Below are 226,329 nucleotides of genomic sequence, written 5' to 3' on the forward strand. Positions count from 1 at the left end.
GGATGAGGCGCTCGAAGCGGATGACAGCTTCCGTCCGGACTCAGTATCGTTCAATTCAGGTGACAACACTTCACTGACCATATTTGCTGAATATCAGGGCGATGGCAGTGAGAATCGTGTCGATGACTTCAAGCTCGCGTTTGAAGGCGCCCCAGCGTCCGACACTGTTGTTCTGTTCGACAGCTTCCGCCTGGTTTCCCACCAGGGTGCTGCCGAGTAATGGATGATCGCGCCGGCCGCAAGGCCGGTGCGAATATCCACGGGGCCATATCGCCGGATCATAAAAAAGTGCCACGCAATAAAAATACATAACGTGGCACCACTATCAGGAGCCAGATATGAACCTTTGGAAAAGCGGACAACTGGATATTCTCTGGTTATGGGGAGGGATGTTGTTGACTTCCTACGCCTGGGACTGCTTCCAGTAATGTTCAACGTAAAAAGCCGGCGATTGCCGGCTTTTTACGTGTCGGTTGTGGCAATTGCAGTGAAGTCAGGACTCACCGAGTCGATGCTTATGGCTTTCCATTAGCGACATGCTCGCCTGCATGGCTCGCTCGGGATCTTCCGCCATAATCGCTTCGTATATCTGCCGGTGCTCATCGATACAGACGCCGCCCTCTTTGGAAGAAAAGCGGATAAACCACTGCAACATAGCCGCCATGACATTGCCAAACGGTGTGTAAAAACTGTTCCCGGTAGCGAGAAAAATAATGCGATGGAACTGGGTGTCGACTTCTGTCCACTGTTGCTGATCGAAGTTTTTGGCGATAGCAGCCATTTGCTCAAACGCCTCAGTCAAGCCGGCGCGTTGCTCCGGTGTGGCCCTGGTGGCAGCCAGTGCGGTGGCCTGGGGTTCGATGGCACGGCGCAATTCGAGGAACTGCCGGTAGACACTTTCAGTAGTTTCTACTCCGGCCATCCACTCCAGCAGTTGCGCGTCGAGGAAGTTCCACTGGGTTTCACTGCATACCCGGGTGCCTACCTTGGGCCTGGATTCCAGCATGCCCTTGGACTGGAGCAGCTTGATCGCTTCCCGCAGCACCGTCCGGCTCACCCCAAACTGGGCGCAGAGGTAGACCTCACCGGGAATGATGCCGCCCTGGGGGAGTTCTCCGGAAAGGATCTTTTGGGCGATTTCCCGGGCAATCTGGATGTTCAGATTGCGGCTGGTTTCGGTAATCACCTGGAATTGCGCTGTCATCGCCGTCTCGTGACTGATCGGTATTTGACCGCAAATTGTATAGAGGTTTGGGCGGGAAGTGAATTTGTTACGGCATTGGGTCTAATGGGTGGCAGGGAAAACGTGGCCAGCCTGGGATTTTGAGAGAAAGAAGAATAGGTACAGATGCAATGAAAATTATCTTATTGACGATGGGACTGTTGTTTTTTGGGTTGCTTCCAGCCAGCGTGGCCTGGTCGAAAAGTGGTAACGATCTACCGGATGTCCGCGCTTACGGAGCCTTGCCAACGATCAGTATGGTGGCGCTGTCTCCCAGTGGTGAGCGAATCGCCTACCGAATGCATCAGGATGGCAAGCACTTTGCCGTGGTGTACTCCCTGGCGGAAAACCGCCATATCGCCTCTATGGATCTCGCGGAAATCACACCGAAAAAAATGTACTTCGTCGGCGAAGATGAGCTGGTTCTTGTGGGCTCGGTGGTGCGCTGGTTGATGGGCTACAAAGGTAAGCACGAGTGGAGTACGGCCTATGCTTTTAATGTGAAGCGGCAGGAGGTGCGACCGCTGCTTACACCGGGTGATGGAGTCTATAAATCTCAAAGCGATTTGGGGACGATTGTCGGTATGTCATCCGACAAAAAATATCTGTATATGCCTGCCCTGGTTCCCGACAGCGTTAATGACCTGTCACCGCGGCATTCACTGATGGCGGTTGAAGTGGACTCTCCGGACCGGCCAAAAGTGCATTTCAAAGGGCGCAATTCCTCGGTGGATTTTATCCTGAATAAACAGGGAGAAGTGATTGCCCACGTACTGTTCGATGACCATCGCAATCTGTACCGAATTCTTGCCCGTCAGGAGGAGGACTGGAAGGAAATTTTTCGCGACGAAACTTCCATTCCACGCATTGCCGTCGTTGGTACCACACCGGATATGACATCTCTGGTTATCAAGGCGGTAAACAGTGGAAGCCGGCGTATTGATCTCTACACACTGAATCTTTCAGGGGGAGAGCTGGTGCAAGCGGAAATAGGTCGTGGAGATGCGGATATCGAACAAATATATATGGGACTGGATCGTGTGGTGCTGGGGGTCCGATACTCAGGCTTCAGCCCGTCGTACAAGTTTTTTGATGAGACACTGGATCAGCGTCTGAGCGCGATTCTCACATCATTTCCCGAACATTCCGTTTGGCTGGCTGACTGGAGTCAGGACCTGCAGGATCTGGTTGTGTACGTTGAGGGATCACAGATTTCTGGTAGTTACTACAAATTTACCGCGGGTGAGCCGCCTCAGCATGTGGCGGATACACGCCCGCACTTTGGCCCCGAGACGATCAATCCCATTGGCAAAATAAATCTGAAAGCGCGGGATGGGTTGATCATTCCAACGTTGCTGACGATCCCAGGTGATCGGGTGCAATCCATGAAGAACCTGCCCGCGGTCATGTTGCCGCACGGTGGTCCGGAAGCGTATGACAGTCTTGGGTTTGACTGGATGGCTCAGGCCTTGGCCAGTCGAGGTTATCTGGTTATCCAGCCGCAGTTTCGCGGCTCTGCCGGGTTCGGTGTGGATCACCGTAATGCCGGGCATGGGGAGTGGGGCAAGAAGATGCAGGACGACCTGACGGATAGCCTTGCTGCACTGGTGGAGCGCGGCATGGTTGATCCGGATCGCGTTTGTATCGCGGGGGCCAGTTATGGCGGTTACGCAGCACTGGCCGGTGGTGCATTGACCCCAGATTTATACCGTTGCGTGGTCTCCATCAATGGTGTCACAGATCTCGAAGAAATGATGCGGGATGAAGAGCGAGAGTATGGTAGTGACCACTGGGTGGTGGCCTATTGGGCGGATATTATGAGTGCGGGAGATACCGGCAAAGATCGTTTGCGGGAAGTTTCTCCAGCCTACCATGCCGATTCTTTTCAGGCGCCGGTACTCTTGATTCACGGCGAGGACGACATGATAGTGCCGTTCGAGCAGTCCAGGCTTATGTATAAGAAACTCAGGCGGGCAAAAAAGACGGTACAGTTGGTCGAACTGGAAGGGGAAACCCACAACCTGGTGAAAAGTAAAACACGGCAGAAAACCGTCGAAGCGTTGGTGGGGTTTGTGGATAAACATCTGCAGCCGGTCAATGCAAAAGCGGTGGTGATGTAAATGGAAAGTGCGCAGGGCACGAAAGCGATTTTCGTGCCCTGCCATTCGATGGTGCAACTGTCCATCGGACTGTGGAATATACGGAAGGAACCCCTGATTCAGCGTACTTCTATCCGGTCGCCCACACAGATGGTCGCGGCTTTCTGCTCCGCCGCCGCCGGCGCCAGGTTCATGCCAAAGTAAATCTGCCCATCTTCCCAGCGTCGGTAACTGGCCAATGTTTTCAGCGGCTCTTTTTGCGCGCGCCCGGTGAAAGGATGCAGGCCGGGAATAGCACAACGGGCGCAGGGGTGGGTGCAGTCGAAGGTCAGCGGGCCGTCGTGAGTATGGATGGTCAGGGTTTTCCAGTTGTCTTCGGCAAAGGGTTCGCAGCCGCTGATCACCAGGTTGGGGCGAAAGCGCAGCATGGACACTGGTTCTACCAGGCGGCTGTTGAGGTCATCGAGAGAGGCCTGACTAATCACCAGAAGTGGCGCCGCATCCGCAAAGCCTACCTGGCGGTCTTCGCGTGGCACCTCCAAAGGCCGGCTGAATTCTTCGCCCATGGCCACGAGGCGCACCGGAGTTTGCAGTTGTTCGCTCAGCCATTGGGCCGGTTCATCACCGGCATCGCGGGCGGTCACGTCGTCGCTCCATACACGTACGGTTCTGCGCTCGGCATCCGCCGTCGGTTGAATGACCTCGAAGCGTTCGCCATCGGCATTTTCCAGCCGTAGTCCCTGTGCCGTCACTGTTGCCTTGAGCTGTGCCATGGCACGGGTGCGGCGCTGGGTGACGAATTGATTGTCCGAATCCACCAGCATCCAGCGACGGTCGTTCACCGCACCGAAGGCGTCCAGAGGCAGGGATTTGGACTTGTGTCCCTGCAGGGATTTGACCGGGAAATGATAGAGCGCAGAAATTTCCACTTCGGGTACCTGAATTCGAACTGGGAGTAGTAAGGCTACAGGTAAGGGTATAGACAAGTGGCGCGACAAAAAAGCCCCGCAAGGAATACTTGCGGGGCTTGTAACTGATCAGGCTCTGGCCGTTCGCCGTGGATCTTACAGGTGTCTGCGTTTAAAAATTCTTGTTCCAACCGAGGCTCAATGTGCGACCGCGACCGGCAAAATAGGTGCTGTCGTTCACATAGGTAAGGGTCTGAGAGTAATAAGTGATGTACGACTCGTTCAGCAGGTTTTCCACACCCAGGGTGAAGGTGCCCAGTTCGGGATTGGTGTAGGTGGCCACGGCGTCGAGCAGGCGATAGCCATCGAAGTTGTGTTGCGGCAGGCCACCGTCAAAATCCCGGTCCAGCAGTACCGAGTACTGCAGCCGTCCCTGAACTTCTTCTGCCAGGGGCCCAGCCACGTACAGGTTTACCCGGTCCGGAGCGATATTGCGGCCGTCCAGGTCTTTGTCCAGGCGGCCGTCATTATCGCTGTCGAATCGGCCTTCCAGCTGGCTGTAGGCAATACCGGAGCGCACGCCGGATTCAGACTGGTAGCTGACGCTCAGTTCCAGGCCGTTGATTTCGGTTTTCTGGCGAGTGATTTCGCCCACACCATTGACTACCAGTATGCGCGAGCCGAAATCGGAGTTGGACCAGAAGTAGCTGCCGGCAACTTCGAGGCCGCCGTTCTGATAATTCGCACCGAGTTCGGTGTTGTCGGCGATCACCGGCTGCAGGTCCACCAGGTCCGCTACGGTCTGGTCCGGGGTGTTTACGCCGCGCAGGATCAGGCCGGCGTCCGGCATGGTGAAGCCTTCGGCGAAGGAGGCGAAGAGGGTGAGGTTATCGGTCACGTCGAATACCGCACCGGCGTTGCCGAGCACTTCGCTAAAGTCCGGAGAATCTCCGTCCACAAAGGTGTTGTTGGCACCGGCCACGGTGGTGAAGCTGGGGACTTTCAGGGTGACGTTTTCAACGCGGCCACCGGCGGACAGGCGCAGGCGGTCGTCGATCAGGCGCTGTTCCAGCTGCACGAAGGGCGCCCAACCCTGATACACCATATTCGGAACCCACAGGCGGTGGGTCTGGGCCAGTTCCTGGTAGGTGTTATCGCGCAGGTAGTCGAGGCCGGTCACCAGTTGCAGGCCGTCAACCAAGGTGTTGTCGCGGATAAAAGTCAGCTTGGCACCGGCCTTTTCCGAGGCCAGAGCAGACTGGTCAAACAGGGTGCCCGCGGGGGCAATGTCCGGATCCTGGAATGCAGGAAAGGTACCGCCGCCGTAGAGTGCGTAAAAATCGTAATAGAAGGTCTGCGCGCTCAGCTCACCGCCCAGCAGATCGCTGTGGGTGTAGCTGAAGGTGAGGTTGAGCGCCTCGTTTTCTGTGGGATCGCCATCGCCACGGCCTTTTTCGGAGGTGGCAGGGATGCCCAGGGCCATGTCACCGGGGACCACGCGGTAGTCGCCATCGCCGGCCAGGTTGAAATAGTTGGCGGAGACTTCCAGGCGCTGCGCGGCGTCCAGGTCGTAGCCGAATTTGCTGAACAGGTTCCAGCTCTGGCTATCCATAAAGTCGCCCTGGATCGGGTCTACTGCGATGGGATCGCCGTCGGCGTCGTAGTAAATATCCTGCGCGTCGTAGGCGATGCCGGTGACGAAATCACTCTGCTCGAATTTCTTACCCACCAGGCCGGAGATCTTGTAGTGGTTGTCGCCATCCAGCAGGGCGTCGGTGGTCATGGTGGTATTGACCCGGCGCAGCCAGTCGCCGGAGTCCGGCGCGTCCACGGTGACGTAATTGATTACACCGCCGGTGGCACCCACGCCCTGAATGGCATTGGCCCCGTAAATCACTTCCACGCGCTCGATAAAGTCCGGGTCGATGGTAAAGCCGCTGCGCTCGCCGTTGCGCAGGGGGGTGGACTGCGGCACGCCGTCGGCCATATACAGCGGGGTACGCCCCCGCAGGGTAACGCCGTTGCTGGTTATCTTTTGGTGGGCGGGGGTGAGGCTCGGCACGGTAAAGCTGAGGCTGTCCAGCAGGCTGCTGCTCATGGCCAGTTGCTCGTCCAGCGCGGCGCGGTCCAGCACCTTGACGGTATTCGGAATGGCGCTGATCGGCTTGTTGCTGCGGCTCGCGGTGACGGTGACCGTTTCGATGGATTCGTCTGCGTGGACCGCAGCGGACGCGCACAGGCTGCAGATCACTGCGGCCAAGGTGTTTTTTTGGATGGAAGTCATTCCCTGCCCCTGATTGAGATGGTGTCGGTGTTCCCGGGTGCTGGGGCATGTGGATTCATCAGCCGAGTCGGCCGCTGCCCCTGAGGGTGCGAATGATATAGATTATCAATCGCTCGCTCAATGTGGCGAAGGGGAAAGTGTGTGGGGAAAGTGTGCGGGGAAAATTGGGGGGACAGGCGAAGTGGGGAAAATAAGGCGGCACCCGGGTTCGAGAGTGCCGCGACAAATTATTTCAATACGGGTTACCACTTCTTGTGGAAACCGATACGCGCTTCAAACCCGTCGAACTCGCTGGAGTCGATATCGCGGGTGTAATCAATAATGCCGAACAGGCTGGTGGTGCCGCTGAAGTCTGCGGTGAGGCCAACGCCCGTTTCCAGTACTGCCTGACCGCGGTCCACCAGAATGGACGTGGTGTTGAATAGCACGGCGTCGGAGCCGTGATCCTCGTACCAGATATTTGCCTTGAAGTAGGGGCGCCAGCGGCGGTTGCCGCGCACAATATCCGCAACAATGCGTCCGCCTATTCGCGCGGTGAGCGCATCGACATCGTCAAAGTGGATGTCTGAAAATGCATCGAGGGTATTCCGGGTGCGCTGGTGCAGCCACACCAATTGCGCCTGGGGTTCGAGGGTCCATACCCCGTCGAGGGGAATCGGCACGCCCGCTTCCATGGACCCGAGCCACTGGTCGCCATCAATATCCGCGCGGATCCCTCGGTGTGAACGGCTATCGCCATCAAAGTTTGCATACATCAGCACACCATCGAAGTAAGCGCCACCCGCCCAGTGGTGGGTCCAGTAACCGCCCAGGTTGTACTGATCCAGTTCTACCTTGCCGGTATTCAGGTTCTCCTCGGCCAGGGCAAAGCCACTGACATCCCCGCTGGCGCCACTGACGCCAAACATAATGCCGAAAATATCCCGTTGCCCGTCTATTGGTCCGCGGCCATACAGCGGCGCACCCAGTTGTACGCCCCACAGGTCGCCGTCAAATTCCGGCCGCACCGAGCCGCCTTGGGATTGTTGCAGGTGATTGCCAAAGGCGCGCATCCACAGGCCGCCGAGACCGTCGTTGCGCTTGGACCAGGCCTGCTCACCCTCGCGCTCGTGGAAGGTGCCAAGACTTTCGAGGCCCAGTGCGCGGCTTACCGAAGGCAGGGTCACGTGCACCGAGACTTCCGGCCGGTAGATGGGGATGGGGTCGGTAAGGATCTCGGGACCACCGGAGCTGCTGGATGATGAGCTGCCACCGGAGCTGGAGCTACTGCCTGAACTTGAACTGCTGCCTGAGCTCGAGCCGCTACCTGAACTGGAACCGCTACTCGAGCCGGATGAGCTTCCCGAAGAGCTGGAACCGCTACTGCTGCCTGAAGAACTACCGGAAGAGCTACCGGAAGAACTGCCAGAGCTCGAGCTGCTGGAGCCGCTAGAACTTGAGGAGCTGGAGGATCCAGAGGAGCTGCTCGATGAACTGCCACTGCCAGAACTTGAGCTGCTGGAGCCCCCAGAGCTTGAAGAACTTGAAGAGCTGGAACTAGACGAGCTGGAACTCGATGAACTCGAGGATGAGCCGCCGCTAGAACTGGAGCTTGAAGAGCTACCGCTGGAAGAGCTGCTACTGCTACCAGAGCCACTGGAGCTGGAACTGCTCGATGCGCTGCCCCCCGAACTACTGGAAGAGCTACTTGAAGAGCTACTGGAGGAACTGCTCGTAGAGCCGCCGGATGAGCCGCTCGAAGAGCTGCTTGAAGAACCACTGGACGAGCTACTCGACGAACTGCTGGAACTCGATGAACTACTGGAACTCGATGAATTGCTACCACCAGAACTGGAAGAGCTACTGGAGCTACTGGTCTGTATCGGGTCGATATTTTTTGTATGCGAGCGCAGATACCAATTGTTTTCGGTACCGGCAGACACACCGCCGCGGAACAGGAAGTACTCATAGGGGCCGGCCGCGACAATACCGCCGAGGGTAAAAGCGCTGCTGCTACTGGTGCCGTTGCGCACCTCATTGACGAGAATGCCATCCCCGCGGGTCATCGCGCCCTGGCCGAAGGTGTTGTTAATAAACAGGGTGGTAGAGCCGGTCTCATTGCCGTCGACAATCATCCGGTCCGATGGCGAGCCGTCACTGCCCAGTACGGTATCCAGGTACATACGCCCGTTCACACCCGCATAGTTGCCGGTCACGAGTAACTGGCCGCTGGCATTGTCGTTGCCAACCATATCGATACTGCCGGCATTGGTCAGGGTGACGCCGTTACCGGAAACCGCCGGAGCAATACGGCGCTGGCCATTGTTGGCCAGCAGGGTGGCATCGCGGTCGATCAACAGGGTTCCGGTACCGGTATTGCTGTCGCCAAGTATCAGGTCGCCGTTCATGGTCAGCTGAGAACTGCCGAGCAGACGAATCTGTTCCCACTGGGTCAGGCGGTTGGGCCTATCGCCGGTGGAGGATTCCCAGTCGAGACGGTCGGAACCCTGACCGCCATTGATCGGATAGCCACCCAGGTTGCTGTCGTCCAGCCCAATCAGGCGAGCGAAGTCATCGCCCTCCTGCATATTCACATTGCGGACCTCCCCGCCGCTCCAGGAGAGTTCGTCGTTGCCCGCACCAGCCATGTAGGTCGGCAGTTCGCCGTCGAGAATGACCGCGCGATCGTCTCCGGCACCCTGTTGCACGCTATTGACGAATCCGCCTTCCATCAAAAAGGTATCGGTGCCCGCACCTTGGTCAAGCTGGGTATTGATTCGGCCACCGGCACGGTTGATGACTGTATCCGCGCCGGCATCCAGGGAAAAAGGTGAGCCTTGAATAGTGCCGTAGTTATCCACCCGCGTATCCGCACTGCCAACGACTTCAACGCCGCTGTTAATGGTGCCACCACTTTGATTGAGGATACTCAGGCTGCCGCCGCTGTTCACGCGGACTCCCTGATTGACGGTGCCGTCATTGGTAAACGTCACCATGCCGTTGTTCAGCAGATTCAGAGAGCTCAATATGCCCTGGTTGTCGATGGTCAGGGAGTCGATCATCTGTGCCTGTAGTGGCCCGTTAAAGCTCGTGCCCGCGAGGATGTCGATAGTGAGGTCGCTGAGTCCGCTGACAGAAAACCCGTTGCTGGTTCCGCTACAGGTGACAGTATCTCCAGAATTAGGCGGGGCAGGTTGGCAATCGGCACGAGTGTCTAGGGGAATGAAAGTGCTGCTTAAAAGCAGGGTAACGGATAAGACGGTACTTGCCCGTGCGCAGGCGCGGTCGCTTTTTGATTTGAATGCCATTGCTTGAACTTTTATTTCGATACGCAAGAGATAACCGGCCGGATTTTTCCGGGGGTGCCGGTTCTACTGTGGCTGGCTCGGCACCCGCTTCCGGTCATTTGGATGGAACCAGTTTAGGTCGATACCGAAGTTTGGCCTGGGAATGGAAGGCGCTGTGGTAATATTCCGTGTCATAAATACATCAAAAAATGATCGGGGCGCAGTGCGATGAAGATCGCCAGTTGGATATGGGGATTGCTGTGGATCGCTCTGGCGACAGCGGTGGCAAGGGCCGAGGTTTCGATGCCCCCAATGCAGCCATTGGTCGTCAGTGAAGGCGTGGCGCTGCAGACATTGACGCCGCATTTACGCCTGCTCGAGGACACGCAAGGAGCGCTGACGTTTGATGCTATCCGTGTGACCGATAGCCTGAACCCGTTGCAGCCGGTCCCCGCCGACCAGACAAATTTCGGTTTCAGCCGCGCCGCCTACTGGGTAGCGTTTTCTCTTCATAACCCGTCAAGTGACCGTTTGCGGCTGATTGTCCGCCAGGACTACCCGTTGATCGACCGGCTGGATTTCTGGCAACCGAATGTCGAGGGCGGCTGGACGCATACTGCCACCGGCGATCGTCGCCCCTTCCATTCTCGCCCACTCAATCTGCGGGACTTTGTGTTCCCTATATCCCTGCCCGCCAACAGCACGCAAACCTTTTATCTGCGCTATCAGACTGCAGGTTCGATGAATATTGGCCTGAGCGTCAGCAGTGAAACGGCGTTTCTGCCACAACTGGGTAAAGAGCAGATTCTGCTGGGGATCTATTACGGTGGGTTTCTGGTACTGGTGATTTACAACCTGTTTCTGTTCCTGGCGGTGCGGGATCGGGCCTACGCCTATTACATGGGCTATGCGATCAGCTACGGCCTGTATTTTGGCGTACACAACGGGCTGTCATTTCAGTATCTGTGGCCGGGTAACCCGTGGCTTGCCAATCAGAGCCTGGTGATACTGCTCGGCCTGACGCTGATCTTCGGTATCCAGTTTGTGCGCACCGTCTGTTGCGGCCCGCAACTGGCACCGCGCACTGACCGGGTAGCGCGCTTTCTGTTGTACCTGCTGCTTCCCCTGACGGCCATTGCGCCGTTTGTCAGTTACGGCCCAATGATCCTGAGCCTGGCCACCCTGACCCTGCTGCTGTCGATACTGTTTATGGTCATGGGGGCGATCAGCCTGTTGCGCGGCTCGGTGCCCGCGCGCTATTTCCTGGTGGGTTGGACGGCGCTACTGGTGAGCGTGGTGATCTATATGCTGAAGACCTTCGGCCTGGTTCCCCACAATAGTTTTACCCACAATGCCTTCCAGGTGGGCGCGTTGGTGGAAATGGTGCTGCTCTCTCTGGCGCTGGGCGCCCGGGTTGGCGAATTGCAGCGGCAGGGATATACGGATCAATTGACCGGGCTGTTCAATCGTCGCTACTTCGATGAACAGTTTCCGAGGGAGTTCGCACTGGCCGCTCGCAACGGCACGCCGCTCGCCCTGTTGATCCTCGACCTGGATCATTTCAAGGCGATCAACGATCGCCTGGGGCACGCGCGGGGGGATGCCGCCCTGTGTGCCGTGGGGCAATTGATTCGCAAGCAGGTGCGCAAACCGGTGCTGGCTTGCCGTTATGGCGGGGAGGAGTTTGCCATTTTGTTGCCGCGGGCAAACCGGATACAGGCCGCATCGGTGGCCGAGCGATTGGTCAAGGTGGTGGCGGAGATGGAACTGGAGGATATGTCGCTCACTGTGAGTATCGGCATTGCCGCCTGTGAGCAAGGGAATGTGGCTTCGTCCCTGCGGTTGTTCGAAGCGGCGGATGCGGCGCTGTACCGGGCAAAACAGGCGGGGCGCAACCGGTACGAAGTCGCACTTGTTTCCAATCCGGCGGTCGGCCCTGAAACTCCTGCACTGGCGGCCGCCATACCTCGGTAAATTTCAGCGAGATTGTTCAGCCCAGCAGCAGGCTATTTTCAATTGGAATAAATTCGCTGGCGGCATTGATCAAGGTGTTCGCGGTCAATGCCGCAACACCGTACACCTCAACCTTTTTACTGCGGCCCTCTCGCAGTTTCTGCACCAGTAAATCAAAATCCCCATCGCCGGAGACCAGAATCACCACATCGGCACTCGCACTTTCTTCCAGTGCATCGATGGTGATGCCCACATCCCAGTCCCCCTTGGCGGAGCCGTCGGCGCGCTGGATAAACGGTTTCAGTTTTACCTCGAAACCGATGGCCCTGAGAATATTCTGAAATTCCCGCTGTTTCTGGTCACCGCGGTCAACTGCATAGGCAATCGCGGTGGTGACCTGCCGGCCTTCTGTGGCTTTGCGCCAGAAGGTATTGTAATCAAAGTTGCGATTGAAAATTTTTCGCGCGGTGTAATACACGTTCTGTACATCCACAAAGATGGCGACTTTTTGTGTTTGTGGCGCTGGGGACAAGGGCGCGTTGGGCATTGGCGCGGTGGACATAAACAGGAGCCTGGGGCGATTCGCCAAGGAAAGTGGGATTGAAGGCGCACTATAGCACTCCGGTGAACACTCGATTGGTACTGCCTATCAGTCTGATATTTCCACGCTATTAGTGTCGGTTTTTAGATTGTGGTTCTCAATAAGGTCGATAATAACGTCTAATTTCAAGGTGATTGCGTGCCCCTATAGGATTCTCTCGTCTGATTGATGAGACTATAAGGAACGCAACCCAATGCTCAAGAAATCCCTCTCTCTCGCCGTGGCACTGGCAACCGCCATTTCTGCCAGCGCTCACGCTGAGTCCTCCAAACCCATGTCCAACCAGGACTGGTGGCCGAACATGGTCGACCTGCAACCTCTGCGTATGAACGCGGAAAAGTCCAACCCAATGGGCGAAGACTTTGACTACGCAAAAGCTTTTGAAAGCCTCGATCTGGACGCAGTCAAAAAAGATATCGAACAGGTCCTCACCACCTCGCAGGACTGGTGGCCCGCAGATTACGGCCACTACGGTCCCTTCTTTATCCGCATGGCCTGGCACAGTGCCGGTACCTATCGTGTGTACGATGGTCGCGGCGGTGCCGGCGGTGGTCAGCAGCGTTTCGAGCCCCTGAACAGCTGGCCGGACAACGTCAGTCTGGACAAGGCTCGCCGCCTGCTGTGGCCAATCAAACAGAAATACGGCAACAAAATTTCCTGGGCAGACCTGATGGTGCTGGCTGGCAACGTGTCCCTGGAATCCATGGGCTTCGAGACCTTCGGTTACGCCGGTGGCCGCGAAGACGACTGGGAAGCGGACGTGGTCTACTGGGGCTCCGAGCGCGAATGGCTGGGCCAGGACAAACGCTACGACGGCGAAAAACTCGAGAAACCGCTGGCGGCCTCTCACATGGGCCTGATCTACGTGAATCCGGAAGGCCCCGGTGGCAAGCCCGATCCCAAAGCCGCCGCGGACCGTATTCGCCAGACCTTCAGTCGCATGGCCATGAACACCGAAGAAACCGTCGCCCTGATCGCCGGTGGCCACACCTTCGGTAAGGCCCACGGCGCTCACAAGGCCTCCGACTGTGTGGGTGAAGCACCCTCCGGCGCGGCGCTGGAAGCGCAGGGTTTTGGCTGGAAAAACAAATGCGGCAAAGGCCACTCCGAAGACACAGTCACCAGTGGTCTCGAAGGTGCCTGGTCGGCAAACCCCATTGCCTGGTCCACGCAGTTTCTGGATAACCTGTTTGGCTTCGAGTGGGTGAAAACCAAGAGCCCCGGTGGCCATATCCAGTGGGAGCCGGAAAATGCCGAACAGGCGAGGTTTGTGCCGGATGCGCACATCGAAGGCAAGCGCCACGCGCCAATGATGTTTACCACCGACCTGTCGTTGAAAGAAGATCCGGAAATGCGCGAAATTTCCGAGCGTTTCCACAAGAACCCGGACGAATTCCAGAAAGCCTTCGCCAAGGCCTGGTTCAAACTGACCCACCGCGATCTGGGCCCGCGCGCCCGCTACCTGGGTGATGAAGTACCGGCAGAAGTGCTGATCTGGCAGGATCCAATCCCACAAGTGGATTACAAGCTGATCGATGACGCCGACATCAAAGTGCTGAAAAGCAAAGTGCTGGACAGCGGCCTGAGCACCCAGGAACTGGTGCGCACCGCCTGGGCTTCTGCTTCAACCTACCGTGCCACCGATATGCGCGGTGGTGCCAACGGTGCCCGAGTTCGCCTGGCGCCGCAAAAAGACTGGGTGGTGAATGACCCGCAGGAACTGGAGAAGGTGCTGGACCGACTGGCGAACATCCAGAAGGACTTCAACAGCAAGGCCAAAGGTGGCAAGCAGGTTTCCATGGCAGACCTGATTGTGCTCGGCGGTGCGGCGGCCATCGAGCAGGCCGCAGGTGAAGCGGGTTATGACATCAGCGTACCGTTCAAGCCGGGCCGCAACGATGCCGCCCAGGCGCAGACCGACGTGCAGTCCTTCAGCTTTATGGAGCGCAAGGCGGATGGCTTCCGCAACTATTATCACAGCGAAGCGCATCTGGCGCCGGTGGATGCACTGATTGATAGCGCCAACCTGCTGGATCTGAGCGTACCGGAAATGACCGTACTGGTGGGCGGGCTACGTACCATCGGCGCCAACCACGACGACGTGAAGCACGGTGTATTGACCGACAAACCCGGTGCACTGAGCAACGACTTCTTCGTCAACCTGTTGTCCATGGAGACCGCCTGGAACAAATCCGCGAAACAGCCGGGTATTTATGAAGGGCGTGACCGAAGCAGCGGAAAATTGAAGTGGACCGCCACCCCGGTGGATCTGATTTTTGGTTCCAATTCCGAGCTACGCGCGCTGTCCGAGCTGTACGCGACCCAAGACAACGACGAGAAGTTCGTCAATGACTTCGTCAGTGCCTGGACCAAGGTGATGACCGCAGATCGCTTCGACCTGAAGTAGTCCAGTCTTCACAGGATGGACTGGCTGTATTTTCATGCGGCCAAATAAAAATGGGCAGCCTTTGGCTGCCCATTTTTTTCCTTCTGGTACGGCTACATGGACTACGCCGGCTCCGTGCCCAAGCCCAGATTTTTCTGCAGGGCGGTGATCAGGTGCGGAAGAGCAATGGGTTTGGTCAGGTAGTCGTTCATACCGGCGTTGAGCGCAGCGCTTCGTTGTTCACTGAATGCCGCTGCCGATAGACCAATGATCGGGGTTTTGCGGATTTCCGGCATCTGGCGGATTTCCTCTGTCGCTTCCAGGCCGCTCAGGCCGGGCATCTGGATATCCATAAAAATCAGGTCCGGGCGTATATCCATAGCCAGCGCAATCCCCTCGCGACCGTTGGCCACAAAGGTGGCGTTTACGCCCAGGTCGTCGCAAAACGCCTGCATCAGCGTCTGGTTAAGGGCGTTGTCTTCAAAAATCAGTACTCTGAATCCCCGCAGGTTCTCCACTGATGCCTCATCGGTTTCGGGCAGAGGCTCTATCGGCAGCCCCTGGCGCAAGGGCAGTACTACCCGAAAGCGGGTCCCCACATTGGGCTCGCTTTCCAGGTGGATTTCGCCATTGAGCAGTTCCACCAGCCGGCGGGTAATCGGAAGCCCCAGGCCGGTTCCCCGCGCTTGTCCGTCAGCGGATTTATCCACTTGTTCAAACGGCTCAAAAATAACTGCCTGCTGCTCCGTGGAAATACCGATACCGCTGTCGCTGATCTCGATGGCAATCTGCTCTGCGTTTTGTTCGTCCTGCTGATAGTGCAGCTGGATATCAATCGCGCTGTTGGCAGGGGAAAACTTGATGGCATTGCCGATCAGGTTGATCAGGATCTGAGAGAGTTTGCCGCGGTCACTGCGAATGACATCAGGCAAGCGCGCATCGATGTTGCGCTGTAGGCGGAGGCTTTTCTGACTGGCCTGTGACTCACAGGAAACAAGAATGCAATTGATCAGGCTGCGCAGCTGGAAATCTTCCTCTACTGCTTCGATTTTTCCAGACTCGATACGGGAGATGTCCAGCACATCGTTGACCAGTTCCGCGAGCCCCTGGCCACTCATGGCAATTTTTTCCAGAAAGTCACGATATTCCTGTGGTAAGCCGTTCGCTTTACTGCGGTTCAGCAGCACCTGGCTAAAGCCCACGATCCCGTTGAGGGGTGTGCGGATTTCATGGCTCATATTGGTGAGAAATTCGGTTTTGGAGCGGCTGTAAAACTCCGCCTTTTCCTTGGCCGCCACCAGTTCGCGCTCCAGTGTTTTGCGATCGGTGATGTCAAGAATCACACCGATCAAACCGCCGAGCCGGCCATCCTTCAGTTCATACGCTGCCTTGTTGAAAATAACATCGTGCAGGCTTCCATCGGCGTAAACCACCTGGGATTCGTAAACCTGATGGCCGCGCTGCTGCATCAGTTCAATATCTTTCTCGTGGTATATCCTGGCCTGCGGCCCTGGTGAAATACCGTAGACCGAGTGGCCGACAATGTCTTCCCGGCGCTTGCCTAGAAATGCCTCGAATGCCCGGTTGCAACCGGTGTAAACGCCCTTGGCATTTTTGTAAAAAATGGGCGCGGGGATGGCGTCCACAAGGATCTGGAGAAACTGCAGCTGGTCTGACAGTGCCAATTCCGTTGCCTCTCGCTCCAGTAACTCCCGTTGATACCTGTCATTCAGCTGCTGTTGGTGGTTGACCGTGTCGGACAGACGACCAGTAAGTTTCTGTTGTCGACGGAACATTCGGTAGCCGACAAAGCCGAGAAGTAGGGCGAGAAGAGATAACCGTGCCAGGGAGCGTGTGAGGGCGGGGGTGTTTGAGAGGGGTTGGGACATGAGTACCCATTCCAGGGCCCCCATGAGCGCCAGTACCAGTAAGCCGCCGGGAATGAAGTGGCGAAGCCAGGGAGACCGTACTTCTGTTGGGGTGTACATGACGATGTCTATATTGGCAGCGAGTACTTATTACCCTACTTAAAATGCGGAAACTCGGCAATATGATGATGTTGCCACGTGTCCACAAGACGGGCAGTGTCGTGGTTCTGCCAGGGATCGCATGGTATTAATGGCCACTGCTGACGGGCGCGGTGTTCACACATCGTCAATGCGGGCGCTTTCGCGCACCACCTGTCAATCACCACGCATCGTGCAACCCGAATGAAGGATACCCTTTTGAATACCACTTCCCCTGAGAATAAAGCAAAGGTTGTACTGGAGAATGCCGCGGGTGTACAGGTGGAGGTCAGTGCGTTGGGGGCGGGGCTGACGCGGGTGCGAGCGCCCGATCGCCATGGTGTGGTGGAGGATATCGCCCTGGGGTACAGGGACGTGAGCTTGTGGCAAACCAACCCGCTCTACCTGGGGGTGACGGTCGGCAGGGTGGCCAATCGGATTGGCGGCAGCAAATTTTCGCTGAGTGGAAAATCCTACAGCCTGATCGCAAACGAGGGGGCCAATCAGCTGCACGGTGGTCCAAAGGGTATCTCGACCCAGCACTGGACATTGGAAGACGGGGGGAATGCCAAGACATTGGCGTTCCGATACAACAGTCCTGCGGGCGAAAACGGCTACCCGGGGAATGTCGAAATTTCGGTCTCTTATCAGCTCACGGACGACAATCGACTGATTTGTGAATACCGCGCAAAAAGTGACTGCGAGACACCAATCAGTCTCGCCAACCATGGGTACTGGAATCTGGCGGGTGCTGGTGACGTATTGCAGCACGAGCTGGAAATTTACGCCGATAACACCGTGGAACTGGATGCACAGCAGATACCAACGGGCCGGATAAATCCGGTATCTGGAACAGCGATGGACTTCCGTGTGGCGAAGAAAGTCGGGCGGGATATTGACGCGGTGGCCGGTGGGTTCGATCACTACTGGGTAGTCGATGGGAGTGACACAGGAATATTAAAGCCCGTTGCGTGGTTGTATGACCCGTCCAGTGGGCGCAGCATGGAGGTCTCTTCAACGGCGCCCGGTGTGCAGTTTTACAGTGGCAACTTTCTGGATGGCAGCTGCGAGAATGTCGATGGGTCGCCAATGTCACGTCACAGCGGGCTGTGCCTGGAAACACACGGTTTCCCGGATGCGGTGAACCGCCCGGAATTTCCGTCGGTGATGATCGGGCCGGACATGCCCTACCAGCAGACGATGATTTTGAAGTTTGGCGCGGGCTAGGTTTCAGTTTTAACAAGATACAAAAAAGCCCGCAATCGCGGGCTTTTTTGTTTTATCAGAAGGCCAATCAGGTCTTGATCTTCTTGTACTGCATCCGGTGCGGGGTGGCGTTCTCACCGTTGCGCGCCACAAAGTCCTCGTGGTACTCGGTGTAGTTGCCCTCAAAAAATACCACGTTGCTGTCGCCTTCGTAGGCGAGGATGTGGGTTGCTACACGGTCCAGGAACCAGCGGTCGTGCGAGATCACCATGGCGCAACCGGGGAAGCTCAGCAGGGCCTCTTCCAGGGCGCGCAGGGTTTCGATATCGAGGTCGTTGGACGGTTCGTCCAGCAGCAGTACGTTGGCGCCCTGTTTCAGGGTGTAGGCCAGGTGCAGGCGGCCGCGCTCACCACCGGAGAGTTCGCCCACGCGTTTCTGCTGGTCGCTGCCCTTGAAGTTGAAGCGACCGATATAGTTGCGCGAGCCCACTTCGTAGTTGTTGATCTTGAGCATATCGTGTCCGTCGGACACGGCTTCCCATACGGTCTTGTTGTCGTCGAGATTTTCGCGGCTCTGGTCGACGCTGGCGATCTGTACGGTTTCCCCGATGTTGATCTCACCGGAGTCCGGTTGTTCGGTGCCGTTGATCATGCGGAACAGGGTGGACTTACCCGCGCCGTTGCCGCCGACGATACCGACGATGGCGCCCTTGGGTACGCGGAACGAAAGGTTGTCGATGAGTACGCGGTCGCCGAAGGCTTTGCTCACATTGTTCAGTTCAATCACATTGTCACCCAAGCGTTCGCCCGGCGGAATGTAGATTTCGTTGGTCTCGTTGCGGGCCTGGAATTCCTGGGACTGCATTTCTTCCAGGCGGGACAGGCGGGCCTTGCTTTTAGACTGGCGGCCTTTGGGGTTCTGGCGGGCCCACTCCAGCTCTTTCTGCATGGCTTTGGCGCGTGCCTGCTCACCTTTCTGTTCCTGCTCCAGGCGCTTCTCTTTCTGTTCCAGCCAGGTGGTGTAGTTGCCTTCCCAGGGAATGCCGTGGCCGCGGTCCAGTTCCAGAATCCAGCCGGCCACGTTGTCGAGGAAGTAGCGATCGTGGGTAATGGCCACCACGGTGCCGTCGAAGTCGTGCAGGAAGCGTTCGAGCCAGAAGACGGATTCGGCATCCAAGTGGTTGGTGGGCTCGTCCAGCAGCAGCATGTCAGGGCGGGACAGCAGCAGGCGGCACAGGGCCACACGGCGCTTCTCACCACCGGACAGATTGTTCACGTCCGCATCCCAGGGCGGCAGGCGCAGGGCGTCGGCCGCTACCTCTAAACGGTGCTCCAGGTTGTGGGCGTCCCAGGCATGGATGACGTCTTCGAACTGCTGCTGCTTTTTGGCCAGGGCATCGAAGTCGGCGTCGGGTTCGGCGTAGTCGGCGTAAACTTGTTCGAGGCCGGCGAGGGCATCAATGGCTTCGCGCATGCCGTCTTCAACGTTGCCGCGCACGGTTTTGGACGGATCCAGTTGTGGCTCCTGGGGCAGGTAGCCCACATTGATACCGGGCATGGCGCGGGCTTCGCCGTTATAGTCCTGATCGACTCCGGCCATGATGCGCAGCAGGGTGGACTTACCGGCACCATTCAGGCCGAGCACGCCAATTTTGGCGCCAGGGAAGAAGGACAGGGAAATATCTTTCAGGATCTCACGCTTGGGCGGAACAACCTTGCCCACGCGGTTCATTGTGTATACGTATTCAGCCATTAGAGCATCATTCCAGTCGGTCAGAATTTGCGCGCAAGTTAGCAGTTTGGTGGGAAAGTTCAACCTGCTGTGTTGTGTTGTTTTTTTGCTCGCCGCGAGGGAAGCGCCAGGTAATGCCAGTGCAAGCCCATCTATGTTTAACTTTGCCCAAACCAGACAAGCGGGAACCAGTATGACCCAGGAATCACCTCTCATCGTCGAGCGTCAGGGCCCTATCGGCAAATTGACGCTCAATCTGCCCAAAGCCCACAACGCCCTCAACCTCGAGATGATTGACTTGATGGCCGCCCAGTTGGACGCGTGGGAAGCCGATGACAGCGTCGCCTGTGTCTGGGTTGAAGGCGCCGGTGACAAGGCCCTGTGTGCGGGAGGCGACGTGGTAGCGCTGCACAAAGCCTCCGGCAGTTACGATGCGCCGGGCGCCGGTCAGTTTGTGGAAGACTTTTTTACCCGGGAGTACCGCCTCGACTACCGTATCCACACCTTTCCTAAACCGATTGTGGTGTGGGGTAACGGCATTGTCATGGGCGGCGGTATCGGCATCATGAGCGGTGCCAGCCATCGCATCGTTACCGAGACCACGCGCATGGCCATGCCGGAAATCACCATCGGGTTGTTCCCGGATGTGGGTGGCAGCTGGTTTCTGAATCGTATGCCCGGGCGCACCGGATTGTTTCTCGGTCTTAGCGGCGCGCAGTTTAATGGTGCCGACGCGCTGTACTGCGGTATGGCGGATCGCCTGCTGGCCAGTGAACGGAAGCAGGCGCTGATCGACAAACTGGCAGAGCAGCCATTTGGTCCAGTTCGTCAACAGAATCACGCGCTGGTCAGCCGTGCCGTGCAGTCACTGGAAATGGAAGCGGCAGAGTACCCCGCGCCCAATCTGCGCGAGCACTATGACGCGATTCAGAAACTTACCGACGCGCCAACTCTGCCGGAAGTCTATCGGGATATCGTCGATTACGCCGGCGACGATCCGTGGCTGCAGCGATCCGCGAAAACCCTGAAGGCCGGTTGCCCGCTCACCGCGTGGATCGTGTGGGAGCAACTGCGTCGCAGCAAACACATGTCGCTCGCGCAGGTACTGCAGATGGAGCTGGCGCTGGCGCTGAATATGTGTAGCAATGGGCAGGTCAAAGAAGGGGTACGTGCGTTGTTGATTGATAAAGACCGCTCCCCACAGTGGCAGCCTGCGCGTCTGGACGATGTGACGAGGGAGCAGGTGGAAGCGTGTTTTGCGGAGCCCTGGGACGGAGAGAATCCACTGGCAGACCTCTGCTGAATTGGTGGATACACGCTCAGACAGGCCGGACAAACAAGCCAGAAAAATAATAAATACATGGAGTTAAACAAATGAATCAAACTAAAAATATTGCCTTTATTGGCCTCGGCAACATGGGCGGCCCCATGGCCGCAAACCTGGTCAAGCAAGGCTTTACCGTCACCGCGTTTGATCTTTCCGTGCCCATGCTGGAAAACGCCGTCGCCGCCGGTTGCCAGAAGGCCGATAGCGCCCACGCCGCCATCGAAGGCGCAGATGTGGTGGTTTCCATGTTGCCCAGTGGCGAAGCGGTGCGCGCACTTTATCTGGGTGTGCACGGCCTGTTGCAGGCGATGGATTCGAAAACCCTGTTGATCGACTGTTCGACGATTGCCGCCAACGATGCTCGCCAGGTTATCGCCGCCGCCAGTGAGCGCGGAATCGACGCGCTGGATGCGCCAGTCTCCGGTGGCACGGCCGCCGCAGCCGCAGGAACACTCTCGTTCATGTGTGGCGGTGAGCAGAATGCCATCGCGCGGGCGCGGCCGGTACTGGAGGCCATGGGCGCAAATGTGTTTCACGCAGGTCCCGCGGGCAGCGGGCAGGTGGCGAAAATCTGCAACAATATGTTGCTCGCCATTCATATGATCGGCACCGCCGAGGCCCTGCAACTGGGGGTGGATAACGGCATGGATCCCGCTGTGCTGTCGGAAATCATTGGGGCCAGCTCTGGCGGTAACTGGTCGCTTGAAAGGTACAATCCCTATCCGGGGGTGATGGAAAATGTACCCGCCTCCCGGGAGTACCAGGGCGGTTTTTCCGTGGCACTGATGCTGAAAGACCTGGGTCTTGCCATGGACACTGCCGCCGGCAGCGCCTCTTCTACCCCCCTCGGTGCACTGGCGAAGAACCTCTACCAGCTCCACGGCGGCGACCCGATCAACAGCGCACTGGATTTTTCGTCCATTCAAAATTTGTTCCGCCGCCCGGTAGGTGACTGATCCGCGGTCAATTGCGCCGCACTTGATCCAGATCAAGTGCGGCCGCTGCCGGTTTACGTAGCCTCCCCCTCCTTGTGACAGGAGGCTTGCCAGATGGACACCGCAGAATCTCTCTCCCTGGCGCTATTACAGCGCTACGCCGGACCTTGCCCACGCTATACCTCCTACCCCACCGCAGACCGCTTCGCCCCTCTCGATGGCGCGGCGTCGGGCCCGGCCCCCTGGGGCGCGCTGCAGAGTGTGAAAACCCTGTCGCTATATGTGCACATCCCGTTCTGTAAATCCCTCTGCTACTTCTGTGCCTGCAACAAGGTCATTACAAAAAAGTACGATTCTGCCGCGAATTACCTGGAGACCCTGTTGCGGGAAGCCCAGTGGTATAGGGACCGGGTGGCCAGAGCGCCGGTGATCCAGCTGCACCTGGGCGGTGGTACGCCGACCTTTTTGAATGACAGGGATCTCACAACGTTGATCCACGGCCTGGGGGAAATCTTTGATCTGCGCGCTGGGGATGCCGTGGAATACAGCGTGGAGGCGGATCCGCGCACTCTCGAACCCGGCACCCTGGAAACCCTGCGCAGCCTCGGTTTCAACCGCCTGAGCCTCGGGGTGCAGGATTTCAATCCGCAGGTACAGCAGGCGATCAACCGTATCTGTACGCCAGCACAGGTGGCGGCGCTTACCCGCGGGGCGCGTGCGCAAGGTTTTGGTTCCATCTCTTATGACCTGATTTACGGCCTTCCCGGGCAGAGTGTGGCGAGCCTGGAGCGCACGGTGGATATCGTGCTGGAGCAGGCTCCAGACCGCATAGCGCTGTATCACTACGCCCATTTGCCGGAGCGCTTCAAAGCCCAGCGCCTGATCGATTCCGATTTGATGCCGGCGCCGCAAGAAAAAATCGCGATGCAACTGGCGGCGACGCAACGGCTGACCGACGCGGGCTACCAGTTCCTGGGAATGGATCACTTCGCACGCCCTGAAGACAGCCTCGCTCGCGCCGCGAGAGAGGGGCGCCTGGCACGTAACTTCCAGGGTTATACCTTGATGCCGGCAGATGCCCTGGTCGGGCTTGGCGCTTCGGCCATCAGTTACAGCCGGGATGGTTACTGGCAGAATCAGCACAGCATCAAGGAATACAGTTACGGGGTGGCGGAGCGGGGGCAGGCGATTACCCGGGGTTGGCAACTGGACGACGAGGATCGACTGCGCCAGTGGTTGATCATGGAACTGATGTGTCAGCTGCGGGTGGACAAGCAAGAGGCGGCGCGGCGCGCAGGGCAGCCGTTTGAAGCGGCTTTTGCCGAAGCGCTGGTGCGGCTGGCGCCGATGGAGAGGGATGGCCTGGTGCGGATGGACTCCTGTGACCTTGTCGTCACTGAGCGTGGCCGCTGGTTCCTGCGCAATATCGCCGCGGCATTCGATCGCCACCTGAACCCGTCGCAACGCGGTGCCCGCTATTCCCGGGTGCTGTAGTGCACCGCCAAAATTGCGGGTGAGAACCCCCAGTGCGGGCACAAGTGTCGCCAGCAGCCGGCGAAGATACAATGGAATAATATCCGCCCTGCAGAACTGCGCGGCGGTCACGCAAAAATTGCGCAGCTGGGAGTGGACTCGGTTTGGGTGTGAAGAAAATGAGCGCGGCGGTCAGCTGCGCGAATTGCTCGGTCAGGGCGCTGTGCCTGCCTGCGGGCCTGTCGAAAAGCGATATCGATCGCCTGGAGCAGGTCGCGCACAAGAAAACTCTGGTACAGGCGGGAAGTACGTTGTTTCGGGCCGGGGATACCTTTACCAGCCTCTACGCGATCCGTTCGGGCAGTTTCAAATCGGTGGTCATCGCGGCCGACGGCGATGCGCAGGTGACCCACTTTGCCCTGCCGGGCGAGCTGCTGGGACTGGATGCGTACAGCAATCAGTTCCACCCCAGTTACGCGGAGGCTCTGGAAGACAGCAGTGTGTGCGAATTGCCCTTTTCACAGCTGGAAACTCTGGCCCAACAGGTGCCGGGGCTACAGAAGCAGATATTCAATCTGTTTTCTGACGAGTTGCGGCAGGAGAAAGAGATGGTGATGCTGCTGGGCAAGCGCTCCGCAGAGGCGCGCATGGCCGCGCTACTGGTGAACATCTCCGAGCGCTACGCGCGCCGCGGTTACTCCGCGACCGCCTTTAATCTCACCATGCCGCGCACGGATATTGCCAACTACCTGGGGCTCACCGCGGAGACGGTAAGCCGGTTGATATCGCGCTTCCAGAAGCAGGGTGTGATGAAAGTGAATGGTCGCGCTGTCACCCTGCTGGATAAGCCCGGCCTTGCGGCACTGGCGGGCGTCAGTTGTGATGTCTTGCAGGTAGCGAACCGGTAGCAAATAGAGAGCGAAGAGCCAGCGCAGAAATACATCCTGCGCTGGGTCGGATCAGGCAGCGTTGCTGTTCTTTTCTTTGTGCCCATCCTTCAGGTGTAGTGCCACCTGTTTTTCCATACCTTCCAGAGCGTAGGCCTGGCCAAATCCTTTCACGTAGCGGCCAGCACTGGGCTTCAGTTCGAACAGGTGGAAATCTTCCAGGTCTTTCAGGTGGTCCATTACCGGACCGAACTTTTCCCGCAATTGCTCGATGCGCTCCTGCCACAGCGGCAGCGCGCGGCCGATTACGCCGGCTTGCACATTGAAGGTTACGCGCAGACGGGCGAAGGCCTGTTTGGTGTCCGCCTCGTCCGCATTGAAAATCACGGAGGCTTTGCTGTTCGCTTTCAGGTTGGCGCAGTGCTCGGAAAGGTCGCTGATAAACAGGTAAAAGTTGCCATCTGCGGCCAGGAAGGGTGCGGTGCTGGCGTGGGGCTGGCCGTCTTCGGCCAGGCTGGCCAGGTTCAGCAGTTTACGGGTGGCGATAAAATCGCGTACCTCGGCAACCAGGTCGGCGCCGTCATTGGTTTTCGGGGTTTGATGCTGGTTTTGTTCGGTCATGTCCTTGTCTCCCTCAGGAATGTGCAGCGCCGGCGCCTGCCAGTTGCTGCTTTAATTGTTTGAACCGCGCGACCTGTTCCGGGATCAGTTTGCGTTCTGCATCCCGGCCCAGAAATACTTTGAATACGCAGTTGCCGCTGGGGGCGAGAAAGACCATGGAGTGGCTTTCGGCACCGCGGTGGGGTTTGCTGACGAAGGCGATTTCTACGAGCCCTTCGACCAGCAAGTGGCCGTGGAAGGGATTTTTGTGGTGCATGAAGTTGTAGTAACCGTGGGCAATGCTGCCTTTGGGAAACTCGCCTTTAAATTCAAACACGGAGCCTTCGTTCTGGACGATGGCGGTCACTTTGCCCCAGCTGGGCAGTTCTTCGATCAGTTGCCATACGGCGTCGCTTCCGGCGAGTGAGGCCATGTCGCCCGGCAGGTTGGCAATAATCTCGCGCACACTGGTGTCGAGCTGTTTCGCCATCTGTTCCAGGGTGAAACCTGATTCACTGGCAAGTAGTTCCTGTACTTTCTCTTTCATCTTTTCTTGCATTAGCAATACCAAACGTTCTCTGTATCAATCCACCACTACAAAATTAGCCGAGTCAGTGTTGGCCATTGCGAAAACGATTGCCGCTAGGTTGTTTGCGCAATGGCCACCACTGGCTCGGCGGGCTACGGAGCTAGAAAGACCGGCTCGGTGGACCGCGCTCTCCAAAGGTCTTAGCTCCGCGAGTCGCGGCCTCCGGGGTACTTACCTGTCAAACAACCTAGCGGCAATCGTTTGCCAAGTAAGTACCCCGGAGGCCGCTCGTTTGTAGTGGGTTTCGATTCTGGTTTGTGATCAGAAACGGTAGCTGGCAGACAGTTTAATGTTGCGGCCCGGCATATACAGTTCCTGGAAGGCGACCCGGTATTCTTCGTCGGTCAGGTTATCCAGGGCCAGGCCCAGCTTGATACCGTTCAGGCTGCCAGCGGCTGGCTCCCAGGTCATGTAGGCGTCGGCCAGGGTGTAGCTGGTGTAGTCGCGGGTTTCTTCTACCGGCAGCTGATCCTGGGCGGAGACTACGGAGGTGCGCAGGCCCGCTTTGAGGTCACGTTGCAGGAAGTAGTGGCCGAGATCCAGTACGAACTTGTCCGCGGGGATGCTGGTCAGGTAGCTGTCGTCGGTCAGGTCACGGCCTTCGGTCTGGCCGTAGCTGGTGCCGATTTCGAGATCGTTGATCCGGTAGTTGGCGCTCAGTTCAAAGCCTTTCAGTTCCGCCTCGTCCACGTTCAGGTAGGTGGTGTTCATGGGGAAGCCGAACATTGGGTGCGGGTTGGTGACTACCTGCTCGATAAAGTTATCCACTTTATTGCGGAATATAGCCGCGCTGGCGGTGAGCTGGTCGCTGCTATTGGCGAGGCCGCTGAAGGCAAAGTCCGCGCGCAGCTCGGTGTTTTGTGCTTCTTCTGCTTCCAGGTCCGGGTTGGGAATGAAGGTGTTGCAGAAGGGGCCGAAGTAGCAGAAGTGGGTGCCTTCGGTGTACATCTCTTCCACGCCTGGTGCGCGGAAGGCTTTGGCGTAGCTGGCGCTGAGATTCAGCCATTCGGTGGCTTTGACGGCGGCGGCGATGGAGGGGGAGACGGCGGTGTCTTCGCGGGTGGATTCGCTCAGCTGCTGGCTTTCGGCTTCGAAGCGGTCGTAGCGTACCCCCGGGGTCACGGTGAATACATCGCCGAAGGTGAACGCGGCCTGGGTGTAAATGCCCAGCACGTCGGTGTCGGCGTTCAGGTTTTGCGGGCGGTTGTCGCCGTCGCGCACGGTGGTGACGTCGTCCTGATACCAGTCGAGACCGTAGACCCACTGGGCACTGAGGCCTTCTGTTGCATTGGTTAGGGCGAGGCCGGTGGTGGTGACTTCGGTGTTGTCGTTCTGACCGGCCTCACCCTGGGTGGGGCGGAATTCTTCGAACTGTGTGTCGTTGCGGTAAAGGGTGACTTTTGTTGTGTGGCTGGCGGCGCCGTCGGTGTGCGCGCTTTTTCCTGCCTGGATCAGATAGCCGGCGGTGACATTCTGATCGGTGATGTCGCGCTCAACCAGCGGTGAGCTGGTGCCCACATTGGCATTCGGGTTGGACGGAACGGCTTCTTCGCGATTGTTGTGGCGGAAGGACAGGTCGATGCGCTGGTTGTCGCTGATTTTGAAACCGCCGCGGGCGAGCAGGGCGGTATTTTCGCTGGCGCTGTTTTCCAGTTCCTCGCCACCACCGATTTCCACGTTGTCGTGCTCGGAGAAGGAGCCGTTCACCAGGTAATCGAAATCGCCGGCCAGGCCGTAGATGGCGGCGGTGGTTTCGGTGGAGTCACCGTTGCTGCCCAGTTCCTGTTTCAGGTAGCCGCCGAGGTTGTTGTTGAGCGTATTGCCGCTTTTCAGCAGGTCCGCAGCGCTCTTGGTGGACATGGCCACCACGCCGCCGATGGCGCCGGAGCCCCACAGACTGGAGGCGGGGCCTTTTTTTACTTCCACCTGTTTCAGCAGTTCCGGGTCCAGCTGGTAGGTGCCGCGGTGGCCGGAGTTGAAGTTCTGGCGGGCGCCGTCGATGGTTTGCAGTACACGCACGCCCTGGAGGCCGCGAATATTTGGAGCCTGGTTGGAGTAGCGGGGGCCGCCGGTGACTTCGATATTGGGTTCGTATTTCAGTGCCTGGGCGATGGACTCCGGCTGTTGCTCTTCCAGCTGTACGCGCTCGACCACGGCGATGCTTGCGTCTTTTTCCTTGGCGGCCGGGTTGCGGTCTGCGGCGACGATTACTTCACCGAACTGGATCACTGGCTGGTCGCCAGTCTCGGTTTCGGTCGCCTGTGCCATGGCGCTGTTTGCACACAGCGCCAGTACCGCAGCGGCGAGAGGATGAAGTTTCAGAGTCTTGAACTGGCCCATAACGGTGCCCCCTTTTCGTGTTCCCAAGATAGGTTCCCAATTGAATGTCCGTATTGCCGACCGTTATTTCGAGGCCGGTCGGTACGGTTGCGCCGAATCATAGGTCCAGTAAATCATATTGTAAATGCAAACTATTATCGTTTGATATTAAATCTGCAAGTTGCTAGTCTTCCCTGCGTTGGATGTTCGGCTGGGACATCCGTATCAGCATCGGCCAGGTAGCAGGAGCTAGAAAACGGCGTGGAGACGAACAGTGAGGTATCACCGTGAAATGGCGCATGGCCACAATGGTGTTCCTGTCCTTTGCGCTGCACGGATGGTTGCTCTGGGCAGCGCCGGTACGGGAAGTACAGGCGCCCTCGGGTGTGGTGGCGCTGAAACTGGGGCAGGTGAAGCTCGCCTCCGCGACGCTGTCTGAGAAGGAAGTGGCGCCGCCGGAGAGGATCGCCGAGCAGCCACTTTCGGAAACGCCAGAGCCGTCGAAGCCGGTGGAAAAGGTGCTGCCCAAGCCGCTTCAGAAGCAGCCACCTAACAGAATGGTTGAAAAGAAGCCGATTGAAAAAAAGCCGGTAGAAAATAAACCAGAAACGGAAAAGCCAGAGGTGGCTGTACCGCCCAAGCCCTCGCCGGTTGACGAGGCTGTTGCCGATTCTGAGCTAAGCCAGGTATCCAGCGCGCCAGCGCCGACAAAACAGCAGAGTGTCAGTGAAGAATCCGTATTGGTGGAGCGCCCGGCCTTCGCCAGCCCACCCGGCGCACCGGCCTACCCGGAACTGGCGCGGCAGCGCCGCCAGCAGGGCACTGTGGTAGTCGAGGTGCAGCTGGATCGCACCGGTGCGCAAGTGGTTCGCCGCCTGTTGCAGTCTTCCGGGGTCGACAGCCTGGATGAAGCGGCCTTGAAGGCGGTGGCGGGGTGGCAGTTTCTGCCCTACCGGGAAAACGGTCAGGCGCGATTGTCCCGAGTGCGATTGCCCATTCAATTTTCTCTGTAAGTTTTGTTGGCCAAAGTCGTAATAAAAAACGAGAGCGCTATGTTCGAACATCAATCCTGGTCTGAATTTTTCGCCCAGCTCGGCCCAATGGGCTGGCCGCTGTTGGTGGTGTCGGCGGTTGCGCTGGCGCTACTGGGTGAGCGTCTCTGGTTTCTGCTGACCACCGCCCACCGCGGTATCAGCGGTTCTTTCAAACGCCTGCAGTGCACCGCCGAAGCGGAACTGGATCAACTGGGCAAAACCTGCGAGCAGGAGCGCGCCCTGGCCAGCCGCGCCACCGCACTGTTGCTGCAGCATCGCAAGGTAGACAAGCCTCAGCGGGAAGAAATCGCCGCGGTATGGCTGCAGGATCAGCGTCGCCAGTTGCACAGCGGTCTGCGCCTGTTGATGGTGGTCGGCATCATCAGCCCGCTGATGGGTTTGCTGGGCACGGTGCTCGGCCTGATCGGTATGTTTGCCGGCCTGTCCGGCAGCAACGAACCGGTGACCCCGGCGCTGCTGGCGGATGGATTGGGTATGGCGCTCAGCACCACCGCCGCGGGCCTGATCGTCGCACTGCCGGCCATTGCCGGCGCGCACCTGTTGGCGATCTGGAGTGATCGGGTGGTGGCGGATCTGGAGCACCTGTTCAATCGCGGCAACCTGTGGCTGGAGGGGCTGGACCCTTGCTGCAAAACCCCGGATGCGTGTGTGCGCGAGCCGGTCAATATTGCGGTGCCGGCGCAGTGATCAATATCAATCCCCCCAATCAGCGGGAGTTTTCCCTCGCCAATCTGGCGCCGGACCTGACCCCGCTGCTGGATATCATCTTTATCGTTCTGGTGTTCCTGCTGTTGACCGCAAATATGCGGTTGGCGTCGCTGCCCATGGACCTTCCCGCCAGCGAACATGCGGCGGCGACTATGCCGTCCGACCCCATGACCATTTCTCTGTCCAACCACGGGCCGGACCTGTGGGGGATCGATGATCGTGGCTACGCTAGTCAGGGGGAATTTGAACAGGCGTTGATGGCCTCGCTGGTGGCGAACCCGGAGCGCCCGGTCGCTCTGGCGTCGGATCGCAATGTGCCGGTACAGCGCATGCTGGATCTGTTTGCCCTGTTGCAGAAGCAGGGGGTGGAAGTGGCGGAAATTGCACTGCAACCGCACGCCGCCGCACCCTGACCGATTGAAAGCCCTGCGTGGGGGTTTTTGGTTTTTATCGACTGGACTCGAACTATGACCTTTTCAATGCCTCGTCCTTTGAATTGCCCTCTGATTTTCCTTCTGGCGCGCGCATGCCACACCTTTCTTTCGGCCGCTGCACTGCTGCTGGCCAGTAGTGTTGCCGCCGCGGCACCGGAGCGGGTGATCAGCACCGGCCATTCCATTACCGAACTGGTGCTGGCGCTGGGCGCCGGCGATAGCCTGATCGCGGTGGACTCCTCCACGCGCCTGCCGGCGGATTTCAAAAAAGTGCCGGTGGTGGGTTATTACCGTCAGTTGCCGGTGGAGGGCATGCTGGCGCAGCGACCGCAGTTACTGATTGGCGGCGAGCATATGGGCCCGGCGAATACCCTGACTCTGCTTCAAAATGCCGGGGTAAAAATTGTGAAGCTGCCGGAAGCAGAGAACGGCGAGCAGTTGATCGCCAATATTGATCGCCTTTCCAGAGTGCTGGAAAAACCCGCTGCTGAATTGACAAAAAGTGTCGTGCAGCAGTTGCGTGCATTGAAACGTGCCCGCAGCTCACTGTCTGAGGCACCGCGCATTTTATTTGTGCGCGCCCAGGAAGGCCGCGGTCTAAAGGCCGCCGGCACCGGCACCAGCCCGGACAGTCTGATTCGCATGGCGGGCGGTGTGAACGCGGTGGAATTTTCCGGCTACAAACAACTGTCGGATGAGGCGCTGATTGAACTGCGCCCGGACTGGATTCTGTTTTCTAGTGACCAGGATGCGCAGCTGAAAGGCGGCGCGGCACTGTTGGAGTGGCAGCCGCTGTTGAAGCTGACACCGGCAGGAAAAAAGAAAGCCTTTTTCTCCGTGGACGGTTTTGCGCTGCTCGGCGGCATGGGATTGGCCAGCCTGAATGAAGCGAAAAAGCTAAACGAAAAATTTTCAAGAAACTAAATATTCTTTAGTAGACGCAGCATTCCGGGCGAAGGCGTCGATGCCGGGTGCAAACTTGTGAGACCTTCAAAAACAGGATGTTTTTGCAGAGCCCCCAGGGATGGGTTCATGGCGTGTCTCACAAGTTTGCACCCGGTAGCGGTGCCGCCACAAAAGTACCCGAAGCGGCACCCCGATAGTCAAATGAAATTGAGGTACCCCTCCCTTGGAATTTCGCCTGAGTGACAAAAGCCTGCTGCCAGCGCTGATTGCGCTGTTGCTGTTGGGGAGCTGTATTTCCCTTGCGGTGGGCGCCATGACCATCGGTTGGCGGGACGTACTCGCCGGCTTGCTACAGTGGAGCTGGCCCGGGATTCTGGATCAGGATGTGCCGGAGCAGTACGCACTGGTGCTCGGTGAAATTCGTTTGCCGCGCCTGCTGCTTGGTTTGATTGTCGGCGGCACCCTCGGCGTTTGTGGTGCAGTGATGCAGGGCATGTTCCGCAATCCATTGGCCGAGCCAGGGATTATCGGCATTTCTTCCGGCGCCGCCGTCGGTGCCGGCATCGTGCTGGTGTTTGGCGGTGTTCTGAGTGTTTGGCTGGGCACTCTTTACGAGAAATTACAGTGGTTACTGTTGCCCACCTTTGCCAGCTTTGGTGCCATCTTTGCCACCTGGCTGGTGTATATCCTCGGTGACCGCGGCCGCTCGGTGGTAATGATGTTGCTCGCCGGTATCGCAATCTCCGCACTGGCCGGCGCCGCCCTCGGCATGTTCGCCTATGTGGCGACCGATACCGCACTGCGGGATATGACCATGTGGCAACTGGGTTCCCTGTCCGGGGCTACCTGGACCACGGTGCTGGTATCCGGAATTATTTTTGCCATCAGCGCCGGGCTGCTGTGGGCACGCGCCAGCGATCTCAACGCGCTGTTGCTGGGTGAATCGGAAGCCCGCCACCTGGGGGTGGATGTGGTTGGCCTCAAGCGGCAGATTATCGTGCTGAATGGCATCGCCGTGGGTGCGGCGGTATCCGTATCGGGAATTATCGGCTTTGTCGGTTTGGTGGTGCCGCATATCGTGCGCCTGCTGCGGGGGCCGGATCACCGCTATCTGATTCCCTACAGCGCACTGCTCGGCGGCCTGTTGCTGACCGTGGCAGACACCATTGCGCGCAGTGTTTTTGCCCCGGCGGAAATGCCGGTGGGGATTATTACCGCACTGCTGGGTGCACCTTTCTTCCTGTTTCTGCTGTGGCAACAGCGCCAGCAGATTTTCTAAGGGGAGGGTGCCCATATGTTGCTGGAAATTTCCGACCTCTCAATTCAGTACCCCCGCGCGGCTTCGCCGCTGCTGGAGCACATCTCCCTGGGCTTTGCCTGCGGCGAGGTAACCGCGCTGCTCGGCCCCAATGGCTGCGGCAAAACCTCGCTGCTGCGTGCCATCAGCGGTGAGCTGGATTATTCCGGCCGCATTCATCTGTTCGGTCGCCCGCAGGCGGACTGGTATCGCAGCCAACAGGATCACCGCGCCCTCGCGCGCCGCTACGGTCTGCTGGCCCAGCACTCCAATCTGAATTTTGCCTTTACCAGTCGCGAAGTAGTGCAGCTCGGCCTCGGCCCGGGCAGCTTGTCGCGGGCGGAGCAGGGCGAGCGGGTTGAACACTTTATGCAGCGCGCGGATGTATGGCACCTGCGCGACCGGCTGTTCCCCAGTCTGTCCGGCGGTGAAAAGCAGCGGGTGCAGCTGGCGCGAGTCCTGTCCCAGCTCAGCCTCGCCGACCCCGGGGATAAAAAAATCCTGCTGCTGGACGAACCCACTTCCGCCCTCGACCTCAAGCACCAGCATGAGGTGCTGGCGCTGGCCTGCGAAGTCGCCGGCGACAACACCGCCGTGGTCGCGGTCCTGCACGATCTCAATCTCGCCGCCCGCTACGCCGATCGCATGGTCATGCTGGCCGATGGCCGGGTTCAGGCCGACGGCACCCCCGCCGAACTGCTGCAGCCGGACCTGGTGGAGCGGGTCTATGGCTACCGCGGGCAACTGGTGGATATGGCGGGCTACAGTGCCCTGTTGTGATTCCTGCCAGCGGCACTATTCGTTGATTTCTGCGTCAACTGGTACGCCCGCAGCGGACGAATCTCCCGGTGGCGCCAACTTGAACAGAGTGGGGCGCTGAATTGAATTTGTTTCATGTGCACCCTTTGCGCCGACGCCACTCCCTTGGTGTACAATGCGCCGCTTTCTGGGGCGGGCCGGTCACATTTGGGTCGGGATTTGCCCTTGTCGAGATTATGCTTGCGCGATTCGCGCCTTATCATCCGAGGGAATACCATGTTTGATAAATCCGTCACCCTAGCTTCCTACGATCCCGATGTGTGGTCCGCCATTCAGGACGAAGATCGCCGCCAGGAAGAGCACATCGAGCTGATTGCCTCGGAAAACTACACCAGCCCGCAGGTGATGGAAGCCCAGGGCACCAGCCTCACCAACAAGTATGCCGAAGGCTACCCGGGCAAGCGCTACTACGGTGGCTGTGAGTACGTCGACAAGGTTGAAGCCCTGGCCATCGAGCGCGCTAAAGAACTGTTTGGCGCCGATTACGCCAACGTCCAGCCGCACTCCGGCTCCCAGGCCAACGCCGCGGTTTACCAGGCGCTGTGCGCCCCCGGCGACACCGTGCTCGGCATGAGCCTGGCCCACGGCGGCCACCTGACCCACGGTGCCAAGGTTAACTTCTCCGGCAAAATGTACAACGCGGTGCAGTACGGCCTGAACGCCGACACCGGTGAAGTGGACTACGAAGAAGTCGAGCGCCTCGCCCTGGAGCACAAGCCGAAAATGATCGTGGCCGGCTTCTCCGCCTACAGTCGCATCATGGACTGGGCCAAGTTCCGCACCATCGCCGACAAGGTCGGTGCTTACCTGATGGTCGACATGGCACACGTGGCCGGTCTGGTTGCCGCGGGCGAATATCCGTCTCCGGTCCCCCACGCCGACGTGGTCACCTCCACCACCCACAAAACCCTGCGCGGTCCTCGCGGCGGCATCATCATTGCCAAGGCTAATGAAGAGATCGAGAAGAAACTGAACAGCGCGGTATTCCCGGGCGGCCAGGGCGGCCCGCTGATGCACGTGATCGCAGCAAAAGCGGTTTCCTTCAAGGAAGCCATGAGCCCCGAGTACAAGGCCTACCAGAAGAAAGTGGTAGAGAACGCCCGCGCCATGGCCGAGACCTTCCTCGACCGCGGTATCAACATCGTGTCCGGCGGTACCGACGACCACCTGATGCTGGTGGACCTGATCGGCAAGGAGTACACCGGTAAGGATGCGGACGCGGCCCTGGGCAACGCCAACATCACCGTGAACAAGAATGCCGTCCCCAACGATCCGCGCTCCCCGTTCATCACCAGTGGCCTGCGCGTGGGCACCCCGGCCATCACCACCCGCGGCTTCGGTGTGGCGGAAACCAAGCAGCTCACCAACTGGATCTGCGACGTGCTGGACGCACTGGAGAAAGGCAATGCCGATGCGACCATCGCCGAAGTGAAAGCGAAAGTGTTGGAAATTTGCGCGAAGTTCCCGGTTTACAAGGGCTGAGCGGCACCGCAAAGCCAGTAGTACATGAAAAGCGGCTCTTCGGAGCCGCTTTTTTTATGTCTGTCTCCCACCCAGGGGGCTCTTCTGCATTCCTGCCGTAGCTCCCTTTCCTTACTCTGTTTTCCCTGTGCCTGGTTAGTCTCTAGTCCAAGATTCTCCGCGCCCCTCAAAAATTGAATTTTTATTCGATTTTTGGGTGATCTTATGTAGAATTACGCGCGTATATAGCAAATGTGAATAACCCGGTTTTCCTTTATTCCTGCGGCGCCTCGATTGGGGCGCCCATGCCGGTAAGACGCCATTAGGGGTCGGAAGGGGTTAACCGTGGACGAATAAGAATACAAACCCACGGCCCTGTGATTTTTGGGTCGGATATTTTTCCTGGCTGTAGGAGAACACCATGCGAAGCCGTAAATCCCAATCACCGCTTGCCAGCCTGATGCGCCGCCTGGGCGCCGCGCAGGAGCTGTCTGAAAAGGCCGGTATCTCAGCTGACGAGAGTCTCGATATCATCAATGAAGGCACTCGTCACACGGGCGCCAATGCTTCGGAAGAAGGGCGCCGTCAGTTCCTCAAGCAGTTGGGACTGGGGGCCGCGGCACTGGGTACCGCCGGCGCAACCAGCACTATTTCTGCCCCTGCGCAGGCGGCTCCCGGTAGCTCAAACCCCGGGCGTGTTGCGGTTATTGGTGGCGGTGTTGCGGGTGTGCGCTGTGCCCACCGGCTACAGCAGTACGGCATTGCTAGTAAAGTGTTTGAAGGTAATACCCGCCTGGGCGGCCGCGTAAACACCAATCGCAGCATCTTTGGTCGCCCGGTCGAGCGCGGTGGCGAATTGATTTCCACTGAGCACACCTATACGCGCAACCTGGCCAACAACCTTGGTCTGGATGTCGAGGATGTGAATGGCAACGCGGTGCCCGGCGGCAATGAGGTCTACTACGTCAATGGCCAGCACTACACCGAGCACCAGCTAAACGAAGAGTGGCGCGATGTTTACCGGATCTTCAAGCGCGCGCAGAAGGATGCGCCCTGGGTGCCCACCTATGAGAGCCACAATGCCATGCATCGCGAGCTGGATCATATCGATGTGAACAGCTGGCTGGATGCCGTGGGTATTGGTGCAAATTCAAATATGGGCCAGGTCTTCCAGGCGGATATCGTTGCGGAATACGGCATCCAGCCGGAAGAGACCACGGCACTGAATCTGATTTACCTGCTGGCATGGAACCCCATTAATACGGCCTTGCCACTGGCGGGAACCGATGAGCGTTTCCGCATCGCCGGTGGTAACGATCAGCTGGTGACGCGTATGGTCGAAGAGTTGCCGGAAGGCACCATCGAGACCGCGCGTAAATTGGTGGCCATTCAGGGCGACCTCAACGGCCCTTACAATCTGGTATTTGATGACGGCCACGAATACAGCTGTGATCGCCTGGTACTGGCAATGCCGTTCTCCACCCTGCGCGACGTGGATATCGATTCCCGCATCTACACCGGGTTCCGCCCGCAGAAGCGCATGGCCATTGAGCGTATGGCGTTCGGTTCCAACGGCAAGCTGGCAATGCACTGTGCTGCCCGCCCGTGGACGCAACCGCAGATGATCAACGGGGAAATGTTCACCCCAAATGGTGTGACCTACGTGGGCCGCCCGGAACTGTTCGACACCTGGGACTCCACTTCAGTGACCGACGGCAGCGACGGGATTCTGGTGAACTTCTTCGGCGGTGACTACGGCAAGCAGATCGGTGGTGATCAGCCGTTCGCTGCGCCAACCAGTGCCGATCTGAATCACTTCTTCGGCATTGTCGATAACATCTTCCCCGGTACCAGCAATGCGTTTACCGGAACTGCGATGCAGTCCAAGTGGGCGGCCAATCCCTGGTCCAAAGGCTCTTACTCCACCCAGACGTTTGGCGACTACACCGAGTGGTGGGGTGCGGCTGGTTTGCAAGAGGGGAATATCCACTTCTGTGGCGAGCACACCGCACTGGAGGCGTTTGGCTACATCGACGGCGCCATCAGTACTGCCGAGCGGGCGGCGAAGGAAATCCATCAAGCCTGATGGCAGCATGCACCCGGCGCCACTTCGGTGGCGCCGGGTGAATAAATTGCGAACGGAAACAGCAGGTTGAGAGTCGCTCATGCGCGCAACATCCAAATTTTTCATCATTCTGCTCGCAGTGGTCGGGCTGAACCTCAATGTGCAGGCCAAAGAGTTGCATTTCGCCAACTGGTCTGAGTCCATTGCCGAAGACACGATTGCCGACTTCGAAGCCGCCACTGGGATCAAGGTACATTACTTCGAATTCGACGATATCGAAGAGCTGGAAGAGGTGTGGTTGAAGGAGGGGCGCCGCTTCGATGTGATCGTGCCCGGTTCCGACAATATCCCCAAATACATTGCTGCCGGCCAATTGCAAAAACTCGATCGCAACCGTATCGACAACTGGTCCCAGAACGACCCGGAGTTTATGCGGCGTCTCGCCCTGTTTGACCCGGGCAATGAATACGCCTTTCCCTACCTGTGGGGCACTGTGGGTATTGGCTACAACGTACAGGCGGTGGAAAAGGCCTTTGGTGGCTACTTGCCCGAAGACAGTTGGGACCTGCTGTTCGACCCGGAAAACCTGGGCAAATTGCATCACTGCAACGCGACACTAATGCGCTCGCCGGAGGAGATCTTCGACGTGGCGCTCAAGTATCTGGACAAAGACCCCAACTCCATGAGTACTGCTCACCAGTACATGGTGGCAAACCTGCTTTCCAAAGTGCGTCTGCACCTTACCGATTTCGACTCCGGTGAATACGTCGAGGATCTGGCGAGTGGTAAACGCTGCATTGCTCATGCCTGGAGTGGCGATGTACTGGTTGCCCAACAAATGGCGAAAGAAGCCGGCAAGAACTTTGATATTCGCTATGTGATGCCAAAAGAGGGTTTTCCCCTGTGGATCGACGTTGTCTCTGTTCCCACTAATGCCCAGAATGTCGACGCCGCCTATCAGTTCCTCAATTACCTGATGCAGCCCAGTGTCATCGCCAATATCAGCAACGAAACCCAGTATGCCAATACCAACCTGGCCGCGCAGAAGCTGGTCGATCCGGAGCTGCTCAGCAATCCGGCGGTATACCCGGGGCCGCAGGAACTGGCGCGCACCTGGATTCCCGCGGCCACCAAGCCCCGGGTGCTCTCCCTGCGCCATAAGCTCTGGCAGCGGATTATCGAGCGGGAAGACATGTAATCTCCTGGCATTCATGCCGGCACCCTGAAAATGCTAGAATCGCCGACACAGCAGACGGGTACCTTTCCATGAACAAAAGACAGATAGAGCAGATTCTGAATCGGGCTGATGAGCGCTGCCGGGCCAAAGGCACGCGCTTTACCGAGAAACGGCAGAGCATCCTGCGTGCACTGCTGAAGTCCCCGGTGCCTCTGTCGGCTTACGAGATTGCCGATGCCTATCGCGATACGACCGGTGAGACCATTCAGGCCATGTCGGTATATCGGATGCTGGATTTTCTGGCGGAAAACAGCCTGGTGCACAAGCTGGCCTCGGCCAACAAGTTTGTAGCCTGCGCCCATATTGCCTGCCATCACGAGCACGAGACGCCGCAATTCCTGATCTGTGAGCGCTGCGGGGCGGTGAAAGAGGTGGGTATCAAGGGCAATGTAATCAAGGCGTTGCAGCAAGGGGCCGCGAATGCCGGCTGGCAGATGCTGAGTCCGGCGCTGGAATTGCCCTGTCTGTGTGATCGCTGCGCCGCATAATAAACGGCGCTTGCTATTAAGTGTTTTTCTTAAAAAATGGCTCCTTTTTAGAGGCCGTTTTTGGTGGGGAAATCTAACTGACCCGATCAGTGGTAACTTGTTAAATAGGCTTCAAGTCTTAAGTCGCACTACTGCTTGGTAAAAACAAATCGATCCGCATTCCACTCCCAGGTCGAAGAAGAATTGCCTGCACCGCGAATTCGAAGGGTTTGTTGTCCGGCTTGTAACGGTATTGCGGTAGAGGAGCGCAGTTCTACGAACGAATCCCAGCCTCCATTGTTACGTACGGTCTGGTGGATGTATGGATGGTTGTTTACCAGCACCTCAATTGCACCGCCAGATTGGGTGGTGCCGGTCCAGGCAGAGAGCAAATAGTTGCCCGTTTCTGGCACATTTACAACATAGTCCGCCCAGTCTCCCCGTTGATTAAAGTTGATCGCACTAATACCTGCCGGTGTGATGTAACGATTGAAGCCGGCATAGGGGCCACCGGTAGCCTGGAAGTCTTCCGCTTCAACGGTGAAGATGACGGGGGTGCTGCTGGTGCTGGGGGAGAAGCGAATCCAGTTTAAATTAAAGTTGCCACCCATCGCGTCTAGACGCAGTACTTGGTTTGTGCCGCCGTTGATATCAATGTTTTTGACCTGGACGGTTTGCCACTGTTGCCAGCCGCCGGTACCTGTTAGCGGAATACTAACGATTTGACTATTCGCCAGCTGAATCTGAACGCTTTTGTTGCCGGTAGTGCCAATTGCGGCATAGCGCAAATCGATATCATACCGCCCGGCGGTCACAGATGAGATGGTGTATTCCAGCCATTCCCCATCTTCTATCCAGCCGACGTTGTAGGCGTTGGTGCCGTCTCCACTGGATTGAATATCGACATTATCTTCGGTGCGATATTCGTTTCCGGCGTTGCCAGTAGCCGTGTCAAAGTAAGCGATATTTTCGCCGCCGGTATCGAAGTCTTCCACCTGGATGGTCCCGGGAACAAACAGTGTGGTAAAAGCATTTTGTGCATCGCCTGGAAAAGCGGGCGGTGTTGGTTCCGCACCTACATAGCGGTAATAAGCAACGTCATCTAGAGTTTCGGATTTCGGGTTGCGCTTGTAAGCGTTGTCGCTGGTCTGCCAGACATAGTTGTTGTAGAAAGTAACTGAATCGCGGTCGATCACGCGATTGGGGTGAAACGAAAAGCCCTGCTTCCAATTCGAGGGGGAGTCTACGTAGAAGATATGGTTGTTCTTCCAGGTATTGCGTGCAGTAGCAGGCTGGCCATTGCTTTCGCTGCCGTTTTCCTGAAAACCACCGTCTGCACCGTTAACGTGGATGCCGACGTTGCCGTCGATCATGTTGTCGGTGGAAGCAATTTCGGTCCACACCATCCAGCGACTGCCCGAATCAATCAGGAGGTTGCGCAATGTTTCCGAGTTTTTGGTATATGCATCGATATCAATGCCGTCGACATCCGCGTCATAGATGAAATTGTTGATAATCTGTATGCCATTCGAAGCTTTTACGTGAATGGCGCGCCGGGCCGAGTTGTAGATAAAGTTTCCTTTCGCCGTACTGCTTCCATACACATTGTTTAAAAACAGCACGTTGCGGCAGGTGTCGGTATTGAGACCCTCTACCTGCAGGTCGCGGGCGTAGCGCACATACACTGCGGAAAGCCTGTCGTTCCCGAGTATTTTTCCGCGCTTGGTGCCGAAGATTTTCACATTGGGTTTGGCGAGATTATTGGTTCCGCGCACTTCAAAAATGCCATTGATCACGTCGGATACGGAATACTCATCCGGCGCGGTTCCCGGAATCTCGGAGCCAGTATATCTGACGGTGCCATCGACCCAGATTGTGGTGTTGGCTCCAACCTGAATCAGAGAATCTTTCGAGGGGATATCAATAGTTCCCCGGAAAACAAAGGTTCCGCCATTACCGGCGATTGCTGCGCGATGCTGCTCTAGGTTTGCGCTGGTGACGATGGTTCCTGCACCCGAGTAAGTATCGGGACGTGCGTTTGCCAGATAGTTGAGGGTCTCCGTAACGGCCTCAAGTTGTGCAATGTTGTACGCGTATTCGCCGGTGGTTAATTGGGAGTTTCGTACATCGGCTGGGAGCTGAGCTTGGGTCGCAAGACTTCTGACAGTATTGATGCTGCCGGAGCCACCGGGTGCATCGCGCAGCTTTACTTGCCCGCCATTATTGGCGGTGGTAAGGCTATAGCTGGAATTGTCCACATTGGATTGGGCGGTACCAATCAGGGGTGCAAAAAGGATAAGGGTGGCCATACGTCGCGCGCTGGATATGAAGTTTGTGGGGATAGGCATACTGTCCTCGTTTATTTTTATGACACTGTTTCGCAAGGGATTGGATTGGCCGACCGAGCAGCAATATATGCATTGTTAACAATTTGCACCAAGTGAATATGCTCAGGGTGAGCAGTGAGTCATGTTTTGAGTGATCATATTGGCGGGATATTTTCCGTGTGGTGTTTCGGGGCGCCAAAGGAGAGCGGTGAACACCCGTCCACCGTTCCGGGGGCGATTTTGGGGTGCCCGAGGCCTTTGCTACGGTGATAGGCCCCTGTGTGATAAACTGCCGCCCACTTTTTCGAGGGCCCTCTCCCCATGCACTGTCCCTTCTGCAGCGCAGATGAAACCAAAGTCGTAGACTCCCGCCTGGTGGCCGATGGCGATCAGGTACGGCGCCGTCGCGAGTGCCTGCAGTGCCACGAGCGCTTCACCACCTTCGAAACCGCCGAACTGCTGCTGCCGCGGGTGGTGAAGCAGAACGGCCAGCGCGAACCCTTCAACGAAGACAAGCTGCGCGCCGGTATCCAGCGCGCGGTGGAGAAGCGCCCGGTGAGCACCGAGCGGGTGGAGGCTGCTGTGGCCCAGATCAAGCACGCCCTCCAGGCCACCGGTGAGCGCGAGCTGCCCGCCATGCATATTGGCGAGCTGGTAATGGAGCAGCTGCGCGAGCTCGACCAGGTGGCCTTCGTGCGCTTCGCCTCCGTTTACCGCCGCTTCGAAGACGTCAGCGACTTCAGCGACGAGATCGAACGCCTGAATACGCCCAAGGGGAGCAAGCAGGGAGAGGAAAACTGATGGCCTTTACCCCGCGAGAACTGATGGTCCGTGCCATCCAGCTGGCCGAGCGCGGCGTTTACACCACTATGCCCAACCCGCGGGTGGGCTGCGTGATTGCCGATAGCGAGGGCAAGATTGTCGGCGAGGGCTGGCACAAGCGCGCCGGCGAGGGCCACGCCGAAGTGGAAGCCTTGAAAGACGCCGGTGCTCTTGATGGTGGAAAAGGCGCCGCCGGCAATATTGCCTACGTCACCCTGGAACCCTGCAGTCACAGTGGCAAGACAGGCCCCTGTGCCGATGCCCTGATCGCCGCCGGCGTGGCCAAAGTGGTGTTTGGTATGGAAGATCCCAATCCCAGTGTGAGCGGGAATGGGTTACAGAAACTGCGCGATGCGGGCATTGAAGTGGAAGGCCCGTTGCTGGAAGAATCCTGCCGGGCGCTGAATCCCGGGTTCATCAAGCGTATGACCCTCGGCCTGCCTCTGGTGCGCACCAAGTCCGCCATGAGTATCGACGGCCGCACCGCCATGGCCAGTGGCGAGTCCAAATGGGTCACCGGCCCCGCCGCCCGCGCCGATGTGCAGAACCTGCGCGCGCGCAGCTGCGCCATCGTCACCGGCGTGGATACTGTGCGCGATGACAACCCGAACATGAACGTGCGCCCGGAAGAGATGGCGCTGCCCGAGGCGGACGCGGCTGCCGCGGCGGCAAAGCAGCCACTGCGGGTGATCGTCGACAGCACACTGCGCACTCCGGCCAAGGCCTTTATTTTGCAGGGTGACGCCCCCACATTGGTGGTCACCACAGACGCCGCAGACAGCGAGCGCCGCGTGCGCCTGGAAAAGGCTGGCGCCGAGGTGCTGGTACTGCCTGCGGACAAAGCTGGCCGCGTACACCTGGGCGAATTGCTGAAAGAGCTTGCCCGTCGCGAGTGCAACGAGGTGCTGATCGAGAGTGGTGCGACCCTCTCCGGCGCCTTCATGTACCAGGGCCATGTGGACGAAATCATCGTCTATATGGCGCCCAAGATTCTTGGCTCCAGCGCAAGGCCGTTGTTCGAGCTGCCGATTGAGCGCATGGGATCCATGCTGCCCATCACCATTACCGATATGCGCGCAGTCGGCCACGACTGGCGCATTACAGCCACTACTGACATTGAGCGTTAATGTTTACCGGAATTGTTGAAGCCGTAGGGGAAATCACCGCGCTGCAACCGAAGGGCGGCGACCTGCGCCTGCGGGTGAAAACCGGCAAGCTGGACCTGTCCGACGTCAAGCTCGGCGACAGCATCGCCACTAATGGCGTCTGCCTCACCGTGGTGGACCTGCCAGGCGATGGCTACTGGGCCGACGTCTCCGCCGAGACTCTTGCCGTAGCCACCCTGAAAGACTGGAAGCTGGGCGCAAAGGTGAACCTGGAAAAGGCTCTCACGCCACAGACCCGCCTCGGCGGTCATATGGTCAGCGGCCATGTGGACGGTATCGGTGAAGTGGTGTGGCGCAAACAGACCGCCCGCGCCGAGCAGTTTCGCCTGCGCGCACCCAATGAGCTGGCCAAATACATCGCCCACAAGGGCTCCATCACCGTCGACGGCACCAGCCTGACGGTGAACGCTGTCGATGGCGCCGAATTCGAGCTTACCATCGTGCCCCACACCATCGCGGAAACCGTGATCGGTGGCTATCAGGCGGGCACCAGGGTGAACCTGGAAGTGGACCTGATAGCGCGTTACCTGGAGCGGCTACTCTTGGGAGATGCCGCCGCCGAGCCCAAAAGTGAAGGGCTGACGATGGAATTTTTGGCGCAGCACGGATTTTACAAGGCCTGAATCCGAGTACAGAGGGAAGGGACGCGGGTAACTTTTGTGGCGGCACTGCCATCGGGTGACCATTCGCAGGACACGCCGTGAACCCATCCCTGGGGGCTCTTCGAAAAAGTCCCTTTTTTCGAAGGTCCTGCAAATGGTCACCCGATGTCAGCGCCTTCGCATCAAGACAAGTGGCCACGAATTGATTTTGAAAGGTGAGAGCGTTGACCTCATCGAGCAAACTAGAGGTTTTATGGAACTCAATAGCGTTGAAGAACTGATCGACGATATCCGTCAGGGCAAAATGGTTATCCTGATGGATGACGAAGATCGCGAGAACGAAGGCGACCTCGTCATCGCCGCCGAGCAGGTGCGTCCGGAAGACGTCAACTTCATGGCCACCCACGCCCGCGGTCTGATCTGCCTGACGTTGACCGGCGACCGCTGCGAGCAGCTTGACCTGCCGCTCATGTCCCGCGACAACGGCGCCCAGTTCAGCACCAACTTCACCGTCTCCATCGAAGCCGCCGAAGGTGTCACCACCGGCATCTCCGCCGCCGACCGCGCGCGCACGATTCGCGCCGCCGTCGCCCGCAATGCCAAGCCGTCCGACATCGTGCAACCCGGCCACATCTTCCCGATCAAGGCGCAACCGGGTGGTGTACTGAGCCGCGCCGGCCACACCGAAGCCGGTTGTGACCTCGCGCGCCTCGCCGGTTTTGAGCCCGCCGCTGCCATCGTCGAAATCATGAACGAAGACGGCACTATGGCCCGCCGCCCGGACCTGGAAAAATTCGCCCAGCAGCACAACCTCAAGATCGGCACCATCGCCGACCTGATCAACTACCGCGCGCTGAACGAAAAAACCGTCGAGTGCGTCAACCAGCGCAATGTGCAGACCGAATTCGGTGAATTCAAACTGCGCACCTACCTCGACAAAGCCCGCCGCGAACGCCATTTCGCGTTCAGCCTCGGCGACTTCCAACCGGAAGAACCCACCCTCGTGCGCGTGCACGTCGCCAGCACCCTGCGCGACGTATTCTCACTGCGCCGCGGCGACGAGAAATACGAGCCCTGGACCTTCCGCAACGCGCTGAAAAAAGTCGCGGAAGAGGGCAGTGGCGTGGTGGTTGTGATCTGCCACAACGAAACCACCGACGAAATCGAAGAAAGCATCGACTGGCTCATCAGCGGCAAGCAACAGCGCCCGAGCCAGGATCTGGTGTACAAACAGGTGGGCACCGGCTCACAGATTTTGCGCGATCTGAAGGTGCGCAAAATGCGTTTGATGAGTGCGCCGTTTAGATTCAGCGCCATTTCCGGGTTTGATCTGGAAGTGGAAGAGTACCTGAACGCGGAAGAAATCTAAGACAAATTGCATTGGTGATTAATACCACCAATGTACAACTTGAAGGTGGAGTGCCGGGTATCAGTTTTCAGGAGCGTCGCAAACAGGATGTTTGCGCCGCAGCGCCCAGGGATGGGTTCACCGCGGTCCTGAAAACTGATACCCGGTGCTCCACCGCCACTGCACCAGGACCCGAAGCATTAAAAGGGACCCGCAGGGAACTACCAGAAAACGGAAAAAACCATGAGCAATATCAAAGTCATCGAAGGGGATTTCGTAGGCAGCACCGGTAAATACGCGCTGCTGGTTAGCCGTTGGAACAGCTTCGTTGTAGAAAGCCTCAAAGACGGCGCACTGGACACCCTGCGTCGCAAAGGCATCAAAGAAGAAGACATCACCATCTACTACGCACCGGGCGCCTTCGAATTCCCGCTCGCCGCGCAGAAAATTGCCGAAACCAAAAAGTTCGACGCCGTGATTGCACTGGGCGCCGTTATCCGCGGCGGCACTCCGCATTTTGAATACGTCGCCGGCGAATGCACCAAAGGTCTCGCCCAGGTCTCCATGAACACCGGCATTCCTGTGACCTTCGGCGTTCTCACCGTAGACTCCATCGAACAGGCCATCGAGCGCTCCGGCACCAAAGCCGGCAACAAAGGCTGCGAAGCAGCCGAAACCGCCCTCGAAATGGTCTCCCTGATCGGCAAGATTTGAACCGGATAAAATTGAAATGAGTGTAACCGCATCCACCCGCCGCAAGGCCCGCCACTTTGCCATGCAGGCGCTGTACCAGTGGCAGATGACCGGCGCCAACCTGGGCACCATCGAAGCCGAGTTTCATGCCGACAACGACATGAGCAAAACCGACGTCGCCTACTTTCGCGAACTGCTCCACGGCGTAGCGAAAAACCTCGACGACATCGAAGGCGCCTACAGCCAGTACCTTGACCGCGGCGTAGAAGAACTGGATCCGGTATCCCGCTCCCTGTTGCGCATGTCCACTTACGAAATGAAAAACCGCGTCGACGTCCCGTACAAAGTCGTCATCAACGAAGCCGTCGCCCTGGCCAAAAAATTCGGCCCTACCGATGCCTTCAAATTTATCAACGGCATCCTCGACAAAGTTGCAGCCGCCGAGCGCAGTGTCGAAGTAAAAGCCGATAAAGGCTAACGCGCCCATGCCCGGTCCCGGTGAATTTGAACTGATTCGGGAGTATTTTAGCGCTCGCTTTCAGGCCAGTACCGGGGCCAGCGGCGACCAGGGCGTGGTCCTCGGCATCGGCGACGACTGCGCCTTGTTGACCCCTCCCGCCGGTAAAATACTCGCTACCAGTGTCGATACCCTGGTGGCGGGTGTGCATTTTCCGGCAGACGCTAGACCAGACTTTATTGCCAGCCGAGCACTGCGGGTCAACCTCTCTGACCTCGCCGCCATGAACGCCGAGCCGCTGTGGTTCACGCTCGCACTCACCTTGCGGCAAAGTGACCCGGAATGGCTGGAGCCCTTTGCCCGCGGCCTGGCGGAAACCGCAAAGCAGTACGGTATCACCCTGGTGGGGGGCGATACCACCAAAGGCCCGCTTTCCATTACCATTCAGGTCACCGGTGCCTGTGAAAAACCACTGCGTCGGGATGGCGCCCGTGCTGGTGATACCATTTTTGTTTCCAATCAGCTCGGTGCGTCTGCGGCGGGATTGCCGCTGATATTGAGAGAGAGGGATGGAAGCATAAAGCAGAAAGAGCAGGCCTATCTCGCTTACCATTTTCCCCAGCCGCAATTTGCCGTGGCTCGCGCCATCGGCCCTTATGCCAGTTCTGCGCTGGATATTTCCGACGGCCTGCTGGGTGATCTCGGGCATATCTGTGCGGCGAGCAAGCTTGGGGCGGAATTGAATCTGAACGATTTGCCGGTTGCAGAGCTTGCGTATTCCATGAATGCCGACACCGCCCTGGAAACAGCCCTGACAGGTGGCGACGACTACCAGCTGTGTTTTACCGTACCGGAAAAGCATCTCGATATCGTACAGAATTTGCAGTTGCCCATTACCGCCATCGGCACCATGCACCGGGAGCCGGGCATACAGTGCACATTGAACGGTAAATCCTGGCAGCCTCGCAGCACCAGTTACCGGCATTTCTGAGGCAGGAAAAGAATAATCATGACAACCACAAAAGCGCCTCTCCCTACACCCACCTGGTCGGAACTGTTTCGCAGCCCGGTGTTGTTCCTCGCCTTTGGCTTTGGCTCCGGCCTCGCGAAAAAAGCGCCGGGCACCTTTGGCACTGTTGCGGCTATTCCCCTGTGGTATGGCCTTCAGTTCCTGTCGCCATTCGCCTATATGAGCGTGATCGTGGTGACCTTTATTCTGGGTTGTTACCTGTGCGGCGCCGCGTCGAAAAAGCTCGGTGTACACGATCACGGTGGCATCGTGTGGGACGAATTTGTCGGTTACTGGCTCACCATGTTTATGGCCCCGGCGGGATGGCTTTGGGCGCTATACGGTTTCGTACTGTTCCGGATTTTTGATATCGCCAAGCCTCAGCCCATCGGTTGGGCCGACCGCAAGGTGCACGGTGGCCTGGGAATCATGCTCGACGATATACTGGCTGGTATCTATGCCGCGCTGGTATTGCAGGGCACGGCCTATCTGATCCACTCACTGTGAGGCGGGATGCCCATGATACTGCGCTTGTTTTTACCTTTTTTATTGCTGCTGGCATTGCCGGTGAGCGCACAGGATGTGCGCCTGCAAGCTATTTTTGGCACCAGCGCTATGTTCGAGATCAACGGCAAACAGCGGCTGCTGAAATCCGGTAAAACCTCCCCGGAGGGGGTGAAACTGGTTTCCGTGGCCAGCGGCTATGCGCTGGTGGATATCGACGGGCGGGAGCAGAAACTGACCCTGGCGGCGCCGGTGGCGGCTAATTATGAAGCAGCGGAAAAGGCGGAGGTTCGCCTGAATCCGGACAGCCGCGGCCACTACAGCACAACCGCCTGGATCAACGGCCGTCGGGTCAATGTGATGGTGGATACGGGCGCGACCAGTATTGCGTTCAACTATCCCACGGCAAAAAGCCTGGGGCTGGACCTGTCCCGCGCACGCCCGATGACCGTGTCTACCGCGAGCGGTGTCGAGCGGGCGTATAAGTTACAGCTGGCCAGCGTCACTATCGGCGGTATCACCGTGCACAATGTGGATGCGACGGTGTTGGGCAGTGATTTCCCGCAGGTAACCCTGCTGGGTAACAGTTTTTTGAGCCGCGTGGATATGCAGCAACAGGGTGGCCTGTTATTGCTCCGCGCGCGCAATTAATGACGCACATTGATGGAATACGAGGTATCAGTTTGACCATTCGTTATGTGGAATCCTCCAAGCTGCCCACGTCCTGGGGCATGTTTGAGATGCACGGTTTCGAGGAAGTGGAAACCGGCAAGGAGCACGTGGTTCTGAGCATGGGCGACCTGGATACGGATGCGCCGGTGCTGGCCCGTATTCACTCGGAGTGCCTGACCGGCGATGCGCTGTTTTCCCTGCGTTGCGACTGTGGTGCACAGCTGCAGTATGCCTTGCACCGGATTGCCACCGAGGGCCGCGGCGCGGTCTTCTATCTGCGCCAGGAAGGCCGCGGTATCGGTCTGCTGAACAAGATTCGCGCGTACCATCTGCAGGATGCCGGGGCAGATACGGTGGAGGCCAATGAGCAGCTGGGTTTTGGCGCGGATATGCGCGATTACTCGATTCTGAAGCCGATGATCGATCACCTGGGTATCCAGTCGATCCGTCTGATGACCAACAACCCGCGCAAGGTGAAGGCGCTGCAGGATCTGGGCGTGGAAGTGACCGAGCGTCTGCCGCACCAGTCGGGTCGCAATCCGCACAATACGAATTACCTGTCGACCAAGAAGGGCAAGCTGGGGCACCTGTTCGACGATGAAAAAGGTGACTGAGAGCGGTTTTCACCGTCATCAAACCTTCACAAATCCTTCACGTGAAGGAAACGGGAAAACGCCAATCTATACGTGAGCAAGATGTTGATCACGCAAAACGCTCAGGAAGAGCAAATGAGTCACTCAGGGAGTGCGGGGTCAGGAAGTACGTCTATACTCAAAGTTATCGGATCGTTGATGGTCGAGAAAGGTGATGTACCGTCAGCGCGAAGATATAAAGGCCGGCTTTATGCCGGCTTTTGTTTTTGTGGCTGTTACCTTTCCACGGCAAGCAGGCGCTCCGACCAGCGGCCTCCTCACGAACCGGTACGGTGGCGTCACTGGCCGGATGCTTTCAGTTCTGAGTACTCGGGTTCTTTTCGAGTAGAGTTGTCTGGCCTATTGTCCTGGCTGGAAAATATTGCTAGATTGCGCGAAATTCCACCAGCGGAGGATTGTTGATGAGTGTATCCAACCCCCGCCGGGCCAGCCGCGACTAAAAGGTCGCATACAGCCCGGCAAGTTCCTTTTGTCGGGTTTCCCCTTAAATGGAAACCCCTTCAAACTGCGCCCAGACTTAAGTTCTGAGGCTTGGATGATTTGCGCCTGCGTGTCATGAAATCGCGTGTGCAGGCGCTGTTGAGGGTTAGAACCTTGAGTAAATCCCTGATTTCACGCCGCCCGGCTTTCCGGCGCGGTGCTTCTGTTGGTGCTGGTGCGGAAAATACTCGTCCCGCCAGTGTATCGCCCTTGCAGGCACTGGGCTGGAAGCCGTTTTTTCAGCAACAGTTGAGCCTGGAGGACCTGAGCGAATACCAGCCAGTAAAAGTCATGGCGGTGCACCGCAGCCAGATCGAGGTGGTCGGTGAGACCGGCGACGAGGCGGTCCAGGTGCACGGGCCGCTGTTTGAGGATTTGGCGGAGCGGCCTACGGTGGGCGACTGGTTGCTGCTGGATCGCGAGACGCGCAGGCCAGTGCGCCGACTGGATCGCAGCAGTCTGTTCAAGCGCATGGCCCCGGGGGCCAAGCAGGCGCAGTTGATTGCGGCGAATGTGGATAACGTGCTGATCGTTTCCTCCTGTAACCACGACTTCAATCTGTCCCGGGTTGAGCGGTATCTGGCACTGGTGAAAGAGGCCGGTTGTCGCGCCTGTCTGGTGCTGACCAAGGCAGATCTGGATCAGGATCACGACCGGTACCGCGAGGCTCTGAAAGGCCACAGCGATCTGCCGGTGGTGCTGGTGAATGCGCTGGATACGGAGAGTGTCGCGCCTCTGCGAGAATACTGCCGCAGCGGAGAAACCCTGGCACTGCTGGGTTCCTCCGGGGTGGGCAAGTCGACGTTGCTGAACAGCCTTGCGGGTATCGAACTGGCGGCGACCGGTGGTATCCGCGAAGACGACAGCAAGGGCCGGCACACCACGCGGCATCGGGCGTTCTACGCGATTCCCGATGGCGGCCTGCTGCTGGACAGCCCGGGGATGCGCGAGCTGGGCCTGGCGGATGTGAGCGAGGGCCTGGCGGCGACGTTTGCAGACATCAGTGCATTGGCGGACAGCTGTCGCTTTGCAGATTGCGCCCACGAGCTGGAACCCGGCTGTGCGGTGCAGGCGGCGATCGAATCCGGGGTCATGGATGAGCGCCGCCTGCGCAACTGGCGCAAGCTGGAGCGGGAGGTGGCGCGCAACAGTAAAACCCTGGCGCAAGCCCGCGCGGACGACCGCGCCCTGGGGCAATTCTACCGTTCGGTGCAGAGCCAGTCGCGGGTCCACAAAAACCGTCGGGACTGAGCACCTGCCGTTTAAAAACCCGATAACCGGATACTTCCACAGTGTCTGGTTATCGGGTTTTTTTATGCCAGTTTTGATAGTCTGCGGTGCACTATTTCGACCGCCGGCGAACCCCAATGACCCCCGACCCCAGCCTCTCCCGCATCCTGATTGCGGAAGACGACCCAGCACTGAACCAGCAGATCGCCGCCATCATGGGTGATGCCGGTTACCAGACGTTTAGCTGTTTTGACGGCGAGTCCGTTTTGCAGGAAGCCGCCAGGCAGCCCTACCAATTGATTCTGCTGGACCTGATGCTGCCGGAGCTCGACGGCCTTTCGGTATTGCGACTGTTGCGCAAAGCCAGTCAGGTTCCGGTCATCATCGTCACCGCCAAGGGAGCGGAAGAGGAGCGGATTGCCGGCCTGCGCCACGGGGCAGACGATTACATCACCAAGCCGTTTAATCCGAAGGAGCTGTTGCTGCGGATCGAGGCACTGCTGCGCCGCAGCCTGCCGGTCGCCCCACTGCAGCGCGACACTCTGGAGTTTGAACAGCTGAAATTGCAATTGTCGGACCTGAAGGCGAGTGTCGGCGCCGAGGACCTGGAGCTGACGGCCATCCAGTTCAACCTGTTGTGGGAGCTGGCGGCCAATCGCGGCGAGGTGTTGAGCAAAGCCTACCTCTCTCAGCATGTATTGAATCGCCCTCTGGGCGCTTATGACCGCAGCCTGGATATGCACCTGAGCCGGGTGCGTCGCAAGCTTTCGAAGGCCGGCTGGCGCGGTGAGCGGCTGCAGACGGTGCGGGGCAAAGGATACTGTCTGAAATGAATCGCCGGTTGCTGTGGAAACTGATCCTGCTGGTGACCGCCGGCATCGTCGCGATGTTCTATCTCATCAACTACGTCACCGGGCGTGCGGAAGAAGAGATGAGCATGCTCAGCCAGGCGCACCGGGACGAGCTGCGTGATTGGGGGAGGCAGGCTGAAGCCCTGTATTTTTCCGCTGACACAGGCGCGCTGGAGCAGTGGCTCAGCGAGCTGCAAGAGCGCGAAGATACGCTGGCGGAAGTGGTGGGTTATCGCATCCGGCACCTGGCCGGCAGCCGCGGCCTGGAAGAGCGCTACAGTGGCAATAAACTGGGGCGGGATGTGGAGTGGAAAATCCACCTGTATTTTGAAAACAACCCGGTAATGGAAATCCCGTTCGAAAAATCCGACACCAGCTTCCTGGTCCTGTTGCCCGATCGCATGCGCCCCGGCAGCTACTGGCAGACCACCTATCTGCTGTTACAGATTTTCCTGCCCGCGCTGATCCTGGCCATACTATCGGTCCTGTTATACCGCCATATCATGCGGCCACTGTGGAGTCTGGAGCGGGCCACCCGGGAGTTCAGTCGCGGGGACTTCTCCGTGCGGGTGCGCCCACAACTGGGGGCGCGCAAGGATGAGTTCGCCGAACTCGCCAACACCTTCGATCAGATGGCCGCGCGTATCGGCGAGCAGCTGCTCAACCAGCGACAGCTGATTGCCGACTTTTCCCACGAGCTCAGAACGCCACTGACCCGGCTGGAAATCGCAATCGGCCATATCCGCCAACAGTACCCAGCGGACGAGAATGTGGAGCGCATCCAGCGGGAGGCCCGGCACTTCCGCAAACTGACCGAAGACACCCTGACACTGGCGTGGCTCGATAACGAGCAGCCCCAATTGCAGCAGGAAACACTGGATCTGGTGGACTTGATCGATGTGATTGTGGACGACGCCCGTTTCGAATTTCCCGACCGGCGCATACACACCGAGCTCCCTGATTCCGCCGAAATCACCAATTCCAGCCACCAGGCCGTGGGGCAGGCGCTGGAGAATATCCTGCGCAATGCATTGCGCTACACCCCGGTGGGGGAGATGGTGGAGGTAGCGCTGGCGACATCGAGTGGTAAGTCCGGCGCCGCGGAATTTCAGATCGCGGTCAAAGATCGCGGCCCCGGTGTGCCCGAGGTCATGCTGGAAACCATTTTCCGTCCCTTCTTTCAGGCGGACCCCTCGCGCAGTACCGAGTCCGCTGGTGTTGGTCTCGGTCTGGCCCTGGCTCGCCGGCAATTGAGCGCCGTCGGTGGACATGTGTTTGCGGAAAACCGGGAGGGCGGGGGCCTGTGCATGATCATCACGTTACCGGTGTCCTGACCGTTTTTTGGTCAGTTTCCGGGTCTGGTACGCCCGCGCAATGTAACAAATGCAACAGCGCTGTACTTTCAAAGGGCTAATAGGAATAATTCGCGTTTACGATTAATGACCAACTGCGAATCCACCTGGAAGGAAAGCCCAATGTCCAACAAGTCCCTGCTCAACCACTGTGCGCTGCTGCCCCTGCTCGCCACCGGCGCGCTCACTGTAGCCCCGGCATTCGCCGAGGAAAACGCCGATCGGGAAACTCTTGAGACGGTTGTTGTGGTAGGCGTGGCCACCGATACCGAAATCACTCCAGAACAGCTTGAGCAGCAGCAGGCCAACGACCTGAGCGATATCTTCCGTCATATCCCATCCGTATCTGTGGGTGGTTCCATTGGTATTGCCCAGAAAGTCTATATCCGCGGCATGGAAGATACCCTGCTGAACGTCACTGTGGACGGGGCCCCGCAGACCGGCACCCTGTTTCACCATATCGGCCGCGTTTCCATCGAGCCGGAATTGTTGGACAGAGTTGAAGTACAGTCCGGTGCCGGTGAGGCCACCAGCGGCCCCGGCGCCATCGGCGGTGCCATCCGCTTCAAGACCAAAGATGCCAGCGACCTGCTTGCCGACGGCGAACAGCTGGGCGCGCGGGTCAAGGGTGCCTACTTCAGCAACGACGGCAAAAAAGGCAGTGCCTCGGTATACGGCAAGCTCAGCGAGAACTGGGGCCTGATTGGCTCGTTTGTGCAGGTCGAGCGCGAGAACATGCAGGATGGCGATGGCAACGAAATCCTGGGCACCTCTGCGGACCAGAACCTGGCATTTTTCAAAGTGAGTGGCGACATTGCGGACAATCAGAAGCTGACCGTCAGCTACGAGCAGCGGGAAGAATCTGGCGAACTGGGTCGCAGACCAAACTGGTTCGTACTGGAAGGTGACACGCTTTATCCGATGGATGCCGAGCGCGAAACTCTGGTCGCCAACTACAGCGCCAGCCTGAGCAGTGCCGTGAACCTGGAAATTACCGCCTACGATACAAACTCCGACATGGTGCAGGATGGCCCCTGGGGACTGTACGGCGGTAATACCGCGTCGATTGGTTTTGATATCCGCAACACCAGCAGCTTCGGCCAGCATACCTTGACCTATGGTATTGAACGGCGGAATCAGAAGGTGGTTGCTGGTGGTCGTGAGGCTGATTCCACATCAAGCATTTCGGAAAGCGGACGGGTGCAGGGCGCCTACATTCAGGATCACTGGCAGGTGACCGAGCCGCTGATGCTCAGCTTTGGGGTGCGGTACGACTCCTACGAACTGACCCAGAACAATTTTGACGGCGAGTTCAGTAGTGACGACATCAGCCCGAATGTCGGTTTGTCCTATGCTCTGAACGAGAGCTGGACGCTTTCTGGGGGCCATGCCAAGGCCGTGCGTGGCAAGGAAATCGGTGACTCCTTTACCCTGGAAAGTGCTCATATCGACCCGGCCCTGAAGGCAGAGTCTGTCGACAATAATGAGCTGGCGCTGGAATATGCTGGCGAAGCCCTGGCGCTGAAGGCTGCGGTTTACCAGAGCACCATCGACGATGTGATTTACGACGAAGACCTGTTTGAGAATATCGGCAAACTGGAATCCGATGGTTTCGAACTGAGCGCCGCATACTCCTACGATAGCTGGTACCTGTCAGCTGCATACAGCCACAACGACTCCACCCTGAATGGCAACGATATCGAGGGCTATGAGCACAACGGGCTGGGCAATACCCGCGGTGATACCCTGACACTCGCGGTAGACTACGCACTTACTGATCGCCTCGACTTGGGCTGGAACCTGACTCATGTTCAGGGAATCGACGTTGAAGTATTGCATCGCTCGGTTGAATTGGGCTGGATTGATAGCGTGCAGACGATCAACAAGTCCGGTTATCAGCTGCACGACATCTACTTGCGTTGGCAGCCACTGCAGGACGATAGCCTGGCGGTTAACTTTGCCGTGCAGAACCTTTTTGACGAGCACTACCGCGATCACTCCAGCGTAGGGGATTACTCCGATATTCCCGGTTGGGGCATTGTTTCCGGTGTTTATGAAGCGGGTCGCGACGTCCGCCTGTCTGTAGATTATCGTTTCTGATTTATCAGAATGCGGGGTAAAAAAGGCGCGGTGTGAAAGCACTGCGCCTTTTTGTTTGTTGTTGGCGTACTAAAAACTAAAAAGATTATGAAATCCAGAACCCGTTTATTGTGGATAAAACTCCATACCTATTTTTCCTGCTTCTTCCTGCCGCTTGCTGTGATGTACCTTTCTACCGGTATGTTGCACATGATGGATATCGATGGTGGCGTGCGCAGTGAGAGTCAGTTCGAAGTGAGCCTGCCGAGCGGTATTCCCGAGGCCGAGGAAGATGTGCGGACAGTCATATTGCCGCTGATGCAGGAAAAAGGGCAGGATATGAAGTTGCCCGCGGACTACTACTACGAACCGAAAGAAAACTATATCGGTTGGTATGGCTACAAAGGGCAGGTGTACTTTGAGCCGCTTGAAGATCCGGACAGGGCGATACTGCATGTCAAAAAACACGATCTCTGGCACCAGTTTCTGTTGATCCACAAAGGGCACGCGGGGCCGGTCTTCTGGGTGTTGGGTATTATGTTCGGTCTCAGCCTGTTGTTCAGCCTCGTCAGCGGTCTGGTGATTGCGATTGCGGTTCCCATGTTCCGCAAAACCTCCATTGTATTTACGCTGTTGGGTACTGCCACCCTCGCTATTGGCATAGCGTTGAGTGTATAGAGTTCTCATTTTTTGATTTTGGCGCAAACAACTTAAATAATACTGCGCCAAAATCACCTGATCTATCAGGCCAATTTGTACTGGCGGGCGTGTAAAAAGTACGGCTCGTTTCAGGCAGTACTTTTCTTTCTATATCCACCCGGAATTATTTTCAAAAAATTTCTCTTTTGTTTTCATCGGCCTACAGGCATTGGTTGACCAATAAGTCATTATTTGGCGCAATTTTGAATATCTCTGTTGATTTAAGTTTCTCTATTCTGTAGCCGTGAACATCGCCATCGTTCCGTAAAAATATTTCTTATATTTTTCATTGCGTTATATTTTTTGGTTAACCAATTACGGTATTTTTTCTGAATTTTATTTTCTCCAGCGGGAGATAAATTTCAGAAAATTGACAGTTTCCTCAGGCAGCCATTAGCCTTTCCCGCGCTTCGCAATTTCGTTTTTTACGCATACCTCCTGCTGACTTGGCGGGAGATATGTATGTGATCGACGGGGTGCGGGGTTTAATAGCGAGTAGAAGTTCCGTAATAAAAATCAATAATCAGGTCTCTATGCGATGAGAAAAATCATACGAAGTAATTTGAGTCGAACGCTGACGTATACAGCGCTCTCCCTGGCCGTCGGTATTTCTTCAGCCAGCGCCGCTACCATTGAAAACGCTGGTTTTGAATCTGGCTGGTCCGGCTGGGACGATGCCGATCCCTCCGCCATATCCGGTATTGCCCGTAGCGGTAGCCAGAGCGCGAAAATTACCGGTTCCGGTGGTGCCTTTTCCCAGGAAGTGGCCGTGGATCCTAATACGGATTACACCCTGAGCGCCTGGTTGCAAGGTGCCGGCGGTATTGAAGTCACCGTGGGTTCCGATACCTACAGCGATGCCGGTAATTATTCCGATTGGGGCGAGTTGGGCGTGGCCTTCAATTCCGGCAGCCACAGCAGCGTTACCGTCTCGGGTACCTATAACGGCGACGAAGGCCGCTTTGACGATTTTTCCATCGCGGACGGTGCGGGCTCCGGCTCCAGTTCCGGGGGGAGTTCCAGTTCGAGTTCCAGTTCCAGCTCCGGATCGGGCTCCAGTTCCGGCTCTGGTGGTGGTTCGGAGTTCTGTGATATTCAATCCTCCAGCGCCAGCTCCGATGACGGCAATGGCCCGGCCAATGCCCACGACGGCAATCTCGGCTCGCGCTGGTCGGCCAACGGTTCCGGCCAGTACATCACGTTTGATCTGGGCAGCAGCTGCATGGTGAGTGCGCTGAATATTGCCTGGTACAAAGGCGACAGCCGCATGGCCTCGTTTGAGGTTTATGTGGGTGACAATGAAAACAGCCTGACGTACGTGTACGGTGGCAACAGCGCCGGCGATACACTGCAACTGGAGCCGCACAACTTCGATGACTTCTCCGGCCGTTACGTGCGGGTGGTTGGGCTCGGCAATACCGCGAACAGCTGGAACAGCATGACCGAGATTGAGGTTGTGCGCGGTGAGGGAGGCCCGGGCACGCCCACTGCGGATATCCAGGTGCCAGGCAATGTCACCGTCGGAATTCCGTTTACCCTGGATGGTAGCGGTTCTAACAACTCCAATGGTGGGTCGCTGAATTACAGTTGGGATTTCGGCGACGGTATTACCTCCATGGAAGAGAGCCCGGTCCACACCTACAACAACACGGGTGTGTATGCGGTCAGTCTGCAGGTAACCAATGCCGGTGGTATTGCCGATACCGCCAGCGCGGAAGTCACGGTCAGTGAATTACCTTCCGAGTATCCGGTCGCTACCATCAGTGGTTCCACCACTACGCGCGTGAACACCAGCCTGAACCTGAGCGGTTCGTCGTCTTACGATCCGGATGGCGGCGACATTACTGCTTACGCCTGGGACTTTGGCGATGGCAGCAGCGGAAGCAGTGCCAATGTCTCTCACACTTACAGTGAGCAGGGTAGCTATACCGTCACACTCACGGTCACCGATGATGAAGGTTTTGAATCTTCCTCTACGGAAACCATCACCGTGGATAACGCTGTCGTGGAAGACCTGTGGCCACTGGTCAACAACAGCTTTGAGCTGAGCTCGTCCACCGGCGGTTGGGTAGAAGAAGATCCGTCCAATGTGGTTTCCACCAACGGTACGTCCAACCCTGTACCGCCAGAGGGCGGGCGTCTGCTGGTGATCAAGGGTGATGGCGGGCGTATGAAACAGGCCATCTACAAGCCCGTTGCCGGCAACCGCTATCAAGTCACCGCCTGGGTCTACAACCACGGCACCATAGGTATTCAGGACCTGGGGTCCGACAATGTTTATGAGGTCAGTACCAACCACGGAGAGGGCTGGCAGCAGATCACCGTGGAGTACGTATCCACCGGTTCCCCGGCACTGGCTTACGCCAGGTATGGCAACGGCAGTGGCGATGCACTGTTTGATCTGTTTGAAGCGGAAAACGTCACCACCCAGGCGGATCTCGATGCAACGCCACCGGCGCCGATCATGCGCTACGCGTCACAGGTGATCGACCTGTCCTGGTGGAAGCTGACTCTGCCGATCAACGGTGCCGAGGAGCACTACACGCCGGACCTGTACACCTTCTCCAGCGACGAGTGGTTCAAGCTGATCTACGACGACGCCGAGCAGGAATACGCGGTGCAGTTCCGGGCCAATCACCACGGGGATTCCACCAGCGGTTCCAGCAACCCGCGCAGTGAACTGCGGGAAATGATGCAGAACTACCACTTCCAGAACTCGAAGAGCGCTGCTGCCTGGTCGAATACCGATGGCAAGAAGCACACCATGTGGATCAAGCAAAAGGTCACCAACCTGACCCATGTGAAGCCACACGTTGTGGTGGGGCAGATTCACGATTCCGGGGATGATGTGGTGGTTTTCCGTATGGAAGGTCACAACGGAACCTGTCCTCCGGGCACCGATGACGACTGGGATAACTGCGGTACCGTCGGCAATCCGGACACCCACGCCAACCTGTGGATTACCAACGGTAACGATCGCCACGGTTATCTGGTGGACGGGAACTACGAGCTGGGTACCGTGTTTACCGTGAAGATGGAATCCTATGACGGGCAGACCCACTTCTATTACAACGGCGAGAAGGTGCCCTACGTCCACGATGAATCGATTTCTGGTTGCTACTTCAAGCTGGGTAACTACACCCAGTCTCACGACGGCACAGCGCCGGGAGAAAGTTACAGCAATTATGCGGAAACCTATGTGTACGATTACTACGTTTCTCACGAGTAATCACTGCTGAAAACCTGAAACCGGATTATTGGTTTCAAAACAGAAAAGGGCCGCGATAGCGGCCCTTTTCTTATTTTCAGGTGGAGCGAATTTATTAATTCAGCGCCGCCTGCCCACCGGCATCACTCATCGGTTGTGCGCGACTGATTTCACCGCCCTGGGATGCAATCCAGTCGTTCATGCGGCTTTCCAGTACATTCAGTGGCAGGGCACCAGCGCCCAGCAGGGCGTCGTGGAACTGGCGGATATCAAAGTTATTTCCCAGTGCTTCTTCGGCGCGTGCGCGAATCTCTTTGATTTTCAGCTGCCCCACCTTGTAGGCCAGTGCCTGACCTGGCCACACCAGATAGCGGTCGATTTCCACTACCACATCGTGCTCCGGCTTCGCGCTGTTATTCATGAAATACTGGATAGCTTCATCCCGGCTCCAGCCCAGCTGGTGCATACCGGTATCTACCACCAATCGCACCGCGCGCCACATATCGTAAGTCAGCGCACCAAACTCGTTGTACGGATCTTTGTACAGACCGAGGTCGTAGCCGAGGCTTTCGGAGTAGAGCCCCCAGCCTTCTACAAAACCGGTGTAAAACTTGTTGCGGCGCAGCGGGTGAATATCTTTCTGTTCCTGTGCCAGCGCGATCTGCAGGTGGTGCCCGGGCATGGCTTCGTGCACCGTCAGCGCTTCCATTTCCCAGGTCGGGCGGCTTTTCAGATTATAGGTGTTGGCAAAGAAAACCCCTGCGCGGCCGGCCTCGTAGGAACCCGGCTGGTAATAGGCTGTGGTCTGCGATTTTTCCGAGTAGCTTGGGATCGGCTTCACCCCATAGGGCAGGCGTGGCAGCGTGCCGAACAGTGCCGGAAGCTCACCGTCGATTCGCTTGGCAATATCCCGGTAATTTTTCAGCAGGTCTTCTTTGTTGTCGTAGTAGAACTGCGGATCGTTCCGCAGGAATTCAGTAAATACCTTGAAGTCCCCAGCGAAGCCCGTTTTAGCGATGATAGCGTCCATCTCATCGCGAATACGGCGCACTTCTTCCAGTCCGATGCGGTGAATTTCCTCCGGACTCAGGTCGGTGGTGGTGGTTTCCCGTACCTTGTAGGCGTACCAGCGAATACCGTCTTCATTTTTAGTGAAGGCGGTATCCGTGGTGGCATTCGGGATATAGTCGCGCTCGACGTATTCGGCAAAGCGCTTCCAGTTCGGCACCAGGGTTTTTTGGTAGATATTCTGCGCGCGGGTGCGCAGGCGATTTTGATGCGCCGCAGAAATACTTGCGGGCATTTCATAGAAAGCTTTGAGCAGTGGGCTCTGCTTTGGGTCTGCTGGAATCAGTGCGCGGATCTGGCCGGGAAGGTCGCGCAGGGTGATTTGGGGTGGAGTCAGTTTCTGCTCCGCACCTTTTTCCATGAGAATTTTGGTCTGCTCGATGAGGCCGGGCAGTTTGTCGAGGCGCGCCAGAATATTTTCATAATCGGCAGTGGTGCGCTTGGGCATCGCATTCAGTACGCCGGGTACACTGCGCTGGATGCCACTCATGTGATTGACGGGCAGCAGGTGCTCGGGGAACTGATAGCCGCGGACTTCAAGCAGCAGATCCTGGTACAGCAACTGGTAGTCGAGTTTTTCGGCGCTGCTCAGTTTGTCTTCGTTGAGATGACGGCTGGCGGCGAGCAGCTTCCGGGTCTGGCCTTTGCGGCGCTCGATCCCTTTGACGGATTGATCGGTCCAGTTTTCCTCGAAACCGGGATAGCCGCGGTAGGTGGCGGTCTCGGGGTAACTTTCCATTATCCAGCGGTAGCGCAGGTCCTGCAGTGCCTGAAGTTTGTCACTGGCGCCACTCTTGGGCAGTGTGTCCATGGCTTTTTCAAAGGCTTTGTGGTCCATGGCCTGAACGTTCAGGCTGGCGGCCATGATGGCTGCAGATAATCCGAGAAGTTTGGCGTTCAGGATTTTTTTAATGGATTTGGAAAAGGACATCGTACTTCCTGTCTCTGAATTATATGTTGTGTGTTTGCTTTGCTGGCGACAAGGTGCAAGGCCAAAATTTAAGGCGGGTCACAGGGGGAAGCTTTTCGGAACCGTCGGCGACGTCCCTGTCGCCGACGCTTTTGAAAACGAATCCCCGGCACTTGGCCTTCGATTCGAGTTTTGTGTTTTTTATCGACTTTGTTTTACGTTATATCGCTGCAGCCTGACCGTTTGACTGCGCCTGATGCATTTGTGTCTGGCGTTTGCGAATCTGTTCTTCGATACCTTTGGCATCAAGGCCGATTTCGGCGAGCAGTTTGGGGTGCTTGCCGTGTTCGATGGTTTTATCCGGCAAGCCCAGTTGCAACAGTGGTACTGGAACGATGCGCTGGTTCAGGTACTCCGATACCGCGCTGCCAGCACCGCCGGCGACGGTGTTTTCTTCCAGCGTCACCAGCAGCTCGTGGCTGTCCGCGAGCTGGTTGATCAGCGCTTCATCCAATGGCTTGACCCAGCGCATATCCACCAGGGTCGCACCGAGTCTTTCCGCCGCTTCGCGGGCCGGAGCCAGCAAGGTGCCGAAGCTCATGATGGCCACGTTACTGCCTTCCTGAATCACACGGCCTTTGCCGATGGGCAGCTCGGTCATGTCTTTTTCGATGGTGACACCCGGGCCGGTGCCGCGGGGGTAGCGCACCGCGGAGGGGCCATCGTACTGGTACGCGGTGTAGAGCAGCTGGCGGCACTCGTTCTCGTCGCTGGGTGCGGCAATAACGATATGTGGCAGGCAGCGCATAAAGGTCAGGTCGAAACTGCCCGCATGGGTGGGGCCGTCTTCACCGACGAGGCCGGCGCGGTCGATGGCAAAGGTGACATCCAGATTCTGGATGGCCACATCGTGCACCAGCTGGTCATAGCCGCGCTGCAGGAAGGTGGAGTAAATCGCTACCACCGGTTTCTGATCTTCGCAGGCGAGTCCGGCGGCGAGGGTGACCGCGTGTTGTTCGGCAATGGCCACATCGTGGTAGCGCTCCGGGAAGCGCTCGGCAAACTCCACCATACCGGAGCCTTCGCACATCGCGGGGGTGATGCCGATGAGCTTTTCATCCTGCTCGGCGGTGTCACACAGCCACTGGCCAAAAATATCCTGGTATTTCGGGCCTTTCTTTTTTGTTTCAGCCGCTGCCACTTGAACCTTGGGTTTCGGCTCCAGCTTATTCAGCGCGTGGTAGCCCACCGGGTCTTCTTCCGCGGGGCCGAAGCCCTTGCCCTTGGTGGTGACGATATGCAGCAGCTGCGGGCCGCGCTGATTGCGCAGGTTGCGCAGGGTGTGCACCAGATCCTGCATGTTATGGCCGTCCAGTGGGCCCACATAGTTGAAACCCAGTTCCTCGAACAGGGTGCCGGGGGTAATCATGCCCTTGACGTGTTCTTCGGTGCGGCGTGCCAGCTGCCAGGCCTTGGGGATGGCCGACAGGATCTTGCGGCTGCCCTCGCGCATGTTCAGGTACGTCTTGCTGGCCAGAATCCGCGCGAAGTAGGTGGCGAGGCCGCCCACGTTCTTGGAGATGGACATGCGGTTGTCATTGAGTACCACCAGCATGTCTTTGCCGGTATGAGCGGCGTGGTTGAGCGCCTCGAAGGCCATGCCCGCGGTCATGGCGCCGTCGCCGATCACCGCAACCACCTTGCGCTCGTCCGGGGAACCCAGGGCCATACCCAGGGCGGCACTGATAGAGGTGCTGGAGTGACCGACGCCGAAGGTGTCGTAGGGGCTCTCGGAGCGCTTGGGGAAACCGGACAGGCCACCCTGCTGGCGCATGGTAAGCATCTGCTCACGACGGCCGGTGAGGATCTTGTGCGGGTAGGTCTGGTGGCCCACATCCCACACCAGGCGGTCTTCCGGGGTGTTGTAGATGTAGTGCAGGGCGATGGTGAGCTCTACGACGCCCAAGCCGGCACCGAAGTGGCCGCCGGTCTGGCCTACGCAGTAGAGCAGGTATTCACGCAGCTCCGTTGCCAGCTCTGGCAACTGTTTTTCCGACAGGGCGCGCAGTTGGGCCGGGTCGTCGATCTGGTCGAGAAGCGGCGTTGACGGGCGCTGGCGGGGTATCTCGTCGAACATCTAGGGTCCTGAATTCGGGCGTTCGGGCCCGCTTTCGGGTGCCGCTTTCGGTGAAAAGTGGCGTCGGGCCCAAGGTATCAATTGCAACTGATAGTAGAAGCGAATTGTATGCCCACCGCGGGGAGATTGCATCCTGCGCGGTATCTGGGTTTCCGGTCATGTTTTCACCGGTTACAGCCACCCGAGTATCAGGTAAATCCCCAGCAGCAGTACTACACCGGCCACCATGCTGCCGGTGAGCCAGTTGCGGGCCATGATGCCGTCGGCGCGGTGGTGCACCGTCACGCCTTCCACCAGCCGTGCAACACCGCCCACGGCCGCGGTGCGCAAGCGCTGGTCGAGGGCGAACAGGCGGTTGAACAGGGTGCGCAGGACGTCCGGCACCAGGCGGCGGTAGATCCACTCCACATCCAGATTTACCGATGGCAGCTCTGGCGGGTACAGGTGGCGCAGGTTCAGCCATACGAAGGCCAGGGCGGAGAAGAACAGCAGCTGCAGCTGAGTCAGCACGTGGGTCACATCGTAAGGCGTGTAGGCCACCTCGTGGGGTAGCAGGCTGTACAGGGCCTGTGGATAGATACCCACAGTCAGACACAGGGCGGCGGCGATGCTCATGGCGATCAGCATATTCACCGGCGGCTCCCGCGCTGGCAGCTTGGCGTCGTGGGCGAAGAAGGCGAAGTAGGGAATCTTGATGCCCGCATGGTGGAACACCCCGGCGGAGGCGAACAGCAGGATCAGCCATACCCAATCGTGCCCGTTCTTGATGGCCGCGCTCATCACCATGGACTTACTGACAAAGCCGCTGAACAGGGGGAAGGCGGAAATGGACGCGGCGCCGATAATACACAGCACCGTGGTCTTGGGCATTTTCTTGTACAGGCCGCCGAGCTCTGAGCCGTTGATCTTGCCGGTCACATGTAGCACCGCCCCCATGGACATAAACAGCAGGCCCTTGAAAATCACATCGTTAAAGGCGTGGGCCACGGCGCCGTTGATAGCCAGCGAGGTGCCGATGCCGATACCTACTACCATAAAGCCCAGCTGGTTAATCAGGCTGTAGGCCAGTACCCGGCGCAGGTCGTTTTCGATCACCGCAAAGAAGATCGGGAAGCAGGCCATGGTGGCGCCGATGTATACCAGCAGCTCGGTGCCCGGGTAGGCCCGCGCCAGTGCGTAGATGGCTACCTTGGTGGTGAAGGCGCTCAGGAATACGGTGCCCGTGGGTGTGGACTCCGGGTAGGCGTCGGTGAGCCAGTTGTGGAAAAAGGGGAAGGCGCACTTGATGCCGAAGGCGAGGAAGATCATCCAGCTGTAGGCGCTCTCATTCAACCCGATCTGGCCAAATTCCAGGGAACCGTGGGTCTGGCTATAGATGATGATTCCGCCCAGCAGCAACAGCCCGGAGAGGATATGCAGGGTGAAGTAGCGCAGCCCGGCCATATAGGCGCGGCCACTGCGCCGCGCCCACACCAGGAATACCGAGGTCAGTGCCAGCAGTTCCCAGAAGATAAACAGAGTCAGCAGGTCGCCGGCAAACACCGCACCCAGGGCACTGCCCGCGTACAGCATGCTCGCTACCTGTTGCAAAGTATCGCGCACGTGCAGGGCATAAATGACCGCGATCAGGGCTGCGATATGGAACAGGTAGCCAAACAGCAGGCTGAGTTTATCCGTCTTGAACAGCAGTAAATTAAAATCGAGAACGGTGTAGTGGCCGAACTCCACGCCCGCGTCGGCACCGGCACCCAGCTGCCACAGATTGATAAGGCCGAGAATCGGTACCGCGATAAACAGCAGCGCCCGCGCCCAACCGCGCAGGAAAAGTCCTAAAGCCGCGGCAATAAAAAACGGAATAAACGGAGCAATTTCAAGCATGATCGCGCCCTCCGCCCAGGTGGATGGTGGGGGGCACGTCTACCGATGCAATATCGTCTGGCTCGTCATCGTCTGCCAGTTCCCGCTTGTCGTAATAGTCTTCCGGGCGCATCAGGAAGGTGCGCATCCACTTGGCCACAACCACCAGCGCGACACAGCCCACAAAACCATAAACGGGATAGAAGCCCGGCAGTCCTTCCCAGCGGTATTCCGTGTGGCGGTGAATCACAAAGTCCAACGCAAACAGAACAAAGCAGGTGGCGTAAAACACCCGCAGGACTTTGCGGATATTGTCCGGATTGTCGAAGAAATAGGTTTTTTCGCTGTTCATAGACTGGTCAGATTCCCGCGGCGATCAATCGGTAAAAAATATCCGGGTACAGCAACAGATAAACACAGGCCGAGGCGGTTACGGTCAGCGCAATCACTGAAGGCAGAGGCGCTTCCTTGAGTACCACCGCGGTGCCAGCTTCAATCTCCAGTGGCTTTTTGCCACCAAAGAACGCCTGCAGCGGAATCGGCAACAGATAGGCAATACTCAGCAGGGAGCTGATCATCAGCAGTGCCATCAGGATCCATTGCTCCGCCTCAAAAGTGCCGAGCATCAGATACCACTTGCTCCAGGTGCCGCCGGTGGGCGGAATGCCGATAATGCACAAGCTGGCCACAAAAAACGCCGTCATTGTCACCGGCATCTGTCGGCCCAGGCCGCGCAGCTCGTTCACTTCGGTTTTGTGTGCGGCGACCAGAATGGCGCCCGCGCAGAAGAACAGGGTGATCTTGCCAAACGCGTGCATCACAATATGCAGCGCACTGCCGGTCATGCCCGCGCTGGTGGCGAGCAGGGCGCCGAGGGTGATGTACCCCAGCTGGCTGACAGTGGAATAGGCCAGGCGTTTTTTCAGGTTTTGTTGACGCAAGGCGATGATGGACGCAAACAGAATCGAAACGCCCGCCAGGTACAGCAGCCACTCGGTGGCGGGAATGCTCTTCAGGGTGTCGATGCCAAAAATCAGTAGGCAGATTTTCAGCAGTACAAACACGCCCGCTTTAACCACCGCCACCGCGTGCAGCAGTGCACTCACCGGTGTGGGCGCCACCATGGCGGCGGGCAGCCAGCGATGGAACGGCATGATCGCCGCCTTGCCCACACCGAATACAAACAGCCCCAGTAATACTGAGAGCAGCGCCACCGAGGTGCCCGGTGAAAAGATCCCGCCTTGCTTGAACGACAGGGTGCCAGCCAGAAGCCAGGTGGCAATAATCGCGAGCAGGAAAAACCCTACCGAGGTGCCCAGCAGTATCCCCAGGTATGTCCGCCCACCCTGGCGCGCCTTGTCAGTACCCGCGTGGGTCACCAGCGGGTAGGTGCACAGGGTCAGCAGTTCGTAAAAGATAAACAGGGTAAACAGGTTTTCTGCAAAGGCGATGCCCATCACCGCGCCGATGGACACCGCAAACAGGCTGTAAAACCGTGTCTGGTTTTGCTCGCCGTGGCCGCGCATATAGCCGATGGCGTAGAGGGTGGTGATGATCCACAGGAAGCTCGCTACCAACGCAAACATCAGACCCAGCGGCTCGACGCGGAAGGCGAGGGCCAGTCCCGGCAATATATCCAGCCAGTGCACGGCAATGGTCTGCCCATTCAGCAAGGGAAGATAAAGCTGGGCGACGGTGGCGAACAGGGCGCTGGCGGCGATTAGCGAAACAGCTTCACGCACATTTTCCCGGCGGGCTGTCAACTGAATGCCAACCACCGCCAGCAGCGGGATCACCAGGGAGAGTTGTAACAGGCTGGCTGAATTCATTGCGCAGCGCCTCCGAGCAGGAATTGCGAGGCTGCGGAAGTAACTTCTACCGGCAGGCGGGTGTCGATGCCAAAATAAATATTCGCGGCGATCAGCAGCCAGGTGGGTAGCAGAATACCCAGTGGTGCTTCCTTCACAGCGTCAACCTCCGGCGCCTGGAAATAGGCCGCTTCCACGAGCTTCCAGATATACGCCACCGCCAGCAGCGAGCCCAGTACCACAAGCACCGCTACCCACCACAACTGTTGCTCAATAGCTGCGGCAATCAGATACCACTTGCTGACAAAGCCTACGGTCAGCGGCATGCCGATCAGGCTGATACCGCCGACCACGATGGCTGCCATGGTCCAGGGCATGGTGCGGCCGAGGCCGCGGAACTGTTCGATGCGGCAAGCGCCCAGTTGGTACACCAGCCCCGCCAGTGCCAGAAACAGCCCGCCCTTCATCAGCGCGTGGTTGAACATGTGCAATAGAGTGGCCTGCAGTGCCGTGGCGGTGCCAATACCGATTCCCACAACCATATAACCAATCTGCGCCACGCTGGAAAATGCCAGCATGCGTTTGATATTGGCCTGATAGATGGCAACGATGGAGGCGGCAAATACGCCCACCAGGCCGAGCCCTACCAGCAGGATATCCAGCGGCAGGTGCGACAGGGAGAAATCCACTCCGAATACGGTAAAGGTAAAGCGCAGTAACAGATACAACGCGACCTTGGTGGCGGTAGCGGCGAGAAAGGCAGTTACGATTGAGGGCGCGCAGCTGTAGGCGTTGGGTAGCCATAGGTGCAGAGGGAACAGGGCGAGTTTGAGACAGATACCCAGAAAAATAAATGCAAAGGCGGCGAGCACCGTGGTGGACTCACTGAGCGGCGGAATGCGCGCAGCCAAGTCCGCCATATTCAGGGTACCGGTCATCATGTACAGAAAGCCGATACCGATCAGAATAAAGGTCGCGCCGATGGTGCCCATAATCAGGTACTGGAACGCCGCCCACAGCGCGCGCCGGTCTTTGCCCAGGGCAATCAGCGCGTAGGTAGACAGGGACGAAATTTCCAGAAAAACGAATACGTTGAAGGCATCGCCGGTGGCGACGATGCCCAGAAGCCCGGCGAAGCACAACAAATAGAGGGTGTAAAATACCGTCTGCCGATTGGGTTCCAGCTCTTTTTGGACACTGGTATGTGCGGCGGTCAACACCACGGTGCTCAGGGCCGTGACGATAAACAGCACCCAGGCGTTGAGCAGGTCGATGCGATATTCAATACCCCAGGGCGCCTGCCAGCCACCCAGGGTGTAACTGATCGGGCCAGTAGCGTACACCTGCTGCAACAGCAGTACGCTGACAATCAGCGCGGCGAAGCTGACTGCCAGGGTAAACAGCCACACCAGATTGGCTTTGCGAATCAGCAGGCAGGAGGGCGCCGCCATCAGCGGCAGGATTACTTGCAGGATTGGAAGATGTGCCAGCATCGTTTATTGCTCCTTGCCGGCAGAAACCCGGGCATGATGGGCGCTGCGTTCCTGCATTTCTTCCGCTGCCTGAATGTCGCGCTCCTCAATGGAGCCGTAGGCGCGCTTTATCCGGATGATCAGTGCCAGTGCCAGTGCGGTCGTGGCAATGCCCACCACAATGGCAGTGAGAATGAGTACGTGGGGCAGAGGGTTGGAATACAGAACTTCCCCTTCGTTCAGGATGGGCGCGCCGCCGCCGTCCACTTTTCCCACACTGATATAAAAAATAAAAACCGAGGTCTGGAAAATATTCAGGCCAATGATTTTTTTCACCAGGTTACCCTGGGCGATAACCATATACAGGCCGATCATCATCAATGCGATAACGATCCAGTAGTTGTAGTGTGATGCGAGTAACATCTTAACCAGCTCCCTGTTCCAGCGGCTGCTTGGGGGCGGCAGGATTCGAATCCCCGCGTGGATCATTTTTGTTCCCGATCGACAGCACCGCTTCGCGGTCGCGCAATTGTGCGGAGAACAGATAGGAAATCATGATCATCACCGAGGCGACGGTTATGCCAACGCCCAGCTCAATCACGATAATACCGATGTGCTGGCCGGTGACCGGGTCACCGGCCAGGGCGCTGTAGTCGAGAAAGTTTTTGCCGCTGGCAAAACTCAGCAGGCCAGTGCAGCCAAAGATCAATACCCCTACCGCTGACAGCAACTGGACCAGCCCGTGACTGGCCACCTTGTGCACCGCATCCAGGCCAAACACCAAGCTGTAGAGAATAAAGCCCACGGCAAAAATAACCCCTGCCTGAAAGCCGCCGCCGGGGCCGTACTCACCGTGGAACTGTACGTAGAGTGCATACAGCATGATCGGAGCAATAAGTACCTTGGCGACCACGCGCAGAACAATATCGCGGGATTGTTGCTGTACCGGTGATTGTTCACGCAGAACCTGTGACTGGGAGGCGTTCGCCATCAGCAGTGACAACACTCCGAGTCCGGCGGTAAAGATCACCACTACCTCACCAAAGGTATCGAAGCCGCGGTAACTGGCCAGAACCGAGGTGACAATATTGGGGATACCGATCTCTGCCATGGACTCCTGGATGTAGTGCGGCGCTACATGTGTCTGGGCCGGCGCGTCGGGATCGCCAAACGACGGCATATCCACGGTGGCGGTGACCAGCAGTGCGCCAACGGTAGCCACCAGAATCATTGCCAGGCGCGCGCGATTGCGATCAGCGCGCTGGTAGCGGCCGCAAAGGGCGAGCGTTAACAGAATCAGCAGCGGGGAAATTCCGGCACCCACCGCGGCCTCGGTAAAGGCCACGTCCACGGCGCCCATGGTCATGAAAAAGCCCGCAGAAAGCAGCCCGTAAATGCCGGCCAGCATGGCCGCGGCAAACAGGTCTTTGATCCAGGCAATTGAAACGGCAGTAACAAGCAATAGTGCCAGTAGTGCGATATCCAGCAACAGGTCCATCAATCACATTCCCAATTTCTTTGTTTTGATTTCATAGCCGTTGCTCTTGTCAGCACTCAGGTGCGTGTATCAACCGCCGTTTCAGGTTCAGGGCCCGCTGTATTGCTTTCGGAAGTCGCCATTGTGCGCGTACGCTTGTTGTTTTTGTGGGTGGCTTCCGCTGGCATATGGGGCAGCCGTAGGGCGCTGAGCTGGGCCGAGCGCGCCAGTGCATGGCTGGCGGTAGGGCTGGTAAAGAAAATAAACAGCATAATCAGGCCGAGTTTGAACAGCGCCAGGCTCCAGCCCGCTGCCAGCATCAGCCCGCTAATTATCAGGAAGGTGGCCAGGGTGTCGGTAATACCCGCTGCGTGCATACGCGAATAATAATCCGGGAACCGCAACAGGCCTATTGCACCGGTCAGCATAAAAAAGCAGCCCAGTAACAACAGCAGGCCACTGGCGTAACTCAGCAGAGTGTCAATCACGGGTGGCCTCCGGTGTGGAGTCGGCGTTGCTGTTGCGGAATTCGAAATAGCGCAGCACGCCGATCACACTGACGAAGTTGATCAGGGCGTAGACCAGGGCGATATCCAGGTATTCCGGCTCACCCAGAGTGAAGCAGATAACCGCAATCAACAGGACCGTTTTGGTTCCAAACATGTTCACGGCCAGAATGCGGTCGTGAATGGTCGGGCCGAGTACGGCGCGAGTCAGAGCCAGCGCCATTACCACCAGCAGCGCGATCAGGGTTGCGTTCAACATCAGTTCTTCTGCTCTGCGGGTCGATGGGACCTGGGCCTGTTTTCTGTCAGCGCGGCAATGCGCTTCTCCATTTCTCCCTGCTTTACTTCCTCCAGCCCGTTGCGGGTCAGAGCGTGAACCAGCACCGAATTGTTGTCGATATCGATGGCGACGGTACCCGGGGTAAGGGTGATGGAGTTGGCGTACAGTACTCTGCCGAGATCGGAATGCAGGTTGGTGTGAATGCGTTCGCTGCAGGGGGATATGGCTGTGGTGGCGTGTTTGCCTGACAGTAGCCCTTTCCAGACACAGGCCGCGACTTCCAGATTGCTGGAAATGATTTTACGCAGTAACCAGAGGTAATACCCCGGCAGGGTCGACCACAATTCCAGGGGAAGGGATTCCCCGTCCACCACTTTCATACGGCGGGCAATCAAGATGACGAACAGAATGGAGGCCAGCCCGAACGCAAGAATCAACGGCGTGTAGTGGCCGGAGTTTGTCAGCCAGATAAAAGCGAGTACTGCGAAAAGACAAAATGTGTAACGCATGAAAGTTCCACAAATTCAGGCCACAGAAAAAGTTTACACGCGGCCGTTAGGTGTTCGGTGGGTATGCATTTTCTTACCCCGATGGTTTGCTCGGGTTACTTATTAGGATGTCGACTCGCACTGGTAGTGGCGGTCAAACACACTCAACAAAGCGGACTTCGCCGTGGCAGTTTCGGTAAACGGCTGGGAAATTTCTGCCACTCGGACAATCAGCGTATCGATGGTTGCACTCGCCGGCAGGCAGTAGCGGCTGCTGAGACGTTGCCTGGCGTCGTCGGAAAGGCGGGCAGCCCGGGTTCGGATGGCGCGGGCTACAAAGCCGGAGGGACGCTCGTCAACCGCAACAATATCGTTACTCGCGGACAGATAGCCCTGAATGAATGCCTGGCAACTGGAAGAGCCGGGCTGCTGCTCTGCCTGGTGGTTCTTGCACGCCTCTACCAGCTTCGTTGCAGTGAGAGGTTCAGCTAGTACACCGGGTGTCAGGCCAATTGTCAATGCGGCGACGGCCATAGGGGCAATCACTGCGCGCAGTTGTCGCTTCATACTCATCACCTTTTTATTCTTATTTGTATTTTTAGTGCTGCACTGGCCTGGGCACCCTCCATTTTGTTTTGCTTTCGCGAGGTGTGCGTGGCTTGAAAACTGTGCAAGCTGTAGTAAATCTTGCAGAGTTTTGGGTGTTCGTCAAATTTGTTCGGGTACCAGAAGGAAGGTTTTTTCTGGTTTTATTTGTCGCTTGTGACGGCAATTGAAGGGATTACGTTATTTCAGGAAAGAGTGGTGCACAATATTTCACAAGTTTTGGCAAAATTTGCTGTGCGTATTGTTGTGTGGGGGGTCAATGGTCCCGCTTAACGATGTAATCGGCCAGTTGCTGGAGAATCCTGGTGTTGACGCTTTCTGTGTTGCTTGAGATTTCGAGTAACGCCTGGCTCGCCTCTTCGTGGAGTTCTCTCGCCTTGGCCTGGGCGCCGTCCAGCCCCAGCAGCGACACATAGGTGGGCTTGTTGCGCGCAACATCGGCGCCCTGGGTCTTGCCCAGTACCTCGGTATCCGCTGTCACATCCAGAATATCGTCCTGTACCTGGAATGCCAGGCCAACGGTCTCCGCGTAGCGGGTGATGGCATTGAGTTGTATGTCGTTGGCACCGCCGATCATGGCGCCGATTCGAGCGCTGGCGACGATCAGTGCGCCAGTTTTCAGCCGGTGCATTTCCTTTAACTGCTCGAGCGCAAGGGTGTGATCCACCGCGGCGAGGTCGATCGCCTGACCGGCGACCATACCGCGCGCGCCGGAGGCGCGGGCCAGCTCGGCGATTACCCGGACCTTCAGTTCGGCCGGCAATGGCGAGCCTGAGAGCAGTTCAAATGCCTGGCACTGCAGTGCGTCTCCGGCGAGGATCGCGGTGGCCTCGTCAAACTGGATATGGCAGGTGGGTCGGCCGCGGCGGAGGTTATCGTCATCCATGGCGGGAAGGTCATCGTGCACCAGTGAGTATGCGTGCACACATTCCAGCGCGGCGGCGGCTTCATGGCTTTGGTTGACGGCTCCCTCACCCCCCACTGCGCGGGCGGCGGCATACACCAGTGCGGGGCGAAGGCGCTTGCCGGGGCCCAGGGCGGCGTACTGCATGGCGGCGAAAAGATCGGCGGCCGTGGACTGGTCGGCGAGGACGGCATTCAGGGTCTGTTCGACCCGGTGGGCAGAGGTCTGCAGGAATGCCTTGAGCCCCGAGGACATGGCTGCAGCGGTTGTAGAAGCGCTCACTTACTCCGCGTCTCCGGCGAAGTCATCGGCGGCATCAAAGGGCAGCTCCTGGACCTGGCCGTTCTCTTCCATCAGCACCTTGACCTTCTGTTCGGCGCTGGCCAGCTTCTTCTGGCATTCACGGGTGAGTTTCACCCCGCGCTCGAAGTCTGATAGCGCTTCATCCAGTGGCAGGTCACCACTTTCCAGTCGTTCTACCAGCTGCTCCAGTTCTTCCAGTGCGCTTTCAAAGGAAGCGGCTTTCTTTTTGGCGGCCATGGGGAAATCTCTGCAATACCGTTCAATTGCGGGCAACCTTAGCGGCTGGCGCCAGGGTGGTCAATTGGCGCGTCCGGACGCCACTTTAGCGGACCGCTGTCGCACCCCCTGCGACAATATGGCGCACTTGTGCGAGGGGCATTTTCGGTAGCATTTGCACGTCGACTTATAACGCTACGAAAGAACACCACACAAGGAAGACGCTGTGTCTCGCTCCGCCCCCTTTTTACGGCGACCGCTCGCGCTGGTCGCCCTGCTCCCGGCCGCGCTCGCCGGTGCCGAAACCCCGCACCATCCGGACAATGCCCTGGAACAGGTGATTGTCACCGCCACCCGCGAGGCCAAGACCCGATCGGAGCTGGCGGAATCTGTCGGCGTGATCAGTGAAGAGCAGCTGGAGCACATTGCGCCTGCGCATCCGGCAGACGCGCTGAACCGGGTCGCGGGGGTGCATGTGAACAACCTGGGCGGGGAGGGACATATGACCTCCATCCGCCAGCCTATCTCCACCGCCGGGGTCTACCTGTTTCTGGAAGACGGCGTTCCCACCCGGCCCACGGGGTTCTTCAACCACAATGGGCTGTACGAGATCAACGTCCCCCAGAGCGCCCAACTGGAAGTCACCAAGGGTCCGGCATCCGCGCTCTACGGCAGTGACGCGATCGGCGGGGTGATCAATGCAGTCACCAAGGCCGCACCGGAATCGGCGGAAGTGAGCCTGAACGGCGAGGTGGGTGCCGACGGTTGGCAGCGTGCGCTGATCTCCGGCGGCAACCGCATCGGCCAAAGCACCGCCTTCCGTTTGGACCTGAACAGCACCGCTAGTGAGGGATTCCGCAAGGACGCGGATTACACCCGCACCTCCATGAGTGGACGTCTGGACAGCCAGTTTGCCGAGGGCTGGGACAGCAAGACGGTGCTGTCCTACTCAACCATCGACCAGAGCGGTGTCTCCGGTCTGGAGGAGGACGACTACCGCAACAATGTCGAGAACAACCTGTACCGGGGGGATATCGGCAACCGGGAAGTGGAGGCCTTCCGCCTCTCATCCGAGCTGGCCTATACCCCCAGCGAAACCAGTCTGATCACTGCCACCCCGTTTATACGTCACAACACCATGGCAATGATGCCCAGCTGGATGGTGACCTACGACCCGAATATCCGCGATACCGAATTCAGCTCCTACGGCCTGCTGCTGAAGTACCGCCGGGATTTCGACCGCGGTGAAGTGATTGTCGGTGTGGATGCGGACTACACCCCGTCCGAATACCGCGAGGAGCGCATCGAGGTTACCCGGGACGGCGAGTACTTTGTGGATTACGCGCGCACCGGTGAGCTGACCTATCACTTTGAAGCGGAGCAGACATCGGTCTCCCCCTACGTGCACGCGGAGTTTGCCCCCAGCGCAAACTGGCGGCTGTCTGCAGGGCTACGCTACGACGTATTCGAGGTGGACTACGAGGACCAGATGGGTACCCCGAACACCGATGCCTCCCACTTCCGTCCAGCGTCCCAGTCTCGGGACTATGACAACCTGAGTCCCAAACTGGGCGCGGTGTACAAGCTCACCGATAACCACCAGCTCTACGCCAGCTATCGCCACGCCTTTCGTGCACCCACCGTGGGCACGCTGTTCCGCCCAGGCTCCTCCACCGGCACCACAGAGCTGGACCCTGTCACCAGTGTCAGCCAGGAAATTGGCCTGCGCGGTATCGTCGGTGAGCGGGTGAACTATGAGGTGGCGGCGTACGACATGACCACCGAAAACGATATCGTCAGCTACATCGAGGGCAATGATCGCAAGACCACCAACGCCGGTGAGACCAGCCACAAAGGTGTGGAAGTCTCGCTGCAGGCGCCGCTGGGGCAGGCGTGGGAACTGGGCATTTCCTACGCGGCCATGCGCCAGAAATACGAAGATTTTTCCTATATCTACGGCCATTTTGATCCGAGCTGCCCCTGTTATGTGCAGGAAAATCTGAATTTCGCCGGCAACGACATCAGCCGCGCGCCGGAAGCCCTCGCCAACGTCACTCTGGCCTACACCCCCGAATGGCTCAGCGGCCTGCGTATGGAGCTGGAGTGGTCCCACATGGGCAGCTACTACACCGACGAGACCAACACCCAGAGCTACGCCGGCCACGAGCTGTTTAACCTGCGCGCCACCCACGACCTCCGCGAAGACCTGTCTGTGTACGCGCGCCTGTCCAACGTCACCGATGAGCGCTACTCCACCTATACCTCCAACCAGGTGGGCGACGAGGACCTGAGCTACCGCCCGGGTCTGCCGCGCTCCCTGTTTGCCGGTGTGCGCTACCGCTTCTGAGACTCTGTTAGGAAAAGAAAAAAATGAACCTGAAAAAGCAGTGGCTCGATTGGCACAACAAGCTGGGCTGGTACGCACTGGCGGGAATACTGGTGTGGGCCGTCTCCGGTATCAGTCACCCGATGATGGCCTGGTTTGGCCCCAAGGCGGCCAGCTTTTTTCCGCCCTCGGTAAGTGTGAGCGCGAACCAGCTGAATGGCTTGCCACAGTTGCTGGCGGAGCCCAGCCATGTGCGCGACGCGAAAGTGGTGAAAGTAGTGCCCTCAGCCAGTGGCCCACTGTTGCAGGTGACCAGAAGTGAAATCGCGCCGCGCGATTACTACCGGCTCTCCGATGGCAGCGCAGTGGCCGAGGGCGACCAGCAACAGGCGCGTTGGCTGGCGGGTTATTACAGCGGCCGCAGTGAAGACCAGATACAAACCATCCGCCTGCAGACCAGCTTCGACAACGCCTACCCCTCGGTCAATCGCCTGCTGCCCGTGTACCGGGTGGAATACGCCGGCGACGACGGTCTGACCCTGTTTGTGCACACCGAGACGGCAGCCCTGGCGTCCATCACCGACAGCCGCAAAGCCACCATGCAGGGCATCTTCCGACAGCTGCACACCTTCGCCTGGTTGGACGGACTGGAGTACGGCCGCCTGATCCTGATCGGCCTGCTGATGCTGACCTTGTTTGCGTTTGCCGCTACCGGCCTCGCGCTGGTAATTGCTTTGCGCCCCGCCAACGGGAAACAAAGAAAGATCAAAGACGGCAAACGCCGCTACCACCGTCTGCTCGGCTATGTCCTGTGGCTGCCACTACTGGGCTGGTCTGCCAGCGGTTTCTACCACTTGCTGCAATCATCCCTGGTGGAACCGGCACAGGGCCTGCGCCTGGGGCAAACCGCCGAGATTCAAAACCTGAGCGCGGATTTCCGCTGGATGGATACGCTCGCGGGCCGCGCCATCAACAGCCTGTCCCTGATCAGCGGGCCTGACGGCGCCCCCCTGTACCGCGCGGGGTTTGCCCCGGACAAATCCAGCGCGCCCGGCAGCCGCGACCAGCGTTTTGACGGCCGCCCCTCGGAAGCGGGTGCTCTGTTTGTGGATGCGCGCAGCGGTGCAGTGCTGGACAGTTTCGGCGATCGCGAACAGGCCCAGTTACTCACCATGCGCCATACCGGTATTGCCGAGAGTGAGATTGCCAACCTGCAGCTGGTGACCCGCTACGGGCCCGGATACGACTTCCGCAACAAGCGCCTGCCGGTGTGGCAGATCGACGTGGCGGATGACAGCAAACGCATGCTGTTTGTGGACCCGGTAACCGGGGTGTTGGTGGACCAGTCCCGGCGTGTCGATCGCGCCGAGCGCCTGTCATTCTCCCTGCTACACAAATGGAGCCACCTCACGCCCCTCACCGGCCGTCAGGTGCGCGACGGTATGATCGTGTTTACTCTGCTGCTGATATTGGCCAGCAGTGTTATTGGCGGGATCATGTTGGCCGGACGCCGCAAGAAGCGCGCGCGGAAATCCAGCCCAGCGAGCGCTGGCCCAATCCCGGCCCCGGCGACACAATAGAGGCCTGAATTTCTGCGAGAGTCGGTCTCAGTGTCATCGGAAACGGCAAAGCCCCCGGTTGCGGGGGATAAAACCATCATCACCAACTTGCGGCGCCTTACCGCGCTGCGAGCCATCGCCCTGTCTGCGTATATCGGCGTCAGCCTGTGGCTGGCGGATTCCCTCAGTGGTGGCGCCCTGGCGTTTGTACTGCTGGGGGTGATCACCACCCTGATCAGCGGCTGGCGCGCCCGCGGCAGCGTCGCGGTGGGGCGCCCCGAGTTTTTCGGCCATCTGTTGATGGACTGGCTGTGGCTGCCACCGCTACTAGCGTTCAGTGGCGGCGCCGCCAATCCGTTTGTGACCTATCTGCTGGTGCCGCTCACCATCGCTGCCGCCACCCAGCCGCGGGTCTACGCCTGGCTGATGGCGGGCATCAGTATTGCCATCTATACCGGGCTTATGGCGTTCTTTCCGGGCGTTGACGCTGGCCACAGTTCCCATGCCGGACACGGTATGGGGCATGACATGGGGCAGGGTAGTGGCGGCGATTTTTATCGCCATCTCATCGGCATGTGGGCCACCTTCACGTTTTCTGCACTGTTGATCGCCGGGTTCGTCAACAGCATGGCGGAAGCCCTGCGCAGTCGCGATCGTCATCTGCACCAGTTGCGTCAGGAACAGGCACGGCGGGATCAGGTGCTCGCTCTCGGCACCCTCGCTGCGGGTACGGCCCACGAACTGGCCTCACCGTTGCAGACCATCGGCCTGTTGGTGGAAGAGCTACAGGCGCAGCTCGGGGAAAACGCCCCGGGAATGCGTGAGGATCTGGCGCTGTTGCAGCAGCAGGTGCGCCTGTGCAAGCAGGCGCTGGAGCAGCTGAAAAGCCGCGCGCGGGACCCGGAGGGCAGTGATGAACCACAGCCGGTGGCAAAATTTATCGACCGCAGCCTGGAGCGCTGGCAGCTGCTGCGCCCGGAGGCCCGTTTTGCGCTGACCCGACAGGGGCCGCCGGCGCTCACGGCGCGCCTGCCACTTACTTTGGAGCAGACCCTGATCAATGTATTAAACAACGCCATGGACGCCACCTTGGCGGCGGGCAGTCAAAACCCGGTGGCGATCTCCGCGCACTGGAGCGCGCACAAATTGCGTATGGAGATTGCCGACAACGGGCGCGGAATGAATGCTGAGGGTGAATCCGGCGGTTTTGGCATCGGCCTGCTGCTGAGTAAAACGGCACTGGCGCAGCTGGGTGGGCAGCTCACCCTGGCAGCAGGGGACGATCACACCGGTACCGTTGCCACCATCGAGCTGCCGCTGGATACCGAAACCGAGACGGAGCGGAACGAGGGCATGCTGTCGTGAGCGAACATCGGCTGCGCCTGTTAATCGTCGATGACGAGCAGAGCACCCGCGATATGCTCGATCGGGCCATGACCCGCCGCGGGTTCGACACCCGTGTTGCGGAGTCTGTGGATGAGGCACAGGGGCTGATCGCGCGGGAAAAGTTCGACTGTGCCCTGCTGGATCTGAAAATCCACCACGACAGTGGCCTGGAGCTGATCGCTCCCCTGCGCTCCGCCAACCCGCGTGCGCGGATTATTCTGCTCACCGGCTACTCGAGTATTCCCACCGCCGTGGCGGCGATCAAACTGGGGGCGGACGACTACCTGTGCAAGCCCGCGGGGGGGGAGCAGCTGGTAGCGGCTTTGATCGGTGAGCAGGGGAGTGCCGTTGAGGAATCGGAGCTACCGGAAATATCCAGCGCCCCTCCTTCGGTAAACCGCCTGGCGTGGGAACACATCCAGCGGGTGCTCGCCGAAAACGATGGCAACATTTCCGCAACCGCCCGCGCACTGGGTATGCACCGGCGAACGCTGCAGCGAAAATTACAGAAGCGGCCCAAAGGGCAGTGAGCGCCTGCCAAAAAGTTCAGGCAAAAGCCGTACTCAGGGCAAAAAGTTTTCCAACTGCCGCCCGCCACCCTGGATCTCCCGCTCCATCAGAAAATGCGCAAGCGCGCGCTTCTGGCTGTCGCTGAACGCGTAATTGGGCATCGGCGGCGTCGGCGTATCAAAATAGTCCGCCAGCTGCTTGAGCGTGTATTTGCGGCTCAAATCTCGGAGTGGAATCTGCTGGTGGCAGCGCACGCAATTGCGGCGCTCGTAAATCTGCGCCCCCTGGCGTGCCGCACCGCCGTCAATGGCGAGAGGTTTTTTCGGGGCGCTGATAGGGGGGCGATTGGCGACTGGCGCATCCCTATCGTTCTGGTGGGCTTCACCGGGCTGAACCCGATAGACCGCACCGGCGTAATCATCGGAAATATAAATATTGCCGCGCACATCCTCAGCGATATCCACCGGGCGGCCGTACACCGTGGTTTTGTCTTCCCCGAGAAAGCCCCACATAAAGTCTTCTGAGTGGATGCTGCCATCTTCCCTCCAGTGCAGCGCCACCACCTTGTAGCCATCCTTCACATCTCGGTTCCAGGAACCGTGCAGGGCGACCAGTGCGGCTTCGTGGTAGCTATCAGGCTGCTCCGGGCTGCGCAGGAAGTGCATGCCCAGCGGCGCATTGTGCGCGCGAAATTCGAATACAGGAGGAACGGACGATGCGATTGTCTGCTGAACCTCGCCGTCCATTATTTTGCCATCCTTACCCACACCAAAATCCGGGTCGGGAATCCGGTTGCCATTGGCAAAGGGCCAGCCGTAGAAATTTCCCTGTTCAATCCGGTTCAGTTCACAGGGTGGAAAGTCATTGCCAAGCCAGTCGCGGCCGTTGTCGGTTGCATAGAGCGCCCCATCTTTTGGCGACCAGTCAAACCCCACACTGTTGCGCAGGCCGGTGGCGTAAATCTGAAAATGGCTGCCATCCGGGCGGAAACGCATGATCGTTGCGCGCTGTGCGTCTTCTTCGATACATACATTGCAGGTAGAGCCGCTGGAAAGATACATCCAGCCATCTGGGCCCATACCCAGAGTCTTGGTCCAGTGGTTGCCGGTATCGGCGAGGCCGGTGACGACTTTCTGGTAGCTGCCCGCGATGCGGCCGTCGGAATGATCAAAGGGCACGCGTCCCACGCCGTTGCTTTCCGCGATATACAGCCAGTCTTCAAACAGCACCAGGCCGTGGGGGCGCTGCAGGCCGTCAATCAGTACACGCTGTCCGTCAGTTTCACCATCACCATTGCGGTCGGTGAGCAGCAGGCTCACCTGGCCGAGCTTTGGCTGCGACACCAGCAGATCGCCGCGACGGGTCACCGCCATAAAGCGTGCGTTGGGCACATCGTCACTAAACAGGTGCAGACGGTAGCCGGGCGCGAGCTGCAAATGGCGTTCAACGGTTTCTTCGTCTGTACTTGCGCCCAGCAATTGTCCCCACGGCACATTGATGCCGGGTACAAGCCCCGCCAAAACAGCTGTAATCAGAAGAATGACGCCAATGGCAGTAAAAGCCACCACACGGTAAAAAGTTAGCGCCTTTTTCGACGGAGTTCTCACGATTGTCTTGATCTCGTAACAGAAGTAACTATAGTAAGCCGCTGAATGTCGCACAGACGTACCAGTTGCGATACGCGCCAGCCGCATCCAAAAGACCTGTTCAGGTTAAATGTGACGCCCGTCACATGCTTGTAAGACATCTCTTACAACAAGTTCAGCACTTTCCCACTACCTTAACTTTCTCTTTCGACCATAATGTATTTGCAAGGACGGAGAACGGATTGCAACGGCGGCAAGGACAGGTTCCCAAGGAATGGAGACCGCGCTGCCAAGCTCGAAAGGATTCGGGCACCATCCTGTGAGACGCACCGCTTGGGCCGGATTGCCTAAGCGGTGTTTTACGTTTTGGGGTAGCGAAAAAGTCATTGTGATTTTTTACGCGGCTCCGGATGTCTATACAAGTGTTGCCAAAACACGTCATTGCTCTCGCGCCCATCACCTCATGCCACTTATCCGTGCTTTCCAAGCTTGCCGTTTTTTGTGATTTTTCACCATAACGGGCAAAGTGTCTGGAAATCGTAACAAACCTCCGCTTTAATCAGGACAGGACGGTCCAACATCGTGACCGCGGAGGATGACGCATTCAGTAACTTAGTGCTGTTAAGGCTTCTTACGCAACCACCTTTTCTCCATTGGTGGGCAAGCCTTCATCGGCTCCAGATTTCGCTGTATTCCTCCAGCTCCACTCGCTTTCCCAAATTCTTCCCCGACTTCTCCCAACGCATCCCCAATATTGTTCTGTCGTATTACTTACAAAGCCTCGCAGGATCGTCCGCGGGGCTTTGTGCATTTTGCCGTTCGCAACATTCGGAGGTGGACTCGTGCAAGCACAAATCCTGAGGTTGAATCTCGCCGGGCAGCCACTGGAATGGCTGAGCTGGGAAGAGGCCGCCTGCCTGTATGTGCGGGAACTGGTCACCTGGACACTGGGCGGTGTCGTACAGACCGTACACGGCGGCATCAATCGCCTGGGCGAACGCTCCACCCTCGATCTCGCCGCCATCATCGCCTGCGGCGGTGACCGCATGGCCCGCCCCCGCACCCGCCCACCGCTCAACAACCGCGCCCTGTTCGCCCGCGACCAGCACACCTGCCTCTACTGCGGCAACGGATTCACCATCCGCGAACTCACTCGCGACCACATCCACCCCGTGTCCAAAGGCGGCCGCGACATCTGGCAAAACGTCGTCACCGCCTGCCGGCGCTGCAACCAGCACAAGGGCAACCGGTTGCTGGAACATATCGATATGGAATTACTGGCGCTGCCGTTTGTGCCAAATGCTGCGGAATATCTGGCGCTGACCAACAGCGCGCGGATTCGTGGGGATCAGATGGAGTTTTTGCGAGGGCAGTTTTCGCGGAAAAGGCAGGACGGGTGGTTGTCAGAAGTAATGCCTCAAGCAATTTAGTAATCGCCGAGGCAGCATTAGAAACTTGGGGTGAAGGCTTTACCTGGTCGCGGCGCCGCCACGGCGCTCAAGAGACCGCTGCGTGGATTAAAGCACCGAGGTAAGAAGAAAAATCATGCCCCTGATTCTGCAGCATCTTGGGGAACATGGAGATAGGCGTCATACCCGGAAAGGTATTCACCTCATTCAGATAAATCTCCCCATCATCCGTCAGAAAGAAATCAATCCGCGAAAGATCCTTTAACTGTAAACCCACAAACGCCCGCTTTGACGCTTCGTGAATCCAGCCCAACTGCGCATCCGACAAACCTTCCGCCACTACATGGGTCTGCGCGCGGCTCGCCTCTGCGTATTTTTCCTCGTAGCTGTAAAAGGTGTCCTCCGGCGCACACACCTCACCGGGGGGCGTTACCACCAGCTTGCCTTCGTAAGTGTACGCCGCCACCTCCAGCTCCCGCACCTTCAGGCACTTTTCTACCAGCACATAGGGGGAAAACTTGAAGGCCTCTCGCAAGGCTGCATCCAGCGCATCCGCATCACTCACCTTGTAACAGCCCACGGAAGAGCCCTGGTTTGAGGCCTTCACAAACACCGAGCCCCACTGCGCCAGTGCATCCTGCGCCTTTGCCGCCTCCTCTGCGTTATCTGCACACAGGAACTGGTAGGGCGTGTTGTCGATACCCAGCGCCGTCAGCCAAAGTTTGGTGGTGATCTTGTTAAAGCAGGTCTTGCTCGCCTCCGGCCCGCAGCCGAAATAGGGCAGGCCGAGGATTTCCAGTTGGGATTGCAGATCCCCGGTTTCGCCGGGGTAGCCGTGAATGGAGGGGATGACATAATCCACCGGCTGCGCACTGCCGGAGTTGCCGCCGGAGGCGCTGTACAGCAGTTTGTCTGAGCGCAGTTCGCGCACCTGCCCGGTTGTATCCACAAAGCGGCCATGCTCATCCATGGTCACCCGGGTCAGTTCAAACTCCGGGGATTTTGCCAGCTCCCGCTGGATAAAATCTGCCGTGCGCAGGGACACATCGTGCTCACTGCCGCCACCGCCGCAAATCAGTAAAACGTGGATCGTCTTCGGTTTTTGGGCCTGGTTACTCATCGGGCTCTCATCAATTTGTTGTCGCTCGCCCGCTGTTGGGCTCTGCCGGTGCGGCCAATACCTGGGCGCACTGGGCGGGCATTTCCGGTTTTTTGGGTGGCTTGTCCGGCTTGGGTTTGACCGGCGCCGTGCCGTTCAGGATGGCGTAAAACTCATCACTAAACCACCAGTCCAGACCGCCGCCGCAGGGATTGCCGCGCACCTTGGCTTGCGGCTTGCAGTGCTTGTCGCCCGGTGGGCAATTCAGGCGCACATGAAAATGGTAGTTGTGCCCCCACCAGGGCCGCACCTTGCGCAGCCACTCGTTATCGTCCCCTGAAATATCGCACATTTTGCGCTTGACGGTGGGGTGTACAAAGATGCGCGCGACACGGGGGTCTTCCGAGGCAATACGCAGGATGTTGGGAATACGCGGATCCCAGTTTTTCTCCAGCAGAATATGCTTGCGCTCATCCGCCATGGGGATCGCGGAGATATTGTCGCGCTCCCAGGACGTCAGTGGGCGCTCACCGGCGCGCTTGTCCTGGGAAAACCAGATGTCTGCATCCAGCCCCTGCTGGTGGCTGCGGTGGCCGCTGGTAAAGGGGCCGCCCCGGGCCATGGACATATCGCCGATCTGCAATCGTCCGAGGTCGTTCTCTTCTACGGCGTTGGAAAAGTCTTTCAGAAACTCCACCAGATACGGATTGCCGTAATGCCGGTCGCGCCCGGTGCGCACCAGCTGGAAGCCTTCACCGCGCAGCGGCATCTGTTCTGCGCCGCTCAGGCAGCCGTTGCTGTAGCCGCCGATACTTTCCGGCAGCTGGTTGGAGGGCTTTTTGACCGCTTCCCAGGGGTTTCCGGCGGCAGCCTGGGACGATAGCCCGATGGAGAGACCGACCGCGAGCGCGGTCACGGCGATACGAAGAAATGATTTTGAGAAAGGCGACATGATTACTGCGATTGCGTCGATTAGGGGTTTAGTGGTCGGGAAATTATAGAGGTTCCCTGAGGAACCTCGCCGAATCACCTCTCGAATTCCCCGAGGAGCGGTCTACAAAATTTCCCGACAGGCCGCCACCAGCGCACCCATTTCTTCATCGGTGCCAATACTGATGCGCAAGTACTCACTAATCCGCGGTTTGTTGAAGTAGCGCACGATGATGTTGCGCTCGCGCAGCGCCAGGAACAGCGCCTCGGCGGAAACCTTTGGTGGCTTGGCAAAAATAAAGTTGGCGGTGGAGGGGACGATATCAAAGCCGAGTTCGGCCAGCTCGGCGCAGGTCCACTCGCGGGTGGCGATCACTTTGGCGCAGTTGTCTGCCAGCCATTCCCGGTCCGCAATCGCCGCCGTCGCCACCTTCTGTGCGATGCCGTCGATAGGGTAGGAATTGAAGGAGTTCTTCGCCCGGTTCAGCGCCTCGATGAGGTGCGCCTGGCCCATCGCATACCCCAGGCGGAGACCTGCCAGCGCATGGGATTTGGACAGGGTGTGGGTCACCAGCAGATTCGGGTAGCGGTTGATCAGCGCCACCGCACTCTCGCCACCAAAATCGATATACGCCTCGTCTATCACCACCACCCGCGACGGGTGCAGCCGCAGCAGCTTTTCGATATCGGCCAGTGGCAGATAGCGACCGGTGGGCGCATTGGGGTTGGGCAGAATCACGCCGCCGGCACCTTCAATCGCGAAGTCTTCCACCTCAATGGAGAAGTCGTTCCGCAGGGGCAGGGTGCGAGCCTCGATCTCGTAAAACTGACAATACACCGGGTAAAAGCTGTAGGTGATATCCGGGAACAGCAGCGGCTCGGGGCGCTTGAAGAAACTGTAAAACGCGTGTGCCAGCACCTCGTCGGAACCGTTGCCCACAAACACCTGTTCGGGCTTCAGGTCGAACTGCGCGGCGATGGTCGCGCACAGTTCGGTGGATTCCGGATCCGGATACAGGCGCAGGTGGCGGGCCAGGCCGTCTTGTGTCAGAACCGCCTGAGCCTTGGGTGAAGGCGGGTAGGGGCTCTCGTTGGTGTTGAGCTTGATCAGCCGCGCTGTCGTCTTGGGCTGCTCGCCCGGTACGTAGGGGTGGAGCTGCGCGACTGCGGGGCTCCAGAACGGATTGTTTCGGGGCTGATCACTCATTGGATCGCTCATGCTGTCACTCCTTCGCTGGGCACTGGGTGTGGGCGCTCGGTATTCGTATGGGGCCCAGCGGGCGGAGATTTTAAGCGTTGCGGGCGCAGACTTCGACGGCTATTCGCCCTGAATCTCCAGATCACCGTCAGAAACTTTCTTGCTGGTGGCCTTCGCGCGCTTTTCTTTGCTTTCCTCGATGGAAATATCAAACAGCGCCGGAGTGCTGGCGAGGAAATCGTTCAGCGGCTCTGGCTTGCGCCACAGGAAGTCCTTGGATTTCAGTTCCTTGGAAACCTCCGGCGCACCGCTGAACTCGTGCATCTTGCCGATCTCCACCGCCGCGGCAAACCCGAGGAAGCTCCAGGGCAGCAGGATGGACGCGACAAGCCGCCAGTGCGGTGCGACATTGAGCGCGAGAAACGTAGCGCACCACAGCATCACCGGTAACAGGATTGCCAGCGCGAGAATATTCAGCAATGGCATGATCTGGTGCAGGGAGAAATTGAAATTGAGCAGGGTACCAAACCATTGCCAGCCGGCGTAGATAAGCGCCGCCGATGCCGCAATGGAGAGGTGCGCGAGGAAATGCGCCTCGTGTTTCACCACCTTGCCGATAAACGCCCAGGCTGCCGCGTAAATCAGCAGGCCGATCACCGCGTCTGTCAGCACCTCGATGGCGCCGGTCCACTCGAACTCACCGGTGTTGCCCAGGTACGCCATCCACAGGCTGAGCGCGCCCACCACAACGCACAGGGCGATGGCCACAAACGGCGTTGCCAGGCGGTCAAACAGCGTTTCTGCCGAGTGCATGGGGATTGCCGGCGGTACACTCATATCCGTGTCGATAAAGCGCAGGCAGCTCTTGCCGATCTGCACCTCATCACCACTTTCAATCAGATGTTCGCGGATATTCGTGGGTTTGACTGACTTGTCGCGGAAATTACGCAGCAGGCGCATGCCGTTCAGGCTGTCCAGATCCCGTAATACGTAGCAGCCGTCTTCGTCGCGCACTACTTCCGCGTGCACCGCACAGGCGTGGGGGTCTTCCACCATCACCGCGTTGTCGTAGCAGCGGCCAATAGTGGCGCGCTCTCCGTCCATGCGGTAGCGGTTACCCACCCGGTGGGCACGATTGATTTCTTCGATAATCAGTGCCATTCGATCTCGCTCGCAAACTTCTGGGTAAACGCGATGGCGGATTCCTGAGTGAATCCGGACAGGGTGAAGTGGCTTACCAGGGCGCGGTTATTCTGGTCCACGGTGAGGCTGACGTAAAACACATCAAACAGGTCCGGGTAATCCTTGTAGCGGCGCACGCAGTAGGATGTGCGCGCGATTACCGGATCGCGGGAGCCGTTGGCCCTGGGGGGTTTCTGTTCTTCACCACCTTCAGCCTCCGTAGATTCTTCACCGCTATCCTCCGCCTTTGTAGCGCCGTTGCCGTTGCGCGGATGGCTGGTGAATTGCTGCTTGCAGTTGAAATCGGTCACATCGTCTTCTCCGGCGCTGTTACCGGGAAAGAAACCGCTCATGTTTTCTTCGTAGGCGCTGTAAAAGCGCGAGGAGCGAAGGCCGTCATCTGCCTCCAGCCAGAAGAACTCATATTCCACCCGGCCAGTATCAAAATCTTCCGACAAATAGACGATATCCTGCCCGGTGCAGCCTTTCGCCACCTGGGTGATGGGCTCATCGTCATCTTCATCGGTGGAGTTGCCCCAGCACTGGACCGAGGGCACGATTTCACCCACCACCAGTGCATCGCCCAGCGGGCGCAATTGCCAGTCCGCGGCGAGTATCTGGTCGATGATGCGCTGTTGATTCTTGTGTAACTGACGGTTGATCACCGGCTGTAGTTCCAGCGCGCCGTTGTCGGCGGAGGATTCTTTTTTGTAATCCAGCAGCAGCGCCACCAGCTTGTTCACCGGTACCAGAAAGCTGATCTGATTGCCGGCGGTGGCCACGTTGATGCCCACTACCTTGCCGCTGCGGTTGATCACCGGGCCGCCGCTCATGCCGGGATTGATGGAGCCCGAGAAGTGGATGCGGTCGTAAAAGCTGCCGCTGGCAATACCGTTATAGGTGCCAGGCACAATGGTCATTCCGAGATCCATGGGGTTGCCCATGGAGACAATCGTCTCCCCCTTGCTGGGAGATTTTGACGCCAGGCGCAGAAAGTCGCGGCCCGGCTCCCCCTTCTGGCGCAGGATGGCGAGATCGTTGATCACATCCACGTCCAGTAGCTCCAGCTCGCCCTCCTTGCCGTCTACGGAAAGATATTTGAGCGTGTACTTGTCTGGATCGTGCACCGCCTCGGAGACCACGTGGTAATTGGTGGCGATCAATCCGTCGGTGGAAATCTGGAAGCCGGAGCCCAACCCCGCTTTGGAATTGGAGGACTGCTCGATCAGGCGGATCTGGTACAGGCTGCCGCGGTAATCGCTGTACAGCTGCTCATAACTCTGGGACAGGGCAACGCTGGCGCAGCAGGACAACAACAGCAGGGCGATCAGGCCCGTAAAAGGTTTCAACATCGTGTAGTTGGCACTGATTAAATTGTGGGCGAAAAGACGCCTGATGTTACGGGATACCCATTGCGGCAACAACTAGAGGCAGCAACAGGAGCGACAGTCGGGGGCAACCCCGGAATCACCGCGGGGCAATAAACCGGCCGCACAGGCATCCGGACAATAATAGAAAGCCCGATGGCTAAGTGTAGTGAAGCCTTGCGCCCCCGTTCACAGGGTGTGGCGTGTAATTGCGTGTAATGGCGTGTGATCGACCTGTAATGGCGAAATCCGTAAATTGCACTACAAGGTTGAAGGGGACGCGATGCCCAGCCGTCACAGGAGTTGCGGCAAGGTGGATTGCAGACACCCCGGAACCGGTGACCATCACGGAAGGTGGAACAAGGAAGGCGACGGATCTGCTTTCCGCACCGGAACCGGTACAGCGCCCTTCGACCATATTTACCAATGGATTGGTAGTTATCCATCGCCGCAGAGCCTAGGAGGTGGGTAGCAATTCAGGAAGACTTCGGCGCAAGCCGAACCGTCAGGCCGGCCCGGTAACCACAGAGCCTAGGAAGCCGGGATTGTGGAAGGGTCTGACAGAGGCACGGATGCCTCATTTCGCTCTTGATAGTGTTGTTGTAACCGTAGATGGCTGGGACCATCTGTTTATCACCGGCAGTAAGCTTGCTTACTGCCGGTTTTTTTTCATCAAAATTCTATGGAATTTTGTTGAGCGGTTGCAGTAAGCTGTGTGACGCAGTTCTCGTTCTGAGTCTGTGTTTGATTTCAAAAACTTTTCAAGACCATTGAGTGCCCTGGGCGGTTTGCAGGGAAGGTGAGTAAATGCTCACCGCATATAACTATAGGGATGACAACATGAACAAAGCAGAAGTGGATAATTATTGCGATACCTTGCCAGTGCTGGACATACAGGTGCCCGCAGAAGGTGTCGAGATCGATATGATGCTGCGCCCGGTAGAGCCGGAAGATGGCGTTGCCCAGTACTGGCCTTTTTATGAAGCCTGCAACCCGAATGAGCTGTTCGGCAATATGGACTTCCACTTTGGTGGCCGTGGGGGCAAGGTGAAAATCAAGCTGACCCTGGATCTGTCCGCCGTGCCGGAACGGGATCTGGAGTTTGCGCTGAGTACTGGCCGTAAACTGGATGGGTTGTTGGCGCTAAGCCCGGACTTTAAACACCAGTTTAAAGCAAACGCAAAGCGGGTGGATGGACGCTATACACAGCTGAATATCACCGTTAAAGATCAAGACGATAAGCCGGATAACTTTTCCTTCTACTGGCTGTGTGAATCTGTAGACGGTGGAATGCACTTTGTTTCGGGTGATCCCAATGCGAAGATTGATCCGCTATAATCACTCGCAGATAGAGATTTTTAGTCTTTCTGAAGCCTGAGGTTGGGCGCAGAGCTGCTGGAACACCGGCATGCTAAACCACTCTGCGCTCATGCCTTGATCTAATAGTTGTTCAATATAATAGTTGGCTGAACTCCACTCGCCGGCTAATGCATAAATTTGACCGGCGCTATATCTTACATCAGTATCATTTGGTGCAGAACTTATTAGCTCGTTTATTAGAGCGATAGATTCTGAAGTGTCTCCCACGTTCGCGTTTGCAAGGGCACGGTAAATTTTCGACTCCAAGGTGTTCTGTTGGTGAGTAAGAGATAAGATTTTTTCATACTCTTTTTGGGCTAAACTTTCCTCACCTAATACTATATAGGTGGCTGCAATTTCTTCGATTGTTTCTACGCTGTTCGGCGTTGCCTCTAGTACACTTTTTTGTATCTCTAGAGCCTTTAAATATTTTTTCTGTAAAAAATAAATAACCCCCAAGTTCGATTTGGTGCGCCAGCTTCGCAGGTTTTCAGGTATTGTAATAATGGCGGCTTCGGCAGAGGGAAAATTCCCGCTTTCCAGCTCAATAACACCAAGCAGCGAATAAGATGACCAGTGTTCGTGATATTTATTGGTGACTGTTTTTAGTGTTAAGCGAGCATCGTCGTAGTTTCCACTTGCTGTCTGGTTTATCGCGACCAAATAAAGGTTATCGGCAGACGGATTTAATGTGGCGGCTTCTTTCGCGTAATTTAACCCGGCTTTATAGTCTCCACTCCTATAAGATTGGCGAGAACGCTCAGCTAATATTTCCGCAATAGGGAAGTCCGATTGTTCTAGTTGCTCAACAATCTTCTGGTGTTGTTGAGGGCGGTCTCCTAGCCCGTAAATAAATAGTTTGAGGCGGGTTGTTAGGTGTTCGCTGATATTGAAATTTTCAGCTTTTTCAATCGCGCGCAAAGCTACTTCTAAGTGGTCGTTGTTATCATCGAGGACGAAAAGTCTAGCCGCTACATCGGCTATCCCTTGATAGATATAAATATTGTGAGGGTACCTGTCACTCATCGATGTAAGTGTTCGAAGGTCACTTTCATCGAATTCTTTAGATTCCAACCGGCTTAGGATATCGAGGTACAAGTCATAGTCGATATCAGACATGACATCCAATTCAAGTTTAGTATTCTGATAAGAATTGGCGAATAATCTGGCAGTGGTTTTGAACGTTCGATCTTGAGCTTCTTGGTTTTTATGGGTGAGAAAAGAAAAGCCCTCTTGCATTACAATTTGACTATTCGTTGGACTTAGTCGCTGAAGCTCAATTTCACACCGAACTTTCGCACACTCCAGTCGTGCAAACAGTGCATCGGTTACACCTCTGTCTTTTAATTTTTGCAACTGCTCCTCAAAACCCATCCCCTCCTTCGGCTCAAAACTCACCAACGCACTCGCCTTCAATTGCGAAACCGAGTTCATCAGCGCCTGTCGCACCATAGTCCGCGTCAGCGCCTTGGCATTCTCCTCGCCACGAATCTCCCCATTAATCTCCACCGGCATCACCGCAATATACTGCGGCTCCAGCCGGGTAATTTCCTTCCAGCCCCAGTAGCTTCCCACACCCAGCACAAAGGCGGCGGCAACACCGGCCAGCGCCCGCTGCCAGCGGCGGCGGTTTTTCACTTTGTGGTGGGTAAACAGGTCGGTCAGTGTTGCGGTGTAATCGTCGGTATCGGATTCCAGCCCCTGTTTGTACAGCAGCTCAAAACCCTGGTACACGATCTGTGCGCTCTCGGGGCGCTGGGCCGGGTCTTTGGCGAGGAGTTTGTCCAGCAGTACCGCCAGCGGCTCGGGGATACCGGGCCAGGCTGTTTTTGGCGGGATGTGGGGTTCGCTGGTGATGCGGTGGGCCATGGCGAGTGCGCCGGCCTCGTGCTTTGCAAACGGGCGGCTGCCGCACAGCAATTCAAACGCAATGGTGCCGAGGCTGAACAGGTCGCTGCGGGCATCCAGGGTTTTACCCAGTACCTGTTCCGGCGACATGGCGGTGATGGTGCCGGCCAACTGGTTTTCGGCGGTCAGGGTTTCTTCGTCTAGCGCCTGGGATTTGGCGATGCCGAAATCGGTGATTTTCGCGGTGGGCTGGCCCTTGGCGTTTTCGGCAATGAGGATATTGTCGGGCTTCAGGTCCCGGTGAATGATGCCGAGGTCGTGGGCCTGCTGCAGGCCCTGGCAGATCTGCATCAGCAGGCTGAGTTTCTGTTGCAGGTTGGGTGTGCGCTCGCGCATCCAGGCGCGCAGGGTCGCGCCCTCGATATATTCCATCACCAGCGCCACGCTGCCGCCTACTTCCAGCACATCGTGCAGGGCGACGATATTGGGGTGGTTTAGCTTGGCGAGCAGGCGGGCTTCCTGCTGGATGCGGTCGCGGGCGTTCTGGCTGGCGGCGTCGTCCTTGAGCTTTTTGATCGCCACCTGGCGGTGCAGTTTCAGGTCTTCGGCCAGGTACACAATGCCCATGCCGCCGGCACCCAGTGTGCTGTGGACGCGGTAGCGGTCGCTGCCAATAAAAACAGGAGTGGCGGTGCGGGGCTGCTGTTCAACCTCGGGGTCTGCAATGTCCATCTGCGTGTGTTCTTTTTGTTAGAGCCTAAGAGCCTAAGAGCCTAAAAAGTGTACCCAAGCGCTACCCCTGCCCGGGTGTTTGGCGAGCCTACTGCACGCTGGCGGGGCCGCCGCTCAGAGCTTGGTGCTGGTCTCGTCACCGCGGGCAATCTGGGAATCGCCCGCATTGTTGTGTGCCGCACCGCCACAGAGCCCCGGGTATTGTTGCCGCAGGTCGTTGAAGGCGGGCAGATTGCAGATTTTGACAAACCGCGCGGTGCAATACCAGATGGGTGAGATCCCCTGTTCCAATGTTTTGCGAATATGCGCCTTGGCGGAGAGCAGGTCGCCGGTGGTGATATACACCTGGGCGCGGGCGTAATTGGTATAGAGATCGTCGGGGGCGGCGCGGCGGATCTTGAGCAGGTTTTCCACCGCTTTCTCCCCTTCACCCAGTTCCGCGTAGGCGCGGGCCTGCATCAGCAGCCCTTCCCAGTCGGTGCGCTGGCGGGTCAGTGCCAGTGCCTGTTCGGCAAAGTCTTCGGCGCGTTCGGGCTGCTGCTGTTCGCGGGCGATCTCGGCGCGGTATAGCAGCGGGTCGGCGTCTTTGGGGGCGAGGTCGGATACCCGTTTAAAACAGGTTTGCGACTGCTCAAACTGATTCTCGATGTAGTAGGCCAGGCACAGGTTGTAGGTGTCCATGGGGCCGATGCGGTCGAGGCCGGCTTTGGTGAGCAGGCGGATGGTCTCCTTGGCGTTGCCGGTATCGAGCATATTGGCAGCGAGCAGAGAGATGGCCTGGATGGCTTCACTGTTGAGGGCGATGGCTTCCTTGAGTACTTCGTTCGCGGCGTCCATGTTGCCGCCGAGGGTGAGGTTCAAGGCCTTCTGGTCGAGGTAGGCGTAACTGGTACGCAGGGCGAGGGCGCGGTTGATGCTGTCCAGCGCACGGTCGTAGTCGCCACGCGTCTGGTAATAGGCGGCGCTCAGCTGGTGGTACCTGGCTTTGTCTGGCAGGGTCAGCTTCAGTTTTTCCAGTAGGGCTTCTGCGCGGCCGGGATCACCGAGCATCATCGCCAGGTACAGCTCGCTAATCAGCAGTTCCGGGGTTCCATGCAGTCGTGCGGGGGCTTTTTCCAGCAGTTCTGCCAGGCGGTCGTCGGCCTCGGCGGCGCGGGTATTGAAGTCGTGGTCAATGACCATTTCCCCGTACAGTTCATACAGTGGGGCGAACCCGGGGGCCCGTTGCTGCAGGTCATTGAGCTGGTCGAGGAGTTGCCCCAGATGCAGACGGTCTGAGCGGCGCTCGTAAATTTCCAGATAGGTGAGATAGTCTTCGGCGCTGATCTGGGCGGCCCCTGTGGTGGCCTGCGCGGGGTATTCGGCGAGCAGGCTATCGACCTGGTGCAGGGTGCGTGCGCGGCTCTCCAGTCCCTCGTCGATGACGAGCCGGGTGCTCTGGCTGCCGATAACGGCGAGGGTTTCGCTCTCCAGTAATTCCAGAGACAGTTCGCAGCTGTGCTTCTGGCATTCCACATCGGGTATCAGCAACAGGTCGGCGTTGAGGGATTTTGCCTGGCTGGCCAATGTCTGCCCTGCCAGTTTGCGGGATTCAGAATAGGAAATCAGATGCAGCTCACGCCGCCCAGACAGCCCTTGCTTGAGTGCGGTCTGTACGTTGCTGATCAGCAGGCGCTGGTCGCGGGACAGTGTGCTTTCCTGCCCGCGGACGCTGGGCTCCAGTACCGCGATATAGCGCCCTTTCTGAGATTCTGCGGGTGGTGAATACAGTGAGATACCGAGCACCAGGGCGGTGCCGACCGCGCAAGCGGCGAGCGCGCCGATTGCTGTGCGGAGATACTTGCGGCGGGGTCTGTAGGGCTGGTGAAAATAGCCTTCGGAGGTCACCGTGGCGGTGACGCTATGGGTGCGGGTAAAACTGGTGCCACTGCCGCGAATCTGTTGCAGTAGGGACTCCAGCTCCCCGGCCACTTCGGCGGCATTGAGCGGGCGCTGATCGGGCTGCTTGGCCAGCAGCCGATCCAGCAGGTGGCTCACCGCGGGTGGTAACTCGGGGGCCAGTTTGGAGGCCGGCGGGTGGGGGCTTTTGACGATGCGATCGACGATCACATAGGGGCTGTTGTTGTCCCCGAACGGATTCTGCCCGCACAGCAGGCGGTAGGCGACCACGCCCAGGGCGAACAGGTCGCTGCGATTGTCGAGCGGTTTGCCCTGAGCCTGTTCCGGTGACATGGCGCCCCAGCTGCCCGCCACATGCTGTTCGCGGGTGAGATCGCTGTCTTCGTGCCAGTTTTTGGCGATGCCGAAGTCGGTGATCTTGATGGTGCCATCGCTGTCCACCAGGATGTTTTCTGCTTTCAGGTCCCGGTGGATGATGCCGGCACTGTGGGCGCGGGCCAGGCCGGCGCAGATCTGTTTGAGCAGTTGCAGCTTTTGCGGCAGGTCCAGGGTGCGCTCCCGCTGCCAGCGGTCGAGGCTACTGCCGTCCACATATTCCATGACCAGTGCAATACCGCTGTCATCCTCCACCACGTCGTAGAGCTGTACGATATTGCTGTGATTGAGTTGTGCAAGTAGCAGTGCTTCGCGGCGGATGCGCTCGCTGGCGTTACTGCTGTTGGGATTGCGCAGCAGTTTTTTGATCGCCACCTGGCGATTGAGGCGCTCGTCGAGGGCCAGATACACCACGCCCATGCCGCCGGAGCCGAGCCGGGCTGTGGCGTGGTAGCGGCCGATGTAAAAAGGTAGCTGCTCTGATTGCATGGTATTGACTGCGGTAATAAATCTACGGGTAAACCGCCGTCCGTGGATTGTGATGCCCGCTGCGGGCGGGCCTGGCGTTACATCGCGGGTTCCGTGCGAATGTGTGTTCGCTGATGCCTACTTGTCTGTTGCCTGTTTTTTGCTGATCAGGGGTCAGGCCGGTTCCGGCGATACCTGAAACTCGCCGGTGCTGGCTTCCAGCTTTTCTTTCTGCGAGCCCTTGAATATATCCAGCATGTAGGCGCCCAGGCGCATTTCGTAAGCCCGGCGCTCCACCAGTCGCGAAGTGTCGATGGCGTCTGGCAGGCTGTCGGCGATCTGCTTGCGGGCGCGGAAAATTTGCGTATTCAGGTGGTTTACGTTGATGCCCAATTCGCGGGTGGCGAGATCAATGGCCACCCAGCCCTGGTCGGGGGCATCGACTTTGCGTTGAATATCGCGGATGCGGGCGCGCGCCAGATACAGCAGTAAATAATTGTGGGTGCGTGCGGCCAGGTCGAGGCGCATATCGTCTTTGGTCAGCTGCAGCTGAATATGCTCTTCGTGGTGGCTTACCGTAAAACGCAGGCGGAAATCAGAAACACACAGGCTTCTGAGTGAAAGCTCTGTCGTGGTGCTCTGGCTGGCAGCGAGGAACAGTTGCCAGCTGGTGTGGCCGCAATCGATACGGCTGCCGTGGTTGACCACCTTGGCGCTCTCGGCGTGTTCGGGGCTTTCCAGCAGCTCGTAGATCCACACACCGTTTACCGGGTTGAAGTGCAGGCTGGCGATGGGGTCGTGCTCATCCGGCAGCAAATGATAGGACTCAAGAATCTGGCTCTCGCCGCTGTGAATATCAATCAGCAGGTTTTCCGGCGCGTCGAGGTTTTCCACCTTCCACACGGGATTGGCGTCGCGGCCAAAGGCGAGCTTGTCGCCCAGCTGCAATTGCTGGTTTTTAGCGGGGATTAGTTGCTGCCCATTCACCCAGGTGCCGTTGCGGCTTAGGTCGCGAATGATCCAGTGGCTTCCAGTCCACTGAATGGCGGCGTGAATGCCGGAAATTTCCGGCAGTGTAATACGTGTATCGGCAACCCCCTGGCGGCGGCCGATGGTGTGGTGCGCCATCAGGTAGACCGGTTGATCCCGATCCGGATGCTGCAAGCTGGCCATGAATAGTCCCTTCCCAATAAAGCTGCAGCCTGGTGCCGGACCTTGTTACTCAGGTTGCCGGTGATTGCCCGTGTTGGGCTGGCGTGCAGAAATTATCAAGACAGGGCGACCGGAGTGGTTCTCGCCATGCACGGCCATGTGCGTAGCGGATGCGTCGATTGCCCTACCAGAAGTAAGGGCGGGCAGCACGACCAATTCTTTTCGCCGGGGCGCAGATGCGGCTTTGAGTGGTACACCATTCGCCGGGTATGACGATGTGATCCACTTCTCGTTTTGGTGCCGCAGCAGAGCTTTTCGCCACTGTCTTGAGTCAGTGACCGCTAACCCAAAGGGCGAGCGTCCACTTTAGTGTTGTCGCACCATTTATACCGGACTGCGGCCTGAATGCAATGATTGGATGCGAATTGTTACCAAATAGAACATTCCTTGCGCTGGCGCCTCAGTCAACCCGGAGGCGCTGGCCCTGAGAATCAGTTTCCGCCGTGGCTTTCCTGGTCTTTTTTGTCGTATTGAGAGGGAAGGTTGCGGCTGTCTTTGCGGTCCAGGTCGCCCACATCCAGTACCGGGGAGGCGTCGATATGCTCGGCGTCCATCATCAGGGCGACGCGCTGTAGCGAGGAGATGATCATAGACTGCTCCCACTCGCGCAGATCGCGGAACTGCTTGACGAAGTGCTCCTGCAGTGGGGTGGGGGCGTCGCGGATGATGTCGGCGCCCTTGTCGGTGAGGTGGGCGTGCACCTTGCGTTTGTCTTCCAGTGAGCGCTCACGATACACCAGCCCGCGCTTTTCCAGGCGGTCTAGAATGGTGGTGACGGTGGCCTGGCTGAGGCTGATTTCTTTCGCCAGAGCGCCGATGGTGACCTGGCCCTGTTCGCGGATGGCTTGCAGCAGCAAAAGCTGGGGCGCGGTCAGGCCCGCGGTCTTGACCAGCTGCTTGGAGTGCAGGTCAGTGGCGCGGATCAGGCGGCGCAGGGTAATCAATACTTCTTCAATCTTGTCCATCAGCAGCAGGCTCTCAAAATCAGGGTGGCGGGCGCGGCGGCTTATTTGCCCACGGCCGATTTTGGGTTCTGAGTGGTTTTTGTCAATTCCTACGTCGGGTTGTTCTGCCTTCTGGGTGCTTTTTGAACCATTAGTCGGTTTCTGGGTGGTGTTTGGTGCCACCTTTTTCGGGGGCTCCGCGGGTGCGTTCCGGCGCCCGTCGATGGTGCGCGCGCCCCGTAACTGCGAGGGTTCCGCCCGATTCTGGGGCTCTTCACTGGCGCCGTAATTGGTCGCGTTCTGATCAAATTGCATGAGGCTTGGCCTTGCACCCTCGATAATCTTTAGAGTACTATGGATTTAAATATTTAGAGCAGTAAATAACTTTTTGCGAGAAAGGTCAAATTTCAAGCGGAATTCAGTCGAAACGACCGGGTTCCGCGCTTCATGTGCGGAGTGTTACAGAAGTTTGATACTGTTCTAACAATTTGATGACTAAAGATTGAAATCGAAAGGTATAGGTTTGAGCGCGACAAGCGAATTGAAAGAAGACGACTCGATTGACGACAAGGTAAAGCTGGCGCAGCAAGTGGAAGCTCCTAAGGCCGGCGAGGCCGACTCGAAGAGTGCCCAGGTTCTGCTGCGCCGCCCGGTCAGTGAAGACGGTGCGGATGTGCATCAGCTGATCGGGAATTGCCCACCCCTGGATACCAACTCCCTCTATTGCAACCTGCTGCAGGCCAGCCACTTCTCTGCCACCAGTGTGAGCGCAGAGCTCGATGGCGAGCTGGTAGGTTTCATCTCCGGCTACATCGTTCCCGACCGCCCCGAGACCCTGTTTGTCTGGCAGGTGGCTGTGGCTGAAAACGGCCGCGGAATGGGACTCGCTGGCCGCATGCTGCGCGAGATTCTCGCGCGCCCTGCCTGCAGTGCGGTAAGCCATCTCGAAACCACGATTACGCCAGACAACGACGCCTCCTGGGCATTGTTCCGCAGTCTTGCGCGCAAGCTCGACGCGGAGCTGGCTGAATCGGTGATGTTCGACCGCGAGCGCCACTTCAAAGGCCAGCACGACAGCGAAATGCTGCTGCGCATCGGTCCGTTTGCCCGTTGAGCGGCGATACCGCTCCAGAGCACGTGATCAAGTTCCAAGTTTCCGTTTTTGTATTTAACCAACCACTAGAAAAGGGTTGTCACAATGAAAGTATTTGACGAAATTGAATCAGAAGTAATGAGCTACGCCCGCGCTTTCCCGCGGGTTTTTAACAAGGCCCAGGGCGAGTACCTGTACGACGAGGAAGGCAACCAGTACCTGGATTTCCTCGCCGGCGCCGGCACCCTGAACTACGGCCACAACAACCCGATCTTCAAAGAAGCGCTGCTGGAATACATTCAGCAAGACGGCATCACCCACGGTCTGGATCTGCACACCAAGGCCAAGCGTGAATTCCTGGAAGCGTTCTACGAGAACATCCTGAAGCCGCGCGACATGAGCTACGTCATGCAGTTCACCGGCCCAACCGGCACCAATGCGGTAGAAGCGGCGCTGAAGATTGCGCGTAAATATAAAGGCCGCGAGAACATCATCTCCTTTACCAATGGCTTCCACGGCTGCAGCCTGGGTGCACTGGCCGCTACCGGTAACTCCCACCACCGCGGTGCTTCCGGCGTGAGCATGAGCAGTGTTGCGCGCATGCCGTATGACGGCTACCTGGGTGACGAGTTCGACACCACAGCGTACCTGGATAAGGTACTGAGCGATTCCTCCAGTGGTGTCGACCACCCGGCCGCGGTACTGGTGGAAACCGTACAGGGCGAGGGCGGTATCAATGCGGCGAGCGTTGAGTGGCTGCGCAACCTGCAGGACGTGTGTAAAAAGCACGACGTGCTGCTGATTGTCGATGACATTCAGGCCGGCTGTGGCCGTACTGGTAGCTACTTCAGCTTTGAAGAAGCGGGTATCGACCCGGATATCGTTACCCTGTCCAAATCCCTGAGTGGCTACGGTCTGCCGTTCGCCGTGGTGCTGATGAAGCCGGAGCTGGACCAGTGGAAGCCGGGCGAGCACAACGGCACTTTCCGTGGCAACAACCTGGCATTTGTTACCGCCACCGCAGCGATCAAGCACTTCTGGAGCGATGACAAGTTCGCCAAAGAAGTACTGCGCAAGGGCGAGTACATCGAGAAGCGTCTGCAGACCATTGTCGACAAGTATGGCGATGGCAACATGACCACCCGCGGTCGCGGTATGTTCCGCGGTCTGAACTGCGTAAGCGGTGAGCTGGCAGACAAGATTACCAGCGAAGCCTTCCGCAAGGGCCTGGTGATCGAGACCAGTGGTGCCGACGACCACGTTGTGAAAACCCTGTGCCCGCTGACCATCAGCGACGAAAACCTGACCAAGGCGCTGGATATCGTGGAAGCGGCGGTTGCCAAGGTATTGAAAGGCGAAGACGTGCCGGTAGAGCACGACTTTTTTGCCGATGAAACCGAGCAGGAAGGTGGCAGCCTGGCCGGCGCAGCCTGATACAGAGCGCCGCGCACTGAAATGAAATGCGGCCTGCTATAGGCCGCATTTTTCCAAGACCTGATTTAAGAACTGATTGTAGATAGAGCTAGTAATGATCGTACGAAAACTGCAAGAAGCTGAACAAACCAACCGTCGCATTGTTTCAGAAGGTTGGGAGAGCACCCGTCTGTTGCTGAAGAACGACAACATGGGCTTCTCATTCCATATCACCACCATCTATGAAGGCGCCGACCTGCACCTGCATTACCAGAACCACCTGGAGTCTGTGTACTGCATCTCCGGTGAAGGTTCTGTGATGGCGGAGGATGACGGTGTGGTGCACGAGATCACTCCGGGCACCATTTATATTCTGGATAAGAACGACAAGCACGTACTGAAGGCCAAATCAGAAATGAAAATGGCCTGTGTATTCAACCCACCTCTGCACGGTAAAGAAGTGCACAACGCTGAAGGCGCCTATGAGCTGGATGCGGAAGAGGTAAAGGACGAAAAATAAGCCGGTTGTGAGCAACATAGCAGCGGAGTTTTGGGGCACTACCCGCAAATATTTTGGTGTCCCTCTCGAGAACCCCGAAATCGGTCAAAAAAAGGATCCCATGAAAACACATACGGTTGAAAAAATTGGCGGCACGTCCATGAGTGACTACCGCGCAGTACGTGACAACATCATTCTGAAAAACGGCAAAGCGAAAACGGAAGGACTGTATCAACGTGTTTTCGTGGTGTCTGCTTACGGCGGCATTACCGATATGCTGCTGGAGCACAAAAAATCCGGCCGCCCGGGTGTTTTTGCCCTGTTTGCCGGTGCCGACGACGAGCGCGAATGGTCCGACGCTGTGGAAGGTCTGCGCACGCGCATGGAAGAGATCAACGCGACCCTGTTTGACGACGATGTGACCCTGGCCAAAGCCAACGGTTTTATCGGCGAACGTCTGGACGACGCCGCTAATTGTCTGGCGGACCTGGAGCGGGTGTGTCAGCACGGTCACTTTGCTCTGGAAGGCCACCTGGATGTGGTTAGCGAAATGTTGGCCAGCCTCGGTGAAGTTCACAGCGCCTGGAATACCGTGCAGCTGCTCAAGCAGGAAGGTATCAATGCGCGCTTTATCGACCTTACCGGTTGGCGCGACGGCGAACACATGACCCTGGACGAGCGCATTGAGCGGGCCTTTGCCGATGTGGATTTCGACAAAGAGCTGCCGATCGCCACCGGTTATGCCCATACCGCCGATGGTCTGATGAAGACGTTTGCGCGTGGTTACAGTGAAATGACCTTCAGTCGCATCGCGGTAAAAACCGGTGCCAAGGAAGCCATTATTCACAAGGAATATCACCTGAGCAGCGCTGACCCGCGTCTGGTCGGCGAAGAGCAAGCGGTGCCTATCGGTCGTACCAACTACGATGTGGCGGACCAGCTCGCCAACCTGGGTATGGAAGCGATTCACCCCCGTGCCGCCAAAGGCCTGCGCCAGCAGGAGATCCCGCTGCGTGTAATGAACACCTTTGAGCCCGAGCACCGCGGTACTCTGGTAACCGGCGACTATGTAAGCGACACGCCGCAGGTGGAAATCATCGCGGGGCGTAAAAACATCTATGCTGTTGAATGTTTCGATCAGGATATGATGGGCAGCATGACCAGTTACGACCGGGCAATCAACGAGATTATCGCGCGCTTCAAGGGCAGCGTGGTGACCAAGGATACCAACGCCAACACCATTACCCACTACCTGGGTAACAACCTGAAAACCGTTAAGCGGATCAAGAAAGCCATTGGCGAACTGTTTCCGGATTGCGATATTCAGGTGCGCAAGGTGGCGGTGGTTTCCGCTATTGGCAGCGACATGAAAATCTCTGGCATGTTGTCCCGTGCGGTGAGTGCGCTGGCCAAGTCCACCATCAGTATCCTTGCGGTGCACCAGTCCATGCGACAGGTGGACATGCAGTTCGTGATCGACGAAACCGATTACGAAAAAGCGGTGAAAAGCCTGCACGCCGCCCTCGTGGAAGTGCACGAACACGGCGACGCAATATGCGCAGCCTGATTCTGGCTCTCACGCATCGACTGCCGCCACATTTGTTGGCGGCAGTATTCGTTGTGGCCTGGGTAATTTTGCCCTTCGGTGAATCTGCCTGGGCACAGGATGCCACTGCGCCAGATGTGCCGGTGGTGACCGCGGCAGAGCAGGCCGCTAACCAGAAAAAGCTCGAAGAACTGGACCGCGTGGCTGAGGCCGCCGCCGACCTGGACAAGCCGCTCTACACACCCTTTATCGAGCGCTACGTGCTGGATGAGCTGAAACAACTGCGGGTGGATCTGGCGGCGCAAAAGGTCTCTCTCACGGAGAACATTGTCGACCGCCAGTTGAGTGCGGCAGACAAAGCCATCACTTATGCCACCGATACCATTACCTATTTCTTCTATCTCATTGCCGGCTTCAGTTCCCTGCTGGTGATTATGGGCTGGACCTCCATTCGCGATGTGAAGGAAAAGGTACATACCCTCGCCAACCAGGAGATTTCCAGCCTGGTGGAGGAATACGAGGGGCGTTTGCGCAGTATCGAAGAGCAGTTGTCTGAAAAGACCCAGCATATCGAAAGCAACCGGGATGAGATCGAGCTGACCCAGGAAGTGCACTCCCTGTGGCTGCGCGCCGGACGCGAACAGACGCCTACCGGCAAGATTGCGGTTTACGACCAGATTCTGAATCTGCGCAAGGACGACGGCGAAGCGCTTACCTACAAAGCCGACGCAGTGCTCGAACTGGATGAGCCCCAATGGGCCATCAATCTGTGCCTGCAGGCCCTGCAGATCGACAGTGAAAATGGCAATGCCTACTACCAGTTGGCTTGTGCCTACGCGTACCTGGAACAGTGGGAAGAGTCCATCAGCTACCTGCAGAAAGCACTGGATATTTCGCCGGCCTACCGCGACGAGGCGCTGGAAGACTCCGCCTTTAACGGTTTGTATGACTCGGAAGAGTTTGCTGCACTCATGGGTATTCAGCAGGAAAATAAAGGCGCTGATTCTAGAGGCCCGGAAGCAGGCCTCTGATCAGCCGTAGACACAGAATAAGAATAACGGCCGTAGCTTCTTATTAAATAATCAATAAATACCGAAACTGCTTTAGGGGAATGGACGTGCTCATCAGTTTTCTATTTTTTCTGTCACTTTTTGCCGCAGTGGGTATCAGTTCCTACCGCAAAAGCCGCGGCACCAAAAAAGACTATTACCTCGCAAGCCAGGACGTCTCACCCATGTTGGTGGGGCTCTCTGCCGTGGCCACCAACAACAGTGGCTATATGTTTATCGGTGTGATCGGCTACACCTACGCCACCGGCCTCGCGTCCATCTGGTTGATGCTTGGCTGGATTCTCGGTGATTTTCTCGGTTCCCTGTGGATGCACAAAAACCTGCGTGAGGCGGCAAAGCGCAGTGGTGAATCCAGCTACGCAGGCGTGCTGGCCTGCTGGCAGGGCACCCGCTTTGGCACCTGGCAGAAACTCGCCGGTGTTCTCTCCCTTTTATTTCTTCTCGCCTACGCCAGCGCGCAGCTGGTGGCCGGTAGTAAAGCGCTGTACGTGGTACTGGAACTGCCGATCTGGAGTGGCGCGGTCATTGGCGGTGTGATTGTTGCGGCCTACTGCCTGGCCGGTGGTATTCGCGCATCCATCTGGACCGACGCGGCCCAGTCGCTGGTAATGGTGGTGGCTATGGCGCTGCTGTTGTATGTGGCGATCCAATCTGTTGGCGGTATCGGCGCGGCCTGGCAGCAGATGGGCCAGGTGGAAGGCTTCCTCAACTGGTACCCGCAGGACCTGTTATTGCCGGGTATTGCCGGTGGTGTGCTGTTTGCCCTGAGCTGGTTATTCGCCGGTATTTCCGTGGTGGGGCAGCCCCACGTCATGGTGCGTTTTATGGCGCTGGATGATGCCGGGCGCATGCTGCAGGCGCGCTGCTGGTATTACCTGTGGTTCACGATCTTCTACTTTATGGCGACCGGCGTGGGCATGTTGTCGCGTATTCTGCTGAGCGACCCGGGTTCGTTTGACGCGGAACTGGCGCTGCCAATGATGGCGATGGAGTTGCTCTCGCCGGTGTTTGTCGGGTTGATTCTCGCGGGTATTTTTGCGGCGACCATGTCCACAGCGGATTCTCTGGTACTGAGCTGTTCCGCGGCACTGACCCACGACATCCTGCCGCAACGCACTGAGAATACTCGTCTGTTGAAGCTCGCTACCCTGGGGATCACTGCGGCGGCGGTGGTGTGGGCGCTGGTGAACAAGCAGACGGTGTTCAGCCTGGTGGTAATGAGCTGGTCTGCCCTGGCCTCTGCATTTGCACCGTTGTTGATGGTGCTTGCTGCTGGCGGCAAGCCGTCGCAGAAACTGGCCATTGTGATGAGTGTGCTGGGACTTGCCACCGCACTGATCTGGCGCTGGCTGGGCTGGCACGCGCATATTTATGAGGGAATGCCGGGTATTCTGATGGGGCTGGTGGTGTTCGCGGTGGGTCAGCTTGTCTCTAGGGAGTCTGTAAGCCGCGCGGTTAACGCGTAGCCTCCACCATCATCCCTCGTTAATCCTTTCCCCCAGATACAAGAAACCCGGCACTGAGGCCGGGTTTCTTTTTATCCTGCGAGTCCATCCTGCGAGTCCATCCTGCGAGACGGAAATCAAACGATTACTGGCGGATACCTTCCACATCCAGAATCATTTCGACAGTCTGGGAAGCCGGGCCCAGATCGTAGTCGATACCGAAGTCTTTCAGTTTGAATTCGGTAGTGCCGGTGAAACCCTGACGGTAGCCGCCCCAGGGATCTTTACCACCGCCAATCTCTTCAACGTCGATAGTGATCGGCTTGGTGACGCCGTGCAGGGTCAGGTCGCCTTTCAGCAGTGCTTTGCCATCGCCCTTGGGCTCAAACGCGGTGCTCTTGAAAGTCGCGGTCGGAAACTTGTCTACATTCAGGAAGTCTTTGCCGCGCAGGTGCTTGTCGCGCTCTGCATGGTTGCTGTTCAGGCTGGTGGTGTCCACGGTCACCTGAACGGAAGCGTCTTCCGGCTTGGCTTCATCGTACACAAAGCTGCCATCGAATTTGTCGAAGCGGCCGTACAGCCAGCTGTAGCCCAGGTGCTTGATGCGGAACTGCACAAACGCGTGAGCTCCTTTGGTGTCGAACTGGTACTCGGCCGCCTGGGCTGAGGCGCCGATCAGGGTGGCAAACAGCAGAACTGCAAGTTTCTTCATGAGAGAGTTTCCTTTTGGTGTCGTTAGGTCGTATGTCGGTCTGTTGAGCTGAACGGTTATTCGTGCGGCGCCCGCCCAAGCATTTTTTTCAGGGTTCTGTCTTTATTGACGAAGTGGTGCTTGAAGGCCGCAAGGCCGTGTATCACCACCAGGCCCATCAGGATCCATGCCAACCACTCGTGGATTACCCCGGCAATATCTTCCTGGTTCTCCAGCCCCTGCAGGGTTGCGGGCACACTGAACCAGTTGAAGACATCAATAGCGCGGCCGTCCGCAGTGCTGATCAGGTAACCGGATAGGAAAATCGCCAGCAACAGGCCATACATCAGCCAGTGCGCGGCGCCGGCGACGCGCTGCTGCCAGCGGGGTGCTGGCTCCGGTGCTGGCTCTACATTGATCCAGCGCCACAGCAACCGCGCAACCAGTAATGCAAACAGCAGTATACCCACCGACTTGTGGATATCCGGGCCCTGCCGGTACCAGGGGTCGTAGTAGGAGAGTCCCACCATCCACCAGCCAAGGGCAAACATGCCGATGATGGCCGGCGCCATCAGCCAGTGAAAAAGTACGGCTACCCAGCCGTATTGGGTTTTGCTGTTGCGGGTCTGCACCGGGTGCTCCGTCAGTCTTTTCAGGGTGGAGGCATTATAAAAATTTTGCGGCGGGGGAATAGCGCAAAAAGCCGGAACTATTTTTCGAAAAAATCGCACGGGGTCCAATAGCAGTTTGCTATCGAGCGCGATTGACGGCTTCTATGGCAAGCACCTGAACGGCGGAGGGGGCTGTCCTGGTTTCAGAGGTGTGTAGCGTGTTGGCGCTCGGCGGCGTGCAGGATTTTGCCCAGCAGGCTCGGGTCCAGTTTGGTGCGGTCGCTGAGCTGGTGGGTGAGCCAGTCGAGGTTGTGGGGCGTGTCAGGTTTCCCCTTAAGGTCGTGCTGCTGTTGTTCCTGTCCGGTTTTCTCGCCAGTTTCCATGGCCATCTGTTCCAGTTCCCAGATTACGTCCAGCAATAGCTGAGGTTCCAGTGCGGCTTCGTCATCCGCGGAAAATAGGTGGCTTTCCAGGCGGTCCAGGTCCCGGCGTCGTACCACCAGTTCGGCATAATTGGGATACCAGCGGCTGCTGAAGGGCTCCGGGCGACGGCTGAAGTCGAAGGTAATCTGCAGACGGTTGCCTTTGCTGTCCTGCATCGTCGGGGTATCGTTTTCCTCCGCGGGCAGGGCGGGCCGCTGTCGCAGTACGCCGACGATGGCGCGCCAATCACTGCTGTATTGCGGGCACAGGCGCAGAGGTTCGGTGAGTTCGGTTTTGGGTTTGCCGGGGCGGTCGATGTAGCTGAGCTGTTGACCGGGGCGGTACCAGTAGAGATCCAGGGTGTGGTCTTCGGCGAGCCGGGCGAGGTCGTCGCTGGTGAGTGGGTCTTCGGAGAGGGCGCTCAGGTGGTCGACAGCCTGTTGCACGCTGAGCCAGCGCCGCATATGAAAAGGCTTGTTTGTGGATTTCTCTGCCCCGTTACCGCCCGCCGTTGCCATTATATCCCTGCTTCCCTGAAGTACTTTTGAACCTTTAAAGGTTAGCAGTTGGCGGCGGTATTGGTGGGGCAGTCAGGTTTCTTCAGGTGCAGTGGCGGCGACGCTACCCGGCATCGCCCCGTTTGTGGTTTATAGCCACCCTTTCTTTTTGAAGTACAAATACGGCGCCATTCCCGCCATCAGCATCAACAGTAATGCCCAGGGGTAGCCGAGCAGCCACTCCAGCTCCGGCATGTGTTCAAAGTTCATACCGTAGATACTGGCGACCATGGTGGGGGGGAGGAAGACCACGGCAGCGATGGAGAAGATTTTGATGATCTTGTTCTGTTCGATGCTGATAAAGCCCTGGGTGGAGTCCATCAGGAAGTTGATCTTTTCGAACAGGAAGGTGGTGTGGGACATGAGGGTGTCAATGTCGCGCAGGATGCCCCAGCAGCTTTCGCGCAGTTCCGGGTCGTCTTTCAGGTGCCGTTGCAGAAAGGCGATGGAGCGTTGGGTGTCCATCAGGCACAGGCGGATTTTGCCGTTGGAGTCCTCAAGTTTGGCGAGGTGGTCGATGGCTTCTTCCAGGTCTGCTTCTTCGTCTTCCAGGACCAGGTGGCTGACTTCGCCCAGGGTCAGGTAGTTGTCTTCGAGGGCGTCGGCGAGATTTTCCACTTTCTGTTCGAACAGCAGGATCAGCAATTCCTGGGCGTTGTGGGCCTCTACCTGATTGCGGCGGGCACGCATGCGCAGCAGGCGGAAGTCCGCCAGTTCCGTATCGCGCACGGTAATCAGGCGTTGGGGCTGGAGGATAAATGCCGCGGTGGAGGTGTCGTGGCGGCCCTCGCTCTGGGTGAGGTAGAGGGAGTGCACATGGATGCCCGCGGAGTCGACAAAGAACCGGGCGGAGGATTCGATTTCATCCACATCGTCGGATTCCGGCAGCTCTGTGCGCAGTAGTTGTTCCAGCAGGTCCCGCTCGTCTTCCTGTGGGTCCTGCAGGTCAATCCACGCGGCGTCGGACAGGGGTTGGCTGTGGTAATCACTGCCGGCGTAGGTCTCTTTGATCTTGCCGCGTTGGATCTGGAACAGTCTCAGCATACCCGCTTCCTTGAACGTCAGTTTTACCACGAGCAGGTGCTCGTCAGATTATCTGGGGAATGGTGTCAGGCTGCCGGTGACAAATCAATTGCCGCCACAAAAGTGGCGGCAAGGACGGTGGCTTTTAAGTAAGCATCCCAGTGGTTTTGGCGGGTTAGAGCCACATGGGCAACTGCGCGCGGATCTGCTCGCTGTCGCAGGTGGCGAGATTTTTACGCGATTCACCGGCGATGGTGGCGAGGCAGGGCGAGCTCATGGACAGGCGCAGGCTGCCTGCCATGGACGGTTCCGCGACGATATAGAGGCGGTCGAAGCGCCCTTCCTGGCGGCCCTTTTCGAGCGTGTGTGCAATATCGCGAGCGAACTTCTGTGCCCCCTGCTTGCGCAGGCTGGTGGGTTCCGCCATTGCGTGACGACCCGCCCCGTGACTGTCAAAGGTGCGCCCGGGCGCGTCGGTGAGTAATTCTTGCCCCTTCATGCGCCCTTCCGGGTAAACCATTGATTCTATTTCGTTGAGTGTGCCCGCACGTTTTTCCGCTTCAAATACGCGGGCGTGAGTATGGTTGGCTACCAGAACCCAGGCTTTTGACATGGCCATTTACCTCTGTTTTTACCGAGTCTTTCGACAAATGGTAGGGCGGGGCCGGCCGGGTTCCTATTGTTCTGCGGGCAATTCTCCTGAATTAAATTTGAGCAAAAAAGTGCGTCCCTGCACTCACAACGCCAGCCGGTGGGCGTATAACACCGGCTTGCCCCTGGATTTCTAGATGCGGATAAATCCCGGGGGCAGTGCTTCCCTGCACTGCGTGTCTGAAGCGCGTTGGTGGGCCCGCCTGTGAAATCGGTCCCATGCGCAACAAAACTCTTGCGACTGCTCAGTCTTACAAGGTCCGGGGAGTGTATTCGCTACCTTATTGAAAATCAATGCTAATCGTTATCATTTGCATGTGGTGTGTTTGGTTTGCGCTGCAGGTCATCGGTTTGTCACAAAAAATACATAAGATGCGGGTGTTTTCTGGATTCTTCTTACTACCGGCCACTAATGACCCAGCTGATTCTTTCCGGCAAAAAAGCCTATTGGGTAGTGATGACTCTGCTTGCAGCCAGCGGCCTGTGTTTGAGCCTGTTGCTGTCCACCCAGGCAATCGAAGTACCACCTCTGGCGGACTACCACCTTTACCGGTGCGATACCGGCGAGGGGGAAAGGGCTGGAGCTGCCAGTAATGCTCCGGTGTACCGGATACTGCTGGTTTCTTCCACCGGTGCCCGTGCCATTGCCGATCGGTTGTGCAGTGAACCGGGCATACAGCAACACTACCGTGGAATTGAAGTCTCCTGGCGCCCGCGCGGCCAGCTCAGCGCGGAACAAATACTCAGCGAAGATTACGACCTGATCTGGAGCCGCGATCACACCATGGCCGGTGTAGTACCCGAGTACGGGGACTATTACGAACCCCTGCTGCGCTACGATCACTACCGGGTGTACTGGTTCAGCCGGGGCGCGCCACCGGAGGTGAGCCGCGAATACTTTCACGGTAAACGCATCGGCCTGCTCAACGATAAACAGAGCCATACCCTCTACCTGTTACCTCTGGCCTCGCTCAAGGAGGCCGGAATCGATTTCACATCGGAAAACCTGATTTATTTTGACGATGCGGCCAGCCTTTACCGCGCGTTTGCCCGCGACGAGCTGGATCTGGTGAGCGGCGGGGACTATCTCGATGAAGATATGGACGTGTCGTTTTCTCGCACCCTGATTTCCGGCGATGTCACCGCGGCAACCCTGTTTGTACGCAAGACACGGGTCACCGGGGTGGATTGCCTGGTGGCAGAAGCCTTTGACAGCTTTGCGGTGAAATACCTGCGCAGTCAGCGGGTCTTCAGGGAGGTGTCGCACTGTGCCTCGTGATCCATTTTCCGTGAAAACACTTTATGCCAGGGGTGTCGCCTGGGGCGCGGCCTGGGTGCTGCTCACTATCGTCTTTTGTATCGCCGCCGCATGGCAGGCAGAGCGCACACTGGCACAGGACCTGTCCCGCCAGCTAAATCAGAAATTACCGGAGAAGCTGACACTGGCGCTGCAGATGAGATTGTCGGGCGACGATCTCGCCAGCTGGGTGGCCAGTCGGCTGGAGCAGGATCTGGCATCGCTGCCTGTTTCCGGTTCATTACCGCTGTTAAAGCGTTGCTCGGTGGGCGTTGTCCGGCTGGTTGATGACCCCGCGCTACCCGCCGCGGGCGCGGAAAACATTTTGGTGCGGTGGCAGATTGGCAGCGAGCAGCGCCGCAGCGCATTTTCCCTGAATTGCGAGGTCAGCTGGCCACCGTTGGTGGGGACTTGTGCGTTGCTGGCGCTACTGATCGCAGGCTTGATGGCGTTAATGCCGGCTCCACTTACGTCCGTGCAGCGGGCGCGCATTGCCGGGCTAGTGCAGAAAGGATTGCCGTTCTCCCGGGCGCGGCAGGCCGCGACAAACCTCGATGGGGAGCAACTGCAGTGGTTTGAGCAGGCGTTGCCACTGTGCCACGGAGACACGGATTCAGCGCTGGCCTGTGCCGAGATGAACGATCAGCTCGTGTTTGATTGCCAGCGTCTGGAAATACGCGCGCGGGGTATTCCGATCAAACTTCCGAAAACGCCGTTCTTTTATTATCTCTGGTATGCACAGCGCCGGCAGCAAGGCGAAGGCTGGGTGCTCAACCCGCCGGTCAACCGACCGGACCGCGAGGGCGCGGTGTCATTGATCGCGCTGATGGCGGAAAACGGCGGCCACGCCCGCTCCATCAACGACCTGCGGGAAAATGGCCTGCGGGCAAAAACCCTGGATCAGAACCGCAACAAAATACGCGATGAGCTGGTGTCGGCGTTGGGGGAAAACCTGGCCGCGCCCTATCTGTTCGAGTCTGAACGGGATCTCAAAAGCGGCCGTTACCGCTATCGCCTGGCCCTGGGGGCTGCATTTGTGAATATACAAATAACTGATTTGTAAGAGTTTTTTCTTTTGGAGATATCTCTTTGCGCTGCTAAAGCGTCTTTTTAACCCGATTGTCACACGCAATTTCGATCATGCGCTCCGAGCGGCCCGGAATACACCGGGCCTTTTGCAAGACCGCATACGCAAAACCACCCGAACACATTTCGGAGCAGAGCAATGATCGAATTCAAGCACAACAAACTGTCCTTATTGGTTTCACTTTCCCTGGCCGCTGCCGCAACATCCACACTGGCACAGAGCGTCGATGGTGAGGCTGTGGAAGAGGTCGTCGTCATGGCCTCACCGATCCGGGATAGCCAGAAAGCCGCTATCGATGCCAAACGCGATGCGGACAATAATGTGGACATCATTTCCGCTGACACTATCGGCCGCTTCCCCGACCAGAACCTGGCGGACTCCCTTGGCCGTGTGCCCGGTCTGGCCATCGAACGCGACCAGGGCCAGGCCCGCTATATCAACTTCCGCGGTGCGCCGTTTCGCTACACCGCTCTGGCCATCGATGGCCTGAGCATACCGGGTGCCGAGAACGGCCGGGTACCGCGCTTCGACAGTTTCCCCTCGGTCATTACCAGCCGCATCGATGCCAACAAAGCGATCATGGCGGATATGCCGGGGGATGCCGTTTCCGGTTATATCAATATCGCCACCTTCGATCCCTTCGCGCAGTCTGGCTGGGCGGTGTCCACCGATGTGGGGTTTGGCAACCAGCAGCTGGGTGATGGGGATATCGAGAAACTGGCCCTGCGCACCTCCTGGTCCAACGACACCCTGGGTTTTTCCGTATTCGCTTCCGACAACAGCCGTGCCCAGACCACCGACAACCGCGAGTACAACCTGAGCCGTGACAACGGTGAGCTGCTTGTCAACGAGCTGGACTTTCGCAACTACAAAGTGACCCGGGAAGATCGCGCCTACGGCGGCCGTTTTGAATTTCGCGGTGAAGGTGCGCTCGACCGTGTGTTTGTCAGCACCCTGTACAACGAGTTTCAGGACTTTGAGGAGCGCAATCAGTTCATCTTTGATTTTGCCGGGGGCTCAGGCCTGACCGGTGCCCCCCAGGCGACGGGCGAGAGTGGCGAAATGCAGTTTGCTGCCGTCTCGCGCATGCTTCAGTCCGGTCGCTATGACAGCTCTACCTTCACCAATACCCTCGGTGCGGACTTCCGCTTGGGTGAGTGGTTTGTGGAGGCGCGCGCAAACCTGACCGAAACCGAAAACAACACCTTCCTGCCCATTGCCCGCAGTATGTTCGGCATGGTGATGGCGGACTTCGATGTGTCCGACCTGCACGACCCGCTGGTGGATAGCCTGATTGATCCTGCAGCGGGTGCAGTCGGTATCAACGATATCAATTACGCCGTTGATCTCGGCATGATGGTCAGCAGCGCAATGGCTATCGATGCGACCAAGTTCAAGCTGGACGCCGAGCGCGACACGATGTTGTTCGGTCAGGATGTGGTGGTGAAAACCGGCTTCGAAATGGATGCGCGGGAGGCCGAAGGTCACGGCTTCGTGATCAACATGAGCATGTTCCCCAGTGAGATCAATATCGGTGATTTCGCCACGGACAAAGCCTGGGATACCGGTTTTACCAACAGTATCGGTGGTACCTATTACGACAACGAAAAACTGCGCGCAGCCTGGGAAACCGCCGCCGGTGGTCTCGAAGCGGAGCCCAATGACACTCAGAAAATCCGGTTGCAGGAAGATATTGCCCGCGCCTATGCCATGGTTACGACCGACTACAGCTGGGGCAACCTGGTACTGGGTGCCCGCGTAGAAAACACCGATTACGTGAGCGAGGGCCCGCAAGCCGAGTTTGAGGATTCCTTTACCCATTTCCTGCCCAGCGCGCACCTGAATGTGGACCTCACCGACGATGTCAAATTGCGGGTTTCCGCCACCTCCGGCGTCAGCCGTCCGACTTATGTAGAGTGGCGCGGCTCTGATGTGGTGGATGTGATTTCTGCCGCAGTATCCGCCGGTAACCCGGAGCTGGAAGCGGAAGAATCCCTGGGGGCAGATATCGCTCTGGAATGGTACGCCGGCGATGCCAGCCTGATGTCTGCGGGCCTGTTTACCCGCAGCATCGACAAGGTTATCTACGCCCAGACCCGGGAAATTACCGGTAGCGAATACCGCCCGGAACTGGAAATGGACTCGTGGGATTACACCGAATACTTCAACGGCAAAAACGGCCTGCTGCGCGGTGCCGAGTTTAACGTCATCGCCCAGGCCGCGGACTTTTTGCCGGCGCTGGATGGCTTCGGTGTGAGTGCCAACCTGACCCTGCTGGACAGCGAGTTTGAGTCTCTTGCTGGCAACACCTACAGCTTGCCGGGCACCTCGGAAACCATCTTCAACACCTCCGTGTTCTATGAGATGGAAGGCTTTTCCATCCGACTGAATCACCAGTACCGTGACGACTGGCTCTCCACCACCGAGAGCAGCAATCTGGACGCGGCGGAATACTGGGCCGAGCAGAAACGTGTCGACCTTTCCGTAAGCTATGAGCTACCCCAGGACGTTTTCGGCAGCAGTGTTTCCCTGTATGCCAATGCCAACAACCTGACCGACGAACAGGACGTGCGTTATGTCGGCGATGCGAGTACGCCCAACCAGGTAGAGGGCTACGGTCGCCGCTATCTCGCCGGCTTCCGCGTCAACTTCTGATTCGATTTTCCGAACACCCGCTGTGCCGATGGCGCACAGCGGGCGCCAACTCTTTGACAATGATTTTCGAGGTGTGAAATGCAAAATAAATTTGTAAATGGAATGCTGGCGGCTGCCGTTGCCATCTCTCTGGGTGCCTGCAGTGCGACTGCACCGGTTGCTGAAAAAAATCAGGCCGCTGCGGTTAAATCCGACGTAGAGCAAACCCGCCTGCTGCCCCTGGAAGGCGGCCGCAATTTCCGCGATCTCGGCGGTTACCAGACTGCCAATGGCAAAACCGTGAAGTGGGGAAAAATGTACCGCTCCGGTGTGCTCGCCAACCTGACCGCCGACGACTACGACTACTTGCGCAATCGAGACATCGCCACCATCGTCGATTTCCGCTCCACGAAAGAGCGGGCCGGCGAGCCGACCAACTGGCAGGCCGGCAGCGTGATGGAATTGAAGTGGGACTACGACATGGGCAACTGGGAGCAGGAGTTTGCCAAGGTATTGTCTAACCCCGATTTTGATAAGGAAGACCTGGTCAAGATGATGGACAAGGGGTACGTGGGCCTTGTGCACCAGCAGACTCCGGCCTACCGGGCCATGTTCCAGAAACTGATCGAAAGCGACGATCCGCTGCTGTTCCATTGTTCCGCTGGCAAAGATCGCACCGGCATCGGCGCTGCGCTGATTTTGACCGCGCTGGGTGTCGACCGCGAGACGGTGAGGCAAGACTACATGCTCTCGAACGAGACTCTGAAAGGTTCCAATATGCTGGAACTGCCGGAAGATGCCAGCGAGAAACAGAAGCGCATGTTTGCCTTTTTCTCCCAGCTTCCCCAGGACGTTCGTCAGGTACTGGCAGGGGTCGAGATCTCCTGGCTGGAAGCCGCATTCGCTGAGATGGAGCGCCAACACGGTTCGGTGGAAGCCTATATCGAGACGGAGCTTGACGTCGATCAGACGGAACTGGCGCTGCTGCGTTCGCGCCTGCTTCAGTAATCATTGCGGTATGTTCGCCTGTCAGGTTTGCCTGTGAGGGCAGCTTGCCAGGTGAACCGCGTGAACAAAGCCGGAAAGGACTGGTCTGCGCGCAACGACTGCCGGTAGTGGTCAACTCGCCAGCAGGTTGCGAGTTAGCCTGCAGGTTGCAAATTGGCCCGCAGGTTGCAAGAGTTACGGGATTAAAGGTTATTGCGATATCGGCAAGTCCCACACGGCATGCCGCTTCGTTAACCTGTTACCCCGGAGCGAAAACCATGTCCCCAACTAAAGCATTCCGTTCATACCTTCCCTCCACCGTGCTTGTTCTGAGCTTTGCTACCTCTGTGTTCGCGCCACTGCAGGCTTCAGCCAAAGTCAGTGACAGCTGGCTGGGCGCTGGTAGTGAGGACCCGCTTATCCGGCTGGCAGTAACGCCGGTGAATATTCGTATTGAGGCGCCTACTCCACTCACCGGCAATAATCTGGAGCTGCTGCTTGCTCTGTCGGCTACTAACGGTGGGCTGGGTGAGTTGCGGAAACAGGCAAGTCGCGAATTCAGTCAGCATCTGGACCAGCAGGTGCAGAATCGATTTGGTGAGTTCTTCGACGATGAACGGGTGCATCTGGTGGATAGCCGCGCGCCACTGACCCTGCGCACTGATTTTGATGTTGTTATCCGGCAGACCATTGTCGATATTTTCAGTGGGAAAGATTACGACCTGGAAAAGGGCACCATGACGGCCTATGGAAAGTTTCACTACCGCTTACAGGGAGGGGCTGATGGGCCGGTATTGCGTGAAGCGACAGTGGATATCGCCGACCTTGACCTGCGCGCCCGCTATGCCACACGCGCCCCGAAAGACGGTGGTCTAGTAGAGGACACCACCCGCGAGGCCACCGAGCGTCTACTCGCAGAGATCGCTGAAGAGGTGCTGGATCGTATTGAGGATGATCTGGAAGCGGATGAATTACTGAAGCTGGCCCGAAAATAACCTCGACGGGCCTGTCCACCAGCGATACTGTCCAGTCAGTTGAGAATCGGCAGCCCGCGATACATTTTCAGTGGAAGGTTGGGCGCACCGCGGCCGTCGTGTAATGCCAGTTCGTCCCCGTAAATCATTTCATAAATATCCTTTTTTCCCGTTTTTTGCATAATTTTTTGGCCCCGGTAAAGGCGCTCGGGCGGCTCTTGGCCGGTGAGAAATGGGCTGCCTTTCAGGATTTCCAGTCGGGAAATCAATGCGAGGGATTCCGTGTCTTTGCTGCGGTGCTTGAGGTCGGCAAGTTGGATTTCAAAGTCGAAATCGGAGAAGCGCAGATTGATGCCGAATTCGGCCTGTATCCGTTTGCGGAGTTTGCGCAGGGTATTGAGAGCCTGGGAGGTCATCAACCATTGGTGATCGGTCATCGTTATTGAGCCCTTGTCAGTGTGTACCTGTCTTTTTTGCTTTTGTCTCAATAGGGAGCAAAGACCACGCCAACTTTCCCGAACACACCGCGTCCCGGATCCACCGGCTGGCACCAGCGAAGTGCGCTCTGGCGATAGTGGCGCAATCCATGCCCGCCCGCGGGGCGCTGGTGGCCTGCGATCTGTTAAGCTGTGGCACGAGTCCGGCGTTAGCCGATAAGAATCACAAGAGGATCGGATATGTCTGCAGAGACCATCAAATGCAAAGCGGCAGTGGCCTGGAAGGCGGGTGCGCCGCTGTCCATCGAAGATGTGGAAGTAGCGCCGCCGCAGGCGGGGGAAGTGCGGATCAAACTCATTGCCACGGGCGTGTGTCACACGGACGCCTTTACCCTCTCCGGTGACGATCCTGAGGGTGTATTCCCGGCCATTCTCGGCCACGAGGGCGGCGGTGTGGTGGAGTCCGTAGGCGAGGGCGTTACCAGCGTAGCGGTAGGGGATCATGTGATTCCGCTGTATACGCCGGAGTGCGGAGAGTGCAAATTCTGCCAGTCGGGCAAGACCAACTTGTGCCAGAAGATCCGCGCAACTCAGGGCCAGGGACTGATGCCCGACGGCACCACGCGTTTCTCTGTGAAGGGCGAACCTATCTATCACTATATGGGGACCTCCACTTTCTCGGAGTACACGGTGCTACCGGAAATTTCTGTGGCCAAGGTGAACAAGAAGGCGCCGCTGGAAGAGGTCTGCCTGCTGGGTTGCGGTGTGACCACAGGTATGGGCGCGGTGGCGAATACCGCCAAAGTGGAAGAGGGTGCGACCGTCGCCGTGTTTGGCCTCGGCGGTATCGGTCTCGCCTCCATTATCGGCGCGCGACTGGCGAAGGCATCGCGGATCATCGCGATTGATATCAATGAAAGCAAATTCGATCTGGCGAAAAAGCTCGGCGCCACCGAGTGTATTAATCCAAAAAAATACGACAAGCCCATCCAGGAAGTGATAGTCGAGTTGACCGACGGTGGTGTGGATTACTCCTTCGAGTGTATCGGCAATGTAAACGTAATGCGCTCGGCACTGGAGTGCTGTCACAAGGGCTGGGGCGAATCCGTGATCATTGGTGTGGCCGGTGCGGGTCAGGAAATCTCCACCCGTCCATTCCAGCTGGTGACGGGCCGTGTGTGGCGCGGCACGGCGTTTGGTGGCGTGAAGGGGCGTTCCCAGCTGCCGGAGTATGTGGAACGCTACCTGGCCGGTGAATTCCAGCTGGACGACTTTATTACCCACACCATGCCACTGGAAAATATCAATGAAGCCTTCGACCTGATGCACGAGGGCAAAAGTATTCGCAGCGTGATTCACTACAACTGAGGTGGCCCGAGCATGGTAGAACTTGTCAGTAAAACCCAGAGCTTTGACGGCAGCCAGTGTCAGTACAGGCATCGCTCGGACGTGCTCGATTGCGAAATGCAGTTTTCTGTTTTTCTGCCGTCAATGGCGGAAAAAGACCAGCGCTTCCCGGTGTTGTACTGGCTGTCTGGCCTGACCTGCACCGATGAAAATTTTTCGCAGAAGGCCGGTGCACAGCGCATGGCAGCGGAGCTGGGTATTGCGCTGGTGATTCCAGATACCAGCCCCCGCGGTGATGATGTGGCCGACGAAGAAGGCTATGACCTGGGGAAAGGTGCCGGCTTTTACGTGAATGCCACGCAAGCACCGTGGAAGGCGCACTACCGCATGTACGATTATGTGGTAGAAGAATTGCCCAAGCTGATTGAGGCGAATTTCCCGGTGAGTGATCGTCGCGCCATCAGTGGCCACTCCATGGGTGGCCACGGTGCGCTGACGATTGCCCTGAAAAATCCGCAGCGCTACACCTCGGTGTCTGCATTTAGCCCCATCTGTAATCCCATGGCCTGCCCCTGGGGTGAAAAGGCCCTGGCGGCCTACCTGGGGCAGGACAGATCCCTGTGGGAAGCGTACGATGCGACGGCGTTGCTCAGCCAGGCGACAGTGCAGTTGCCGATGCTGATTTCTCAGGGAGAAGAGGATCAGTTTCTGCAAGAACAGCTGAAACCCAATGCACTCAAGGCGGCCGCACGAGCCGCGGGGTACCCGCTGAAACTGGAGTTCCACGCGGGCTACGACCACAGCTATTACTTTATCGCCACGTTTATCGAGCAGCATCTGCGGTTCCACGCAGATTACCTGCTGCATATTGACTGAGCGTTTCGTTCGTTCGCTGCGCCCATTGACTGGGGATTAATATCCCCAGGGAGTGGGCGGCGTGGCGACGGGCTTGGTCAGATCAAACTGCACACGAAATTCCCGCCCGTTGGGCCTGGTCAGTTCATAGATAAAATACTTGTCCGGGTGAATCTCCATCGCCCAGGTGTTCGTCAGCGACGCATTCAACCCTTCACGGTTGAAGGTGTCGATGGACTCCTGGTCAACGGGGAACTCCTGTCTGTTTTCAGTCCCTTCGCTTGCTGTATTCCCCCCATACATGGTTACCGCATCCTCACTGCCGTCTTGGTGACGGTGGTCGTGTTTGAGCCGCAATCCTTTATCGGTACGGGTGAGTATCCAGGTGCGGGAGTGGTCATCCCCCACATGAAATGGAATGCGTAGCTCTTCGCTGGGGTTGTCGCAGCCGCGCACATGCATCACCAGCGTTTTACCCTCGAACGCATCCGGCTCGTTGGAGCGCGGTTCATTGGCGGTAATCTCACCGGCGAAGGCTTTACCGCAATAAGCCGCAATATTGGTCAGGAACTGATCCTGTGGTTGCGGTGATTCTGTGTTGGCACCACACCCCCCCATGAATAGCGCGCCGAGAAGAAGCGAGACAGTAATATTGGCCTGACTGTGCATACGTGGATTCCGTTTACTGATGTAAGGGCAGTTCAGGCCAGTGTAAATGATTCGGTAACCGAGCGTTATGGTGCTGTTTATCGCGCCCTACATTCTCCGCGTATTTCAACTTCGCCTTGTGTCGCAACCTGTTCAATAACAAACCAGCCGTTGGGGCAGTAGCCGGTGTCAGCCAGCACTATGTCCAGCCTTTCTTGTGCCGCTTTTTCCGGGTTTTCGCGCATTTTCGACGGCATGCTTCCGCCGCCACCTGCGCCGCGCATCCCACCTTCTTTACCACCTCCATGCCTGCCGCCGGCGCCCCCTTTGCCCCGGCCACCGCCGCGGTTGCTGCTGCGTCCTTCGCTGTGGTTTTCCCGGGTCACATTTGCGGTATAGGTAAACAGATGATTCCCCTGGGGAGTGATATTCGTGATGAAGGATTCTGAAAATACCGGTGGCGCCTTCGGTGCACTGGCGCAGGCGGCAAGGATTGATGAGGCCGCCACCAAAAGTGCCAGCGTTTTCGTGTTTTGCATGATTAAACTCTTGGGATAAAAACAACAAGTGGAAATAGGAACGGGAAATAAGACCACAAGCGCGACACCGGGTTTATCGGGTTGAGGTAAAGATGGGTTAACGAGTGTTAAGGCGCCAGCAGACGGGCAACCCTGAAGAATTGCTTTTCCAAAAGAATAAAAAATGGGCGGGGGAGAGCGAAAGAGAGAGACCCGGGGCGATCTCTCAGGTGGCGGATTCGGTCAGCTGCTGAAGTTGCTGCTCAAAGACGCTGACTTCCTGCGCGCCGCTGATCGCGTGCTCGTGATTGAACATAAACAGGGGCACACCGCGGATACCCTGTACCAGAAGTTGCTCTTCGCGGGCCAGTGTCTGGCGGGTGATGGCCGTATCCTGCAGCGCATTCGAGGCCGCTTCCCGCTCCAACCCCGCAGCTTCTGCCGCGTCCAGCAGTACGCTCTCGTGGTTGAGGTTTTTACCTCGGGTGAAGTATTCCTCAAACAGGCGCATCTGCAGATCGGTCTGGTGGCCGGTGGGTTCGGCCCAGTGCAGAAGCCGATGTGCCTGGTTGGTGTTGTATATACGCATCTCGTCGGAGAAATTGAACTCGAAACCCAGTTGGCGGCCGATTTCCGTCAGCTGCTTTCGGTTCTCTGCACTCTCCTGGTCGGAGATGCGGTATTTGCGGGTGATATGTTCACGCAGGTTTTCCCCGGCTTCCGGCATTTGTGGATTCAGCTCGAAAGGGTGCCATACGATGTTGAGGTCAAAGTGATCGGGAAATCGGGCGAGAGCCTGTTGCAGGCGTTTGAAGCCGATGACGCACCACGGGCAGACCACATCAGAGACGATATCGATTCTCAGGTAGGGCTTTGCCATCGTGATCTGCCTTCTTTCTTCATTATGTTTTCGTGTGTCCCTACATAATGACCGGGGATTTTTGGCGTGTAAATATCCATTTGTCCCAGGTTCCGGTTGTTCCACCCCGGTCTCAGTTACGCTTCATTTGCCACTCCTCTCGCCATTCCATGCTCCATTTCACCCTGACTTGGAGGGAGTTTGTGAGCGCTTGCCAATGGCCCGAAAGAGCTGGGGTGCGGTCTTTCCAGTGTATCCCACGCTGGCGGATTTGCAGGGCATGGGTGGTATGGAAGGGGGGTAATGTGCGCTGGTCGACATTCATTGGGTGGCGTCGACAGTGGTAATTAAGGGGTATTCACTCTTTTTTCGCTCTCTCCCCCTTTTATCCTGAAAGTTTCTAACATTTTATTTATTTTTTGTTGAAACTTATTTTCCTGGTTGGTATGTTTTCACCATGCGTAGGCATGTTTGTTCACCTTGTATCGCTCGCAGGCGGGGGTCTTCTTGCACTTAGCCCGTTACCCGCTCCCCGTTGGGATCGGTAACGGCGCATTGGCTGAGTGTAGTGGGGGTTCCTGGAGCGTCTTTTTCGCCACGGCTAGGCCTTATGCGGGGCTGTAGCCGGAGGCCAGATGGGCAACAAACGGCGCTGCGCTTTCCAATAAAAAAAACACACACCACCGAGGGTTTGCCATGACAAGGAAATTCAATAAGAAATTGCTCAGTGTCGCCGTATACGGTGCGATCGCCGGCCTTTTGCCCGGCAAGCTCGCCGCCCAGGAAGCAGAGCGAATCGACGATGCACTGGTAGAAGAGGTTGTGGTCTACGGTGATATGCGCAGCAACTTGCAGTCTGCTCAGGATCTGAAACGGGATGCAGACACCGTAAAAGATGTTATTACCGCGTCGGACATTGGCGCGCTGCCGGATAAGTCCGTGACCGAGGCGCTGCAACGGGTGTCCGGCGTAACGATCGAACGTTTCGCGGCTTCCGACGACCCCAACCACTACGCCGATGAGGGTACCGGTGTACTGGTGCGCGGCCTCGACCGTGTGCGCAGTGAGATCAACGGTCGCGATGCCTTCAGTGCCAACCCCTGGGGTGGTTTGAACTACGAAGATATCTCCCCGGAACTGCTGGGCGCGGTAGAAGTGGTGAAGAACCAGACCGCAGACCTGACCGCGGGCGGTATCGCCGGCACGGTGAACCTGATTACCCGCAAACCGCTGGACTCCGATGAACAGGTTCTCGCTTTCACCGCGAAAGCGAATTACGGCGATTTTCGTGAAGAGGCCACGCCGTCTTTTTCCGGACTGTTTTCCGATTCCTGGGAAACCGACATCGGTAAGATCGGCTTCCTGGTGGCAGGGTCCGGTTCCGAATACAAAACCCGCGGCGATGGCGTAGGGGTAGCCAACTACTATTCCCGCGGCGACGCGTTTATTGGCGTGGAGCAATGGGGTGCTTACGTCCGTCCAGCCGAGAACTCACCGCTGGAAGGCCCGGTGATTCCCGGCCAGGAACCCGGCAGTGTGGTGTATGCACCCGGCCAGTTCTCCCTGCGCACCGCGGAAAATGACCGCACCCGCGAAGGCTTTGCCACCTCTCTGCAATGGCAGAGTAACGATGAAAAGATCACCGCTACTCTGGAACACATCAATTCCAAAGCTGAACTGGAGTGGGAAGAGCGTGTGATCGGTACCCAAGGGCAGGGCTTCCATCCCACCACCTGGTTTGCCGCACATTGGTTGGAGGACGAAGCGCATCCCATCACCTTTGACGATGGTTATCTCACCAGCGGTATCATCCGCGCCGATGCTGAACTGCCAATGCTGGCCTCCTCCCGTTACAATCAGAATATCAACTCGGTGGAAGACACCTCCCTCAATGTCACCTTCCGGCCGACGGATCGCATGACGGTATCTCTGGATTACCAGCGCGTCGAATCCGAGGAGATCGTGCACAACTACGGGATCAACGCCCGTGTTGCCCCGGGCTCCAATGCATCGGACGTATTCCTGGACTTGAGAGGTTCACTACCCACCGTCGAGTTCCTGAACCCCACCTGGAACAATCCGGGTTACTGGTCAAACTGGGCCGGTGAAAACCAGACCCACTACATTGCCACCGCGCTGGACCACGAGGTCAACTCCGACGCCGAGGGCGACAGCTTCCGCCTTGATCTCGATTACGAGCTGGATGGCCTGTTCAATAAAATTCACACCGGCATGTACTACTCCGATAAAGAGTTGACCATGCGCAACACCGAGTATGCCAACTGGGGCTTTGTGAATGAAGGCTGGGTGAAAACTCAGGTGGATAAAGCCGGGCCAGACGTCGCACCGGAAGCCTGGGAAACCGTCGACTTCAGCGATTTTTACGGCGGTCAGGTGCTGCAGGGTGATATCACCAGTAACTTCTATTTCCCACGCATGAGCCTGGTGCGGAATTTCAGTGAAGCTATGCGCAGTGGCTGCGGCACCTGGAACAATGCGCCCTTCGGCTCCGCCGGGCAGCCCAATGCGGAGTGTTACTCTGGCTCCATGGATCTTGCCGACCGCGTCAATGGGCCGTTCGCCGCCCACGATATTTCCAACACCGGGGAAGAGCGCCTTGAGGCATATATCCGCGCTGATTTTGCTATAGATGACAGCGTTGTCCCGGTGCGCGGTAATGTGGGCTTGCGCTATGTCAGCTACCAGCTGGATTCCGACGGCTATGTGGTACTGCCCCCGGCCATTTCCGGCAGTGACAGCCTGGTCAGCGTGTTCCAGGAAACCTATCCCGACCTCTACGCATTTGCCGATGGCACCGGCTCTGTGCAGAGCGTTGAGGGCACCGATTACGATACCGTACTCCCCAGCCTGAACCTGGTGTTCAACCTGTCTGACGATGTGTTGTTGCGCTTCGGTGCCTCCCGCGGACTGTATTTCCCGACATTGGATCAGGCCCGCAGCACAAAAACTCTCGGCATCAGCTACACCGCGGTACGTGAGAACCCGGGTTCCAGCGATACCGACGACACCACCAACCCGGTGGTCGGCGTGACCGACGTCAACCTGTTCGGTACCTCGCTGAACCCGAACCTGGAACCGGAAAAAGCCGACAACTTCGATCTGACAACGGAGTGGTATTTCTCCGACGCAGGCTCGGTGTCCATGGGGCTGTTCTATAAGAAAATGCACGACATTATCCGCAATCGCAGTTTCGTCGAAACCGTGACCAACCCGGACAATGGCATTGCTCAGGAATTCAGCTTGACCGGCCCGGCGAATACCGGCTCCGGTTCCATTCAAGGTGTTGAGTTGTCGTACTCGCAATTCTACGACTTCCTGCCCGGCGCTCTGAGCGGCCTGGGTATGCAGCTCAACTACACCTACATTGATCAGAATGGCTTGGCTGACCCAGAGAGTGGTTTAGGCGCGCAGCGATTTACTGCAGACGGGCAGCCCATCAGTGATCAGCGCGATACTTTCCGCAACTTCGCAGGGTTACCGCTTGAAGGGTATTCGGATCAGAACTACAACATCGTGGGCATGTACGAATACGACGATTTCTCCATGCGTCTTGCCTACACTTGGCGCTCGGATTACCTGGTTACCCGCCGCGATTCCAATGAGTTTGCTCCTATCTACACGGAAGCTGCGGGTATGATGGATGCGAGCTTGTTCTACTCTCTGAGCGATAACTGGAGAGTGGGCTTGGAGATCGGCAACCTACTGGATCTTGAAACCAAGACCCTGGCGCAGGTGAGTGAAGATGGCACCACTAAGGAGTCTCTGAGCTTCAAGACCGACCGTCGTTATGGCCTGACGATCAGTGGTAACTTCTGATCACTCGCTGATTCGACATAGTTGTCATAAAAATTGAAGGGTGTGTCACGAAAGTGGCACGCCTTTTTTTTGGGTTTCGTTTTTAGTTGCGCCATTTAGGTGGTGTTCATATTAGCTGCTATATAGTATTTACTTTTGAATAATCTGTTCGATACACGCTCGTTCATCGCTACGAAAACAGGGAGCTTCGAAGTATGCGAAACCTTCAAATCATACTGTTCGGTGTATTTCTGGCCACAGCGTTTGCTGCGCAGGCCAATTCCTTCAGGTTGCCCAACGGAAAGCTTATCCAGGAGGGAAAGAGCAAGCAGGAAGTGATCTATATTGCAGGTGCGCCACTGTATTCGGAACTGGAAACGATTGCTGTAGATGACGGGAGCGGTGGGACCCCAAAAAAGCGCGAAATTTTAACCTATCGCCTGCCAAGTTCTCTCGGTGGTATGTCTTTGGTGGTAGTCACTATAGAAAACAATGAAGTTGTTGCGGTGGAATCCAAGCAGGAAAGCAGGATGTAACCACTGAGTGAGCCTGGCAGGATTACCCTGCGCTACGGCTCCTCAGTTTTTCGTATATTTTTAATGCAGTCAGCGTGGGATAGCGAAATATTCAATAGCACCGCGCTGCTGCATGGTCACGTAGCCGGTACTGCCATCGGCACTCAGTGCGATATTGGTCGGGTGTTGCCCTTTCAGGCGGATCGTCGCAAGAACATCACCTGCCGGGGAAACCTTGAGTACGGTGCCGGCACCATAGCGGGTGATGTACAGGCTGCCTTCTGCATCTGTTTGCATTCCGTCCAGTCCAAAATCATCAAACGCGATCAGTAGTTTCTTGTTGGCAACATCGCCATTTTGCAGAACATCGTAAACCCACACCCGGCGCTGTACACTTTCGTTCAGATACAGCTTTTTACCACCCGGACTCAGCTCGATACCATTGGTGGTGCCCATGTCCTTTTCCAGTAGCGTAAATTCACCGTCTGGTGAGATACGCCACAACTGACCACTGTTGTTCGCCCAGTCCGGATCGCTGGCATAAATGGTGCCGTTACCCGCAATGGTAATATCGTTCGGCTGGTGCATCTGCGGGTTGTGGAACTTGTGCTGGATTTCTCTACTGGCCGGATCGATTTTCAGCACATTGTGGCCGGTGTAGTCGGCTACATACAGAAAGCCGTCGTGAAAGCGCAGGCTGTTGCCAATACTGCCTTCCGGTAGCGCCAGCCAAACCGCACCGGTGTTTTTTGCGCTGATACGCCCGATGGTGCCTTGGTTTTCGAAATTCACCGCATACAGGCTGCCGTCCGCGCCAACCACCGGTCCCTCCACACCACTGGTGAAACTGCCGTCTGGCATCCAGTCGGTGCTGGCTAATGTTGGGAGCGGTTCGTTGTTGGTCTTGGTGTCAGCCGCGGCGCTTGCGGCAATGGCCAGTGCCAGCAGGGAGGTCGTTAGAATCTTAACCATGTTGTTAATGTTATCCGATTACTTTTGTTGGTTCTTTGTTAAAGCGTATGGCAGCTGGTCCAGCAGCCGCTCGAGAACGTAGGCCGCGGGCAGTGTCACTTCCGCGTGTATTCCTTTAAGCGCTTCCAGTTGCCTGCGGATATGCTTTTCCTCATTTCCTGAGAAGGTTTGTTGATTCTGGTAGCGATCGGTAATCAGCACGGCCAGTTCCAGCTGCTGTTGAACTTTGTCGGCAAGCTGCTGAACTTCAGCGGGCAGTTGGCCTTTTTTAGCCAGTAGAGCATCGGCGGCAACGCCCGCGCGCTGTATGGTTTCGAGGCCGCTCCGCAAGCGTGTGCGGGTGAAGTCCGAATCGGGATTTTCCGGTACGTTATCAAGCAGCTGGCGGAAACCTCGCAGGGCAATGCTTTCCACCGGCAGGCTGTCGGCAAAGCGGTGCAGGGAGTCCCGGCGGGAATAGGTTTCGTTGACAGATTTCTCGTGGTGGCGGTGGTAGTAGTGGGCGGGCTCCAGTACCGCTGAAAATGCCAACGCCTCTGCCTGCAGGTCTTTCGGGAACAGTTTTGCCAGTGCATCCGTCTGCTGGGTTTTGTGCTGAAGCCCCAGCGCAACTTCCGCCCACCGATTGATTCCGCTCAGCCGTTGATAGAGAAAATCCTCATTCTTCATCTCCTTACCCGACCAGAGGCGTTCCGCGACTGCAAAGGTGCGGGGCCATAGGCGCAGGTCGATACTGTGTTCGTCGACCATTTCCGCCCAGAGTGCCGCTTCACCACCGAGGATTTTATTTTTCTGCGCATCATTGAGCGCTACTGCGCCGGCAGAGAAAGAAGGGACTTTACTCTCCTGGCTACTGCTGGCGATCCGTTCACCCGTTGGGTGATAGGGTGCATTACCCACAATAAAGTCACCTCTCAGTGTTTCTTCTTGCAGATTTACACGCGCGCGCAGCGGGCCCATCCAGGTGTCCAGTCTGAAATAGGTGTAGGGGCCGGTACGCCTGACTTGATGTAATGCCGCGGGCTTTTTGCCATTGAACGCCATCACCCCGCGAAGCTGTCCGCTAGAGGATTCCACAACGGTAAATGTGCCTGTCACCGCGCTACCCCGTTTACGCGGAGCTTCAAACTGCCAGGTCTGCCACTTTTCCCCCGGTTGAATGGCATCGAACTCCAGTGGTGTGGGAGTGATGCTGTTGCGGTAGTGGTAGCTGGTGTACTGGGGCTGATCCACATAGAACCCTGTGGACAGAATACCGTAGTACCCGGCGCGGGCGATCTCGCCCAGCGCATCCGGGCCGCGCCAGGATTGTACCGCGGCAGTCGGAGCCAGATTCGGGTGCAGGGTTTCATCCCAGCCGATCATCTTGCGGTCGAGTCCGTTCAGAATGTCTGCCAGCTGGCGGTTGAAATAATTGTGCAGCGCATGGCTGTCGGCAAGGTCGTGCTTCTGCATGTAGCGCTGAATTTGCACGCTCTGTTCCCAGTGCTCGGGGTCCACCTCGTCCCCACCAATATGCACATACTCGAACGGAAACAGCTCGGCGACCTCCCCGAGAATTTTTTCAGCAAAGGTGTACACCGCCGGGTTGGCGGGATTGAGCAGCGGTTTGTGCACGCCCCAGCGGTCTTCCGGCTGATAGGGGCCGGGCGCAGACATCAATTCCGGATAGGCGACCGCAATGGCGCTGGCGTGGCCGGGCATATCAATTTCCGGTACTACAACGATGCCGCGCTCGGCGGCGTAGGCGACAATTTCCCGCACCTGTTCCCGGGTATAGAAGTTGCCGCCGGGCGCTGACTGGTGAAGTTTCGGATAGGCGCGACTTTCCAATCGCCAGCCCTGGTCGTCGGTCAGGTGCCAGTGGAAAACATTCAGCTTGGCCGCCGCCATGCCGTCCAGCTGGCGTTTGATGGTATCGACGGAAAGGAAGTGGCGCGAGGAGTCCAGCAGTACTCCGCGCCAGCGGAATCGCGGGTAATCGACAATCTCGAGGGCCGGCAAGCTAATGCCATTTGGGCCTGATGCTTTGTGCCCGACGCCGCCCAATTGCGAGAGCGTTTGCAGGCCGTGTAGCAGTCCAGTGTCGCTGTGGGCACTCAGTCGCGCTTTAGCTGTTTCAATGCGCAAGCGGTAAAACTCGCGGTTGACGGCGAGTGCCGCCAGCGTGTTTTCATCAATACGTTTCGGTTTGCTTTCAAAGGCAATTTCGATCCGTCCCGCCGTGCCACTGTCCGCGATTTTTTTGCAGTCGACGGCAGCCTGCAGCGCGATATCGCGCTGGCGCTGCAGCCGCGCGCGGAAACGCTCGGTGGCTGCGATCAGTTTGGGCGAGGCTGCGTGTGCAAAGCACAGCTGGCTGTTGGCATCCAGTTGCATCGGATCGGCGGAAATCGGCTGGATCTGGCGGGGGTAGGGCATCAATGGTGTGGGTAGCCTGACTTCCCCGCGGCCCGTGGATTCAGCGCTACCAATTGGTGCGGCCATTACGAGAGCCAGACCTGTCAGTGCGCTGACATTGAATAACAGATTTCCCATATCTTTTTATTCTTATTGTGATGATTAAAAGCAGGTTTCCGCAGTTTCCTGCAGGTTGTAATCATCGTCGATGATCAGTACCTGGCGCCACTTGTCGAACGTGAGGCAGGGGTGCGAGGTGGAGAGCGCGAGTACATCGCCTACCTGAAGATCGGCGTCCCGGGGAATCTGCAGCATGGCGTGCTGGTCCATGATGTTGGTAAGCCGCCAGTCTTCCGTGATTGTACGTGGGGTGGTGTCCCGGCCCGGGCGAAAGTGCAATTCCGGTCGCGGCAATCCCGCGTCATAAGCGGCGTCGCGCTTGCCGAAATTTAGAATCGCCATGCCCGGTTCCGGCAACGATTGCACATAGGCCCAGACTTCCAGGCTCGATTGCAAATCCCCGGTTGGGCAGCAGTGGCCGTGCAGCCGCGCCATCACTGCAGCCTGTGCCTCCTCATAAATGCCCCGGTCGTGGGTGAGGTAACAGCCAGGGCGCAGTACCGGCAGGATGCGCGGCGCCTTGTGATCGGTAAATACCTCGGCAACCAGATCGTACCAGGCGGAACCCGCCCCGCTCAGAAGGACCGTTTCAGTGGCAAACTCTCCTCGCTCGAGCAGTGACAGGCAGGTATCGCGCACCATTTTCAGGTGCTCGGTCACTCGCGCCTCAGCGCCAGTTCCATGGATGAGTCCCTCGTAGGTTTCCACTCCCGCCAGCTGCAACTGGGGCCAGCGCTTAAGCTCTTCGCACAGTGCATTCACTTCTTCGGCATTGCGGCAGCCGGTGCGCCCCCCGGGCACGCCGACTTCTATCAGTACTTTCAGTGGCTGGTTGTTAGCGCCAAAAAATTCACCCAGCTGGCGGATGTTGGCCGTGGAGTCCACCAGGCAATAGAAATCCAGCTGTGGGTAATCCCGAAGTAAGTCACCTGTCAGCTGCATATTTGCCCGGCCCACCAGCTGGTTGGCCATCAGTATCCGGGTTGCCCCTGCTTCCGCCGCCACCCTTGCTTGTTGCGGGTTGGCAAGTGTCATCCCCCAGGCGCCCGCGGCCAGCTGCAGTCGGAATAGCGCGGGTGTCATGGTGGTTTTGCCGTGAGGGGCGAGCTTTACCCCGCGCTGCTCGGCAAAGGTCTGCATCCACTGCAGGTTGTGCTCAAGGCGCGAGCGGTAAATGACCGCGGCCGGCAGCGGGATTTGTTCGCGCAGCAGGTTGGCGGCCGGGGAGGATTGCGGGTTCGTGGGCGCGGCGCTCATAGGGCCAACTCCGTCTCAAAACGATAACAACGATATGGTAGAAAGTATCACATATTTAAATGCAGTATTGAAAGTAACAAACACGATACCTATACTGCATCGACTTGAGTAACATCCTTATCCGCTTTCTAGTGGGCCCGGTACAGACCTGTGTAAGGATCGTGCACCGCCCCATGAACACCAGGAAAACAGGAACCCTGCCGTGAGTCACGAACCGGATATTGTTACCAAAATCAACGCCCATTATGGCCAATTGCGCGATGCGGAGCAGAAGATTGCCCGCCTGGCGATGGACGACATCAGCTTTGCCGCCCACGCCAGCATCAGTGAGCTGGCGGCAAAGGCCGGTGTGAGTGAGGCCACTATCACCCGCTTCGCAAAAGCGGTGGGGTGTAAAAATGTTCGCGATCTGAAAATGCGCCTGGCACAGGCGCTGGCAGTCGGGCAGCGGTTTTATACCGAGGTGAAAGCGGAGCCCGGTGCCAATTATGGCGTCTACGACGAAATCAAGGCAGCGCTGGATCATAACGCGCGCCTGATTACCGAAGAGGTGATCGAACCGGCGGTTGCGGCGCTGGCAAAGGCGCGACAGGTACTGATTTTTGGTGTGGGCGGTGGCTCCACGGTACTGGCGCAGGAGTGTCAGCACCGGTTTTTCCGCCTCGGGTTTCCGGCCACGTCCTATTCGGACCCGATGCTGATGCGTATGGCGGCGTCCACCATCGACAGTAACGACGTGGTGCTGTGCCTCTCCATGGGCGGTTACAGCCCGGATGTGCAGGAAGCCGCGGAAATTGCGCGGGAGTATGGCGCAACCACCCTGGGAGTTACGGTGGCGGGCTCACCGCTGGCAAACATCGTGCACTACCTGGTGCCGATGGAACCGTTGGAGACCGATTATATTTTCAAACCCAGCGCGGCGCGCTACGTCATGCTGGCAGCGATCGATGTACTGGCCACGGAGCTGGCCGTTAAACAAAAACGTAAAAGCCGCGAAGCACTGCGGCGTATAAAGCACACTCTGGACAGTCACAAACACGGCGAGGACCGCCTGCCGCTGGGGGACTGAAGAGAGGGCTACAGGATATGGAATGACGTACGATACGGTGATTCGCAAGGGCTCGGTTGTAGATGGCAGCGGAGCCGCCATGTTTACCGCCGACATCGCTCTTTCTGAAGGCCGTATCCAGCGCATTGCCGAACCCGGAACCATCCGTGGACCGGCGCGAGAAATTATCGAAGCCGAAGGGCTCTGCCTGACGCCCGGTTTTATCGACGTCCACACCCACGACGACCTGGAAGCCATCCACAACCCCCTGGTACCTGCAAAAATCACCCAGGGCGTGACCACTGTCATCGTCGGGAACTGCGGTATCAGTGCCAGTCCCGTTACTCTTCAAGGCGACCCGCCGGATCCTCTCAACCTGCTGGGGGATCGTAGGCGTTTTTGTTACCCACAATTTTCCGATTACGCCCGCGCCGTGCAGCAAGCGCGCCCCAACGTCAATGTGGCTGCACTGGTGGGGCATACCTCCCTGCGCAATAACCACATGGACGATCTGCAGCGCACCGCCACAAATTCCGAGCTCACGGCAATGCGTGCGCAATTGCGCGATGCCCTGCAGCAGGGCGCCATCGGCCTCAGCTCCGGACTCGCTTACGGCAGCGCCAAATGCGCAGATACCGCCGAAGTACTGGAAATGGTTGCGGAGCTTTCTGAGCAGGGTGGGGTATACACCACACATCTGCGCACCGAATTCGACAAGATACTGGAAGCCCTGGACGAAGCCCTGATGACCGCCGGCGAGCACCGGGTTCCACTGATCGTCTCACATCTCAAATGTGCCGGGCGGGGTAACTGGGGCCGCAGCGGCGAAGTACTGAACGCGCTTGACGCCGCAGTACACAAGCAGAAAGTTGCCTGTGATTGTTACCCCTATACCGCCAGCTCCAGCACTCTGGATCTGGCCCAGGTTACCGACGACATTGAAATATTTGTGACCTGGTCTGAACCCTATCCGGATCAGGGTGGCCGCTCCCTCGGAGATATCGCGCAGGATTGGAACCTTTCGCGCCTGCAAGCCGCGCAAAAGCTGCAACCCGCCGGTGCCGTGTATCACTGTATGAGTGATGACGATGTACAGAATATTCTCCGGCATCCTCTCACCATGGTCGGCTCAGACGGCCTGCCCAACGATCCGCACCCACACCCGAGACTGTGGGGTGCCTTCCCGCGCGTACTGGCCCACTACGGCCGCGACCTGAAACTATTCGATTTGGAAACCGCGGTGCACAAGATGAGCGGTCTATCTGCCGGCAACTTCGGTTTGCGCGAGCGGGGTTTGATTCGCGAGGGGTATGCCGCGGATCTGGTATTGATGAATTACATCGAGCTGGAATCCGTTGCCAGTTTTTCAAATCCACAGGCGCCCGCGCAAGGAATTCATCAGGTATGGGTGAATGGAATCTGTGCATATTCTGATGGCGTGGTACGGGATAGCCGTAGCGGAAGTTTTCTCTTCCGCCAATGAACTCAAAACGTAGGAAACCAAAATGATCCAGAGATTTGGCGCCGAGGGTGGAACCGGCACTGGCGGGCAGCATCTTCCGTTTTCCAGCGCAGTGGAAGCCGGTGGCTTTCTGTATGTTTCCGGTCAGACCCCGATGCGAGATGGCGAAGTGGTGGAGGGTGGTATCGTGCAACAGTCACAACTGGCCATCGATAACTGCTTTGCCATCATGGACCGAGCCGGCTACAGCGCGGCAGATGTGGTGCACGTAACCGTAATTCTCACCGATGCGAGATACTTTCAGTCCTTCAACAAAGTCTTCAAAGAAAACTTCGGCGAAAACCCGCCCGCGCGTATCTGCTCGGTATGCGACCTGGTGGTGGACTGTAAAGTAGAAGTTGGCGTAGTGTGCTATAAGTCTCCGCAGGGCGCGTCCTGAAGCACACACCTGCTGCGCTTTACCTTTAGGAAAGGTGGCCACGCCGGCATTGAAACACGTCGGCACCGAAAGTAGCCGCTACGGCGACAGCACGAATAAAATAACCCAATAATTCGCGTTCGATAAAAATAATTTCCCACAATGAATGCCAGTATTTTCCTGGGGTCTTTCGGCCTCTATATCGTATTCCTGATTGCCGTTGGCTGGTTTGTCTCCCGGCGCACCACCGGTGAGGACGACTTCCTGCTCGCCGGTCGCAGCCTGCCGATCTTTCTAACCATCGGCACCACCGTTGCCACCATGGTCGGTACCGGCTCCTCTATGGGCGCAGTGGGTTTTGGCTACGCCAATGGCTGGGCTGGGGCCCTGTACGGAATTGGCGGCGCGGTGGGAATCCTGCTGCTCGGTCTCTTGTTTGCCCCTGCGCGCGCGCAAGGTTTTGCCACCATGAGTGAAGAGCTGGCCTCCTATGTGGGTAATCACCCGCTGGTAAAGAAGGTGGTTGCGGTATTGATTCTGGTGGCCTGTCTGGGTTGGCTCGGTGCGCACATTCTGGGTGGTAGTCTGTACCTCGCTTGGATTACCGGTATCGACCTGCAGCTCGCGAAATTTCTGGTTGCCGCAGGCTTTGGTATCTTTGTGATTGTGGGCGGTTACCACGCAGTAGTCTGGACCGACACACTGCAAGCACTGGTGCTATTTATCGGTTTCCTGCTGATGGCGGTGTTTGCGGTGCATACCGTGGGTGGCTGGGAAGTGATTAAAGAATCCCAGCAGACAGTCGAGCGCGCGCAGCCCATGGGATTCCTGCCGGCGCTTTCGCTGGCTTCCGTCATCGCCATTGGCGTTCTGGCTACGCCATCTTTCCGCCAGCGTATTTACTCCGCGCGCAGCGTCAGTTCCGTACGCAAGTCGTTTTATATTTCCGGTGGCCTTTATCTGTTCTTTTCTCTAGTGCCAGCAATTATCGGTATCTGTGCGTTTGTGCTGAATCCCGCGCTGGAAAATCGCAATTTCGCCTTTCCGTATCTCGCGATCGAAGTACTTCCGCTGGGGGTTGGCGTGCTGGTGTTACTGGCGGGCTTGTCGGCCACTATGTCCAGCGCCAGCTCCGATGCCATTGCTGGTGTCTCCGTGCTGGTGCGCGACTTGAAGAAAAAAACGCAGTCGGACGAAAAGAGCGATGGATTGAAACAATCCCGCATTGGATTGCTCGTGGTAATCGGCATCGCGCTCGCGATGGCGATGATGTCCGACGATCTGATCGGCTATATCAGCAAAATGATTTCCACGGTAATGGCCGGGCTGTTTGCCTGTGGGTTGCTGGGGCGCTTCTGGCCGCGATACAACTGGCAGGGCGCACTGGCCTCATTGCTGGCTGGCTCGCTTACCTCTTTGCTTGTGATGGCCACCGTCAATGGATTCTGGGGTAACCCGATTATTCCCTCTGTTGCTGCGGCCTTGGTGTGTGGGGTGCTGGTCAGCCGCTTGAGTGCACGGATTGACAAACCCACAGACGACATGGCGTCCGCACCTTCTAGCAAATAAAAAAGGGCCGGCGGGGAGCCGGCCAAGGGATGGATGTAGCTTGTGAGGCTAGCTTGGTGGAGCTAAAAGCCTTTAGGTTAGGGGGCTGGTTACCCAGAAACTTTCAGTTTGTTCTGCACTTTTTCAACATCATTGGTGTTGCGCGCAATAGCTTCCGCGAGATCTTTTTCCGCGTCGGACTCTACAAAGCCGCGAAGAATGATGGTGCCATTCTTCGAGGCGACATCAATATCGGTCCCAGCGACTTCCCGGTCCATCAACAAGCGCGTTTTTACAACGGTCGCGATTTTCGTATCGACATACTTCCGGTTGATCTTTTCGCCAATGGGTTCTTCATTGGCAATCGTCAATTTATTCTGGACACTTTTTACACCGTCCACACTGGCGATCAGTTCTTCGGCAAGGCGTCGGTCAACATTACTTTCTACTTCACCGGTCAGCTGTACTACACCATCTGACACATCCGTATTAATCGTAAAGTTGTTGAGGTTCTCATTCAGCAACAAGATGGTTTCTGCTTTTCCGTCAAGCCAGGCATCGCTCATTGCGCCATTTTTGGCATCGTCCGCTGCGTATGTTGTTGCCGATAGGGTAAGCACAGTACCGGCGATAATGGACACCAGAGCGGATTTGGAAAAGTGAGAATGACGTTGCATGTTTACAGTCCTTTTTTGCCTTAGACACCAGGGAGGTTGCAACCGCCGTGCCAAAATTATTTCTGGTGGCTTTCTCGCTTTATCAGTGTGCTCATTCGGTCGATCGTAACTTGTAGCATGGCGGTCTGCGCGGAGATGGCAATTTTCAGTGGCGCGTCGTCCAGTTCTTCAAGCAGGCCAGTCTGCAAGCGCTTTTGCCGGTGCTCGGTGGCAACCACATAGTCGATCAGGTCCGGCCCTGGATATGGGGTCAATAGAGACAGCGACTGGTAACGCAGCGCGATCTCTGCCGCTTCCGAATCAGGGTTTCGGTTTTTCCCCTGTTGCCGTGGGTGCCCCTTACCCAGCTCTATGGAAAGTACATTTTTCAGGTTGCCGTGTAATTTTTTCAGGTTATGGAAACAATGGCGCAGAGGATAGTCCAATCGCAGGCAGAGCCGGGAACCGTAGAACCTGGTCGCGTACAGGCTGGCGTGGCGAATCTCCTCCAGTTTTTGGTGAATTCCGGATGAGAGCTGCGGCGGAACGTCGCGATTCATGGATTTTTGACTGGTCATCTTTACCTCCGGTTCACTTCCCGGTCGCTCAACGGCTGCTGAGAGTGCGGGAACATTCGCGTTTACATAGTGATACAATTCAATCTTTGTGCCAGTCAGTTTCAATCCTTGTGCCAGTCAGGCCGAGCGTTCTGGCGTTGATTACGAGTTGGCTATTGAAGGAACTGAGTATGAGTCGGAGTCGTGTATTTCTGAGAATCAAGGATTCCGTCATCCGGGAGCGAGTGCTCGACGAGCTAGTCAGTTCGCTTTCGGTGGATGATCTGAGCGATGATGAGGGGTGGTTGGAGTCACTGCTGACCCGCTCTTATGAATTCGCGGTGGTAGACACGGCAGGCTGCAGCAGTGACACCCTGCAGCCGCTGGCGCAGTCCCCGGTGCTGGCAGAGTGTGAGTACCTTTTCCTCAGCGACGGCACACCCAATGAGTCCCTGGACGCTGCCACCTCCCGTTCGGGGGGCTTCCACTTTCGCCAGCCATACACTGCTGAAGATATTTGTGAAGCCGTGGTCGAAGTTGCTGCGGAGCTGGACGTCGAGCAAGAAACCAAAGATGTTCCCGTAAGCAGCCAGCTGGACCAGTACGGTCTGCTGGTGGGCTCGTCTCGTCCCATGCGTAAACTGTACCGCACCTTGCGCAAGGTGGCGGCGTCCGACGCAAATGTGCTTGTGGTCGGTGAGAGCGGGGTCGGCAAGGAACTGGTTGCCAATACCCTGCATCAGGCCAGTGACCGGGCGCTCGCGCCCTTCGTGGCGGTCAACTGTGGCGCCCTGAGCCCCGAGCTGGTAGAGAGCGAACTGTTTGGTCATGTGAAAGGCGCGTTTACCGGTGCGCACAAATCACACGAGGGGCTTTTTGCCCAGGCGGAGGGGGGCACCCTGTTTCTCGACGAAGTGACGGAGATGTCACTGGAGCATCAGGTTAAATTGCTGCGCGTGTTGGAAACCGGGGAGTATCGCCCGCTGGGGGCCAGCCAGCTGCGCACCACCAATGTCCGGATTGTGTCTGCCACTAATCGGGAGCCCGAGGTTGCGGTCAGCGACGGCATCTTCCGTGAAGACTTGTATTTCCGCCTGGCCCAGTTTCCCGTGCGTGTCCCACCGCTGCGGGATCGGGAAGGCGACATTGTCGGTCTGGCGCAACATTTTCTGGTGTATCGCAACAGTGAAGAAGGTGCGTCCAAGGCGCTGAGTGCGGCTGCGGTCAAGCAGCTGCAAAGCCACCCTTGGCCCGGCAATGTGCGTGAACTCAAGTATTGTGTCGAGCGCGCCTTTATTCTTGCGGAAAGTGTGATCGAGCCCCAGCATATTATCCTCGGCGAAGTCGAGACGGGTGTAAGCGAGGGCAGTGCAATGTCCGGTGTGCCTGCCGGTATTCCCCTGGATGTACTGGAGCAGGCGGCGATTGAAGGTACGCTGGAACAGAATGACGGCAATAAAACGGAAACTGCCGAGCAGCTTGGGATCAGTGTGAAAACCCTGTACAACAAACTGGATAAATACGAAAAGGCGGCGACAGAGGAGGGGGATTTGTCGGAAGCCGATACGGCCAGTAAATAGGGAGTGCAATGCGCTCCCTATTTACTGGCGTACTACTGATTTCACTCTTGGCTGCAGCGCGGATTAGCAGTCAGTATCTTTGGCATTTGCCCCTTCCTTGACGTCCTCGCAAGCATCCTCGATCGCATTTCCAGTGTCGGTTATGGTGTCGTCGATGGTCTCACCAATGGACTCCGCGCTCTTCTCTTCACTGCATGCGGCGAGGCCCATAGCAGCGGTAATGGCTATCGCAAGATACATTGCTTTATTGAAAAATTTCATCGTTTTTCTCCTCGGTTGATGAACACGATTGTGGTGTTTGATTGTGGTATCAGACTGTGAAAGTTGAATGTGATAAATAAAGCGGTTCGGTTATGGCCTGGGTCCTCGGCCGCGAATCGCATTTACCAGCAGTGCGATTAGCCACAAGACGATAAAGATGAAGAAGATGATCTTGGCGATGCCGGCAGATGCACTGGCAATACCGGTAAATCCGAAAAATGCCGCAATCAGCGCAACAATGAGAAAGGCGATCGACCATCCGAGCATAATGCTGTCTCCCTGTACTGTATGAGTATCGTTGTGTGAATACGGTACTGTTCTGCGTGTTGATAGACTCTGTGTTGATAGATTTGTCGCAAACACCATGCCAAGCTTTTACAGGCCCCGTGAAACCTGGTCCTCGCGTAATTTAAGCGTCTTAACCAGAGGTTGGTCGGCTTCTCTGCCGGAAACAATTTCAGGGTGGTTTGAAATATTTACTCGCAGGTGTACGGGTAATACAGCGGGGTTCGTGTTTTCGTTGCACGCTGTTATTTCTAATTCTGGTTTTTTCCTCGCATTCCTAGCTTTTCCCGTCCCTGTTTGCGCCAGTTTGCTCCCACGGTTGAGGTGCGAGTAAGTTGGCATTTCACTTGCACCTCTCCCTTTGTTGAAATGATTTTGTATCGAACAAAATATCGATAGATCCGTCGTGTAGAGCTCTGTGCGCCGGGCGAGGTAACAGGAGTGAGATTGTTGGCTAAGGTTTCGAAAAGTATTCACGTAGCAGGTCTGCTATTGCTCGTAATGTATTTCAGCAGTGCGATGGCGCAGACATCTGGGGTGAGCGACGCTATGAAGGGCACCTCCGGCACCTCGTCCGAGCAAATGCCGGAAATGACGGCGGATGAAATCGATGGACTGATTCAGACGCTGGAGGATCAGGGGAAGCGCGAAAAATTTGTGGAAAACCTGAAGGGCCTGAAGGCGCTTCAGTCCGCCAACGAACCGGATGGCGAAGCGGGAAATCCACTGGCAATCGCCGATGCAATATTGCCGGAGGAAACTGCAAGCCGGCTTGTGGATAAATACGGTGAGCTGCTGGATAGCATGGGCATTAGTGCAAATAGTGCCGGAAAGTTGATTGTTACGGCCGGCGCACTGATCCTGATCGGGGTTTTTGTGTGGCTTAACGGTCGGCTTGCGCGAAACTTTGATCGCAAATTCAGCCGGGTGCGGCACGCGCTGGGGCTGAATCAGCGGCGCTTCTCCAGTTATTTTCAGCTGCAAATTCTTGCGGGCTATGCCGTCGCCGGGCTGCTTGCGCTGTATACACTCTCTCTGGTTTTCAACCGTACCTTTGGTGTTGTGATTGATGATGACAGTCTGGTCAATGCAGCGGAGGTCGTCTTCTCGATACTGCTGGTCATTCTGGTCTTCAGCAGTATCTGGGAAATGCTCAATGGCGCCATCGAGCACTACACCTGCAAAAACAAGGGTGCGGTAACCGCGCGAGTTCGTACATTGATTCCGCTGGTGCGCAATGCTCTACTGTTCTTTCTCTCGGCGTTGTCGCTACTCGTGGTGCTGTCAGAGATTGGCGTGGATGTCATGCCGCTTCTGGCTGGTGCCGGTGTACTGGGTATTGCGATTGGCTTTGGTGCGCAGACGCTGGTCAAAGATTTTCTGACCGGGTTTACCATCCTGATAGAGGATCTGCTGCAGGTGGACGACGTAGTGACGGTGGGTGGGCGTACCGGCGTGGTGGAAAAAATCACTCTGCGCAAAGTGGAGATGCGGTCTCTGGATGGTACGGTGCACACGGTGCCCTTCAGTGAAATCAGTATTGTGGATAACCTCACCAAGGACTTCAGTTATTACATGCTGGAAGTGGGTATTGCCTACCGGGAAAACACCGATGAGGTGGTCCGTTGCCTGCTGGATATCGACCGTGAGCTGCGCGACAGCGAGGAGTTTGGTCAGCACATTTTGGAGCCGCTCGAAGTGCTGGGGGTAGACCGGTTTGACGATAGCGCAGTGGTCATCAAGGCGCGCACTCGCACTCGCGCTCATGAAAAATGGTTTGTGGGTCGCGAATTCAATCGCCGTATTAAATTGGCCTTTGACGAGCGCAATATCGAGATTCCGTTTCCCCATCAGACTCTGTATTTCGGCGAAGCAAAAAATGGTAAGCCAACCGCGGCCGATGTCCGGCTGCTGTCCGATACTGCAGTGCACAAGGGAATGGAAGCCGGGGAAGATACGAAAGCAGCGGTTAGTGCTGACGGCGGTAATTCACCGCATTCCCGCGGCGTCAAAGAAAATTCCTTCGCCGGAGAGAGTCAGAGCGATGAATAAGGCCTGCGGTGGTGCCGGGATCATGGACGGTGGCCATACGGAATTGTTGCCATGACACACTACAAATTTTTCTGAATTTGTGTCATTTTCACGGCATCCATACCCTAGTAGTCGAAGTAGTTATGAAGCGTCTAGCCCTATCCCTGATTGCCGCCGGTTTTGCCGGATTTTGCTCTGCAGAGCAGCTGACCATCGACCGAATATTCTCCGATCCCGCTCTGAGTGGTACCAGCCCCCGCGCGTTGCAGTACTCGCCGGACGGGAGCCGTGTGACGTTTCTCAAGGGCCGCACAGAAGACTACAACCGCTACGATCTGTGGGAGTACCGTCTGAGTGATGGCGAGACCCGTATGCTGGTGGACTCCGACAAGCTCCACGTGGGTGAAGAACAGCTTTCCGATGAGGAAAAGGCCCGTCGCGAGCGCCAGCGGATTTTCGGCAGCGGCATCATGGAGTACAGCTGGTCGAAAGATGGGGGATCCCTCTTGTTCCCCCTTGCCGGTGATGTTTTCTACTACGACGTAGCCAAGGCTGCCCCCAAACGCCTGACCGAAACGGAAGCCTTCGAGACCGATGTGCGTGTGTCTCCCAAAGGACATTTTGTTTCCTTTATTCGCGACCAGAATATTTTTGTCGTGGACCTGAAAACCGGTAGGGAGCGCCAACTCACCTCCGATGGCAAAGGCCCAATCAAGAACGGCATGGCCGAGTTCGTCGCCCAGGAAGAAATGGACCGCATGACCGGCTACTGGTGGTCGCCGGATGAAAAGCGCATCGCATTCCTGCAGGTGGATGAGAGCCCGGTGGATGAAGTGACCCGCAGTGAGATCTATGCGGACCGCATCGATATGATCAAGCAGCGCTACCCTGCTGCCGGCCGGCCCAACGTGAAAATAAAACTGGGTGTACTCGACCTGGCCAGCGGAAAAACTCAGTGGCTGGATTTGGGTAAGCACGAAGATATCTACATTCCGCGAGTGAAGTGGGCACGAGACAACCTGCTGTCCTACCAATGGCAAAACCGCAGTCAGAGCGAACTGGAACTACGGTTTGTGGATATCCCCAGTGGCAAGACCGGTACCGCATTCACGGAAGCCAGCGATACCTGGGTGAATCTATTCCACGACCTGCGTTTTCTGAAAGACAGCGACCGCTTTATTTGGGCGTCCGAAAAGGATGGCTTCAAGCATCTGTACCTGTACGATTTCAACGGCAAACAGCTGGCACAACTGACCAGCGGCGACTGGGCCATTGATGAGCTGGAGGCGCTGGATGAAAAATCCGGCAAGGTTTATTTCTCCGGGCGTAAAGACACTCCGCTGGAGCGCCACCTGTATGTCACCGACCTGATAGGCAGCGGCAAGATTGAAAAGGTTTCTTCCCGCGCGGGTATGCACAGCATCGAGTTCGCCGACGATGCCTCCGGGTATATCGATACCTATTCCAATCCAGCTACACCGGCGCAGGTCAGCCTGCACGGTGTGGATGGAAAGCGCGTAACCTGGCTGCAGGAAAACAAGGTAGAGAAAGGACACCCGCTCTATCCCTATATGAGTGACTGGATTGAACCGGAGTTTGGTCAGATCCAAGCGCCAGAGGGGCACACCCTCTACTACCGCATGTACAAACCGGCGGGCTTTGATCCAAAGAAAACCTACCCCACGATGGTGTTTCTGTACGGTGGCCCGCACGTACAGCTGGTCACCAACAGCTGGGACAGGCCATTCAATCAGTTTATGGCCCAGCAGGGTTACGTGGTGTTTACTCTGGACAACCGCGGCTCCGCGAATCGCGGCAAAAAGTTTGAAGACCCCATTTTCAAAAAAATGGGCAGTGTGGAAGTGGACGATCAGGTTGCCGGGGTGAGATTCCTGCGTACCCTGCCATTTGTCGACCCCGAGCGTATCGGTGTCTATGGACACAGCTACGGCGGCTATATGGCATTGATGAACATGTTCAAGGCCGGTGATTATTTCAAGGCGGGTATTTCCGGTGCGCCGGTCACCGACTGGGGTTTGTACGATACCCATTATACCGAGCGCTACATGGGCAACCCAAATGAAGTGCCGGAAGCCTACGAGGCCGCCTCGGTATTCCCCTACGCCAAAGACCTGAAAGGCCCGTTGCTGATTTATCACGGGATGGCGGACGACAATGTGCTGTTTACCAATACCACCAAACTGATCAAACAGCTGCAGGACAACGGCCAGCAGTTTGAGCTGATGACCTACCCGGGCAAAAAGCACAGCCTGCGCGGCAAGGAAACCCGCAAGCACTGGCACCAGATGATGAAGGACTTTTTTGATCGCACCTTGAAAGAAGCGGACTGATTGCTTAAACAAGGGCAATAAAAAAGGGCTTCCAGTGGAAGCCCTTTTTTTTGTAGCTGATCCAGGTTGAAACTTAGTTGCCGCAGCTGGCTTCCAGTCGCAACAGCGGTCCTTGCCCGGTTTCCTTGGAGGTCATATCCACACCGTTGCTGCCGCTGTTCGCGGCAATCACCAATCCGGTATTGCTGCCACTCAACCAGGTTTCCACAATACCGGAAGGCAGCAGATCCACCTGATAAGTGCCGGTGCCGTTGGGTACAAAAGTGGCGAGCTGGTTGCCGAGAATGGCACTGCCACCCACGCTGTTCCAGGTGGCACTGCCTTCCTGCCAGTTGGCGCTTGCCTGGTAGAACCCGAACGTATTGCCGGAGCGGTTGGTGACATTCAGTTCCAGTGTGGCTTCAGAGAAATTGCTGCAGTTCTCGGTGCCGCTTATATCAAATTTTACCAGGGTGTACAGCTCGCCGTACTGTCGGTCACTGCCGTCTGCCAGCAGGCCGTCGCTGTCGCCATCAAAGTTGCTGCCACTCTGCCCGGAGCCCACAAACACATCGTCGGAAGCCGCCTGTATCATTTGCTGGCTACTGCTGGAGCCGGAAGAGCTACCCGCGCCAGAAGAGCTACTGGACGACGAGCTGCTGGAAGAACTGCCACCGCAATCCGCATCCACGTAAAGTACCGGCGTGCTGCCGGTTTCCTTGGAGCTCATGTCCACGCCGTCACTGCCGCCGAGTGAAGCGATTACCAGGCCGCTATTGCCGTTGCTCAACCAGCTGTCCACCGCACTGCTGGGAAGACTGATCTGACGAAGGCCGGTGCTTGATGGAGTGAAGCTTGCCAATTGGCTTCCCTGAATACCGCTGCCACCGATATTGCCCCAGGTTGCGGATTCTTCCTGCCAGTTGCTGCCGGCCAAAAACACGCCGTAGCTGCTGTTGGAATAGTTGGTGACGTTCACTTCCAGGGTGACATTGCTGAAATTGCCGCAGCTGGCCACGTCGTCCAGATCGAACTTCAGCAGGGTCATCATCTGCCCGTAACTGGTATCGGCGCCGTCTGCCAGAAGACCCTCGTTGCTGCCGTCGTAGTTGGTGCCGGTCTGGTTCGCGGTTACAAAAACATCGTCGCTGGCGGCGAGTGCGATGGTTGGATTACCGGAACCGCCACTGGACGAGCCGCCGGACGAGCTGCTTGACGAACTACTTGAAGAGCTTGAGCCACCACTGATGACACTGCGGTTGCTGCCGTTGCGGGTGAGCGTCATGGCTTCGCCCACCTGATTGGCGCTCCACCAGTTTACGTTGGCCGGTAGCGCCAGTGGGTCGGCGGCGCGGTCGGCGCGGGTCAGGGTAGCGGCAGAAGTATTGAACTGCGCGGTGCGCACGGTCAGAGTACTGGGGCTGACCTGAATCACTTTGAACTGCTGAATACTGGCCAGGTCAATGGTCCAGGATTTGGGGTCATTGGCCGAGCGGGCCGGAGCGCCCCAGCTGCCTTCGCCCACATATACGGTGCCGCCGTTGGATGCGGTGGTGAATCCGTTGCCGCTGGGTTCAACTGCTTGGGTGAGTTTGGTCATGTGCGTGTCTGACTCCACCACCAGGTTCATACCGTAGTCGTAAAAGTCCTGGGCCCACCAGGTGTGCAGAATGGTGTTTTCGGATTTTCCGGTGTAGTGCGGAAACATCGGCTTGTGGTACTGGGCAAAACGCCACTGGGCGCTGCCGCCGTAGCTGGCGAGATCGCTCTGCAGCCAGTTGTTCATGGCTGTGGCATAGGAGGACCAGCCGCTATTTTTGAATTGGCTGTTCAGTGTGTACACACGCAGTAGCGGCGATACCTGAACTGCGCCGTAGGTATCGCTGGGGTTGCAGTTACCGTCGTTATTGAAGTCGGCACCGAAGACCTGACACAGGGTGGAGTAGTTGTCGTCTTCGTGGTTGCCGTGGGTGGGGATCAACGGGTAAATGCGCTTGTAGCTCAAGCCGTCGATCTGGTCATTGGAATAGGTGAGCTCCCAATCGTCGAGATACGCCGCCATCTGCGAGGCGCTGTTGGCATCGGTAAAGTCACCGCCGTGCATCACCGCGAGCGGGCGGATTTTTGCCAGTAGTTGATTACCCTGGCGGCGGTTGGTGTGGCCGGTGCGGGTATCGCCGCCGGCGATTACCACAAACGGTGAGTTGTCTGCGGGCGCGGTTTTGAACCAGAAGCGGTCACCACAGCCATCCTGGTCGCATACGCGAAAGAAAACGTCCGAGTCTGCGGACAGGTTTTCCAGCCGCACAAAACTGCTGTTGATGCTGCCATCAAACGTGTAGCTCGCATCCACCCCGGCGCTGCTCCAGCTGCCTTCATTGGTGGAATAACCGTAGCTCACGTAAGGATTGGAACTGCTGCCATCGGGAGAAAATCCGATCACGGCACTGTTGCGGCCATCGGTATCCCATACCAGACGGTGGTGCTTGGTGGCGGCGCCAGCGTCTGCCGCGCACAAGGCCATCAGCAGGCTTGCGGAGCCGGCCAGGCGAAAATGGTTACTTCCCAGAAACTGTTTCATGGGTTTTCCTGATTGAGGATTATGGTTTGGGCGAAGGAAAATACAGCGTGGGAAAGTGTGCGGTGGATTAGTGACAGCTTTTTGAATTCTCAGTCACGAGACGCACAAAGGCGGCATTGCGGTGCGGAATTGTGATGGATTGCCCATCCACAAAACTGACGGCCAGTGCGCCCCGGCGCAGATGTTTGTAAACCTTTTGTAATGATTCTCCCTGCTCCGAGGTCCAGTAGTCGCCGCGTTTGGTTTTTGGAAAATAAGCGGTATCGATTTTTGGCTGGCCGGCCTTGGCATCGGTGAATACCAGAGAGTGCAATTCACCCGTAGTCGGCAGGCGCCAGTTCTGTTCACCACACAGCTGTTCCTTTCGTGTACGTCGGATCAGGTCGGCGGTATCGCAGCGCTCGTCTTCGAAATAGCAGTCGCCGTTATTCGGCGTGCCTATGTTGAAAGTGTCCCGCCCGAGGCCGTTGGTGGGAGTACCGGGGTTTGATGAGGCGGCAACGAACTCGCCATCGTTTTCTTGGTACCAGGAATACGTCCACAACCCATCGTGAATCGTTTCACTGTCGGTTTTCACTTCCCACAGCAGCCCGGTGCGCTGGTCGCAAACACACGCCCAGGGTCCGGACCAGTGGGGCAGGGGATTGCCGTTGTAATCAATTTTGGTGAAATGGTGTGGCGTGGGCTGTGGAAAATCCGGTTGGTGCAGGAGCGCCGCAAGTGCTGTCGCCGCAGGTACTACGGTTAACATAAACGCCCGTTGCCAGATTTTCATCGGGAATTTTCCGGTGCGAAGTTCAGACGAATGGCGCGGGTGTGACGGGTATGAGCCACCTGGGCACGATCAAATGCGGAAACCCAAAGGCAGGTGCCATCGTTAATGGGCACGTCGAGTGGAGAACCGGTAACCAGCTTGCGCGCCAGCTCCAGGTGCCAGTATCCGTCTTGCCAGTAGCCGCGGGCACGCACGTCGGCGCGGTCGCCCTCGAAGCGGTTGGAGTTGTAGATCACCGAGGGCATCACCGTGCCTTCCGGGTAGTTCGCATCCTGTTTCGGGGAATAGGGTTTGTAATCGAACCAGGGGATTACCCACTCGGACGCATCTCCGCCGGCGCTTTGTAGCGCGGCCAGTTGCTTTGGATCCGGGGGCAGACGCTTGGGGAGGATGACACCGGGTTTGTACCACTGCCAGTTCATCACATAGGCCCCGGACTCCTTGCCGTCCTGCTGGTAACCGGCGGTGTAACGGCGCTCTCCGGGGCGCGCCTGATCCGGTGGGCCAATAAAATTGTCATCTGCCAAAAACATGTCGTTGGTGCGCACCGCTTTCCAGTGCCACAGGTCGTGCAGTTGCCCGTTGCTGCTGTAGTGGTAGCCCTTGCCGTGCCAGTTGGCCGGGCGATCTTTCAGCGGCTTGCGGCCCAGGTGTGTGGTGCCGGCGGCGCCGAATGTGCAGCTGGAAGAAAGCAGCACCGCAAACTTGTCTTCGTAGTGGCGGGTTTCATCGAAGTTGTGAAACCCCTGCTGTTGTACCTGCCAGCCCCGCTCGGTTTTCATTAGTGGCAGGTGTGCCAGGCTCTCGGTGTCGTCTCGCCAGCGGACAGCAAGATAAAACTCCTCGCCATTGCTGAGTGCACGCAAGGTGACCTCGGTTTCTCCCTCATCAAAGTTCGCACCGCCATCCGTATATACGGTGATGGGGGCTGCCCCTTGCCACTGGGGTTCATCGGTGCGGCCGTCGATTGCCATCGGCGGGTGTTCTGGGTGGAGCAGGGGAATATGTGTGACCGTAAGCGGCAGGTGGCTCTGTTCGCGGGTGGCACTCCACACGCCGGTGAACAGCAAGACGGAAAACACCAGCAGTGTGCTGCCAACCATCCATCGCCGCAGGGAGCGCGGGCCCCAATAAGGAAGGGCAATGCGAAGCAGTGACTGACGGCCCCAGCGGGCCAGATACAGTCCGGCGTGCAAGGCCAGGTATACAAGGACGCCGAAGGCGGCCAGATAATGCAGATCCCGCACGCCCCTAGCACCGCCGGCAAACAGCAACCAGCCGCTGACCAGTGACAACAGCAGCAGCGGGTAGCCCGCGCGGATAATCGCGCGGTGCCAGCCGGGCCATTGCAATACCTGGGCGTGGCCTGCGGCTCTTCGTCCGCCAATCAGGCGATACGCAATATAGATCAGTACGATCAGGGTGATCGCCACCGCGCTGGCAAAGTGCAGCTCGATCACCTGCCCCTGGGGCAGCAGCTCTTCAAACCGGGCAACCTGCGGGCGCGCGAGGCTGGCGATACGCAGGCCGGTCAGCAGGCTACAGATCACCGCAAGCCCGGCGCCACTGTGCAGGAGTATCCAGCGCAGGCTCTTGCGATTGGTCGTCACGCTTCCCTCGTTTACCGGTCAAAGAGGGCGAGAGTAGGGGTGTCTGGTGGCAATTTGATGACACCTGCGTTGGAGCCACCACAGACGCAACTTCAGCAAAATCTAAATGAGAATCTATTGCATTATCAAGACCTCTTCTCTAGACTCCCGTACCAAATTCAAGGGGTAGTTCCTGGGGACTTAAGAATGCCATCCAACCAACGTCTGTTTGCCGGCTCGGTGCTGGCCGTTGCTCTTACCGCTGCCAATGGGGCCATCGCCGCTGAAGCGAAAAAGTCTGAAAAACTCGAGAACGTCGAGGTAGTGGGGGAGCAGGTGGACTCCTACCTGTTGGAAGACCTGGATACCGCCACCGGCATGGGCCTGTCCATCATGGATACGCCACAGTCTGTCTCCGCTATCGGCAGCGCCCAGCTCGAAGATTTCAACCTGTACAACTTGAATGACGCGCTGCTCGCGGTGCCGGGAATTCAGGTTGAGAGCGTGGAAACCGACCGTACCTATTACTCTTCTCGCGGCTTCGATGTGGCCAACTTTCAGGTTGACGGCGTTGGCTTGCCGTCGACCTATGGCAACCGCAGCGGCGAGACCGATACCTCCGTCTACGAGCGCATTGAAGTAGTGCGCGGTGCCAACGGCCTGATGAGTGGCGCCGGCAACCCGTCTGCCACCGTGAATATGGTGCGCAAGCGTCCCACCGACGACTTACAAATGTCCTTCAGTGCGATTGCTGGGTCCTGGAACAGCTTGCGGCTTGAGAGCGACGTTGCCGGTACCCTCACCGATGGCCTGCGTGGTCGCCTGGTGATGACCAAAGAAGACAATGAGTCTTACCTGGATCACTACGCCATGGACAAATCCGTGGTCTACGGAGCGCTGGAAAAAGATCTCGGTGCTTCCACCCAGCTGACCCTGGGGGGTAGCTATCAGGCGAGCCTGGCGGACAGCCCTCTGTGGGGGGCGCTGCCTCTGGTGTATTCCGATGGCTCTGCCACCGATTACGATAGCTCCGCCACTACCTCCGCCGACTGGGCCTACTGGGACAATATTGAGCGCGAAGTCTTCGCCGAATTGAAGCATGAATTCAGCAACGGCTGGGACCTGAAAGGGTACTACAGCACGGCGGATATCGAAGGCGAAAGCGAACTGTTCTACATGTACAGCCTGCCGGATGCTGCAACCGATGAAGGCCTGATTGGTTACGCCAGCGCTTACACCATGGATGCTAAGCAAGACGTGTTCGATCTGCGTGTATCCGGTACCTACCAGCTGCTGGGCCGCGAGCACGATGCATTGTTCGGCTACAACTGGTCCAAGGGTTCCACCGCCGAAGTTTCCCTGTACGACTACACCAACGGTTTCCCGTGGGTCGGTGACTTCACCGAGTGGAACGGCCAGACGCCGGTGAAACCCGTATTCACCGACGGTCTCACCGGCAGTGACTTTGATGAAGAGCAGAGTGCAATTTTTGCCGCAACCCGCTTCCGCCTCACCGACGCCGTGAGCCTTGTAGGTGGTGCCCGGGTGGCAAACTGGGAGGCCGAAGGTGAAGGCTACGGCACCACCAAGGTCACCAAGGTCGACAACATTGTGCTGCCCTACGCCGGCGTGGTGTACCGGGTAACCGACAACTACTCCCTGTACGCCAGCCACACCGAAACCTTCCGCGCCCAAGATGATCTGGCGGAAGACCTGACTTTTATCGATCCCACCGAAGGTGTGAACGATGAGTTGGGTGTGAAAGCGCAGTTCCTGGGTGGCAAACTGATGGCCACCCTGGCGTACTACCAAACCCAGCAGAACAACGTGGCGGAATTCGCCGGCCAGATCCCGGATCCAGAAAACGATCAGGTCATGATCGATTTCTACGAAGGCCGCGACTACGACAGCAACGGCTACGATCTGACCGTCAGCGGCGAGCCGGTTGAAGGCCTGCATATGGAATTCAGTTACGCCAAGGTAGATATCGAGAACAAGGCGGGTAATGGCCTGAATCGCGACTTTATCCCGGCCCAGACTGTGCGTCTGTACGCCAGTTACCGTCCGCCATTTGTGGATAGCCTGAAATTTGGTGGTGGGCTCAACTGGCAGGACGATATTTCCCGTACCCATGCTGCAGGTCATACCATCGAGCAGGAGGCCTACGCCACCGTGCAACTGTTCGCCAACTACAAGTTGACCGAGCAACTGAGCGTTTCCCTCAATGGAGAAAACCTCACCGACGAGAAGTACATCAGCAGCCTCTACTGGGATCAGGGTTTCTACGCCGCACCGCGCAACTTCAGCGCTTCGGTCAACTGGCGCTACTGATACGGTAAGCTATAGCGACGATATTTAGGGAAGTCTCATGGGGCGACGGGCCAAACCACCGTTGCCCCGTTTGTGTTTTATAAACCATCAAAAGAACCATGAATAAAACCCTGTTCAAACTGCACAGCTGGATGGCCCTGGTGGCCTTTGTTCCACTTCTGGTGATCTGTATCACCGGCAGTATTCTCGTGTTCAAGCACGAGATCGATTCCATGCTGCTGGCGGACAAGGTGCGGGTAGAATCCGGTGGCCGCGAGCGTCTTGGCCTGGATGTGCTGGAAGCCTCGGTACACAGCAACTTCCCGGATTATGAAGTGGTTGGCTGGGCACTGTTTCAGGACAAAGATCGTGCAGACCTGGTATACACCATGCAGCACGGCACCGACGAATGGACCTATGCGCTGCTGGACCAGTACACCGGTGAGCCGCTGCGCCCGCCCATGGGACTGACCCACCATCTCACCGACTGGCTACTTGAGCTGCATTTCACGCTGCTGCTGGATGACTGGGGCATGCTGATCAGCAGTATTTTCTCAATCCTGCTGTGCCTGTTGGGGATCACGGGGTTTATTCTGTACCGCAAATTCTGGAAGAACTTTTTCACCCTGCGCTGGAATGCGCGGATGATCGTGTACTTTTCGGATCTGCATAAAATGACCGGCATCATCGGTGCACCGGTTTTGCTGATTCTCGGTTTCACCGGGGCCTGGTGGAACATCACGCATTTCGCCCATGAGATGGAAGAGCACGCGGACGGTCATGAGCACTACAAAATGGCCGAGCGGCTGTACAGTGATGACCTCAACCTGCAGGGGTTGATGGACGATACCGGCAAGCGTATCCAGAATTTCGAGACCACGTACATCTCATTCCCCTGGGAGCCGGGTAAAAACCTCACTTTCTGGGGGGATGTGCATCCCGACAATCCGCTGACCAGCGAATACGCTAGCAACATTACCTACAACGCGCAGAGTGGCGAGCATATGCTCAGTTACGATATTCGCGACGCCTCCCTGGGCGCAGTGATTGTCGACAGCTATCGCCGCCTGCACTTTGGCAACTTTGCCGGTCTGGTGAGCAAGATCCTCTGGTGTGTGATTGGCTTGGCACCGCTGCTGCTGTCCATCACCGGTATCTACATCTGGTACCAGCGCCGCGAGAAACGCCGCAACGCCCGCGTCAAGCGCCGGGCCAAGGCAGCGCAGCTGGCGGGCGCGGCCGCCTGATCTGACTGGCCGCCGACCAACGCATCCTTCAAGCCGGGTAATCCCCGGCTTTTTTGTGCCTGTGTGCCGGGATAGTTTCTTCGGCCGGTGGCATTTGCTACCATCGTTTGGCCTTACCAAATAATGAGGTTCTGTCTGACAGAATCCTGTAGCGAGCAACCGTATGAAGTTTTCTCTCCGTCTGGTCCCGGCTCTGGTAGCGGGAACCCTGATGACCATTTCCGTCTTCGGTTGTAGTGCCAGACCCAGCCCTCTGGACCAGCTGCAGCCGGCCAGCAACATGGACGAATACCGGGCCATCTCCGAGCGGCTCGACAAAATCGACCAGGCTGTGATCAAGGCCGAAGCCCAGCTGGCGGGCCTGGACGAGCCACTCAAGCCGAAAAAGGCCAAGGGCTTCGGCTTCGATGCAGAAAAGGCGGCAACGGACAGCGCCTTCTTTGCCACACCGGAAGGGCGCCAGATTGCGGAGAATCTGCTCAGCTTCCAGACCCCGTCTGGCGGCTGGTCTAAACGCACGGATATGGGGGTGCCGCGCGAGAAGGGGTACCTGTTCGGTGTGGAGAAGAACTACGTTCCCACCTTCGATAACCTCGCCACCAGTACCCAGTTCTGGGTGATGGTGAATGCCTGTAATGCGCTGGATGAAGCCCGCTACTGCGATTCTGCCGCCCGCGCACTCAAGTACATTCTGATCGCCCAGTACCCCAATGGCGGCTGGCCGCAGACCTTTCCGCTGCGGGGCAGGTATCACGATTACATCACTTACAACGACACCGCCATTACCAGCCTGTTGACCATCGTCGCCGCGGCTGCCACTGACGATCCGCGGCTGGCTTTTGTGTCGGACGATTTGCGTGAACTCTCCGTGAGCAGTCTGCAGCGAGCGTTGAAGATGGTGGCGGCTACTCAGGTAGAAGTGAACGGCAAGCCGGCCATTTGGGGTGCCCAGCACCATGCGGATACTTTTGAGCCAGCTGCTGCCCGCGCTTTTGAGCCGGTGGCCCTGGCCACCAGTGAGAGTGCCGATCTGGTGTTGTTCCTGATGACGCTGGAGCACCCGCCCACGTCGATTCAGGAGTCCATCGAAAATGCGATTGCCTGGTTTGAATCGCACCGGATCGATGGGCTGCGATACCGTCGCGGTGGCAGGCTTCCGTCATTGGTGCCTGAACAGGGTGCCGACCCGCTGTGGGCACGGTTTTACGATATCGACAGCGACCGCCCCGTTTTCGGTGACCGCGATGGCGCCGTGTATTTCGACGTGGATGACGTATCGGAAGAGCGCCGACAGGGTTATGCCTGGTATACCGAACAGCCTTATAAAGTGCTGAAGCAATACCGAAAATGGAAACCGTAACGTCGAATCTTTCTGTGGAGCAGCCTGCTTGCAGGCGAACAAAATAACCCCGTCAAACCGGGGCTATTTTGTTCCCGAACCTGAAACGGCTCAGTGGTAGTGCAAGTCCGTGGCCTTGCCGTGAAATACACGATAAGAGAATACCGTATACAGCAAGATCACCGGTATCACGATCACTGCCCCTACCAGAATAAACCGCAGTGATTCTCGCGCACTGGCGGCCTCCCAGATCGTCATTTCTCCGGGAACAATTTCCGGGAAAAAGCTGAAGCCCAGGCCACTAAAACACAGGGTGAAAATAGCCACGACGATGAAAAACGGGATTGCACTGTGGCGATCGGCAGCCTTTGGCATGCGCGCCAGCAGCAGGTCGTTGCAGACAAAGCCTAAAAAACACAGCGCCGGGATCAGCAATACAAACATCACCAGCGGAAAGGTAAACCAGCGGTCAAATACCCCGGGGTTTACCAACGGGTTGATGGCGCATACCGCGATCACACCCACAAGCGTTGCGCGCCCGGTCACCCGCGTCCAGCGCACCGCACGCACTTGCAAATCCTGCTCGGTTTTCAGTACCAGCCAGGCCGAGCCGATATAACTGTAAGCTGCCGTAACGCCCAGCGCGCTGATTGCGCAAAACAAGAGCGACGGTACACTCTGGTCAAAACCCATCACATACTGCCCGAGCATATAGCCCTGGGTAAGGGTAGTGATCAGCGAGCCGGCCTTGAAGGTGCGGTCCCAGGCGAGCTTGTGATCCACCGCTGCCTTGGCGCGGAAGTCGAATGCCACCCCGCGCATGATCAGGCCCACCAGCATGATTGCCACCGGAATATACAGTTGCATCAGGATCAGGCTGTGGGCCGCGGGAAAGGCGATCAGCAACAGGCCAATGGCCAGCACCAGCCATGTTTCATTGGCATCCCAGAAGGGGCCGATGGAAGCGATCATGGTGTCCCGCTGCGCCTCATCCTGCTCGCCCATGGGCAGCAGGATACCTACGCCCAGGTCGTAGCCATCGAGGATCGCATAGGCCAGTACCGCCAGCCCCATCAGGCCGATAAAAATCACCGGCAGCCAGTCGTTACTGTGGTGGATGACTTCGTTCATGGGTTACCTCCCACCGAGCGCGATTGCGGCAGATTAGTGAGGCTGCCGTCAGCGACCGGTTCGTTGGTTTCGAATTCCTCTACATGTACAGACTTTAGGGCCATACGTTTCAGGGTGTGGATATAGGCCCACATCAGAATCACGTAAACGATCAGATACAGGGTGAGCGAGAGCCCCACATTGGCCGGCGCTATGGGGGTTACCGCGTCGGCGGTTTTCAAAATGCCGGTAACCAGCCAGGGTTGCCGCCCCACCTCGGTAACGTACCAGCCCGCGAGTGTCGCCACCCAGCCGGAAAAAGTCATTGCCACCAGTAGCTTCAGAAACGCACGTGGCATTTGCGGACGTCGCAGTAGAAAACAGCCCAGCCAGGCCGTGGCCAACATCAGCAGTCCCATGCCCACCATGATACGGAAGCCGAAAAACAGCGGCTTTACCGGTGGGTGATTGCCTTCGAAAGTATTCAGCCCAGGAATCTCGCCGTCGGTTTCATGGGTAAGAATCAGGCTCGCCAGCTTGGGAATACCCACGGCAAAGTGATTGCTGCGGGTTTCCTCATCGGGTACCGCAAACAGCAGCAGCGGCGCACCTTTCTCTGTTTCCCAGACACCTTCCATGGCGGCAATCTTCTGCGGCTGGTGTTCAAAGGTGTTGAGCCCGTGCAGGTCACCCACAAATGCCTGCAGTGGTGCCAGTACTGCAGCGAGAATCAGTGCGGTTTTCAACGCGAGACACGGTGCCTTTTTTTCATCGCCCTTGAGAATGCGGTAGGCAGAAAGGCCGGCCACAAAAAACGATGCGGTCAACCCGGAGGCCAGCAGCATGTGAGAGAGGCGGTAGGGAAAAGATGGGTTGAAGATCACCTCCAGCCAGTTTGTTGCATGCACCACACCATCGCGAATTTCATAACCGGCCGGTGTCTGCATCCAGGAATTGAGTGCGAGAATCCAGAAGGCGGAAAGGGTGGTGCCAACGGCCACCATCAATGCAGAAAAGGTGTGTAGCTTGCTCGGCACCCGTTTAATTCCGAATAGCATGATGCCGAGAAATGTGGCTTCCAGGAAAAATGCGGTGAGCACTTCGTAGCCCAATAAAGGCCCGGCGATATTCCCCACCTTTTCCATATAGCCTGGCCAGTTGGTGCCGAACTGGAACGACATGGTGATACCGCTCACTACACCCAGGGCAAACGTCAGCGCGAATATCTTTACCCAGAATCGGTAGGCGCGCATCCATACCGGGTTGCCGGTGAAATCGAAGCGCAATTTGAAAAAGAAAAGAATCCAGCAGAGGGCAATGGTGATGGTGGGAAACAGTATGTGAAAACTGATGTTGGTGGCGAACTGGATGCGTGACAGCATCAGGGTGTCCAGCATAGATACCTCGTTGGCAGACGGCCGTCGGGGGCCGCGGATGGGTTACAGCGGATGCCTCAAACTTGGAGTGTTACCTCTTGCGCGGTTACGCCTCTTTGTCTCCGGTGAGGCCTCCTTGTCTCCGGTGAGGCCTCCTATCACTTCCCGGGTTTTTTGGCTTTCGCGCCGGCCTTTAGGTCCAGCAGTTTGTTGAGCCCGGAGCCCAGCTTCATCAGTTTTGCCAGGTCTTTGTGCTCCAGTTTGCTCAGCGTGTTGGCAAACTGGTCGAGCATTTCCAGCAGGCTGTAGACCTCCTGAATTTTTTTCTGCGCTTCGGTTTCCTGCTCGTCCCGGGGTTCGGTCAACAGCAGTTGCCGCAGCAGGGTCAGGGTGGGATCCAGCTCGCGTTTGCGGCGCTCTTCAAACACCGTGCGCGCCAGGTCCCAGATGGAGCCGGATGCGGTGAAGTAATCCTTACGATCCCCGGGCTGGTGATGTAGTTCGATCAGCCGCCATGCCTGCAGCTCCTTCAACCCCATACTCACATTGCCGCGGCTGATCTTCAGCGCCTCCGCCAACTGATCGGCGTTGACAGGCTTATTGTGAATGGTGAGCAGGGCAAACATCTGCCCTACCGTGCGGTTGAACCCCCACCGGCTGCCCATTTCGCCAAAGTGCAATACGAAGGCCTGAGCCTGACTGGAAAGTTTCATGATTTTCTTAATTTTCAGAAATTTCTGAAAATTGTAAACGAAGATTGATCCAAGTCAAGGAGCCTGGCATTTTTACTTGGCAGAGGCGAGCTCGGAGGAGGCGCGTTGTCGCCAGTCGTCTGGCACGATAAATCCACGGCTGATCTCGCCGCTGTCATCGGTGGCCGCGACACAAAGGGGGCCGCGGTCATTCAGCTGGTGGTGAAGCTTTTGCAGGTCAATGGCATGGAGAGCCAGTGGTTGTGCTGTGATCGGGTCTGGGATGCCACAGGAGGTGAGCCAGGTCTGCTTTGGTAGCTGAACCCAGCGGTAACCGGAACTCGAGAAGCATTGCAGAAACTGTGCCGTGTCTGCCCACCAGTGGTGAGCGGGTTCTGGTGAACCTTCCTGTAGTGGCGTAAACAGCCGTCCAGGCATCCGTGTCCACTGCCGCTGTGGTGTCAAACCCGTCAGTGCCAGCTGCGACTGCACTTCCGGGCTCTGGGCTATAGGTAGCTGGTGCTCGCGCATACGCGCCAGTTTGATGTCCAGCCGATCGCGCAGGCCGGGGCCCATCCAGTGTTTGTCCACCTGCAGGTAGAACTTCACGGCCAGTTCCCAGTGTTCCAGCATATCGTCTGGGTGGTGGTGGACCAGGAAATCCAGCTCCCCCAGGGTTTTCCCTTCGTGGCGGATTGGCAGGTTGCGCGCGCGCAGGGTGTAATCCGGATGGTGTTGGAAAGCGAACGCCCAGAGGTTTTCGAAGTAGATACCCAGCCGGTGGCTGTTGAATTGCGCGAGAAAATGGGGCAGTTGTGGGTAGAGCTGCTGGTAAATTTCCGCGGACGAAAAATAGCTGTGTAATGCCTGGCGTCGCGCCGCGGGTAGCCAGGGCAGGGGGTAGTCGGGCGCTATATCATCTGCAGACAGGGCCCACAGCAGGTTTTGCCAGTGGTCCGGTGTGTGTGAGGGAAGTATTGACTTGGTCGGGTTACGCATCCGGCGAGTATAGGGAATTCGTCGGCGCGGGGTAATCCACTACCACTTGAAGCGGAAACCAAATGTCAGCTGGATACTGTCGCTATCGCCAAAGTTTTCCAGGCTGCTGGCGTAATCCACTTCGCCATATACCGAGCAGCCGTCGCCGCACTGGTCATAGGTAAAGCCAACGCCGAGCTGCCCCCACCACTCGTCTCGCGCCTGGCGTAGCGGGGTGCCGGAAACCAGCACTTCGGTTTCGTCATCAAAGTAGTAATAGGCATTAGCGATGGCGTAGAGCCCGATACGTTCCAGTAGCAGGTTGCCGTACATATTCCGATTCACCCGCTGGCTGACGCGCTGCTCAAACGCCAGACCGAGGCGAGTAAAATTACCCTGGTTTTCCGCGTCTTCCATACGGACGCCGTAAGGATCGAAATTATCGTCGATATCTTCGGCGGTAAAGGCCAGTTGTACCTGCGGCGTGAGGGAGTAAAAATCGCAAAGCTTGAAGCTGTGCCCGCCTTCCACTGAGAAGTTAAAACCGATGGCTTCGTTGCCGGTTCCCAGGTACCAGAGCTCCCGTGAATACAGGTCGGAGTCATACCAGTTGAATTGCGCTTGGATATCCGCGTAGCTGCCCTGGCTACCGTACCAGGTCAGTGTACTACCGACGCCGAAGCTATCTGTGTCGATAGTGCCCTGACCAAAGTAGCCATCAAGTTCCGTACTGCCGTACCCGTATTGAGCGAATACCCCGAGTATGAGGCGCCCACGATGCACCGACGGGTCGAATGAAAAGTCGGAGCCAATTTGAACCTGCCCGAAGTCTTGCTGCCACTGGGCCGCCGCGGTTGAGTGATCGGGCGCATTGTCGTCGTAGGTACCATTTACCCGCATCCATAGCCCACCGCCATCGATCGTGCGCTCCACCGCATTGCCGTAGCAGCAAATGCCGCGGTCTTTGAAGCTGGTGCCGGCCCAAAATCGATTACCTACGCGCTTTCGCAATGTTGTGGGTGTATTCATCCTGCGGATTGCCTGCGCGTAGGTCTCGTACAGGACAGCACCCGGTTGCCAGCGTGGAATCAAATTGCCGCTGTTGTTGAATGGGTCGGCGATGGTAGAGCGCAGGTACCAGTAACCATCATCCGGGTCGCTCTCGCTACCCCGGTGCATGGTATAACCGTAGGCACCGCCAACGACGGCTCTTCTTCCATCGTACCCGGTGTAATCCGGATCCAGCCTGAAGGCGCTTCTGGGATTGCTGCCCTGCACCCGAATGATGGGAATGCCATTGCCAGTCGTCACGGCACCATCACCGCCCAGGTTAAAAATGCGCACAGACGTGCGCCCGGTAACGTTGCCGGCAACATTGAAAAAGTCAGTGGGCGCGTTGTCACCTGCCAGCCGGGTGTCCATCCACAATCGCCCGTTGCGCCCCTCGTAGTCACCGAAACGGCCGTCCTGATGTGATGTGATGTTCAGCTGATTGAACACGCCATTTTCCAGCCAGAGCGTGCCCGCGTTGTGTACATCCCCGGAAATCGAAAAGTTCTTTTGCTGTGGCTCTAAGATGCCGCCGAAGCGAATATCTAACCCCAGTTGCTGGCGCCCGTTGCTGCCGCCACCAACGGCAAGTGTATTGAACATACGCAGCTTTGAACTGCCGTTTATGATGATGTTTTCCCAGTTGAGAAGGTTGCCACCGTCAATAAGATGGTCCAGTTTGAAGCGCAATGTATCGATGTACCCATCGTCGGCGGTCAGGTCGTCGCCGCCATCGAGAATCGCGTCCCCTTCATAGGCGAACGCATCGATTTCCACATAGTCAGAACCGTCACCGCCGACAAAGTGATTGATGATGCCTTCGTCGAAATACAGGGTGTCGTCGCCGCTGCCCATATTCAGGGTGTGGAAAACAAAGCCGCCGTCCAGCAGCATATAGTCGTCACCATCACCGGCATCCAGTTCGAATATTAATCCGTCGTACAGCTCAATATGATCGTTGCCCGCGCCCATATCGAGGCCACCACTAAAGTAGCTGCCGATTTCAGAATCCCGCACATCCATGATGATAGTATCGTCGCCTTCCCCTGCGAATAGGTTGGTCTCGATCAGTGCGCCGTTGATATTGATTTGGTCGTTGCCGGACCCGGCATTGGCGGTGCCGATAGTGCCGCCGTTCAGATCAAGGGTGTCATTGCCACCGAGAGCATTGACGTCCGCACCGGCTGCATCATTGTCTTCGTCACATAGAATCTGGTCTGGCCCAGCGGTCCCAGTATTCCCTGGCGTACAGTCCCCCAGTACGGAGAGGGGGAATAAAAGCAGGCCTGCCGTCAACAGAAGTCTGTGGTGGAACCCTCTGCTGCGAGAGAGGGATTCAGAATTCATAGGTGATACCCAGGTTCAATGTCCACGGGTTGGTGTCGAAGTCTGAATACAGCCGGTCGTAGCCGGGATTGGTGGGGTAAGTTACAACGCCATCGGTGCTGGCATCGGTGTAAATGACCGCGGCATTGATCAACCACGATTGTGCAATACCGCGCCCCAGACGCCAGTCAATACCCAGCTGGGCACTGGCGCCCCATGAATGACCCATCCCGAATTTTGAGAGGTCACTGGTCATTCCTTTTCCCATCAGGTATCGCTGGAATTCAGGATTTAACTCGTCGTCGTAAAAGTCGGAGTAATTCACGCCAACTCCCAGATAGGGCTGCCCCAGACAGTCCAGGTCGTTCATATACCAGTTGATAAAGAGGTTGGCGGAGGACATGGAGAAGCGACCAAAGTAAATATTGTCTCTTCCCGGATAAACGCGAAAATTCTCCAGATGCAGAGAGTGGTCAGAACCACCGACATACAATACCTCCAATCCGAGATAAGGAAGTGGCCGCCAGACAGCCGAGGTATTCCAGGTAGTGTCTTCCTCAATTTCCCACTTGGTCTGGTAGAGTTCGAAATCCTGTAATAGGTAGTGCTTCGGCGACGTCGCGTTGTCATCGGGATAAACAAAGCTCGCACCCAGCCGAATATAAAAACGCTTTAGATCCACATCCGAAACAGAAATCTGAGCATTAGCATATACAGGAAACAAAAGTACCAGGATTGCGGCCAGCCTGAGCTTTTTCATTGTTAACTCCGTTTAACATCAGTTGACCGCGGCGATACTGCTTATCGTTAAATATTCGCGTGGCGTGTCAAAAGCCTTGTGATGGCGCGGCAATTATTAAAGTTGGAACTGCCGGGGAAAATCTGAAACACCTGTAAAAATAGCATGGAGAACGAAGGCTGCAGGACAAATGTTGACCGCAAAATAACCCTTGGTTTTGCGCGTCAAAAATGAAAGGGCCCTGCTGGGCCCTTCGTTAAAGTGATTCTAGAAATACCCCGCCGCAATTCACCAGTAACGTTTTTTGCGAAGGAAGATCAGTACCAGTAAAAGCAGTATCACAATCGGGCCCGCAGAGCCGCCACTGCTGCTGGGGTAGGAACGATTACCGTTGAAAGCCGGTTGGGCGCGATCCTGCCGGTGGTCTTGTACCGGTGTCGATGTGCGATCCTGACGCGCGGCTCTTTCATTTTCGACGCGAGCCTTGTTGTTGCGCTGGATCCCCTGCTGCTCAAAGACTTGCTCCTCCACAACAACCAGGGATGTGTAGGGTGTCACCAGCCCGTATTCCACAGCCAGATCGACGATCGCATCTTCGCTGTCACTGTCATGGCCGAGGTAGTCCATTTTGTTCTGGATATCTTCGATGGTGGCGTAGGCCCAGAGGCGCTCCAGTTCGGGATTGCGGGTATCGGTGGCGGGAAATTGCAGGGCCGATGTGTAGGTTACCGCGCGCTCAGAAACCTTACCGTCGATGGTGAGCTTCGCCACGCCGTCGCCCCAGTAATGCCCGAATACAATCAACTGCTGGCCGCGGTACAGCGAGCCGATGCGCTGAGGCGTGATATCGCGCACCTTTACGTCGGACTTTTTTGTATTGGATATGTTTATGTCGATGTCCCGGTAAGACTCGTGCTGCAACTTGTCTGCTGCCTGCACCAGACGCCCGGAAATATCATCGCTGTTGGAGATGGTCATGGCAAAGCCATTGGATACGCTGGCCATACCATCCAGCAGTGGTCGGTTGGCGCTGTTGCCCATCACAAACGTAAACAGGCGGACATCGTGCTGCTCCAGCAAATCCAGGAACGCCTTTTTCGCGGTCACACCCACGTTGGCCACACCGTCGGTTACCAGAATTACGGCGCTGGGGCGATCGGCATCCATCCCATTATAGGCGGTCTTGAGACCGGCAAAAAGATTGGTGCCGCCACTGGGCTGCAGGGATTCCAGCTGCTGTAGATAGTGGTTCACATTGGTGTCGGTTACCGGCACAAAACCGGTGGTCAGCTCCCGCGCCTGATTGTTGAACAGGATCATGCGGAAACGGTCTGTTGGTGGCAGCTTGTTCAGGCCTTTGCGCACGCCTTCTGCAAGGCTGTGATATTTGCCGGCCATGGAACCGGACATATCCAGTACAAACGTCCAGTCGCGGCCCTGTGTCGCCGGCCCCAGGTCATCGCCGGGTGTGAGCGTCAGCATGAAGGTGCCGCGGTCGCTGCCTTGCGGGCGATAGGTCACCATATCTACTGTGCCGGGCAGGCCCTGCTGGTGGCGCCAGTACACAACCACATCCTTGTCGAGTGTGAAGGCCGTTCCGGCGGAGGGGGTGGCCGGCTGTGGCTGTCTCTCTTCGTCGACACCAGGGCCATTGCTTCCAGAGTTCGCCGCATTGGCGAAAGACGCTTTCCATTCCTGACCCGACTGCTGCTGGATCTGTGCCTGAGGGTGTGCCGGCAGCAGGAACTGGTCGATGGGGTAGGAAGAGCGCATGGTGAGATTGAAGCTGAAGGCTTCCTGCACATGCTCTTGGTAGGTAAAGAATGCCGCGCGCTCCTCGTTCACACCGCCTTCCTCCAGCGGGTAGACGTAGCGCCCGATACCCAGGTCGGCATGTACCGGTTGGATATACACCAGGCGAATACGCACCGCATCGTTGGCCTGTACCGGATAGACACGGCTGTCAAAAGTGCGGTATTCGTCCTGTTCGGTGAGGGCGGTGTTTCTGCCCTGCGCTTTTTCCTGCTCGTAGAGAGCGCGTGCCTGCTGCTTGGGGAGTACCTCACCTGTCACCGGCTGGCCGTCGATCCAGTAAGTAAACTCACCCACCGAGGCTTTTTCCGGCACCGGGAAGCTGTACACCGCCTCGAGTGCGCGATCGTTCGGATTGTAAAAGGTCTGGTCTACTTCGGTGATCGCGTAGCCATCTTCAATGACCACGTTCACGTGGTGTTCTCTGATCTCTAAGGCAGGCAGCGAACCGTCGGCGGGCGTTAACAGCCCTGCAGCTACCGCAAGTTGCGGGGTGAGTGCGCCCAGTAATAGACAGGTAAGCCAGTGAATGGGGTTGCGCCATAAACGTTGCATTGTCGGTTCCTCCGGATGCCATCGCAGGCTGAAAAGAAAAATGCGCCGGGATTGTCCGGGCACCGGAGTATTTAGGGGTAAGGGCTCACAATAATCACCTTGAACCGGTAAAGTTGCATTATCTGACCCCAAAAGCACCGAATAACGATACCAAGGTGGTGAAATGAGCCAGACTCAGGCACTGATGAAGACCCTCAAGCAAGAGCTGAAGGCAAGGGGGGTAACCTATGCCGAGGTTGCCAGACACCTGCAGCTATCGGAAAGTAGTATCAAGCGCTTGATCAGCGGCGACACCCTGTCGGTCACCCGACTCGAAACCCTGTGTGAGATTGCCGGCATGGATTTCTCCGACCTGGTGCGCAAGACCAGCGAAGCCCGCCGCGGTATCACAACCCTGACCGAGGAGCAGGAACGGGAGGTTGCCGGCGATCCGCACCTGCTACTGGTAACCGTGTGCGTTATCAACCAGTGGACCGTCGAACAGATACTGCAGACCTATGCGCTCAGTGAGCCACAGTGTATCCAGTTACTTGCCCGGCTCGATCGGCTTAAATTGATTGAGCTGTTGCCGCTCAATCGTTACCGGTTGATTGTCGCCAAGGAGTTCCGCTGGTTACCCAATGGTCCCATCCAGCAGTTTTTTCAGAAAGAAGTACAGCCGGACTTTCTCGCGTCAAACTTCTCCGGTCCCGGTGAAAAAATGATATTTCGCACCGGCATGTTGTCGCGTACTGCCAACGCGGAGCTGATGCGAAAAATGGATCGGCTGCTGGCGCAGTTTCAGGAGCTGCACGAGGCGGATAGTGGTCTGGCGTTGGATGAGCGCTTTGGTTCCAGCCTGATGGTGGCGCTGCGGCCCTGGGAGCTTCAGCATTTCAGGCGGTTGCGGAAGAAGGATATGGAGAAGGTATTTCCCGAGTAGTGGGTTGTCGAAGAGCCTGCAGGTGGAAGAAAGGGAGGGCCTGAGCCCTCCCTTGTCTGGTTGTTCAATCCTCGGTGGATTTAAAAGCTGTATGTCATCTTCCCATACACAAAGCGCCCGCGAGGGTCGTGTTGGCTGGAAACATACCCGTACAGATCCGAGTCACCGTCGCCAATGGCAAAAGGTGGCTCTTCGTTTAGCGCGTTGTCCGCGCCAAGACTCAGCACCAGCTTTTCAAAGCCGGTGTAACGGGCCTGCAGATTCAGCGTCATAAAGGAATCGACCGTGCGCGAGCGGTTGGTGTCGTAATCCTGGGTGCCATCAAAATCGATGTCCGGTGTATCCTCAAACTCACCGATGAAATTCAGTCCCACGGTAAACGCGAAGGTATCCAGTGCCCAGTCGGCAGATGCAGCCCAGCGGTGTTCCGGGTATTCATATTCACCGGCCAGGTCACGGGTCAGAAAATCTTCCCCCGTGGAGTTCAGCTCTACCCGCTCAAACTCGGTCAGGTAGGAGTAATCCAGGCGTAGGCCCAGGTCTCCACCGGCTACCGTGAGAGCGGAGTACACCATGCTCAGGTCCACCCCCGACACCGTCTGCTCGCCGATATTGATAAACCCGCTGTTGATGGATTGCAGCGAACCGAGCGATTCGCCGGGTAGCGGCGCAGAGCGCACACACACGGTACTGTTCTGATCATTACAGAATTGACTGTACAGGTAGCCGAAGGGAACCTCATCGATCTTGCCTTCCTGCGTAATACTCCATACATCCAGCGACAATTGCATATTATCGACAGGCTTGATCACTGCCCCAAGGTTGAAGGACTCCGACTCCTCCGCTTCCAGGTCAGGGTTGCCGGAAAACACGATGTTGTAATCAGTACTGGCACAGTAGGCATCGTTGATTGCGCAACCGTAAGAGTCGATGAAGAACTGCGATTCCTGGGATGGCCCCAGGCCGATCTGTGCCAGCGAAGGTGCCCGGAAGCCGGTCCCCCAGGAGGCGCGCAATGACAGCTTGTCACTGGCGGTCCACAGAAGGTTGGCCATTGGGTTGGTGGTGCTGCCGAAATCACTGTAGTCGTCATAGCGGCCGGCCAGTGACAGATCGAGATTGGCAGGAAGTGGGATAGCGAACTCCACAAATGCGGAGGTGATATCGCGGCTCGCGGAGGCAGAAACAGATTCGGTACCGAATATCAGTCCGCGCTGGAACTGGTCATCGGGTATATCGGAGGCTTTTTCTTCGCGGCGCTCAAGGCCGGCGGCCATGGCGACGGCACCATTACTGGTATCGAATAGATCGCCATTGATCGTAAAGTCCATGCTGCGCAATTCGGATTTCCCCTGGCGTACCAGGCTGGTGGTAATGGCATTGATAACCGACTGAGGATTCTGAACGCCGCCAAAAGGGTTGTAGCGGCCAGCGTCAATTTCCTTTTGCAGCAGGTCGGTTCGCACCCAGCCCTGAGAGCGGTCACCGGTCTGAGTGGATTCACTGCGGGAGCGCTGCACCGAGGCTTCCCAGTCCCAATCGGAAATGCTTCCGCGCAGCCCAAACACGCCGCGTAGATTATCTGTTTCGATATCCCATTGGCGGGCACCGGCGTCGACGGTGCGGTAGCGGCCGATAGCGATGGTACTGGCCCCGGCAAAAGGATTGTTCGGGTGATTTATGGGGGCGGTGAGGCCCGCGTCTTCGTCCAGTGGTGTCGGTGCGCCCTGGGCAATGGACGTATTGTGTTGTACCGCGAGCTCGCTGAAAAATTCCACATTGTCGGTCAATTGCGCGCGGCCCAGCATCAGAACGCCGGTGCGCTCAGATTCCGGGGCGAGGAGTGTCCAGGGGCCGTAGTCGTAGACACAGGTCTGTCCGAAGGCACTATTGTCCGGGCAGTTGGGGTCGATCGTGGTTTCGCCGTCCACAATAAAGCGACCTGGGTAGCCGCGGGAGGAGCGGAAGTCCATACCGCCGAGGGCGGATTGATCTGCGGTGTCCAGCCCGTCTCTTTCTATGCTCGCCAGCGTGGAATTTGTCTGGTGATCAAAGATAACGGTGAGGTTGGAATCCTCTCCATTGATGCCCCAGACCGCAGATACCGATTGTTCGTCGTATCCATCGGCACCGCCGTAGTCGACGGAAATCTCAGTTCCCTCGAAGTCTTTGCGTAGCACCAGGTTGACCACGCCGGCCACCGCATCGGAGCCATAGATTGCGGAGGCGCCGTCTTTCAGTATTTCGACGCGCTCAACGGCGGCAAGAGGAATTGTATTTATATCGACAAAGTTTGTAGTGATGCTTTCGGCAAACGCACTGATGGCCACACGTTTACCGTTGACGAGAACCAGCGTGGCATCGGCACCCATACCGCGCAGGCTGACTGCCGCCGCTCCATTGGCGGTTGAGTCCTGATTGTTCCCGCGGGTGGAAAATGTACCGTTGCCTGCGGCAGGGTTCTTTTCGAACATCTGCTGCAAGTTGGTATAGCCCGCCTTTTCCAGGGCCTCGCGGTCCATGACCTGGATCGGTGTCGCTGTCTCAAACTCGGCGTTGCGCTGGATTCGCGACCCGACGACTGCCACTTCTTCCATCGCACTTTCTTCTGCAGCGAAAAGTGCTTGTGGCACTGCGGTGGTGGTCGCCGCCAAAATGGCGCTTGATAAAACGCTTCGGCGTAATAACGATTTTTTCATAATTATTGCTCGTCCATTTGCGTGCTTTATTGTTGGATGACCAGAACGGGGTTTCCATTCTTGGTCGAAATCAACATTATCAACAGTCAAATTCTTAAGCAATAAGGTTGCGACGTGGGGGAATTTATTGGGACACCTTTTGGTTTTCGTCTGCATTTCTAGTGTGAAATGCTTTTCAAAAAGTGAAGTGATGAGGCGACATTGGCAGGCATTTGTAGGGTATTTGGCGGCTAGTGCCACCTCAAAAATGGGTGGCACTAATATCGACTACTGTGGCTTCAGTCGGCCAGAGCAAGTTCTATTTTGCGCCGTTCCATGTCGACACGAACAACGCGTACCGTGATCGAATCGCCGATGGCAAAGCTGCTGCGGCCGCGTTCGCCCACAAGACGTTGCTTGGCGGCATCAAATTGGTAGTAGTCTTTTTTCAGTGCGGATATATGAATCAGGCCTTCAACCTGAACGTCATTGATTTCGATAAACAAACCGAAATTCGTAACGCTGCTGACAAACCCGTCGAAGGTATCGCCAATAAAATCCTGCATGTATTCGCATTTCAGCCAGGCTTCGACATCCCAACTCGCCTTGTCCGCGCGGCGCGAGGCACTAGAGCAATGGGTTGCGAAGGTGTGCATTACCGCCTTGTCGTACGGATAACTTTTCCCGGGGTCCAGCGTTTCGGCACTATCAAAACGTTGCACCGGTGCGCTCCCAGAGCCAAGCACGAAACCTAGTGCGCGCTGAATCGGGTTGCGCGGTTTTTTCTGGCGGATAACAGAGCGAATGGCTCTGTGTACCAGCAGGTCCGGGTAGCGGCGAATGGGCGAGGTAAAGTGCGCATACGCAGAATACGCCAGACCGAAATGGCCCTGGTTATCCGGGCTGTATTCCGCCTGGCTGAGGGAGCGCAGCATCATGGTGCGAATGGTCTGTGCGTCGGGGCGCTCGCCGATACTGCTCAACAGCTGGTCATAGTGGGTCGGCGCGGGCTTGTCTCCGCCCCCAAGCTTGAGACCTTTCTCGCCCAGGAAGGCGCGCAATGTGGTCAGTTTTTTATCCCGCGGTCCGTCGTGCACCCGGTACAGTGCCGGCAATTTCTGCTTTTCCAGAAAGTCTGCGGTTGCCACATTCGCGCTCAGCATGAACTCCTCGATCATCTTGTGCGCGTCGTTGCGTACCACAGGGACTATGCGCTCGATCTTGCGGTCTTCGGTAAACTCGAATTTGACTTCCGGCTTTTCAAAATCCATGGCACCGCGTTTAGAGCGGGCTTTTTTCAGGGCTGTATACAGCTGGTGCAGGGCGTGGATATGCGGCGCCGTGTCTTTTAGCTGGCGCGCGGTCTGCCGGCCCTGGGATGACTCCGGGGCGGTGATAAACGCATTTACCTGGTTATAGGTAAGTCGGGCATGAGAGTGGATGACGCCTTCTGAGAAGGTGTAACCGGTCATTTTACCGGACTTGTTGATAGTCATTTCACAGACCATTACCAGGCGGTCTACCTTCGGGTTGAGCGAGCACAAACCGTTGGAGAGGGATTCCGGCAGCATCGGTACCACGCGGCCGGGAAAGTATACGGAGGTTGCGCGATTTTGCGCTTCAAGATCGAGTGCCGTCTCCGGTGCAACGTAGTGAGAGACGTCGGCAATGGCGACGAACAAGCGCCAGCCAGCAGAACCGTCTTTTTCACAGTACACGGCATCATCGAAATCTTTGGCATCTTCGCCATCGATGGTGACAAACGGCAACTGACGCAGATCGGCGCGATGCAGTTTGTCGGCTTGGGGTACTTCACTGCCCAATCGCTTCGCTGCGTCGATGGCATCCTGCGGCCAGTTGTGTGGAATCTCATGGCTGCGGATTGCCACGTCAATTTCCATACCGGGGCCCATGGCGTTACCGAGTACCTCGGTTACGCGTCCGAAGGCGTTGTAGCGGTAGCTCGGGTAGTCGATGACCTCGACGAATACATATTGTCCGGGCTTCGCGCCCTTCAAGTGCTCACTATCGAGGTCAATTTCGTGGGCGATGCGGGTATTTTCCGGCTGGAGAAAGTAGTCGCCATCTTCCTGTTGCAAGCGCCCCACCAGGTGGGTGGTCTTGCGCTCCAGAACATTGACGATAGCGCCGGTCTTACGGCCACGTCGATCTTCTCCGCTGATGCGGGCCTGCACGATGTCACCGTCAAACACGGTCAGCATTTCGTTATCGGAAAGAAAAAGATCTTCGCTGGACTCTTCACTGGTCAGGAACCCGAAACCATCCGGGTGGCCGATTACTCGGCCAGTTACCAGATCTTCCGGTTTGATCAGGCTGTAGCCACGGCGGCGGTCAAAGGATATTTGCCCATCGCGCTCCATGGCACGCAGGCGACGGCGCAAGGCTTCTTTTTGGTCGTCATCAGAAAGATGCAGGACTTTTGCCAGCTGCTCCCGGTCGAGCTTTTTTTGGCTCTCTCCGAGCAGGCTCATGATGAACTCGCGCGCGGGAATGGGATTCGCGTATTTTTCAGCGTCCGCTGGATTAAACGCAGCTATTGGGGATTTGCTCATGATTTCCTCTTGGGAAAACCGCCAATAAGATTGCGCTTGGTAATAACTTGAGTGATGTGTCAGGGCAGATCAGGTGTTACTCGGCAAGGTATGCAGGCGGAAATTACTCAACGACGTTGAGGGGGTAAAAACAGGTGGGGCTAAAAACTGTGGCCAGTCAGAAGGCCCGTTTTTCAGGTCGAGATGCCGCTCTGAGGGCATCTCAACCGGAGTGGCCGGGGGCCACTCCGTCGCCGACCCGAGCTGGGTCGGCTGAAGGTGTGAGCCTGAGGGCTCAGATGCAAACAATATTTTCAGCTTGCGGGCCTTTAGGGCCTTGAGTCACGGAGAACTCAACAGCCTGACCTTCGGCCAGGGTCTTGAATCCGGAGCTGGCGATTGCACTGAAGTGTGCGAAGACGTCAGGGCCAGATTTCTGTTCGATAAAGCCAAAACCTTTGGATTCGTTAAACCACTTAACAGTGCCAGTAGTAGTGTTGGACATGATAATTTCCTGTAAACAAATAAAAATACGCCTTCAAAAGGCATGAATAGCAAAGAAAAGTCTGGAATTTAGATGCTACAGGACGAAGGGGTGATGCTACGAAACTGACGATTTAAACAAGAGGCTTACTTTTACCTGTCGTCACTGTAGGCGGGCGTGTGAGGTAAGTCAAAGTATTTCTTTCAAATAGTTGCCAAATTAAAAAGGCCCGATACCTTGCGGTACCGGGCCTTTTTAATTTGGTGGAGGTGGCGGGAGTCGAACCCGCGTCCGTCAGCACTCCGCCAGAGGCTCTACATGCTTAGATCCGTCTATTGATTTAGCGCATTACAGCCCAACGGGCAGGACGTAACTTGCGAGCCTGAATAAGTTTTAGGCCATCCACGTCAGGCACGCTTCAGGACGATCCAGTTCTGTATGACAGCTTTCAGCGCGGTACTGGCACCTTACTAAAGGCCGCTAAGGGACGAACCCTTAGTTAGTGCGTCACAGGCTGCTTACGCAGCGAGTTGGGCACCGTAGTTGTCGTCGTTGGCAACTAATAAATTGCAGCTTTGGATTTACGTGATTGGCTACCCTCACGGCATGCACCCATGGTTTTGTCACCGGCGTCGAATCCAAGTCACCCCCGAATTCTGCACTCAGTGCTAAAGCACGTTTGCGTAACGATCAGTATACCTGAAGCCGGATTGTCACCATAGCCAAGTAGTGAAAAATAATGACTACGGGTTCAGCTCAGGTTTTCTCAAACAGGGCGATGGACTCCACATGGGTGGTGTGGGGAAACATGTCCATTACACCCGCTTTGCTTAGACGGTACCCGCGCTGCAATAGTTCCGCAGTATCCCGTGCTAGGGTGGCGGGGTTGCAGGAGACGTAGACGATGCGCCGGGCATTGAACTGGGCGATGTTGCGCACGACTTCCAGCGCGCCGGTACGGGGTGGATCCAGCAATACCTTGTCGAAGCCACCGCGGGCCCAGGGGCTGCGGGAGAAATCGCCGCTGAGATCGGCGGCCTGGAACTGGATATTGTCGAGCCGGTTGGCTGCGGCGTTCTCCTTGCCGCGCTGTGTCAGAGACAACAGCCCCTCGACACCGACCACTTCTCGAGCACGGGTGGCAATGGGGAGGGTGAAGTTGCCGAGGCCACAGAAAAGGTCCAGTACGCGGTCGTCCTGCTGAGGGTCCAGCAGCTCAATCGCTCGATGCACCATTTGTCGGTTGATGTCGACATTCACCTGAATGAAATCCTGGGGGTGGAACTGCAGGTTCAGAGAAAACTCGGGTAGTCCGTAACTGAGCCGGTCCGACTGGTCATCCGGCCACACCTTGTGTGCCAGGTCGTCGGCCTGCAGATAAAGGTGCAGTTGGTGCGTTTGCGCGAGGGCCAGCCAACGTTCCCGGTCCTCTGCTGGCAGTGGCTGCAGGTGTCGCACTACCAGCGCACTGTGGTCATCACCAATGGCGATTTCGATATGGGAAATCTGCTTCCTTGTGGAGCACACCTCTATGGTGCGCCTGAGCTCGGGGATCAGTGCGGAAATGTCTGTGGGCAGCACTGCGCACTGCTCGATATCGGTGAGGTCGTTGGATCCTTTCTCACGAAACCCCAGTACCAGTCTCGGTTTGCCGCCACTCTTCGGCTTCACAAAGCGAACGCCCAGGCGGGCCTTGCGTCGGTAACCGAGGGGATCCCCAATGATCGGTGGCAGCACTTCCTCCGGTGAGGTTTTGGCAAAGCGCTGGAGCTGGTCGAGCAGGATCTGTTGTTTCGCGCGGACCTGCGCGTCTACGGCCATATGCTGCAGAGCGCAGCCCCCGCAGAGATCGAAGTGGGGGCAGGGCGCGGTGCGGCGGGATTCTGCGGAGTCGATGACCTCGATTGCAGTGGCTTCATCGAAGCGTGCGCGGTGTGCGGTATAGCGGACCTTGACGGTTTCCCCGGGCAGGGCGTTGTCTACAAACAGGGTTTTGCCGTCGTGGCGAGCAATGCCGCGGACCTCGTGACTGAATGCGTCGATGGTTACGGTCGGTGTGTTTACGGACGGTTTCGCGGACGGTTTAGTGGGCCGCTTCGGCGGTGCGGCATTTCGGCGTTTACCGGGTGCTCTGAAGGGCGGGCGTTTCGATGGCATGGTGGAGCGGGTTCTGGGTTGCGCAGTCTTGTGGGCGGCAATGATAGTCCGCTGTGGTGAGAAATGCGCGCCTGGCCGGTGGGTTTCCAGCGACCAGGCTCGAGCGGATCTAAATAATAGTCTGTACGAATGCGGCCAGGATCAGCAGTGGGCACACGATGCGTACATACCAGGGCCAGACTTTCCAGAACAGGGTCTTTTCAATGCCTGGGTGCCCTTCCTGCAATTCTGTCAGCAATTGATCACGGCGCCAGATCCAGCCGGCGAAAATACACAGGGCCACGCCCAGCAGTGGTTGACCGTATTCGGTACTGATGGAAATCACCAGGCCGAACAGAGCATCGAAATTGAAAATGATCAGAGTGCTGATCGCAAAAATGATGGCGCCCGTGAGCAGGGTGGCTGGCTTGCGCTTGAGCCCCAGGTTTTCAATGGAGAAGGCCACCGGGACTTCCAGCATGGAGATGGAGGAGGTGAGGGAGGCGATGGTCATCAGCGCGAAGAAGGCGATGGCAACGAACAGCCCGGTGGCGCCCATGTTATCGAACAGTGCGGGTAGTACCTGGAGGATCAGACCGGGGCCAGCAATCAGGTCGCCAGTTTCGGAGAAGATTTGCGTGCCGGCTTCCTGCGCCACATACATGGCGGGGAGGATCAGCAGGCCGGCAGTGAATGCGATACCCACATCGATCAGGGTAACCAGCGCGCCCAGGCGCGGCAGGCTTTCCTGTTTGCTGAGGTAAGAGCCGTAAATCAGCATGGTGCCCACACCCAGAGACAGGGAGAAAAACGCCTGCCCCATGGCGGACAGCAATAACTGCGGGGACAGCTCGCTGAAGTCCGGCTTGAGGTATGCCTCCAGGCCCGCCATGGCTCCCGGCTGGGTCAGCACATAGGCGATTAGCAACAGGAGAAGGATGATCAGTGCCGGCATCAGTAGGGTGGACCAGCGCTCGATCCCTTTTTCCACACCGCTGGCGATGATCAGCATGGTGAGACCGCTGAAGATTGCGGTAAAAGTAAAGTTGCGTGCTGTGCTGTCGCCGGTGAGCCAGCTGGCAGTGTCACTGGCGCCGATCAGGGTGGCGAACGGATCTATAAGATGCGCCACCATCCAGCCGGCCACAATGGCGTAAAAACTGAGGATCAGCGATGCGACGAGAATACCGCCGAAGCCGGCCAGGGTACCCACACCGCGGGTGACCGGACCGGTTGAGATGCTGCGCAGGGCCTGAACCATATTGCGACGGGCGTGGCGGCCGATGGCGAGCTCGGCCATCAGCACCGGGTAGGCGAGTAGAAACGCCAATATCAGGTAAACCACCACAAAGGCCGCACCGCCATTGGCGGCCACGTTGGTGGGGAAGCCCCAGATATTGCCGAGGCCAACGGCAGAGCCTGCGGCGGCCATCAAAAAACCGAAGTTGGAGCTGAACTGTCCTCGCGGTGCACTCATGGTAAATCTCGTCGTTATTCTTCTAGTGTAATTTTCTATCGACAGGGGGCGCTATTAGCGGTGTTCAGTGCGCATTACGCGCTGCTTCTGCCGGTTCCACTCCCGCTCTTTTTCGGTTTCGCGCTTGTCGTGGGAGGCCTTGCCTTTTGCCAGCGCGATCTCGCATTTGATCAGGTGCTTTTTCCAGTAGACCGCGGTACACACACAGGCGTAGCCCTTCTGGTTGACCGCGGCGAAGAGTTTGGCAATCTCGCGTTTGTTCAGCAGCAGGCGGCGGGTGCGATCTGGTTCGGTCACATAGTGTGTCGATGCACTCGTCAAAGGCTGGATACGCGCACCCAGCAGCCAGGCTTGGCCGTCTTTGAACAGCACGTAGCTGTCGGTGAGCTGGGCCTTGCCTTCGCGACAGGATTTGACTTCCCAACCCTGCAGCTCCAGGCCAGCCTCGAACTTTTCCTCGATAAAATAATCGTGCTTCGCCTTCTTATTGAGGGCAATGGTGTTTGAGGACGGAGCCCTTTTCTTTTTCGCCATGGATACAACTTAATTGAGAGTGAACAGGCTCGTATTGAAAAATTTCAACAGTACGGTGTTGATGAAGACGAGCAACAATATTGCGGGGATAAAGGTCCCAAGGGAGAAGTTGACGTACTTCTGCGACAGGGTGCCAGCAAAGCCCGTATCGCCTTCCTGCAGCTCTTTGTCAAAGTTGGCCCGCTTCCATTTGTAGATCACGAAGATACACACCAGCAGGCCATTCAGAGGCAATATGGTGTCGTAAAACAGAATTTCTACCAGGTCGAAGAACGACTTATCGCTGCCGGCCAGGGTGACGAACTGGGTTAGCCAGTCTGCCATACCAAAGGACATTGCGCAGCATACCGCGAGTACAAATTGCACCGCGGCGACGGTATAGATGGCTTTCTTGCGGGACATGCCGCGCTCGTCGCGGAGCGTGGCAATGGGCACTTCAATGATGGACACCAGGGAGGTGAGTGCGGCCACGAATACCAGGAAAAAGAAGGCTGCGGCGAAAATACTCGCGCCGGTATAGCCGATGCTGTCCTGCAGCGACAGGAAGATCTTCGGCAGGAACAGGAAGATCATCCCGGCGGAGGAGTCGCTGAGCGAAGTTGTATCAATATTCGGGTTGAAGTGGAAAATACTCGGCAGGATCAGCAGGCCTGCGGTGAAGGCGACCATGGTGTCGGTGAAGGCGACGGCCTTGGCCGAGCCGGGCACGGAGTCCCGCTTTTTCATGTAGGAGCCGTAGGTGATCATGATGCCCATACCCAGGGACAGGGAGAAAAACGCCTGTGCCATGGCCTTGCTCACGACTTCACCGCTGATTTTGGAGAAGTCCGGAATCAGGTAGTACTTGACCCCCAGCATGGCGTTTTCCCGGGTCAGCACGAATATCACCAGCGCCAGTAGCATCACAAACAGCATTGGCATCAGGGTTTTGGCCGCGCGCTCGATCCCGTCTTTGACTCCCAGCGACAGCACCCCATTGATGATCAGCATCAGTGCGATGAGGTACAGGAACACCGTTTTGGAATTGATGAACTCGCCGAAGTAGGCCTCAGTGGTCAGTGAGGTCAGATTGCCCTTGAAGATTTCCACCAGGTAGCCGAGGACCCACACAGTGACCACCATGTAGAATACCGCGATCATGAACGGGGTGATCAGGGCCAGCCAGCCGGGGATCCGCCACAACCGGGAGCCTCCAGAGAGTTGGCGATACGCGCCGACGGGGTCTTTATCGGTGCGGCGGCCGAGGGCCAGTTCCGCCATCATCACCGGCAGGCAGATAAAGAAGACAAACAGCGCGTATACCAGCAGGAAGGCACCACCGCCGCTCTTGGTGGCGGCCACCGGAAAAGAAACCAGGTTGCCAATGCCTACGGCAGAGCCGGCTGCAGCCAGGATAAAACCAATACGGGACCCAAAATGTTCTCGCGTTGCGGACATAGATTTCTCGCTTGCCTGTTATTCTTGTCGCCAGAATGTGCGCTGCGCGGGCCTGGACCCCCTTTCAACAGGGCGCCTGCTGCAGCGGTATCAGCCCACCGTGTATCGGGCCGATAAAAAACCGATTGTTGCAGGATTTATCCGCCTTGAGTAGCTTCGCTGGCGAAATTCGCCTCTCGAAACACAGGATAGGCAAGAAACCCGCCTGTGCGAGGCAACATCTGGGCAATGAGCCTGTTACGAGCATTACAAAAGTTGATCGATGACAAAAATTGAACGCAGTGCCCTGGTCATGTACAGCGCAAGCCAGATGTTTGACCTGGTGAACGACGTGGCCAGTTATCCGCAGTTTCTGCCCGGTTGCCGCGCGGCGGAGATACTGCACCGGGACGAGGACACCCTGGAGGCGCGTCTCGACCTCTCCCGAGCCGGGATCAATCAGAGCTTTATCACCCGCAATCGCCTGTATCGCCCGGACAGGATGGAACTGGTATTGGTAGACGGCCCGTTCAGCACATTCAACGGTTGCTGGACGTTTACCCCGCTGGCCGAGAACGCCTGCAAAGTGATGTTTGCCCTTGAATTTCAGGTTCAGAATCGCCTGCTGGGCGCAGCCGCGGGCAAGTTGTTCAGCGGCATTTCCAACCAGATGGTAGACGCCATGTGTGAGCGGGCGGGGCAGATTTATGGAGACAGCAAATGAGTAGCAAGAACACTATTGCAGTGGAAGTGGTGTATGCCCTGCCGCACGAGCAGCGTCTGATGAGTTTGCTGGTGGAGCCTGGCACGACCGCGCTGCAGGCACTGGAGTTATCAGGGATTCCCCGCGAGTACCCGGAAGTGGATCCGGCCAGTGCGAAGCTGGGTATCTTTGGGCAGGCGCTGGGCACCAAGGGGCTGGCGGCCGCACAGGAGTATGTTTTGCAGCCGGGAGATCGGGTAGAGGTGTATCGGCCGTTGATTGCCGATCCGAAGGAGGCGCGCAAGCAGCGCGCGGAGAAGGCAAAGCGTCAAGCGCAGGGCGGTTGAGCCCTGCGGGCGGAGAGACTCAGCTCAGCCTGGGATCAGGGCCAGCCGCTGGGCTGCCAGTCGCCGCTGGTCTCGATCAGGAGGTCACCGTTGAAATACACGGTAAGGCGCTTCTGAGATTCCTCACCCTTGGGGGAGCGGATGCGGTTGATGTAGTCCCAGCGGTTGGGGTTGAAGGTGTCTTCCAGCAGTGGCGTGCCCAGCACAAAGCGCACCTGGCGACGGGTCATACCGGGCTTCAGCTGATCCACCATTTCCTGGGTGACGATGTTGCCCTGCTGTACCTGGATGCGGTGAACACCAGGGAACTTGAACAGGCTACAGGCTGTAGCAACGCTACACAGTGCGGTGATCAGTAGAATTCGTACAACTGATGGCATTGAATGCTCCATCTGAATTTTTATTGGGTTCCGTTTCTCGGGGCGAGGCCCGAGCCGCCTGAGCTACACCATAGACGCTCCGGCGAACGACTGATAGTCGTCAAATTGCCGAGATAGTTCCCTGATGCCGTGCAAAAGCCGGTAATGTGCGCGGAAAGCGGGGCCAAGTTGGCCAATGGTGAGTGTTTGCTCACCGGGGAGCCACCGGCTATTAGACTGATTGCCCGGTTGGGGTTCCGCTACCTTTGCTGGGCGTGGATAATACCCGAACTGCGCGCCCGCCAACAGGCGCTGCGCCGATTACAATATCGCGATTACGAGCACACACACCCGGAAATTATTACTCATGTCGAACGAAAACCAGGAACTGCGTAAAGCGGGCCTCAAAGTCACTCTGCCGCGAGTGAAAATTCTCCAGTTGCTGGAAAGTGCCAGTGAACAGCACCTTAGTGCAGAAGATGTGTACAAAATGCTGCTGGACGCCGGGGAAGATGTGGGGCTGGCCACGGTTTACCGGGTGCTGACCCAGTTTGAAAGCGCCGGCCTGGTGATTCGCCACAACTTTGACGGCGGCCATTCCGTGTTCGAACTGGATCGCGGCGATCACCACGACCACATGGTGTGTACCGACTCCGGCCAGGTGATCGAATTCCACAATGAGCAGATCGAAGAGCTGCAGCAGCAGATTGCGGAAGAGCACGGTTACGAGCTGACCGGCCACAGCCTGGTGCTGTACGTAAAGAAAAAGGAAGGCTGAGGCTCACCGTCTCATCCTGAATAAAAAAGGGGAGCTGCGGCTCCCCTTTTTTATTTGCCCGGATCAGTCACACCGGGGGGGTATAGTCATCGGGGTGCTTGCCGACCTTGGTGGCGTAGAAGGCGCCGAAGCGTGCCAGCTCTTTGGCCAGGCTTTCACCCATTTCCATCACTGGCCCCAGTCCCGCCTCTTTTCGGGGGAAGTCAACGAAGCCGCAAACCACCGGTACCGCTGCGCCGCGCGCGATGTGGTAGAAGCCGGTTTTCCAGCGCTCAGATTTGCCGCGGGTCCCTTCCGGCGGTACAGCGATCACTAGCTCGTCACGTGACTTGTACTGGTTGACGGTGCCTTCGACCAGGTTGTTGGCCTTGCTGCGATCGACAGCGATGCCGCCGAACCAGCGCATGGTGCCGCCCAGAGGAAACTGGAACAGTTTGTCTTTGCCCATCCACTGCGGGTTCACCTTCAGCTTGAGCGCCGCGAGGATGAAGAAGTACCCATCCCAGTTGGAAGTGTGAGGGGCGGCGAGCAACACGTATTTTTTGAGTTTCAGCGCGCGCTCGTCGGCCACGACTTTCCAGCCGTGCAGCTTCAGCAGCAGGCGTGCCAGCAGGCGCAGGCAGGGTGTCAGGATGGGAGTGTTGAAAATGGTTATCTGCATGGTATGACCGAGTTCTTTGCCCGTCAGTGTAGTTGTTGGATCCCCGATTGGGCTTGAATGAGGGCGCGGCAGTATAAAGTGAATTAAGTGCCGCTTTCGGTCAATTTCGGCCCTGGCGGATCGCCGGGGCCGATTATCCTGGACTGGTGGGTTCTGGTTTTTGGCTGGGCGGCCTTTGTTCAGGCGCATGTGCGGCGTCAGGCGCGGCTCAGCATTTCCTGCGCGTGTGCGATGGATTGGGTGGTGGCTTCCCCGCCCAGCATGCGTGCGATTTCGGTACTGCGTTCCACATCCTTCAGTTCCCGCAGAGCGACAAAGGCCGCGGCACCATCACTGTGTTTTTCCACCAGGTACTGGCGGTGGGCACGGGCGGCCACTTGCGCCAGGTGGGTAACGCAGATCACCTGGCCGCCTTCGCCCAGTTGGCGCAGCAGTTTGCCGACAACATCGCCGGTGGCGCCGCCGATACCCACATCCACCTCGTCAAACACCAGGGTGGGGGTGCGCGAGGTCTGTGCGGTAATCACCTGGATTGCCAGGCTGACCCGTGACAGTTCGCCACCGGAGGCGATTTTACCCAGGGGCCGGGCGGGCTGGCCGGGGTTGGTGGAAATCAGGATTTCCACTTCTTCGAGGCCGGTAGCGGTGGGCTTGTCCAGCTCGCTCAGCGCCAGTTCGATGCGGGCGTGGGGCATGGCGAGATCGGCCAGCTGATCATTGACGGCCTTGGCGAGTTTTACCGCGGCCGTGCCGCGCAGCTTGCTGAGCCTGGTCGCGCTGCCGCGGAACTTCTGTTCCAGTGTTTCGCATTCGCTGGCCAGCTTATCCAGCGCGTCCGGTGCACCGATTTCTTCCAGTTCCTGCTGCCACTGCTGGTGCAGTTCTGCCAGCTGGTCCGGCTGTACCCGGTGCTTGCGGGCCAGGGAGTAGATTGCCGAGAGGCGCTCCTCCACTTCCGCGAGGCGCTCCGGGTCCATTTCGAAGCGGTCGATATGCCGAGACAGGGTGCTGCCGGCCTCATCGATCTGGATGCGCGCGCTGTCGAGCATCTGCGCCACTTCCGCCAGCGCCGGGCTCTGTTCCGGCATGGCGCCTACAAGCTGCATTGCCCGGTGCAATTGCTCGGCGATATCGCCCTCACCGCCGTTCAGCAGGGCGGCCAGCTGGTAGCTGCCATTGAGGATGTCGCCGGCGTTGGCCAGCTGGCGCTGTTCGCTTTCCAGGTCTTCCAGTTCGAGGGGCTTGAGGCCCAGCTGTTCCAGTTCTTCCAGCTGGTACTCCAGCAAATCCCGGCGAGCCTGGGTTTCCTCGGCGCTGTCGGCGAGCTTGCGGTAGCGGCGGTACTGGTCCTGCCAGGTCTTGTAGTGAATACGCACTTCGGCGCTCTGCGCCTCGGCGTGGGCGTACTCATCCAGCAGGCGGCGGTGGGTGTCTTTCTTGAGCAGGGATTGGTGTTCGTGCTGGCTGTGGATATCAATCAGCTGCTCGCCGAGGGTGCGCAGCTGCATCAGGGTCACCGGCTGGCCGTTGATATAGGCCCGGGAGCGGCCGTCGGCACTGATGGTACGGCGCAGGATTACCTCGCGGCCGGCATCCATCTCCTGCTCTTCCAGCCAGGCGCGGGCTTCCTGGTGGTTGCTGATATCGAAGGTGGCGTGAATGTCGGCTCGTTTGGCGCCGGCGCGCACCAGCTCGCCATTGCCGCGGTCGCCCAGGGCGAGCCCTAGGGCATCCAGGGTGATGGACTTGCCCGCGCCGGTCTCGCCGGTGAGGGTGCTGGTGCCTGGTCCGAATTCCAGCTCCAGCTGGTCGACCAGGGTGAATTGGCTGATAGACAGGTGCAGCAACATGAGATTATTTTCGTGGCTATCCGAATAGTGGTTGTTTATACAGTATATCGCCGCGTCCTTTCAATCACCCCGGGCGCTGAATGTGCACGAATCGCCCCTCGCGGTCGTGTTGGGCCCACACTACCCTGTCGATTGCATCAGCCGCCTGCACCCGCCGCCATGCGGCCTCTTGAAGTGACTGGCGCAGCCCCCATATAGCCCTGCATCCCCCGGCGACTGTACCGGCCGCCCCGGGGAACTTTGTTTCAACATTGTTTCAATATCGATTTGACCAATTGGCAGTAGACCGACGGACACAGACGGAGAAAGCAGTGGCCAAAGAGCGCAGCGAAGACGAACAGATTGAGAGCGGCGAACCAGGGGCTGAGCCCACCGCCGAGGTGGAAAACCCGAATGCCGACGAGCAGCACGCCGCCGAAGAGGCGCTGGCCGAAGAGCTGGCGGCAGATGCTGGCGAAAGTGCACAGGAGGAAGAAATCGCCTCCCTGCACCAGCAGTTGGCGGACCACAAAGACATGGTGCTGCGCGCCCAGGCCGAGGTGCAGAACGCCCGCCGTCGCGCCCAGCAGGATGTTGAGAAGGCACACAAGTTTGGCGTAGAAAAGCTGATTAAAGAGCTGTTGCCGGTAGTGGATAACCTCGAGCGCGCACTGTCTACCATCGACAGCGAAGACGAAGCGCAGAAGGCCGTGATAGAAGGCATCGAGCTGACCCAAAAGTCGTTTATCGACACCTTGAGCAAGTCTGGGGTGGAAGTGATCGATCCGGCCGGCGAGCCCTTCGATCCGGAGCTGCACCAGGCCATGACCCAGGTGCCGAACGGCGATGTGGAGCCAAATACCGTGCTGGACGTGTTCCAGAAGGGCTACCGCCTGCACGGCCGCCTGGTGCGTCCGGCGATGGTCGTTGTCAGCAAGGCGCCATAAGGCCTCGCAAGACATACGCGAAACCCTGACTACAAACCTGACCACAAAACCCTGCAGTACCGCCCTTGAAATGTGACAGGCGGCACCAATATAAGCAGGCAACCGAATTAAACCGCGCAGCGCCAGGCCCGACAACAGGTTCAGAGCCGGCGCGCGCCGCAAAGTGAGGAATCAGATCCATGGGAAAAATCATCGGCATCGACCTGGGTACCACCAACAGCTGTGTGGCGGTACTGGACGGCGACAAGGCCCGCGTTATTGAAAACGCCGAAGGCGATCGCACCACCCCGTCTATCGTTGCGTTTACCGACGACAACGAAGTACTGGTGGGCCAGTCTGCCAAGCGCCAGTCTGTCACCAACCCGACCAATACCCTGTACGCGGTAAAGCGTCTGATCGGTCGCAAGTTCAAAGACGACGTTGTGCAGAAAGACATCAAAATGGTGCCTTACTCCATCGTTGAAGCCGAGAACGGCGACGCCTGGGTAGAAGTGAAGGGCGATAAGAAAGCACCGCCGCAGATCTCTGCCGAAGTGCTGAAGAAAATGAAGAAAACCGCGGAAGACTTCCTCGGTGAGAAAGTAGACGCCGCGGTTATCACCGTGCCGGCCTACTTCAACGATTCTCAGCGTCAGGCCACCAAAGACGCCGGCCGCATTGCCGGTCTGGACGTGAAGCGCATCATCAACGAGCCGACCGCGGCTGCACTGGCCTACGGCATGGACAAAGCCGGTGGCGATCGCACCATCGCGGTTTACGACCTGGGTGGCGGTACCTTCGATATCTCCATCATCGAAATTGCTGACGTCGACGGCGAGAAGCAGTTTGAAGTGCTGTCCACCAATGGTGACACCTTCCTCGGTGGTGAAGACTTCGACCTGCGCCTGATCGATTACCTGGCCGAGCAGTTTAAGAAAGAGCAGGGCATCGACCTGAAGGGCGATCCCCTGGCCATGCAGCGCCTGAAAGAAGCTGCGGAAAAAGCCAAGATCGAGCTGTCCTCCAGCCAGCAGACCGAAGTGAACCTGCCGTACATCACCGCAGACGCCACCGGTCCGAAGCATTTGGTGGTCAAGCTGACCCGCGCCAAGCTGGAAAGCCTGGTGGAAGAGCTGGTTACCCGCTCCCTGGAGCCGGTAAAAACCGCACTGGCGGACGCCGATCTGTCTGCATCCGGCATCGACGAAGTGATCCTGGTGGGCGGTCAGACCCGCATGCCGCTGGTGCAGTCCAAGGTCACCGAGTTCTTCGGTAAAGAGCCGCGCAAAGACGTGAACCCGGACGAAGCGGTTGCCGTGGGTGCGGCGATTCAGGGTGCGGTACTGGGCGGCGACGTGAAAGACGTACTGCTGCTGGACGTAACCCCGCTGACCCTGGGTATCGAAACCATGGGTGGCGTGGCCACAGCGCTGATCGACAAGAACACCACTATTCCGACCAAAAAGTCGCAGACATTTTCTACTGCCGACGATAACCAGAGTGCCGTGACCATTCATGTGGTGCAGGGCGAGCGCAAGCAGGCGGCGCAGAACAAGTCCCTGGGCCGTTTTGACCTGGCCGACATTCCGCCGGCGCCGCGCGGCATGCCGCAGATCGAAGTGACCTTCGATATTGATGCCAACGGCATCCTGCACGTACACGCGAAAGACAAAGCGACTGGCAAAGAGCAGTCCATCGTGATCAAGGCCTCTTCCGGTCTGTCCGATGAAGAGATTGATCAAATGGTGCAGGACGCCGAGGCCAATGCCGAAGCGGACAAGCAGTTCGAGGAGCTGGTGACTACCCGCAACACCCTCGACGGCCTGATCTCTGCCACCAAGAAAACCCTGGAAGAAGCCGGTGACAAGGCGACTGCGGAAGAGAAAGCCGCAATCGACGCCGCACTGGCCGAAGCCGAGGAAGCGGTAAAAGGCAACGACAAGGCGGCCATGGAAGCGGCCACCACCAAGCTCACCGAAGCCTCTGGCCCGGTAGCCCAGAAAATGTACGCTGAGCAGGCGCAAGCCGGTGAAGCGGCCGCGGAACAGGCCGAGCAGGCCCAGTCTTCCGGCGGTGATGACGCAGTGGACGCTGAGTTCGAAGAAGTCAAAGACGACAAGAAAGAAGACAAGTAACTGATTCCTCGTATCACTACTTGCCTCAGCCCCAACACCTAGGCGCCAGCAGGGCTGGCTCCTGCGGGGCAAAATAAAAAGGCGCGGAGGCTCTAAACGGCTTTCGCGCCTTCTGCAGTTTAAAAAGAACACACAGAGCTATGTCCAAACGCGATTACTACGAAGTCCTCGGTGTCAGCAAAGGCGCGGACGATAAAGAGCTGAAAAAAGCTTACCGCCGGGTGGCGATGAAATTTCACCCGGACCGCAACCCCGACGATAAAGAGGCGGAGAACAAGTTCAAGGAAGCCAATGAGGCTTACGAAGTACTTTCCGACCCCCAGAAAAAAGCCGCTTATGATCAGTTCGGACACGCCGGTGTAGACGGTCAGGCGGGCGGCGCCGGTGCCGGCGGTTTCGGTGGCTTCTCCGATATCTTCGGTGACGTGTTTGGCGATATCTTTGGCGGCGCTGCCGGTGGCGGTCGTCGCGGCCCCCAGCGCGGCTCCGACCTGCGTTACGACCTGGATCTGGATCTGGAAGACGCGGTGCGAGGCACCACCGTCAAAATCAAGGTGCCGACCCTGGCCAACTGCGGCACCTGTCACGGCTCCGGCGCCAAGGCCGGCTCCCAGCCGCAAACCTGCGGTACCTGTGGTGGTGCCGGTCAGGTGCGGATGCAGCAGGGCTTTTTCTCCGTCCAGCAGACCTGCCCCAATTGCCGCGGTCGCGGCTCCGTGATCAGCGATCCCTGTGGCAGCTGCCATGGTCGCGGTCGCGTTGAAGAAACCAAAACCCTGTCGGTGAAGGTGCCCCCGGGTGTGGATACCGGTGACCGCATCCGCCTCGCGGGCGAGGGTGAAGCGGGCCCGGATGGTGGCCCTGCGGGAGACCTGTATGTTCAGGTCATGGTGCGCGAACACGAGTTGTTCCAGCGCGATGGCAAGAACCTCTACTGCGAAGTGCCGATCAGCTTCGTCACCGCGGCCATTGGTGGCGAGATGGAAGTGCCGACCCTGGAAGGCAAGGTCAAACTGAAAATCCCGGCAGAGAGCCAGACTGGCAAGCTGTTCCGCCTGCGCGGCAAGGGTGTAACCCCGGTGCGCGGCGGCGCCCCTGGTGACCTGCTGTGCCGCGTGGTGGTGGAAACTCCGGTCAACCTGAGCGCCAAGCAGAAAGAGCTGCTGGAAGAGTTTTCCAATACGCTCAGCGAAAAGAAAAACTCACCCCGTCAGACCGGCTGGTTTGAGGGTGTGAAGAACTTCTTTGGCGATATGAAGCTGTAAGTTGCATTAAATCGAGCAATGAACAGGCATAAAAAAACCCGGCAAATTTGCCGGGTTTTTTTATTGTGGGCAGTGTCAGACTGTTCTTTCGATGGCAAAGCTGGCCAGCTGCTTCAGGGCAGTCTTGTGTTCGCCCTCTGCCAGAAACTCCAGCTTTTCCATGGCCAGCTCCACCTCGGCGCGGGCGCGCTCGAAGGTGTAGTCCAGGGCGCCGCAGGCATCGATGGCGGCGACGATCTGTTCCAGTTTGTCGGCACTTTTCTGCTCGATGGCTTCTTTCACCAGCGCCACCTGTTCGGGGGTGCCGTTGGCCATGGCGTAAATCAGCGGCAGGGTGGGTTTGCCCTCGGCGAGATCGTCGCCCACGTTCTTGCCCAGCTCCTCGGAATTGCCCCGGTAGTCGAGGGCATCGTCCACCAGCTGGAAGGCAGAGCCAAGATGGCGACCGTACAGCTTGAGCGAGTGGCGCTCTTCCGCGTTGCAGCCGGCGAGGACGGCTGCAGTTTCACAGGCGGCCTCAAACAGGGCGCCGGTCTTCTTGTGGATCACGTTGAGGTAGTTGGCCTCAGTGACCGCAGGATCGCCGGCATTCACCAGTTGCTGCACCTCGCCCTCAGCGATGGTGTTGGTGGTGTCCGAGAGGATCGACATGATGTCCATATCCTTCAGGGCAACCATCATCTGGAAGGCGCGGGAGTAGAGGAAGTCTCCCACGAGCACCGCCGGCGCATTGCCCCACTGGGCATTGGCGGTCAGGCGGCCGCGGCGCATGTCTGAGGTGTCCACCACGTCGTCGTGGAGCAGGGTGGCGGTGTGGATGAACTCGATGATGGTGGCGAGGCCGATGTGCTCGCTGCCGCTATAGCCAGCGGCGCGACTGCACAGCAGCACCAGTAGCGGGCGCAGGCGTTTGCCGCCGGCTTCCACCAGGTAGTGGCCGATGTTCTCCACCAGGGGAACGTCGGAGTGCAGTTGATCGAGAATATGCTGGTTGACGGCGGCGAAGTCGTCCGCGGCTACCTGATGAAAGGGCAACATGCAGGGTCCTTATACTTCTACTCTATCGGGGTACGGCGGCAAGCCTAGCGGTTTTGGCCGCGGGCGGAAAGGAAGGCTGTCGGAAAAGTGCACTATTGTATCAATCGTGCGAATTGATTAGAATCTGCGCCCCGCTCAATCCGGGCCGTCTTGTGGCTGCCTCTCGGGTGGGGGAAAGAAGTATCAATCATCAACGGCGCAAGCTCCCAAAATGCTGGCTGACCGGTCACCTCCTTTCGGTTCTGTGACCCTGCCGCTGCTTCGTGTCGTCCATTTTGTTGGAGCATAGAAATATGTACGCTGTTATTGAGAGCGGTGGTAAACAGCACCGTGTAGAAGAAGGCGAAGTACTGCGCCTGGAAAAAATTGAAGTCGCTACTGGCGAATCTGTCGATTTCGACAAGGTTCTGATGGTAGTGAACGGTGACACTATCAACATCGGTGCGCCGGTTGTGGATGGTGCCAAGGTGACTGCAGAAGTGCTGAGCCACGGCCGCGGCGAGAAGGTGAAAATCATCAAGTTCCGTCGTCGTAAGCACTCCATGAAGCGTCAGGGCCACCGTCAGTGGTACACCGAAGTCAAAATCACTGGCATCAAAGGCTAATCACCAGGTAACAGAAGAGGAGTAACTACTCATGGCACATAAGAAAGCTGGCGGTAGTACGCGCAACGGGCGCGATTCTGAAAGTAAGCGCCTGGGCGTTAAGCGCTTTGGCGGCCAAGCGGTTTCCGCAGGCAGCATCATCGTTCGTCAACGTGGCACCAAGTTCCACGCTGGCATCAACGTTGGTATGGGTAAAGATCACACCCTGTTCGCTACCGCCGACGGCGTAGTGAAGTTTGAGGTGAAAGGCGCGAACAACCGCAAGTTTGTTTCTATCGAAACAGCCTAAGCGGCGACCACGCCCGATCAAAAAGCCCCGCTCTCGCGGGGCTTTTTTGGTTTGATCTGCCGCAAATTACACTGAAGGCCGGTTTACCCGGTAAGTAGAGTCATGAAATTTGTAGATGAGGCGCCGATTACGGTGCAGGCCGGCAACGGCGGTAAGGGATGTCTGAGCTTCCGGCGCGAGAAATTCGTTGCCAAGGGAGGCCCCGACGGCGGTGACGGCGGCGACGGCGGCTCCGTGTACCTGGTGGCTGATGAGTCACTGAATACTCTTGTGGACTACCGCTACCAGCCCAATTACCAGGCCCAAAATGGCGAGGGGGGGCGCGGCCGCAACTGTACCGGTGCCAAAGGGGAGTCGCTGGAGCTCAAGGTGCCGGTGGGTACCACGGCGATTGACGTGGACACCGGGGAAACCCTGGGTGATCTGCTGGAGCCCGGTGAAAAGCTGCTGGTGGCCCAGGGTGGCTGGCACGGCCTCGGCAACACCCGCTTCAAGTCCAGTACCAACCGCGCGCCGCGCCAGACCTCGCCCGGCAGTGAGGGTGAGTGTCGCAATCTCAAGTTGGAACTGAAGGTGCTGGCAGACGTCGGTATGCTCGGCCTGCCCAACGCGGGCAAGTCCACGTTTATCCGCGCCGTGTCGGCGGCCAAGCCCAAAGTGGCTAACTACCCATTTACCACGCTGGTGCCGAATCTGGGTGTTGTGAAGGTGCAGAAATACCGCAGCTTCGTGATCGCCGATATCCCGGGATTGATTGAGGGTGCGGCAGAAGGTGCCGGCCTTGGTATTCGCTTTCTCAAGCATTTGACCCGCTGCCGCGTGTTACTCCACCTGGTGGACCTGGCGCCGTTTGATGGCTCCGATCCCGCGCAGAACGCGCTGGCGATTGAGCGCGAACTGGAAGCCTTCAGTCCCACCCTGGCGGGACGCGAGCGCTGGTTGGTGCTGAACAAGACCGATCTGGTACCGGCAGATGAGCTGGAAGAGCGCTGTCAGTCAGTGGTCAATGCGCTGGGCTGGCAGGGGCCGGTATTCCGTGTGGCGGCTATCCGCGGCGAGGGCACTGACGTGCTGTCTGGCCAGCTGATGGACCACCTGGAAGAGGTTAAAGAGCAGGAAGCGCTGGATGGCGAGCTGTTTGAGGTGGAGCAGGAAGCGCAGCGTCAGATGCAGCGCGAGGCGCGCGAGCGGATCGATGAGTTGCGTGAAGCCCAGCGTGCCAGACGCAAGGCGGCGAAAGAATCGGGTGAATCTGGCGAAGATGATGAAGATTGGGACGACGATGACCATGACGTCGATATAGAATATCGTCCCTGAGTTATCAGCCCCTCCAGCGAAATATTCTGTTCTGAGTTTTTCCTGTGGGGGCGCGTCCTGACAGAGGAAGACATGGACCCCATCTCGCCGCGCCAACAGTTATCCGCCAGCCAGCGCTGGGTCATTAAAATCGGCAGCGCATTGCTCACGGACAATGGCCGCGGGGTAAACCGCGCAGCCATCCTCAATTGGGCTGGCCAGATCAGTGCCCTGCGCCGCCGGGGCATCGAGGTACTGTTGGTATCCTCGGGTGCGGTGGCGGCGGGTATGGACCGCCTGGGCTGGCGCAAGCGTCCGGAATCCATTCATCAGTTACAGGCGGCCGCTGCCATCGGCCAGAGCCATCTGGTGCAGGTGTACGAACACGCCTTTGGTCAGTACGACTGCCGCACTGCCCAGATCCTGCTGGATCACGACGACCTTTCCAATCGCACCCGTTACCTCAATGCCCGCAGTACCATCAAGACGTTACTGTCGCTGGGTGCCGTGCCCATCATCAATGAAAACGATACGGTAGTGACCGACGAGATCCGTTTCGGCGATAACGACACCCTGGGTGCCCTGGTGGCGAACCTGGTGGAGGCGGATGTGCTGTTGATCCTTACCGATGCTGACGGTCTGTTTACTGAAGACCCCCGTGACAACCCGGATGCCGAGTTGGTGCGCGAGGCGGTGGCGACGGATCCGCGTCTGGTGGCGATGGCGGGGGATTCCCGCAGTGGTCTCGGCCGCGGTGGTATGGCGACCAAAGTGCGCGCGGCGCAGCTGGCGGCGCGCTCCGGCGCCCGCACCGTCATTGTCGGTGGCGCCAATGAGTCGGTGATCGAGCGTGTGGTGGCGGGCGAAGACCTGGGGACACTACTGCTGCCGGAAGCGGACCCGTTGACGGCGCGCAAGCGCTGGTTGGCGGGCCAGCTGCAGGTGCGGGGGCAGCTTCAGCTGGATGCTGGTGCGGCGCGCGCACTGTGCAGTCAGGGCAAGAGTCTGCTGCCTGTCGGTGTGGTGGCGGTTGATGGCCGTTTTCATCGCGGCGAGCTGGTGAGTTGTGTCAATGAGGCGGGTGAAGAGGTGGCGCGCGGACTGGTGAACTACGACAGTGGCGAGGCGCAAAAAATCTGCGGCCAGCCCTCAGACCGGATCGTCGACCTGCTCGGCTACCGCGATGACGATGAGCTGATTCATCGCGACAACCTGATTTTGCTGTAACTGGGCGTGGGGAGGCGCGCAGGCGTCTCGCTGCCGGTTGGAGCCTTTTGCTTCCACTTTTTTCAGGCAATAAAAAACCCCGCCATGGCGGGGTTTTTTATTGCTCAGAAAGCGGGTCTGCTGAAAATCAGGCAGCCAGCTTTTTAACCTGGGCATTCAGGCGGCTCTTATGACGAGCAGCCTTGTTCTTGTGGATAATGCCTTTGTCGGCCATGCGGTCGATGACCGGCACAGCTTCCGCGTAAGCGGTCTTGGCTTTTTCCGCATCACCTGCATCGATGGCCGCAACTACCTTTTTGATGTAGGTGCGCACCATGGAGCGCAGGCTGGCGTTGTGATTGCGGCGCTTTTCGTTTTGGCGCGCGCGTTTCTTCGCTTGAGGTGAGTTGGCCACCGGTTGCTCCTGTCTGGAATCTGTAAAATCTCGAACATTCGGGCCGGGGGCCCGTTTGGGACGCGACATTATCCCCAGCATTGGTTGTTTGTCAACCGCTGGGGCGGGCTGTTTGTGACTCTTCAGGCTGTGGTGGGTGCGCCGCGGGGGAGAGTGAGCGTAAACACCACGCCATCGCCCTCTTCACGGTTCGCTGCCTGCAGTTCTCCGTGGTGAAAGTCCGCGATCAGTCGGGCGATATGTAGCCCCAATCCCAGGTGCCCGGCTTTGCCGCCGTCGTCGCGCACGGATACCAGTGAGTCGAACAATTTCCGCCCGAACCCTTCCGGCAGCAGCGGTCCGTCGTTGCTAACGCTGACCCGGTATAGTTTTTCCGTCGCCTCCAGTTCCAGCTGAATCGTCGTGCCCTCCGCTGCGAAGCTCACTGCGTTGTCGGCCAGTTTGTCCAGCAGTTGGGCCAGTAATTCCGGTGCGCCGTAGTAGTGCTGGGGGCCTTCGGGGCTGTGCAGGGCAAAGCGGTGCCGGGGGTGAGCGTCGGCGTAGCTCTGGGTGAGCAGGGTCAGAAGGTCGTGCAGATCGAACTCTTCCCGCTCCGCCTGGCTGATGCTGGCTTCCAGGTGATTCGCTGCAGACAGGGCATTGAGGATAGAGGAGAGCCGCGCACCGCCGTCTGCGGCGCGCTCGGCATAGCGCCGGCTGTCGGCGTCGAGTTCGCCGGCGGCGAGGTTGTCGAGCGACGAGCGCACCACCGCCAGTGGGGTGCGCAGTTCATGGGAGAGTTTGCTGGCGAGGCTGCGCAGATACTGGTGATAGTGATCCAGCTCGGCCAGCAGGCTGGCAAACGCACGGTTCAGTGCGCCCAGCTCGTCGTTGAGGTAGGGGCGGGGGAAATCGCCGCGCAGGCGCCCGCTGGCATCTACTGCGGTGCGGGCGGCGCGGTGCAGGCGGCGGATGCGCCAGGAGAGCCAGCTTGCGTAACCCAGCAGTAACAGCAGTACCAATCCTGCGGCGCCAGCGGTGGTCAGCCACAGGCGGCGGGCGGCGGATTCGGTGAGGGATTGCAGGGCGCTGGCCGACTGGGCGGCGATGACGCGGCCGAGCAGGGGGCGCTCGATGATATCGTCGGCGCGGGTGACCACCGGCACACTGACTGCGCCAATACGCTCGTCCCCGGGGGCGCGCCGGTCGTTTTCCGGAGCGGAAAACCACTGCGAGGCAGTTTCCCGGTTCTCGGTCAGTGTTTTCGGGTACTGGCCATTCGGCAGCGGTGGTAGTTGGTCCGTGCCCAGTACCTGCCGATAGAACCAGTCCCGCAGCCAGCGGGCTTCTTCAAGTGGTGCGGTTTGCTGTTCCGTATCGCGTCCTGTCATGTGGCCGGAGCGGGCCAGTACAAAGCCCTCCTGATCGACCACGGTCAATTGCAGCTCCGGGCGCGCGAAATGTTCCAGTTCCTGCTGCAGGGCGGGCAGTGGCTCTACCAAGGCGCCTGGCCGGCCATCGGCGGGCAGGGTGGTGGCGAGGCTGGCGGGAGCGCCGCCGTCGCTCCGCACCCGATCGAGCACCCGAATAGCCAGCTCGCCACCGGTCAGTGAGAAAGGCAGCGCGAGTTCCAGCTGGTAGCCGCGCGGGGAGGCGCTCCAGCGCCCACGTATGCGCAGTTCGCGCTCGTAGCCTCCCCGCCGGGCGTTGTAATACAGTGCGCGCACCGGGCCTTGGCTTGCTACTGGCAGGGTGTATTGCTGGCGGGCGGTGTAGATTTCGACGGTGTCGCCACTGGAAAGGCTGTCACTGCGGGGGTCGTGGTAGCTGGCACTGCGGTCTTTTGTGGTGAGCAACAGGTATACCTGACTGTCGCGCTTTCCGAGCGTGATTTGCGCCAGCGATTTGTCATTCTGGTCCAGCAGTGGCCGCGGGGGCAGGTTGAGCGCCCGCCACTCGTCGCCGTAACCATCCAGTACGGGCTTTTGTGGTAGCGGGTTCAGGTACAGCTGGGCTCCCGGTGGTCGCCCGGTGCGGCGGGGGTCCGGTGCAATCAGTTCCGGGGCGCTGGCAAGGCGCGCGGCGATGGCGTTGCCCGTGGCCTCCAGTGTCTGGATCTGCCCCTGGCTCAGGGCCTTGTCCACCTGGCGCAGGTACTGGCAGCCGGCCCAGGGCAGGGCGAGGGTGCACAGGCTGAGCAGTACCAGCTGGCGACGAAGTTTCATCCGACCTGCCAGCGGTAACCCATGCCGTAAGCGGTGCTGATAGCGTCGAAGTTACGGTCGATGGTCTGGAATTTACGGCGAATGCGCTTCACATGGGAGGTGATGGTGTTGTCGTCCAGCACTACGCGTGCGGCTTCCATCAGCTGGCTGCGGGACTTTACGTGCCCGGGGCGCTTGGCCAGGGCGTGCACAATCCAGAACTCGGTCACTGTCAGGTCCACCGGCTCCCCGTTCCAGTGGCAGTGCAGGCGCGATACATCCAGAGACAGGTCGCCCTGGGTGAGGGTTTCACCTTCGTCACTTTGAGACTGCATGATGCTTACCCGTCGCAGCAGGGCGCTGATGCGGGCCTGCATATGGGGCAGGGAGATGTCTTTGGTCAGGTAGTCGTCGGCGCCCAGTCTCAGCCCGGAAATGATATCCAGCTCGGAGTCCCGCGCGGTGAGAAACAGGATTGGCAGGGTGGGGGCCATGGCACGCAGCTCCCGACACAGGTCAAAGCCACCCTCGATTTCCGCGCCCAGGCCCACGTCAATCACTGCCAGGTCTGGCAGTCGCTGCTGAAATGCCGCGAGGGCCTCCGGGCGTGTGTGGTAGAGGTTCACCTGGTAGCCGGTGCGGCGCAGGGCATCGCGGTAGTTCTCGGCAATGGCGATTTCGTCTTCGACGATGGCAATGGTGGGGCTACTCATGGGACTGTTCTTAGGGCTGATTAACCGTTTATTGGAATGGGTCGCGCGAAAATCATGCCCGAACAGTGGGGCAATAGGCAAAGTAAAGTGCGCGTTGTCGGATTGGCAGGCGGAAAAAAGCGCGCAGTCATCAACATGCTTGCGCGCAAGGTTACTGCTTACAGGGTTGCACTTGAGGTTGCTCGGGGTCCCACCGGTCGACGCGTTTGTAGAGCGGTAACCGGTGGGTAAATGGGGTGCTTAGAAGGAGCCGGCGACCGCTTCGGGCATGCCGAAGTGGATGTCTACCCGGCGCTCCAGTGCGTAGCCATCCAGGTCGCCTTTGTTGGCTTTGGACTGGCTGGCGCCGAGGGCGCGGCGTTCGATACGCTCAGGGGCGATGCCGTAGGCTTCCAGGGCGCGCTGAACGCTGAGGGCACGCTGGTCAGATAGTACATTGTTGTAACCGTCGCTGCCGCGGGGATCGGAATGGCCTTCCAGGAGAACCTGCAGCTGTGGGTGACGGCTGAGGAAGTCGGCCATGGCGGCGACCTGGCGCTCTTGCGCTTCCTGCAGTTCGTCATCACCGGTGGTGAACAGCATCTGGAATTCCAGGCTTTCCAGTGCCAGCTCGCGGGCGTCGTTGGCGGACAGTCGCGCCGCATCCAGTTGTTGCGCCAGGTTGCCCAGTTCGCTACGGCTTTCGGTGAGTTGAGTTGCGAGCATGTCTGCCTCTTCTGCTTGCTTGATCTGTTCGCCCAGCCAGGCTCCACCGAGGGCGCCGGCGATAAAGCCAACCGGGCCACCTACGGCGGCGCCCGCTACTGCGGCGCCGGTAAATACAGTGGCCTGCTTGGCCGGAGTCAGGGGGGAGCCCTGTAATGCGTTCTCGGTGTCAGTGGCGGCCTCTGTAGAAGCAATGGTGCTCAGGGTCAGACTGCTCAGTGTTACTGCCATCAACAACTTTTTCATGATCGTGTTCCTTGCGATTGGATTGAAATGACTGCTCTCTGTTTCCGATCGGGTGTGTTTCCCGCTTCGGTTGAGAGTCATTTAACTCCTGCAAGGAGGCACTGACATGGCGCCCATGGGGCAAATTCCGCAGCAATTATGGCGAAATGTGGCAGCTTGCCCTGTGACGTGGTTCAACCCCTGAGTTGAGCCTGTCGATCAAACGCCATTTCAGCCCTGCCGACGCCGGTAGCGCCGGTCCCGCGGTTGGTCGATGCGCACCCGAACCCGCTGGGGGCGAGGGCCCATCGCAATCACGGCATACAACAATACCGCCAGAATCAGTGCGATAATCAATGCGTTGATGGTCATTCCATTTCTCCTCTTTTGCCACCACTCCCTGTGGCTCGCCAACTGCTTACCCTGAGTATAGTTCCCCCTCGCGCCAACCGTAGGCTCGGAATTGGCAAAATGTAGGAGGCTTCTGCCGCCGCAGGTGGCCGGGGCTCTGGATTGCGGTAGACTTGCCGGCCATTCTTTAGCGATCGCCAACCAGGAATCACGGACGTGGCAGCATCTTCGCCCGAACAGGAATCACAAGATCAGGCTCCGCAGGTCAAGAAAGATAGCCCGCAAAAGGGGCTGTTGCGCGGAACCTCCGTAGTGGGTGGTGCCACTTTATTGTCGCGTGTGATGGGGCTGGCGCGGGACATCGTATTTGCGCGACTCACCGGTGCCAGTGATGCGGCAGACGCCTTTTTTGTGGCGTTCAAGATTCCCAATTTTTTCCGCCGCCTGTTTGCCGAAGGCGCCTTTGCCCAGGCGTTCGTCCCCGTGTTGGCGGAATACCGGCAGAAGGGCGGCATTGCCGCCGTTCGCGAGTTGAATGACCGGGTGGCCGGTGCCCTCGGTGGCACCCTGCTATTGGTGACCCTGTTCGGCGTATTGTGCGCGCCGCTTGTGACTGGTCTCTTTGCGTTCGGCTGGTGGTGGGGCGGCAATGAGCCAGAGAAGTTTGCGCTGGCGACGGAAATGCTGCGCATCACTTTCCCCTACCTGATGCTGATTTCCCTCACCGGCTTTGCCGGGGCCATGCTCAATAGCTTTGACCGCTTCGCCATTCCCGCGCTGACCCCGATACTGCTCAATCTGGTGCTCATTGGTGCGGCCACGATTGCTGCGGGTTGGTTTGAGCCCCAGGTGATGGCGCTGGCCTGGGGGGTGCTGGCTGCCGGGGTCGTGCAGTTGCTGTTCCAGATTCCATTTCTGATGCAGCAGGGCCTGTTGCCGCGCCCCAAGTGGGACTGGGGGTACCCCGGTGTGCGCAAGATCCTGCGTCTGATGGCGCCTGCTATTTTCGGTGTTTCCGTCACCCAGATCAGTCTGGTGCTGGATACCATACTGGCGTCTTTCCTGCCCACGGGCTCCGTGACCTGGCTGTACTTCTCCGATCGGCTGGTTGAGCTGCCACTGGGAGTGTTCGGTGTGGCGGTGGCCACAGTGGTATTGCCCAACCTGTCCCGCCAGCACGTGGGTGGCGACCCCCGAAAATTCCGTCACACCATCGACTGGGCCCTGCGCTGCGTCACCCTCATCGCCCTGCCTGCGACGGTGGCCCTGTTCGTGCTGGCCGAGCCGCTGCTCACGGTTCTTTTCCAGCACGGCAACATGACCCCGTGGGATATGGAAATGGCCGCCTGGTCCCTGCGAGCCTACACCTTCGGTCTGCTCTTTTTCATGCTGATCAAGGTGCTCGCGCCTGGTTATTTTGCCCGCCAGGACACCGTCACCCCGGTGAAATTCGGCCTGATCGCCATCGCCTCGAAGATGGTGCTCAGCCTGTTATTCGTCATCCCGCTGCACATGTACTTCCAGCTTGGCCACATGGGCCTGGCCGCCGCCACGGCCGGGCAGGCCGCGATCAATGCTTTCCTCCTTTACCGGGGGCTGCGCGAGGGCGGTGTGTACGCGCCGGAGCCCGGCTGGTGGGGGTTCCTGTCACGTTTGCTGTTCGCGAACCTGGCGATGGCGGTGGTGTTGCTCGGAATTCTGCATTTCTGGTCCGGCTGGCACGATTGGTTGTGGTGGGAGCGGGCCTGGCGTATGGGGGTTATGGTTGTCGCCGGTGGCGCCACCTACGGCCTTATTCTCCTCATCAGCGGCCTGCGTCCGCGCCATTTTCGGGCGACTTCATGACCGCTGACGGTGCCCAGAAGCCATTGAAATCCGTTATACTGCGCCGCTTGATTTTGCAAGGGCGACGAAAAGTGGTGGAAGCACTGTGACCGAGCAACGGGAGCTGATTCGCGGGCTGCACAATCTGCGGCCATGCCACCAGGGTTGCGTGGCCACCATCGGATCATTCGATGGCGTACATCTGGGGCATCAGGCGATCATCACCCAGCTGCGCGCGCGGGCGGCGGAATACAAACTGCCTTCGGTTGCGATCGTCTTTGAGCCTCAGCCCCACGAGTACTTCTCCGGGGAAAAAGCCCCGGCGCGTCTGATGCGCTTCAAAGAGAAGGTGCTGGCGCTCTTCGATGCGGGTGTGGACCGGGTGCTGTGTCTACAGTTCAACGAGCGCCTGCGCAGCCTCAGTGCCGAAGCGTTTATACAGCAGGTGGTAGTAGATGGCCTCGGTGTGCGCCATCTTGTGGTGGGTGACGATTTTCGTTTTGGCTGTGATCGCAGCGGCGACTATGCGCTGCTGCAAAAGGCGGGCGCGGCGGCCGGCTTTACGGTCGAGGACACTGCAACGCTGGAGATTGCTGGTGAGCGGATAAGCAGTACGCGTATTCGCGAAGCCCTGCAAAGCGCGGACTTTGACCTGGCTGAGCAGCTCTTGGGTAAGCCCTACCGGATTACGGGTTTGGTTGCGCGCGGTCGAGCCCTGGGCCGTCAGCTTGGAGCACCTACCGCCAATGTGCGTTTACATCGCTACCGCTCTCCGCTAGTGGGGGTGTATACGGTCACCGCAAAACGCACCAACGGTAGCCCGATGGCGGGAAGCTGTATGGAAGTGGCCGGTGTGGCCAACGTGGGCTTCCGCCCCACCGTAGAGGGCGAGGGTGCAAAGCCATTGCTGGAAGTGCACTTGTTCGATTTCAGCGGTGATCTGTACGGCCGGGAAATCGCAGTCACTTTTTGCCACAAGCTGCGCGATGAAGAGAAGTTTGCGTCACTGGACATTCTCAAGCAGAAAATCGCCGAAGATATACATAATGCAAGAGCCTGGTTTGCAAGTCGCAATTCTTGCTAACTGAAATTTCCCATTCGCATCAGAATGCTTCAAAACTCAGATGCGAAGGCGGAGCATCGGGTACAGGGTTTTAGGAGCCGAAAATAGAGCTCTGCTGTTAGCCCCATTGCTCCCTCTGAGATTTAAATTCCTGTACTCCGTAAGCATTGGAGCTCTGCAGGATATTTCGAACAACGAATTATTTTCCAGCTACAACCGAAGTAGATAGCTAATGACCGACTACAAAGTGACCCTGAATCTTCCACAAACCGACTTCCCCATGCGCGGCAATCTGCCGAACCGGGAACCGGAGATTCTGAAAAAATGGCAACAAGAAAAGCTTTACGAAAAGATTCGTGAAGCCCGCGCCGGTCGTGAACAATTTATTTTGCACGACGGCCCCCCCTACGCCAACGGCGACATTCATATCGGTCATTCAGTTAACAAGATCCTGAAAGACATCATCGTCAAGTCGAAAACCCTCAGCGGCTTCGACGCGCCCTACGTGCCCGGTTGGGACTGTCACGGCCTGCCCATCGAACACAAAGTTGAACAGAAGGTTGGCAAGGCCGGGGCCAAGGTGGACCACAAAACCTTCCGCCAGAAATGCCGTGAATACGCCGCCAAGCAGGTCGAAGGCCAGAAGAAAGATTTTATCCGTCTGGGAGTATTCGGCGAGTGGGACAACCCCTACCGTACCATGGACTTCGAGTTTGAAGCCGACATCATCCGAGCCCTCGGCGGCGTGGTGAAAAATGGCCACCTGTCCCGCGGTTTCAAGCCGGTTTACTGGAGTGTTGTGGGCGGCTCTGCGCTGGCGGAAGCGGAAGTGGAGTATCAGGATAAAACGTCCCTCTCCATCTATGTGAAATACCCGGTTACCAACGAGACCGCACTGGCCGTCGCCGATGCGGCGGGCGGCCACGCCGGTGATGGCGACCTGTCGGTAGTGATCTGGACCACCACACCCTGGACATTGCCATCTTCCCAGGCGGTTTCCGTCAATGCGGACCTGGAATACGTCGTGGTACAGGCGGGCGATGAACGCCTGCTGGTCGCCGCTGAATTGAAAGAAGCGGTGCTGGAAGCGGCTGGCCTGAGCGGCGACGTGGTTGGCCGAATCCAGGGCGCGGCGCTGGAACACCTGAAAGTCAATCATCCCTTCTACGACAAAAAGTTGCCAATCATCCTCGGCGATCATGTCACCACAGACGCCGGTACCGGCTGTGTGCATACCGCACCAGACCACGGCCCGGACGATTTCAATGTGGGCAAGGGCTACGGTATTGAGACCCTGAATTACGTCGACGACAACGGCCTGTTCCGCGACAACGTACCGGTATTCGCCGGTGAGCACGTGTACAAAGTCGACGGCAAGATCGTCGAACTGCTGAAAGAAAAAAATGTACTGCTGCATGAAGACAAACTGGTACACAGCTACCCACACTGCTGGCGGACCAAGACCCCGCTGATTTATCGCGCAACTCCACAGTGGTTTATCAGCATGCAGCAGAACGACCTGTTGGAGCACGCGCAAAAAGCGGCAGACGAAGTGCAGTGGATCCCCGGCTGGGGCAAGGCGCGCATCGACTCCATGCTGAATGCCAGTCCGGACTGGTGTATCTCCCGTCAGCGTACCTGGGGCGTGCCCATTGCGCTGTTCGTGCACAAAGAAACCCAGGAAATTCACCCGGATACCCCGGCGTTGATGGAAAAGATTGCGGAGAAAGTCGAGCAGGGCGGTATGGATGTCTGGTTCGAACTGGACGCCAAAGAACTGCTGGGCGACGACGCAGACAACTACCAGAAGGTCACCGACACTCTGGACGTGTGGTTCGATTCCGGCGTGACCCATCACGCGGTATTGAATCGTCGCGAAGGCCTGCGCTTCCCTGCAGATCTGTACCTGGAAGGTTCCGACCAGCATCGCGGTTGGTTTCAGTCTTCTCTGAAAACCTCGATCGCCATCAACGACTGCGCACCTTACAGGCAAGTGCTTACTCACGGCTTCACCGTGGACGCCCAGGGCCGCAAGATGTCCAAGTCCATCGGCAACACCGTGGCGCCGCAAGACGTCATCAACAAACTGGGCGCGGATGTGCTGCGCCTGTGGGTGTCTGCCACGGATTTCAGTGGTGAGATGGCGGTGTCTGACGAAATTCTGAAGCGCACCGCGGACTCCTACCGCCGCTTGCGCAACACCGCGCGTTTCTTCCTGTCCAACCTGGCCGGCTTTGACCCACAAAAAGATCAGCTGCCCGTGGACGAGTTACTGGCACTGGACCGTTGGGCCATTGAGCAGGCGTCCAAGCTGCAGGAAGAAATTGTTGCGGCCTACGACCGCTATCAGTTCCACCAGATCTATCAGAAGTTGCATAACTTCTGCGTGGTGGAAATGGGTGGCTTCTACCTGGATATCATCAAGGATCGCCAGTACACCACCAAGGAAGACAGTATCGCGCGCCGCTCTGCACAGACCGCTCTGTACCACATCGTGCAGGCCTTCGTGCGCTGGGTTGCACCGATTCTGAGCTTTACCGCCGAAGAGCTGTGGCAGTTTGTGCCCGGTAATAGCGAAGATAGTGTGATGTTGGCGGAGTGGCATGAATTCCCGGCATTGCCGAAAAACGCGGAAATGAACAGCGAATTCTGGGAAGCCATTGCCGATGTGAAAACCGCGGTCAATAAAGTGCTCGAAGAGCAGCGCGGTGCCGGTAATATCGGCGGCTCTCTTCAGGCATCCGTTACCCTGTTCGCGGACCCAGCGCTGCAGCAAAAACTGGATGCACTGAAAGATGAGCTGCGCTTCGTACTGATCTGTTCCTCCACTTCTGTGCAGCCGCTGTCCGATGCCGCCGGTGCCGAAGAAACTGAACTGGCTGGCCTGCGGGTTGCAGTACATAAAGTGGATGCGCCCAAATGCGGCCGCTGCTGGCACTACCGCGAAGACGTCGGTCGCAACAGCGAGCACCCGGAGCTGTGTGGACGCTGCGTGGAAAACGTGAGCGGCGAGGGCGAGGTGCGTCACTATGCCTAAGACGATGCAGAAGGTTCTCTCTACTCCCTGGTGTTGGTACCTGCTGGCGCTGGTGGTGATTGTTATCGATATCGTCACCAAAGTGTGGGCAGTTGAGCGCTTTATGTACGGCCCGGCGCTGCAAATCATTCCCGGGTTCCTGCAGTTCACATACGCAGAAAACTACGGTGCAGCGTTCAGTTTTCTCGCCGATGCCGGTGGCTGGCAGCGCTGGTTCTTTGGTGCCATCGCCGTGGTTTTCAGTGTGGTGGTTACTGTCTGGATCAAGCGCCTCCCGCTGGAAAAGCGCTGGGAGCCCATCGCGCTGGCATTGATTCTCGGTGGTGCCCTGGGCAACCTGTGGGATCGTATGGTGCTGGGCTACGTGCGGGACTTTATCTCCGTGTATTACGGCAGCTGGCATTTCCCCGTGTTCAATGTGGCGGATATGGCCATCTCCGTTGGCGCCGCCATGTTGGTGATTGAGCTGCTGTTCTTTAAAGACAAGAGTGCGCAGGCCGACAATAACGGCGCCGAAGTGTAAGGGTTTAGAGTAGTTTTATGAGCAATAACGTAATTGGCGAGCACAGCCGGGTAACCCTGCACTTCAGCCTCAAACTGGACGACGGTTCCGAGATCGACTCCAACTTTGAAGGGGATCCGGCCACCTTTATCGTGGGCGATGGCAATCTGCTGCCGGGCTTCGAGCAGTCCCTGTTTGGCCTCAAGGCTGGCGACGAAGCTGAAATTGAAATTCCCCCGGAAGCGGGTTTCGGCCAGCGCAATCCATCAAATGTCCAGAAAGTAAAAAAAGGCCATTTTTCGCCGGACATGGAGCTGGAGGAAGGTTTAGTTGTCTCCTTCGATAACGGTGACGGTGAACTGCCCGGAGTGATCCGCGAGATCGGTGAAGATGACGTGGAAGTAGATTTCAACCATCCTCTCGCGGGCCAGACCGTATTCTTTCACGTAAAAATTCTCGAAGTGGCCTCGGTCAACTGATTGATTGGTTCGACAGGTCAAGGACATAGCAAGATGCAAATTCGCCTCGCCAACCCCCGCGGCTTCTGCGCCGGCGTCGATCGCGCTATCGACATCGTCAATCGCGCCCTGGACGTGTTCGGTGCACCGATCTATGTACGGCACGAAGTGGTACACAACAAGTTCGTGGTCGACGGCCTGCGCGAGCGGGGTGCGGTGTTTGTGGATGAGCTGGATGAAGTGCCAGACGATGTGATCGTCATCTTCAGTGCCCACGGTGTCTCCAAGGCAGTACAGAAGGAAGCCTCTGATCGCGGGCTCAAAGTCTTCGATGCCACCTGTCCACTGGTGACCAAGGTGCACATCGAGGTTAGCAAGTTCAGCAGTGACGGTAGCGAGTGCATCCTGATCGGCCACGAAGGGCACCCGGAAGTTGAAGGCACCATGGGTCAGTATGACGCGACAAATGGCGGTGCTATATATCTGGTGGAGGATGAGCAGGACGTGGCGGCACTGGAAGTGACTGACCCGGACAACCTGACGTTCGTCACCCAGACCACCCTGTCAGTGGACGATACCTCACGAGTCATCGACGCCCTGCGGGCCAAATTCCCCAATATCCGTGGCCCCCGTAAAGACGATATTTGCTATGCCACCCAGAATCGCCAGGATGCGGTAAAGCAGCTGGCGCTGGAGTGTGACCTAGTACTGGTCGTGGGGAGTCCTAACAGCTCAAACTCCAACCGCCTGCGGGAGCTGGCTGAGCGCTGTGGTGCTGAGGCCTATCTGATCGATGGGTCTGGATGTATCGATGCGACCTGGTTGCAGGGGAAAAATACCATCGGTATCACCGCGGGGGCATCCGCGCCGGAAGTCCTTGTTGAGCAGGTGATCCAGAAATTGCGGGATCTGGGTGCCGATACGCCGGATGAGATTGCCGGTACGCCGGAAAATATCAGTTTCAGCTTGCCCAAAGAGCTACGTTCTTAAGGGCTGGTTTTCAACAATCTGCGGCGGACAGCGTATCAATTCTGACGCGACCACCGCGGGATAGTATCAACTGGTAGCCATTCCCTCCGGTCTCTGGGCAAATGGTAAAGCTTCCAGCCTGAAAGCCGCCATTACTTACCGTGCCTGCAAGGCGGCTCTCCCCGGTGCCAATAAATGAAACATAATTGGCCAGAGGGCCGTTCGTAGTGACAGTGACCCCGGTTAGGGCACTGCTCGTAGCGATCGGCGGCTCGTCCGTGTCCCGCTCTCCGTCAAAATCTCGGTCAATAAACACCTCCCAACCGGATTGCCATTCTCCGAGCTTTCGCATCGTCGCACGGCGATTCGTGGCAACGGCTTTACCGCGAGTGAGATTGATGGCTCCCATCAGCATATCCGCCGCCGAGCGGGTGCGACTGGACTCGAGTTGTTGTTGAAAGCTGGGAATCCCTATTGCAAGAAGAATCCCGAGAATACTGAGTGTGATCAGAAGCTCAATTAAAGTGAGACCGCGTGCCTTCACAACTCCTCCCTGAACTGCCTGTATTTTGGTCGACGTCCGTCCTGGTCGCCGTTTGCCCCCTCCAAATTGCCGTTTATCGGTGATTGCTGATACCTAAGCCCGCGGCGTGATAGGGTGCAAAAAAATTAACATTGCGCCAAATATGTATCCAGTGACGTTCCGCTGATTTTTGTGGGTCAGATAGAATATGCGCCAGTATTTGGGGTGCATCCGTACCAAATTGGGTGATTGACTCGCTAGTTCAAAAGGGCGGGCAAAAAATAGACAGATATCGCGCAACGATATCTGGGTTATTGGGGAGTTTCCAAACCATGGTATACCGACAGCAGGGGCTTACCCTGATCGAATTGATGGTGACACTTGCAGTGTTGGCTATTGTCATTGGCATCGCCGTACCCAGCTTCAGCACCATGATTAACAACAATCGTTCCTTGGCTCTTGGGGAGGAGCTTGTGTCTGTAATGAACTACGCGCGCAGCGAAGCCGTAAAAAGAGGGGGAAGGGTTTCGGTATGCGGCAGTACCGATGGTGTGACATGTAATGGTAGCTGGGCGAATAACTGGCTGGTGGTGGTGGACTCCGCAGCCACTGATGGCGCCGCCGCAGTCTCAGTGGAAGAGGTGCTGCGGTTATGGGAGGTTCCCGGCAATAACGCTTCGGTATCCGCTACCCAGAACAGCACTGCGGTGAATTTTGTCCGCTTCAATCGCCTTGGTGTATTGGGTAATTCCACTGGCGGGGCGATCTCATTGTCCGCCAGCATTACTGGTTGTGCTGGGGATGCCGCTCGCACAGTGACCGTTGGGCTTGCAGGGATGTTGAATGTAGCCCGTAGCACTAGTGGCTGCTCCTAATTCTGAGGATGAGAAAGATGCAAAAACAGCAAGGGGCGGGGCTGATTGAAGTTCTGGTTACCGTTTTGATTCTTGGGACTTCTCTGCTGGCGCTTGCAGCACTGCAAAGTAAATCTCTGCAATACAATCACAGCGCCTATCTCCGCTCGCAGGCCAATATCCTAGCTTACGACATACTCGATCGTATCCGTATTAACCGTGGTGCTATTGCGGATTACAGTATGGCTATGGCCGACGATGCTCCAACAGGCACTACTACTGCGCAAGAGGATCTTGCCGAGTGGCACGTCAATTTGACCGAGATGCTGCCCGGGGCGGATGGCGCCGTTGAATGTGTGGCCGCTACGAGCCTGTGTACAGTGACCGTGCAATGGGCAGAACAAAACAGCTCCGGTGATACAACTGAAGATCTCGGTTCATTCGTCTATACCTCTCGCCTGTAAGGAATCAATCATGCGTAAGCAATATGGTATTTCTCTAGTCGAGCTGATGATCTCTATTACCATCGGCTTGATCTTGATGACTGGGGTAATTCAATTGTTTCTTTCCAGTCGTGCGACTTTCTCTACCCAGCAGGCGGTGGCGCGGGTTCAGGAAACCGGGCGGCTGGCGATGGAGTTTCTCTCTTCAGATGCTCGGATGGCGGGCTACATGGGTTGTATGAGCCGTAACGCCAACATCAGCAACATGCTTAACACGCCCAATAGTCTCTTGTATGACTATGCTACGCCTCTTGAGGGGGTAGATAATGCAACCGGCACATTGGAGGCCGGCTACCCGACAAATGTACTTGCGGGGACCGACGTGCTGCTGGTCCGTAGTGCCAGCGGGACTGCCGTAGGGGTAGCCGCACCAAATACCGGCACAGCGGTATTAGCCGAGTTTACTAACTCCGCCGTTACCTGTGCAGACAATTCGGCGGGGGTCAGTGGCTTTTGCCCCAGTGACATTGTGGTAGTTTCAGATTGCACGAAGGCGCGTGTATTTCAGGTCAGCGGTGCCGCTGCAGCTTCTGGTAATACACATACAATTCTTGATCACGGTGCGGGAAGCAGTCCGGGTAATGCTACGGTAACCTGGGGTGGTGCCAGTGCAACAGGCCTGTACGAAACCTTCGATACAGATGCTGAAATAGCCAAGCTTAATACCACGATTTACTACATCTCCGATCAAGGTGCTTCGGGTGTGCCGGGCTTGTGGCAGAGGGTGAACGGCGGCAATGCGCAGGAGCTACTTGAGGGCGTGGAGGATATGCAGATTCTTTACGGTCGAGATACTGGCAGTGATGGCGTGCCGGATGATTATCTCACTGCGACGGCGGTTGGTGCCGCTTGGGATCAGGTTACCAGTGTGCGTATCCAGCTGCTGGTTCGCAGTGGCGAAAATAATGTACTCGCTGAAGCGCAGCCCTATACCTTCAATGGTGCTACCACAACCCCAGCCGACCGCCGTTTGCGCCAGGTGTTTAGTAGCACCATCGGTATACGCAGTAATCTGCAATGACTTCATTTACGAGAAGACGAAACAGGTAGAAACCCTATGTCTCAAATAGCAGGTATCCAATCCATGCAGCAGCAGCGTGGAGCCACACTGATCGTTGGCCTGATCATGGTGTTATTGATGACCATCGTTGGTATGGCTGCGATTCGTGGCAGCAGCATGCAGGAGCTGATGGCGGGTAACCTCCGCGATCGTAACCTTGCTTTTCAGGCTGCGGAGGCAGGCTTGCGCCAAGGGGAGTCCATATTGAGTTCGCTGACCCCGCCAGTTTTTGATAACGATGTTTCGGATGGGTATACAACAGAGATGGACGGTTCCACTCAGTCGGGTTTTTGGGATACCTACACTTGGGCCTCGGGTTCTCAGCAGCAAGATATCGGACTTTTATGGGTTAGTCAGCAGCCGCAATTTGTGATTGAAGAGGTAACCACTTCTTCTGCAGTAGTATCGGAAGGTGGTGCGATTGATTTTGAAACTAGTCTAAAAACGGAAGAGCGTACTTTCTACCGGGTTACCAGTCACGGTTTCGGTGGTACCGACACTTCGGAAGTCATTCTTCAGTCCACCTACAAGAAATAACAGCGGCCGTCAGGATGAGTACAACGATCATGTTAAAGAAATTTAAAACCAAGCTGTTACAGAATATCGCCGCGCCTCTACTCAGCCTCGGGGTCGCTCACAGTGCCTTGTCACTCGAGCTGGCGCAGTCGCCGCTGTTTTTGGCGCAGCCGGTAAAGCCGCTGGTGATGCTGAATATGTCCAATGATCACCAGCTATATTTCAAGGCTTATGATGACTATACAGACCTTGATGAAGATGGTATCGCCGATACAACTTATATGAATGACTATGACTACTATGGCTATTTTGATAGCAATAAGTGTTATAGCTATGAATCCGGACGTTTTGAACCTGAGGCGTTCACAACCAATCACTTTTGTGATTCTGTGGACGGTGAATGGAGTGGCAACTTTCTTAACTGGGCCACCATGACCCGTATGGACGCAGTGCGGAAAATTTTGTATGGCGGCCTGCGCTCCACGGATGGTGATAAAGACGGAATTACTGTTCTTGAACGCGCGTTCCTGCCTCAAGATGCTCATGCTTTTGCCAAGTACTATAACGGCCCGAATATCAGTAAATTAACGGGGCACAATTTTCCGGCGGGAACTTCGAAAGATTCCGGTATTACGCTATGTAACGCAACGGATAGCGCTACATACGACAATAGTACAAATGTTTTTTCCCAGACTAATAATCGTGCTCCCAAGATTATGGTAATGAAAGGGAATTATTCATTATGGGCGAGCAATGAGCGCTGGCAATGTCGTTGGGGGAGCGGGAGCAATGGTAACAATTCTTCCGATAGTCAAATCAATGCCTATTCCAGTGCGCCGAGCAAAACCGATGGCTTTGAATATAATGCTAGAGTTCAGGTGTGTAAGGCTGGGCTTCTCGAGGAAAGCTGTCGCTCCTATCCAGATGGTAACTCCAAGCCTTCAGGCTTGCTGCAAAAGCACGGGCAGAACGGAGAAATTCTATTTGGGTTGATGACTGGATCTTACGGAAAAAATAAATCTGGCGGTGTTTTGAGAAAAAATATCGCGGATCTTAGTGATGAAATTGACGCGGATGCAGATGGCCGCTTTATCAGCTCGGCAGGTATTGTCAGCACCCTGAATAAACTGCGTATATACGGATATAGGTATAGCGGTGGCGGTAATAATGGTGCCTATAACGACGATGTTGCGGATGACTGCCCGTGGGCGTTGAATTCATTCTCGGACGGGCGCTGTTCCAACTGGGGTAATCCCCAGTCAGAAATTTATCTCGAGTCCTTGAGGTATCTCGCCGGTAAATCGGTCAACACAGATTTTGATCCAAGTGGTGCTGATGATACCAGTTACATCTCCGGATTAAGCTCCGCTACTTGGGTTGATCCGATTGGTAGCGCTAATCACTGTGCAGCCTTGAATATTATCCAGTTCAATGCATCCAGCAGCTCTTATGATGATGACTTTTCTGATGCATCTGATTTGAACGCGATTGGCACCATTGATTCCTGGACAAATGAGATTGGCACCGCGGAGGGTGTCAATGGTAACCACTATTTCGTCGGTGAAAGCGGAGGTGATACCAACCAGTTGTGTACTGCCAAGTCGGTTGCAAACCTTTCTGACGTGGCAGGTACCTGCCCCGATGCGCCCCGCCTTGGCGGAACTTATGACATTGCTGGCCTGGCTTATTACGCACGCAGCTCTAAGATCCGGACTGATTATGACGTAGGTAATGTAACTACGTATGGCGTTGCTCTCGCTCCGGCGGTACCCCAGGTCACTATTCCGGTCTCGGGTGACGGCAAGTCTGTAACCATTCTGCCGGCGTGTCGAAATAACAAGGTGTCGGGGAATTGTGCGATCGTCGACTTCAAAATTATCGAGCAGACTACAGATGGGACGTCGGGAACTTTGTACGTCAACTGGGAGGACAGTGAGCAAGGTGGTGACTTCGACCAGGATATGTGGGGGTTGATCAAGTATCAGGCAACTGCAACAGAAGTGAAAGTTACAACACAGGTGATGGCCCAGTCTACCGGTGATGCGATGGGGTTTGGTTATGTTATCAGTGGGACTACCCGGGATGGTTTCCACGCGCATTCTGGAATTAATGGCTTCACTTATACGCCGGAAAATATTCTGGATAAAGCTTGTGGTGTCAGTGGTGGTTGTAATTGCCGAGTTGGGGATGGCTATGGCGGACAAGGTGCGTGTAATTTCAGCCATTCTGATGCGCTTGCCAGCGTAGAAACCTATTCTGTTGGCGATTCGTCAGGTACTTTGCTGGAGTCGCCGCTATATTACGCTGCAAAATGGGGTGGGTTCGGTGATGATGAAAATGGACAGGCCCCGACTGTTGAAAGTATCAGTGCTACTGATCCAGAGACATATTATTTTGCTATTGATCCTGCCGAGTTAGAAGAAAGTCTCAGCAAGGCTCTGGACCAGGTGGCGTCGGCCGCTGGCGCAGCCTCGTCTGTAGCCACTAACTCCACTCGTCTCGGCACCGATACCGTGGTTTATCAGGCAATGTTCGACAGTGCTGATTGGTCCGGTCAACTGACTGCGCGTCAATTAACCGAAAACGGCACGCTCGGTTCTACTATCTGGCAAACCGATGACAACAAGTTCGCCTCTCACGCTAGCCGGAATATTGGTACTAGCGCGAATGGTAGCGGTGTAGATTTTCTTTGGGCTAATCTCTCCGATGTACAAAAGGCCGCGCTGATCGGAAGTGACACTGAGGCCGACGGTATGAACCGGCTGGATTGGGTTCGAGGGGATGATGTTGATGGTTTGCGTGACCGTGAATCGATCCTCGGTGATGTGGTGAACTCCAATCCAGTGTTTGCGGGGAAAGAAAAGTACCGTTTCGATAATTTGCCTGCTGATCTTGGCGGGGGTAGCTACCTCACCTTCTATAACGCATACAAGACAAATCGCGCGGAAGTGCTGTATGTGAATGCCAATGATGGAATGTTACACGGTTTCAATGCTGCTAACGGTAATGAGCTGTTTGCGTATGTTCCCTCAACTATTTACGACAAGCTGAAAAATCTCACAGCGCCAAACTATGGGACTGGTAGTAATCCTCATACCTACAATGTTGACGGCCCGATTTTTGTTGGCGATGCCTATATAGGCAATAGTTGGAAGACTATTCTGATAGGTACTCTGGGTGCTGGCGGGAAAGGGTTGTTTGTGCTGGATGTTACGGATCCGGCGAACTTCGATCCTGAAGACGATGTGCTGTTCGAGCTTACCGAAGCGGATTTTCCTGAATTAGGCAATATCACTGGGCAGCCCGTTATTGCTCCGACTCTGGATGGTTGGAAGGTAATTCTTGGGAATGGTTACAACTCTGGCGGGGTGGATTCAGAGCGTGCGCGGCTATTTGTCATCGATCTGGAAAATCCGACGACCGAAACTCGTGTGATTCAGGCCGGTACATCCGGAAGCAACGGTCTTGCTGCACCATCTTTATTGACCAATGGCAATGGGCTGGTGGTAACGGCATACGCCGGTGATCTGCTGGGTAATATGTGGAAGTTTGATTTGAGCGATTCTACAGACCCGGATAATTGGGGCGTTGCATTCCAGTCCGGAGGCGTCGATGTACCTCTATTTACTGCAACGGATGGAACGAACCGCCAGCCGATCACCGCAGCGCCGACACTCGGTCTCAACGAGCAGATGAACAATGCAATCATGGTGTACTTCGGTACCGGCAGTTACCTGTCGAGCAGCGATAACGAAGTGGGGAGTGTCGTTAACAGCTTCTACGCTATAGCCGATCAAGGTGCGGCAGTTTCCGGTCGCAGTGTGCTGATGGAAAAGGATATTAGTTCAGAGTCGAATACCCGCACCATTTCGAATAATGACACCACGTCTTGGTGGGCCACCCAAAAGGGCTGGTATCTGGATTTGAGTGTTGACGGTTCAGTAACTGGCGAGCGTGTAATCAGTAAACCTTTGCTGAGATATGATCGCCTTCTGTTCCCGACCCTGATCACTTCAACGGACCCCTGTGCGTTTGGTGGTAGTGGCTGGCAGATGGAACTCAAGGCCGTCGGAGACAAATTTCCGAACCATTCAATTTTCGGTGAAGACGGCGAAAAAGTAGATTATGCAATCATCGGGTACTCCGATATGGTTCAGCACGGTGAAAAGGCATACCTGCCGACCAACAACATCAAGGGAGAGCTGGAGGTGCACGAGGGTTCAATCCCGGGTGATGCGGTGGGCCGTATGTCCTGGCGGCAATTGCGTTAATCAAAGGTTTTAAAGTAATGAAAAAAGTACAAGGGTTTAGTTTGATCGAACTGATGATTGTGGTGGCAATCATCGGGATTATTGCCGGAATTGCGTATCCGTCGTATATGGAATCCGTACGCAAGAGTAATCGTGCAGATGCGAAAGCATCGCTAAATGATGTCAGCCAGCGGTTACAGCGTTGCTACACGGCGTATAGTAGTTACGTGCACGCGAGTTGTAGTGTCGGAGCTACGCTGAATACTGCAGGTGGTTCTATCGCCTCCGGGGAGAGCATGTATAGCATAACCGGTGCGTTGACAGCGACAACGTTTACACTTACGGCGACGCCGATTGCTGGTGGCGTGCAGTCTTCAGATGCGAAATGTACAACCTTGACACTGAGTCAGTCTGGAGTGCGTAACGCCACAGGTTCTAATCCTGCCAGCTGCTGGTAAAGGCGAGGCGCGGATAGTTTGAAGCACATGGGATGTTTCTTGAATAACCCGGCTTTTGCCGGGTTATTCGTTTTCAAGCCCCAGTTTTTTCAGTCGGTAGCGCAGTGACCGAAAGCTGATCCCCAGCCTTTCCGCCGCAGCAGTACGGTTCCAGTCTGTTTCACTAAGTGCATCTTCGATTGCAGTGCGCTCAATCGTCTGTAGGAATTCATCCAGTGTGGAGTAATCGGAAGCGGAGAACTGGCCTGGATAGCTTCGTAGCTCCGATTCCATCAGTGGCTTGAGGCCTAGTGGCTGGCTGGTTGTGTGTTGGCTTTTTGTTGGCTCTGAATATAGCGAGGCGCCCGCTGCGGGCTGCTCGGCCGGAATCAGCAGATCAGTTGCGTAAAGTGTATTCCGCTCGCAAAGGGTGACTGCCCGTTCAAGAATATTTTCCAGTTCCAACAGGTTCCCTGGGAAGGTGTATGCCTGAAGGGCGTTAATGGCATCCTGAGATGCCTTCGGTACACCACCTCTACGATCCACCGAAATTTTACGTAACGTGTTGCGTACCAGTAGTGGAATATCATCTTTTCTCTGCCGCACTGGTGGGGCGTGCAGCTCGATGACGTTGATGCAATAGTAAAGGTCACTGTGAAAGCGTCCGGTGCGGACTTCTTCGATCAGGGGAGTCTGGCTGGCGCTGAGAATACGCAGGTTCAGGTCCAGGCCTGCATTTCCGTTTGCGCCGGGAAGTTTTTTATCCTGGATGGTCTGAAGAAGCTTTATTTGTGTTTCCGGCGGAAGGCAGGAAACTTCATCGAGAAACAAGGTGCCGCCGTTCGCTGCAAAAACGATACCGGAGCTAAGACTGTCGGAATCCCTTCGCCCGAATAGAGTTTCTTCGATATTGTTTGCCGGGACCGCTGCGCAGTACACGGGGATAAAGGGCTTGTCCGAGCGGGGGCTTTGTTCGTGGATGCTGCGTGCCGCCAATTCTTTACCTGTGCCGGTTTCACCGACTATATGCGCGGGCGCATCACTGCGCGCTATTTTCTCGATTTGAGAGCGCAGTTTTTGAATGGATTCCGAAGGGCCCTGCAGCAGCGGCGGAAACTCCTGCTGCTCAACAACTCGGCCTTCATTCAATCGCAGAGCCAGTTGTACCAGGCTGCGCAGACGCTCAAGGTTGACCGGTTTGCTGACGAAATCAAATGCGCCAAGCTTGAGCGCCGTAATGGCGGTGTCCATATTCCCGTGTGCGGTGATGACCGCTACGGGGAGCAACCGTTCCGCCGGGAAGTCCTGAATTTCCGCAACAATCTCCAGCCCCTCGCCATCCGGCAACCGCATATCCGTCAAGCAGAAATCATAGTGCTTTTCGTTCAGACGTCGTTTTGCTTCCGTCACCGACATGGCGATATCTGCGCGGACGCCCATCCTGTGCAGGGTCATTGATATCAAATCACAGATATCGGGCTCGTCATCGACGATCAGGGCAATGGGTTGGCGGTCGGGCATATTGGTCAAAAATTATTTTTGTTGTCGGGGCCAGGAGTGGTGCTTAAAAGACCTGGTCGGCATGGGAAAATTCTACTCTGAAGCAGCTGCGCTTGTCTTGGCTTCGACAGTAGTAGATGTTGGCCCGGGTGGACTCGCACAGCTCCCGGGCAATATACAGGCCGAGGCCTGCGCCGGAAGACTCGGTGGTGAAAAATGGTTCAAAAATCTGATCGGCGTGCTCTTCGGCAACACCGTTGCCCATGTCGATTATTTCGAGACGGGCACAATCCCTGTCGGCTATATGAGTGACAGACAGCTCCACTTCGGGTACACCGGTTGCCAGACTCGAATGTCTGATGGCGTTGTTGCACAGGTTGGTAACCACCTGCGACATCTGGCTCGGGTCGAAGCGCGCCGGTACCGGTGTGGATGGTACGGTGTACTTGATAATGGTGTCTGGCGATACGCTTGCGGTGTAGTCCCTCAGAAATTCTTCTGTCCAGCGGCGCAGGTCGAGCAGTTGCGGTGCGGGCGGCTGGCGTCGGGAAAGCTGCATCACGTTTTCCACAATCTGATTTACGCGCTGGCTGTGCCGGCTGATGATTTCCGTCAACTGCCGGTCTTCGTTGCCTATGGAGTCGGATTCTGCCAGTAGTTGTGCCGCGTGGCTGATGGCCCCCAGTGGGTTGCGTATCTCGTGGGCGATAGAGCCGGTCAGGCGGCCCAGCGACGCGAGCTTTAATTGTTGTGCCTGCTGGGAAAGTTTGCGGTTGTCCTCAAGGAATACAAGGGTACTGCGTCTGTTTTCACTGGTGCGATCATTGGACAGGCTGGTGACACTAGCACGCAGTTCGCTGTGCCCTGCCCCCTGGATGATGCCGCTGTGGGAACCGGATTGCCGCCGCAGGGCCTCCAGAGATTCATTTAAGGTCGGGCTCAGTTGCCCGCCGACGATGCGGTTTACACCGAGTAATTGCTGCGCAGAGCGGTTGATAAGCTCGGCATTCCCCTGGCCGTCGAGCACCAACACACCGGTTTGCATCTGAGCCACAATCTGCTGCGTCAACCGCTGAAGATGCGCAGCCTGCCGTCGTTCCTGCTCTGCTTTCTGGTTGGCGATACGGATGTGCGCGGACAGGTACTGCAGCGCGGTGACACAGGTGAACAGCAGAATACCGAGGCTGCCTGCCGAGACGATGTCTTGTGTGGTGGCTTCTCCGGTGAGCAGTCCGAACAGCTGTTGGATAATCACCGCAATACTGGCGATGGCGGCGAGGAACGCGCCCATCCTGCGGTCCAGCAGCAGTGATCCTACCGCGCAGGTTGTCAGCATCAAATAACCGACGCCGGAGTTGAGGCCGCCGCTGGCCTGGATCAACAGTAGGAATACCAGAATATCGCAGCTGAGGATGCTGCCTTTCCGCAAAGGGGATGCCTTGAAGTGGCTGGGGTAGAGATACAGCAGCCACGCGATATTGAGTACTGCGTAAGTGATCGCGGTATTCAGGTACAGCGCGGGGTGCAGGGTGCCCACGGCGCCGCGGCTAATCCCCGAGGCAAATAACCCCAGGAGAACCAGCGCGATAACCACCCGGTACCAAGCGTAGATCTTGAGCAGGTCCCGCTGGCGCAGGCGAGGGCGGGGTAGTTCGGCGTTGTGGGGGGCTGGAGCTTGCGCAGGTGTGTTGTCCCGGGGTATCGCAGCGTCGGATACAGTCTGGCTGCTCACTTTTTGTTCTCGCTGTGCTTTTATTGCTATTGATCTGTGGCGAATGGCAAAGCCAGTGCCGGGCAGATGTTGTGCGCCCGGGTGTCGTGGCTACAATAGCCGCCTCAGATTAACGGGGTAATAAGATGTCTACTTTGCAGCTAGTGCTGGCGCAAATCAATCTGTTGGTGGGGGATATTCCCGGTAATACCGACCAGGTGGTCGAAGTCGCCGGCCGCGCGCACCGGGAACACGGCGCGGATCTGGTGCTGTTTCCGGAGTTGACCCTGTGTGGCTATCCCCCGGAAGACCTTCTGTTGCGCCCGAGTATGCAGAAGCGTATTGACGCCGCCCTAGCCAGGCTGCGGGAGGCGAATCTGCCCTGCGCGGTTCTGGTGGGTTATCCCCGGGTGGTTGCCGGCACGGTACTGAACGTAGCGGGCCTGATTCAGGATGGCGAGCTGGTGGCCGAGTACGCCAAGCAGAAACTTCCCAACTTCCAGGTGTTCGATGAGCTGCGCTATTTTGTGCCCGGTGATCAGCCTTGCGTGGTGGATATCAAGGGGATACCGACCGCTATCACCATCTGTGAAGATATATGGCACCCGGAGCCCATTGCCCAGGCGGAGCGCGCTGGGGCCCGGCTGATGTTGAATATCAACGCGTCCCCATTCCATCGGGGTAAGGCTCAGGAGCGGCTCGCGCTGCTTGGCGGGCAGGCGAAGGCCGGCAAGATGCCTATTGTCTATGTCAATTCTGTGGGTGGGCAGGACGAACTGGTATTCGACGGCGGTTCCTTTGCCGTCGATGAGAATGGCGAGTTGAGCGCTCGCGCGCCGGAGTTTATCGAGAGCCTGCTGCCGGTGACGGTGGAGGCCGCAGGCGATCGGGTGACACTTGCCAAAGGGAATGATGCCAAGCCACTCGATGGGCTGGCCTCGGTGTACCAGGCACTGGTACTCGGTGTGCGCGATTATGTGAACAAGAATGGCTTCAGGGGCGTGGTACTGGGGTTGTCGGGCGGGATTGACTCGGCACTGACACTGGCGGTAGCGGTGGATGCGCTGGGCCCGGATCGGGTCGAAGCGGTGATGATGCCATTCCGCTATACCTCGGACCTGTCGAAAAACGACGCTGCCGACCAGGCCACCCGATTGGGTGTGCACTATCGGGTAATCGGCATTGAGGGGATCTTTGACGCGGCCATGCTGGCACTGGAGAACGAGTTTGCCGGTAGTGAGCGGGATACCACGGAAGAAAACCTGCAGGCGCGTGCCCGCGGCATGTTGCTGATGGCCATTTCCAACAAGAAAGGCTTTATGGTGCTGACAACCGGCAACAAAAGCGAGATGGCAGTGGGTTATGCCACGCTCTACGGGGATATGGTCGGTGGCTACAACGCTCTCAAGGACGTCCCCAAGATCCTGGTGTACGAATTGTCCCGGTACCGTAATACCGTTTCACCGGTCATCCCGGAGACGGTGATCACGCGCGAGCCCAGCGCCGAATTGGCGCCGGACCAGGTGGATTCCGACAGCCTGCCACCCTACGAGATACTGGATGAGATCCTGCGGCTGTATATCGATGAGGATCACAGTGCCGCATACATCATCCGCAAAGGTTTTGATGAAGCGACCGTGATGCGCGTGGTTCGTCTGGTGGACCGCAATGAGTACAAGCGCCGCCAGGCCGCCGTGGGCGTGCGGATTTCGAAGCGTGGCTTCGGGCGAGACCGACGCTACCCCATCACCAACGGCTGGCAGGCGGGAGAGTAGCGTCCGCAGAGCTTGTTTGCTCTCCATTCGTCCAAATAAAAAAGGCCCCGCTGGTACCAGTGGGGCCTTTTTTGTTGCCGGTCCTTCGGATCAGCGATCAGAGCTCCGGCGGCAGAGGTGCATCTTCCGGGCGGTACTCGGCGTTGTACAGCTCGCGGCTGTCGAACCCACGCGGATCAGACTTCTCGAACAGGCCGAGGGTGATGCGGTGGATAAAGCTGCGGCCGCTGGCGCCCGCGTAGTACTTGTAATTAAAGGAGCCGTCGTCGCGGAACGCCGGGTGGTGCGGGTAGTTGGTGCGCAGTACGGCCAGCGAGGTCGACTCTAACTGTGGCATTTCCAACAGGTTGTATGACTGCACCATCACTGCCAGCGCATCCGGCACCGCCGGGGTCTGCTGGAAGTTTTCCACTACATAGCGGCCGCGGTTGGCGGCGGCCAGGTAGGCGTTGCGCTTGAAGTAGTAGTTGGCCACGTGAATTTCGTAGCGGGCCAGCAGGTTGCGCAGATGGATCATGCGCTTTTGGGCGTCCGGGGCGTAACGGCTCTCCGGGTAGCGCGCCATCAACTGGGCAAAATAGGCGAAGGATTCCCGTGCTGAGCCCGGGTCGCGGCGGGTCATGTCCGTGGGCAAAAAGCGCTCAAACAGGCCACTGCCTTCGGTAAAGGACGCCAGCCCCTTCATGTAATAGGCGTAATCCACGTTGCGATGCTGCGGGTGCAGACGGATAAACCGGTCTGCTGCGGAAATTGCCGCATCATTCTGGTAATCGCGATAATAGGCGTAGATCAGTTCTAATTGAGCCTGTTCGGCGTAATTGCCAAAGGGGAAGTTGTCTTCCAGGGCCCGCAGGTTCTTGATCGCCAGCTCCCACTGGCTGGATTTGAGCTGCCGCTGGGCGGCTTCGTAGAAGGCCTGCTCGGTGCGGTTTCCAGAGGGAAGCCCCTCTTCTTCTTCATCGGTACTGGCGCACGAGGCTACCAATACAGCCAGCATTGCCAGCAATAGCGTTTTCCAGGCCTGATTATTCCAGGACCACATCGCCCCTCGCTCTATCATTATTCGTCTCAACCTTATTAAACTAGCCGCCCAAAATTCACCGGGGGCCGAAGGGCAGCTATTTAACCACAGCGCCTCGCCAGCCCAAAGTACCAGCGGCCTGCTGACAACCACATTTATTGTGTTACAGGACACTAGACCCTCTCGGATGAGCAATCAAATACATATCGATATTCAAGTGCCCGCGGAGTACGCCGGGCAACGGTTTGACCAGATCGCAGCGGATTTGATCCCTGATTTTTCCCGCGCGCGTCTTCAGGCCTGGATAAAAGGCGGCCAGCTCACGGTCGACGGACGCTCCCACAAGCCCAAAGACAAGCTGTTTGGCGGCGAGCAGCTCCAGTTGCGCGCGGAACTGGAGCCCCAGGGCGAGTGGCAAGCTCAGGCGATGGACCTGAATATTGTCTACGAAGACGACAGTCTGCTGGTGGTCAATAAACCGGCGGGCCTGGTAGTACACCCCGCAGCGGGCAACCCCGACGGTACATTGCTGAATGGCTTGCTGGCGCACTGCGCGGGGCAGCAGAATATTCCCCGCGCTGGCATAGTGCACCGTCTCGATAAAGACACCAGTGGCCTGATGGTGGTGGCAAAAACACTGCAGGCGCAGGCCGACCTGGTGAACCAGCTCAAGGCCCGCACCGTCAGCCGCCAGTATGATGCCGTTGTGCTCGGCACCCTGAGTGGTGGCGGTACCGTCGACGCCCCCATGGGGCGCCACCGTGTACACCGCCTGAAAATGGCGGTACTGCCGAATGCCAGTGCGGGGGCGAAGGAAGCGATTACTCACTATCGTCTGCAGGAGCGATTTCGCGGTCACACCCTGGTGCGCTGCCAGCTGGAAACCGGCCGCACTCACCAGATCCGCGTGCATATGGCGCATATCCGTCATCCGCTGGTGGGCGATCCGCTGTACGGCGGGCGCAATAAACTGCCTACCGGCGCAGAGCCTGAACTGATCGAAGCACTGCAGCAGTTTCCTCGTCAGGCGCTGCACGCGGCGGAGTTGGCACTTATTCACCCGGTAACCGCCGAGACCATGCACTGGTCGGCATCCATGCCGGAGGATATGCTCCAATTACTCGCGCTGTTACGCGCTGACAATAGCTGAATACAAACCACTGATTTCCACAGGATTGCCCATGGCTGCCGACCACTACCTCAAACCCGAATGGCCTGCGCCCGCCAACGTGCGCGCTGCTGTTACCCTGCGCCGGGACGGAAGCAGTGAGGGACCCTATGCAGAATTCAATCTTGCCGACCACGTTGGGGATTCGCCGGACGCGGTGGCCGCAAATCGCCAGCAGCTGCAACAGGAGTTGAGCCTACCCAGTGCGCCGCAATGGCTGGAACAGATTCACAGCGATAAGGCGGTCCAGGCACAGAATGATGGCAAGGTGCGCACCGCGGACGCGAGTTTCACCACTGACAAAGAGATTGTGTGCGCAGTGCTCACCGCCGATTGCCTGCCGCTGTTGGTGTGCAATCGCGATGGCTCTGAAGTGGCGGCGATCCACGCGGGCTGGCGCGGCCTGACTGGTGGTGTTATCCGCGAGACGATTCACGCCCTGTCGAGTGCACCGGAAGATTTGCTGGTCTGGCTCGGCCCGGCCATCGGGCCTGAAGCATTTGAGTGTGGGGTGGATGTATTGGAGGCTGCATTCGAGTCTTCCTTGAGCGAACCCCATGCGGAAGCCATCGCCAAATGCTTTGTCCCCCACGCGAACAAACCGTTGCACTTCCTTGCGGATATCTACGCCCTTGGGCGCGCCGAGCTGGCGGAGTTGGGAGTCACGCAGGTTTTTGGTGGTGACCGCTGTACCGTTCGTGAAGACGCCGAGTTCTTTTCCTATCGCCGCGACGGCGATACCGGCCGAATGGCTTCACTGATCTGGTTTGAATAACGTTCCGAACGGTGGATGTGCTCTCTCCTCCCGCTTGAAAAGCCGCCGTCAGCCCGCAAATTACTGATCAGCACTAGACTGTATTCGTCATTGCGTTTCCACGCGTCGTCTTTTCCGTTTTCGACGCGTTCATGATCAGGAGAGGGCCCGAGTACCATGCGCATCGACCGGATGACCAACCCCCTACAAGCCGCCATTGCCGACGCACAATCCATCGCCGTCGGCCGCGACCACAACCAGATTTATCCCGAGCATCTGCTGCAGGCACTGCTGGACCAGTCCAATGGTAGTGTTACCGCATTTCTGAACCAGGCCGGTTTCAATATTAACGGTCTGCGTAATGACCTGGCCAAGCGCCTCGACAGCCTGCCTACCGTGGGCACGCCGACCGGGGATGTCGGCATGTCCCAGGAACTGATGCGTCTGTTCAATCTGGCGGATAAAAAAGCGCAAAAAAATGGCGACAGTTTTATTTCCAGCGAAACCGTTCTGCTCGCCGCATTCGACTCTGCCGCCGGCGAAGTGTCAAAAATCCTCAATGCCCAAGGCGACCTGAAGCATCTGCAGGATGCCATCACCAAAATCCGCGGCGACGAGAAGGTCAATGACCCGCAGGCCGAGGAAGCCCGTCAGGCCCTCGACAAGTACACCATGGATCTGACCGCGCGCGCGGAATCGGGCAAGCTCGACCCGGTGATCGGCCGCGACGACGAGATACGCCGCACTATCCAGGTCTTGCAGCGCCGCACCAAGAACAACCCGGTACTGATCGGCGAGCCGGGTGTGGGCAAAACCGCCATCGTTGAAGGACTTGCCCAGCGGATCGTAAACGGCGAAGTCCCCGAAGGCCTGAAAGACAAGCGCCTGCTTTCCCTGGATCTCGGCTCCCTATTGGCCGGTGCCAAGTTCCGTGGTGAGTTTGAAGAGCGCCTGAAAGCGGTGCTGAACGAGCTGTCCAAACAGGAAGGCCGCGTCATTCTGTTTATCGACGAATTGCACACCATGGTCGGCGCTGGCAAGGCCGAGGGTGCCATGGATGCGGGCAATATGCTGAAGCCGGCGTTGGCTCGCGGCGAACTGCACTGCGTCGGCGCCACCACCCTGAACGAATATCGACAATATATTGAAAAAGACGCAGCACTGGAACGGCGCTTTCAGAAGGTGCTGGTGGATGAGCCCAGTGAAGAAGACACCATCGCGATCCTGCGTGGGCTCAAAGAGCGCTATGAGGTCCACCACGGCGTGGACATCACCGATTCGGCGATCATCGCCGCCACCAAACTGTCCCAACGTTATATCACCGACCGCCAGCTGCCGGACAAGGCCATTGACCTGATCGACGAAGCGGCCAGCCGGATTCGTATGGAGATCGACTCCAAACCCGAGGAAATGGACAAACTGGAACGCCGACTGATTCAGCTCAAGATCGAGCGCGAAGCGGTGAAAAAAGACAAAGACGACGAGGCCGCAAAAAAACGCCTGCAAAAACTCGAGGAAGACATCGACGGCATCGAAAAAGAATATGCCGATCTGGAAGAAATCTGGAAGGCGGAAAAAGCCAAGCTGGCCGGTAGTGCGGACATCAAGAACAAGCTGGAGCAGGCCAAGCTGGATATGGATGCGGCGCGCCGCGCGGGCGACCTGACCCGCATGTCGGAAATCCAGTACGGAGTGATTCCGCAGCTGGAGCAACAGCTGAAGCTGGCATCGGACACCAGTGATACCAGTGATAACCAGTTGCTGCGCAACCGGGTTACCGATGAAGAAGTGGCGGAAGTTGTCTCCCGCTGGACCGGAATTCCTGTGTCCAAAATGCTCGAAGGCGAGCGCGAGAAGCTGCTGAAAATGGAAGGAGCCTTACACGACCGAGTGATCGGTCAGGACGAGGCGGTGGAAGCCGTGTCCAACGCGGTGCGTCGTTCCCGCGCCGGGCTCGCAGACCCCAATCGCCCGAATGGTTCTTTCCTGTTTCTCGGCCCTACCGGGGTGGGCAAGACAGAGCTGTGCAAGGCATTGGCGGAATTCCTGTTTGACACCGAAGACGCCATGGTGCGTATGGATATGTCGGAGTTTATGGAGAAACATTCTGTCGCCCGCCTGATCGGCGCGCCTCCGGGGTATGTGGGTTACGAGGAGGGCGGTTACCTCACCGAAGCCGTACGGCGCAAGCCATACTCTGTGCTGCTGCTGGACGAAGTGGAAAAGGCGCACCCGGACGTATTCAACATCCTGTTGCAGGTACTGGAAGATGGTCGCCTGACCGATGGTCAAGGTCGCACCGTCGACTTCCGCAACACCGTGGTGGTGATGACGTCTAACCTGGGCTCGGACCTGATTCAGAAGTACGCCAGTGTCAAAGACGACGATGAGGTGGATAGCGAAATCCACTATCGGCAGATGAAGGCCGCGGTGATGGATGTGGTGGGCAGTCACTTCCGCCCGGAATTTATCAACCGCATCGACGAGGTAGTGGTGTTCCACCCGCTGGATCGTACCGAGGTGCGTTCCATCGCAGAGATTCAGCTGCAGAATCTGCGCAACCGGTTGGCGGAGCGGGATTTGAAAATGGATGTTTCCGAGGAGCTGCTCGACAAATTAGCCGATGTCGGATTCGATCCGGTCTACGGTGCGCGGCCGCTGAAACGTGCAATCCAGATGTGGCTGGAAAACCCGTTGGCACAGGATGTGCTCTCCGGGAAATTTGTCTCGGGCGATACTATTCACGCGACGCTGGAAGGAGACAAAGCGGTATTTAGTAAATAGTACCGTCTGTTGTAGTAGGGGCATGCCCACGGACGGGCAGTAATCAATGGATTTGACGTATGGCACTGGCAGGGCAGATCTTTAACCGGCGCATGCTGTGGATGCTGCTGGGTTGCCTGCTGGTTTTTGGCGGTATTTTTGCGTTCAAAGTGTTCGGCAACTACATGATGAACCAGGCTCTGGACAACATGGCGTTGCCGCCCGCTACCGTTACCACGGCCCGGGCCGAGCAGCAGCGTTGGCAGAACACTCTGAGCGCCGTGGGCAGCCTGCGCGCCGTCAACGGCGTAGATGTGACCACCCAGGCACAGGGGGAGGTTCAAGCCATTTATTTTGAATCCGGTCAGCGGGTCAATAAAGGCACCGTGTTGGCAGAGCTGACGGCGGCGCCGGAAACGGCACAGATTGAAGTGCTTGAAGCTGAGCGGCGCTTGGCCGAGCGGGATTTCAAGCGTATTTCCGAGCTGTATGAGAAAGGCGTGGCGACCCTGCGCGAACTGGATCAAGCCCAGGCCACCCTGGATCAGGTAGTGGCCAATCTGGCGGTACAGCGCGCCACCATTCGCGAGCGAACCATCAGCGCTCCGTTTTCCGGCCAGCTGGGAATCCGGCAGATCGATCTCGGGCAGAATGTAGCACCGGGCGATGCGGTGGTTTCCCTGCAGCAGCTGCAACCCATCTTCGTAGACTTCTCACTTTCCGAACGGGATTTTTCCCGTGTGCAACAGGGGCAGGGCGTCACACTGATCGCAACCGCGGTTCCGGAGAAGACATTTCAGGGGCGGATCACCGCCATCAACCCCACCATCGACCCCCGCAATCGTACGTTCATCCTACAGGCCACCCTGGAGAATGCCGAGCAGCTGTTGCGCCCGGGAATGTTCGCGGATGTGTCGGTTAAAGTGGAAAATTTCCGTACCGTCGTCGTGGTGCCGCGCACATCGATTAGCTATGCCCCTTATGGCAATTCCATTTTTGTCATTCGCAAAGCGGACAAAGAGGCCTGGGAAAAAGCAAACGCAGGTGCGAGAAACCGGCAGGGGCAGGAAATGCAGCCGCCTGACTGGATCGCCATGAAGCGATTTGTGAAGACGGGAGAAGTACGCGGTGACCTGATTGAGATTACCGAGGGCGTAAAAGCGGGAGAGCAGGTGGCAACCAGCGGGCTGTTGAAGCTGCGCAACGAAGGCGCGGTGATCATCAACAATGAAAACCCGCCCCCGGATCAGCTGGCCCCGAAACCGGATAACAGTTAGCGATCGCCGAAGCCTGGCAAGGATGCCGTGTGAATTTTACCGATATCTTTATTCGCAAACCGGTACTGGCCTGTGTGGTCAGCCTGTTTATATTCCTGCTCGGCCTGCGCTCGACCTCCGAATTGAATGTGCGCCAGTATCCGGAGCTGGAAAATGCGGTGATCACGATCACCACCGTGTATGTGGGTGCAGACTCGGACTTGGTTCAGGGGTTTATCACCACGCCGCTGGAGCAGGAAATCGCCAGCGCCGACGGGCTCGACTATATCGTCTCCACCAGTGTGCAGGGCGTGTCGGTGATTCAGGCATATGTGCGGCTGGACTACGACCCCAACGAGGTGCTCACCCAGATTGTTGCCAAGGTCAATAAGCTGCGCAACGAATTACCACTGGAATCCGAAGACTCGACGGTGGACCTGGCAGTGGGCGAGACGATCGCCGCTATGTACCTGTCGTTTTCCTCGGAAATTTTGAATAACAATGAGATCACCGATTACATCACCCGGGTGGTGCAGCCCAAGCTTTCTACGGTTGCCGGTGTGCAGCGCGCAGCGCTGCTTGGCAACCGTACCTTTGCCATGCGCATCTGGTTACGGCCAGAAGCTATGGCCGCGCAGGGTGTAACCCCCGGGGATGTGAGCAACGCACTGCGGCAAAACAATGTGCTTGCGGCCGTGGGGGAAACCAAGGGCACGCGGGTGGCCATCGATATTCGTGCAGATACGGATATCGCCTCGGAAGCCGAGTTCCGCAAACTGGTGGTGCGTGCTGACGATGATCAGTTGGTGCGGCTTGAAGATGTGGCCGACGTGGAGCTGGGGTCGGAATCCTACGATACATCGGTCACCTTCAATGGCCGTTCGGCAACCTTTGTTGCCGTGGAGGTGGCCCCCGATGCCAACGCCCTGGATGTCATTGCGGATGTGCGGGAAAAACTGCACGGCGAAATCTTCCCGCAACTGCCCGAGGGGATGATTGGTGATATCCCCTACGACAGCACCGAGTATATTCAGGACTCCATTAACGAGGTGATCAAGACCATTGCCGAGGCGGTGTTGATTGTCATCGTGGTGATCTACCTGTTCCTGGGTTCGTTGCGCAGCGTGATCATTCCGGCAGTGGCGGTACCCTTGTCACTGGTCGGCGCCATGTTCCTGATGTTGTTGATGGGGTTTTCCATCAACCTGTTGACGCTTCTTGCAATGGTACTGGCGATCGGCATTGTGGTGGATGATGCCATCATCGTGCTGGAGAACGTGCATCGCCATATTGAAGAGGGAATGTCACCAGAGGATGCGGCGTTAAAAGGGGCGCGCGAGCTGGCCTGGCCCATTGTGGCAATGACCACCACCCTGATTGCGGTGTACCTGCCGATCGGTTTTCTCGGCGGACTTACGGGCACGTTGTTTGTGGAGTTTGCATTTTCCCTGGCAGGTGCGGTGCTCTTGTCCGGTGTGGTGGCGTTGACGCTGTCGCCCATGATGGCGGCAAAGGTGCTGAAGCCGCAGGATGGCAGGCGCAGCAACCGCTTTGAAGTCTGGCTGGAGCGAAGGCTTGATGGGCTGGAATCCACTTATCGTCGCCGCCTGCATGGTGCGCTGGATGATCGCCTGGTGATCCTGCTGTTCGGGCTGATCGTACTCGCCAGCTGTTACTTCCTGTTTATCACTTCTCCCAGCGAGCTTGAGCCCAAAGAAGATCGCGGCTTTGTGTTGGGTATCGCCAGTGCGGACTCTTTCGCCACCATCGATTATATGGAGCAGTACACCGCGGAGATCAATGGCGTGCGCGATCGTCATCCCGAGGTGGAAAACCTGTTTCTTCTGAACGGTGTGGGTGGTTCCGGAGACAGCAGCAACAGCGCCATTGCCGGTTTTGTGTTGTCTTCCTGGAACAAGCGGGATAAAGGCACCCATGAAATGCAGTTGCTGATCAACAATGAGGTGTCACAGATTGCGGGGCTCAAAATCGCGACATTTGTGCCGCCGAGTCTGCCCACAGCTGGTGGTCAATTACCGGTAGAGTTCGTGATAGGCACCACCGAACCCATTGCCAGCCTTGCGGGATTTTCGGAAGAAATCATGGCGCGGGCGCTGGAAAGCCGTAAGTTTATTTTTCTCGATTCGAATTTGAAGCTGGACAAGCCGCGCCTCTCGGTGGTGATCGACCGCGATAAGGCGGCGTCTATCGGTGTAACCATGGCGGATGTGGCGAGGGAGCTGGGCTCCATGATGTCCGGGGCCTACACCAATCGCTTTTCGCTGGAAAACCGAAGTTACAAGGTGATTCCGCAGGTGGTGCGGGCGAATCGCCTGAGCGGCGATCAACTGAAGCAGTACTATATCCGCGCCGGCGACGGAACCCTGGTGCCCCTGTCGACCCTGGTGCGCCTGCGCGAAACCGTCGAGCCTCAGCAGTTGAAACGCTTCCAACAATTGAATGCGGTGACCATCTCCGGCGTGCCGCGCCCGGGGATTCCCCTGGGCGAAGCCTTGGGTGTGCTTGAATCGGCAGCGGAGGAAATACTCCCACGAGAATATTCCACGGACTATTCCGGCCAGTCCCGTCAATATAAAAATGAAGGTTCGGATCTACTGCTGACGTTTGCCTTTGCCATGATCGTGATCTACCTGGTTCTCGCCGCCCAGTTCGAGTCCTGGCGCGACCCGCTGATCATGCTGGTGACTGTCCCCATGAGCGTGTGCGGGGCGATGATCTTTGTCAGCCTCGGGTTGACCACATTGAACATTTACACGCAGGTTGGATTGGTGACCTTGATTGGGGTTATTTCCAAGCACGGTATCCTGATCGTGGAGTTTGCCAATCAGTTGCAACTGCAGGGCCGGAGCAAGCGCGAGGCGATTGAGGAGGCTTCGAGTATCCGTTTGCGTCCGATTCTGATGACGACGGCCTCACTGGTACTGGCAATGGTGCCATTGTTGCTTGCAGCGGGGCCCGGCGGCGGAGCGCGGTTTGCCATGGGCTTGGTGGTGGCGTCGGGTATGAGTATCGGCACCCTGTTTACCCTGTTTGTGGTGCCGGCGATGTATCTGTACCTGGGAAGGGATTACGCTGGAGGGAAGCAGTTTGAGAGGGGTGGCCCGGCGGAGAAGAGTGCTCCCGCCGGGTAGGGGCGCCGTATAGGGCCAGATATCAGCAGTTTGTCTGCAGGATTTGGCGGGTTCGCTGGATGCGCTGCTGGCGCTCCTCTTCTGGCAGCACGCGGTAATTGCCGCTGGCGTCGATTTCGCGTATCCGTGCGTGGCTTTCCAGTTCCTGAATCCGCTGTTGTGCGCTGCGGCAGCGCTGAGCGCGGGCGGCCATCTCGGCGTCACTGGGCCGGTTGTTCGCGGTGTCCTGCCCCGTTTGCTGGGTGGGCTGTGCCGCCTGGGTAGCCGGCTTGTTCTTCTCCGCTTCGGCGGCGGTTTCCAGTTTGCGCTTGTCGACCAGCGCCTGCTGTTCACTCTGCCAGTGTTTGTAGCGCGCCGATTTGGGTGCTTTCACCACCTCTACCTTTTCCTTCTGGGGAGGCTGAGAACCAAAGTGCACCACGCCATCCTCGTCCACCCACTTGTATATACCATCGGCCTGTGCGGCCGCCGCCAGCAGGCTCAGCGACAGGGTGAGTGTTGTAACTAAAGTGCGCATGGGAGAGCCGCCTTGATCTGTGAGTATTCTTGTCATTTTGTATTGGTATCGGGCTGGCGCGAAATTCGCGTAGCATCCGCATTGTAACGGGCAGGGGTGGGGACATCGCAACCCAGTTAACACTTTATACGCAGGAAAGGTGCCCGGAGTATCGCTGGCGCCGATCACTGGTTGACACCCGGGTCACAAACTGGACAATTTGCCCCTTACTCGGCGAAGTAGATGTTCCCGCAACACCCTGCGGCTCGCACTCTCTCCCCGGTGGGTTAACCGCCCACCTCCTCCTGCCGAGGAGGCCCTCCCCATCTGGAGGCCTTGGTGCCCGCGCTCCGGTTCCGCTACCGGTCGGGGACCACGCAGATTTTGCGTTGCCGTGAAGTTATCCTAAAAAACGGGCTGAATCTGCGTTTAAGGCTGATATTTATCACGCTTTTCCTTTAGAATCGCCGTCTGGCTTTCGCGCCGCCCGGCTATTCTGTGGTTTGTGGATGATGCGGATCCTAAGAATTGGGAAATTTTGAGGGGGCTCAAGTGGAATTACTCTCCGGCGGCGATATGTTGGTTCGCGCGCTGCAGGATGAAGGGGTAGACCTGATTTTCGGTTATCCCGGCGGTTCGGCACTGCATATATACGATGCCATTTTTCGGCAGAAGAGCATCAAGCATCTTTTAGTACGTCACGAGCAGGGGGCAACCCACTCGGCGGATGGCTATGCCCGTGCTACCGGCAAGACTGGCGTGGTGCTGGTCACCTCTGGTCCCGGGGCCACCAATGCCATCACCGGTATTGCCACCGCCTACATGGACTCTATTCCCATGGTGGTGATCTCCGGGCAGGTGCCTTCTGACAAGATTGGTGAAGACGCTTTCCAGGAAACGGATATGGTGGGCTGCTCCCGCCCGATCGTTAAACACAGCTTCCTGGTCAAAAACGCGGAAGAGATTCCCGAGATCGTCAAAAAAGCCTTTTATATCGCGTCTACCGGCCGTCCTGGCCCGGTAGTCATCGACGTCCCAAAGGATATTACCAACCCGGTAGACCGCTTCCCGTACCAGTATCCGGACAAGTTGCGCATGCGCTCCTATACCCCGGCGGGTAAAGGTCACACTGGCCAGATCCGCAAGGCGGTAGCCTTGCTGCTATCCGCCAAGCGCCCGGTGATCTATGCCGGTGGCGGTGTGGTACAGGGCGATGCTGCCGATTTGTTGACCGAACTGGCGCAGCGCCTGAATTACCCGGTGACCAATACCCTGATGGGACTGGGTGCCTATCCGGGTACCGACAAGCGCTTCCTGGGTATGCTGGGTATGCACGGCACCTTTGAGGCCAATACCGCCATGCACCACGCCGATGTGATTTTTGCGGTGGGCGCGCGCTTTGACGACCGGGTGACCAACACCCCGAGCAAGTTCTGCCCCGGCGCCAAGGTCATTCATATCGATGTGGATCCGGCTTCCATTTCCAAAACCATCACTGCCGATGTGCCTATCGTGGGTACGGTGCAGTCGGTGCTGACCGAAATGCTGGAGATGCTGAAGGCTTCGAAGGAAATGCCGGATCAGTCTGCCATCGTCGACTGGTGGCGTCAGATCGATGACTGGCGTGAACGTCACGGCCTGTACACTGCCCCGCGCTACCGCACCGATGGCGATATGATCATGCCGCAGGAAGTGATCAGTGCGGTGCATCAGATCACCAAAGGTGATGCCTACGTGACCTCGGATGTTGGTCAGCACCAGATGTTCGCGGCGCAGTATTACCTGTTCGACAAGCCGCGCCGCTGGATCAACTCAGGCGGTCTCGGCACCATGGGCTTCGGCCTGCCCGCTGCGCTGGGGGTGAAAGCCGCCTACCCGGATGCGGAGGTGGTCTGTGTTACTGGTGAAGGCAGTATCCAGATGTGTATTCAGGAGCTGTCTACGGCTACCCAGTACAATCTTCCGGTAAAAATTCTGTGCCTGAACAACCAGGCTTTGGGCATGGTGAAGCAGTGGCAGGAAATGCAGTACGAAGGGCGCCTGTCCAACAGTGTGTATGAAGACTCCCTGCCGGACTTCATCAAGCTGGCGGAAGCCTACGGGCACCTCGGTATGAAGATCGAGCACCGCGACGAGCTGCACGGCAAGCTCGAAGAGGCGTTCGCGATCAAGGACCGCACTGTGTTTATCGACGTTTATGTCGATCCGGCTGAACACGTTTATCCCATGCAGGTGATGCCCACGGGCTCCATGCGGGATATGTGGCTCAGCAAAACGGAACGGACGTAAAAGGGAGATAAACAGGATGCGCAGAATCATATCAGTTCTGATGGAGAACGAGCCCGGTGCATTGTCGCGGGTGGTTGGCCTGTTTTCCCAGCGAGGCTACAACATTGAAAGCCTCACGGTAGCGCCAACCGAAGACGCGACCTTGTCGCGTCTGACGCTGACAACCATCGGGGACGACCACAAGATCGAAAAGATCACCAAGAATCTGAACAAATTGATCGATGTGGTAAAGCTGGTGGACCTTACCGAAGGTTCCCATATTGAGCGCGAGCTGTTGCTGGTGAAAGTGCGCGCGACCGGAGCACAGCGTGACGAAGTCAAACGCAGTGTGGATATTTTCCGCGGTCAGATTGTCGATGTCACCAGCAACATGTACACGGTTCAGGTATCTGGTACCAGTGAAAAACTGGACGCTTTCTTACAGGCGCTGGGCGAGCACACCATTATGGAAGTGGTTCGTTCCGGTGTTTCAGGGATCGCTCGCGGTGAGAAGATCCTCAGTATTTGAGTGTCAAAAATCGAAGTGTAGGCTTCAGGCTGTCGAGCCCGGAGCCGGAAATTCAAAGCACATTTAGCAGGAAGTAAGTTATGCAAGTTTATTACGATAAAGATTGTGATCTCTCTTTGATCAAATCCAAAACCGTTGCCATCATCGGCTACGGCTCTCAAGGCCACGCCCATGCAAACAACCTGAAAGATTCCGGCGTAAGCAATGTTGTCGTTGGTCTGCGCAAGGGCTCTGCTTCCTGGGCCAAGGCTGAAAAAGCTGGCCTGCGTGTTGCCGAAGTGGCCGATGCAGTGAAAGACGCGGATGTAGTCATGATCCTGGCCCCGGATGAATACCAGGCGGCGGTATACCGCGAGCAGGTTGCTCCGAACCTGAAATCCGGCGCTGCACTGGCGTTTGCACACGGCTTCAATGTGCATTTCGAGCTGATCGAGCCGCCGAAGGATGTGGACGTAATCATGATCGCACCGAAAGGTCCGGGCCACACTGTGCGCTCCACCTACCTCGAAGGTGGCGGTGTGCCGACCCTGATCGCGATCTATCAGAATGCTTCTGGCAAAGCGAAAGAGCTGGCTCTGTCCTACGCTTCTGCCAATGGCGGCGGCCGTTCCGGTATCATCGAAACCAACTTCCGCGAAGAGACCGAAACCGACCTGTTCGGTGAGCAGGCGGTACTTTGTGGTGGTGTGTCCGCACTGGTTCAGGCGGGCTTCGAGACCTTGACCGAAGCGGGTTACGCCCCGGAAATGGCCTACTTCGAGTGTCTGCACGAGCTGAAGCTGATTGTTGACCTGATGTATCAGGGCGGCATCGCCGATATGCGCTACTCTATCTCCAATACTGCAGAGTACGGTGATTACGTAACCGGACCGCGCATCGTGACCGAAGAAACCAAAGCGGAAATGAAGCGCGTACTGAAAGATATTCAGACCGGCAAATTCGCCAAGGACTTCATGCTGGAATCCCTCGCTGGCCAGCCGCGCCTGAAAGCAGAGCGTCGTATTGGCGGTGAGCACCAGATCGAAGAAGTTGGTGCCAAGCTGCGCTCGATGATGCCCTGGATCAAGGCGAACAAGATCATCGACAAGACCGAAGGCAACAGCTAAATACTGGCCTTCGAGCAAAAAGCGGCGGGACTTTGCGGTCCCGCCGCTTTTTTTTTGCCGGTTCGCCACTGTACACTCCCGGTGTGTAACCAATTCGTGGTTTTTAAGGAAGCTTGTATGAGCGAAAAACAGGGCAACCGGGCAGAGAGCCCTCGGTCCGAAGAAGAAATCCGCCTGCCGGTGGATGAGCATGTGGAAGAAGAGGTGTCCGCGAGTGGTAAGAAGGTGCGTGCGAAGGGTGTCTACCTGCTGCCGAACCTGATTACCACCGGTGCACTGTTCAGTGGCTTCTACGCCATTATTGCCGGCATGAGTGGGAACTTCGAGGCGGCGGCCATCGCCATTTTTGCTGCCATGATCCTGGATGGTCTGGATGGCAGGGTTGCGCGGCTTACGGACACCCAGAGTGCATTTGGGGTTCAGTACGACTCCCTTTCTGACATGGTGTCTTTCGGCCTGGCGCCTGCATTGGTGGTATTCAGTTGGGGGTTGGGTCCCCTCGGCAAGCTTGGCTGGGCGGCGGCATTTCTCTATGCCGCCTGCGCCGCGTTGAGGCTGGCTCGCTTCAATACCCAGGTGGATACGGTCGATAAAGGCGTGTTTATCGGGCTGGCGAGTCCTACGGCCGCGGCCATTGTCGCCAGCATGGTATGGGCGGGGCACGATGCTGAAATCGGCACCGGGTTGGGGGTTGTTGCGGCTCTGGTCACAGCTGCGGCGGGCCTGTTGATGGTGTCTAATTTCCGCTATTCCAGTTTCAAGAAGCTCGACTTCAAAGGCCGGGTTCCTTTTGTGATGATGCTTGCCATCATCCTGGTGTTCAGTCTGGTGACCATTGATCCCCCTCGGGTGTTGCTGGTGATCGCTATCATCTACACCTTTTCTGGCCCTGCCATGTGGGTCTGGACAACTCTGCGTGGTCGCCAAAAAGCCGCGGCGCCTTCTGCGGTAGGTGGCGCTCCCGAAGCGAGCGCGGAGGATGCCGTACAAGAGGGAGATAATGACGGGCAGCCCTCAGGCAGTGATAAACACTAACCTGTATAGACACTGGCCAGTCGCTGCGTGATTGGCCGGCATTTCTTCCTTTGCCGTTTGGCAGTTTCCCAAGCTGACACTATCCTGAAGGAATCCCCTGAACGAAAGTGACGGGCTACCCATGGTGGCCCGGGGCTTCTATTGCTCGAAAACGCCGGTGGGGGAAGGAAATTTAACTTTTTCCAGAAAGTGCTTGCGAAGGCCCTTGGGGGCTCGTATAGTTCGCGCCCTCGCTGCTTGAGCGGCAACGCAAAGCGCAGCGAGATGGCAAGATAAGCGATTGATTTTCAACGAGTTTTTCTCGGAAAAAGAAATTCAAAAAGCCCTTGCCAAGGTCGAAGAGGTCGCTATAATGC

At 57.4% G+C, this 226,329-nt stretch carries 183 protein-coding genes and 1 other RNA gene (1 of these 184 cut by a window edge); 100 read left to right on the plus strand and 84 right to left on the minus strand.

Annotation, left to right across the window (positions count from 1 at the left end):
• A protein-coding gene (locus Q1A74_RS09760) for a chondroitinase-B domain-containing protein (protein WP_299595193.1) crosses the window boundary here: on the plus strand, positions 1-220 show its 3' portion. It extends 2,414 nt beyond the left edge of the window; the window shows 220 of its 2,634 coding nt (coding positions 2,415-2,634); the start codon falls outside the window, past its left edge; its stop codon occupies positions 218-220.
• A 273-nt stretch (positions 221-493) separates the two neighbouring features.
• Here the strand turns inward: Q1A74_RS09760 and Q1A74_RS09765 are convergent, their stop codons facing one another.
• Positions 494-1,204: a FadR/GntR family transcriptional regulator gene (locus Q1A74_RS09765; RefSeq protein WP_299595195.1), complete on the minus strand. Its 711-nt coding sequence runs from the start codon at positions 1,202-1,204 to the stop codon at positions 494-496.
• 149 nt (positions 1,205-1,353) lie between these two features.
• Here Q1A74_RS09765 and Q1A74_RS09770 point away from each other — a divergent pair, with 149 nt between their 5' ends.
• Positions 1,354-3,342: a prolyl oligopeptidase family serine peptidase gene (locus Q1A74_RS09770; protein WP_299595197.1), complete on the plus strand. Its 1,989-nt coding sequence runs from the start codon at positions 1,354-1,356 to the stop codon at positions 3,340-3,342.
• Between the two features lie 98 nt (positions 3,343-3,440).
• Here Q1A74_RS09770 and Q1A74_RS09775 read toward each other — a convergent pair whose 3' ends face one another.
• The 3 genes from Q1A74_RS09775 to Q1A74_RS09785 form a co-directional block, all read right to left on the minus strand.
• Complete coding sequence (locus tag Q1A74_RS09775; protein ID WP_299595199.1) at positions 3,441-4,250, minus strand: MOSC N-terminal beta barrel domain-containing protein; 810 nt, start codon at positions 4,248-4,250, stop codon at positions 3,441-3,443.
• A 151-nt stretch (positions 4,251-4,401) separates the two neighbouring features.
• Complete coding sequence (locus Q1A74_RS09780; RefSeq protein ID WP_299595201.1) at positions 4,402-6,513, minus strand: TonB-dependent receptor; 2,112 nt, start codon at positions 6,511-6,513, stop codon at positions 4,402-4,404.
• 242 nt (positions 6,514-6,755) lie between these two features.
• Positions 6,756-9,800: an autotransporter outer membrane beta-barrel domain-containing protein gene (locus Q1A74_RS09785; RefSeq protein WP_299595203.1), complete on the minus strand. Its 3,045-nt coding sequence runs from the start codon at positions 9,798-9,800 to the stop codon at positions 6,756-6,758.
• 188 nt (positions 9,801-9,988) lie between these two features.
• Between Q1A74_RS09785 and Q1A74_RS09790 the strand changes: the two genes are divergently transcribed.
• Positions 9,989-10,114, plus strand: coding sequence for a hypothetical protein (locus Q1A74_RS09790; protein WP_299595205.1), 126 nt, complete (start codon positions 9,989-9,991; stop codon positions 10,112-10,114).
• Positions 10,092-11,753 (plus strand): diguanylate cyclase, encoded by a 1,662-nt coding sequence (locus tag Q1A74_RS09795; protein WP_299595207.1) that lies wholly within the window; start codon positions 10,092-10,094, stop codon positions 11,751-11,753. The genes Q1A74_RS09790 and Q1A74_RS09795 overlap by 23 nt, the downstream gene beginning before the upstream one ends.
• A 16-nt stretch (positions 11,754-11,769) precedes the next feature.
• Here the strand turns inward: Q1A74_RS09795 and Q1A74_RS09800 are convergent, their stop codons facing one another.
• Positions 11,770-12,294: an NYN domain-containing protein gene (locus tag Q1A74_RS09800; RefSeq protein WP_299595209.1), complete on the minus strand. Its 525-nt coding sequence runs from the start codon at positions 12,292-12,294 to the stop codon at positions 11,770-11,772.
• A gap of 232 nt (positions 12,295-12,526) precedes the next feature.
• Here Q1A74_RS09800 and katG point away from each other — a divergent pair, with 232 nt between their 5' ends.
• Positions 12,527-14,740: a catalase/peroxidase HPI gene (katG, locus tag Q1A74_RS09805; protein ID WP_299595211.1), complete on the plus strand. Its 2,214-nt coding sequence runs from the start codon at positions 12,527-12,529 to the stop codon at positions 14,738-14,740.
• Between the two features lie 101 nt (positions 14,741-14,841).
• On the opposite strand, the gene Q1A74_RS09810 is transcribed toward katG, so the two are convergent.
• On the minus strand, positions 14,842-16,608 hold the full coding sequence (locus tag Q1A74_RS09810) for an ATP-binding protein (protein ID WP_299595213.1): 1,767 nt from the start codon (positions 16,606-16,608) through the stop codon (positions 14,842-14,844).
• A gap of 336 nt (positions 16,609-16,944) precedes the next feature.
• Here Q1A74_RS09810 and Q1A74_RS09815 point away from each other — a divergent pair, with 336 nt between their 5' ends.
• Entirely contained in the window at positions 16,945-17,952 is a 1,008-nt protein-coding gene (locus Q1A74_RS09815; protein ID WP_299595215.1) for an aldose epimerase family protein, read from the plus strand.
• Between the two features lie 67 nt (positions 17,953-18,019).
• Here Q1A74_RS09815 and ettA read toward each other — a convergent pair whose 3' ends face one another.
• Positions 18,020-19,684 carry an energy-dependent translational throttle protein EttA gene (gene ettA / locus Q1A74_RS09820; RefSeq protein WP_299595218.1) on the minus strand — a complete coding sequence of 555 codons (1,665 nt, stop codon included), beginning with the start codon at positions 19,682-19,684 and terminating at the stop codon, positions 18,020-18,022.
• 172 nt (positions 19,685-19,856) lie between these two features.
• Between ettA and Q1A74_RS09825 the strand changes: the two genes are divergently transcribed.
• From Q1A74_RS09825 to fnr, 4 genes are all read left to right on the plus strand, one after another.
• Entirely contained in the window at positions 19,857-20,966 is a 1,110-nt protein-coding gene (locus Q1A74_RS09825) for an enoyl-CoA hydratase/isomerase family protein (RefSeq protein WP_299595220.1), read from the plus strand.
• Between the two features lie 71 nt (positions 20,967-21,037).
• The gene (gene mmsB / locus Q1A74_RS09830; RefSeq protein WP_299595222.1) at positions 21,038-21,946 is read left to right on the plus strand and encodes a 3-hydroxyisobutyrate dehydrogenase; all 909 of its coding nucleotides are present in this window, start codon (positions 21,038-21,040) and stop codon (positions 21,944-21,946) included.
• Positions 21,947-22,039: 93 nt separating this feature from the next.
• Positions 22,040-23,419: an oxygen-independent coproporphyrinogen III oxidase gene (hemN, locus tag Q1A74_RS09835; RefSeq protein WP_299595224.1), complete on the plus strand. Its 1,380-nt coding sequence runs from the start codon at positions 22,040-22,042 to the stop codon at positions 23,417-23,419.
• 158 nt (positions 23,420-23,577) lie between these two features.
• Positions 23,578-24,306, plus strand: coding sequence for a fumarate/nitrate reduction transcriptional regulator Fnr (fnr, locus tag Q1A74_RS09840; protein WP_299595226.1), 729 nt, complete (start codon positions 23,578-23,580; stop codon positions 24,304-24,306).
• A gap of 51 nt (positions 24,307-24,357) precedes the next feature.
• On the opposite strand, the gene Q1A74_RS09845 is transcribed toward fnr, so the two are convergent.
• The 3 genes from Q1A74_RS09845 to Q1A74_RS09855 all read right to left on the minus strand — a co-directional run bounded on the left by Q1A74_RS09845 (position 24,358) and on the right by Q1A74_RS09855 (position 27,814).
• Positions 24,358-24,906, minus strand: coding sequence for a HugZ family protein (locus tag Q1A74_RS09845; RefSeq protein WP_299595229.1), 549 nt, complete (start codon positions 24,904-24,906; stop codon positions 24,358-24,360).
• Positions 24,907-24,919: 13 nt separating this feature from the next.
• Positions 24,920-25,432, minus strand: a complete 513-nt coding sequence (hutX, locus tag Q1A74_RS09850; protein ID WP_299595231.1) for a heme utilization cystosolic carrier protein HutX — start codon at positions 25,430-25,432, stop codon at positions 24,920-24,922.
• Between the two features lie 303 nt (positions 25,433-25,735).
• Complete coding sequence (locus Q1A74_RS09855; protein ID WP_299595233.1) at positions 25,736-27,814, minus strand: TonB-dependent hemoglobin/transferrin/lactoferrin family receptor; 2,079 nt, start codon at positions 27,812-27,814, stop codon at positions 25,736-25,738.
• 266 nt (positions 27,815-28,080) lie between these two features.
• On the opposite strand from Q1A74_RS09855, the gene Q1A74_RS09860 reads away from it, so the two are divergent.
• The 10 genes from Q1A74_RS09860 (at position 28,081) to Q1A74_RS09905 (ending at position 38,263) form a co-directional block, all read left to right on the plus strand.
• Positions 28,081-28,806, plus strand: a complete 726-nt coding sequence (locus Q1A74_RS09860) for an energy transducer TonB (protein WP_299595235.1) — start codon at positions 28,081-28,083, stop codon at positions 28,804-28,806.
• A gap of 39 nt (positions 28,807-28,845) precedes the next feature.
• Positions 28,846-29,535 carry a MotA/TolQ/ExbB proton channel family protein gene (locus tag Q1A74_RS09865; protein ID WP_299595237.1) on the plus strand — a complete coding sequence of 230 codons (690 nt, stop codon included), beginning with the start codon at positions 28,846-28,848 and terminating at the stop codon, positions 29,533-29,535.
• Positions 29,532-29,969: a biopolymer transporter ExbD gene (locus Q1A74_RS09870; protein ID WP_299595239.1), complete on the plus strand. Its 438-nt coding sequence runs from the start codon at positions 29,532-29,534 to the stop codon at positions 29,967-29,969. Before Q1A74_RS09865 ends, Q1A74_RS09870 begins: the two co-directional genes overlap by 4 nt.
• Positions 29,970-30,023: 54 nt before the next feature.
• Positions 30,024-30,914, plus strand: a complete 891-nt coding sequence (locus Q1A74_RS09875; protein WP_299595241.1) for a hemin ABC transporter substrate-binding protein — start codon at positions 30,024-30,026, stop codon at positions 30,912-30,914.
• A 205-nt stretch (positions 30,915-31,119) separates the two neighbouring features.
• Positions 31,120-32,175 (plus strand): iron ABC transporter permease, encoded by a 1,056-nt coding sequence (locus Q1A74_RS09880; protein WP_299595243.1) that lies wholly within the window; start codon positions 31,120-31,122, stop codon positions 32,173-32,175.
• A gap of 15 nt (positions 32,176-32,190) precedes the next feature.
• On the plus strand, positions 32,191-32,973 hold the full coding sequence (locus tag Q1A74_RS09885; RefSeq protein WP_299595245.1) for a heme ABC transporter ATP-binding protein: 783 nt from the start codon (positions 32,191-32,193) through the stop codon (positions 32,971-32,973).
• 255 nt (positions 32,974-33,228) lie between these two features.
• The gene (gene glyA / locus Q1A74_RS09890) at positions 33,229-34,494 is read left to right on the plus strand and encodes a serine hydroxymethyltransferase (protein WP_299595247.1); all 1,266 of its coding nucleotides are present in this window, start codon (positions 33,229-33,231) and stop codon (positions 34,492-34,494) included.
• Between the two features lie 400 nt (positions 34,495-34,894).
• Positions 34,895-36,559 (plus strand): NAD(P)/FAD-dependent oxidoreductase, encoded by a 1,665-nt coding sequence (locus Q1A74_RS09895; protein WP_299595249.1) that lies wholly within the window; start codon positions 34,895-34,897, stop codon positions 36,557-36,559.
• 79 nt (positions 36,560-36,638) lie between these two features.
• Positions 36,639-37,736 (plus strand): extracellular solute-binding protein, encoded by a 1,098-nt coding sequence (locus Q1A74_RS09900; protein ID WP_299595251.1) that lies wholly within the window; start codon positions 36,639-36,641, stop codon positions 37,734-37,736.
• A gap of 68 nt (positions 37,737-37,804) precedes the next feature.
• Entirely contained in the window at positions 37,805-38,263 is a 459-nt protein-coding gene (locus tag Q1A74_RS09905) for a Fur family transcriptional regulator (RefSeq protein ID WP_299595254.1), read from the plus strand.
• A gap of 128 nt (positions 38,264-38,391) precedes the next feature.
• Here Q1A74_RS09905 and Q1A74_RS09910 read toward each other — a convergent pair whose 3' ends face one another.
• Positions 38,392-40,590, minus strand: a complete 2,199-nt coding sequence (locus Q1A74_RS09910) for a carbohydrate-binding protein (protein WP_299595256.1) — start codon at positions 40,588-40,590, stop codon at positions 38,392-38,394.
• A 300-nt stretch (positions 40,591-40,890) separates the two neighbouring features.
• Between Q1A74_RS09910 and nrdR the strand changes: the two genes are divergently transcribed.
• From nrdR to Q1A74_RS09990, 16 genes are all read left to right on the plus strand, one after another.
• Positions 40,891-41,370, plus strand: coding sequence for a transcriptional regulator NrdR (gene nrdR / locus Q1A74_RS09915; RefSeq protein ID WP_299595258.1), 480 nt, complete (start codon positions 40,891-40,893; stop codon positions 41,368-41,370).
• Positions 41,370-42,518, plus strand: coding sequence for a bifunctional diaminohydroxyphosphoribosylaminopyrimidine deaminase/5-amino-6-(5-phosphoribosylamino)uracil reductase RibD (ribD, locus tag Q1A74_RS09920; RefSeq protein WP_299595260.1), 1,149 nt, complete (start codon positions 41,370-41,372; stop codon positions 42,516-42,518). Before nrdR ends, ribD begins: the two co-directional genes overlap by 1 nt.
• The gene (locus Q1A74_RS09925; protein ID WP_299595262.1) at positions 42,518-43,180 is read left to right on the plus strand and encodes a riboflavin synthase; all 663 of its coding nucleotides are present in this window, start codon (positions 42,518-42,520) and stop codon (positions 43,178-43,180) included. Before ribD ends, Q1A74_RS09925 begins: the two co-directional genes overlap by 1 nt.
• A 232-nt stretch (positions 43,181-43,412) precedes the next feature.
• Positions 43,413-44,528 (plus strand): bifunctional 3,4-dihydroxy-2-butanone-4-phosphate synthase/GTP cyclohydrolase II, encoded by a 1,116-nt coding sequence (gene ribBA / locus Q1A74_RS09930; RefSeq protein ID WP_299595264.1) that lies wholly within the window; start codon positions 43,413-43,415, stop codon positions 44,526-44,528.
• 222 nt (positions 44,529-44,750) lie between these two features.
• Entirely contained in the window at positions 44,751-45,221 is a 471-nt protein-coding gene (gene ribE, locus Q1A74_RS09935; RefSeq protein WP_299595266.1) for a 6,7-dimethyl-8-ribityllumazine synthase, read from the plus strand.
• 16 nt (positions 45,222-45,237) lie between these two features.
• Positions 45,238-45,678: a transcription antitermination factor NusB gene (gene nusB, locus Q1A74_RS09940; protein WP_299595268.1), complete on the plus strand. Its 441-nt coding sequence runs from the start codon at positions 45,238-45,240 to the stop codon at positions 45,676-45,678.
• A 7-nt stretch (positions 45,679-45,685) separates the two neighbouring features.
• Complete coding sequence (thiL, locus tag Q1A74_RS09945; protein WP_299595270.1) at positions 45,686-46,648, plus strand: thiamine-phosphate kinase; 963 nt, start codon at positions 45,686-45,688, stop codon at positions 46,646-46,648.
• 18 nt (positions 46,649-46,666) lie between these two features.
• Positions 46,667-47,173, plus strand: a complete 507-nt coding sequence (locus tag Q1A74_RS09950; protein WP_299595272.1) for a phosphatidylglycerophosphatase A — start codon at positions 46,667-46,669, stop codon at positions 47,171-47,173.
• 6 nt (positions 47,174-47,179) lie between these two features.
• Positions 47,180-47,821, plus strand: coding sequence for a TIGR02281 family clan AA aspartic protease (locus Q1A74_RS09955; RefSeq protein WP_299595274.1), 642 nt, complete (start codon positions 47,180-47,182; stop codon positions 47,819-47,821).
• 32 nt (positions 47,822-47,853) lie between these two features.
• A complete protein-coding gene (ribA, locus tag Q1A74_RS09960) occupies positions 47,854-48,456 on the plus strand; it encodes a GTP cyclohydrolase II (RefSeq protein WP_299595276.1) in 603 nt (200 codons plus the stop codon).
• Positions 48,457-49,089: 633 nt separating this feature from the next.
• Positions 49,090-50,226 (plus strand): ribosome small subunit-dependent GTPase A, encoded by a 1,137-nt coding sequence (gene rsgA, locus Q1A74_RS09965; RefSeq protein WP_299595278.1) that lies wholly within the window; start codon positions 49,090-49,092, stop codon positions 50,224-50,226.
• A 116-nt stretch (positions 50,227-50,342) separates the two neighbouring features.
• A complete protein-coding gene (locus Q1A74_RS09970; protein WP_299595280.1) occupies positions 50,343-51,038 on the plus strand; it encodes a response regulator transcription factor in 696 nt (231 codons plus the stop codon).
• The gene (locus Q1A74_RS09975; protein ID WP_299595282.1) at positions 51,035-52,390 is read left to right on the plus strand and encodes a histidine kinase sensor domain-containing protein; all 1,356 of its coding nucleotides are present in this window, start codon (positions 51,035-51,037) and stop codon (positions 52,388-52,390) included. Before Q1A74_RS09970 ends, Q1A74_RS09975 begins: the two co-directional genes overlap by 4 nt.
• Positions 52,391-52,531: 141 nt before the next feature.
• On the plus strand, positions 52,532-54,508 hold the full coding sequence (locus Q1A74_RS09980; protein WP_299595284.1) for a TonB-dependent receptor: 1,977 nt from the start codon (positions 52,532-52,534) through the stop codon (positions 54,506-54,508).
• A gap of 87 nt (positions 54,509-54,595) precedes the next feature.
• Positions 54,596-55,165 carry a hypothetical protein gene (locus Q1A74_RS09985; RefSeq protein ID WP_299595286.1) on the plus strand — a complete coding sequence of 190 codons (570 nt, stop codon included), beginning with the start codon at positions 54,596-54,598 and terminating at the stop codon, positions 55,163-55,165.
• A gap of 583 nt (positions 55,166-55,748) precedes the next feature.
• On the plus strand, positions 55,749-58,415 hold the full coding sequence (locus tag Q1A74_RS09990; RefSeq protein ID WP_299595288.1) for a PKD domain-containing protein: 2,667 nt from the start codon (positions 55,749-55,751) through the stop codon (positions 58,413-58,415).
• 94 nt (positions 58,416-58,509) lie between these two features.
• Here Q1A74_RS09990 and Q1A74_RS09995 read toward each other — a convergent pair whose 3' ends face one another.
• The 14 genes from Q1A74_RS09995 to xseB form a co-directional block, all read right to left on the minus strand.
• A complete protein-coding gene (locus tag Q1A74_RS09995; protein WP_299595290.1) occupies positions 58,510-60,393 on the minus strand; it encodes a DUF885 family protein in 1,884 nt (627 codons plus the stop codon).
• Between the two features lie 199 nt (positions 60,394-60,592).
• A complete protein-coding gene (dxs, locus tag Q1A74_RS10000; RefSeq protein WP_299595292.1) occupies positions 60,593-62,509 on the minus strand; it encodes a 1-deoxy-D-xylulose-5-phosphate synthase in 1,917 nt (638 codons plus the stop codon).
• Between the two features lie 171 nt (positions 62,510-62,680).
• Complete coding sequence (locus Q1A74_RS10005; protein ID WP_299595294.1) at positions 62,681-64,387, minus strand: Na(+)/H(+) antiporter subunit D; 1,707 nt, start codon at positions 64,385-64,387, stop codon at positions 62,681-62,683.
• Positions 64,380-64,718: a hypothetical protein gene (locus tag Q1A74_RS10010; RefSeq protein ID WP_299595297.1), complete on the minus strand. Its 339-nt coding sequence runs from the start codon at positions 64,716-64,718 to the stop codon at positions 64,380-64,382. Before Q1A74_RS10010 ends, Q1A74_RS10005 begins: the two co-directional genes overlap by 8 nt.
• Positions 64,719-64,725: 7 nt before the next feature.
• Positions 64,726-66,195, minus strand: coding sequence for a proton-conducting transporter membrane subunit (locus tag Q1A74_RS10015; protein ID WP_299595300.1), 1,470 nt, complete (start codon positions 66,193-66,195; stop codon positions 64,726-64,728).
• Complete coding sequence (locus tag Q1A74_RS10020; RefSeq protein WP_299595303.1) at positions 66,192-67,667, minus strand: monovalent cation/H+ antiporter subunit D family protein; 1,476 nt, start codon at positions 67,665-67,667, stop codon at positions 66,192-66,194. Before Q1A74_RS10020 ends, Q1A74_RS10015 begins: the two co-directional genes overlap by 4 nt.
• Positions 67,668-67,670: 3 nt before the next feature.
• Complete coding sequence (locus Q1A74_RS10025) at positions 67,671-68,069, minus strand: cation:proton antiporter subunit C (protein WP_299595305.1); 399 nt, start codon at positions 68,067-68,069, stop codon at positions 67,671-67,673.
• A gap of 1 nt (position 68,070) precedes the next feature.
• Positions 68,071-69,144, minus strand: coding sequence for a DUF4040 domain-containing protein (locus Q1A74_RS10030; RefSeq protein ID WP_299595597.1), 1,074 nt, complete (start codon positions 69,142-69,144; stop codon positions 68,071-68,073).
• A gap of 56 nt (positions 69,145-69,200) precedes the next feature.
• Positions 69,201-69,611 carry a monovalent cation/H(+) antiporter subunit G gene (gene mnhG, locus Q1A74_RS10035; RefSeq protein WP_299595307.1) on the minus strand — a complete coding sequence of 137 codons (411 nt, stop codon included), beginning with the start codon at positions 69,609-69,611 and terminating at the stop codon, positions 69,201-69,203.
• Positions 69,604-69,888, minus strand: a complete 285-nt coding sequence (locus Q1A74_RS10040; RefSeq protein WP_299595309.1) for a monovalent cation/H+ antiporter complex subunit F — start codon at positions 69,886-69,888, stop codon at positions 69,604-69,606. Before Q1A74_RS10040 ends, mnhG begins: the two co-directional genes overlap by 8 nt.
• Positions 69,888-70,418, minus strand: a complete 531-nt coding sequence (locus tag Q1A74_RS10045; RefSeq protein ID WP_299595311.1) for a Na+/H+ antiporter subunit E — start codon at positions 70,416-70,418, stop codon at positions 69,888-69,890. The genes Q1A74_RS10040 and Q1A74_RS10045 overlap by 1 nt, the downstream gene beginning before the upstream one ends.
• A 102-nt stretch (positions 70,419-70,520) precedes the next feature.
• Positions 70,521-70,964: a Rap1a/Tai family immunity protein gene (locus Q1A74_RS10050; protein ID WP_299595313.1), complete on the minus strand. Its 444-nt coding sequence runs from the start codon at positions 70,962-70,964 to the stop codon at positions 70,521-70,523.
• 295 nt (positions 70,965-71,259) lie between these two features.
• Positions 71,260-72,162 carry a polyprenyl synthetase family protein gene (locus Q1A74_RS10055; protein WP_299595599.1) on the minus strand — a complete coding sequence of 301 codons (903 nt, stop codon included), beginning with the start codon at positions 72,160-72,162 and terminating at the stop codon, positions 71,260-71,262.
• 27 nt (positions 72,163-72,189) lie between these two features.
• Complete coding sequence (gene xseB / locus Q1A74_RS10060) at positions 72,190-72,447, minus strand: exodeoxyribonuclease VII small subunit (RefSeq protein WP_299595315.1); 258 nt, start codon at positions 72,445-72,447, stop codon at positions 72,190-72,192.
• 205 nt (positions 72,448-72,652) lie between these two features.
• Here xseB and Q1A74_RS10065 point away from each other — a divergent pair, with 205 nt between their 5' ends.
• From Q1A74_RS10065 to Q1A74_RS10080, 4 genes are read left to right on the plus strand one after another with little or no spacing between them, the layout of a single operon-like run.
• Positions 72,653-74,773, plus strand: a complete 2,121-nt coding sequence (locus tag Q1A74_RS10065; protein WP_299595317.1) for a TonB-dependent receptor — start codon at positions 72,653-72,655, stop codon at positions 74,771-74,773.
• A 23-nt stretch (positions 74,774-74,796) separates the two neighbouring features.
• Positions 74,797-76,332, plus strand: coding sequence for a PepSY-associated TM helix domain-containing protein (locus Q1A74_RS10070; protein ID WP_299595319.1), 1,536 nt, complete (start codon positions 74,797-74,799; stop codon positions 76,330-76,332).
• Positions 76,333-76,362: 30 nt separating this feature from the next.
• Positions 76,363-77,676, plus strand: a complete 1,314-nt coding sequence (locus Q1A74_RS10075; RefSeq protein ID WP_299595321.1) for a sensor histidine kinase KdpD — start codon at positions 76,363-76,365, stop codon at positions 77,674-77,676.
• On the plus strand, positions 77,673-78,227 hold the full coding sequence (locus tag Q1A74_RS10080; protein WP_299595324.1) for a response regulator: 555 nt from the start codon (positions 77,673-77,675) through the stop codon (positions 78,225-78,227). The genes Q1A74_RS10075 and Q1A74_RS10080 overlap by 4 nt, the downstream gene beginning before the upstream one ends.
• Positions 78,228-78,260: 33 nt before the next feature.
• Here Q1A74_RS10080 and Q1A74_RS10085 read toward each other — a convergent pair whose 3' ends face one another.
• Positions 78,261-79,814 carry a PQQ-dependent sugar dehydrogenase gene (locus tag Q1A74_RS10085; RefSeq protein ID WP_299595326.1) on the minus strand — a complete coding sequence of 518 codons (1,554 nt, stop codon included), beginning with the start codon at positions 79,812-79,814 and terminating at the stop codon, positions 78,261-78,263.
• Between the two features lie 821 nt (positions 79,815-80,635).
• On the opposite strand from Q1A74_RS10085, the gene Q1A74_RS10090 reads away from it, so the two are divergent.
• A complete protein-coding gene (locus Q1A74_RS10090) occupies positions 80,636-81,223 on the plus strand; it encodes an HNH endonuclease (RefSeq protein ID WP_299595327.1) in 588 nt (195 codons plus the stop codon).
• 67 nt (positions 81,224-81,290) lie between these two features.
• Here the strand turns inward: Q1A74_RS10090 and Q1A74_RS10095 are convergent, their stop codons facing one another.
• The 5 genes from Q1A74_RS10095 to Q1A74_RS10115 form a co-directional block, all read right to left on the minus strand.
• Positions 81,291-82,322 carry a D-alanine--D-alanine ligase gene (locus Q1A74_RS10095; RefSeq protein ID WP_299595329.1) on the minus strand — a complete coding sequence of 344 codons (1,032 nt, stop codon included), beginning with the start codon at positions 82,320-82,322 and terminating at the stop codon, positions 81,291-81,293.
• Positions 82,323-82,332: 10 nt separating this feature from the next.
• Complete coding sequence (gene mepA, locus Q1A74_RS10100; RefSeq protein WP_299595331.1) at positions 82,333-83,253, minus strand: penicillin-insensitive murein endopeptidase; 921 nt, start codon at positions 83,251-83,253, stop codon at positions 82,333-82,335.
• A 102-nt stretch (positions 83,254-83,355) separates the two neighbouring features.
• Positions 83,356-84,450, minus strand: coding sequence for a histidinol-phosphate transaminase (hisC, locus tag Q1A74_RS10105; RefSeq protein WP_299595333.1), 1,095 nt, complete (start codon positions 84,448-84,450; stop codon positions 83,356-83,358).
• 99 nt (positions 84,451-84,549) lie between these two features.
• Positions 84,550-85,590 carry an FHA domain-containing protein gene (locus tag Q1A74_RS10110; RefSeq protein WP_299595335.1) on the minus strand — a complete coding sequence of 347 codons (1,041 nt, stop codon included), beginning with the start codon at positions 85,588-85,590 and terminating at the stop codon, positions 84,550-84,552.
• Positions 85,581-86,963, minus strand: a complete 1,383-nt coding sequence (locus Q1A74_RS10115; protein WP_299595337.1) for a S1C family serine protease — start codon at positions 86,961-86,963, stop codon at positions 85,581-85,583. Before Q1A74_RS10115 ends, Q1A74_RS10110 begins: the two co-directional genes overlap by 10 nt.
• Positions 86,964-87,818: 855 nt before the next feature.
• Between Q1A74_RS10115 and Q1A74_RS10120 the strand changes: the two genes are divergently transcribed.
• Positions 87,819-88,316: a hypothetical protein gene (locus tag Q1A74_RS10120; RefSeq protein ID WP_299595339.1), complete on the plus strand. Its 498-nt coding sequence runs from the start codon at positions 87,819-87,821 to the stop codon at positions 88,314-88,316.
• On the opposite strand, the gene Q1A74_RS10125 is transcribed toward Q1A74_RS10120, so the two are convergent.
• From Q1A74_RS10125 to Q1A74_RS10140, 4 genes are all read right to left on the minus strand, one after another.
• Positions 88,317-90,917 (minus strand): serine/threonine-protein kinase, encoded by a 2,601-nt coding sequence (locus Q1A74_RS10125; RefSeq protein ID WP_299595341.1) that lies wholly within the window; start codon positions 90,915-90,917, stop codon positions 88,317-88,319.
• Between the two features lie 114 nt (positions 90,918-91,031).
• The gene (locus Q1A74_RS10130; RefSeq protein WP_299595343.1) at positions 91,032-93,680 is read right to left on the minus strand and encodes a serine/threonine-protein kinase; all 2,649 of its coding nucleotides are present in this window, start codon (positions 93,678-93,680) and stop codon (positions 91,032-91,034) included.
• 153 nt (positions 93,681-93,833) lie between these two features.
• Positions 93,834-94,832: an FHA domain-containing protein gene (locus Q1A74_RS10135; protein ID WP_299595345.1), complete on the minus strand. Its 999-nt coding sequence runs from the start codon at positions 94,830-94,832 to the stop codon at positions 93,834-93,836.
• Between the two features lie 470 nt (positions 94,833-95,302).
• Positions 95,303-95,836, minus strand: a complete 534-nt coding sequence (locus tag Q1A74_RS10140) for a MarR family winged helix-turn-helix transcriptional regulator (protein ID WP_299595601.1) — start codon at positions 95,834-95,836, stop codon at positions 95,303-95,305.
• 502 nt (positions 95,837-96,338) lie between these two features.
• Here Q1A74_RS10140 and ectA point away from each other — a divergent pair.
• From ectA to Q1A74_RS10170, 6 genes are all read left to right on the plus strand, one after another.
• Positions 96,339-96,929 carry a diaminobutyrate acetyltransferase gene (gene ectA / locus Q1A74_RS10145; RefSeq protein ID WP_299595347.1) on the plus strand — a complete coding sequence of 197 codons (591 nt, stop codon included), beginning with the start codon at positions 96,339-96,341 and terminating at the stop codon, positions 96,927-96,929.
• Between the two features lie 84 nt (positions 96,930-97,013).
• The gene (gene ectB, locus Q1A74_RS10150; protein ID WP_299595349.1) at positions 97,014-98,342 is read left to right on the plus strand and encodes a diaminobutyrate--2-oxoglutarate transaminase; all 1,329 of its coding nucleotides are present in this window, start codon (positions 97,014-97,016) and stop codon (positions 98,340-98,342) included.
• 94 nt (positions 98,343-98,436) lie between these two features.
• A complete protein-coding gene (locus tag Q1A74_RS10155; RefSeq protein ID WP_299595351.1) occupies positions 98,437-98,841 on the plus strand; it encodes an ectoine synthase in 405 nt (134 codons plus the stop codon).
• Between the two features lie 100 nt (positions 98,842-98,941).
• Entirely contained in the window at positions 98,942-100,387 is a 1,446-nt protein-coding gene (locus Q1A74_RS10160) for an aspartate kinase (protein WP_299595353.1), read from the plus strand.
• Entirely contained in the window at positions 100,375-101,397 is a 1,023-nt protein-coding gene (locus Q1A74_RS10165) for a tetratricopeptide repeat protein (protein ID WP_299595355.1), read from the plus strand. The genes Q1A74_RS10160 and Q1A74_RS10165 overlap by 13 nt, the downstream gene beginning before the upstream one ends.
• A gap of 86 nt (positions 101,398-101,483) precedes the next feature.
• On the plus strand, positions 101,484-102,902 hold the full coding sequence (locus tag Q1A74_RS10170; RefSeq protein WP_299595357.1) for a sodium/proline symporter: 1,419 nt from the start codon (positions 101,484-101,486) through the stop codon (positions 102,900-102,902).
• Positions 102,903-103,026: 124 nt separating this feature from the next.
• Here the strand turns inward: Q1A74_RS10170 and Q1A74_RS10175 are convergent, their stop codons facing one another.
• The 5 genes from Q1A74_RS10175 to Q1A74_RS10195 all read right to left on the minus strand — a co-directional run bounded on the left by Q1A74_RS10175 (position 103,027) and on the right by Q1A74_RS10195 (position 106,799).
• A complete protein-coding gene (locus tag Q1A74_RS10175; RefSeq protein ID WP_299595359.1) occupies positions 103,027-103,593 on the minus strand; it encodes a YceI family protein in 567 nt (188 codons plus the stop codon).
• 56 nt (positions 103,594-103,649) lie between these two features.
• Positions 103,650-104,204, minus strand: coding sequence for a cytochrome b (locus Q1A74_RS10180; RefSeq protein ID WP_299595361.1), 555 nt, complete (start codon positions 104,202-104,204; stop codon positions 103,650-103,652).
• A 182-nt stretch (positions 104,205-104,386) separates the two neighbouring features.
• A complete protein-coding gene (locus Q1A74_RS10185) occupies positions 104,387-105,124 on the minus strand; it encodes a hypothetical protein (RefSeq protein WP_299595363.1) in 738 nt (245 codons plus the stop codon).
• A 129-nt stretch (positions 105,125-105,253) separates the two neighbouring features.
• Entirely contained in the window at positions 105,254-106,207 is a 954-nt protein-coding gene (gene corA, locus Q1A74_RS10190) for a magnesium/cobalt transporter CorA (RefSeq protein WP_299595365.1), read from the minus strand.
• Between the two features lie 154 nt (positions 106,208-106,361).
• A complete protein-coding gene (locus tag Q1A74_RS10195) occupies positions 106,362-106,799 on the minus strand; it encodes a host attachment protein (RefSeq protein ID WP_299595367.1) in 438 nt (145 codons plus the stop codon).
• Positions 106,800-107,249: 450 nt separating this feature from the next.
• Between Q1A74_RS10195 and Q1A74_RS10200 the strand changes: the two genes are divergently transcribed.
• From Q1A74_RS10200 to Q1A74_RS10220, 5 genes are all read left to right on the plus strand, one after another.
• Complete coding sequence (locus Q1A74_RS10200; RefSeq protein ID WP_299595369.1) at positions 107,250-108,116, plus strand: hypothetical protein; 867 nt, start codon at positions 107,250-107,252, stop codon at positions 108,114-108,116.
• Positions 108,106-109,197 (plus strand): hypothetical protein, encoded by a 1,092-nt coding sequence (locus Q1A74_RS10205; RefSeq protein WP_299595371.1) that lies wholly within the window; start codon positions 108,106-108,108, stop codon positions 109,195-109,197. The genes Q1A74_RS10200 and Q1A74_RS10205 overlap by 11 nt, the downstream gene beginning before the upstream one ends.
• A gap of 162 nt (positions 109,198-109,359) precedes the next feature.
• The gene (locus Q1A74_RS10210; protein WP_299595373.1) at positions 109,360-111,876 is read left to right on the plus strand and encodes a TonB-dependent receptor; all 2,517 of its coding nucleotides are present in this window, start codon (positions 109,360-109,362) and stop codon (positions 111,874-111,876) included.
• A gap of 78 nt (positions 111,877-111,954) precedes the next feature.
• A complete protein-coding gene (locus Q1A74_RS10215) occupies positions 111,955-112,863 on the plus strand; it encodes a tyrosine-protein phosphatase (RefSeq protein WP_299595375.1) in 909 nt (302 codons plus the stop codon).
• Positions 112,864-113,120: 257 nt separating this feature from the next.
• Positions 113,121-113,837, plus strand: a complete 717-nt coding sequence (locus tag Q1A74_RS10220) for a hypothetical protein (RefSeq protein WP_299595377.1) — start codon at positions 113,121-113,123, stop codon at positions 113,835-113,837.
• Between the two features lie 35 nt (positions 113,838-113,872).
• Here Q1A74_RS10220 and Q1A74_RS10225 read toward each other — a convergent pair whose 3' ends face one another.
• Positions 113,873-114,253: a hypothetical protein gene (locus tag Q1A74_RS10225; RefSeq protein WP_299595379.1), complete on the minus strand. Its 381-nt coding sequence runs from the start codon at positions 114,251-114,253 to the stop codon at positions 113,873-113,875.
• Positions 114,254-114,493: 240 nt separating this feature from the next.
• Between Q1A74_RS10225 and Q1A74_RS10230 the strand changes: the two genes are divergently transcribed.
• Together Q1A74_RS10230 and fghA are read left to right on the plus strand one after the other, a co-directional pair.
• Positions 114,494-115,621 (plus strand): S-(hydroxymethyl)glutathione dehydrogenase/class III alcohol dehydrogenase, encoded by a 1,128-nt coding sequence (locus tag Q1A74_RS10230; RefSeq protein ID WP_299595381.1) that lies wholly within the window; start codon positions 114,494-114,496, stop codon positions 115,619-115,621.
• Positions 115,622-115,633: 12 nt separating this feature from the next.
• Complete coding sequence (gene fghA, locus Q1A74_RS10235) at positions 115,634-116,476, plus strand: S-formylglutathione hydrolase (protein WP_299595383.1); 843 nt, start codon at positions 115,634-115,636, stop codon at positions 116,474-116,476.
• 36 nt (positions 116,477-116,512) lie between these two features.
• Here fghA and Q1A74_RS10240 read toward each other — a convergent pair whose 3' ends face one another.
• The 3 genes from Q1A74_RS10240 to Q1A74_RS10250 form a co-directional block, all read right to left on the minus strand.
• Positions 116,513-117,124, minus strand: coding sequence for a hypothetical protein (locus Q1A74_RS10240; RefSeq protein WP_299595384.1), 612 nt, complete (start codon positions 117,122-117,124; stop codon positions 116,513-116,515).
• A gap of 77 nt (positions 117,125-117,201) precedes the next feature.
• Positions 117,202-117,699 carry a hypothetical protein gene (locus Q1A74_RS10245; protein ID WP_299595386.1) on the minus strand — a complete coding sequence of 166 codons (498 nt, stop codon included), beginning with the start codon at positions 117,697-117,699 and terminating at the stop codon, positions 117,202-117,204.
• 148 nt (positions 117,700-117,847) lie between these two features.
• Entirely contained in the window at positions 117,848-118,501 is a 654-nt protein-coding gene (locus Q1A74_RS10250) for a DsbA family oxidoreductase (protein ID WP_299595388.1), read from the minus strand.
• 675 nt (positions 118,502-119,176) lie between these two features.
• On the opposite strand from Q1A74_RS10250, the gene Q1A74_RS10255 reads away from it, so the two are divergent.
• Together Q1A74_RS10255 and Q1A74_RS10260 are read left to right on the plus strand one after the other, a co-directional pair.
• Entirely contained in the window at positions 119,177-122,317 is a 3,141-nt protein-coding gene (locus tag Q1A74_RS10255; protein ID WP_299595390.1) for a TonB-dependent receptor, read from the plus strand.
• Between the two features lie 194 nt (positions 122,318-122,511).
• Positions 122,512-122,832 carry a hypothetical protein gene (locus tag Q1A74_RS10260; protein WP_299595392.1) on the plus strand — a complete coding sequence of 107 codons (321 nt, stop codon included), beginning with the start codon at positions 122,512-122,514 and terminating at the stop codon, positions 122,830-122,832.
• Positions 122,833-122,901: 69 nt separating this feature from the next.
• On the opposite strand, the gene Q1A74_RS10265 is transcribed toward Q1A74_RS10260, so the two are convergent.
• Genes Q1A74_RS10265 through Q1A74_RS10275 form a run of 3 tightly spaced genes read right to left on the minus strand, consistent with a single transcriptional unit; the run spans position 122,902 to position 127,560 of the window.
• Positions 122,902-123,783 (minus strand): SMP-30/gluconolactonase/LRE family protein, encoded by an 882-nt coding sequence (locus Q1A74_RS10265; RefSeq protein ID WP_299595394.1) that lies wholly within the window; start codon positions 123,781-123,783, stop codon positions 122,902-122,904.
• Between the two features lie 18 nt (positions 123,784-123,801).
• Positions 123,802-126,321, minus strand: coding sequence for a family 20 glycosylhydrolase (locus Q1A74_RS10270; protein WP_299595396.1), 2,520 nt, complete (start codon positions 126,319-126,321; stop codon positions 123,802-123,804).
• Between the two features lie 24 nt (positions 126,322-126,345).
• The gene (locus Q1A74_RS10275; protein ID WP_299595398.1) at positions 126,346-127,560 is read right to left on the minus strand and encodes an amino acid deaminase; all 1,215 of its coding nucleotides are present in this window, start codon (positions 127,558-127,560) and stop codon (positions 126,346-126,348) included.
• A 202-nt stretch (positions 127,561-127,762) separates the two neighbouring features.
• Between Q1A74_RS10275 and Q1A74_RS10280 the strand changes: the two genes are divergently transcribed.
• From Q1A74_RS10280 to Q1A74_RS10295, 4 genes are all read left to right on the plus strand, one after another.
• Positions 127,763-128,629 (plus strand): MurR/RpiR family transcriptional regulator, encoded by an 867-nt coding sequence (locus tag Q1A74_RS10280; protein ID WP_299595400.1) that lies wholly within the window; start codon positions 127,763-127,765, stop codon positions 128,627-128,629.
• 22 nt (positions 128,630-128,651) lie between these two features.
• Positions 128,652-130,091 carry an amidohydrolase family protein gene (locus Q1A74_RS10285; RefSeq protein WP_299595402.1) on the plus strand — a complete coding sequence of 480 codons (1,440 nt, stop codon included), beginning with the start codon at positions 128,652-128,654 and terminating at the stop codon, positions 130,089-130,091.
• Between the two features lie 22 nt (positions 130,092-130,113).
• Positions 130,114-130,509: a RidA family protein gene (locus Q1A74_RS10290; RefSeq protein ID WP_299595404.1), complete on the plus strand. Its 396-nt coding sequence runs from the start codon at positions 130,114-130,116 to the stop codon at positions 130,507-130,509.
• 141 nt (positions 130,510-130,650) lie between these two features.
• Positions 130,651-132,057: a sodium:solute symporter family protein gene (locus Q1A74_RS10295; protein WP_299595406.1), complete on the plus strand. Its 1,407-nt coding sequence runs from the start codon at positions 130,651-130,653 to the stop codon at positions 132,055-132,057.
• Positions 132,058-132,146: 89 nt separating this feature from the next.
• On the opposite strand, the gene Q1A74_RS10300 is transcribed toward Q1A74_RS10295, so the two are convergent.
• A complete protein-coding gene (locus Q1A74_RS10300) occupies positions 132,147-132,713 on the minus strand; it encodes a BON domain-containing protein (protein ID WP_299595408.1) in 567 nt (188 codons plus the stop codon).
• Between the two features lie 56 nt (positions 132,714-132,769).
• Positions 132,770-133,270 (minus strand): hypothetical protein, encoded by a 501-nt coding sequence (locus Q1A74_RS10305; RefSeq protein WP_299595410.1) that lies wholly within the window; start codon positions 133,268-133,270, stop codon positions 132,770-132,772.
• A gap of 170 nt (positions 133,271-133,440) precedes the next feature.
• On the opposite strand from Q1A74_RS10305, the gene Q1A74_RS10310 reads away from it, so the two are divergent.
• Positions 133,441-134,829 carry a sigma-54-dependent Fis family transcriptional regulator gene (locus Q1A74_RS10310; RefSeq protein WP_299595412.1) on the plus strand — a complete coding sequence of 463 codons (1,389 nt, stop codon included), beginning with the start codon at positions 133,441-133,443 and terminating at the stop codon, positions 134,827-134,829.
• A gap of 63 nt (positions 134,830-134,892) precedes the next feature.
• On the opposite strand, the gene Q1A74_RS10315 is transcribed toward Q1A74_RS10310, so the two are convergent.
• Positions 134,893-135,090, minus strand: coding sequence for a hypothetical protein (locus Q1A74_RS10315; protein ID WP_299595414.1), 198 nt, complete (start codon positions 135,088-135,090; stop codon positions 134,893-134,895).
• Positions 135,091-135,180: 90 nt separating this feature from the next.
• Entirely contained in the window at positions 135,181-135,357 is a 177-nt protein-coding gene (locus tag Q1A74_RS10320) for a DUF1328 domain-containing protein (protein WP_299595416.1), read from the minus strand.
• A 465-nt stretch (positions 135,358-135,822) separates the two neighbouring features.
• Here Q1A74_RS10320 and Q1A74_RS10325 point away from each other — a divergent pair, with 465 nt between their 5' ends.
• Positions 135,823-137,427, plus strand: a complete 1,605-nt coding sequence (locus Q1A74_RS10325; RefSeq protein ID WP_299595418.1) for a mechanosensitive ion channel family protein — start codon at positions 135,823-135,825, stop codon at positions 137,425-137,427.
• Between the two features lie 122 nt (positions 137,428-137,549).
• Positions 137,550-139,757, plus strand: coding sequence for a S9 family peptidase (locus Q1A74_RS10330; protein ID WP_299595420.1), 2,208 nt, complete (start codon positions 137,550-137,552; stop codon positions 139,755-139,757).
• A gap of 73 nt (positions 139,758-139,830) precedes the next feature.
• On the opposite strand, the gene Q1A74_RS10335 is transcribed toward Q1A74_RS10330, so the two are convergent.
• The 3 genes from Q1A74_RS10335 to Q1A74_RS10345 form a co-directional block, all read right to left on the minus strand.
• A complete protein-coding gene (locus Q1A74_RS10335; RefSeq protein WP_299595422.1) occupies positions 139,831-142,317 on the minus strand; it encodes a DNRLRE domain-containing protein in 2,487 nt (828 codons plus the stop codon).
• 67 nt (positions 142,318-142,384) lie between these two features.
• Entirely contained in the window at positions 142,385-143,092 is a 708-nt protein-coding gene (locus Q1A74_RS10340) for a DUF1566 domain-containing protein (RefSeq protein ID WP_299595424.1), read from the minus strand.
• Entirely contained in the window at positions 143,089-144,702 is a 1,614-nt protein-coding gene (locus Q1A74_RS10345; protein ID WP_299595426.1) for an ethylbenzene dehydrogenase-related protein, read from the minus strand. Before Q1A74_RS10345 ends, Q1A74_RS10340 begins: the two co-directional genes overlap by 4 nt.
• 186 nt (positions 144,703-144,888) lie before the next feature.
• Here Q1A74_RS10345 and Q1A74_RS10350 point away from each other — a divergent pair, with 186 nt between their 5' ends.
• From Q1A74_RS10350 to pelA, 3 genes are all read left to right on the plus strand, one after another.
• Entirely contained in the window at positions 144,889-147,012 is a 2,124-nt protein-coding gene (locus Q1A74_RS10350) for a TonB-dependent siderophore receptor (RefSeq protein ID WP_299595428.1), read from the plus strand.
• 98 nt (positions 147,013-147,110) lie between these two features.
• Positions 147,111-148,238: a PepSY domain-containing protein gene (locus Q1A74_RS10355; RefSeq protein ID WP_299595430.1), complete on the plus strand. Its 1,128-nt coding sequence runs from the start codon at positions 147,111-147,113 to the stop codon at positions 148,236-148,238.
• A 163-nt stretch (positions 148,239-148,401) separates the two neighbouring features.
• A complete protein-coding gene (pelA, locus tag Q1A74_RS10360) occupies positions 148,402-149,598 on the plus strand; it encodes a pectate lyase (RefSeq protein ID WP_299595432.1) in 1,197 nt (398 codons plus the stop codon).
• A gap of 90 nt (positions 149,599-149,688) precedes the next feature.
• Here the strand turns inward: pelA and Q1A74_RS10365 are convergent, their stop codons facing one another.
• From Q1A74_RS10365 to Q1A74_RS10395, 7 genes are all read right to left on the minus strand, one after another.
• Complete coding sequence (locus Q1A74_RS10365) at positions 149,689-150,708, minus strand: cytochrome d ubiquinol oxidase subunit II (protein ID WP_299595434.1); 1,020 nt, start codon at positions 150,706-150,708, stop codon at positions 149,689-149,691.
• Positions 150,705-152,084, minus strand: coding sequence for a cytochrome ubiquinol oxidase subunit I (locus Q1A74_RS10370; protein ID WP_299595436.1), 1,380 nt, complete (start codon positions 152,082-152,084; stop codon positions 150,705-150,707). Before Q1A74_RS10370 ends, Q1A74_RS10365 begins: the two co-directional genes overlap by 4 nt.
• 137 nt (positions 152,085-152,221) lie before the next feature.
• Complete coding sequence (locus Q1A74_RS10375; RefSeq protein ID WP_299595439.1) at positions 152,222-152,776, minus strand: MarR family transcriptional regulator; 555 nt, start codon at positions 152,774-152,776, stop codon at positions 152,222-152,224.
• A 72-nt stretch (positions 152,777-152,848) separates the two neighbouring features.
• Positions 152,849-153,754: a DUF1853 family protein gene (locus Q1A74_RS10380; protein WP_299595441.1), complete on the minus strand. Its 906-nt coding sequence runs from the start codon at positions 153,752-153,754 to the stop codon at positions 152,849-152,851.
• A 39-nt stretch (positions 153,755-153,793) separates the two neighbouring features.
• On the minus strand, positions 153,794-156,130 hold the full coding sequence (locus Q1A74_RS10385; RefSeq protein ID WP_299595444.1) for an autotransporter outer membrane beta-barrel domain-containing protein: 2,337 nt from the start codon (positions 156,128-156,130) through the stop codon (positions 153,794-153,796).
• The gene (locus Q1A74_RS10390) at positions 156,120-156,869 is read right to left on the minus strand and encodes an OmpW family outer membrane protein (protein WP_299595446.1); all 750 of its coding nucleotides are present in this window, start codon (positions 156,867-156,869) and stop codon (positions 156,120-156,122) included. Before Q1A74_RS10390 ends, Q1A74_RS10385 begins: the two co-directional genes overlap by 11 nt.
• A 267-nt stretch (positions 156,870-157,136) precedes the next feature.
• Positions 157,137-159,215, minus strand: coding sequence for a VIT and VWA domain-containing protein (locus Q1A74_RS10395; protein WP_299595448.1), 2,079 nt, complete (start codon positions 159,213-159,215; stop codon positions 157,137-157,139).
• A gap of 163 nt (positions 159,216-159,378) precedes the next feature.
• On the opposite strand from Q1A74_RS10395, the gene Q1A74_RS10400 reads away from it, so the two are divergent.
• Positions 159,379-160,137, plus strand: coding sequence for a helix-turn-helix transcriptional regulator (locus tag Q1A74_RS10400; protein ID WP_299595450.1), 759 nt, complete (start codon positions 159,379-159,381; stop codon positions 160,135-160,137).
• Between the two features lie 80 nt (positions 160,138-160,217).
• Here the strand turns inward: Q1A74_RS10400 and Q1A74_RS10405 are convergent, their stop codons facing one another.
• From Q1A74_RS10405 to Q1A74_RS10440, 8 genes are all read right to left on the minus strand, one after another.
• Complete coding sequence (locus Q1A74_RS10405) at positions 160,218-162,734, minus strand: TonB-dependent receptor (protein ID WP_299595452.1); 2,517 nt, start codon at positions 162,732-162,734, stop codon at positions 160,218-160,220.
• A gap of 380 nt (positions 162,735-163,114) precedes the next feature.
• Positions 163,115-165,388, minus strand: a complete 2,274-nt coding sequence (gene rnr / locus Q1A74_RS10410) for a ribonuclease R (RefSeq protein WP_299595454.1) — start codon at positions 165,386-165,388, stop codon at positions 163,115-163,117.
• Positions 165,389-165,662: 274 nt separating this feature from the next.
• Positions 165,663-165,872 (minus strand): cold-shock protein, encoded by a 210-nt coding sequence (locus tag Q1A74_RS10415; protein ID WP_299595456.1) that lies wholly within the window; start codon positions 165,870-165,872, stop codon positions 165,663-165,665.
• A gap of 240 nt (positions 165,873-166,112) precedes the next feature.
• Positions 166,113-166,502: a transfer-messenger RNA gene (gene ssrA / locus Q1A74_RS10420) on the minus strand.
• Positions 166,503-166,607: 105 nt separating this feature from the next.
• Positions 166,608-168,008: a 23S rRNA (uracil(1939)-C(5))-methyltransferase RlmD gene (gene rlmD / locus Q1A74_RS10425; protein WP_299595458.1), complete on the minus strand. Its 1,401-nt coding sequence runs from the start codon at positions 168,006-168,008 to the stop codon at positions 166,608-166,610.
• Between the two features lie 109 nt (positions 168,009-168,117).
• A complete protein-coding gene (locus Q1A74_RS10430; protein ID WP_299595460.1) occupies positions 168,118-169,464 on the minus strand; it encodes a sodium-dependent transporter in 1,347 nt (448 codons plus the stop codon).
• A 54-nt stretch (positions 169,465-169,518) separates the two neighbouring features.
• Entirely contained in the window at positions 169,519-169,998 is a 480-nt protein-coding gene (gene smpB / locus Q1A74_RS10435; RefSeq protein ID WP_299595462.1) for an SsrA-binding protein SmpB, read from the minus strand.
• A 9-nt stretch (positions 169,999-170,007) separates the two neighbouring features.
• Positions 170,008-171,435 carry a sodium-dependent transporter gene (locus Q1A74_RS10440; RefSeq protein WP_299595465.1) on the minus strand — a complete coding sequence of 476 codons (1,428 nt, stop codon included), beginning with the start codon at positions 171,433-171,435 and terminating at the stop codon, positions 170,008-170,010.
• 262 nt (positions 171,436-171,697) lie between these two features.
• Between Q1A74_RS10440 and Q1A74_RS10445 the strand changes: the two genes are divergently transcribed.
• Together Q1A74_RS10445 and Q1A74_RS10450 are read left to right on the plus strand one after the other, a co-directional pair.
• Positions 171,698-172,138, plus strand: a complete 441-nt coding sequence (locus Q1A74_RS10445) for a type II toxin-antitoxin system RatA family toxin (RefSeq protein WP_299595467.1) — start codon at positions 171,698-171,700, stop codon at positions 172,136-172,138.
• Positions 172,135-172,464 (plus strand): RnfH family protein, encoded by a 330-nt coding sequence (locus Q1A74_RS10450; protein WP_299595469.1) that lies wholly within the window; start codon positions 172,135-172,137, stop codon positions 172,462-172,464. Before Q1A74_RS10445 ends, Q1A74_RS10450 begins: the two co-directional genes overlap by 4 nt.
• A 35-nt stretch (positions 172,465-172,499) precedes the next feature.
• On the opposite strand, the gene Q1A74_RS10455 is transcribed toward Q1A74_RS10450, so the two are convergent.
• On the minus strand, positions 172,500-172,844 hold the full coding sequence (locus Q1A74_RS10455) for an outer membrane protein assembly factor BamE (protein ID WP_299595471.1): 345 nt from the start codon (positions 172,842-172,844) through the stop codon (positions 172,500-172,502).
• 346 nt (positions 172,845-173,190) lie between these two features.
• Here Q1A74_RS10455 and fur point away from each other — a divergent pair, with 346 nt between their 5' ends.
• Positions 173,191-173,601, plus strand: coding sequence for a ferric iron uptake transcriptional regulator (gene fur / locus Q1A74_RS10460; RefSeq protein ID WP_299595473.1), 411 nt, complete (start codon positions 173,191-173,193; stop codon positions 173,599-173,601).
• A 67-nt stretch (positions 173,602-173,668) separates the two neighbouring features.
• On the opposite strand, the gene Q1A74_RS10465 is transcribed toward fur, so the two are convergent.
• Positions 173,669-174,262, minus strand: a complete 594-nt coding sequence (locus Q1A74_RS10465) for a 1-acyl-sn-glycerol-3-phosphate acyltransferase (protein ID WP_299595475.1) — start codon at positions 174,260-174,262, stop codon at positions 173,669-173,671.
• 197 nt (positions 174,263-174,459) lie between these two features.
• Positions 174,460-176,112, minus strand: coding sequence for a DNA repair protein RecN (recN, locus tag Q1A74_RS10470; RefSeq protein ID WP_299595477.1), 1,653 nt, complete (start codon positions 176,110-176,112; stop codon positions 174,460-174,462).
• 311 nt (positions 176,113-176,423) lie between these two features.
• Between recN and grpE the strand changes: the two genes are divergently transcribed.
• The 3 genes from grpE (at position 176,424) to dnaJ (ending at position 180,417) form a co-directional block, all read left to right on the plus strand.
• Positions 176,424-177,038, plus strand: a complete 615-nt coding sequence (gene grpE, locus Q1A74_RS10475) for a nucleotide exchange factor GrpE (RefSeq protein ID WP_299595479.1) — start codon at positions 176,424-176,426, stop codon at positions 177,036-177,038.
• Between the two features lie 179 nt (positions 177,039-177,217).
• On the plus strand, positions 177,218-179,152 hold the full coding sequence (dnaK, locus tag Q1A74_RS10480; protein WP_299595481.1) for a molecular chaperone DnaK: 1,935 nt from the start codon (positions 177,218-177,220) through the stop codon (positions 179,150-179,152).
• Positions 179,153-179,292: 140 nt separating this feature from the next.
• Positions 179,293-180,417, plus strand: a complete 1,125-nt coding sequence (gene dnaJ, locus Q1A74_RS10485; RefSeq protein WP_299595483.1) for a molecular chaperone DnaJ — start codon at positions 179,293-179,295, stop codon at positions 180,415-180,417.
• 75 nt (positions 180,418-180,492) lie between these two features.
• Here dnaJ and ispB read toward each other — a convergent pair whose 3' ends face one another.
• The gene (gene ispB / locus Q1A74_RS10490) at positions 180,493-181,455 is read right to left on the minus strand and encodes an octaprenyl diphosphate synthase (RefSeq protein WP_299595485.1); all 963 of its coding nucleotides are present in this window, start codon (positions 181,453-181,455) and stop codon (positions 180,493-180,495) included.
• A gap of 293 nt (positions 181,456-181,748) precedes the next feature.
• On the opposite strand from ispB, the gene rplU reads away from it, so the two are divergent.
• The 4 genes from rplU (at position 181,749) to proB (ending at position 184,872) form a co-directional block, all read left to right on the plus strand.
• On the plus strand, positions 181,749-182,060 hold the full coding sequence (rplU, locus tag Q1A74_RS10495) for a 50S ribosomal protein L21 (protein WP_299595488.1): 312 nt from the start codon (positions 181,749-181,751) through the stop codon (positions 182,058-182,060).
• Positions 182,061-182,091: 31 nt separating this feature from the next.
• Positions 182,092-182,349 carry a 50S ribosomal protein L27 gene (gene rpmA, locus Q1A74_RS10500; protein ID WP_299595490.1) on the plus strand — a complete coding sequence of 86 codons (258 nt, stop codon included), beginning with the start codon at positions 182,092-182,094 and terminating at the stop codon, positions 182,347-182,349.
• Positions 182,350-182,451: 102 nt separating this feature from the next.
• A complete protein-coding gene (cgtA, locus tag Q1A74_RS10505; RefSeq protein WP_299595492.1) occupies positions 182,452-183,666 on the plus strand; it encodes an Obg family GTPase CgtA in 1,215 nt (404 codons plus the stop codon).
• A 72-nt stretch (positions 183,667-183,738) separates the two neighbouring features.
• Positions 183,739-184,872, plus strand: coding sequence for a glutamate 5-kinase (proB, locus tag Q1A74_RS10510; RefSeq protein ID WP_299595494.1), 1,134 nt, complete (start codon positions 183,739-183,741; stop codon positions 184,870-184,872).
• A 127-nt stretch (positions 184,873-184,999) separates the two neighbouring features.
• Here proB and rpsT read toward each other — a convergent pair whose 3' ends face one another.
• From rpsT to Q1A74_RS10535, 5 genes are all read right to left on the minus strand, one after another.
• A complete protein-coding gene (gene rpsT / locus Q1A74_RS10515; RefSeq protein ID WP_299595496.1) occupies positions 185,000-185,266 on the minus strand; it encodes a 30S ribosomal protein S20 in 267 nt (88 codons plus the stop codon).
• 122 nt (positions 185,267-185,388) lie between these two features.
• Positions 185,389-187,470 carry an ATP-binding protein gene (locus tag Q1A74_RS10520; RefSeq protein WP_299595498.1) on the minus strand — a complete coding sequence of 694 codons (2,082 nt, stop codon included), beginning with the start codon at positions 187,468-187,470 and terminating at the stop codon, positions 185,389-185,391.
• The gene (pdsR, locus tag Q1A74_RS10525) at positions 187,467-188,162 is read right to left on the minus strand and encodes a proteobacterial dedicated sortase system response regulator (protein ID WP_299595500.1); all 696 of its coding nucleotides are present in this window, start codon (positions 188,160-188,162) and stop codon (positions 187,467-187,469) included. Before pdsR ends, Q1A74_RS10520 begins: the two co-directional genes overlap by 4 nt.
• A gap of 240 nt (positions 188,163-188,402) precedes the next feature.
• Positions 188,403-189,113, minus strand: a complete 711-nt coding sequence (locus Q1A74_RS10530) for an OmpA family protein (protein WP_299595502.1) — start codon at positions 189,111-189,113, stop codon at positions 188,403-188,405.
• Positions 189,114-189,323: 210 nt separating this feature from the next.
• Positions 189,324-189,464 (minus strand): hypothetical protein, encoded by a 141-nt coding sequence (locus Q1A74_RS10535; protein ID WP_299595503.1) that lies wholly within the window; start codon positions 189,462-189,464, stop codon positions 189,324-189,326.
• Between the two features lie 195 nt (positions 189,465-189,659).
• On the opposite strand from Q1A74_RS10535, the gene murJ reads away from it, so the two are divergent.
• The 6 genes from murJ (at position 189,660) to ispH (ending at position 197,317) form a co-directional block, all read left to right on the plus strand.
• The gene (gene murJ, locus Q1A74_RS10540; protein WP_299595505.1) at positions 189,660-191,288 is read left to right on the plus strand and encodes a murein biosynthesis integral membrane protein MurJ; all 1,629 of its coding nucleotides are present in this window, start codon (positions 189,660-189,662) and stop codon (positions 191,286-191,288) included.
• Between the two features lie 85 nt (positions 191,289-191,373).
• Positions 191,374-192,351, plus strand: coding sequence for a bifunctional riboflavin kinase/FAD synthetase (ribF, locus tag Q1A74_RS10545; RefSeq protein ID WP_299595507.1), 978 nt, complete (start codon positions 191,374-191,376; stop codon positions 192,349-192,351).
• Between the two features lie 211 nt (positions 192,352-192,562).
• Complete coding sequence (gene ileS / locus Q1A74_RS10550) at positions 192,563-195,367, plus strand: isoleucine--tRNA ligase (RefSeq protein ID WP_299595509.1); 2,805 nt, start codon at positions 192,563-192,565, stop codon at positions 195,365-195,367.
• A complete protein-coding gene (gene lspA / locus Q1A74_RS10555) occupies positions 195,360-195,890 on the plus strand; it encodes a signal peptidase II (RefSeq protein WP_299595511.1) in 531 nt (176 codons plus the stop codon). The genes ileS and lspA overlap by 8 nt, the downstream gene beginning before the upstream one ends.
• Positions 195,891-195,907: 17 nt before the next feature.
• Positions 195,908-196,348 (plus strand): peptidylprolyl isomerase, encoded by a 441-nt coding sequence (locus Q1A74_RS10560; RefSeq protein ID WP_299595513.1) that lies wholly within the window; start codon positions 195,908-195,910, stop codon positions 196,346-196,348.
• Between the two features lie 33 nt (positions 196,349-196,381).
• Complete coding sequence (gene ispH, locus Q1A74_RS10565) at positions 196,382-197,317, plus strand: 4-hydroxy-3-methylbut-2-enyl diphosphate reductase (protein ID WP_299595515.1); 936 nt, start codon at positions 196,382-196,384, stop codon at positions 197,315-197,317.
• Between the two features lie 10 nt (positions 197,318-197,327).
• Here the strand turns inward: ispH and Q1A74_RS10570 are convergent, their stop codons facing one another.
• Positions 197,328-197,840 carry a GspH/FimT family protein gene (locus Q1A74_RS10570; RefSeq protein WP_299595517.1) on the minus strand — a complete coding sequence of 171 codons (513 nt, stop codon included), beginning with the start codon at positions 197,838-197,840 and terminating at the stop codon, positions 197,328-197,330.
• Positions 197,841-198,151: 311 nt separating this feature from the next.
• Here Q1A74_RS10570 and Q1A74_RS10575 point away from each other — a divergent pair, with 311 nt between their 5' ends.
• From Q1A74_RS10575 to Q1A74_RS10600, 6 genes are all read left to right on the plus strand, one after another.
• On the plus strand, positions 198,152-198,694 hold the full coding sequence (locus Q1A74_RS10575) for a GspH/FimT family pseudopilin (RefSeq protein ID WP_299595519.1): 543 nt from the start codon (positions 198,152-198,154) through the stop codon (positions 198,692-198,694).
• A gap of 17 nt (positions 198,695-198,711) precedes the next feature.
• Entirely contained in the window at positions 198,712-199,137 is a 426-nt protein-coding gene (gene pilV / locus Q1A74_RS10580) for a type IV pilus modification protein PilV (RefSeq protein ID WP_299595521.1), read from the plus strand.
• Positions 199,138-199,147: 10 nt separating this feature from the next.
• The gene (locus Q1A74_RS10585) at positions 199,148-200,197 is read left to right on the plus strand and encodes a PilW family protein (RefSeq protein ID WP_299595523.1); all 1,050 of its coding nucleotides are present in this window, start codon (positions 199,148-199,150) and stop codon (positions 200,195-200,197) included.
• 63 nt (positions 200,198-200,260) lie between these two features.
• Complete coding sequence (locus Q1A74_RS10590; protein ID WP_299595525.1) at positions 200,261-200,773, plus strand: PilX N-terminal domain-containing pilus assembly protein; 513 nt, start codon at positions 200,261-200,263, stop codon at positions 200,771-200,773.
• A 29-nt stretch (positions 200,774-200,802) separates the two neighbouring features.
• A complete protein-coding gene (locus Q1A74_RS10595) occupies positions 200,803-205,023 on the plus strand; it encodes a PilC/PilY family type IV pilus protein (protein WP_299595527.1) in 4,221 nt (1,406 codons plus the stop codon).
• Positions 205,024-205,040: 17 nt separating this feature from the next.
• Positions 205,041-205,460: a type IV pilin protein gene (locus tag Q1A74_RS10600; protein WP_299595529.1), complete on the plus strand. Its 420-nt coding sequence runs from the start codon at positions 205,041-205,043 to the stop codon at positions 205,458-205,460.
• A 63-nt stretch (positions 205,461-205,523) separates the two neighbouring features.
• Here the strand turns inward: Q1A74_RS10600 and Q1A74_RS10605 are convergent, their stop codons facing one another.
• Positions 205,524-206,960 carry a sigma-54 dependent transcriptional regulator gene (locus Q1A74_RS10605; protein ID WP_299595603.1) on the minus strand — a complete coding sequence of 479 codons (1,437 nt, stop codon included), beginning with the start codon at positions 206,958-206,960 and terminating at the stop codon, positions 205,524-205,526.
• A gap of 43 nt (positions 206,961-207,003) precedes the next feature.
• Positions 207,004-208,671: an ATP-binding protein gene (locus Q1A74_RS10610; RefSeq protein ID WP_299595531.1), complete on the minus strand. Its 1,668-nt coding sequence runs from the start codon at positions 208,669-208,671 to the stop codon at positions 207,004-207,006.
• Positions 208,672-208,796: 125 nt separating this feature from the next.
• Between Q1A74_RS10610 and Q1A74_RS10615 the strand changes: the two genes are divergently transcribed.
• A complete protein-coding gene (locus Q1A74_RS10615; RefSeq protein ID WP_299595533.1) occupies positions 208,797-210,425 on the plus strand; it encodes an NAD+ synthase in 1,629 nt (542 codons plus the stop codon).
• Between the two features lie 97 nt (positions 210,426-210,522).
• Here Q1A74_RS10615 and Q1A74_RS10620 read toward each other — a convergent pair whose 3' ends face one another.
• Complete coding sequence (locus tag Q1A74_RS10620) at positions 210,523-211,467, minus strand: outer membrane protein assembly factor BamD (RefSeq protein WP_299595535.1); 945 nt, start codon at positions 211,465-211,467, stop codon at positions 210,523-210,525.
• A 166-nt stretch (positions 211,468-211,633) separates the two neighbouring features.
• Here Q1A74_RS10620 and rluD point away from each other — a divergent pair, with 166 nt between their 5' ends.
• The 5 genes from rluD (at position 211,634) to Q1A74_RS10645 (ending at position 220,539) form a co-directional block, all read left to right on the plus strand.
• The gene (rluD, locus tag Q1A74_RS10625) at positions 211,634-212,596 is read left to right on the plus strand and encodes a 23S rRNA pseudouridine(1911/1915/1917) synthase RluD (protein WP_299595537.1); all 963 of its coding nucleotides are present in this window, start codon (positions 211,634-211,636) and stop codon (positions 212,594-212,596) included.
• Positions 212,597-212,627: 31 nt separating this feature from the next.
• Entirely contained in the window at positions 212,628-213,389 is a 762-nt protein-coding gene (gene pgeF, locus Q1A74_RS10630; RefSeq protein ID WP_299595539.1) for a peptidoglycan editing factor PgeF, read from the plus strand.
• 156 nt (positions 213,390-213,545) lie between these two features.
• The gene (gene clpB / locus Q1A74_RS10635) at positions 213,546-216,152 is read left to right on the plus strand and encodes an ATP-dependent chaperone ClpB (protein WP_299595541.1); all 2,607 of its coding nucleotides are present in this window, start codon (positions 213,546-213,548) and stop codon (positions 216,150-216,152) included.
• Between the two features lie 59 nt (positions 216,153-216,211).
• On the plus strand, positions 216,212-217,408 hold the full coding sequence (locus tag Q1A74_RS10640; RefSeq protein ID WP_299595543.1) for an efflux RND transporter periplasmic adaptor subunit: 1,197 nt from the start codon (positions 216,212-216,214) through the stop codon (positions 217,406-217,408).
• Positions 217,409-217,437: 29 nt separating this feature from the next.
• The gene (locus tag Q1A74_RS10645) at positions 217,438-220,539 is read left to right on the plus strand and encodes an efflux RND transporter permease subunit (protein WP_299595545.1); all 3,102 of its coding nucleotides are present in this window, start codon (positions 217,438-217,440) and stop codon (positions 220,537-220,539) included.
• A 22-nt stretch (positions 220,540-220,561) separates the two neighbouring features.
• Here the strand turns inward: Q1A74_RS10645 and Q1A74_RS10650 are convergent, their stop codons facing one another.
• Entirely contained in the window at positions 220,562-221,056 is a 495-nt protein-coding gene (locus tag Q1A74_RS10650) for a DUF4124 domain-containing protein (RefSeq protein ID WP_299595547.1), read from the minus strand.
• Between the two features lie 531 nt (positions 221,057-221,587).
• On the opposite strand from Q1A74_RS10650, the gene Q1A74_RS10655 reads away from it, so the two are divergent.
• From Q1A74_RS10655 to pssA, 4 genes are all read left to right on the plus strand, one after another.
• A complete protein-coding gene (locus Q1A74_RS10655; protein ID WP_299595549.1) occupies positions 221,588-223,324 on the plus strand; it encodes an acetolactate synthase 3 large subunit in 1,737 nt (578 codons plus the stop codon).
• Positions 223,325-223,340: 16 nt separating this feature from the next.
• The gene (gene ilvN, locus Q1A74_RS10660) at positions 223,341-223,832 is read left to right on the plus strand and encodes an acetolactate synthase small subunit (protein WP_299595552.1); all 492 of its coding nucleotides are present in this window, start codon (positions 223,341-223,343) and stop codon (positions 223,830-223,832) included.
• An 80-nt stretch (positions 223,833-223,912) separates the two neighbouring features.
• On the plus strand, positions 223,913-224,938 hold the full coding sequence (ilvC, locus tag Q1A74_RS10665) for a ketol-acid reductoisomerase (RefSeq protein ID WP_299595554.1): 1,026 nt from the start codon (positions 223,913-223,915) through the stop codon (positions 224,936-224,938).
• Positions 224,939-225,055: 117 nt separating this feature from the next.
• Positions 225,056-225,973, plus strand: coding sequence for a CDP-diacylglycerol--serine O-phosphatidyltransferase (gene pssA, locus Q1A74_RS10670; protein ID WP_299595556.1), 918 nt, complete (start codon positions 225,056-225,058; stop codon positions 225,971-225,973).
• A gap of 172 nt (positions 225,974-226,145) precedes the next feature.
• Here the strand turns inward: pssA and Q1A74_RS10675 are convergent.
• Positions 226,146-226,329, minus strand: a 184-nt coding sequence (locus tag Q1A74_RS10675; RefSeq protein WP_299595558.1) for a hypothetical protein, incomplete at its 5' end; no start/stop codon positions are given.

The organism is uncultured Microbulbifer sp., assembly GCF_947504145.1.
In the GTDB taxonomy this organism is placed as follows: Bacteria; Pseudomonadota; Gammaproteobacteria; order Pseudomonadales; family Cellvibrionaceae; genus Microbulbifer.

Bases quoted from the DNA above. Each gene is read 5' to 3' on its own strand.
- rlmD (WP_299595458.1), bottom strand. From the start codon at position 168,008: ATGCCATCGAAACGCCCGCCCTTCAGAGCACCCGGTAAACGCCGAAAT.
- ribD (WP_299595260.1), top strand. From the start codon at position 41,370: ATGGCCTTTACCCCGCGAGAACTGATGGTCCGTGCCATCCAGCTGGCC.
- Q1A74_RS09900 (WP_299595251.1), top strand. From the start codon at position 36,639: ATGCGCGCAACATCCAAATTTTTCATCATTCTGCTCGCAGTGGTCGGG.
- Q1A74_RS10270 (WP_299595396.1), bottom strand. From the start codon at position 126,321: ATGGGAAATCTGTTATTCAATGTCAGCGCACTGACAGGTCTGGCTCTC.
- pgeF (WP_299595539.1), top strand. From the start codon at position 212,628: ATGGCTGCCGACCACTACCTCAAACCCGAATGGCCTGCGCCCGCCAAC.
- Q1A74_RS10265 (WP_299595394.1), bottom strand. From the start codon at position 123,783: ATGGTTAAGATTCTAACGACCTCCCTGCTGGCACTGGCCATTGCCGCA.
- Q1A74_RS09985 (WP_299595286.1), top strand. From the start codon at position 54,596: ATGAAATCCAGAACCCGTTTATTGTGGATAAAACTCCATACCTATTTT.
- Q1A74_RS09970 (WP_299595280.1), top strand. From the start codon at position 50,343: ATGACCCCCGACCCCAGCCTCTCCCGCATCCTGATTGCGGAAGACGAC.
- Q1A74_RS10095 (WP_299595329.1), bottom strand. From the start codon at position 82,322: ATGAGTAACCAGGCCCAAAAACCGAAGACGATCCACGTTTTACTGATT.
- pelA (WP_299595432.1), top strand. From the start codon at position 148,402: ATGAAGTTTTCTCTCCGTCTGGTCCCGGCTCTGGTAGCGGGAACCCTG.
- Q1A74_RS09995 (WP_299595290.1), bottom strand. From the start codon at position 60,393: ATGTCCTTTTCCAAATCCATTAAAAAAATCCTGAACGCCAAACTTCTC.
- ispH (WP_299595515.1), top strand. From the start codon at position 196,382: ATGCAAATTCGCCTCGCCAACCCCCGCGGCTTCTGCGCCGGCGTCGAT.
- Q1A74_RS10380 (WP_299595441.1), bottom strand. From the start codon at position 153,754: ATGCGTAACCCGACCAAGTCAATACTTCCCTCACACACACCGGACCAC.
- Q1A74_RS10450 (WP_299595469.1), top strand. From the start codon at position 172,135: ATGAGTAGCAAGAACACTATTGCAGTGGAAGTGGTGTATGCCCTGCCG.
- Q1A74_RS10120 (WP_299595339.1), top strand. From the start codon at position 87,819: ATGAACAAAGCAGAAGTGGATAATTATTGCGATACCTTGCCAGTGCTG.
- Q1A74_RS10395 (WP_299595448.1), bottom strand. From the start codon at position 159,215: ATGCAACGTTTATGGCGCAACCCCATTCACTGGCTTACCTGTCTATTA.
- Q1A74_RS09925 (WP_299595262.1), top strand. From the start codon at position 42,518: ATGTTTACCGGAATTGTTGAAGCCGTAGGGGAAATCACCGCGCTGCAA.
- Q1A74_RS10045 (WP_299595311.1), bottom strand. From the start codon at position 70,418: ATGCGTTACACATTTTGTCTTTTCGCAGTACTCGCTTTTATCTGGCTG.
- Q1A74_RS10300 (WP_299595408.1), bottom strand. From the start codon at position 132,713: ATGCAACGTCATTCTCACTTTTCCAAATCCGCTCTGGTGTCCATTATC.
- Q1A74_RS09885 (WP_299595245.1), top strand. From the start codon at position 32,191: ATGTTGCTGGAAATTTCCGACCTCTCAATTCAGTACCCCCGCGCGGCT.
- Q1A74_RS09895 (WP_299595249.1), top strand. From the start codon at position 34,895: ATGCGAAGCCGTAAATCCCAATCACCGCTTGCCAGCCTGATGCGCCGC.
- ettA (WP_299595218.1), bottom strand. From the start codon at position 19,684: ATGGCTGAATACGTATACACAATGAACCGCGTGGGCAAGGTTGTTCCG.
- Q1A74_RS10220 (WP_299595377.1), top strand. From the start codon at position 113,121: ATGTCCCCAACTAAAGCATTCCGTTCATACCTTCCCTCCACCGTGCTT.
- pdsR (WP_299595500.1), bottom strand. From the start codon at position 188,162: ATGAGTAGCCCCACCATTGCCATCGTCGAAGACGAAATCGCCATTGCC.
- Q1A74_RS10020 (WP_299595303.1), bottom strand. From the start codon at position 67,667: ATGCTGGCACATCTTCCAATCCTGCAAGTAATCCTGCCGCTGATGGCG.
- Q1A74_RS09950 (WP_299595272.1), top strand. From the start codon at position 46,667: ATGACAACCACAAAAGCGCCTCTCCCTACACCCACCTGGTCGGAACTG.
- Q1A74_RS10455 (WP_299595471.1), bottom strand. From the start codon at position 172,844: ATGCCATCAGTTGTACGAATTCTACTGATCACCGCACTGTGTAGCGTT.
- Q1A74_RS10295 (WP_299595406.1), top strand. From the start codon at position 130,651: ATGAATGCCAGTATTTTCCTGGGGTCTTTCGGCCTCTATATCGTATTC.
- Q1A74_RS10615 (WP_299595533.1), top strand. From the start codon at position 208,797: ATGTCTACTTTGCAGCTAGTGCTGGCGCAAATCAATCTGTTGGTGGGG.
- Q1A74_RS10355 (WP_299595430.1), top strand. From the start codon at position 147,111: ATGAATAAAACCCTGTTCAAACTGCACAGCTGGATGGCCCTGGTGGCC.
- Q1A74_RS10575 (WP_299595519.1), top strand. From the start codon at position 198,152: ATGGTATACCGACAGCAGGGGCTTACCCTGATCGAATTGATGGTGACA.
- Q1A74_RS09770 (WP_299595197.1), top strand. From the start codon at position 1,354: ATGAAAATTATCTTATTGACGATGGGACTGTTGTTTTTTGGGTTGCTT.
- Q1A74_RS10040 (WP_299595309.1), bottom strand. From the start codon at position 69,888: ATGTTGAACGCAACCCTGATCGCGCTGCTGGTGGTAATGGCGCTGGCT.
- Q1A74_RS10640 (WP_299595543.1), top strand. From the start codon at position 216,212: ATGGCACTGGCAGGGCAGATCTTTAACCGGCGCATGCTGTGGATGCTG.
- fghA (WP_299595383.1), top strand. From the start codon at position 115,634: ATGGTAGAACTTGTCAGTAAAACCCAGAGCTTTGACGGCAGCCAGTGT.
- mmsB (WP_299595222.1), top strand. From the start codon at position 21,038: ATGAATCAAACTAAAAATATTGCCTTTATTGGCCTCGGCAACATGGGC.
- Q1A74_RS10015 (WP_299595300.1), bottom strand. From the start codon at position 66,195: ATGAATTCAGCCAGCCTGTTACAACTCTCCCTGGTGATCCCGCTGCTG.
- lspA (WP_299595511.1), top strand. From the start codon at position 195,360: ATGCCTAAGACGATGCAGAAGGTTCTCTCTACTCCCTGGTGTTGGTAC.
- Q1A74_RS10285 (WP_299595402.1), top strand. From the start codon at position 128,652: ATGACGTACGATACGGTGATTCGCAAGGGCTCGGTTGTAGATGGCAGC.
- corA (WP_299595365.1), bottom strand. From the start codon at position 106,207: ATGCTGAGACTGTTCCAGATCCAACGCGGCAAGATCAAAGAGACCTAC.
- fur (WP_299595473.1), top strand. From the start codon at position 173,191: ATGTCGAACGAAAACCAGGAACTGCGTAAAGCGGGCCTCAAAGTCACT.
- Q1A74_RS10110 (WP_299595335.1), bottom strand. From the start codon at position 85,590: ATGGCACTGATTATCGAAGAAATCAATCGTGCCCACCGGGTGGGTAAC.
- fnr (WP_299595226.1), top strand. From the start codon at position 23,578: ATGAGCGCGGCGGTCAGCTGCGCGAATTGCTCGGTCAGGGCGCTGTGC.
- dxs (WP_299595292.1), bottom strand. From the start codon at position 62,509: ATGTTCGACGAGATACCCCGCCAGCGCCCGTCAACGCCGCTTCTCGAC.
- rpmA (WP_299595490.1), top strand. From the start codon at position 182,092: ATGGCACATAAGAAAGCTGGCGGTAGTACGCGCAACGGGCGCGATTCT.
- ribE (WP_299595266.1), top strand. From the start codon at position 44,751: ATGAGCAATATCAAAGTCATCGAAGGGGATTTCGTAGGCAGCACCGGT.
- rplU (WP_299595488.1), top strand. From the start codon at position 181,749: ATGTACGCTGTTATTGAGAGCGGTGGTAAACAGCACCGTGTAGAAGAA.
- Q1A74_RS10115 (WP_299595337.1), bottom strand. From the start codon at position 86,963: ATGTTGAAACCTTTTACGGGCCTGATCGCCCTGCTGTTGTTGTCCTGC.
- Q1A74_RS10070 (WP_299595319.1), top strand. From the start codon at position 74,797: ATGAACCTGAAAAAGCAGTGGCTCGATTGGCACAACAAGCTGGGCTGG.
- thiL (WP_299595270.1), top strand. From the start codon at position 45,686: ATGCCCGGTCCCGGTGAATTTGAACTGATTCGGGAGTATTTTAGCGCT.
- glyA (WP_299595247.1), top strand. From the start codon at position 33,229: ATGTTTGATAAATCCGTCACCCTAGCTTCCTACGATCCCGATGTGTGG.
- pssA (WP_299595556.1), top strand. From the start codon at position 225,056: ATGAGCGAAAAACAGGGCAACCGGGCAGAGAGCCCTCGGTCCGAAGAA.
- Q1A74_RS10010 (WP_299595297.1), bottom strand. From the start codon at position 64,718: ATGAACAGCGAAAAAACCTATTTCTTCGACAATCCGGACAATATCCGC.
- Q1A74_RS10310 (WP_299595412.1), top strand. From the start codon at position 133,441: ATGAGTCGGAGTCGTGTATTTCTGAGAATCAAGGATTCCGTCATCCGG.
- Q1A74_RS10290 (WP_299595404.1), top strand. From the start codon at position 130,114: ATGATCCAGAGATTTGGCGCCGAGGGTGGAACCGGCACTGGCGGGCAG.
- Q1A74_RS10225 (WP_299595379.1), bottom strand. From the start codon at position 114,253: ATGACCGATCACCAATGGTTGATGACCTCCCAGGCTCTCAATACCCTG.
- Q1A74_RS10650 (WP_299595547.1), bottom strand. From the start codon at position 221,056: ATGCGCACTTTAGTTACAACACTCACCCTGTCGCTGAGCCTGCTGGCG.
- nusB (WP_299595268.1), top strand. From the start codon at position 45,238: ATGAGTGTAACCGCATCCACCCGCCGCAAGGCCCGCCACTTTGCCATG.
- Q1A74_RS10250 (WP_299595388.1), bottom strand. From the start codon at position 118,501: ATGGCAAAGCCCTACCTGAGAATCGATATCGTCTCTGATGTGGTCTGC.
- Q1A74_RS10390 (WP_299595446.1), bottom strand. From the start codon at position 156,869: ATGAAAAAGCTCAGGCTGGCCGCAATCCTGGTACTTTTGTTTCCTGTA.
- rnr (WP_299595454.1), bottom strand. From the start codon at position 165,388: ATGAGCAAATCCCCAATAGCTGCGTTTAATCCAGCGGACGCTGAAAAA.
- Q1A74_RS10375 (WP_299595439.1), bottom strand. From the start codon at position 152,776: ATGAAACTTTCCAGTCAGGCTCAGGCCTTCGTATTGCACTTTGGCGAA.
- ispB (WP_299595485.1), bottom strand. From the start codon at position 181,455: ATGTTGCCCTTTCATCAGGTAGCCGCGGACGACTTCGCCGCCGTCAAC.
- Q1A74_RS10585 (WP_299595523.1), top strand. From the start codon at position 199,148: ATGCGTAAGCAATATGGTATTTCTCTAGTCGAGCTGATGATCTCTATT.
- Q1A74_RS10430 (WP_299595460.1), bottom strand. From the start codon at position 169,464: ATGAGTGCACCGCGAGGACAGTTCAGCTCCAACTTCGGTTTTTTGATG.
- hisC (WP_299595333.1), bottom strand. From the start codon at position 84,450: ATGAGCGATCCAATGAGTGATCAGCCCCGAAACAATCCGTTCTGGAGC.
- Q1A74_RS10030 (WP_299595597.1), bottom strand. From the start codon at position 69,144: ATGGACCTGTTGCTGGATATCGCACTACTGGCACTATTGCTTGTTACT.
- Q1A74_RS10440 (WP_299595465.1), bottom strand. From the start codon at position 171,435: ATGTCCGCAACGCGAGAACATTTTGGGTCCCGTATTGGTTTTATCCTG.
- Q1A74_RS10005 (WP_299595294.1), bottom strand. From the start codon at position 64,387: ATGCTTGAAATTGCTCCGTTTATTCCGTTTTTTATTGCCGCGGCTTTA.
- Q1A74_RS10240 (WP_299595384.1), bottom strand. From the start codon at position 117,124: ATGCACAGTCAGGCCAATATTACTGTCTCGCTTCTTCTCGGCGCGCTA.
- Q1A74_RS10315 (WP_299595414.1), bottom strand. From the start codon at position 135,090: ATGAAATTTTTCAATAAAGCAATGTATCTTGCGATAGCCATTACCGCT.
- Q1A74_RS10445 (WP_299595467.1), top strand. From the start codon at position 171,698: ATGACAAAAATTGAACGCAGTGCCCTGGTCATGTACAGCGCAAGCCAG.
- Q1A74_RS10330 (WP_299595420.1), top strand. From the start codon at position 137,550: ATGAAGCGTCTAGCCCTATCCCTGATTGCCGCCGGTTTTGCCGGATTT.
- Q1A74_RS10175 (WP_299595359.1), bottom strand. From the start codon at position 103,593: ATGAAGAAACTTGCAGTTCTGCTGTTTGCCACCCTGATCGGCGCCTCA.
- Q1A74_RS10560 (WP_299595513.1), top strand. From the start codon at position 195,908: ATGAGCAATAACGTAATTGGCGAGCACAGCCGGGTAACCCTGCACTTC.
- dnaK (WP_299595481.1), top strand. From the start codon at position 177,218: ATGGGAAAAATCATCGGCATCGACCTGGGTACCACCAACAGCTGTGTG.
- Q1A74_RS09780 (WP_299595201.1), bottom strand. From the start codon at position 6,513: ATGACTTCCATCCAAAAAAACACCTTGGCCGCAGTGATCTGCAGCCTG.
- ectB (WP_299595349.1), top strand. From the start codon at position 97,014: ATGAAAGTATTTGACGAAATTGAATCAGAAGTAATGAGCTACGCCCGC.
- Q1A74_RS10155 (WP_299595351.1), top strand. From the start codon at position 98,437: ATGATCGTACGAAAACTGCAAGAAGCTGAACAAACCAACCGTCGCATT.
- Q1A74_RS10185 (WP_299595363.1), bottom strand. From the start codon at position 105,124: ATGGCAACGGCGGGCGGTAACGGGGCAGAGAAATCCACAAACAAGCCT.
- nrdR (WP_299595258.1), top strand. From the start codon at position 40,891: ATGCACTGTCCCTTCTGCAGCGCAGATGAAACCAAAGTCGTAGACTCC.
- Q1A74_RS09765 (WP_299595195.1), bottom strand. From the start codon at position 1,204: ATGACAGCGCAATTCCAGGTGATTACCGAAACCAGCCGCAATCTGAAC.
- hemN (WP_299595224.1), top strand. From the start codon at position 22,040: ATGGACACCGCAGAATCTCTCTCCCTGGCGCTATTACAGCGCTACGCC.
- Q1A74_RS09825 (WP_299595220.1), top strand. From the start codon at position 19,857: ATGACCCAGGAATCACCTCTCATCGTCGAGCGTCAGGGCCCTATCGGC.
- Q1A74_RS10140 (WP_299595601.1), bottom strand. From the start codon at position 95,836: ATGGACAAGATTGAAGAAGTATTGATTACCCTGCGCCGCCTGATCCGC.
- recN (WP_299595477.1), bottom strand. From the start codon at position 176,112: ATGTTGCTGCACCTGTCTATCAGCCAATTCACCCTGGTCGACCAGCTG.
- Q1A74_RS10465 (WP_299595475.1), bottom strand. From the start codon at position 174,262: ATGCAGATAACCATTTTCAACACTCCCATCCTGACACCCTGCCTGCGC.
- ribBA (WP_299595264.1), top strand. From the start codon at position 43,413: ATGGAACTCAATAGCGTTGAAGAACTGATCGACGATATCCGTCAGGGC.
- Q1A74_RS10125 (WP_299595341.1), bottom strand. From the start codon at position 90,917: ATGGACATTGCAGACCCCGAGGTTGAACAGCAGCCCCGCACCGCCACT.
- Q1A74_RS09800 (WP_299595209.1), bottom strand. From the start codon at position 12,294: ATGTCCACCGCGCCAATGCCCAACGCGCCCTTGTCCCCAGCGCCACAA.
- Q1A74_RS10305 (WP_299595410.1), bottom strand. From the start codon at position 133,270: ATGACCAGTCAAAAATCCATGAATCGCGACGTTCCGCCGCAGCTCTCA.
- Q1A74_RS10135 (WP_299595345.1), bottom strand. From the start codon at position 94,832: ATGGCCAGCTTGCAGCATCCGGATCGGGATCAACCGGTCTACCTGATG.
- Q1A74_RS10210 (WP_299595373.1), top strand. From the start codon at position 109,360: ATGATCGAATTCAAGCACAACAAACTGTCCTTATTGGTTTCACTTTCC.
- dnaJ (WP_299595483.1), top strand. From the start codon at position 179,293: ATGTCCAAACGCGATTACTACGAAGTCCTCGGTGTCAGCAAAGGCGCG.
- Q1A74_RS09975 (WP_299595282.1), top strand. From the start codon at position 51,035: ATGAATCGCCGGTTGCTGTGGAAACTGATCCTGCTGGTGACCGCCGGC.
- Q1A74_RS09905 (WP_299595254.1), top strand. From the start codon at position 37,805: ATGAACAAAAGACAGATAGAGCAGATTCTGAATCGGGCTGATGAGCGC.
- Q1A74_RS10365 (WP_299595434.1), bottom strand. From the start codon at position 150,708: ATGAACGAAGTCATCCACCACAGTAACGACTGGCTGCCGGTGATTTTT.
- Q1A74_RS10620 (WP_299595535.1), bottom strand. From the start codon at position 211,467: ATGTGGTCCTGGAATAATCAGGCCTGGAAAACGCTATTGCTGGCAATG.
- cgtA (WP_299595492.1), top strand. From the start codon at position 182,452: ATGAAATTTGTAGATGAGGCGCCGATTACGGTGCAGGCCGGCAACGGC.
- Q1A74_RS10350 (WP_299595428.1), top strand. From the start codon at position 144,889: ATGCCATCCAACCAACGTCTGTTTGCCGGCTCGGTGCTGGCCGTTGCT.
- Q1A74_RS09980 (WP_299595284.1), top strand. From the start codon at position 52,532: ATGTCCAACAAGTCCCTGCTCAACCACTGTGCGCTGCTGCCCCTGCTC.
- Q1A74_RS09910 (WP_299595256.1), bottom strand. From the start codon at position 40,590: ATGCCTATCCCCACAAACTTCATATCCAGCGCGCGACGTATGGCCACC.
- Q1A74_RS09785 (WP_299595203.1), bottom strand. From the start codon at position 9,800: ATGGCATTCAAATCAAAAAGCGACCGCGCCTGCGCACGGGCAAGTACC.
- Q1A74_RS09875 (WP_299595241.1), top strand. From the start codon at position 30,024: ATGACCTTTTCAATGCCTCGTCCTTTGAATTGCCCTCTGATTTTCCTT.
- Q1A74_RS10400 (WP_299595450.1), top strand. From the start codon at position 159,379: ATGAGCCAGACTCAGGCACTGATGAAGACCCTCAAGCAAGAGCTGAAG.
- ileS (WP_299595509.1), top strand. From the start codon at position 192,563: ATGACCGACTACAAAGTGACCCTGAATCTTCCACAAACCGACTTCCCC.
- Q1A74_RS10595 (WP_299595527.1), top strand. From the start codon at position 200,803: ATGTTAAAGAAATTTAAAACCAAGCTGTTACAGAATATCGCCGCGCCT.
- Q1A74_RS10200 (WP_299595369.1), top strand. From the start codon at position 107,250: ATGACCCAGCTGATTCTTTCCGGCAAAAAAGCCTATTGGGTAGTGATG.
- Q1A74_RS10025 (WP_299595305.1), bottom strand. From the start codon at position 68,069: ATGTTACTCGCATCACACTACAACTACTGGATCGTTATCGCATTGATG.
- Q1A74_RS10195 (WP_299595367.1), bottom strand. From the start codon at position 106,799: ATGTCAAAAGCCTGGGTTCTGGTAGCCAACCATACTCACGCCCGCGTA.
- Q1A74_RS10415 (WP_299595456.1), bottom strand. From the start codon at position 165,872: ATGTCCAACACTACTACTGGCACTGTTAAGTGGTTTAACGAATCCAAA.
- Q1A74_RS09955 (WP_299595274.1), top strand. From the start codon at position 47,180: ATGCCCATGATACTGCGCTTGTTTTTACCTTTTTTATTGCTGCTGGCA.
- ilvC (WP_299595554.1), top strand. From the start codon at position 223,913: ATGCAAGTTTATTACGATAAAGATTGTGATCTCTCTTTGATCAAATCC.
- clpB (WP_299595541.1), top strand. From the start codon at position 213,546: ATGCGCATCGACCGGATGACCAACCCCCTACAAGCCGCCATTGCCGAC.
- Q1A74_RS10320 (WP_299595416.1), bottom strand. From the start codon at position 135,357: ATGCTCGGATGGTCGATCGCCTTTCTCATTGTTGCGCTGATTGCGGCA.
- Q1A74_RS10535 (WP_299595503.1), bottom strand. From the start codon at position 189,464: ATGACCATCAACGCATTGATTATCGCACTGATTCTGGCGGTATTGTTG.
- xseB (WP_299595315.1), bottom strand. From the start codon at position 72,447: ATGGCCGCCAAAAAGAAAGCCGCTTCCTTTGAAAGCGCACTGGAAGAA.
- Q1A74_RS10385 (WP_299595444.1), bottom strand. From the start codon at position 156,130: ATGAATTCTGAATCCCTCTCTCGCAGCAGAGGGTTCCACCACAGACTT.
- smpB (WP_299595462.1), bottom strand. From the start codon at position 169,998: ATGGCGAAAAAGAAAAGGGCTCCGTCCTCAAACACCATTGCCCTCAAT.
- Q1A74_RS10530 (WP_299595502.1), bottom strand. From the start codon at position 189,113: ATGAAAAAGTTGTTGATGGCAGTAACACTGAGCAGTCTGACCCTGAGC.
- Q1A74_RS10340 (WP_299595424.1), bottom strand. From the start codon at position 143,092: ATGAAAATCTGGCAACGGGCGTTTATGTTAACCGTAGTACCTGCGGCG.
- Q1A74_RS10165 (WP_299595355.1), top strand. From the start codon at position 100,375: ATGCGCAGCCTGATTCTGGCTCTCACGCATCGACTGCCGCCACATTTG.
- hutX (WP_299595231.1), bottom strand. From the start codon at position 25,432: ATGAAAGAGAAAGTACAGGAACTACTTGCCAGTGAATCAGGTTTCACC.
- Q1A74_RS10255 (WP_299595390.1), top strand. From the start codon at position 119,177: ATGACAAGGAAATTCAATAAGAAATTGCTCAGTGTCGCCGTATACGGT.
- pilV (WP_299595521.1), top strand. From the start codon at position 198,712: ATGCAAAAACAGCAAGGGGCGGGGCTGATTGAAGTTCTGGTTACCGTT.
- Q1A74_RS10230 (WP_299595381.1), top strand. From the start codon at position 114,494: ATGTCTGCAGAGACCATCAAATGCAAAGCGGCAGTGGCCTGGAAGGCG.
- Q1A74_RS10605 (WP_299595603.1), bottom strand. From the start codon at position 206,960: ATGCCCGACCGCCAACCCATTGCCCTGATCGTCGATGACGAGCCCGAT.
- Q1A74_RS10335 (WP_299595422.1), bottom strand. From the start codon at position 142,317: ATGAAACAGTTTCTGGGAAGTAACCATTTTCGCCTGGCCGGCTCCGCA.
- Q1A74_RS10370 (WP_299595436.1), bottom strand. From the start codon at position 152,084: ATGCTGGACACCCTGATGCTGTCACGCATCCAGTTCGCCACCAACATC.
- Q1A74_RS09865 (WP_299595237.1), top strand. From the start codon at position 28,846: ATGTTCGAACATCAATCCTGGTCTGAATTTTTCGCCCAGCTCGGCCCA.
- ilvN (WP_299595552.1), top strand. From the start codon at position 223,341: ATGCGCAGAATCATATCAGTTCTGATGGAGAACGAGCCCGGTGCATTG.
- Q1A74_RS10590 (WP_299595525.1), top strand. From the start codon at position 200,261: ATGCAGCAGCAGCGTGGAGCCACACTGATCGTTGGCCTGATCATGGTG.
- Q1A74_RS10275 (WP_299595398.1), bottom strand. From the start codon at position 127,560: ATGAGCGCCGCGCCCACGAACCCGCAATCCTCCCCGGCCGCCAACCTG.
- Q1A74_RS10130 (WP_299595343.1), bottom strand. From the start codon at position 93,680: ATGCAATCAGAGCAGCTACCTTTTTACATCGGCCGCTACCACGCCACA.
- Q1A74_RS09810 (WP_299595213.1), bottom strand. From the start codon at position 16,608: ATGTCCCAACCCCTCTCAAACACCCCCGCCCTCACACGCTCCCTGGCA.
- katG (WP_299595211.1), top strand. From the start codon at position 12,527: ATGCTCAAGAAATCCCTCTCTCTCGCCGTGGCACTGGCAACCGCCATT.
- Q1A74_RS10055 (WP_299595599.1), bottom strand. From the start codon at position 72,162: ATGTCCTCGGGGCTCAAGGCATTCCTGCAGACCTCTGCCCACCGGGTC.
- Q1A74_RS10050 (WP_299595313.1), bottom strand. From the start codon at position 70,964: ATGAAGCGACAACTGCGCGCAGTGATTGCCCCTATGGCCGTCGCCGCA.
- Q1A74_RS10160 (WP_299595353.1), top strand. From the start codon at position 98,942: ATGAAAACACATACGGTTGAAAAAATTGGCGGCACGTCCATGAGTGAC.
- Q1A74_RS10405 (WP_299595452.1), bottom strand. From the start codon at position 162,734: ATGGAAGAAGTGGCAGTCGTCGGGTCGCGAATCCAGCGCAACGCCGAG.
- Q1A74_RS09845 (WP_299595229.1), bottom strand. From the start codon at position 24,906: ATGACCGAACAAAACCAGCATCAAACCCCGAAAACCAATGACGGCGCC.
- mepA (WP_299595331.1), bottom strand. From the start codon at position 83,253: ATGTCGCCTTTCTCAAAATCATTTCTTCGTATCGCCGTGACCGCGCTC.
- Q1A74_RS09855 (WP_299595233.1), bottom strand. From the start codon at position 27,814: ATGGGCCAGTTCAAGACTCTGAAACTTCATCCTCTCGCCGCTGCGGTA.
- proB (WP_299595494.1), top strand. From the start codon at position 183,739: ATGGACCCCATCTCGCCGCGCCAACAGTTATCCGCCAGCCAGCGCTGG.
- Q1A74_RS10600 (WP_299595529.1), top strand. From the start codon at position 205,041: ATGAAAAAAGTACAAGGGTTTAGTTTGATCGAACTGATGATTGTGGTG.
- Q1A74_RS09790 (WP_299595205.1), top strand. From the start codon at position 9,989: ATGATCGGGGCGCAGTGCGATGAAGATCGCCAGTTGGATATGGGGATT.
- Q1A74_RS09795 (WP_299595207.1), top strand. From the start codon at position 10,092: ATGCAGCCATTGGTCGTCAGTGAAGGCGTGGCGCTGCAGACATTGACG.
- Q1A74_RS10260 (WP_299595392.1), top strand. From the start codon at position 122,512: ATGCGAAACCTTCAAATCATACTGTTCGGTGTATTTCTGGCCACAGCG.
- rluD (WP_299595537.1), top strand. From the start codon at position 211,634: ATGAGCAATCAAATACATATCGATATTCAAGTGCCCGCGGAGTACGCC.
- Q1A74_RS10215 (WP_299595375.1), top strand. From the start codon at position 111,955: ATGCAAAATAAATTTGTAAATGGAATGCTGGCGGCTGCCGTTGCCATC.
- Q1A74_RS10520 (WP_299595498.1), bottom strand. From the start codon at position 187,470: ATGAAACTTCGTCGCCAGCTGGTACTGCTCAGCCTGTGCACCCTCGCC.